The sequence below is a fragment of the Gilliamella sp. wkB7 genome (assembly GCF_001693435.1).
Classification (GTDB): domain Bacteria; phylum Pseudomonadota; class Gammaproteobacteria; order Enterobacterales; family Orbaceae; genus Gilliamella; species Gilliamella apicola_N.
Genome location: NZ_CM004509.1, coordinates 2,306,856 through 2,537,541, shown reverse-complemented (window position 1 = coordinate 2,537,541; position 230,686 = coordinate 2,306,856). Strand labels below are relative to the sequence as shown.

Here is a 230,686-nt window from a genome sequence, read left to right as displayed (position 1 = left end):
GACGTTGAAACAGTTCTTCTATTTTAGCAACCGTTGCTTCAAGCACTTCAGTGATACTTTTTGGACCTTCGCCCTGTTTTGTTCGACTTTCAGCAATTTGAAAGATTTTGCTTTCTGCTAAATCTAATATTTCGTTACTGTCTCGACCTTCTGTGGCATAACAGTTATCAGCGATTTCATTTGAAGCACTAATTAATTCACGCAAAATCGCCTGCTGTCGAATAATCTCACTATAAGCAACCACATTAATCGCACTTGGCGTGTTTTTAGAAAGCTCAGCTAAGTATGCAAATCCACCCACATCTGTTAATAGATCTTTGCTCTCTAAGCTTTCTGATAAAGTGATTAAATCAATCGGTGTACCTTTGCTAATCAGTGAATGCATTTCTGAAAAAATCAGCTGATGATGGCGCGAATAAAAATCACGATCCATAATCATTTCAGCAACGGTATCCCAACGTTGATTATCAAGCATCAAACTACCAAGTACAGCTTGTTCTGCCTCAATTGAATGCGGAGGCATCTTGATATTATGTAGATTTGATTTTTTCGACTCTTGATTTCTAGAATCTCTGTTTAAGCTTGTTTCATCTGTATTCATTACGTTCATCTTTTTTTAAACTAATTTATCGTTAAGCTTATTCACTTACGCTAAAAATAATGGCCCTAATGCAAGATTAGGTATTTGATACTCATCTGGATAATCCACTTGAACTAAATATAATCCTTCAGGTTTAGCGGTTGCTGCCGCTTGAGTCCTGTCTTTTATTTGTAGAAGTTCATTAATCCATATTGGCGGTTTATTGCCTACGCCAACTTCAAGTAAACTACCTACTATATTGCGAACCATATGGTGAACAAATGCATTAGCTTTAATATCAACGATGATATATTCGCCCTGCCTTGTTACTTCAATATGATGAATATTACGCCAAGGCGTTCGTGATTGACATTGTGCCGCTCTAAATGATGAAAAATCATTTTCACCTAATAGATACTGTGCGGCTTGATGCATCAATGCCTCATTCAGAGGCAAATAATAGTGTGAAACACCTTTGGCCAAAATTGCTGGACGATAACGGTTATTATAAATGACATAACGGTAACGTCGAGCTGTTGCACTAAACCGAGCATGAAAGCTATCATCGACCACTTGCGACCAACGCACGGCAATATTTATCGGTAAATGTGCATTGACCCCCATTGTCCAAGCAGTTTCAGATCGTATAGCTTGGGTTTCAAAATGCACAACTTGTCCTGTTGCGTGCACGCCCGCATCGGTTCGACCTGCACAAAATAGGTTTATTGGCTCATTGGTGACAGTCGATAATGCTGATTCTAATCTTGCTTGGATAGAATCAACTGATTGCTGACGTTGCCAACCAAAATAGCCACTACCATCATATTCAATACCTAAAGCGATTTTAGAGGTAGTCATTAATTAGGATCTCAAGCGTCTCTATCAACATTAATGCACCTAAATAGCGAACATTGTCAGCTACTGACCAAAATTGAATTTGTTCATAATGCCCATAACTATGCCGTAAATTAGACAATTTTATTGTCAATTGAGATTCTGATTCGGCGCTAACTTCCGTAACTGGTGTTGGTAAGTTACCTTCTTGTACCTCAACACCATATTCACCAAATCGCGCCATATCTAATTCAATAGGTAAACTACTCGATACATTTATTGCTTGTGAAAGCCCATAAAATACTGGCACCACAACAGATTCAATCGAAACAGGTAAATCGTAATTATTAAGAACTTTGCGAATTTGGTTAATCTGTGATTTTTCACCTAAAGTCGCATCATCACGTTCATGTGATATTGGTAATAAATTAAAAGCCAATTGTTTATCAAACAGTTCATTATCAACTGGCATACCATTAAGTAGACGTGCACTTTGTCCTGCTAGTTCATCAACACCTGGCTTACCGTAGAGCGATGCAGGAATGAAACTGGTTGCATGTAAATTGGTTAATAGTTCAGTATCTGTTAGCGATGCCACACAACGCAATAACTGACATACCGTCGCACTTGCCACTGCAACAATATTATCATTACGATATTCAGTTAACACATTGTTGTTAACTTTGGGCACAATTAATGGAATATGATCTTGAGTAGCAAAATAACCACTGGCATCAATAACAACACAACCAGAATCGGTCGCTATTTGCGCATATTTTTCACTCGTTTTTGCACCAGCAACAAAAAAGGCAAAATGGCACTGACTCCAATCCATTTGTGCACTATCAATAACCGTTAAGTTTTTACCCGCAAAGCGCACAATTTCGCCAGCACTATTATCACTTCCAACTAAATAAAGATTTTCAATCTGAAAATTATGTTTTTGCGCACTATCAGTTTGTGCTTCGTCTGTTTGAACACAATGTTCTTGTAACAATTCAACTAGCGCAGAACCTACTTGTCCTGTCGCACCAACAATCGCAATATTCCATGCAGACATATTTAATAACCCAAATAAAAAAGTTTAGTAGTAATTATATCACTATATCGTAATTATAGCGGAAAAAGATATTTCGCCATGCGATTGGCATTTGTTCTTTTTACCATTATTCATATAAAAGGAGTTGATTAGACTAGGTTTTTAAAAAAACTTAACGTCAGTTTTTAATATTTTTTTTATAACTCTAAAAAATTTTTTGGAACATTGATCGACAAAAATAATCTTTCTCAGTTACTAATTAAATAAACATCGTAAAATTAAAACGATTATAAAACAAATTTAGAAACATCTATCATGGCAAAAAAAACATTATCAACCATTGCTAAACAAGCCAATTTATCCATTGCTTCCGTGTCGAGAGTTTTAAAAAAACCACATTTAACCTCACCTATGACACAATCTAAAGTTTATCAAGCCATTGAGGAGCTCAACATTGATATTCATAATAATTTTAAACCACATAATGATCATAATGGCAGTAATAAAATACTAGTGTTGGACAATCAATTTATCACAAGAACATTAATTAACTACGGTTTGGAGGAAACGTTAACTCAAGCTGGTTTTGCAATTTTTTACTTTCGGTTTCCCTATCAAACAAAAAAAGACATCCATTATTTAATCAAATATATTAGTCAAAATTCCTTTGCTGGCATTTTAGTTATTAATGATGCGCCTTATTTGCAAGAACTTGAGCATTTTAAAAAAGCTTTACCGCCTATTGTGTTAGTTAATCACTTTTCCTTAAACTTTATATGTGTTCATTTTGATCATTTAATGATTGGACATCAAATAACCCAATATTTGTTGAATAATTTTCACAACAAAATTGCAGTGCTATTTAATGATAACAATAAAATCAGTTCAACACTTTTTTTACAAGGTTACAAACAAGCTTTACTAAGAGCAAGTATTACCATTAACAAAGACTATCTTATCGAAGATTGTTTTACCTATGAACATGGCAGAGCGGCGATTAAACAATTAATAAATAGTAACAATCCCCCTACCGCTATTATCTGTTGTGATAATGTTAATCTAAATTATTTAGATGAAAGATTTCAAAACTATCAATCTTTTTCAACAAATTATAGTGTTATCTTAGGCGCATTACATCAAGCAAAAGAGAGTGAAACTCAGCTAGCTCAGCCTATTACAATAACTTATCTTAGCCACTCAACAGATAGGCAATACAATGAATTAGATAAGCTAAGTCGTGTTAATAAACCCATGTATAAAATGGGTCAAGAAGCCGCAACCTTGCTTTGCCAATACATAAGAAATGAATTAGCTACAACTAAACGCTACCATATTATTGAAACAGAGACATTTTTTTATTAAAAATAGTAAATTATACTGTGTTAATTTAACTCAATTTAGCCAATTCATTCACTTAAACATAATTAAATATTATGAAGTTGATATTAATCGTTTTGGCGATAATTTATTAAACAGTTGTATTCCTGCTCCAATAAATTGTTCATCTTGATAGATTCTTACCAATGTTTCAACTGTTTTACTAGTATCAAGTTCAATCGTTCGACCCAATAAAATATCATCACCTTGAGCATGTGTCAGTATTACTTTAGGACAATCTTGTAATGGACTATCGACGGGCATTAAGAGTTGATCTTTATCGTTCATCTCTTCTAATGTTTCTAACGTGACCATATTTTCAATAGGATAGTTGGATACTTGCAAACGTCTTAAATAAATAACGTGTGCGCCACAACCAAGTCGTTCACCCAAATCATCAACAATCGTGCGGATATAAGTTCCTTTAGAACAATGTATCTCTAACGTCAATTCGTTTTTTTCAACATCAAATTGAATAAATTCATTTTTATAAACAGTGATAGGTCTAGCTTCGCGATCAATTACAATACCTTGACGAGCATACTCATAAAGTGGCTTACCTTGATATTTTAACGCTGAAAACATCGTTGGCACTTGTAAAATATCACCACGAAAATGTGTTAAAGCTTCATTGATTTGCGATTCAGTTACCTCAACTGATTTGGTGCTAACTATTTGACCATCAGCATCAGAAGTATCAGTTCGTTCACCAAGTTTAGCAATGACACGATAACACTTATCAGAATCTAACAAATATTGAGAAAATTTGGTCGCTTCACCAAAGCAAATTGGTAACATACCCGTTGCTAATGGATCAAGCGCTCCGGTATGCCCTGCTTTTTTCGCATTAAACAATCGCTTTACTTTTTGCAGCGCATCGTTTGACGTCAAGCCTTGTGGTTTATCTAGCAATAAAACGCCGTGAAGATCACGGCGAGTTTTTTTTATATTCATCATCTTTTTATACTGAAACGTATAGTTAACCTGAAACTTTTTTACAAAAAATTAGAAGTTATTTGTAAAATTAATCTTTATGACGCTCGTTATCTTGCTTAATAACATTCGTTACTAAATTAGACATATGCATACCTTTTACCAGAGATTCATCGTAAAAGAATTTAATCTCAGGAATAATACGTAAGCTCATAGCTTTACCAATTAAAGTACGAATGTAGCCTTTCGCATCGTTAAGCACTTTTAAACCTTGCTCGATAACTTGTGGATCTTCATCATTTAAAAAAGTCACAAAAACTTTAGCGTATGAAAGATCACGTGAAATATCTACACCAGAAACCGTTACCATACCTAAACGAGGATCTTTGATTTCTCGTTGCAAGATGATTGCAATTTCTTTTTGTAATTCATGTCCGACTCGAGATGAACGATTAAATGCTTTTGCCATATCTATTTTCCTTTAAATATAAATAAGCAAGGCTTAAACCTTGCTTATAAAAGACAGCGTAATGACTAAATCGTACGTTTGATTTCGATAGTTTCAAACACTTCAATAGTATCGCCAACGCGAACATCATTATAGTTACGTACACCAATACCACATTCCATACCATTACGAACTTCATTGACGTCATCTTTAAAGCGACGTAATGATTCAAGTTCGCCTTCATAGATAACCACGTTATCACGTAATACACGGATTGGATTATGACGTTTCACCACACCTTCCGTTACCATACAGCCAGCAATCGCACCAAATTTTGGTGATTTAAAGACATCACGTACTTCGGCAAGACCAATGATCTCTTGTTTGTACTCAGGTGCAAGCATACCGCTCATTGCTTGTTTAACTTCATCAATAAGATCATAAATTACTGAATAGTAGCGTAGATCTAAGTTTTCTGTTTCAACTACTTTACGCGCAGATGCATCAGCACGTACGTTAAAGCCTAAAATAATTGCATTAGATGCTGCCGCAAGAGAAGCGTCAGTTTCAGTAATACCACCTACACCTGAACCAATAATTTTAACTTTAACTTCATCGGTTGATAGTTTAAGTAATGAATCGGAAATTGCTTCAACGGAACCTTGAACATCTGCTTTTAACACGATATTGAGTTCAGATACATCACCTTCGGTCATGTTGGTGAACATGTTTTCAAGTTTCGCTTTTTGTTGACGAGCTAATTTCACATCGCGGAACTTACCTTGTCGATAAAGCGCAACTTCACGAGCTTTCTTCTCATCACGTACAACGGTTGCTTCATCACCCGCCGATGGCACACCAGATAGACCAAGAATCTCAACTGGGATAGATGGACCCGCTTCAGTCACTTCTTTACCTAATTCATTGCGCATTGCACGAATTCGACCATACTCAAATCCACAAAGTACAATATCGCCTTTACGTAGAGTACCTGATTGAACTAGTACGGTAGCAACAGAACCTCGACCTTTATCAAGGAATGATTCAATAACAACACCACTTGCCATTCCAGTTTCGTAAGCAGTTAATTCAAGTACTTCAGCTTGTAATAAGATCGCTTCAAGTAGTTGATCGATACCCGTACCTGCTTTAGCTGAAACATGAACAAACTGAGTATCACCGCCCCAATCTTCTGACATAACGCCATATTGAGCCAATTCGCCTTTTACACGCTCAGGATCGGCTTCTGGTTTATCAATTTTATTTACAGCAACAACAATTGGCACGTTTGCAGCTTTAGCATGCTGAATAGCTTCAATTGTTTGTGGCATTACACCGTCATCAGCAGCAACAACAAGTACCACGATATCGGTCGCTTTTGCACCACGAGCACGCATTGAAGTAAATGCCGCATGACCTGGAGTATCTAAGAAAGTGATCTCACCATTTGCAGTTTTAACATGATAAGCACCAATATGCTGAGTGATACCACCCGCTTCACCTGATGCTACTTTCGCTTTACGAATATAATCAAGTAACGATGTTTTACCATGGTCAACGTGTCCCATAATGGTCACAACAGGTGCACGTGCAACTTTTTCTGCGCCAGTATCACGATCGCTCATAAGTGATTCTTCAAGCTCGTTTTCACGACGAAGTACCACTTTATGTCCCATTTCTTCAGCAACAAGCTGTGCTGTTTCTTGATCGATTACTTGGTTGATGGTTGCCATTGCGCCCATCTTCATCATGGTTTTAATGACTTCTGAGCCTTTTACAGCCATTTTATTGGCTAATTCAGCAACGGTAATTGTTTCACCAATCACAACATCTCGGTTAACCGCTTGTACTGGTTTATTAAAGCTTTGTTGCAATGCGCTTTTACCTTTCTTTTTATGACCACTTCGTGTAACAGCTCGCGCTTCTTCACGTTCAGCTTTACCTTCAGAAAGTTTGCTACCTTTTTTCTGCTTAGTTTGTTTACCGTTGCGACCACGCCCACGAGCGCTTTCTACTTCACGATCGGTATCGTCCTCAGCCGCTCTTGCATATTTAGAAGTGGTAACATGATAATCATCATCATCTGAATTATCAGTCTCATCCGTATCACTGTATTGTTCTGCTAATTTACGTGCTTCTTCAGCCATACGTTTAGCGTCTTCTTCAAGTTTACGACGATTTTCTTCTTCTGCTTTTCGTTTAATTTCGTTAGCTTCGGCTTCTAAACGAGCCTTCTCTTCTTGTGCTTTTTTCACTTTAGGATCCACAGGGTGCGCTTGTTCTGTTTTTGCTACTTGCTTAGCTTTTTCTTCTTCAGCCTGAGCTTGTGCTTGAGCCTGAGCCTGAATTTCAGCTTGTTTTTTAGCTTCTTCTTCACGTTTCTTAGCTTCTTCTGCAGCTGCTAATCTCTCTTTTTCTTCCGCTTCTTGGCGGGCTTTCAATTCAGCTTCTTGCTTAATTTTTTCGGCTTCAAGACGAGCTTTCTCTTGTTCTGCTACAAGTTCAACTGGATCGCGCTTGACAAAAGTTCGTTTTTTACGAACTTCTACTTTAATTTCTTTGCTTTTACCGCCAGCACTTGACACATTTAAAGTTGAATGTGTTTTACGTTGCAACGTTAATTTGGTCGGACCTTGCTGAGGATTTAAATGCGCAAGCAAAGCTTCTTTTTCCTTTTGTGTAACAGTATCAGATGCTGTTTTTTTAATACCTGCATCGGCAAACTGTTGCAAAAGTGTTTGCACTGGAGTATTTATTTCCTGAGCCAGTGTTTCGATTGATACTTTGGTCATGTATAACTTTCCCTCAATTATTCATTTGCAAACCAACAAATATTACGTGCAGCCATAATAAAATCGCCAGCTTGTTTGCTTGTTAAACCTTCAATGTCGGCTAGATCGTCGGTACCTTGTTCAGCTAAATCTTCCAAAGTAGTTACGTCATGTTGTGCTAATTGATAGGCCAATTCTTGTGTCATACCTGCCAAATCTAATAAATCTTGAGCAGGTCTTTTGTCACCACTCGTCGCTAATGCCATTGTGGTTAATGCATCCTTTGCTCGACTTCTTAATGCTTCAACAAGTTCTTCATTAAGTTCTTCAATTTCAAGTAATTCATCAACAGGTACATAAGCAAGTTCTTCCAATGAAGTAAATCCTTCTTCAACTAATAGTTGTGCAAGATCTTCTTCAATATCTAAATGCTTCATGAAATTACTAATTGAAGCAAAAGATTCTGCATGATGTTTTTCTTGTAAATCTTCGGTACTCATAACATTTAATGTCCAGCCCGTAAGCTGTGATGCTAAACGAATATTTTGCCCATTTCGACCAATTGCCTGTGGCAACGTATCGGCATTAACGGCGACATCCATAGTATGTTTATCTTCATCAACAACGATTGACACCACATCTGCAGGCGCCATAGCGTTAATTACGTATTGTGCTGGGTTATCATCCCATAAAACAATATCGATTCGCTCACCACCAAATTCATTTGATACCGCTTGAACACGTGCACCACGCATACCAACACAAGCACCGACTGGATCAATACGACGGTCATTGCTGCTAACTGCAATTTTGGCACGCGATCCTGGATCACGAGCAACACCTTTAATATCAATCATCTCTTCACCAATTTCTGGTACTTCGATACGGAATAATTCTTCCATCATCTCAGGGTTAGAACGACTGATACAAAGTTGTGCTGGTTTGTTATCTTGTTCAACAAGGTATAAAATACCACGAACACGGTCACCAATACGAAAGTTTTCACGTGGTAACATGTCATGACGTAACATCATTGCATCGGCATTATTACCTAAATCAAGAATTACACTATCACGGTTAGTTTTCTTGACAATACCCGTTACGATTTCACCAATGCGATTTCTGAACATGTCAATTACCATGGCTCGCTCAGCTTCACGTACTTTTTGTACAATAACTTGTTTCGCTGTTTGGGTAGTAATACGGTCAAATGCTACTGATTCAATCTGTTCTTGAACATAATCACCGAGTTGTACTGATGGATCTTCATATTGTGCTGCTTCTAATGTTATTTCTTTCGTTGGTTGAGAGACATCACTCACAACATGCCAACGACGGAATGTGTCATAATCGCCTGTTTTATGGTCGATTTTTACAATAACGTCAATATCCACATTCTGTTTCTTTTTAGTGGCTGTTGCTAATGCTGTTTCTAGCGCTTCAAAAATTTTGTCACGCGTTAGTGCTTTTTCATTTGATACTGCTTCAACAACAGCTAAAATTTCTTTATTCATCCTTTACACCCGTACTCTATTTAAGGTTAAAATTAGGTACTATGTTTGCTTTCTGTATATTACTAAAAGCAAACACTTCATCATTATCTTCCACCGTTAATGTAATCATGTCATTATCAATGGATTTTATCCTACCTTTCCACTTGCGACGATTTGCAACAGGAATACGTAAACTAATAGTGACTTCTTCACCAATAAAGCGTTGATAATGTTCAAGCGTAAACAGAGGTCTATCCATACCTGGCGATGAAACTTCAAGGTTATAGGCGTCTTTGATAGGGTCTTCAACATCAAGTACTGCGCTAATTTGTCGGCTAACATCAGCACAATCATCAACAGTTATACCATTTTCATTATCAATATAGACTCGAAGTACAGGATAACGACCACGAATGTATTCAACGCCAACTAACTCAAAACCAAGTGCATTTACTGGTTCTTGAATGATATCAGTTAATTGCTGTTCTATATTAGCCAAACAAACCTCCACTGCAGAAAATAAAAAAGGGCATAAAGCCCAACATTCTTTTTAAACTTACGCTTAAAATCACAACACGAAAAAAAACCTCGACATGCGAGGCTACATTTAAAAAACCAATTATAATGAAGCCACTTGAGTTGAACTTTCATGCAATAAAAAGGGTTGATTGATTTATGAATGAAAATTTAAGTGGTTGCGGGGGCTGGATTTGAACCAACGACCTTCGGGTTATGAGCCCGACGAGCTACCAAGCTGCTCCACCCCGCGATAGATGACTGAGAATTATACTTCTTTTTGGATAAAATGCAACTTAAAATCACGCTCGTTTTATCAATTATGCTTAAAGTTTTTAAAAATAACACACTTTAACTTTGCTTGTGTATTCAGGTAAATTAAGCATAATTGATTACCTAATATTGGTATAAAAATCCATATTTCAAGTTCATTATACCAATGTTAGTTCTTTAAATAAGATTACTTGCTTGTCGCCTGTTTCATCGTTTTAACAAAGCTCGCTAATTCACTCAGCATTTTATCTGTGTTATCCAGATTATGCTCAATAATTTTAACTGTAGCCGAACCCGCGATAGCCCCAGCAGCACCCGATTTAATGGCTTCACTGACTTGAAACGGTTCAGAAATACCAAATCCTTGAATCGCTGGCGGAGCACCATATTCATGCAATTTATCAAGTAAATGGGTTAAAGGTTTATTAGCACGATTTTCAGTACCTGTTACGCCTGCACGCGAGACCAAATAAGTATAACCTTTACCTTGTTTAGCAATATTCTTTATCACTTCATCATCTGCATTAGGCGGACAAATAAATATTGGGTCAATTCCATGTTTTTCAGCAGAATCGGTAAATTCTGGTGCATATTCCACAGGTAAATCAGCAATTAATACTGAATCGACGCCCGCTTTGGCACATTTAGCATAGAAGTTATCAATACCATTTTTGAACACCAAATTAGCATAAATAAGCAAACCTATTGGGATATCAGCATTTTGCTTTCTTATTTTACTTAAAATTTCAAACGATTTTTCAACGCTAATACCACCTTTAAAAGCACGAATATTAGCATTTTGAATGGTTGGACCATCGGCCATTGGATCTGAAAATGGGATACCTAATTCTAAGGCGTCAGCACCTGCATCAATCAAGGTTTGGATAATTTCTAGCGAAAGATCAGGTGTTGGATCGCCAACCGGTACAAAAGGAACAAATGCACCACGTTTTTCCGCTGCTAAAGTTGCAAACAGTTTTTGATAACGGCTCATTGTATTTCTCCTTTTGCTTTTAAAACATCATAAACAGTAAATATATCTTTATCACCACGACCAGATAAGTTAACAATTAATAGTTGTTCTTTGTCTGGGTTTTCTTTAATCATTTTCATCGCGTAGGCTAATGCATGTGATGATTCAAGTGCGGGGATAATTCCTTCATGACGGGATAATTCTTTAAACGCATCAAGTGCTTCATCGTCAGTAATCGAAACGTATTGCGCTCGACCAATGCTATCTAAATAAGCATGTTGTGGGCCCACTGCTGGAAAATCAAGTCCTGCTGAAATTGAATAAGACTCTTCAATTTGTCCTTCGTCAGTCTGCATCATTGGGGTTTTCATTCCAAAATAGATACCTAACTTGCCATGTTTTAATGAAGCGCCATGCTCGCCACTTTCAATACCATGCCCGCCGGGCTCAACACCAATTAATTTAACGGATTTATCATCAATAAAGTTAGCAAACATACCAATCGCATTAGATCCTCCACCAACACAAGCAATAACAGCATCAGGCAGACGGCCTTCACGCTCTAAAATTTGCTGTTTAGCTTCACGGCTGATCATTTGTTGAAATTCACGCACAATAGTTGGGAAAGGATGTGGACCCGCTGCTGTACCAAGCATATAGTGAGCGTGTTCATAGCTACCAGACCAATCGCGTAGCGCTTCATTACAGGCATCTTTCAACGTTGCTGAACCTGTTTCAACCGGAATCACTGTGGCGCCCATTAGTCGCATTCTAAAGACATTAGGTGCTTGACGTTGAACATCTTTTGCGCCCATATAGATTCGGCATTTTAAGCCTAATAGCGCACAAGCTAAAGCTGAAGCAACACCATGCTGCCCTGCTCCAGTTTCGGCAATAATTTCAGTTTTACCCATGCGTTTAGCCAGTAAAGCTTGACCTAATACTTGATTGGTCTTGTGTGCCCCACCATGCACTAAATCTTCTCGTTTTAAATAAAGTTTAGTTTTAGTGCCCGCAGTTAAATTTTTACATAATGTCAGCGCAGTTGGTCGACCGGCATAATTAATTAATAGATCATTGAATTCTTTTTGGAAATTTGGATCATGTATCGCTGATAAAAAAGCTTGCTCAAGTTGTTCTAGTACAGGCATTAATATTTGGGGGACATATTGCCCACCAAACTCACCAAAATAAGGATTTAATTTAGACATAACCATTCCTTTTTATAATTAAAAATTAAATTTGTTCAAATACTGCGTTGATTTTCTGTTTATCTTTGATGCCAGGCGACTGTTCAACTCCTGAATTGAGATCAACCCCAATCACACTGGTTGCAATAGCTAACTTAATATTTTCTGGATTGATGCCTCCAGCTAAAATCACATTACTTAACTCATGATTCTCAAGTAATGACCAATCAAAACTTTTACCTGTTCCACCCGCACCATTGTCAAAGACATAACGTGAAACTAATGGATTATGATGCTCTGGGACTGTGCCATCAATACTTAGTGCTTTCCAAATTTGGCAGGTTAAAGGTAGCTTTTCGCGTAAAGCTTGTATGTAGTCAGCATCTTCTTTACCATGCAGTTGCACGGCGTAAAGAGATAACTGCTCAGCAATTTGACATACTTCATCAATGTTTTGGTTTTTAAAAACGCCCACCCAATTAAGAGGTGCCGCCGACATCACACTGCGGGCTTTATTGGGTTGAATATAACGCGGTGAACTGCTAACAAAAATCAACCCGCCATATACTGCTCCTGCTTGGTAAACATTGACCGCATCTTCGGCACGAGTTAAACCACAGACTTTATTTTCACCCAACACGACTTTGCGAATGGCTAAATCTAAATTAGGCTCTGACATCAACGCGCTGCCAATTAAAAAGCCTTTGGCATACTGACGCAGATCCTTTACTTGATTATGAGTATAAATTCCTGACTCGCTAATAACAATGCGATCGTCAGGAATCGTTTTCGATAAATTCTTAACTCGATTTAAATCTACGGTAAGATCGCGCAAATTACGATTATTAATGCCAATAACTTTAGCTCCTAATTTAATTGCTCGTTCTACTTCGCTTTCAGTACTCGCTTCGGTTAAAACGCCCATATTAAGTCGATGAGCAACCTCACTTAACTGTTGATACTCATCATCTGTCACGACTGACAGCATTAATAAAATGGCATCAGCTTGATAATAACGAGCCAAATAAATTTGGTATTCATCAATAATAAAATCCTTACAAAGTACAGGTTGTGTCACCTCTTTACGTACAATCGGTAAAAATTCAAAATGACCTTGAAAATATTTTTCATCGGTCAAAACAGAAATAGCTGATGCATAATTTTTATAAATTTTAGCAATTTCGGCTGGGTCAAAATCATCACGAATTAATCCTTTAGACGGCGAAGCCTTTTTGCACTCCAAAATAAACGCCGTTTTAGCTTGATTTAAAGCTTGATAAAAATCACGATCACTGGGTTTCACATTCGATTTAAAAGTTGCAAGTGGTTTAGCTGCTTGCTGCTGAGATAACCAAATCTGCTTATCATGAATGATCTTTTTTAATACTGTTGCCATTTCAACATTTTTGGTTAATGCTGCAATTACCATATTATTCTCCATCTATTATCTTGCTGCTAACTTCTGCAATAACTCGTAAGATTTACCGCTATGCATCATATCGATCGCGCGTTTTGCATTCTGTTTAATATCAGCTTGTCCAAACAAACTCATCAACATCGCTACATTGACAGCTATTGCTGCTTCATGAGCAGGTTTACCATGACCTTGTAAAATCGCAATTAACATATCACGATTCATCTCTGGCGTACCGCCCTCAATATCTTTTACTGTATAAGTTGGTAAACCAAAATCTTCTGGCGTTAAAGTAAAATAACGAATTTCGCCGTTTTTAACTTCACCCACTTGGGTAGCACCATGAATCGCTACCTCATCCATCCCTGCCCCGTGTACCACATAAGCATGAGTATAGTTAAGCATTTTTAATGTTTCTGCAATAGGTTGGATCAAATCAGGATGATAAACCCCTAGTAAAATACGTTTAGGACGAGAAGGATTAATCAATGGTCCTAATACATTAAAAATAGTACGTGTTTTTAACTGTTGTCGTACTGGCGCTGCATGACGGAACCCTGAATGATACTGCTGGGCAAACAAGAAGCAAACACCTAATTCATCTAGGGCTTTACGTGATGCTTCGGCTGGCATATTTAATTTAATTCCCAAAGCAGATAACACATCAGAAGATCCCGATTTGCTCGACACGCCACGATTACCATGTTTTGCCACTTTATAACCCAATGCAGCGGCTACAAAGGCACTGGCGGTTGAAATATTAATACTGTTCGTACCATCCCCACCTGTACCGACTATATCGGTAAAATCATAATCAGGTATATCAAAACTATCTGCATTTTCAAGTAAAGCCTGCGCTGCTCCCGCAATTTCATCTGGTTTTTCGCCACGCACTTTCATACTGATGATAGCCGTTGCTAATACCGTTGGCTCAATTTTACCTTGAATGATGAGGTTGAAAAGTATTTTGCTTTCTTCCTGCGTAATTGTTTGGCCTAAATACAACTTATTTAATATTGGTTGAATATTGTATTCTTGTTTATCAACAATTGCTTTTTGCTGATTAGGTTCGGCTATTTTTTGTGGTGGATTAAGTGCCCAAGCTATGGTTTGCTCTAACAGTTTTACACCTTGAATGGTTAAAATCGATTCCGGATGAAACTGAAAACCACAAACTCGATCCTCATCATTGCGCACAGCCATTACAATATTGTTGCCAAGTGCATTAATCGTGAGCGTTTTGGGAATATTCTCACCTTTTAAAGAATGATAACGCGCAACGGGCAATGGATTAGGCAACCCTGCAAACATCGCTTGCTCATCATGCTCAATAAGCGATGCCTTACCATGTAAAATATCACCCGCCGGCACAATACTGCCGCCATAGGATTCAACAATAGCTTGATGCCCAAGGCAAATACCAATGATTGGTAATTTACCTTTTAACCGTTTTAACAGTTCAGGCATAGAGCCCGCTTCGCTTGGTGTGCCAGGACCTGGAGATAACATTAAAATAGGATTTTGCATTTGTGATAATTTTTCAATAATCACATCGGCAGGAATCGTATTACGATAGACAGTCACACAATGTTTGCTATTACGTAATTGATCAACCAAGTTATAAGTAAATGAATCAATATTATCAATAAATAAGATATTAGCCATTAGAATACACCTTCTACATTATGTGCTGTCATAATCGCCCTAACTACTGCGCGAGCTTTATTACGTGACTCGTCTGATTCGGACTGAGGATCCGAATCCAACACCACTCCCCCACCAGCTTGCACTGTGGCTATGCCATCTTCAACATAAGCACTGCGAATCACAATACAGGTATCAAGATCACCATTTGCGGTAAAATAACCTACCGCTCCGCCATAACTACCCCGTTTCACTTTTTCGGATTCGGCAATTAATTGCATTGCACGTACTTTTGGTGCGCCAGTTAATGTACCCATATTCATCGTGGCTTTATAAGCATGTAATGCATCTAAATCTTGACGTAGCTGACCCACAACCCGAGAAACCAAATGCATCACAAACGAATAGCGATCGACTTTCAACAACTCTTTAGTATAACGTGTACCCGGCTCACAAATACGAGCTAAATCATTGCGGGCTAAATCAACCAGCATTAGGTGCTCAGCCAACTCTTTTTTATCAGTTCGCATCTCAAGTTCTAAACGACTATCCAAATCATGGTCAATATCGCCATTTTTGGTCAGACCTCGTGGGCGTGTGCCAGCAATAGGGTAGATTTCAACTTGATTGGTTGCCTTAGTATATTTAAGTGCACTTTCAGGTGAAGCACCAAATAACACAAAATCTTTATCTTGCATATAAAACATATAAGGACTTGGATTATTGGTTTTTAGTACTTGATAAGCTGATAATGGTTTTGGACAAGGCAATGTAAAACGTCTCGATGGTACTGCTTGAAAAATCTCGCCTTGCTGAATGGCATCTTGCATTTTTTTTACGATGGTATTGAAATCATCATCGCTCTTATTGCAACTTACATCGATTTTGGCAAGCGATTGGCTATCAATTGGCTTCATCGGTTTGCTTAACGTTGTTTGTAGCTCATCCAATCTTTGCGTTAATCGTTCAATTTCTTTAGTGTCAGACGTAAATGCGGTTGCTTTTAAAATGGATAGATGATCTTTATGATTTATTTCTAATAGTGTTTCAGCTAAATAAAAACAGAAGTCTTGGCAACGCTGTTCAGAAGATAAAATTGGTAGATTTTCAAATCCCGCGACCAGATCATAACAAAATAATCCGCCAACAAAAACCGCATCTGGACTGGAATTTTCTGGTACATTAACGACTGTTAACAAGGTTCTTAATGCATCAAATACCGACAAAGATTTCAAACGTGAATCCTCATCTTGCAGATGATCAATATCAGGAAAAACTAATGTTAATATTTGCGCATTAGCGAACGTTTTAACCACTTTATCGTCAACGGCTTGTTGCAACAAAGGTAATAGTTTTTCACCATTGGTTGTTAACGCTTCAATAGTGACTTTGGTATTCAGCGCTGAAATGCGCAAAGCACTATCAACAATCATCACACTTTTAATGCCTTGCTTATTATCAATTTCAGCCGATTCAAGCAGCAACGTTGCAGGTCGGCTATCACACAATTGATAAAACACCTGAGTCGGATCTTGATAATAACCGATAGTTTTGGTTATTTGAGTTAATGTTGGCTTATTCATTGTTGACTCTCTATGTTTAAATTTTTATTCAGACGAATTCTTTTAATATCCTAAAACTAAAAAACCCGCATTAAGCGGGTTTTGCGAAAAAGACTATCCATCATCACATTACCCGCAAAATGAACCACACCACCAACCGAAGTAAGCGAATGAACGAGTAATAAGATGTAAAGATTGTATTTTCATGATGTTATCGGTATAAAATAAATTTTGTACTATTAAACTAGTTCAATGATGCAATGTCAAGTGAATATTTTATGTTCGATGAATAAAATTTAATTTTTATAAAATAAAAAAGCGCGTTGATTAATCCGCGCTTTTTATTATCAACGTAATGGCATTTCCGATTGAACTACTTTAATCGGCTTGCTTCTGGTTTTAGATTGAGAAGTTCTCACATGGTTTGTGATCCACAATTTATGGTGAGGTTGACATTGAGGACCTAAGTAGATCTTTTCAAGATAATCTTCTATTTTGCCATAATTAACAAATAGACTACTCGCATAAGCATAATTTGTCGGTGCTTGTATTAACTCATCTGCAATATTGGTAATATAAATCATCCGACACTCATCTTCATCCTCAAAAGCGGCATGCTTGACTAAACATGAGATAGGCATCAATGCTAAAGCAATCAATTGATCCAAATTAGTTATTTTTTCGATTATCTCTTTTTGCTCAGATTCTTTAGGATTTTTAAAAAAATCAATAATTTCTTTGATTTTTTCTAATTTTTCTCTAATTCTAGTTATTTTTTCTTTTTCTTTTTCTTTTTCTTTTTCTTTTTCTTTTAGCAAGTTTAAATAATCTTCCCATTTATCATCAATTTTTTCAGGAGAATCACTTTGATGTTCTAAATAAAAGGAGTACTTGTTACGTTTAGCAATACTAATGTAGCCATTTTTTGGATCAAAGTAGAGACAACGGAATAAAGGCAAAGAACCAACAGAAGATGTAATATTTTTTTCAGCAACATTTTCAGGATTTTTTGGGTTTGAATTTTCTTTTAAATCATTTTGTTGCGAACTTAAATTTTCATATTTGAATAAAGAATTAATACCCTCGGAGTTAATAGTTCGCTTAATATTTTTACTAAAAAATTCCTGATTAAAAACCACACTGACACTTGAACCGACAATATTGTTTTCATTACCATAAAGCCTGAATTGATTTAATGAATTATGATTAAATGAAAAACTAGCTAAAAACGTTTTGATTTCATTATTATTTTCAGTATTTATACCTAACCAATAAGTTAAAACTTGGTTTTCTGTCGGATCATTCATAAAATCAACCACATTCAAACGAAAGTCACTTAGTTTATTTTTTAAAAGATTAAATAACACTTCTGGTTTGGTGTAATGAGCCACTTGTCGCTCAAATACTTGTCCATCATTATTTTCAGATTCATTTAAATTAAACTTTACAAGTAATTCTTTTTGTATGTTAATTGTTAATTCTCTAATATCACAAATTTTGGCAACCAATTTATCTCTTTGTTTTTCTTTAAATATTGATGAATCTTTATTGCTAATCACAGATAACATCATTTGAGCAATAATATAACTTTTAAATGAATTATCAGAATAAGCCACATTTTGATAATATTCTTCTGGTGATTTTAAATTAGTTTTTGTTTTTTCAAAGAAATTATTATCACCTAATTTTCTTTGTGCTTTAAAATAACTATCTGGATCATCTTGCTTTTCAACATTTAAATAAAAACGTTCAGCTTCCTCAATATTTTGTTTATTTTGATAAATAACACCTAAATTAAATTGTGCCGCAGCATATGCCACTGGATTATCTTGCTTTTCAATTTTTAAATAATAGTGTTCAGCCTGCTCAATATCTTGTTTATTTTGGTAAATAAGACCTAAATTAAATTGTGCCACAGCATATGCCGCTGAATTATATTGATTCTTAATATTTGAATAATATACTTTTGCCTTATTAAATTTATTATATTCATATTGGTAAATAATACCTAAATGCAATTGTGCTACAGCATATAATTCTAGATTATCTCGCTCTTCAATTCTTGAATAATATTCTTCTGCCCACTCAAAATTATTATATTCAAATTGGTAAATAAACCCTAAATGTAATTGTGCTGCAAAATATACACCTGAATTATCATCCTTTTCAATATTTAAATAATATTGTTCTCCCCGCTTAATGTTATGTTTTACTTCTTGGTAGATAATACCTAAATTCAATTGCGCTTGAGCATATGCCTTTGGATTATCTTGCTTTTCAATATTTAAATAACAATGTTCAGCCTTCTCAATGTTATGTTTTTCTGTTTGGTAGATAATACCTAAATTCAATTGTGCTCGAGCATATACCTCTTTATTATCTTCCTTTTTAACCTCTAAATAACATTGTTCAGCCTTCTCAATGTTATGTTTTTCATTGTAGTAAATAACACCTAAATTCAATTGTGCTGCAGCATATATATCTGGATCGTCTTTATTTTCAATCTTTAAATAATGTTTTTCAGCTTTATTAACGTTATGTTTTTTATAGAAGTAGATGATACCTAAATAAAGTTGAGCTTTAGCGTATATATCTGAATTTTCTTTCTTTTTGATTTTTTTAAAATGTTCTATTGCTTGTTGCCAATCTTCTTTATATTCATAATAAATTTTACCCAAATCATACTGAGCCTCTGCATATTTTTCTGCGCCATCTTGCCGAGTAATTTTTTTGAGTTGCTCAATTAGTTGTTCAATGTCTAACTCTGTATTTTGTTGTTCCATTCCAATTCCTTTTTTTATTATTTTTATAATCAATTAATAGTATTTAAGGTATTACACTGTTAATAATATTAGGTATACTTTTTAGTCATTTGATTTTATCAACAGTTCAATAAAATACGAAAATATTTTGTTAATAGATTTTATTTTGAACAATTTTATTATAAATATGTTTACGTTTATAAGTAGAATCAATGCAAGAAGCTATTTTAATTTCATATAGTTATGTAAATTAATAATTTGTCAAAGTATCTTATAGCGATTAAAATGATTTACACTTTTAAATTATCCCTAAAAACCAGAGAATTTAACTTATGCCTATATTTTATCTTCTTATTGCAGTGATTGTTTTACTTGCTCTAGTAACTGTTTTTAAAGCCATTACCATTGTGCCACAAGGATACCAATATACTATTGAGCGTTTTGGTAAATATACTCATACTCTTGAACCAGGTTTAAATATTATTATTCCTTTTATGGATGGTGTGGGTCGTAAAATTAATATGATGGAACAAGTGCTTGATATTCCATCTCAAGAAGTCATTTCTAAAGATAATGCTAATGTGCAAATTGATGCAGTTTGCTTTATTCAAGTCCAAGATGCCGCAAGAGCCGCTTATCAAGTCAATCAACTTGAACGTGCAGTGATTAATCTTATGATGACCAACATTCGTACCGTACTCGGTAGTATGGAACTTGATGAGATGCTATCGCAACGTGACCACATTAACTCAAAATTACTGAGTATTGTTGATGATGCAACCAGTCCTTGGGGCATTAAAATCACCCGTATCGAAATCCGAGATGTGCGTCCACCGGCAGAGTTGATTGCAGCCATGAATGCACAGATGAAAGCTGAGCGTAATAAGCGTGCTGAAATTCTAGAAGCTGAGGGGATCCGCCAAGCCGCTATTTTACGTTCCGAGGGTGAAAAACAGTCTGAAATTTTAAAAGCCGAGGGTGAAAAACAAGCCGCATTTTTACAAGCTGAGGCTCGTGAACGTGCCGCAGAAGCGGAAGCAAAAGCGACACAAATGGTATCGGATGCGATTGCCGCTGGTAATATTAATGCAATTAACTACTTTGTTGCGCAAAAATATACTGAGGCATTACAACAGATCGGCGCTTCAGATAACAGTAAAGTGGTAATGATGCCGCTTGACGCTTCATCGCTGATGGGAAGCATTGGCGGTATTGCGGAATTAATTAAAAATTCTAAATAATCGGTATTAAATTAAGTTTAAGTAACACAAATTTCCTAGCTGATAACCAATTAGCTAGGAGATAATTGAAAAATATATTTCAATCAATAAATGAAAGGTAAAACCAATGTCTGATTTTTTAATGGTTATTTATGATTCTCCTCACTGGGTATTTATTGCTTTAGGCGGTCTGTTGCTGATTGCTGAACTATTAGGAACGGGCGGATATGCACTCTGGAGTGGAATTGCAGCCATTGTTGTTGGTTTAATCGCTTGGATTTTACCTTTATCTTGGCCTGTTTTGTGGATCCTTTTTTCGATTTTCACTCTCACTTCAGCTTATATTTGGTGGGTTGTATTAAAAAAACGAGATCACAATCAATCACGAAAAAATCAGATCAATCAACCTCAACAGGAGTTAATTGGCATTAAAACGGTTGTTACCGATGCGATTATTAATGGTTCAGGGCGAGTTAAAATTAAAGATGGGACTTGGTCAGCAAGATGTGATAAAGATCTCGACGTTGGTCAATCAGTTGAGGTTATTTCAATTAATGGTTTAACTTTGCATGTAAAACCTTTAAATCATGAGTGATATTGTATTGGTTGAATTAATCAGAAACAATTTAATTACAAGGCACGTCATTGACGCGTTTTTTTATGGTCATAATCGAAAATACTCAATAGCTAAAATGAGCAGTTAATCGGTCAACTCTCGTCATTAATTCACTCAATCCTAAATATTATTTCGGGTATTTCGCTTAACTTAAATAGTAGTTCGCCCAAATCATTTTCCAATTCAACAATCATTCGAGTGTTCACCAGTGGTGAAATAGAAAATTGCGCAGCGGTTTTTTTAAACTGAATACTTCTACCGTTTCTACAAAATATTTCAACGCATCTAAACGATTCAATCATGATCTCATTTTTTGGAATTGTATTTTCTTATTTTAGGCATTGTAAGAGATCATTTAGGAGATTACAATTTAATCGATAGCTTTATAAAAAAGCAACTATCTAATAAAACAACCTCACTTTTAGATAATGGATAAGGATTCAATTATGAATGCATTAATCTCTCGACGTCGTTTTTCAAAATTATCTACCACTGTCGGAGCCGGTATGGTGTCTGCTCGTACAGCCCCGATTACCCCAACCGCCCAAATGAAATATCACTACACAGGCGGTAATGTAAAAACAAAAGCCTACGCCGCTTTTGATGAATCGGGAGAACTGCGTCCATGGGAGTTTGAACGTCGTCCTGTAGGAGATAATGATATATTAATCGAAATCAAATACGCCAGCATTTGTCATTCAGATATTCATCAAGAAAAAGGCGACTGGGGCAAAATGACCTATCCGCAAGTACCGGGTCATGAGATTGTGGGCATTGTTGTTGCTGTTGGGAAAAATGTGACCAAATTTAAAATAGGTGATCGTGCAGGTGTGGGTTGCATGGTTGATTCTTGTTTAAAATGTGAAAGCTGTAAAAATGGTTTAGAACAACATTGTGACAATCAACAAACGATATTCACCTATGGCAATCCAGACAACCGTGAGCCAACCACAATCACTCAAGGCGGTTACTCCAGTCACATTGTAGTACGCGATCATTTTGCGGTACATATTCCTGAAAACATCAATCTACAAGAAGCCGCGCCATTATTGTGTGCTGGCATAACTACATATTCGCCATTAATGAAATACAAAATCAATAAAGGTGATAAAGTCGGCGTTGTCGGCATTGGAGGTTTAGGACACTTAGCGGTGAAAATTGCTATTGCCAAAGGAGCCAAAGTCTATGCCTTTACTACGACGGCTGAAAAAGAACAAGATATCCGTAAACTTGGTGTGGAAGAAGTGATTGTAGTCGATGATCTTAGTAAATTACAACCTTATAAAGGCAAATTAGATTATATGATTGCTACCGTGCCAGAACAGTTTGATGCAGCACAATACGCGGCAACTGTAAAACCATTCGGTTATTTTACCGTGGTTGGAATGGGGAAAAATTTTATGCTTGATATTAATAATATTGTATTGTCACAGTCACGGGTAAATTTTAATGCTTCAATGATTGGTGGTATTGCTGAAACTCAAGAGCTTTTGGAGTTCTGTTCTCAAACAGGAGTGCGCCCACAAATTCAAATGATCAGTGCAAATCAAATTAATCAAGCATGGAAAGATGTGGTAGCGAAAAAAGCACGCTTCCGCTATGTGATTGACGCTGCTACCATTTAAATTAAATTAGCAAATTAAAGGCAAAACGTATCATCAAACATCATTAGAACCAAAAGTCGTATTAAATTAACGGCTTTTGGTTTAAGGATATAAAGATACGGCTTTCCGATAGTATAAATCTTCACGAAAAAAGCAGGAAAAGTTCACATCATTGACAAGATTTTTGATATTGCTTTTATCCTGATGAGTTAATAATAATTAAATCAAAAATTGACGATATCTTTCTAAAAAATAGAGCATTAGCCATTACATGCAAGATAGAATTAGGCAACGAGCAAAAGCTTGTCAACATGGAAATCTTTCCAAGAAAATCAAATTAGAGCAAATTAAATAGCAATCTATTTTTGAATTCGTAAATTTATTTATAAAAAATGCTCATCAACCGATATTGATTGATGAGCATAAAATGAAAATTGATTATTTATCACTACCATTAGGATGCCTGATTAATAGAACATCCTAATGATGATTAACTAATGTGACATAGACGTTTTTACACCACCTTCTGGAATAGGTACATAAGCGGTTTCTTTATCGGTTCTATGTTTGTTATTACGAACTTTTAAAGCTGTCTTAATACCAAAGAAGATAATGCTATAAACAACGACCAAGAATAGAATGCTTAAGCCTGCATTAGTATAATTGTTGATTACAATATGGTGCATGTTATCAATTTGCTGTTGCGTTAATGAACCGCCCTCAGCGATACGACGTTTATACTCGCTTGCTAAATAGAAGAATCCTTCTAATTGGGGATCATTACTGAATAATTTCAATGCTAATGCCCATGTTGTACAAATTAATAACCATATTGCTGGAATAACTGTTACCCAGACATATTGCGCTCGTTTCATCTTAATTAATACAACAGTTGCAAGCACAAGCGCCACAGCTGCTAACATTTGGTTAGAGATACCAAATAATGGCCATAAGCTCTTAACTCCACCTAATGGATCCACAACGCCTTGATAGAGTAAATAACCCCATAGACCAACACAACCTAATGTGCCGATAAAGCCTGCTACTAGCGAATCTGTTTTTTTCAAGAATGGTACAAAGTTACCTAATAAGTCTTGTAACATGAAGCGACCAGATCGCGTACCAGCATCTAATGCAGTAAGGATAAACAGTGCTTCAAATAAGATCCCAAAATGATACCAAAAGCCCATATTGGCGCCCGGAAGAATTTGATGGAATACATGAGCAATCCCCACTGCTAACGTTGGTGCGCCTCCAGCACGATTTAGTACAGATGGTTCACCAATATCTTTTGCAGTTTGTAGGATTTCTTCAGGTGAAATGACAAATCCCCAAGAACTTACCGTTGCAGCAGCATGTGTTGTGACATCCTTTAATTGTGCCAAAATCACTGGTGCTTCATCAGTTCCAAGTTTATGCAAATCTGGCATGGTGATACCTAACGCCGCTGGCGGAGTATTCATCGCAAAATAGAGACCCGGTTCAATAATTGAGGCTGCAACTAAAGCCATCATTGCCACGAAAGATTCCATTAACATTGCACCATAACCAATAAAACGTGCGTCTTTTTCATTAGCCAATAATTTTGGTGTAGTACCTGATGAAATCAGTGCATGGAATCCTGAAACCGCACCACAAGCAATGGTAATAAACAAGAATGGAAACAACGAACCTTTCCAAACAGGACCTGTACCATCGACATATTGGGTAACGTCTGGCATTTTTAAGTCAGGATTTAAAATAACAATACCTATTGCGAGACCAACAATTACCCCGATTTTTAAGAAAGTCGCTAAATAATCGCGTGGTGCTAAAATTAACCACACTGGTAACATAGCAGAAACTAATGCATAACCCACAAGAACAAAGGTGATTGTGGTTGCCTTGAACGTTAACGCGGGTCCCCAATAAGGATCATGAGCAATAACACCACCAAACCATATTGATAAGATTAATAACACAATACCAATAACTGAGACTTCTAAAACTCGTCCTGGTCTTAGGAATCGCATATAAATACCCATAAATAAGGCAATTGGTACGGTTGAGCAGACGGTAAATACCCCCCAAGGACTTTCAGCTAATGCTTTAACAACGATTAATGCTAATACGGCTAGTATAATTAGCATAATTAAAAAACAACCAAATAAGGCAATGGTTCCCGGAAAAGGCCCCATCTCTTCTTTTATCATTTCACCCAATGATGAACCATTACGGCGTGAAGATAAGAATAGAACCATAAAGTCTTGCACCGCACCAGCAAAAACGACCCCAGCAAGTAACCAAAGTGTGCCCGGTAAATAACCTACTTGTGCAGCAAGAACAGGACCAACAAGAGGACCCGCACCAGCAATAGCAGCAAAATGGTGACCAAACAAGACATATTTATTCGTTGGCACAAAGTTTAAACCATCATTATTAATGACAGCCGGAGTTGCGCGAGTAGGATCGAGTTGCATCACTTTTGAGGCGATATACAAACTGTAATAACGATATGCAACAAGGTAAATTGATACCGAAGCGGCAACAATCCAAAGTGCGCTAACATGTTCACCACGCCTTAAGGCAACAACAGCAAGGCAACATGCTCCAACAAGGGCCAAGATTAGCCATGGAATATGCTTAAAGACTTTATTATTCATAATAATTCTCTTTATAAGTTTAAAATTAATTAGTTTGATACTTAAGTCCATCAAAACAGATGCTATTTAACGATTGTTACGAATGATTAATAAAAAATTTTTAACATTACTCAAAAATTAAATCCACATAATTTCAATGGATTAATATATCAACTAACGGTCCTTTTACGTTCGAGAATATAGTAATTTTTAACTTGTAAAAATAGTAATAATATTTAAGTTTCAGGTTAGATTAAGACTATGAGTGGTCAAAATTAGACGCTAAGCGGTAAAACGTTATTGGTAAAACATCTACCCGTGAAGTATGCTTATGTCCAATTGTTATAAACCTAACTTTTCTTTAAGGAATTTTAAATAACGGCGACTGACCGGAACAGATATATCATTGATAAAAATGACATCCACACCGCCAGCATCATTAAAACGGATTTCTTTCAGTTTTTTTAAATTAACTAGGTATTGTCGATGACAACGTATTAAAGGTGTTTTGTCTTCAAGTGTTTTTAAGGTTAATTCAGTAAAATATTCATTATTGGATTGATTAAAAACATAAATTCCGCTGATTTTCGATGAAACATAAAAGACATCCTCCAAATTTAACAAGTAAATTCGATTATGACCAACACATGGAATGTATTTTAAACCCTGATTCACTTCTTTTAGTTGGTTAGTATTTCCTAATAAACATTGGTGATGTAAACGATAGAGAGTTTTATTTAATCTTTCTTGTTCAACTGGTTTAAGTAAATAATCAAAAGCTTGTTCCTCAAATGCTTTGATAGCAAATTCACCATAAGCTGTTAAAAATACGATCCTAGGCTTTGTTTGTGGGTCAAGCATAGATAACATTTCAAAACCGTTTATTTTGGGCATTTGAATATCCAAAAAAACAACATCTGGTTGCAGCCGATGAATTTCACGAATTGCTTCCATAGCATTATTACATTCAGCAATAATAGATATTTCAGGATCAGTTTCTAATAAGCAACGTAAATTTTCGCGTGCGGGTAATTCATCATCGACAATAATAACTTTTAACATTGAACATTCGTATCCTTTTGCAAAGGCAAGGTTAACATTACTTTAGTATATTCATCTGGTTCACATTCTATATTGATACCATATTTTTCACCATAACGAATCTTAATTCGTTTATCGACAAGATTAAGTCCTAATCCTTTATTATCTTTTTTATTTTCACAGTAATTACCAGCATTATCAATCACTTCTAATATTATCGATTGGCTATTGGCATGAGCGCGAATAATTACTTTACCTATACCTATCAATTGTGAAGTACCATGTTTTATCGCATTTTCAACAATGGGTTGTAGTGAAAATGCCGGCAATTGTACAAATTCTAATTCGGTTGGAATATCAAATTCGATAGTCAACTGCTCCATAAAGCGCATTTTTTCAATTTGTAAGTAAGCATTAACATGCTCAAGTTCATCTTTTAAAGAGGCTATCTCTTCAGTTCTTTTTAAGTTTTTTCTAAAAAAAGTAGACAGATTTTGAACTAATTGCGAGGCCTGCGTTTTGTCACGACGTATGACAGCAAGCAAAGTATTTAACGCATTAAATAAAAAGTGAGGATTCACTTGTGCATGCAGTAATTTAATTTCTGTTTTAGAAAGCAGTTGTTTGTAGTGTTCATTCTGACCTGCTAAAATTTGTGCCGATAACAGACTGGCGATACCTTCACCAAGCGTTCGATTTATTGAACTAAATAAGGTATTTTTTGCTTCATACAATTTAATTGTGCCAACAACAGTATTATTTTCACCTCGAAGTGGTATAACCAAAGTTGAACCTAAACGGCAATTTTTACTTATTGAACATTGATAAGGTTGATGAGCCCCATCAAGATATTGTACTTCATTTTTTTCAATCGCCTCTAAAGTGCTATTGGATGTTATTAGCGTGCCAGGTTTATGATGATCATCACCAATACCAATAAAAGCTAATATTTTTTCTCGATCGGTGATCGACACTGCACCAATATCAAGTTGTTGATAAATAATTTCAGCAACTTTAGTACTATTACGTTGATTAAAACCATCTCGCAATAAACCTTCTGTACTAACAGCAATTTTTAATGCTCTAGCTGAGAAAGCCGAAGTGTACCTTTCAAATATTGCCCGTCTATCTAATAAAATCCGCATAAACATCGCGGCGCCAATACTATTGGCAACAATCATGGGTGCGGCAATACTTCTAATAGCGTGCGAAACGACATCAAAAGGTCGAGAAATGATTAGTATTAATATCATTTCAAGTGATTCTACTAATAATCCTAAAATACCCACTAAAAACGGATTATAGATAAGATCGACCCGCCCTTTTTTCATTAATACATAGTGGAGCAGACCGCTTAATAGACCCGTTAAGATTGTTGATAACATACAACTTTCAGCAGTAATACCACCCATCAAATAGCGATGGAATCCACCAGTAATACCTACAAGAAACCCAACTATAGGTCCACCAAGGAGTCCACCTAAAATAGCGCCTATAGCACGTGTATTGGCAATCGTATCTTCAATATGTAAGCCGAAATAGCTTCCCATAATACAAAATAAAGAAAAGATAAAATAACAAACTAATTTGTGAGGTAAATGCACAGTAACTTGCATAAGAGGAATAACAATGGGTGTTTTACTTAGTAAATAAGCGATCACTAAGTAAACACACATTTGTTGTAGTAGCTGTAATACAAGATCAAATTCAAACATAATATTGCTACCAAATCGAAATCATCAAAAATTTCGATAAAAGATTACTGATTTATTTGTCTAATAAAGTAAACGTCTGTTTATTCTGAGTTGTCGAGTCAGAGCCTATGAACACATTAAATTTACCAGGTTCGGCAACATATTGCATTTTATCATTCCAAAATTTTAACATGTTATATTTAATTACAAATTTTATTTGTCCTTTTTCATGCGGTTTTAAAGTAATATTTTCAAAACCGACAAGTTGCTTGACTGGACGGCTCACCGACGCCGTTCTGTCATATAGATACAATTGTACGGTTTGTGTTCCTAGTTTATCACCAATGTTTTCAATATTGGCGGTTACAACTCTTTCACTGTTCTTTGTTATTTCAGTGCTGGATAGAACAAAATCAATGTTGAAATCGGTGTAACTCAAACCAAAACCAAATGGAAATAATGGTTCGTTAGGGCTGTCAAAGTAGGAAGTTGTATATTTACCCATGTTTTTAGCCCCCCTTGGGCGCCCAGTATTTAAATGGCTGTAATAAACGGGGATCTGTCCAACATTATAAGGAAAAGACATAGGTAATTGACCTGAAGGATTATAATCACCAAACAATACATCCGCGATAGCATTACCGCCTTCTGTACCTAAATACCAAGTTTCAAGCATAGCATCAGCTTGGTATATTCGTTAAAGAAAATTTTACTCTATATCGAGTTGATTTTCATATTTAAGACGCTTTAGCAATAGTTATTTTAATTTTTATACTAAAACGTAGTGTTAACCTCAAACTTTTTAACAAGAATAAATTGAATGGTCAAAGGTTAACTTTGCCGACTAATGTCGACAAAAATGGATGTTAATTTGATTAATCCCTAAAATTAGTAAACTGGAACGGTTGTCCAAATTCTCCATTTCGAACTAAAGCCATAGTAGCTTGCAAATCATCTCGAGATTTACCTGTAACACGAACTTGCTCACCTTGTACTTGAGCCTGCACTTTTATTTTGCTATCTTTGATAACCTTTACAATTTTCTTAGCTAACTCTTTATCAATCCCTTGTTTAAGCTTGACAGTAATGCTGTACAGTTTTCCACTGTGTTCCATCTCCTCTGGGATTTCTAAAGCACCACCATCAATACCACGCTTGGCTAATTTATCACGTAAAATATCCAGCAACTGTTGTACTTGGAAGTCAGATTGACTCGTTGCTTTAATCGTTTCATTTTTTTCATTTAATTCAAACGATGCTTCAACGTTTTTGAAATCCCAACGGGTTGCCAACTCTCGCGTAGCATTTTCGACACCGTTTTTAACTTCAGGCATTTGGATTTCAGAGACAATATCAAAAGAAGGCATAAACTCTCCTCTTAGAGTGGTTATAAATATGATTAAATTTAAGAATGAATAAAATATTTGCCGCCTTTCTAATGAGGCGGCATGTAAAGACGATGACAGCTAAATTAATCGATGGTACGTAGTAGTTCGTTAATACCTACTTTACCTAAAGTTTTTGCATCAACTTTTTTAACAATTACTGCACAATATAGGCTATATTTGCCATCTTTAGTTGGTAAGTTACCGGATACCACCACTGAACCTGCTGGTACGCGACCGTAATGGACTTCGCCTGTTGCACGATCATAGATTTTAGTGCTTTGACCAATAAATACGCCCATTGAAATTACGCTACCTTCTTCAACTATTACACCTTCAACGATTTCACTACGAGCACCGATGAAACAGTTATCTTCAATAATTGTTGGGTTAGCTTGTAATGGTTCTAATACGCCACCGATACCTACACCACCAGATAAGTGAACATTTTTACCAATTTGCGCACAAGATCCAACTGTTACCCATGTATCAACCATTGTTCCTTCATCAACATATGCACCAATGTTGACATAAGATGGCATTAACACGGTATTGCGTGCCACATAAGCACCTTTACGCGCAATCGCAGATGGTACAACACGAAAACCTTCTTGTTGGAATCGCGCTTCATCATAATCAGCAAATTTTAATGGTACCTTGTCGTAATAATTGGTTGCACCGCCATCAATAAGTTGGTTTTCATTAATACGGAAAGAGAGCAACACCGCTTTTTTTAACCATTGATGAGTCACCCAATCACCATTAATCTTTTCTGCAACACGCATTTTACCGCTGTCTAATAAAGCGATACATTGATTAATTGCGTCACGTGTTACTGTATCAACATTTGAAGGAGTGATTTCCGCGCGGCGTTCAAAGGCTGCGTCGATAATAGTTTGTAATTGTTGCATCTCGAGTTTCCTTTACTTATAAGTCCGTTAGTAAATATAAAATGGATAAACAGTATAATATAATCTGTCTTGCTTTTTAAGTGGTTTGTCAACACGAATAAGCTCAGCAAGAAAAAAACAAACTTTATTTGGAATAAATTACACAAAATTTTCCTGACTAAAAAACATTTGCTGAGTAAATTGTAGAATTATCCATATCCATTTTAATCACAAAATTATTATGCATACTCAAGGATTTTCATTACTCGAACTTTTGATAATTATAGGTATTAGTTCTATTGTTGCAACGGTAGGCATTCATCATTGGAAAGCAATTGCACTTCGTAATGAATTAGTTTCAACAACACAACAATTAGCTTACTTTTTAAATGAAGTTCAAGTTAAAGCTTATACTGAAAATCAAAATTATAAACTTTTTGTTTTTTCATCCCCGTGGTGTTTAACCATTACCTCAGAAGAACGCCCTGCATCATGTAAACAAGGTGAATTACATTTTATCAAACCGAATAATTCTGTAGAAATTACTGGATTAACTGAGAAAAAACTTATTTACTTTTGGGGAAGACGCAATATGGCACAATCATTTTCCTTAGAACTCTCTAATGAGGTTGGTAAAAGTAAGGTTTTTGTTTCCTACCGTGGACGCATTCGATTTTGCCAGTTGAACAGTTATTTACCTAGTTTACCACCATGTTAAAAGAGTTAGGATTTTCATTACTTGAAATGTTAATCAGCATTACTTTAACAAGCTTGATTGTTATTAGTACAACCTCTTTTTATTATCAATTACAACAAAATACATTGCATTATTATCAAATAACGCATTTACAACAAGCTGTTGAGCAAGCATTAATTGGTTTATCAAAAGATATCAAACGAGCAGGATTTATCGCAGATGATCCGCATAAAATGAAAAATAATGCCCTAGAGATTGTGAACGCTCAAAATTGTATGATTATCCGATATGACAGTGAAGTCCGCCATGATTGGGTCTACGATCCTTGGAATTTGAACAATTCTGATATTTTTACCTATCGCTTTAAAAATAATAATGTTGAATACAGAACAGGTGCAGTGAATTGCAAAGAGACTAAGTGGGAAAAGTTATTCGACCCTGCTGAAATTAAAGTAACGAAATTCGATATTAAACAAAAAAATAACATCATTGAATTATCGATAGGAGCAGAACTAAAAAAACAGAAACACATTAAATATCAGGTGACTAAAATAATCAAAAATGAAAACCTATCTAATACTGAATCAAAATAATGAAAACGGATTTAGCGCGATTATAATGGTCGTTATTTTAATGGTCATTGGATTACTATTATTAACTGGTTTTAATCAACTATTGATTTCCTTGCATAAAACCATTGCTATGGAAACTCGCTATTATCAACGATTCAATCAAGCCAGTTCGGCATTAAATTGGGCGTTAACGCAAGATTGGCAAACACCAACCGATCAGTGGCAATGCTTAACAGACACAAAATACCAATTAAAAGCTTGTTTAAAAAAATCACAATTAAAAGTGGATAATTATCAACTTTTGCGAGGCGAGGCTGACGGTTTCTTTTTATATTCTCTTGCACATTTCAAGGGGACAAAACTGGTTGTAGAAAAAGGTCATTGGTTAGATTACTGTCCTGAAAAAAGGAGTAGTGATTGTGAATAATAAAAATAGTATGGGTTTTAGTTTAATTGAATTAATGATAGCAAGTTTACTATTTTCAATAATTATTCTTGGTTTTATAGGTTTCCAAAAAACACTTATTCATCAGCATCATTATCTTTCTAATCGGTTACAAGCAGAACAAATAGCGTTTGAACTCCTTGAAAGTTATCCGGATATTGCTAACCATATCATTCCAAATGGTTGGCAATATACGCTACAAAGCGATCCATACAATAGTAGATGCAAAATGGTTTTAGTTACTGTTACACCGAACAATCTTAAATCAGTAAAACAAAAACGGCTATTTTGTAATTAACTATCGATATTGAATACTGAAAACAATGAAATTACACATCATCAGATGAGCAATTTAACCAATCATGTAGAAGTTGCAAAACTTGTTGTGTTTTTTCAGCATGAACATTATGTCCTGCACCTTCTATCGTAACAATTTTAGCATTAGGAAATTGAGCATAAATAGTATCTTGATATTTGTCGGCTAAATAAACCGAATTCCCTCCACGAATAAATAAAATTGGTTTTAAACATGGCGAAGTGGATGGTATGGTTTGCCAGTCGCAAATATTAGCATATTGATCATTGATAGTTTGTAAATTAAATAACCAATGTTGGTTTTTGTAAGATTTTAATAAAAATAAACAAGTAGCTTCGCTAAGACCGGCTTCTTGCATAACTGCCATAATTTGCTTTCTATCGGTGATTTGGTTATTAAGGCAATACATTAAAGTTCTTAATATAATGGCATTGGGCGAACTGCTATATTTTACTGGTGCAATATCAATTACAACGATTTTTTGGATGAGCTGCGGTATAACTTGTGATAATTGCATCGCTACTTTGCCCCCCATAGAGTGACCAATTAAAATTATGTCTTTTAATTGAAGTTCATGACAAAGGTCAGCTACATCTTGCGCCATAGCGGGATAATTTATTTGATCAGACCAAGGAGATTGCCCATGATTGCGCAAATCAACTTGAATTGTTTGATAATCAGATACCAGATCTTTGGCTAACATATTTAAATTATCTAAACTACCAAACACACCATGCAGAAAAACAATTGGCTGCCCTATACCTTGCAATTTATAATTTAATTTCATATTCCAACTTAGTCTTTTATAGTTAAATATTAATATTATATAGTTATTGCTAAAGTCACCAACTATTAATTCAATAACAATAATCTCTATAACTATGATAAAATCTTGAAACAGTTTTTAAAAAAGTGTTAAATCGTATGTTTCAAAATAATCCGCTACTTGCACAACTAAAGCAAGAACTTCATCAACAAACACCTCGTATTGAAGGTACCGTCCGAGCCCATGAGAAAGGATTTGGTTTTTTAGATGTTGATAATAAAACCAGTTATTTCATTACTGCAAATAAAATGAAAACAGTATGCAATGGCGATAAAGTATCTGGAACAGTAATTGAAAGTGGTGATAAAAAGGTTTTTGAGCCAGAATCATTAATTGAAAGCCCCCTACAAAGATTTATAGGAAAAGTTGGTTTTCAAGAGCGAACAATGGTTATTTATCCTGAAAACATGCCTGCAAATTTAGCCATTCGCTGTAAAATTAACAAACAAATTCAAGAAAAACTTAAAGAAGATGATTGGGTCGTTGCCAAATTGATTTCTCATCCTCTTGAAGAAGGTAAAAATAATTTTGTAGCGGAAATTACGCATTTTATTGCTGAAAATAGTTCAATCTATCTACCTTGGTTAAAAACTCTGGCTCGATATAATTTAGAAGATAATTCACCACAGCCAGATACATTAACAATTGATGAAAATGAACTGACTAATCGTCAAGATTTAACCGATATAAACTTTTTTACCATAGATAGCGAATATACAGAAGATATGGATGATGCCATTGCCGTTTCAAAGGACGAGCAAGGTAATTACCAACTGAAAGTCGCTATTGCAGATCCAACTGCGTATATTTTACAAGACAGTCAACTTGATAAAATTGCTAAACAAAGAAATTTCACAACTTATTTACCCGATTTTAATATTCCAATGCTACCTAAAGAGTTAGCGAATGATCTTTGTTCTTTAAAGGAAAACCAAAAACGACCAGCGCTAGTATGCAATATTAATATCGATGCAAATGGTATAATAGATGAAAATAGTATCACTTTTATGCCCGCATTTATCGAATCAAAAGCGAAACTTTCTTATAATAATGTTTCAGACTTTTTAGAAAATATTGATGATTTGCTATCTAATAACGCAACCTTACCCGAACAACTCAATTTATTATCATCTTTGGCAAAAATTAGAACCATTTGGAGACAAAACAATGCGTTAGTATTCAAAGACAGCAATGATTATCGTTTTGTGCTTGATGAAAACCGTCATGTAAAATCCATCAATAAAGAATCTCGTCGAATTGCTAGTCAAATTGTTGAAGAGGTCATGATTATTGCTAATCAAGCCTTAACCTTGCTATTAAATAATAAAGTTGGATTTGGTATATTTAATATTCATTCAGGTTTTGACATTAAATTCATTGATCAAATTCTGAAAGTTTTAACCAATCATGGTATTGAAGGATTTGATAAAGAATCTTTATTATCTTTCGATGGGTATATCAAATTACGACGAATTATTGATGATGATGCGTTTTTAACAGCTCGGCTCCGTAAATGTCAAAGTCCTGCCGATTTTTCTATTCAACCACAACCTCATTTTGGCTTAGGATTAACTGCTTACGCAACTTGGACATCACCAATACGCAAATATGGAGATATGATTAATCATCGTTTAATCAAAAATTATTTACGTTCACAAACCTTGAATGAACCCGATAAAGAGCAGTTGAAAATCATGAATGAAAGGCGCAAATTATTACGTTATGCTGAACGTGATATCGCTGAAAATCTTTATGTTCAATATTTATCGGATAAAATTGGTGATAATTTTGTTGCTGAAATTGTCGATATCAACCGCGGCGGTGCTCGTCTACGTTTAACTGATATTGGTGCATTTGTATTTTTACCACTTTCAATAATTCACCCTAATCGAGAGGAAATAGTTTCAAGTCCTGAAGAGGGTGTCATTAAAATTAATAACAATATCTGCTATAAACTTTCAGATACCCTTACTGTGAAGATACATCAAGTTAAGAAAGAGAATCAATCAATAATAGTAAAATTAGTTACAGATGAATAATTGAATTATCTTATTTTTTCAACAACCCCTAGTTTTACATAGGGGTTCCCTAACTAATAATTAATGATATTTTAACGCTTAGATACTTTTTTTTCTTGATAATATCTGATATCTTTCTTCATCCATTAAAATATTTGTATCAACTAAAATAAACAAGATTCAGAGGGTGCTATGTTATCAATTCATGGACATGAAGTCTTACAAATGATGGCTGGTAATAACTATACAGAATCATCTCTACTTGAAGCCATTGAAAAACGGTTTGGCAAAAATGCTAAATTTCACACTTGCTCTGAAGCTAATATGAATGCTGAACAACTCATCTGCTTTTTAAAGTTAAAAGGTAAGTTCAAACCTGTTAATAATTCTGGATTTACGATCAACGAAATAAAAATCTGTCGTCATTAACTCTGTAAGATATTAGTGAATGTTCAGTATGCTTTTTTTACACTTTTAACTAATCAGTTAGTGTATTTAATAGAATATGAGTATATAATTTCGCGCAGATCTAGCCTGCCCAAAAATTACAACTCGAAAAATATATTCATGGAATTTATATATGAAATTAAGTAATATTTTTATATGCGCAATGGTTCCTATCTTTATTGCCAGTTGTGCGCATAAATCGGCTACACCAATAAAAGCTACACCAATAAAAATTGAAGAGCCACCACAGATTGAAACGGATCCATTATCTGTGCTAATGCAACATACAGAATCGAATAACCCTTATGTGGTTAATGCAAAAGATCAATTACAAAAACTACTCCAATCACAAAATTTTAATGAATACATTTCTAATGAAGGTATTTTAAAGTGTATTAACGACCCAAACCAATCAGCTTGTGTTTTAAATTTTTACCTTAATGAATATTATGAATTGAAATATGATATTCAAATTAGAAAAGTCATTGAAGATAAACAAATTGAACACAAAATTGAATTAAGTAAAATCAATGCTACCCAAGCAAATATTAAAAAATATTGCGACCTTTCAGCTGATTTTACAGCAGCCATCTATACCAACGACAATAATAAAATTTCTACTTTTCAAACTTTATTCAAAATGAATAAAGGAGACTTATCAATCTTGCATACTAAAATTCTTAAGGATAATTATTCTCACTTTTTGATTGACGAAAATCCAAGTATTCTTCAAGAAATGAAGACAGAATTTATGGAAAAGTGTGTGAATGATCCTAAAAATAACATTATCAATTATTTAAATATTTTCCGATAATCTTAATGCGAGTTTTTATGTATAATTTATTACCCATCAGTCAGTTCATTAAAACATTAACGTGCAAAATGTTTTGCATAGTTTCAGCTCTTTGTATTAGTTTTTCTTCATACGCTTTTTCGTTTAATGATGTTGTCATACAAGCAGAAAAGTTAGCAAAGAAAAGTTATATACAACCCTCTAAAAACATACCCAATGAATTAGCCGCTTTACAATTTGCTGATTATCAGAAAATTCAATTTAATCATGAAAAAGCTTATTGGAATGATAAAAAAACTCGTTTTAAATTAGAGTTCTATCATGAAGGGATGTATTTTGATACTCCTGTCAAAATCAATGAAATTGTCAATAATCAGGTTAATGAAATTAAATTTGATCCGAGTTATTTTGATTTAAGTAAAGTCGGATTAGATCATCTAAACACGAAAAAACTTGGATTTGCTGGATTTAAAGTTCATTATCCAATAAACAACCCAACTAAAACCGATGATGAAATTTTTACAGCTCTTGGTGGCAGCTATTTCCGAGCAGTTGGAAAAGATCAACGATATGGTTTATCTGCTCGAGGATTAGCGATTGATACTGGTGAGATGACTGGTGAAGAGTTCCCTCGTTTTAAAGAGTTTTGGATCGAAAGACCATCACCTAAACAAAAGCATTTAGTGATTTATGCTTTACTTGATTCACCTCGCGTAACGGGTGCTTATAAACTTATTTTGGTACCTAGTGTGGATACAACAATAACTGTACAAGCTAAAATATTTTTCCGCGATTCAGTGAAAAAACTTGGCATTGCACCTTTAACTAGCATGTATTTGTTTGGCCCAAATCAGCCATCGCCTTTATTAAATTATCGACCTGCAATGCATGACTCTAATGGATTATCCATTTTATCAAACAGTGGTGAATGGATATGGCGACCATTAAATAATCCAAAACGGTTATCTTTTTCTTCATATAGTCTCGAAGATCCTAAAGGTTTTGGATTGATTCAACGAGATAATGGATTTGAAGATTACCAAGATCTTGATGATCATTATGAATTGCGTCCTAGCGTTTGGACAGAAATCTTAGGCAATTGGCAAAAAGGTCGGGTTGAACTGGTTGAAATCCCTACAGCAGATGAAACAAACGATAATATCGTTTCATTCTGGGTGCCTGAAAAACATTATAAAGCTGGTGATAGTCTTGATGTTAAGTACCGATTACACTATTCATTAAATGAAAAGCAACGTTATCCCGATAATGTAACTAGAGCAATTAGCACTCGATTATCATTAGGTGATATAAAGCAAGCAAATTTAATTCGTAAACTTGATGGTTCGAACGCTTATGTTATTGACTTTGCTGGTCTTAATTTATCAGAACAAGATCCTGTTAAAGCAATATCAAGCATCAATAACGGATCTATTGTGAGCTGTGATGTACAATATAATTCTGTAACAAAAGGTTGGCGAGTTCTTATTCGGTTTAATGTTCAAGACAATAAAAAACCAACGGATATTCGTGTCCAATTAGCTTCAGAAAAAACGAATCAGATTTTATCTGAAACTTGGAGTGGTCAATATCCAGGGCAATAACGATAATAAGATAACATAATGAAAAAAGATTACTTTGCTACTCTTTCTGGCGCAGATGATTGGCGCCAGAAATCAAATAACAATGGAATTGAGCCAAATGATACTGAGTTTCTGAAATATCGCCTAAATCAAATTGGCGACACATCAAACTATATTGATGAAAGGAATCAGCAGCCCAGTTATCCAAAAGTTGAACGCGTTTCGATTCAACCACAAAAATGGAACAAACGCTATAAAGCCAATTTCAAAGCTAGAGTTAATCTCATCGCAGTTATTCGTCGCTTAATAATGTTTGCACTAATTGTAATACAAACATATTTCGGGACTACCTATCTATCGACACTGTTACCTTATCAAAGCTGGGAAAAAATTAATTTCATGGCTAATTGGGTGAATAATCCTAAATTAGCCATATACAGCATTATTCCTTATATTATACAAGGATTTATTATTTTCCTATTTGCTATTTTGTTTGCTTGGATTTCAATTGGTTTTTGGACAAGCGTTATGGGACTAATTTTAGCTGTAATAAGAAAAGACCGTTATACTATTGAGATCCCTAAAGATGCAGCAAAACACATTGATGATAATCATCGTACTGCGTTAGTTATGCCAATTTGTAATGAAGATGTAGCACGAGTTTTTGCTGGATTACAAGCGACCTATCAATCTTTGGTTGAAACCGGTCACGCGGATTGCTGTGATTTCTATATTTTAAGCGATACAAATGATCCCGATCTTTATGTTAATGAATTAAAAGCATGGGCAGATTTTAACGCTCAAAAAGATAATAATGGATGCAATATTTTTTACCGACATCGTAAACGCCGAGTAAAACGTAAAAGTGGTAATATTGATGATTTTTGTCGACGCTGGGGACATTTATATGAATATATGTTAATACTTGACGCCGACAGTATTATGACTGGTGATTGTATTTTAAATATGATTGCCATGATGGAAATGACACCTAAAGCGGGCATATTACAGTCACCGCCGAAATCAGTTAGAATGAAAACGCTTTATGGTCGAATTCAACAATTTGCCAATCAGATTTACAGTGATATTTTTTGTGCAGGGACCCATTTTTGGCAACTTAGCGAAGCACAGTATTGGGGACACAATGCCATGATTCGCTTAAAACCTTTTATTGAACACTGTATTTTATCCCCATTACAAAAACGTAAAGGGTCGATTCATATTTTGTCACACGATCTTGTTGAAGCTACATTGATGAGACGTGCAGGATATGGAGTTTGGATCGCCTATAATATGAATGGCAGTTACGAAGAACTACCAGGCAATATGATTGAAGATCTAAAACGAGATAACCGTTGGTGTATGGGGAACTTAATTAATTTAAGATTGATTTTTAAAAGTGGTATAACTTTAACACATAGAGTTATGTTTTTAACGAGTGGAATGGCTTATATTTCATCATTATTATGGTTAATATTTTTATTTTTCTCAACGCTGCTTTTATTAGTTTTTAATTTATCTGATCAACAATATTTTTTCCAACCTAACCAATTTTATCCGACATGGCCAAGATGGGATGAAAATTTGGCATTACAATTGTTATCTACGACGATGGTATTATTGTTTGCGCCTAAATTCTTTAGTTATGGCATTATCATCGCTAAAACAGGTGCCAAAGATGTGGGGGGAATTTTCAAGCTGACTTTATCAATATTCATCGAAATGTTCTGGTCGATGATATTAGCCCCTATTCGTATGATATTCCATAGTAAGTTCGTGCTAAAAGCATGGCTAGGCAGTAAAATTCAATGGAAATCACCGTCAAGAAACGATGATGCTTTAACATGGGGGGAATCTTTCTATTTTTGTTGGACTCTCTCTTTATTAGGCATTATTTGGCTTGGCGTAATTATTTGGTTAAATCCTCAGTTTACTTACTGGTATATTGCTATTCTAATTCCACTGACTATTTCGCCATTAGTGATTAGAATTTCAGGATTATCAAGCATTGGCATGAAAGCTAAAAAATTAGGTTTATTTTTAACGCCAGAAGAAACTCATCCAGCTAAAGCTGTGACCATGACGGGAGAATATCTAGTTAAAACGGAAGCTAATATCGTTGAACATGGTTTTATCATGGCATTAGTTGATCCTATTTACAATGCGTTAGCTTGTACATTATCCACTTCTCGCCATTTACCTAATATAAAAATTGAGCAAAGACGTTTTGAGTTAATTGAGCAATTTAAACAAGCTGATTTAGAAAAAATTAATAAAGAACAACAGCTAGCAATTTTAGAAGATCCAATTATTCTTTCTGAGCTACATCAGCATATTTGGCAGCTTCAAGAAAAGTACGACAATTTATTCACTTTATGGCAAAATGAACGTCAATAATAAAAAATAGGGCTTAAGCCCTATTTTTCTTCTTTTAGTAATTGATCAAAATCCATGGATATTTTTTATGACTTGGCAACCTTCCGCATCTATCAATAACCTACTCAAGCGCGCAAAAATTATTTCACAAGTACGACAATTTTTTACTGATCGCTGTATATTGGAAGTCGAAACGCCGACCTTGAGCCAATATGCCGTTACTGATGTGCATTTGAGCTCTTTCTCTACTACTTTTTTTAGACCAGGTGAATTCGACGCACAACTTGGGCGAAAAATGTCATTAATTACCAGTCCAGAATATCACATGAAGCGTTTATTAGCTGCCGGGAGTGGTCCAATCTATCAGATCTGTAAATGTTTTCGCAATCATGAGGAAATCAGCGATTTTCATAATCCTGAATTTACTATGCTTGAATGGTATCGAATTCAATTTGATATGATGCAAATGATTAATGAAGTTGATGATCTATTACAAACAATTTTAGATTGTGAGCCAGCAGAACGTGTTTCTTATCAAAAAGCGTTTCAACGTCACCTTAATATTGATCCATTAGAAGCAGATCAAGCAACGTTAGTTAACGCAGTTAATCAGCTCAATATCGGGATTAAAACAGAAGAGTTTGATAGAGATGGTTTATTGCAATGTTTATTTACTTTTGGCGTTGAACCCCATATTGGTCATGATAAACCGATTGCCGTATATAACTTCCCTGCTTCACAAGCAGCATTAGCCACAATTAGCAGTGAAGATCATCGCGTTGCTGGGCGCTTTGAATTCTATTATAAAGGTGTTGAACTTGCTAATGGTTTTAAGGAATTAACAAACCCTCAAGAACAAAGACTACGTTTTGAACAAAACAATCAAGATAGACTCAATCTGAATCTTCCTCAACAAGAAATCGATATTGATCTGTTAGCTGCAATGGAAAATGGTCTACCTGACTGTGCAGGCGTTGCGGTAGGTTTAGATCGCTTAATCATGTTAGCGCTTGATTCAAAGAAACTAGATGATGTAATTTCATTTACCTTTGAAAGGGCTTAGTGATGATAAGTAATTTTGGTCTTACTGAGTGGGTCGCGATTATTCTTGGAATAGTGTCATTGATTTTATTAATTTTATTAGTTAAATCACAGCTACTTATTAATAATTCAAACCAATTATTTAATTTACAACTTTCTCAGATAAGACAAGAGAATCAAACATTAACTAATGAATTAAATCAGCTTGAGAGTGAATTAAACCAATATCGACAACAAAATGTCGCGCAACTTGCTACTATTAGCGAACTAAAAACGCGTTTAGAAGAAACGCGTAATGCAGCCCATGAACGCCAGACAATACTTGAGCAAAGTGAACAACGACTTACAACTCAGTTTGAAAACTTAGCCAATCGTATATTTGAGCACAGTGGTAAAAAAATTGAACAACAAAATAAGCAAAGCCTTAATTTTTTATTATCACCATTAAAAGATCAATTGGAGAGCTTTAAAAAGCAAGTGCAAGATAGTTTTGGCGAAGAAGCAAAAGAACGCCATACACTTACTCATGAGATTCGCAATTTACAGCAACTGAATCAACAAATGACTAAAGAGGCAACCAATCTCACTAATGCTTTAAAAGGTAACAATAAAATTCAAGGAAATTGGGGAGAGTTTATACTTAGCCAAATACTTGATAATTCGGGTTTAAGATTAGGTTATGAATATGATACACAGGTCAATTTAACCAATGAAAATAACCAACGTTTACAACCTGACGTCATTGTACATCTACCTCAAGGAGGTGATGTGGTTATTGATTCAAAAGTGACACTAGTAGCATATGAACGTTATTTCAATAATGATGAAGAAATTGTAAAAACCAAAGCATTATCCGATCATTTAACTGCGGTACGTAACCATTTAAAGCAACTCAGTCAAAAAGATTATCATAAATTAATTGGCATTAATTCATTAGATTATATATTAATGTTTATCCCTGTAGAGCCAGCATTCTTATGTGCTATTGATAGTGATCCATCTTTGATTAATGATGCGCTCAAAAATAACATTATGATTGTCAGCCCAACCACTCTTTTAGTTGCCTTACGTACGATTCATAATTTATGGCGTTATGAGCACCAAAATCGTAATGCAGAGCTAATTGCAGATAAAGCAAGTAAATTGTATGATAAAGTCCGCGGTTTTGTTGAAGACATGGAAACCCTTGGTAGCACACTTGATAAAGCTCAACAAACTTATCAAAATTCTCTTAATAAGCTGTCCAAAGGTCGCGGTAATATTATTGGTCAAATTGAGCGATTTCGTGAATTAGGAGTAGAAGTTAAAAAACCAATTAATCCAGACATTGCATTATTATCTGTAGATGAACTTAACCGAAATAAAGATTAAATATCTTACTGCGATGGCTAATCAATTAAATTAACGTTGTTGAATTTACGTTTTTTAAAGTACATTGTTGAAATTACATTATTAAATTTTGTCAAAAAGTTTCAGGTAATGCATACGTTTGAGTATAAAACATCTTAATTCACCATTACTGAAAATACGTGTATACTCATTTTGTACAACAAGGAATACAATATGGCTAAAAAACAAGTAACTGAACCTAGTTTTGAAGAAACACTTAAACAACTTGAAACCATTGTTTCACAATTAGAAAATGGTGATTTACCATTAGACGAAGCATTGAATGAGTTTGAAAAAGGTGTCAAATTAGCTAAATCAGGTCAAAAGCAATTACAACAAGCGGAACAACGCATTCAGATATTATTATCTGAAAATAGTGATGCAGAACTATCTGAATTTTTAACCGATAATAATGAATAATTTAAAACCATTACAAGAGCGAATCAATACGTTCTTAACGACATATATTACTCAGTTCCCTTCTTCTAAATTGCAGCAAGCTATGAACTATAGCTTGTTAGCTGGCGGTAAGAGAATCCGCCCAATACTGGTCTATTTAACTGGGCAAATGTTTGATTGTCCGTTATCAAAACTTGATGAAGCAGCGGCTGCAATTGAAATGATTCATACTTATTCATTAATTCATGATGATTTACCTGCTATGGATAATGATAACCTACGACGCGGAAAACCGACATGTCATATCCAATATGGACACGCTGAAGCAATACTTGCTGGTGATGCATTGCAATCATTAGCGTTTAGTATATTATCTGAAAGCCAACATCTGGATAATCAAGTTAAAATTAACATGATTGCAGAACTTGCCAATGCTAGCGGGTTAGCAGGTATGTGCTTAGGACAGTCACTTGATTTGCAAGCAGAGCACCAATCTATCACCCTTGAACATTTACAAAAAATCCACAACTATAAGACTGGAACATTAATTAACGCGGCGGTCCGATTAGGTGCATTTGCCAGTGGCGATATAAGTAAGCCTTACTATCCCTTGCTCAATAGCTATGCCCAAGCAATTGGACTCGCTTTTCAAATTCAGGATGACATTTTAGATGTCATTGGTGAACAAGCTATTATGGGCAAACCTAAAGGCTCCGATATTATACATGAGAAATCTACCTATCCTGCTTTATTAGGCTTACAAACAGCTATAGATATGACAAAACAGTTATATAATCAAGCTATCGATAGTCTCAACCAAATACCTTATAATAGCCAATCACTGCAAGATCTCGCTGGTTTTATTATAAATCGAAATAGTTAACACGATAACTTAATGATAAAAATGAATTTGGATAATTATCCCTTATTAAAAAAAATTAACTTTCCAGAGGATCTACGATGTTATCCTCAATCTCAGCTGCCTGAAATTTGTCGCGAGTTAAGACAATTTTTATTAAATTGTGTAAGTCAATCTAGTGGACATTTAGCATCAGGACTGGGTGTGGTTGAGTTAACAGTAGCACTGCATTATGTTTATCATACCCCTTTTGATAAAATTATTTGGGATGTTGGTCATCAAGCTTATCCACATAAAATTTTAACTGGCCGACGAGATCAAATGCTCACAATCCGGCAAAAAGGTGGACTTCATCCATTCCCACATCGCAATGAAAGCGAATATGATGTTTTAACTACAGGCCACTCTTCGACTTCTATCAGTGCCGCTTTAGGTATTGCTATTAGTGAGCAAAAAAAACAATCTGGACAAAAGGTAGCGGCAATTATTGGTGATGGCGCACTTACCGCTGGTATGGCATTTGAAGCAATGAATCATGCTGGGCATATTAAACCCGACATGTTAGTGATTGTTAACGACAATGACATGTCAATTTCAGAAAATACAGGTGCACTTAATCAACATTTAGCCCAGATTCTTTCAAGTAAAACGTATACTTCTTTCCGTGAAAGTGGCAAACGAGTGCTTGCTAATATTCCACCTTTAAAAGAATTATTTAAAAAAACCGAAGAACATTTAAAAGGTTTAGTGACACCAGCAATCTTATTTGAAGAACTTGGTTTTAATTATATTGGTCCTGTTGATGGGCATGATGTTGAAAGTTTAGTAACCACTTTACAAAAAGTTCGGCAACTAAAAGGCCCTCAATTACTTCATGTTATTACGCAGAAAGGCAAAGGTTATGCACCAGCAGAACAAAATCCAACTTTATGGCATGGTGTACCAAAATTTAATCCCAAAGATGGAATATTGCCAGAGACAAATAAAGTTATACCAACCTATTCTCAAGTTTTTGGTGATTGGTTGTGTGAAATGGCGCAAAATGATAAACAACTAATGGCTATCACTCCTGCAATGAGTGAAGGATCTGGTATGACCAAGTTTGCCAATCTTTATCCAGATCAATTTTTTGATGTCGCCATCGCTGAACAACATGCAGTTACACTTGCTGCGGGTTTTGCTATTAGTGGTTTAAAACCAATCGTGGCAATTTATTCAACTTTTTTACAACGCGCTTATGACCAAGTTATTCATGACGTTGCCATTCAAAACTTACCTGTTTTATTTGCTATAGATAGAGCCGGTATTGTTGGTGCCGATGGTGAAACGCATCAGGGCTCATTTGATTTAAGTTTTATGCGTTGCATACCTAATTTTGTCATAATGACGCCTAGTGATGAAAATGAGTGTCGACAAATGCTCTATACAGGTTATTTACATAATGGTCCTGTAGCAGTGCGATATCCACGTGGTGAAGGTATTGGAGTGCAATTAGAACCATTAGCACCCATACCAATAGGTGAATCAAAATTATGCATTGAAGGAGAAAACATAGCTTTACTCAATTTTGGCACATTACTACCTGAAGTTTTACAGGCGGGTAAAAAAATTAATGCTACAGTCATAGATATGCGTTTTGTTAAACCATTAGATGAAAAAGTCCTTTTGCACATTAGCCAAACTCATAATATACTTGTCACTGTAGAAGAAAATAGTATTAAAGGCGGTGCTGGTAGTGGCGTCTGTGAATTTTTATTATCTAAAAAAATAAAATGTGATATTTTAAATATTGGATTACCAGATAAGTTTATTCCTCAAGGATCTCAAAATGAGATGAGAGATGAGATGGGATTAAACTGTGAACATATTATAGAAAAAATTAATGAATTTATAAATAAATAGGTTAAATATGGAAACTCAAGCTGTCACTATTCAAATTTTTGGACGTACATTAAAATTCAATTGTCCGGTTGATGAAGTTGACGCACTAACCAATGCCGCAAAAGATTTGGATGAGCGCTTATCTAATTTGCGTGAAAAATCTCCACAAATAGGTAGTGAGCAACTTATCATGACTGCAGCACTCAATATTTCTTACGAGTTAACTAAGGAAAAAGAAAAAAGTAACGAATTTAGCCATAGGCTAAAAATGCTACAACAATTGCTTGATTCTGCTTTGAATACCAACAATTAACGTTTTTATTTGTAAATTTGATAAAAACTTCCTTGTATCATTTGTTAAATTCTGTAATATTATATGCATCTCTGGGATGTTCGCGATGTGGGTTAGTCCCCTGAGCCGATACTCTTTATATTAGAATGATGTGACTTTTGATTGGTGTGTAAGCCTTACTTGTAAGGAAACCTAAAAATCGAAACATGTTGTTCACCTTGAACCTTGGGTTCAAGGGTTACGACCCTAAACGACATCTTGGAGTGCTTTTATCTCGTTTTATTTCTACAGTGATAACTGATGAATATTAGACAGAATATACGCCAAAAAAGACGCCAACTCTCCTTAACTGAACGCATTAATGCGCAAAATACTATTTATCAACAAATCACCCAACATCAAAGTATAAAATTAGCAAAAAATATAGCAATATTTCTATCATTCGATGGTGAAGTGGAAACAAAACCCATTATAGAATATCTATGGCAACAAAATAAATCTGTCTATTTGCCTGTTATACACCCATTTGCTTCTTCGCATTTACTCTTTTTAAAATACACTCCACAAACACCTTTAATTAAAAACAAATTTAATATACTGCAACCAGCTTTAAATGTACTAAATGTATTACCATGCCAAAAATTAGATATTATTTTTACTCCATTGGTTGCTTTTGATGAAAGAGGTTATCGTATCGGTATGGGTGGAGGATATTATGATCGTATGTTAGCTAATTACCAAAGCCAGCAAATTTTGCCTATCGGTCTGGCGTTTGCATGCCAAAAAGTACCTCATATTGATAATCAACCATGGGATGTCAAACTACCAGAAATCATCTACGCTTAATATTATCAATAATGGCAATAACCCAGTATGGTTAAGCATTATTGGCAAAATTTTTTTGATTTTTATTATTAATTAGCCATTGAAATGATAAAAAGTAAGTAAGCAAACAAAATAACTATGCCGACAAAACCAAGTAGGAAAAGGTAAGTCGGCATTTTTACCTAAAAAGAGTTGTTATTTAACAATTTGTTTGAGTTCATCTAATAAACTTGAATAATTGACCTTTGCATATTGGGTTACATCTACTTCAATCACTTGACCTAAAGCAAACTGATCATACTTTCTGGTTTGGCAGATTTGATAAAATTGTTCTTTCGTCACTAAATCGTCGGCTAAATTGCGATCTTCAAGTTTATCACCATAGTGATAATGTTGCATAATATGACTCAAGTGACGTTCTGGCGAGCGGTCGCGCAGGTAGCGACGTTGCCATAATATATCAAAGTCAGCAACTAAGCGAATTGTAATCACTTGATAATAATAGTGATCAGCAAATTCACTGAGTTGCTTTTTTTGCTTATCACTGAAAGGATATTCAGAAATAATGATCCTTTTACCTGCATCCATATACAGTTGCAACACACCATAATAAAAATGCCAGACTTTGTGTTCTAATGCCTCTTTTTCAGCTTTAGAATTAAAACCAATCGATTCGGCATACAAAACTTTAGCTTCATCGGGTGTTAATACAAAGCTGTCTTTAAATTGCTGTTGCAATTGTTTAACTAGATACGTTTTGCCTGTACATGGACAACCTGCCAGTAAAATTAAATATTTCTGCATATCAATGCACCTCAGTTAACACGACCATTCACATTAAGAAATAGACTCATTTTATGCTTCACAATTTCCTTTACCGCCTGATTAGCAGGAATAACATTGTGGCGTAATGATTTATTCACTTCAGTTTGTACGAACTTATCTTTGGCCACTTGTGTCCAGTTAACTAATAACTCGGTACCTACATTAAATTTGCGAATACCATTATTAATCAATTCAGGATAATCTTCTTCTTTAACACCTGTCCCACCATGAATAACCAACGGAATATTGACAAGGGAATGTATTTCTTTCAATAACGGAATGTTCACTTCTGTTTTTGATTTAAATTGTCCATGATTAGTGCCAATCGCAACGGCTAAAGCATCAATACCCGTTGCTTTAACAAATTCTAACGCATCTTTAGGGTTAGTATAGACTTTGTCATTATCATCAACCTTAATCCCCTCTTCTGTGCCACCTATGGTGCCCAGCTCCCCTTCAACTGATACTCCACGCGCATGGGCATATTCAACAACCGCGCGCGTTTTTAATATGTTTTCTTTAAAAGGTAGTGAAGAACCATCAAACATGACTGAGGTAAAACCGCTGTCGATTGCTTGTTTAATATCATCAAAATTTTTGGCATGATCTAAATGCAATACAGCATCAACTATCTCTTCATCTGCGATAGCTTTTACTGCATTTACCAAAACTTTATAGCCAATATAACGTGCCGTATCGACACTTGTTTGGATAATAATGGGGGCACCGACTTCTTTGGCTGCTCGAAGCATATCGGGTAACATTTCTAAATTATGTGTATTAAATGCACCTACGGTAAAATTAAGCTTTTGCGCTAATGAAGTGACAGCTTTTAGATTGGTATACATAATAATTTTCCTTTAATCTCGTAGAATCGTTACTTGTTTGGCGATATTACGCATGGAATCCATTTTATTCAGCCAAAAATCGATATCAGCCATTGACCCATGTGTTGCAGCCTCGGCGCGTTTTAGGTTATATAAACTCATTAAAATTTTATAACCCTCTCCAATTGATTTTTTATGTTGTAAACTGATTTCTAAATACTCAATCGCTAAATCAATACGTTCTAATTGGTAATACAGCATTCCTGTTTTTTCATATAAAACAGCCAAAAGTTTTGCATCGTCACTGTTCGCAATTTGTTGTTGCAATTGCTGAATCGATTGCTCAATTTGAACGATTTGTTCTGATGTTAAACTGGCTTTTATTTCGGTCTTGAATTCTTCGACTTTAGGTTTGTTTTTTCTGAAGAAGCTAAACATAGCAATTATCCTTGTTAAAAGTGTTTCAAGATTGGACCTAACACCCACGCATAAAGTAATGCGACTGTAACGGTATCCACATCCGTTGCTGTAGCATTAACAAAGCCCATTTGCGTAAAAATAGTAACGAGCAGTGCAGGCAATAAGGTAATAAAAAAGCCATGTGCTATCCCGCCAATTAAAGCACCACGACGCCCACCAATCGCATTACCAAATATGCCTGCGGTTCCCCCTGCAAAAAAGTTAGTTAACATGCCAGGTAAGATCATCGCTAAACCAAAGAACGGCAGTGTTAACATCGCAATAACTGTACCAATTGAAGTAGTAATAAAACCTAAAATCACTGCATTTGGGCTATATGGAAAGAACACCGGACAATCAAGCGCTGGAATTGCATTTGGTACCACTTTCATGGCAATTCCCCTAAACGCTGGCACGATTTCTCCCAGCAATAAGCGCACACCTGCTAACAATACATAAATCCCTACCACAAAAATAATTGATTGTGTAAAGGCATAAATCACATAATTTTGAGAGCCTGATAAAGTTGAGGCATATTGTTCACCAGCAAACAGTACAGTAATAACATAAAGTGGTACCATAACCACCATTACAGATAGATAAGTATCTTGTAAAAATTCGAATGACTTGGGCAATTTCATATCTTCAATTGAGCGTTTGTTCTCACCTTTTTCACCCACTACATAAGCAACACCCGCTTCAAATAGATAACCGATTGTACAAAAATGACCAAGAGCAATATCATTTGATCCTGTCACTTTATAGATAATTGGCTGCGCAATGGCTGGCATCATTACTGCAAAAATAGCACCAATCAAACCTCCCACTAAAATTAAAGCTATTCCAGAAAGGCCTGCTACACTACCAAATACGGTCGTCATGGTCGCCATCCACAAAATCGCCTGCCCAGTTAAAAAGATATATTTCCAACGAGTTAAACGAGCAATAAGAATATTGAAAATAAAGATCATCAAAAAGGTCAGTGCAATATCGCGACCTAAACCTAGTTGATTCATGGCTTGTCCGTTTATGGCTTCAATGGATGGAATGATACCTTGCATATCAAAGCCGGCGGTAAAGATTTGACCAAAATAAGTCAAACTACCAACAATAATGCTTGAACCTGCATTTAACACCTGAAAGCCTAATAAGGTTTTAAGTGTTCCTGAAATAATTTGTCCGACTGATTTTTTTTGTAAAATAAGCCCAAGCATGGCGATTAAACTAATTGTTATTGAAGCCTGAGTTAAAATATTGTCGATAATAAAGTTAATCACATTCATAATATTCTCCTGTTATCGCTACTAAATCAGTCCTTTTTGCTGTAAAACGGGGCAAAGCTTTTCCTCAATTTCAACTTTGGAAACAATATTTCTAAGAAACACGATGGTGGTTTTATCGTTGATATTGAATTTGGCAAACTGTGGGCGAAAGTTTTCAGCCGTGATAATGATATCGGCATTCATCGCTGCAGCGGATGAAATATCAGTATGATCTAAATTAGCTTCAATACCTTTAGCTTTTAGCACGTCTTCGGTAGCCATTTGTGCAGCAAAACTACTGCCTAATCCTGCGCCACAAACAAATAAAATAGTTAAATTACTCATTTTCAATCCTCCTACGACTGAGTTGTTTAAACCGATTTTGTTTCATTAAATAAAATTGTTTTAAATTCCTGTACCGATTGGCACGTGGTGAGTTGCGTAAGTTTTTGTTCATCATTAATCAACTCAATTAAGCTACGCATAATATTGAGATGAGAAAAAGAATCGATAGCTGCCAAACAAAATATAATTTTTACTGGTCCCATATCTGAGTTACCAAAATCCACAGGGTCACGCATCGTTACCACACTCACCCCTAATTGATTCACGCCATCTTCGGGTCGAGCATGCGCTAATGCTAAATCCTTTCCTATCACAATATACGGACCATATTGTTCAACCGAGCTAATCATGGCTTGGATATAGGATGGTAAAATGAAACGTTTTTTTAGTAGTGGTTCAGCAGCATTAGTGATAGCTTGGCGCCAATCACGGCAATCTTGCTGTAATATGATGTCATCATCAGTCAAAATATCTTTCAACATAGGCTGAATTTTCCTTTTATTAATTTTAAGATTATTAATCGCTAAACACTTTTCAAGCCGGTTATAGATTGGTGCAGACACAACACCACCACTTTCTTGGATTAAATTGACAAGAGAGTAAAAAAGATCAGTGGCATCATCTAAATGGTTGACAATGCGTTGGTTAGATCGGTGTTTAGCTAGAAAATCGGTGATAATGGGATGATTTTTTTCTTTCAAAATTGGTTCTAACACCAATACGGGATGAGCCGAATGCTGTAACGGAAATGTAGAAAAAATTAAGTCATAATCAAGCTGATCTAATAAATCAAGATTATTTCGACCTAGAATGGCCAAAATATCAATATTAAAAAACTCTTTGAGTGTTTCAGCTAATAAATTAGAAGTCGCAATCCCATGATCACAAACAACCACTGCTTTAAAAAAATAGCTACGATCTTGGTTAATTGCACTAGCGAAAGTAGAAAAATGAATTGTTAAAAAGGCGATTTCATCATCAGAAACTTTATGACTTAAATTTGCTTCAGGGCTTTGTATAAAGCGTTTAATTACGGTGTAAATTTCATCGTAATTTTGTTTAATATTATCAAGTAATGGATTAATAATGTGGATATTATTACTTACTCTGGCAATCAATCCTGCTAAGTGTTTACAAAGGTTTTCATAAAGTTGTTCTTGTTTGGTTGAAAATGGAATGTGTGTTTTTTCTTCAACATAATTCACCAATTTAATTGCCAATAACTGTGCATTTAACCACTCGACATAGTTATTAATATCCTTAGTGTTGAATGCTTCAAGCATATAAATAATATATTGTTGTTCTTGTCGGTTGGTTTGCAACTTTTCATGTTGGCAAACTAAATGAATAAATTTGGTGATTTGCCCCGATTCATGGTGTTTAAAATCGGCTCTAACCATAGTTAAATGATGTTGATGTTGATTGCGAATTACCCAAATGGCAGTAAAGATCACTATTTGTTGAACATAGATTTCATCATGAATTTGACTGATGGTTTTATGGGCAAGTTTTAATAGGTTTATAATCAGATTTTGAGGTACATACTTAAAAAGTAATTGTTGTATTAAATTCAGTTCATGTAATGGTTTATTCAATTCTAGATTACCATAGAATTGGTTAATTGCTTCATACATCATTAAACGGATAGAGCGCTCTAATCCTATGAGCTGCATTCCTTGTTTGGGCAAGCTGATTAATTCAATATCGTATTTTTTTAATCGTGTTTTAAGTTTACGAATATCTTCATCTAATACACTTTTCGAAACAAAATAGATATTTTCTTTATGACATAAAATAGTTGAGCAACTAGAAAAAGCAATGGATAACAACAAATCAAATTGGCGTTCATCCTTACTTAAAATGGGTGAAATAGATACCCCTAATAACGCATTATGGACTTGCTGTTTTTGTTCTTGTGTGGCATCAATGATAAAGCCTTTATTACGTACCGTTGAAATTTCGGGTAAACATCTTTTTTGCAAAAAAGCATTAATTTCATTAATTTCATTGCGTAGCGTTCGTGCACTAATTTGGAAATCTTCCGATAGCATTTCGACAGTTAAAGGATAGTCGATGGAAATAAATTTCTTAAATAATTCAATGGTTCTTGTTCGCATAAACTTATTCACCTATTTACTTCTTAAATGCAGTATAAGTGAGATAAATTTGCTTACCTAGTTGGTATTTTTGCAAATATAAATTGCAAAATTTATAGATTGGAAATAATCAAAGAAAGGAAATTAAAGAAAGATAAAAAAATGAATCCTGCTTTAAGGATTCATTTAATTATTTTTTAGAAAATAACATTAACCATGTTTTTTTCGTTTTTCAATTGCGGTTATCAATGGACGGTGACATTTATAGATCATATCTGACGGAATCATGATCAGTTCAGCAATAGGTACTGTCCAATCAGGAATTTCAGTGTTGTCAGGATTTTTTTCATCTATGGGTACATCCACTGCAAAACGTTCAGTATTAGCAAATAATTGCTGTTTCTTCGCAATATCTTTATCGTCTGCATCACTAAGCATACGACAATTATCCAACACGGTTTGGGCAAAAACTTCCGGCCAGTTTTCGGGTACATTTTTTAACGTAACGAGTTCAGAAAGGTACCGAAGCATGTCACGAAATAATAACAAATAGACCATTTGTAAATTGCGACCTGATAAATTAGCCAGTTGTTCATCGTTCAATTTATCATTTATAACACTCGGTCCCCACTTAAAAAATAGAGTATCCTTATATTGGTTGATAATCGGTTTGATGGCTTTGTATTGCGTTTTTACCACATTATCAATTTCACGTGAAATTTGCATAGTCGGATAACCAACATTATTACGACCATAAAGGTCTCGCCCTGAAAGCGCTGGCATTTCTTTTTTGGTTGGTAATAGTTTTTTAAGCAATCCTAGCATATTACCCCCCCTTACTATTTATTTTTTTGGCGCACAATTTCAAATAAACAAACACCTGTTGCAACCGATACATTAAGTGAAGAGACAATGCCTGACATTGGAATACTGACTAATTCGTCACAATGTTCTTTCGTTAAACGACGCATGCCCTCACCTTCTGCGCCCATCACCAAAGCCAGTGACGTTGGGGTCGATGATTTATAAAATTCAGTTTGATAAAGCGTTCTATCGGCTTCACCAGCAGTACCGACAATCCAAACTTGGTATTCATCTTGTAGCATTCGCATGGTACGGGCTAAATTAGTTACTCTCACAACAGGAACACTTTCTGCCGCACCGCACGCTACTTTTTGTGCGGTAGAATTAAGTGGTGCTGAGCGATCTTTTGGCACGATAATAAAACTTACGCCAGCTGCATCAGCTGTACGAATACATGCCCCTAAATTATGTGGATCAGTCACACCATCTAAAATTAAGATGACAGGATTGGGTTGCTGTTCCATCAGTAGTGGAATATCGTTTTCATGATAACCACGGCTTGGTTTAACCATAGCTAGAATACCTTGATGAACACCATTTTTGGTTTTTTCATCCAACCACTGACGATTAGCTACTTTAACAGGCAATCCCAGTTGTTCCAATTGATGAATAAGGGCAATTAGACGTTTATCTTCACGCCCTTTAATAATAAATACCTCAATAATTCTTTCTGGTGAACGCGCTAATAATGCTTCAATAGCGTGCATACCATAAACTGTTTCACTCATCTATTTGCTACTCTTTGTTTTAACTCGTTGTTTTTTAGTTGTCGATTTCGATTTACTGTTTTTCTTTGTATTATTTTTTGATTTAGTTTTAGTTTTTACAATCGCTTTCGCTTTTGTTTTGGTCTTAGTTTTGCTTTGGGTTTTATTTTCAGCTTTAGTGCTAGCATTAGTACTTCTTTTCTTGCTGGATGATTTTTTCGCTTTTCGTTTAATTGGTAAATCAGCACTTAAATCGATTTTATCCTGTTTGGATCTATCTTTGGCTGTTTTACCTTGACGTTTCGGCTTATTATTACTTCCCACTAACGAAAAATCAATTTTACGTTCTTCTGGATTCACATTATCGACTTTAACTTGTACTTTATCGCCCAAACGATATACGAAACGAGTATTTTCGCCGATAAGACGGTTGCGTGAGCCATCAAAATTATAATAATCATTTTCAAGTGAAGAGACATGAACTAAACCGTCAATAAACAAATCATCTAAACGAACAAAGAATCCAAAATTAACGACACTTGAAATAGTTCCATTAAAGACTTCACCAACATGATCTTGCATGTAATCACATTTAAGCCAATCCACAACATCGCGAACAGCTTCATCAGCTCGACGTTCTGTCATTGAGCAGTGTTCACCAAAGTAAAGCATTTCACTGGTACTATAACGATAACCACCCGTTTTGCTTGTTTTGTGATTTTGGTCAGCTAAAATCCATTTAATGGCTCGATGTAAGAGTAAATCTGGATAACGACGAATAGGCGAAGTAAAGTGTGCGTACTCTTCAAGTGCTAAGCCAAAATGTCCACGATTTTCTGGATCATAAATGGCTTGTTTCATTGACCGTAAAATAACAGTTTGTAGCATATCATGATCTGGTCGCTCTTCAACCGCAACCATTAACTCAGCAATATCTTTTGGTTTAGGATTCGAACCACCTCCAAGAGATAACCCAAGTTCACTTAAGATACTGCGCAGATTATTCATACGCTCTTCATCAGGTTTATCATGTACACGGAATAAAGATGGTACATCAGCTTTAATCACGAATTTTGCAGCAGCTACATTCGCTAAGATCATACATTCTTCAATGATTTTATGAGCAACATTACGCTGAGTCAATTCGATACTTTCAATACGTTTATCGGCATTAAAAATAAATTTTGGTTCTTCGGACTCAAAACCTATCGCACCACGCGCAATACGAGCTTTATCAAGTACATTATAAAGACCTTGCAAGTTTTCAAGATGTGGGATTAAATCACGATAATGCTCACGCAATTCTTTATCACCATCTAAAATCTTAGCAACTTTGGTATAAGTCAATCTTGCATGGGAATTCATCACGGCTTCGTAGAATTCATAACCTGTTAGACGACCTTTATTTGATACAGTCATTTCACACACTAAACATAAGCGATCAACTTGCGGGTTTAACGAACAAAGCCCGTTAGATAACACTTCTGGTAACATAGGGATCACGCGAGATGGGAAATAGACTGATGTACCGCGTAAGCAAGCTTCTTTATCTAATGCTTTACCTGGACGGACGTAATAACTTACATCTGCAATTGCGACCCATAAGCGATAACCTCCTCCACGATTTTTTTGGCAATAGACAGCATCATCAAAATCACGAGCATCTTCGCCATCAATTGTAACCAAAGGTAATTCACGCAAATCCTTGCGTCCTTTTTTGGCATTTTCTGGAACTTGTTCGGTAAATTTGCTGGTCTCTTTTATAACCGCTTTCGGTAATTCATAAGGGATCTCGTGATTACGAAGCGCAATATCAATGGCCAGATTAGTTCCCATAATTTCGCCAAGCACTTCTTTAATTATCCCTACCGCTTTTTGACGACGCTCTGGTCGTTGCTGTAATTCAACTACCACAACAGAGCCCATACGTACCGTACGATCAGGTTTGCCCACAATCAAAATATCAAAATTTAAACGACTGTCATCTGGCACTACAAAGCCAACACCTTGTTCGATAAAATATCGTCCGACAATAAAATTACTACGAGGCTCTAAAATTCGCACGACCCGTGCTTCGACTTTACCACGATATTGGGTTCCCAATGGTTGAGCTAAAATCACATCGCCTTGTAACACTTTTTTCATTTGTTCAGGTGATAAAAAATAATCCTCTGGATTACCTTCTACTCGCAAAAAACCAAAGCCATCACGGTGTGCAATTACACTTCCTTTAACCATATCAAATTTTTCAGGTAAGGCATAACATTTGCGGCGGGTAAACACGACTTGTCCATCACGTTCCATCGCACGCAAACGACGATGCAAAGCTACTTTTTGCTCTTCATTTTTAATCGCAACAGCTTGGGCAATTTTCTCTAAATTGGCTGGTTTTGCTTCTTTTTTAAGGTAATCTAAAATAAGTTCACGACTGGCAATTGGGGAATCATACTTTTCTGATTCTCTATCAAAGAAAGGATCTTTTATCATAAGTAACATCCTGTGATCTAATATTAATGCTAGCATAACACAGAGTGATATAACTTAAAATGAACATTCAATTTATCAAGAACAATCAGAGGATTCTTAATTCATTTTTAATTTTTATTAATAAATTATTAATATTGATAAACACAAAAGACAGATATCAAGCTTTATTAAATTATACATCAACAGCAATTTACTATTCAGACGATAATTTAGATCATAAAAAATTAGACGGTAAAAATGATTGGGTTAAAAAATTATCGAATGTATCTTCATAAAATAATACATTAGTTAGTTTCAATTAAATGTTATTTTCACTAAGCTATTTTTATGTTAGCTGTAATAATAACGATCCACATATTATATATAAATAGTCATTTTATTTACTAAAATAATATAAGCTATTTCAGTCTAGTGATAACTCTATTAACTCTTATAAAATCATTATTACCTATTTGCTTACTCTTTATTTTATTGCATACAATTAATACCCAATTAATTGATATGTTTTCTTTTAGAATTTGAATTACATTAATTTCTGAATTTAAAAAATTTATTAACGAAATAGTTTTTGTTTTTTTTAACCTTTCCAACACATACAGTTATATTAATTAAACAATTTTTTATATTCAATTTTCATCTGTATTATTGTGTTATCTTATTGATTTACAACATGCTATGCATCAATATAATATTGATATAAAATTTAGTTATAACTTAGATAATAATTTCGAAAATAAGGAAATACTGAAAAACATGAAAAAAACGATTGTTTTTATTTTAGAAAAAATTCTTTGGGCTTGTATAATATTACCAGGTTTGTTCGTTGCAGGCCTTGTAGACTATTCAGTAGAAAGTTGGCATGGCATATTATTTACTTCTAAGAACGTAAAATTGGCATCTTCTTCCTTTATGTTATCAATTATTACTGTATTTATAATATTTTTTTGGGATAAACAATGTGAAAATTGGTTAAAATACTTATTTATCGCTATCTTTGTATGTATTATAGCGTCGTATTTACCTATTTTTTCACCTTCCGTCGCCTATTTTATTCGAGCCTATGGTATTTATAATATCCTTGTTATAGGAACGGTCTTAGTCTTTTTTGTGTTTTTTAGTCATTGAGAAGTTTCCCATTGCTTTAAAAGTTTAGACTTTTGATTAACGTTTTTGTTAATGAAAAGGCGTCCTAGGACGCCTTGAGTTATTAAATTTAGCTAATATTACTGTTTATGACTATGTTTTTCACGCTCAATGGCTCGATAACCAATATCATGCCGATAAAAACAACCATGCCAACGAATATTATTAACTTGCTGATAAGCACGTTGTTGAGCCTCTAGGACTGTGTTTCCTAAAGCGGTGACACAAAGAACGCGCCCACCTTTGGTAAACACTTGCCCTTTTTCAAAGCTGGTACCTGCATGAAATACTTTGCAATCTGAAGATGATTCGGTTGGTAATCCAATGATTTCATCTTGCGTATTATAGTCGCCAGGATAACCTCCTGCAGCCATCACAACACCTAATGCTGGTCTAGGATCCCATTTTGATTTTACGGTATCTAAGTTACCATCGACTGCCGCTAAACATAATTTGACTAAATCTGACTGTAAACGCATCATGATCGGTTGTGTTTCGGGATCACCAAAGCGACAGTTAAATTCAATAACTTTGGGATTACCCTCTTTATCAATCATTAAACCTGCATATAAAAAGCCAACATATACATTGCCCTCTTGCGCCATCCCATTGACAGTTGGGTAGATCACTTGATCCATGATTTTAGCAAAAACTTCATCGGTCACAACTGGTGCTGGCGAATACGCTCCCATACCACCTGTATTAAGACCAGTATCACCATCGCCAACGCGTTTATGATCTTGACTGGTTGCCATTGGTTCAACATTTTTACCATCCACCATAACAATAAAGCTGGCTTCTTCACCCTCTAAAAACTCTTCAATAACCACACGGTGTCCAGCATCACCAAAAGCATTGCCTGCCAATATATCGTTTACAGCAGCTTCGGCTTCTTCAAGTGTCATGGCAACAATAACACCTTTACCCGCAGCTAAACCATCAGCTTTGATCACAATTGGTGCGCCTTTCTCGCGAATATAGGCTAGTGCTGGCTCAAGTTCAGTAAAATTCTGATATTCGGCGGTTGGGATGTTATGCCGCGCTAAAAAATCTTTGGTAAAGGCTTTCGAACCTTCAAGTTGTGATGCCGATTTTGTTGGACCAAAGATTTTTAATCCAGCCTTTTGAAAGCTATCAACAACACCAATGACTAATGGAGCTTCAGGACCAACAATGGTAAGATCAATTTGCTCTTGCTGAGCAAAATTCAATAATCCGCTAACATCCGTAGCTTTAATGTTAATATTTTCCAGACCTGATTCAAGTGCAGTCCCTGCATTTCCTGGAGCGACAAAGACTTTTGATACTAATGGTGACTGTGCTATTTTCCAAGCTAACGCATGTTCGCGTCCACCATTCCCAATCACTAATACTTTCATAAAAGATCCTTTATATGCTTCTTCCTTAAGAAGATAACCATGGTAATTTTAATAAATATACAACAAACTAGAAAAACGCATTAATGCCTAAAATGGCGCATGTTGGTAAAAATCATCGCAATATTATGCTCATTTGCAGCTTGGATGACTTCTTCATCACGGATCGAGCCGCCTGGTTGGATTACACAAGTTACCCCAGCTGCTGCAGCCGCATCAACACCATCACGAAATGGGAAAAATGCATCAGAAGCAACAACAGAACCGGCAACCTCTAGATTTTCGTCTTGTGCTTTAATACCAGCAATTTTAGCTGAGTACACACGACTCATTTGACCAGCCCCAATACCGATGGTCATTTTATTTTTTGCATAAACAATCGCGTTCGATTTTACAAATTTAGCCACTTTCCAACAAAATAGAGAATCTGAAAGCTCTTGCTCAGTTGGTTGGCGCTTGGTAACAACAGTTAACTGCTCGGGTGTAATCATACCCAAATCACGCTCTTGCACTAATAGACCGCCATTAACTCGCTTAAAGTCTAAACTCGCTAGCGATGACGTTGACCACTCACCACATTCAAGCACTCGGACATTCTTTTTAACTTGTGTGATAGCCAATGCATCAGCACTAATTGACGGTGCAATAATCACTTCAACAAATTGTTTATCAATGATTGTTTGGGCTGTTTTAGCATCTAACTGCCGGTTAAAAGCAATAATTCCACCAAAAGCGGAAGTAGGATCGGTTTTAAAGGCATTAAGATAAGCATTTAAAATATTATCACTTACAGCAACACCACATGGGTTAGCATGTTTAACTATTACGCAAGCGGGTTCATCAAATGATTTCACACACTCTAGCGCAGCATCTGTATCAGCAATATTATTATAGGATAATTCTTTACCTTGTAGCTGTTTAGCGGTGGCAATCGAAGCTTGCTCAAGATTTTCTTCAATATAAAAAGCCGCCTGTTGATGAGCATTCTCACCATATCGCATATCTTGTTTTTTAATGAATTGAAGATTTAAGGTTCGCGGGAACTCTCCTGCTGGTTTTTCAGTTTCACCATAATATGGTGGAACAAGTTTGCCAAAATAGTTAGCAATCATACCGTCATATTTAGCAGTATGTTCAAATGCTTTTATAGCTAAGCTAAATCGATATTTGAAAGAAAGGCAATTTTGCTGTTTATCTAGCATATCAATGATTGTGCTATAGTCTTGACAATCAACTACGATGGCGACATCTTTATTATTTTTTGCAGCGGATCGCACCATGGTTGGCCCACCAATATCAATGTTTTCTATCGCATCATCTAAAGTACAATTGGCATTAGCAACCGTCTTAGCAAAGGGATATAAATTAACAACCACCATATCTATAGGATCGATCTGATGTTGCTGCATGACTTCGTCATCGATACCTCGGCGCCCTAAAATACCACCGTGTATTTTAGGATGTAAGGTTTTGACTCGTCCATCCATCATTTCAGGAAACCCCGTATAATTGGACACTTCAGTAACTGGAATATGATTATCGATTAATAATTTGGCAGTACCACCAGTAGAAAGGAGTTCAATATTTCTTTCTGATAAGGCTTTGGCGAATTCAATAATTCCCGTTTTATCAGAAACACTAAGTAAAGCACGACGAATAGGACGAAACTGCTGCATGAAAAACTCCGAAATTTATATTCTAAATCCAAGTCTGTAAGTGGCTATTATATATAAAATGAGGAACGATGTTTAGTATTGACTTCTTAAAAAAAATCAAAACATTTGAATTATTTTATTTTGAAAGCGAATAATTAAATATACAACCTTTGTTAATTCCTGATAATTAGAGGTATCTTGATTTGAGATTTTTTACAACTATTGGGGGTTGATATCAATTTTTTTTTCATCCAAACACTATTTATGAATACTCAACTAAAATTGATCTGCTTCCTTGATATTTTGATAGCTACAAAAAAGTGACTTTCGATTATCTTGATATAGTTAAGTTTAGTAATTTTGATAACTATTAGAATTTAATTGCTTTTATGTAGCTAAATTCAGTCTTATAAAAAATCTATAAGAACATTTACTTTAATAAAATGCGAAAAAAGACAACGTTCCGTTCTCTGGTTACCGCATAAATAATTTTTGGTTTATTAAAATTCAATGTCTTATAGAAATGTAGCTACTAAGCTAAAACTTTTTAGCAATTCAGCTATTTTATTTATCATATAGATAAAGCGAATTAACACGTTGGATTTTTCGTTCATTTTGCTCTTGAGTACTATGACGATATTTTTGAGGGCTTAGTCCAATTCTTTTTTTGAAAATTCTCGAAAAATAAAGCTGATCATCAAATCCAATTGTTCGACTAATATCGGCAATATTCAGATTAGTGGTTTGCAATAATAGTTTAGCACGATTTACGCGTTGCTCTTGTCGCCATTCACCAATCGACATACCAATCTGATCTTTAAAAATATGAGCAATTCGAGATGTCGACAAACAAACTTTTTGGGCAACAATGTCAAGCTTAAAGTTGTTTTCATCCAGTGTATCAATTAAATAGTTGCAAACTTGTAGTACTCGTATATCAATTTTAGGATGGTTAGTGCTTGATGTTTCTTGTGCACGACGTATTAAAAATTGCTCTAACATGCTCATTGCTAAATTTTCAGAATAAATTGTACTTGATTGCCCTACCTCGACGATTTTAATGAATAATTTTTCGAACTCATCTTTGACTTGTGTATTAGGACGATAAAAGCCAGTCTTTTTTATTCGATTCTCCCAAGTTAATAAAAACTTCCAGGTTGATTTTGGTCTGAAATAGATCCAAAAATGAAACCAATTGTTTTCATCTTCTTTTCGCCCATATAAATGAGGTTCTTTTGGTGGAAAAAGTACAAAATCTCCTGGATAACAGTTAAATGATTCATCGTTACGATAAATCGTTCCTTGCCCTGCATAAGTAAGATTAATAATGTAGCCATTTAGTCCATTTGGGCGGTCAATAAAGAAATCAAATTTTCCTTCTTTTTCAATCGGTGTTAGTCCAGAAACCAGATGGACATTAAATGAATAACCCGGTAATAAAGGGTCATTTTGTTGTTGATTTGTCATATGTCATCTCCTACTTTTCGAGATTTTTTTATTTTCACATAAAAAATTTTTTTGAGTAGTGACAATTGTGAGATCTTCATCACAAAACAAATTAGGTGTGCAAAATCGTCTATATTTATAGCAATAACACACCTACTTGTTCTATCCGAAATTAATTATTCTCCTAAAAACTCCATTTGATTTTTCTAAGAGGTGTTAGCGGATGAATAAAAAAATAACCATTGGATTAGATTTTGGTAGCGATTCTGTCAGAGCATTAGCTGTCGATTGCCAGAATGGAAAAGAATTAGCTACAGAAGTCGTTTATTACCCACGTTGGGCTAAAGGTCAGTTTTGTGATCCTAAAAAAAATCAATTTAGACATCATCCTCTTGATTATATTGAGTCAATGACTCAATCAATACAATCGGTTGTAAAACAACTTAAATCAGATGCACAAAATGTGGTTGCAATTGGTGTAGATTCAACTGGCTCTACGCCTGCCCCAATTGATGAAAATGGGGATGTTTTAGCTTTAAAACCAGAGTTTATAGATAATCCTAACGCGATGTTTATTTTATGGAAAGATCATACTTCAGTAAATGAAGCGGAAGAGATTAATAACCTTTGCAAAAATGAACTTTATGCAAAATATTTAGAATATTGCGGTGGAGTATATTCTTCGGAATGGTTCTGGGCAAAAATTTTGCATATTTTTCGTCAAGATAATGGCGTAAAAAATGCTTCCGCATCTTGGATTGAACTTTGTGATTGGGTACCTGCTTTATTATCAGGAACAACCGCACCCAATGAGATAAAGCGTGGTAGATGTGCTGCTGGTCATAAGTGTTTTTGGAGCGAAGAATGGAATGGCCTTCCTCCCTATGAATTTTTTGAAAAAATAGATCCACTTTTAGTTTCTGCTTTACCTTATCCTTTATTTGAGAAAACTTATACTGCTGACAATAAAGTTGGAAACATTACCCAAGAATGGGCTGAAAAATTAGGGTTACCACCAACAGTCGTTATTGCGGGTGGTGCATTCGATTGTCATATGGGTGCCGTTGGTGCGGGTGCAAAACCTTATACGTTAGTAAAAGTAATTGGTACTTCTACCTGCGATATTTTATTAGCTGAGCAAACTGTTATTGCTAATCGTTCAATTAAGGGTATTTGTGGCCAAGTTGATGGTAGTGTAATGCCCAATTTTATTGGTCTTGAAGCTGGTCAATCCGCTTTTGGTGATATATATGCATGGTTTCAAAAATTGTTATGTTGGCCATTAGAAAAATTAATTTCAACTTCACCAGAATTGCAATCGACTGTACAAGCTTTAAAAGATAATTTTTTAAGCGATATTGCACAAGCTTGGGACGAAAATCCAAATTTAGATACTATCCCAATCACCCTTGATTGGTTCAATGGTCGAAGAACCCCTTACGCTAATCAACGAATTAAAGGTGTTATTACCAATTTAACTATTTCAACTGATGCCGCCACCTTATTTGGTAGTTTGATTTTATCAACTGCTTTCGGTGCAAGAGCCATAATGGAATGTTTTATTAATCAACATGTGCCAGTTAATGACATTGTAGCATTAGGTGGAATAGCTAAAAAGTCACCCATCATTATGCAAACTTGTGCTGATGTAATGAATAGACCACTAACTGTGGTGAGTTCAGAACAATGTTGCGCATTAGGAGCTGCAATATTTGCCGCCGTATCAGCCAATGTTTATACAGATATCCCAAGCGCTCAAAATAGGATGTCTAGTCAGCTCGAAACCACATTCACCCCTAATGAGAACAGGGTAGAAAAATATCAGGAATTATATGAAAAGTATTTAGTTTGGTCTGCATCGAGTGAACCTAACTATAACGCCTAGTTTTACCAACAATGTGAATAAATTCTAAAGGAGTCCATTATGTTTGTTTATGAAGAATCTGAAATTTGGTTTGTTGCTGGTAGTCAACACCTTTATGGACCAGAAGCACTTGAACAAATAAAAAAGAATATCCAACAGGTAACGGATTATTTTAATAAAGAAGCAAATTTACCAGTAAAGATTATTCTTAAACCACTTGCGACAAAACCTGACGATATATACAACCTTTGTCAGGAAGTAAACTATTCTTCAAAGTGTGTTGGATTAATAACGTGGTTGCATACGTTTTCACCAGCTAAAATGTGGATTAATGGATTAAATCATTTACAAAAACCTCTTTTACAACTTCATACTCAATTTAATGAAGTCGTTCCTTGGGATTCAATGGATATGGATTTTATGAATCTCAATCAAACTGCACACGGTGGGCGCGAATTTGGTTTTATTGGATCTCGTATGCGCCAACCTCATTCTCTGGTAACAGGTTATTGGAAAGATAAAGATGTGCATGATCAAATTGCACGATGGATGAGAGTTTGCGTTGCAATTAATGCAGAAAAAACCATGAAAATTGTTAGATTTGGCGACAATATGCGTGAAGTTGCAGTAACTGAAGGTAATAAAGTTTCTGCACAAATTAGATTTGGTTATTCGGTTAATACCCATGCAGTTGGCGATTTAGTGTCAGTCATTAACTCAATTAATGATAGCCAAATCAATCAATTAATTGATGAATACGAAACACTTTATCAACTCACTCCGGTTGCACAAATTAATGGTGAAAAAAGACAAAATCTAATTGATGCAGCAAGAATTGAATTAGGTATTGAGCAATTCTTAAAACAAGGCAACTATTCTGGATTTACTACAACGTTTGAAGACTTATATGGTATGAAGCAATTACCTGGACTTGCCGTTCAGCGATTAATGGCTAAAGGTTATGGCTTTGCTGGTGAAGGGGATTGGAAAACCGCAGCCTTACTTAGCACTATGAAATTAATGGCAAAAGGTCTTACGGGTGGTACTGCATTTATGGAAGATTATACCTATGATTTTACTAAAGGTAATGAATTAGTTGTCGGTTCTCATATGTTAGAAGTTTGCCCATCAATTATAGATGATGGTGTAAAACCTTTGTTAGATATCCAACATTTAGGTATTGGCAATAAATCTGATCCTGCTCGACTTATTTTTCCATCAAAGCCAGGTTTAGCCATAAATGCAAGTTTGATCGATATTGGTAATCGTTTCAGATTAATCGCAAATGAAATCGAAACAATCAAACAGCCTTATACACTACCAAGATTACCTGTAGCTTGTGCAGTTTGGAAACCAAAACCATCACTTAATGTATCTGCTGAAGCATGGATTTTAGCGGGTGCTGCACATCATTCAGTTTATACCCAAGCACTTTCAATGGACTACTTTAGACTTTATGCACAACTGCACAATATTGAATTATTAGTTATTGATGGTGACACGCGAATTAATGATTTTAGAAATGAATTACGTTGGAATGAGATTGCCTATTGTAATCCCTATGCTTGATAACTTCATTTTAATTTAATAATTGGAAATATTTTTTCCAATTATTTCCAAAATTACAGAATAAAAGGGTAAAAAAGATGAGTATAAATACGCTTCAAGCGACAAGTGAAATGGCAAAAGATTCTGCCAAAAAGATGACTTTCTTAATTGGCTTTTCTGCTGCAATGGCGGGATTATTGTTTGGTTTGGATATTGGTGTTATTGCAGGAGCTTTACCATTCATCACAATTCAATTTGAATTAACAACTCAACTACAAGAATGGGTAGTAAGTTCTATGATGTTGGGTGCCGCTTTAGGAGCATTGTCTAATGGGTGGTTATCTTTTTATTTAGGAAGAAAGTATAGTTTATTAGCGGGAGCCTTGTTTTTTATTGTAAGTTGCTTTGGATCTGCTTTAGCACCAAATGTAGAAGTACTGCTGATTTGGCGAGTTATTTTAGGTTTTGCCGTTGGCATCGCATCATACACAGCACCACTGTATCTTTCTGAAATGGCCCCAGAAAATATTCGGGGGAAAATGATTGCCGCTTATCAGCTTCTGGTAACAGTTGGTATTTTGGTAGCTTTTTTATCTGATACTTATTTTAGTTACACCGGTAATTGGCGAATGATGCTGGGTATTATTTCTGTACCAGCAATTATTTTATTTATTGTTGTTATTTTTCTGCCTAATAGTCCTAGATGGTTGGCATCAAAAGGACGATTAAATGAAACTGAGCAGGTTTTAAAATCGATCCGTAGCGATCCTCAAAAAATTAAGCAAGAATTTAATGATATTAAAGACAGTTTAAAAGAAAAACAGGAAGGATGGACACTGTTTAAGGTAAATAAAAATGTTCGCCGAACAGTTTATCTTGGTATGGCTTTACAAGCGATGCAACAGTTTACCGGAATGAATATCATTATGTATTACGCACCTAAAATTTTTAGCCTTGCAGGCTTTGAAAGTACACAACAACAAATGATTGCAACAATAATTGTCGGGTTGACCTTTGTATTAGCAACATTTATTGCAATTTTTACGGTTGATAAACTGGGCCGAAAACCAATTCTAAAAGTTGGATTTGGTATTATGGCTTTAGGTACTTTGATATTGGGTATTTGTTTGCAACTCATTGAAAATGGTAATGCATCATCACTCACGTCCTATGCTGCAGTGGGTATGGCGATTATGTGTATTGGTGGTTATGCAATGAGTGCAGCACCTGTTGTGTGGATTTTGTGTTCTGAAATACAACCCCTTAAAAGTCGTGATTTTGGTGTAACTTGTTCTACAGCTACAAACTGGATCTCAAATATGATTATTGGCGCAACGTTCCTTACATTATTAAATAATATCGGTGTTGCACAAACATTTTGGTTATATACCGGCATGAATGTTTTATTCATTTTCATTGTTATTTTCTTTGTGCCTGAGACAAAAAATATTTCCCTCGAGCGTATCGAAAAAAATCTGATGTTAGGTAAGAAATTGTGCCATATCGGTGATGATTATTAACAATAATTAATCCATTAAGGACAATGCTGATTGGTATTGTCCTATATGAACAGTCGTTTTTTCTATTCATATTATTAAACAGGATGCTTGGTATGTTTACTCAATTAAAAGAACGCGTTTTAGCCGCAAATTTATTATTGCCTTATTATCAACTTGTAACGTTTACATGGGGAAATGTATCAGAAATTGATAGAAATAATGGTGTCATTGCCATTAAGCCATCTGGCGTTCCTTATGATAAACTGACAACACAAGACATTGTCATAATTGATCTTGATGGAAAGAAAATTGAAGGTAAGTTGAATCCTTCAAGCGATACCCAAACGCATATTGAACTTTATAAAACGTTTGAACAAATTGGCGGAGTTATTCACACTCATTCCCGAAATGCAACAATTTGGTCACAAGCTGGTTTAGATATTCCTGCTTTAGGAACTACTCATGCAGATTATTTTTATGGTGATATTCCTTGTACTCGCTTATTAACATCAACTGAAATAACTAATAATTATGAACTCAATACGGGGAAAGTCATAATTGAGGAGTTTAATAAACGCAATATTGATGTTATGGCAATACCTAGTGTGCTTGTGTCTGGGCATGGTCCTTTTGGATGGGGAAAAAATGCTGATGACGCCGTACATAATGCGGTTGTTTTAGAAGAAATTGCTGCTATGGCATTAGCGACTCGCAATCTGAATGTCGGTATAAAAATCCAACAAGAATTATTGGATAAACACTATTATCGTAAGCATGGTAAAAATGCCTATTATGGGCAAGTTTAAATATTTAATAAAAAATCATTTAAATAGTAGTCGATTCTTTAACTAATAAAGATATTATAAATATAGATTGATTAACTTTCGGATAATAGGATTAAGTATAGCAATTAAAATTTTAAGGAATTAATAATCAAAAAAACACAACTTCTAAGACTATTTGATAGATAAAAAAATCAGGCAAAATATATGCCTGATTTTTGTTTGACTAAGTTTGGTTTAATCATCACTATAACCTAAGCTACGCAACGCGCGCTCATCATCGGCCCAACCCGCTTTAACTTTAACCCAAAGCTCTAAATGTACTTTGTTGTCAAAAAATGATTGCATATCTTTGCGGGCTTCTATACCGATTTTTTTGATTTTTTCACCTTTGTTGCCAATGACCATTTTCTTTTGACCATCTCTTTCAACTAATATTAAGCCGTTGATACGATACATTCCATTACGTTCATCAACTTTGAATTGCTCAATTTCGACAGTGACTGAGTATGGCAACTCATCACCTAAAAAACGCATTAACTTTTCACGAATAATTTCGGAAGCCATAAATCGTTGAGATCGATCGGTGATATAATCTTCAGGAAAATGATGTTCGCCTTCTGGCAAATGTTTTTTGACAATTTTCCTTATAATATCAACGCCATCACCTTTTTCAGCGCTAATTGGCACTACATCAAGAAAATTAACTTTTTGGCTGATTTCTTGAATATGCGGTAATAGTTGAGTTTTGTCGATAACGTTGTCAATTTTATTAATTACCAACAATACTGGGCATTTGCAATCTTTAAGCTTGTTGGCAACCATTTCATCGTCATCATTCCAATGTGTACCTTCAACGACAAAGATTACTAATTCGACATCACCAATTGAGCTACTTGCAGCACGATTCATTAAACGATTAATCGCTCTTTTTTCTTCGATGTGTAAGCCCGGAGTATCAATATAAATAACCTGATCATTATCTTGAGTATCAATACCAACAATACGGTGACGTGTTGTTTGCGCTTTACGCGATGTTATAGAAACTTTTTGGCCTAGTAGTTGATTTAATAATGTTGATTTACCTACATTTGGTCGACCTACTATGGCGACAAATCCACAATGTTGTGTTGTTTTTGTCATTTTATACCTAATTGATTAAGTGCTTCTTGAGCAGCTGCTTGCTCGGCTTTGCGACGGCTTAGACCTCGCCCTAAATATTCACGGCTATCATTCTCAAGTTTGCATTGAATTAAGAATTCTTGCTCATGATTATCACCTGTTACTTCAAGAATTAAATAACATGGGCGCTCACAATGAATGCCTTGCAGATATTCTTGTAAGCGTGTTTTGGCATCTTTTTGTTTAATACCAGGTTGAATTTTATTCAATCTGGTTTGATACCACGTCAAAATTAAACGTCGTACCGTTTCGATATTGCTATCTAAATAAATAGCACCAATAATAGCTTCGACGGCATCAGAAATAATCGAGTCACGACGAAACCCGCCACTTTTTAACTCGCCTTGACCAAGAATAAGATAATCACCTAATTTAAATTCTTTACCCATTTCAGCCAGTGTTTGCCCACAAACAAGTGTTGCACGCATTTGACTCAAATCACCCTCATCTTGTTTGACAAAACGTTCATACAGTTCATTAGCAATCACAAAGCTTAAAATTGAATCACCTAAAAACTCTAAACGTTCATTATGCAATTTGTTAGCACTTCGATGAGTAAGTGCCAATTCTAATAAAGATAAATTATTAAATTGGTAACCAATTGATTGTTGTATTTGATTAAACTTTTTCATTATCATTGCAATTAATGTATACCACCAATACGGCTAAATCGGATGCCTGTTGGCCATTCATCTGGTTGTTTCTCAAAACTGATCCAAATTGCTGTTGCACGTCCAACAAAATTCTGTTCAGGTACAAAGCCAAAATAACGACTGTCACCACTATTATCTCGATTATCACCCATCATAAAATAGTGATCTTTAGGTACTATCCATGTAGCAATTGGTTGTCCATTTTGGCGATAAAAATAATTAGGATCCTCATGTGAACCTTGAGTGGTTAAAATTTCATGAGGTCTATCGCCTAACGTCTCTTGTTGTATATTCATATTAAGTAAGAAAACAGATTGAGAATTAACAATACCTTTATCTGCACATTGCTCTAATGTATAAAAATTCGGACTTGTTTTAAACTCTTGATGTACTTCTTTCCAATTGCTTGGTTGTGGTTGCGTATAATGTAAGTCCAATGGTTCAGATTTTTGCCCACCCACACAATTTGTGTCATTAGTTTGACAAGCAGGATAAATCAGTACTTTCTTCTCTTTAACAAGATATACTATTTTATCGCCTGGCATTCCAACGACACGTTTAATTAGATCCATTTGAGGATTATTTGGATGTTTAAATACAGCGACATCACCTCGTTTAGGGTGACCTGTAGAAATTAATACTGTATTAGTAATAGGATCTCTTAATCCATAAGAATACTTTTGAACTGCAATAAAGTCACCAATAAGTAAAGTTTGCATCATAGAACCTGATGGTATTTGAAACGGTTCAAATAAAAATGAACGAATCACAAATACAACAAATAAAACAGGGAAGAACGATGATATACTTTCAACCCAACCTTTGGGTTTACCTACTTCTGCAAGTATTTTTCCATCAATTTCGCCATTATGTTGCTTGCGAATCTCTTCAACTTTTCGTTGTCTTGCAGGTTTCCACCTAAATTTTTCTAAAAACCAGAAGATTGCAGTAATCAATGTCGCTACTGTTAATATGATGGCAAATGTTCCAGCCATTTTTTACCTCTTTAACTGATTAATCTTTTCCCACGTGTAAAATGGCTAAAAACGCTTCTTGTGGTAACTCAACATTACCAACTTGTTTCATGCGTTTTTTACCTTCTTTTTGCTTCTGTAAAAGTTTCTTTTTACGGCTAACATCACCGCCATAGCATTTGGCTAATACGTTTTTACGTAATTGTTTAACCGTTGAACGAGCAATAATATGATTACCAATAGCGGCTTGAATAGCGATATCAAATTGTTGACGAGGAATGAGATCTTTCATTTTTTCCACTAATTCTCGTCCACGATAAGGTGCATTATCTCTGTGGGTAATTAAGGCTAATGCATCAACACGTTCACCATTAATTAATACATCTAATCGAACCATATCAGCAATTTGGAATCGTTTAAAACTATAATCCAATGAAGCATAACCGCGAGAAGTAGATTTTAATTTATCAAAAAAGTCTAAAACTACTTCTGTCATTGGAATTTCGTAAGTCAATGCAACTTGATTACCGTGATAAACCATATTAGTTTGCACACCACGTTTTTCAACACATAACGTGATTACATTACCTAAATAGTTTTGTGGAACCAATATATTACATTCGGCGATTGGTTCTCGTAGTTCTTGAATATTATTTACCGCTGGAAGTTTAGACGGACTATCAACGTAAATAATTTCATTTGAAGTTGTTAAAACTTCATAAACTACTGTTGGTGCTGTGGTAATAAGATCAAGATTATATTCGCGCTCCAGACGCTCTTGTATGATCTCCATATGTAATAAACCAAGGAAACCACAACGAAAACCAAATCCTAAAGCACCAGAATTTTCTGGTTCATAAAATAGTGATGCGTCATTCAAACTTAATTTGCCCAATGCATCACGGAAAGCTTCATAATCATCAGAGCTTGTTGGAAATAAACCAGCATAAACTTGCGGTTTAACCTTTTTAAAACCAGGTAATGGTTTATCTGCTGGACTTTTAGCTAAAGTTAAAGTATCACCAACGGGTGCTCCTAAAATATCTTTAATGGCACAAACTACCCAGCCAACTTCACCACAATTTAAAGTATCTTTATCAACTTGCTTAGGCGTAAAAATACCAAGACGGTCAACATTATAAGTCATACCTGTACTCATAACTTTAATTTTATCGCCTTTGTGTAATTCGCCATTTTTGATACGAATTAAAGATACGACCCCTAAATAGTTATCAAACCATGAGTCAATAATAAGTGCTTGTAGTGGTGCATTTGAATCCCCCTCTGGTGGTGGAATATCTTTTACTAATTGCTCCAATACATCCGCCACGCCTACCCCTGTTTTGGCAGAACAACGAACCGCATTACTTGCATCAATACCGACAATATCTTCAATTTCTTCAGCTACACGCTCAGGTTCTGCCGCAGGTAAATCAATTTTATTAAGCACGGGAACAACTTCTAAATTCATATCTAAAGCCGTATAGCAATTTGCAAGGGTTTGAGCTTCAACACCTTGTCCTGCATCAACAACTAATAGTGCGCCTTCACATGCTGCAAGTGAGCGAGAAACTTCATAAGAAAAGTCTACATGTCCAGGGGTATCGATAAAATTAAGCTGATATGTTTGACCATCATTTGCATGGTAATCTAACGTAACACTTTGCGCTTTAATTGTAATACCACGTTCACGTTCAAGATCCATTGAATCAAGAACTTGCGCTTCCATTTCACGATCAGAAAGTCCTCCACAAATTTGGATAATACGATCTGAAAGCGTTGATTTACCATGGTCAATATGAGCAATAATTGAAAAATTGCGGATATTTTTATTCATATCAATAAATTATATTTTATGTTTTAGTTATATACTGTTAATTACCCAGAATGTTATTACCAAAAATAACAGGTTAGATAATCACGAAAAATAGAAAAGGCACATTTTACACATTAATAACTGCGAAGCATAGTGTTATCGAAAGTTTTGCGATTATTTCTCAACAATATTTTGGGCAATACGCTCAATAGTAACTTTAGGTAGATTACCAATAATAATAATATTTTTATTATTAATGTTTGTCGAAAAAATAGTCCGATCACCTTGCGTAATAAGCTGATTTAGCTGGCTTGATTGTTCCGAAGATACATTAACGGTAAATGAAAAAACACCATCAGAAAACAATTTAGTGGCAATATCAGAATTATAAAAATTAACATTATAGGCCGCAATTTCTTTAAATCCTCTAGGTAACCATGCTAAGCGCCAAACTTCTAATATGTCATTTTGTTTTTCAATTGATAATAAGATAGGATAATTGCGACTGTCTATATATTCTTTAATCTCTTTTGGATCGAATTTTTCGTCTAAATTAACCACTTTTTGTTGACTTATGATTTCACCATTTTGATCAAGCAAGTCAATTCGAAGAGGCAAAAAATTTTCATCATCAATCCAAATAATATAACTATAACGATCTTTGTCTTTAGCAATCATTTTTACTAATTGAGCACTACGATTAGCTGTTCTGGTTTTACCTAATAAAATAAAATCATAAACATCAACCAATTGGTTGAAATCATTATAAATCACATCGGGAAAAGCTTCAGTAATACGTGGACTGGTAATAGAAAAAGAGGCACTATCTGGTTGAAAATAACTCGTTACACCATTATTCAAAATAATTTCTTTCGCAGGACCTTCAAGATAAAGCAATTGAGCTTTGATATCATTTTGCTTTTCTGATCCTAAATGAGAATATTCATAAGTGGTAACGTATTGATCTTTATCTTGAGAAAGCAAATGAATTTGGTAAGTACTCGTTTTAACAGCTTTGTGCATACTATTCATCAATAGTAAAGCTTTATCGTTGTTTTCCGAATAGGCAGATAAAGTAAATAGCATCAAGAACAGAGTAACGATAAATTTTATACTCTGTTTGAGTTTAGATGTATTTAAATAAAATAAACAATTCATAAAAAATTAATGAGCATTTAGTCTTTTTTGTAACTCATAATCCTGTACAAGCAATCTAATTTTATCATATTGTCTTTTTTCGAGTAATTGTTGGTCGTTATGTTGTTGGATACCACCAACAGGCGCAACATTGACTCCAACCGGTAAAGTATTCAATGTTGGAGCGCCATTTATATTATTTGATTGTCCTTGCTGATATTGAACACCAGCAATAATTGCTAACGTAACACAAGCCGCCAATCCAACTTGACTGACTTTTGCCACTGCATCTTTTACACGATCCCAAAATAGATTTTCAGCTTTTGGTATAGTGACTTCATGTGGGATTGGCTGATCTGCCATTTCAAAATATAAGTTTTCATCAGCAATAGCCTGAGCAACTTGATTTGAAATATCTAAAGTTAACGTACTACTGTGCAGCTCACCACGCATAGCGGATCTTACAACATGGTAGCGATGCCAACATGACTGTAAATCTTCATCTTTTGATACAGCATCAATGAAATAATCATCTTTAAGCTCACCATCCATAAGGGATGAAAGTTGCTGTTTCTGTTCTGTTTGCATAGTAGATACCTTAATTTTATAGCTACTTTAAATTAAATGATTTAATCAGTTATTAATGGTTTAATCTTTTCATCAATAATATCACGAGCTCTAAAAATACGTGATCTTACTGTACCAACAGGTGTACTCATAATTTCGGCAATTTCTTCATAACTTAAACCATCAATTTCGCGCAATGTAATGGCAGTTTTTAAATCATCGGGTAATGCTTCAATTGCTTCAAATACCACTTTTCCAACTTCTTTTGAAAGCGCTAAACTCTCTGGATTATCAATATCTCTTAAAGATTCTGCACTGTCATAACTTTCGGCTTCACTTGCATCAATGTCTGATGAGGGAGGCCGACGTCCCTGAGAAATTAGATAATTTTTTGCTGTATTAACAGCGATTCTGTACAACCATGTATAAAATATACTTTCACCTTTAAATAGGCTTAAAGATCGATAAGCCTTAATAAAAGTCTCTTGCACAACATCTGGAACTTCAGAAGCTGAAACGTAGCGAGAAACCAAATGAGCGAGTTTATTTTGATAACGAACAACAAGCAAATTGAACGCATTTTTATCCCCATTTAATATGCGATCAACTAATACTTGGTCTGTTATTTGCTCCCCCATTAAAGGCCAACCCTCACTATGTTAATAACTGCTTGTGGCCCAAAAAATGTGCTTACTAACAGTTAGATTGTTAAATTCGTAAAAAGTTCCCATTTATTTTAATAGAAATATAAGTTTTTTTCATATCAAAATACCTTTAAAACATTTTTTACAACAAATAATATTGATTTATTGAGCTTTTTATAAAATAACTTAACTTTACAGATCAGTTTTAATTCAATAAATAGATCTCTCGTTCACCAGCATTATTATAAGTTATTTGATAAAATTGCGGTAGATTGAAATTGACAGAACTACTCGTAGTAAAAGTAAATCTATCATCAGATAAAACATAAAAATCATTAATGGCTTTGACCATATTTTCTCTATTGCCGTTACAATTTCGATATATTTCTATTTGATTATGTTCATTTAAAATATAGAGATCAAACCCAATGTCAGTATCTTCGAAAAAGAACTGAATTACGCCTTGGTAGGCTACACTGTCTATTTCTTTAGGCAGTTCATTTGTTTCATCTAATATATTTAATGGTCTTCCTTGAGCCTTATTATTAGATACTGCACCGTAAAAATCAATGGTATTTTCAAATTGATGAAGTGAGACACCAAGTCGTTCAAAAAATAGATACCAAGATGCGCCATCAATTCTTAAAGGTTTAACTTGCGTTAAATTATTTATCGTAGAACTTAATCGCAGTTCTATGCAATCATCCATCAACTTTTTTATTTGTTGTTTAATTTGGCTATTTAAACATTGACTGTAACAAAATATTTCCATTGAATTTGGTAAATCGGCATCTTTATGCATTCGGTTAAGTAACGCTTTAATAGCTTCTAGAACACATAATTTACCATTAAAATGTAAAACACGAATTTCATTCCAAGAATTACGGTATAGTAAGTCTATCGATCCAACTAAGCTTAATTCATTTTCACCATAATTTAATACATTCGAATTAAATTCATCTTCTAAGTTTAAATTAGATGTAGGATCGTTTTCGAGATTTAAAATGATGGCTAAGTGACGTATCTCACAGGGTCCATAAAGTTGTTCTTCCGTTGCTGTTGGAACATTAATAGGAAAATATGCTTTTAGATCTTTAATAAATTTGGTTATTTTAGTCTTATCCCGATCTTCACCATTATGATAATAAAACTCTGTTGAGTCATAAATCATATTATTAAAATAACACCAACTAACTAATTTAACCAAATATTTACTATATTCTATATATTGGTGACCAATAATGTCATTTAAAACTGGTTTTTGTTTATACACATACCAACCGGAGCGATTTATTCTATCTTCTTTAACATAAATAAAAGTAAGTGTATCTTCTTGTAAATTATTAGAAATATTGAGTTTTAATGTGGTAATTTTACCAGGCAATACTTCAAAAGAAGCATAAAGTTTACGTGTTAATATCGCTAAGTCTTGTGGACTAATTAGTGAATCTAAATTATTACGACGACCAAAATTCAGTAAATTGCGATAACCTGTCATCATAGTCTGTAATAATATTTCGTGTATTTCACGAACTTGTTCTATCTTCCAAGTATTACTGGCATCTAATTTAGCAATGAACTCTTTACTCCATCCCCATTGTTTCACTAAATCATCTAGAACTTTTCGACGCCACGATGGCAAACTAGTGGAAACAGATAATTGTTCATTAACTTTTAGATAAAAACACGTTCTAATCAGTTCTAATCGTGCAAAATCTTCAATTTCAACTAAGTAATGAGTTAACCTTTGCAAAAGCATATAGTACGAATCTAAATAGCAACCTTGATAAATTTCTGCCTTTTGAATATAACTTCGCATCTCATAAGCGATTGGTTTATTTTCAGGGTAAATCCATGAATAAGCTTCGAGTAATAACGTTTTCAATACGGCTTTAAATGGCGAATCAATACTTTTATAAAGTTGCCATAAGCTAGCACCAAAGTATTCTTCTGCAGATAATCCAGTTAATGAACCAAAATCAATCCATTCATCACGTATGATAATATTTTGTTCGATTAATGCTTGAACACACTTTTCATAAGTCGGATATTTGGTGTTATTGATAGTTAAATCGCTAGGCACTGCAAACCACAATAATAATTTACCTGCTAATAAGTTAGCCGAACGATAAAACTCTTCTAACAATAATATATGTTGTGCCGAACCACAATTTTCACCGATTAAACATTCATGATGTTTATTGATAAAGCGATCTACATCTACAACAAATAAGGTTAATTTAATCCCTAATTCTTTTGCCCATTGCTCAATTAAACGACATTTTTTTTGTAAAGATGACTTTCGATCTGCTGATAAATTATTTTCAATACAAATCCAAATATCCAAATCTGATGCAACTGATTGTCCAATTGAGCATGTACTTCCCATTGAATACAGGGCGGAAATGTCAGATTTGACAGTTGTTAATGGAGCAATGAAATTAAAATCATTTTGTAATTGAGTAGAAACGGTTTCAGAAATTTCATAACAAGCAATACCCGTAGGCATATCTTCATTTAGATAGCCTGGAAGTTTAGGATCATGAAAGTGAAAAAGAGCCGGCAGAAACGAAAAAACACGTTGAAATTCTTCTGACATAGCATTCAGAGCACGTTCATGTTTCAATAAAGCAAGATCTTTAAGTTGTTTTTTTATGTTGTTAATATAATATTGCATGGCATTATTCAAGTAAAACACGTGTACTACTAACAAACAATTTCAATCTAACATTTTCTTATTATAACGTAAATAGAACGTTAAATTAAAAACAAAATAAATATTATGATTACATTAGAAAAAATAACGGATATTTTGAAAACAACTAAACATCCAAAACAAATCAATAATAAAGCCGCAGTGTTAATTCCAATTGTAAAAGTAGATAATCAATTACACTTGTTATTCCAAATTAGATCCCATAAACTCAAATGGCAACCTGGTGATATCTGTTTTCCTGGTGGTAAAGTTGAAATTGAAGATATAAATCCAGAACAAACCGCGAAAAGAGAAACATGTGAAGAACTAGGACTTTCAATTAATGAAATTACTATTTTAGGTCAGTTACCAAAATTTATTGCCACATTAGGGATGATAATTTATCCATTTGTAGGTAAAATTGATTCTATCGATGATTTAAAGCTAAACTTTGACGAAGTTGAAAGTATTTTTACTGTTCCGCTTGAATGGTTTAAAAACAATCAGCCTGTACATGCTACAATGCAAGTTGGGCATAAACCAGATAATGATTTTCCTTATAACTTATTACCCAATCGTTCAAAAGATTGGCAAAAAAGATCTGAACATTTAGTTTACTTTTATCAATATAATAATTATATTATCTGGGGTCTAACCGCTCAAATAATAAAACAATTTATTAATATTATTCAATAAAGTAATATAATATTAAAAAATTAGCTAACTAATTTAAAAAGTATTTTTACTTAAATCAACGTTCTTCAGTAAGCGTTTATTTTTAACGCAATGTTTCTATAAGTTTCATTTATTACTATATATTTCTTTAATGAATATCATTAAATCCAAATAGTTTAAAACAAACAGTTCTTTTATTTCTTAGATAAAAATTTATGGCCAAACGTAATTAATAATAGGTAGATATAGACATAAAAATCTTAAATTTGGTGGTGTATAAATATCTGTAAATTATGTTTTATATTTGCAAATAAAAAAAAGCTTTAAAAATTAACTTTAGTTTTAATAATTTAAAAATGAAGGAAATGATCATGAAACGTTTAAACAAATTATCTATTACTCTTGCTCTTTTATTATCATTACCTGTTGCTAGTGTTTATGCAGCAGATGCTTTAACCTCTCAAGAAGCAAAAAACTTAATCCCACTTAAAGAAATTTCTGTAACGGGTAGATATTTACAAGCTGAAAATGCAGCAGATGATATTTCTCGAGCAGCTGATGAAGCTGGTGCTAAGTATTATCATATCAAAGCAATTGAGAATGCAATGACTAATAATTCAGCCGATAGCGCTGTTGTTTACGCCGATATTTATCAATCTAACCAACCTGTCGCAGTGGAAAAAAAAGAAGTGACACAAAATGGTGTTGTTCTTTATCCACGAGCTAAAGCGCTTTATTATCTTCCATTTGAAGTTATCAAATTTAAAGGTAATTACAATAATACTGCCGAAATAACGAATGATGCGAGTAAATTAGCCGCAGAAAAGAATGCATATGCTTTTTATGTTTTCTCTATTGCTCCTTCTGATATCAAAAATCAGGCACAAGAAGTCGATGTTGCATTATATAAAAAAGATGCAGTAGTAAGAGATTTCATTGTTTCTAAAGCAATAGAAGGTGAGGATGCTTACGAAATCACGAGTGATGCGTTTAAAACAATGACACCTTATGAAACGATTAGTTTTCATGGTTCATTCAACAATACAGCCGAAATCAGTGCTGAGGCTCAAAAATATGCAATTGCTAATGATGCACACTTTTATTATGTGAAAGAAATAACAACAAATCCAGCCAGTACAACACAAACCGTTTATGTAAATTTATATAGATAATAAGTTAATTTTTTATATAACTTTCTACGTGAAATATCCGTTTAACCACGTGGAAAGTTATATTATTCACTCCTCATTAAAAGTATATCAATAGAATTAAAATTTATATCTTTTGCTAGATATTTTATAGTCGATTGGTTACATACTATTTTATTTATCATGTGCATTTTAGATGCTAAAAATTTCTATCTCATACATCTTTTCTTTTCATTTAACCTATCTCAAAATATTAACTATATACAATTCAAAACTTCTGCTTGATATGTAAAGTTTAATGACTCAGTAAAGTTATTTGAATGAGTGGCTATCTGATTTGGGGTAATCAATAATTATACCATGTGGAGGGTCATTAACTAGTTTTCCATACCATTAAGTTTATACATAAAGTTATTCAACAAAAGATGAAATATTAAAATGAATAAATCGCTATTTGAATATGTCTAATTAAACTTTAACAGTTATATTTTATGTTTATATTAAAAAGCGTCTTTATGAATTTCTATTTTAAATCAATGATAAATTGTTAATATTAAGTTAATGATATATAATTTTTTGCGTTAACTAATAAATTTATTACAAATATTTTAAAGGATTAAAAAATGTCTAGTCAAGTTGTTCCTTATGTCGATAGAGCAGTACAAGTATTAAATAAAATCGGCATTATACTTAAACCTCAAACCGATGCCCCAATTTTAAAATTACTGGATAATGTTACCGAGATTGATAAAAACCGAGTTATGTCGATAGCACGCACTTTGCAACAACAAGGCGCATTTAATGAAGTAGTCCGAGATCAAATTGATGGTGTTGAAGTATCACAGCGCTATACCAAAATAGTTAATCATTTTGATAGTATTCGTACTGATATGGAAAAAATGATAGGTTGGCTTGATGATGGTCGATTAGACTTTTTGGAAAGAGTCAAAATTGGTTGGATGAAACTTAAACGCGGATCAATTCCAGATCGTTTCAATCTTATCAAATCTACTTACTTAGAAGTATCAAAAGAAACAGGTAATCAGGTCGAACGTGAACGTATTATTTTAAATGCTTATCAGGATTTTAGATTTGGATTAAAACAAGCACAAATTACCGCCGAAGAATTAGTCAATATGGCTACAGCCCGACTCGAAGATTGTAAAAATAAATTATCACTAGCTATTGCCGATGTAGATAATTTCAATTCTGATGATCATGTAGCTCGAGCACGTTTAGAACTAATTAGAGATGAAGCATTACGTAATGTTCAACAAGAAGATAGCCGTTATCAAATTATTTTGGATTTAGCGAATAATTTAACCGTATCTTATAATTCAGCCGAAGCAGTATTTGCACGTTTACAACAAACAACTTCTGTGAAAGAACGAGTATATCAACAAAGTGTTAACTTTTTTTCAACGAATGAAATTGTGTTTACTGCTTTAAGTGCTTCAATAACTTCTTTAACTGGTTTAAGTGAAAGTACTAAAACCTTAGAAGCCTTGAAAGATGGTATGAATAAAGGCATAGAAAGTATAGCATCTGTTGGTAATAAACAATTAGATGAAGCTTTACGAGCTGGATATGGTTCTACTATTAAAGCCGATTCGTTACGTTCTTTAGTTGAAGCGATCGTTAATTATCAAGAATCAAGCCAACAGCTAATTAGCGAATTACGAAATGAATCAATTGAAAATGCAAAAGAAATAGATCGTATTGTCGAAGATGGAAAACAACGCTTTAACAATATTATTCTAAAGGTTAATAGTTAATGTCGGAAATTAAGCTTAGTGAACAATTAGGAGCGATGGCAATAATTGATGAGCTTTATCAAAAACAGCAATTATTACTTGAGCACCTTGATCGCAATGTTTTGCGGGATAAATTGAAAGAAAACATAAAAAATTACTATCAAACCAAAGGACAATTTATTGATGATAGTCTTATAGAAAAAGGAATTAATCTTTGGTTTGATAAGCGTTTGCGGTTTAATGTACCTAAACGTAATTGGTTTATGCATTTTCTTGCTTTATGTTATATTAAAAGAAACATTTTATTTACTATTATATATATTATTTTATTCGTTTTAACGTTAATTAACTTTGCAGAAGTAACGATTACAAAAAAAATAAAAAGTAATATTGATAGTACTTATAACCATATCTTATCCGCAAAAAGTAGTTTAAATGATTTAAATAGAAAATTTCTTGAAATTGATAAGCATTCTGTCAATTTTGCCCAAGTCCCAATAAAAAAATTAAAAAACTCAATTATTGATCTGCTTAACCAAGATAATATTTCTTCTATAGTAAAACCTGGGGCAGATCTATCTTCAATAGCGCAAAAAGATAAAGATATACTTAAATATTTAAAAGAAACTGACTACTCAATCAAAACTAAATTATCCGAAGTCACTTCGCAAATAACACAATTGCAAGAATTAATTGAAACGGACAAGAAATTAACTAAACTAATCCAAAATCAAGAATTTACTGATGCTAGTAAAAAATACCCTATTTTACAAAATATTGTCGATTCTATTATTGATAGCCTTAATCAAGGTCAAACAAATATCGATACTAATCGGATTGAAACACTTTATTCTTCAATTGAACGTGCAGAATTTCTTGAAAAGAAAATTGAGTCTGATACGAAACAGTTACTAGAATTAAACGTACCTAAATCAGATATGGATCCTATTATTGCGCTTCAAACTTCATTACTTGCTGATTTAAAAGATTTAAATTTTGAAAATGTTGAAAATTATCAAACAATGATGGCTTACTACATTAAACTAGCACAAACTAATTTAACGTTGACCATCGTTGACCATCCAGATCATAAATCTGGGGTTGAACGCACACATGAGAATACTAATGGTAAATCTTGGTATTTAATTGTCCAAGCATTAACATCAACCGGTAAGCCAACATCAATATGGGTAAAAAGCATCGAAACCGGTGAAACCAAATTAGTGGAGATGTTTGGTCAACAAGTTACCTTAAAATCATTTAATGCCGTTAAAGAGGATAAAATAAATGATGGGCATATTGATAATAATAAACTTTGTGCTAAACCAAAAGGACGTTTAACGTTTAACTGTCCAAATTCAGTTAAATCAGGCAGGATTTTAGAGTGGTAAACCATGCAGACAAGAACAATTGAAAGCACCATTAATCAAAAAGCTCGTACAACTAAGGCTTCTTTGGACTCAGCCAATCAAGAATTACATGATACACATGAAAAATTACTTGATTTAAAGACTCAACAAGCAAATATTTATAATAAAATTGCGACTATCTATTTATTAGAATCACCTGAAAATAACGATATTAAAATACAAAAAATTATTGACCAGTTACAAAATGTTTTAAAGCAATTAAAAAGCAAATCTTACAGTTTAGACAAAAAAATTGATAAGCAGCAGATAAAATTAACAGAAATTTTGATAAGATTAGATGAACTTACAACCGAAAAAACGCTACAACTTGAGAAAGATCCCGATTATCTATCGCTATTTGATCGCTTTACTATCGAAAAAGAACGCTTTGATAAAGAAACTGAAAACTTTGAAGCTTCTCAAAGCGAGTTTTCAGAAAAACTTGTTCAATATAACGAAAATAGGTATTTTAATTATTTAATTAAGCGAAACTATGGTGAAAATAATTACAAAGCTTTTTGGATCTTAAAAAACCTAGATGCATGGTTAGCAAGATTTGTTAATTTTTCTCAAAATTACAAAAATTACAAATTAATCAATTCATTACTAAATGAATCAAAATCACGTTACGAAAATCAAACAAGATCTTATGAATTAGCATTAAAACAAAAAGAACAGAAAGAACATAGTGTTGAAACTGTTTTGAAAATACCAGCGATAAGAGTTGAATTAGCAGAAATTGAGCAGGATTTAGCGAATCTAGAGCGAGAAAAGCAAGAAAATTATAATGTTTTAAATGAAACACAAACAGGAAAAAGCCTCGAGTTTAAAAGACTCTCTTTGCAACTTGCTGAGTTTTTAAAACATAAGTCTTTTGATAGACTTCAGCAGCTAACCTTACAAACAAAAACTAAAGGAGATGATATATTACTTAAAAAGCTCTATGAAATAGAGAAACAGATAAAGCAATCTGAGAATCATATTGTTCATCTTCGTAATACAACTTCAGATTTAATGAAAACCTATGAGCGTTTTAATGAAACACTTCATCTTTTTAAGGAATACAATATTTCCAGTTTTTTATATGAATATAGGATATCTTCGTATAATCTGAATGAACTATTAAATAAATTATTAAACAATGATGTTTTTCCAATTACCATTGTTGAGACACTACTTAGCTATAGAGTACGAATAAAAATCGAAAGAAGAACTTCGGTACATCAAAGCAGTATCGGATCATTATTGAGCTATTCATCAAAATCATCTTCTTGGGGGTCTTCATACCGTAGTAGTTCTTCATCCAGTAGTAGTTCATCATCAAGTCGCGGTAGTTACTCATCAAGTTCATCGTCAGGTGGTGGAGGATATAAAACGACAGACAGTTTTTAAATCTAGGTATAGGCTTTTTTATAATATATTCATTATTCACGTTCTATCGTGGATAATGATTAATTTTAAAAATCCCTGTTTTGCCGGCAATTTATATACTATCTACATATAAATTACTTATTAGAAACACATAAATCAATATGAAAATAATGCTGATTACTTAATACTTATCTATATTCGATTTGTGTCATATTATTTGATTACTTATACTATATTTTGGTTTTATACGCTTCTAACATTTTTCCACTAGGTTACTAATTTATTCTGACTTGATAATTAATATAGTACTTCTGTTAAATAATTATAGAAAAATTGCTATATAAAAGTTCTATAATAACAACAAATAGATTTTATCTAATCAATCATAAATTCTATAGGAATTTGAGCTAATTTTTTACTTGTGTCGGAACAAAGACTTTTAATTATTCTTTTCTAACGCTTAGATTTTACACTAATTGAACCTAAATTTATTTTGAGATTACCATTTTTCGATCTTTAATTTTTTCATTATCAAGTATCTGATGAGTCTCTACAGCCTATTGATATTTTATTTCACCATAAATGAAAGGCATTAGTTTATGGTTAAAAAATTCGACATTATCAAAAAAATTATGTTTTACCGACTAGTGGAATTAAACTAACAATGTTCAAGGTGTTTTTAATTTGAAAGTAGATAAACATAGACTTTATACAACTATTTTTAGTTTAGTTATCTTAACCCAACAGTGTAACGATTAAGTTAATACAAGCTTTTTGACTAAATGGAATTAGGTAATCATAATTTATATTATTAACCATACATTAGTAATAAAGTTCATAAATATAAATTGCATTTAAAAGGAGAAGAACAACGATAATCAATATCAAATTAATGTATCTGTTAGAGCAACTAAATAGTTGTAAAAAAAGTATGAATTAATGCTATTTATGGACTCAAATAATATTGTGAAAGAGTTGACCAAATATAAGAAAGGAATGCACATTTATGGCTGGGGTACAAGGATTCGAACCTTGGAATGGCGGAATCAGAATCCGCTGCCTTACCGCTTGGCTATACCCCATTATAAAAAAATATATGGTACGGGTAGTGAGATTTGAACTCGCACACCTTTCGGAACTAGAATCTGAATCTAGCGCGTCTACCAATTCCGCCATACCCGTATTGAACTATTGATAAAATAGTATATATCAGATTTAAAAATTTTAATATATTATACAGGATAAAATGGCTGGGGTACCAGGATTCGAACCTGGGCATGGCGGGATCAAAACCCGCTGCCTTACCGCTTGGCTATACCCCAATAAAAGATAATTATTAAGATTAAATGGTACGGATGAAGAGACTTGAACTCACAACCTTGCGGCGCCAGAACTTAAATCTGGGCATCTACCAATTTCGCCACACCCGTATAAATAATCAATAAAGAGGTATAAACCTAAAAAATTAAACGGACTAAAGCATCTTAAAAAATTACGCAGAATGGAATGGCTGGGGTACCAGGATTCGAACCTGGGCATGGCGGGATCAAAACCCGCTGCCTTACCGCTTGGCTATACCCCAATAAAGGATTAATATTAAGATTAAATGGTGCGGGTGGAGAGACTTGAACTCACACACCTTGCGGCGCCAGAACCTAAATCTGGTGCGTCTACCAATTTCGCCACACCCGCACTGAATACTTCCGGTAAAAGTACTACCTAATCTTAATGGTGGCTACGACGGGATTCGAACCTGTGACCCCATCATTATGAGTGATGTGCTCTAACCAGCTGAGCTACGTAGCCATCTCATTCGCAACGTCATAACCAACACTGCGAGGCGCATTATGCTTAAGTTCCGGCAAATCGTCAACACTTTTTTTTAGATATTTTGAAAAAAAGTTACGATCGATTAAGATGCAATCAAATCCGGTTTAATAACAATTCAATTCGCCTTTTTTGTAGTTCAATTTGAATTTCTTTTCCAGTAAACCCATCGGAAATAATTTTTTGCACATTAACACTATTAGCTAGTTTATAAGCATTTTCTAAATATTGTGCTTGTGGAAAGGATGCAGTTTTAGCTAAAGCCTCGCTTGCCATAATCAATTGAGAAAGATGTTGTGGATTACGCCATACATCAATTCTATTTAGTAAACAGATAATTTGTTCAGCTGTGAGTGTTTGCACAGACTGGACATCTTTATAGTATTGCTTAACCATTATGGCAAGCTTAGTATAATTATTGGGTGATTTGACTTTACTACATAAATCTTCAACTGCATGCCTAGTTGATAATTGCGAACAAAGAACACTAAAACGGATGGTTAAATCGTTAGTTAATGAAACAGAGTGTTTTAAAGCATCAATAACCGTATCGGATAAGACTAATGATGGAAACAATATAGCAAGTGCTCCACATTGTTCCAAAACTTGAAAATAGATTTGAGGATCTAAAGTAGATAAGGCTTTTTCAGTCTCTTTCCAGACACGCTCTGGGGTTAGATAACTAATTTCTCCGGCTAAAACCATATCTTTCATAAGATTCATTGTTTCTGTTGCAACAACAAAACCTAATTGATGATAACGTGCCGCAAAACGCGCGACTCGCAAAACTCGCAAAGGATCTTCACGGAAAGCAGGCGAGATATGACGTAACAGCTTACGTTTGATATCTTCAACGCCATAGTAAGGATCAATAATATTATTTTCTTCATCCATAGCAATAGCATTGATGGTAAGATCTCGTCGGATAAGATCTTGTTCTAAAGTAATGTCTTTACTGAAATCACAAATAAATCCAGTATAGCCATTACCTGCTTTGCGTTCTGTCCTCGCTAATGCATATTCTTCTTTTGTAACTGGATGTAAAAATACAGGGAAATCTTTACCGACCTGTTGATAGCCTAAAGATAATAATTCCTCAGGCGTTGCTCCAACAACAACCCAATCACGGTCCGCGCTCAGTAATCCTAACAATCTATCCCGAACACACCCTCCAACTAGATAGATTTGAGACATTAACGCATCCAACGATCTTTTTTACGACGAGGCATTATCATTGGTAAAATTAGACCTAATACTAGACCTCCACCAGCAACAAGACCGCCATAAGTAAACCATGTAAGAATAAGATCGAGTCGTTTATCATCAACTTGATTTAACATCGAATCTATTTGAGTTCTCTGCTGTTTGACTTGTTTATCAAGATCGGCATTTTTATTTTGAAGAGTTTCAATTAATTCTTCCGCAGATTGCAATTTTTGCTCATATTCATTTACGATTTTTCGTTGATGTTCATCAACATTATTCACTTTATCTTGATATTCGGCTAATTTTGCTTCTAACTCGGGAAGGCGTTCTCGATAACTTGGCTCATCATTAAGTTTATTGGTCTCAATCCACCCTATCTTACCATTACTAATTTGGATTCTTGTGTATTTACCATCGTCACTTTTTTCAAGAGAAGTCACTTTTTGACCAGTTTTAACCGCGCCAGAGAAACCATAATTAGTACTAGGACCACGACGTAAGTAGATATCTATATCATCTGTCACATATTTATCTGCAGCATTAGCATTAAACACAAAACCAAGAAAAGAAATTATAATAATATTATGTTTTTTCATCATATTTAACTCAATCCATCCATTTTTTAACCATAATAACATAAAAAAATAACTTTTCGCACATTCATTTCACAATATATGTCTCTACAAAATAACTAGCAACACAAAAAAATGAAATCGATTACATTTTTTGTGAGATCTTAATCACAAATTAAAAAATTAATCATTTTATTTTTATAGAAATGTAATTATTTTACATAGATAAAGAACCACAATCTTGGAGTCATTATGAACTATCGTCTTAATAATAACAATGTAGATGTCCTATTACGTACAACACCTTATGCTGAACTTAGCTATTTTGGTAAACGCTTACAAAACATTCAACTCGAAAAACTGGAAATGTTAACCCCAGCTGTTCCTAACGCGCGTATTGATGTTGACGTACCGTTTACTTTATGCCCTGAAGAAGGTTTAGGTAATTTTAGTACACCAGGACTTGAAGGTCATCGCAATGGTAAAGATTGGTCTCCTGTTTTTATCACCAAGGAAGTTATTCAAACAGAAAATGAAATCACTATTATTAGTGAAGATAATATTGCTAACCTACGTTTCACCAGCCATTTTATTTTAGATAACAGCGGTGTATTACAATGCCAAAATAGTTTAATTAATCTAGGCAATGAACCTTATCAGGTCAATCGCTTATCAATCACTCTTCCTATTCCAGAAAGAGCACAAGAATTAATGGCCTTTAGTGGACGTTGGATTAAGGAGTTCTTTCCGCATCGTACTAAAATCGAACATTGTGGTTATTTGCAAGAAAACCGTCGTGGACGTACTTCACATGAGTATTTTCCGGGTATGATAGTTGGTACCGATAGCTTTAAAGAACAATCCGGTGAAGTATGGGGTGTTCATTTAGGTTGGAGTGGAAATCATCGAATTCAGGTAGCAGTAAAAAGTAATGGTAAACGTTTTATTCAGGCCGAAGCCTTATATATGGCAGGAGAAATTACATTAAGTAAAGACGAGTCAATTTCAACTCCTTGGTTGTATGCAACTTATAGTGATCAAGGCTTGAATGAGATGAGTCAGCACTTCCATGATTTTTTGCGTGGCAACATTATCAAATTTAACCAAAATAAACCGCGCCCAGTCCATCTTAATACTTGGGAAGGTATCTTTTTTGATCATAATCCGGACTATATTATACAAATGGCAACTAAGGCTGCACATATGGGGGTTGAACGATTTATTATTGATGATGGTTGGTTTGGTAAACGTGACGATGATTATCAAGGGTTGGGAGATTGGTATTTGGATAAACGAAAATATCCAAACGGCTTAGAACCTGTGATTAAACATATTAAAGATTTGGGCATGGAATTTGGTATTTGGGTCGAGCCAGAGATGATTAATAAAAACTCCGATCTTTATCGCGCTCACCCTGATTGGTTACTAGAACTGCATGGTTATAATCAACCTGAAGGTCGTCATCAATATTTACTCGATTTGCAAAATCCAGCGGTTTTTGAGTATTTGCTTGAAAGATTAACATGGTTGCTTGGAAGCTATGACATTGACTATATCAAATGGGATATGAATCGTGAAATTGTGCAAGCAGGCCACAATGGTAATCCAGCCATTGTTGGACAAACTGAAGCGTTATATCGTTTAATTGATATTTTACAAGAAAAATTCCCTCATGTTGAAATTGAATCTTGCTCTTCTGGTGGAGGACGTATTGATTATGAAATATTAAAACGTACTCAACGTTTCTGGACGTCAGACTCTAACGATGCATTAGATCGACAGATCATTCAGCGTGGTATGAGTTACTTCTTCCCTCCTGAGGTCATGGGGGCTCACATTGGTGGTGCCTTATGTCATACTACATTCCGCGAATTACATATGAATTTACGTGGTTTGACTGCACTGTTTGGTCATATGGGTGTTGAACTTGATCCTGTTAAAGAATCTGAAAAAGAACAAAAAGCGTTTGCTCATTATATTAATTTACACAAACAATTGCGTCCATTATTACATAGTGGTAATAGTGTACGCTTGGACGTCGATGATCCTCGCGCGATGCAAAGTTATGGGGTTGTTAGCAAAGATCAAAAAGAAGCAGCGTTTATTATCGCCCAATTAGCATTACCAACTTATGCATTGAGTGGTAATTTACGTTTGACAGGATTGTTAACAGATAAGCAATATCAAATAGAAATTCTTGATATGCCAGACAATATTGATCCTAAAATCAGTGGTCATGCGATGAAAATATTACCAGTATGGATGAAAACTCAAACAACTCTTTCAGGCGATTGGTTAATGAATATAGGATTACCATTACCTGTGCTTGATCCTGCAACTGCTATGCTTATCAGGATCACATCCAAATAAATCAAAAAAATACAAAAAATATCAAATTATTGAATAATAAGGGGAATGAAAGTATTCATTCTCCTTTATAACATATTGAATTTGAAACGATTCAGCCAATAATACAATGATTGGCAAATAAAAATTTTTCCATTATTATAAGGTTTTATCTCATATATTCAGGGTTCAACCGACTGAATTAGCTAAAAGATATAAACAAAATATTTCAAGTATAGGTTACCTTCCCTCTTTGCGAACCATTTTTGCTTTAATCGTTGGTAAACTACAATATTTTAAATGGATAAACTTTAAGTAATATGGATATAAATTGTTAGTAATAATATCAAATTAAAAAGGAGTTTTATGGCGACAATAAAAGATGTTGCACAATTAGCCAATGTTTCAGTTGCAACAGTATCTCGTGTTATCAATAATGCAAACAATGTTAGTAATAATAAGCGTGAGATTGTAAAAACTGCTATGGAAAAATTAAACTATTATCCAGATGCAAACGCTCGTGCGTTATCTCAGCAAAATTCAAAAACCATTGGTATTGTTGTCGCAGACGTTTCAGATCCTTTTTTTGGTGCAATGGTCAGTGCAGTTGAAAAAGTAGCTTACCGAACCGGACACTTTTTATTGATCGGCAATGGTTATCACAATGAAAATAAAGAATATAATGCTATAACCCAACTAATTGAACATCGTTGCTCTTCGTTGGTAGTCCATGCAAAAATGCTTTCCGACAGTACTTTAATAAGATTGATGGAGCAAGTTCCAGGGATGGTATTAATTAATCGTATAATCAAAGGTTTTGAAAAACGCTGCATTGCACTTGATGACCGTTATGGTTCTTACTTAGCTGTTAAACATTTAATTCAACATGGTCATACCAACATTGGTTATTTGTGTTCAAACCATGATATATCAGATTCAACCGACCGCTTACAAGGCTATAAAGATGCACTATTAGAACATAATATTGATATAAACGATAATTTGATTGCTATTTCTTCGCCAAATGAAACAGGTGGTGAACAAGCTATGATGTCTCTTTTAGAGCGCAATCAACAAATTACTGCTATTGCTTGCTACAATGACTCTATGGCAGCGGGTGCTATTTCTGTATTATATGATAATGATATAAAAATTCCGTCAGATATTTCTATCATTGGTTTTGATGATTTATTACTTGCTCGGTATTTACATCCTAAACTGACAACCATTCGCTACCCATTGCAAACTATGGCTGAACAAGCTGCGGAGCTCGCATTGCGATTAGCAAAAAGTGAAGTTCTACCAGCCAATTTAATTAATGTTTTTACTCCAACTTTAACTAAGCGATATTCTGTTACTAAAATTAAATGATTGTTATTAGTTTAAAAACTGCATTAAAAAAATGTCGAAAACCCTAAAAATTATGTGTTTTCGACATTTAGTTATTTTTTCAGGTAAGATTATTTAAAACCAAACTTCAGTTTGCACGCCAAAGCTAATTTGATTATCTTTACCATTAAAATCAAATTTACTGATCTCATTTTGTAAAGATTCTAAATAAGAAACATAGAAACGTATATCAGGTCTTGATGTTAAAATACTTTCACCAACTTTAAATGAGTGGAAGATCGTTGTTTTAAAACCTTCTTCATTATAGCTTTTGCCTTTAACTTTATTTTTTTGTCTAAAATAACCTAATTCGATGCCGCTTTGATTATAGTTATCCCATATATAAGCAGGTCTTACTGCTGATTTGAAACTCGAAAAATCAGTATGGGCCAAATTGAGGTCATAGGAATAAACATCTGTTCCCGTTGTAAGCGCGAGTGCATGGGCGACAATCACTTTATCGGCTAAATAAGCCTCACCTTCAGATACCAATCGATAAGCTTTTCCCCCTGTATGAGTACCGATATAATCATTATCAGAATTTGCTGCAAATTCAGGGTTATTAGTATTAATATTCGCTAATTGTGACGCAACAGAATTGGTCGCAGTTTGTAAAGTCCATTGATTAAATCCACCAAAGAAATTATTTTGTCTTAAAACAAAACTTCCTAACCAAGCATTTTTTACACTAACACTGTCCTGAATTTTGGATTTATTGGGGGCAGAATAACGACCATTAATTGCAAGAGTGGCATCTTGCCATAAAGGAATATCTCGATAGCGAAACTCGATTTCATTTAAGTCGACTTCTTCCCGTTTAGTTACGGTTTGTATCTCAGTATTACCATTATTTGTAACTTCAATTTTTTTAACTTGTTTGACATTAACATCCGCTCGTACCAAAGCTAAATCAAGTTTACCCACGCCAATTCCAAGATCTTCAATACCAATACCACCGCCTGCAGGTGTTTTTTGAGTTTTCCAATCTAACATTTGGATTTCATTATAAGGAAGTGAATGTTTACCTACCCATAAATTTGCATCAGGAAATCCTGGCACAAATCCTTTGGTAGATAAGTAAATATCAGAAAACTGCATAATATTGTCATCTTGAGTATTGAATAAACCAGCTGCTTTATTGGTCGCTACATTACCATCAATCATAACAATGGCATCCACTCTATGACCATCTTCATCATACACTTTTTGTTTAAAGACAAGATCGTACCAACCACCATATTCATTACCAAACCGACCTAATGCCCCTTCAGCATAATTTTTAGGCTTGCCATTTTGGGAGGTTGACCAGCCACCACGAAAATAACCATTAAATGAAAAACCGATTTCGTCTTTGATGTAATCTTTAAACTCTGACAGAGTAAAAGAGTTTTTAAGTGATTTGGTTTGCGATGTTGGGGCTGCATTATCACTTTGCTTAGTATCGTTAACTATGACAATTTGATTGTCTACTGCCGGTTGTTGTTGAATAACAGACTTGGAATTAATATTGGTTTGAGTGTGATTTTGGGTTTGTTTAGATGCTGGTGTTTGGGTTGAAGTTTTAGCTAAAGCAACACTCTGATTTTTCAGCGCCTTTTGTTGATTATTTATTACAATCTGTTGTTGTTGAATATTCTTATTTAATTCTGCTAGCTGTTTATTAGACTCGATCACTTGCTTTTTTAAATCTATAGATTCTTCAGAAAGTGCCAATAATTTTTGTTCTAACATCGATATTCTGGCCTCTAACTCTTCTTGAGTAGCAGCAAAAGAGTTTTGTATAGAACACAAGCCAAGTAAAGTAATTAAAACAATTCGTTTAGGTTTGACGTTTAATACTGCCTTAGTTAAATATTTCATTTTTTTCTACTCATTATTATATAGATATTAAAGAAGTCTCAAAAATTTGAGACAAAAAAAAACCTAAAAAATAGCGATAACTATTTTTTAGGTTTTGCCCATAATCTTACGGTAGCAATCCAATGCTTAATAAATAAGCTTATTTAATATAACTAATAAAATTAATCATTAACAATATAAATATACATAATGTGACATATGTCACATTAATATTGAAATTATTATTAATTATCCTATTTTTTGAAAGATATAAAAATACAAATGTAACCGATTACATAAAATGTTAACTGGATCACTTAAATAAAATAAAAACTATTTATAATTAATAAAAAAAAGCCAGCTTACTAAGTGAAATTGCAAATAAATAATGAGTTAAACAACAGGAGAAAATAATGAATCTTTGTTTCAGTGAAATTCTCAATCGAGCAGATTGGAATAATTTATCTATTTTAAGCATTAATCGACTTAATACACATCCCAAATTTAATAGCTGGCGAGATAAACAACAAGCAAAAAATAATAGTGATTCAGACGCAATCTTATCGCTCAATGGTGATTGGTTTTTTAGTTATTTTAATAACCCAAAACAAGTACCAGAATCGTGGTTGGATAAAGAACTCGATAATACCACTGTTCCTGTTCCATCAAATTGGCAATTTCATGGTTACGATGCACCAGTTTATACAAATATTCGTTATCCTTTTCCTTATAACCCCCCTTTTGTTCCTGAAGATAACCCAACGGGTTGTTATTCGAGGTACTTTAATATTGATGAAAAATGGTTAAATGAAGGTGATATAAGAATTATATTTGATGGTGTCAGTGCCGCATTTCATCTTTGGTGTAATGGTAAATGGGTTGGCTATTCACAAGATAGCCGCATTGCAGCTGAATTTGACTTAACTCCTTTTTTAAAGAAAGGTGATAACCGTATTGCTGTACTAGTTTTAAAATGGTGTGATGGCAGTTATCTTGAAGATCAGGATATGTGGAGATTAAGTGGTATTTTCCGTGGCGTTTCACTACTTCATAAACCAAAATCACATTTACAAGATATTCAAGTTAAAACAATACTTGATGATTGCTATCAAAATGCTACCTTATCTTTGCAAATTGATGTAAAGCATCAAGACGATATAGAGATGCTCAATGTAGACATTGAATTATGGCAAAAAGATAAATTAGTCCTTGAACACTCACAATCAATGGGTACTCCTGCAATTGATGAAAAAGGGGGTTACAATGACCGAGTAATTTGCCATATTCCAGTGACCAAACCACAATTATGGAGTGCCGAAATACCTAATCTTTATCGGCTTGTTATTAGTTTGAATCATAATAATACGGGTTTAATTGAATCTGAAGCTTATAACATTGGTTTCCGAACTGTCGAAATCAAACATGGGCAACTTTGTTTGAATGGTAAACCACTAATCATTAAGGGAACAAATCGTCACGAATTTTATCCTGATATGGGATACGCAGTTACCGAACAAGCTATGCTTCATGATATAAAATTAATCAAACAACACAATTTTAATGCGGTGCGTTGTAGCCATTATCCGAATGATCCACGTTGGTATGAACTTTGTGATGAATATGGTCTTTATTTAGTAGATGAGGCAAATATTGAGTCACACGGCATGTTCCCAATGTCACGTCTGTCTGACGATCCTCTTTGGTTGGCTGCCTATAGTGAACGAGTAACTCGTATGGTTCAACGTGATCGCAATCATCCATCAATTATTATTTGGTCACTTGGTAATGAATCAGGACATGGAGCAAATCACGATGCGCTTTATAGTTGGATCAAAAGTAATGATCCAACCCGCCTAGTTCAATATGAGGGAGGAGGCGCCAATACAGCTGCCACCGACATTATTTGTCCTATGTACGCGCGAGTTGATCAAGATCAACCCCACCCTAATGTTCCTAAATGGTCAATAAAAAAATGGGTTTCAATGCCTGATGAAAAACGCCCACTTATTTTATGTGAATATGCTCACGCTATGGGTAACAGTTTAGGTACTTTTTATAAATATTGGCAGGCATTTAGGCAATATCCTAGATTACAAGGTGGTTTCATTTGGGAATGGGCAGATCATGGTATCCGTTGCCATAATCTATCAGGTGAAAGTTATTGGGCTTATGGCGGTGATTTTGGTGAAGCTTATCACGATAGACAATTTTGTTTAGATGGTTTAGTTTTTCCTGATCGTAAACCTCATCCAAGTTTAATTGAAGCCAAAAAAGTGCAACAGCCATTTCAATTCAGACTTGTCAGTCAAAAACCTTTGATTATTGAAGTAACTAGTGAGTATCTATTCCGTACTACAGACAATGAAATACTATATTGGGAACTGCTACTTGATGGTAAAAATCAACAAAGTGGTAAACTTAAACTTAATATTAATCCTAACGATACAATTGAACTAAAAATTACTGACGACATTGGTAAGAATTTTGATGGAGAAGACTTACACCTATCGCTCAAAGTCGTTCAAAACAGAGCCACTGCATGGTCTCCAGCAAAACATACTGTGGCTTGGGAACAATTCAAATTAGTTAACCAGTTTATTCCGCAATGGACCTTAAGTAAAAATAAAAAGCTACTAAAATTAACTGAAAATAAAAATGAGTTTATTATCAATTGGAGAAATCAAAGTTGGCAAATTAATAAAAAAACAGGACAGCTGAGCCAATGGGTTAAAAATAAGAAACCATTATTAGCCAGCGCACTGGCTGATCAGTTTATACGAGCTCCGATTGATAATGATATTGGCATTAGTGGTGATTTTAATAGTAATAATAACCCTTTTGCATGGGTTGAACAGTGGAAAGCCGCTGGCTATTTTGATTTGAGCCATCAGTGTTTTGGAATCAAAGCGTCACAAACAGATGACTATATAATTATTGAAGCGCTTCATGGTTATAGTGTGAAAAAACGCAAAGTCATTCAAAGTAAATGGTTACATCAATTTGATCAGGATGGAAACTTGACGATAACAGTAGAAGTCGATATTGCGAATGATATGCCTGCGCCGGCTCGTATTGGTTTGACGTATCAATTGAAAGAGATACCAAAACAGGTAAACTGGCTGGGATTAGGACCACATGAAAACTATCCTGATCGAAAAACCTCTGCAATCTTTGGTGATTGGTCATTACCATTTGCCGAACTTTATACGCCTTATATTTATCCTTGTGAAAATGGCTTACGTTGTGATGTCAAACAATTAATTCTTAATGATATGATAATTACAGGTCATCAATTTAAATTTAATATTAATCAATATGGTACTAAACAGTTGATGGAAAAAACACATCGTCATTTATTAGTGCCTCAAACATGCGCCTACGTCAGTATAGATGCTTATCATATGGGCATTGGTGGTGATGATTCTTGGACACCAAATGTACATCCAGAATTTTTACTAATGGATAAACATTATCGCTATCAATTGATTTTTAAATGTTAACAAACAGAAATTATTTGACTAAAATAAGGCACGATTTAATCGTGCCTGAATGTTAGTTAATTAAAGAGTTAATGCCTAATGGCCTTCAAATAATTGATCGAGTTTTTCTATAAATTCTTGCTGAGGTCGATGATAAAAAATCCCCTGATCAGGCATACCCCGTAAAAAGAGATAATATACCCCACCAAAATGGGTCTGATATCGATAATTGGATATCCTGCTTCTCAAAAATCGATGTAATGCCAAACTATAAAGTTGATATTGTAGATCATAACGATGTTCTATCATCACTTTTTTCAGTGCATTTTGCCCATAATGATCAATATTATCACCTAACCAATTTGACTTATAATCGACCACATAATATTTACCTTCAAATTCAAAGACTAAATCAATAAATCCTTTTAACATACCTTGCACAGAATCAAAGGATAATTCAGAACGTGATTGAGATAAATCATCATATTTCTTGCAAAGAGAATCTAATTGCTGGCAAGTTACAGATTGACGTATAGGTAAATAAAATTGTAACTCGTTAATACATTTACCCATCAATATGTTTGATAATATTAATCCTGACTGACCCAATTCAGTCGCCAATACTTGTCTCATCCAATTGGCAACAATACTATTCCAATTAGAATCAAGATTGAGTTTTTTCACCATCTCAGTACATAATTCATCAATGTTATCGGATGAAATATGTTCCATAATACTGTGCATTAAAGTACCAACATATGCCCCTTTAGGGAAATGGTGAATGTCATATTGCAATTCTACAAGTTCTTCACTAGTGGATTTAAATTGTGGCTCATCCCAATCATTAATGATATCAAGATTATAGTTCAATAAGGCATTTTGATGTTGCTGTAATTCAGTATAACTGGTTACTCGCCAACAGTTTGAGAGCTTACGTGTAAAAACATTAGCAGATAGTGTTGGAACCGATAACATAGGAGGAACATAGTGTTCACCATTAATTGGCAATTCGACATCAATTAAGTTTGCCATATTACCAATAGCCCTTAAGTCATTTTTCAAAAGATGATTAATAGCTGACTGACTTTTTTTCAAAGAAGCAAGACCGATACTACAATGATATACCGAGCGCGTCATAGCAACATACAATAAACGTAAATCCTCAGCAAGACGTTCATCTTCTATTTGTTGCTTAATTTCATCCGTCAATAACCATGCATAAGTTAACTTATAGTCATTCTCTTTATCATGATAAAATTGACTGTCAGATGATCGATACAATGAAATAAAAGGCAACCAAACAATAGGAAACTCTAACCCTTTTGATTTATGGATTGTAATAATTTTAACTAAGTTTTCATCACTCTCAAGACGTTGCTCGTGATTTTCTAAATTAAGATCTGGACTGACTATTTGTTTGGTCAACCAACGAACTAAAGCATGAGGACTGTCTAACTCATCCGCAGCTTCTTGAAGCAATTCTCCTAGATGCATTATATTCGTTAAAGTTCGTTCACCATCTTGACGTGCTAAGATATTTTCAGCTAAATGACGTCGTTTCATCATTCGGCGTAACATGACTAAAACGCCATAATGTAGCCAAATAGCTTGGTATTGCTTAAATTCTTCAACCAAACTTTCCCACTTATCTTGGTCATCAGTAATTTGCTCAAGTTCAGTCATTGTTTGACCAAACAGTGATGTCATTAAGGCTAAGCGCAGTGTTGATTCGTTTTCGGGCATTAACACTGCTTGCAATAGGTTAAGTACATCTTTTGCGTCCGTTGATGAAAAAACACTACTATGATTTGATAAGTAAACACTTTTAACGCCCAACGATGCTAATTTTTGTCTGATGATTTCAGCTTCACGTCCTGTACGCACTAAAACAGCAATATCTGCCGTCATTACGGGACGTTGTTTTTCCTGATTATCTACTAGTATTGAAGAACTCGACAATAAAGTCACAATCTGCTTTGCACAACAACTTGCCATATATTCTTGATAATCAGCATTTGTTGAAATTTCCTGCGGTAATAGATAAGCCGTTAATGCGGAGACTTCTTCATTATTTAATAACAATGCTTTTTTTTGATTTCTTTCTGCCACCTGCATTGGTAAAAAAGGAATCTCATCAAACACAAATGGGTTATCATGATTAGCAAATAGCTGATTAACCGCATTCACCATTGTTGCAGAAGAACGATGATTTACATCCATCGTATAATGATTTTCACCCGTCGATCGTTTAGCTTCCAAATAAGTGAAGATATCAGCACCACGAAAACTATATATAGCTTGCTTTGGATCACCAATAAATAACAATCCACGATCGGACTGCTGGTTATCATAAATACGATTAAATATTTGATATTGTAATGGATCGGTATCTTGGAATTCATCAATTAAGGCAACACAATATTGTGACGCAATACTTTTCGCCAGTCGTTTGCCATTTTTTACAAACAGAGCTCGATTAAGTTGCCAAATAAGATCATCAAAACTTATAGCACCATTTTTTAGTTTTTCCTTATAGATCCCTTTTTGAATGATACCAACAATATCCATTAAGATTTGACTACGTAAATTGAGGGGTTGTTGATAAAGTGACTCGATTTTTCCGAAAATAGAGTGACAAGGAGCACTTTTTCCATCTTTGGTTTTTTCGTTTAATACTGATTGACGAAATTTTTCAAGTTCATTAGGTAATTCAAACGTTTGTGTTGCTTTGTTTGCCCATGTCGATACTTTATTTAACCAATTGGGTAAATTTCGGCTACTATAAGATTGTTTACTCACACCAGATTGAGTAATAATTTCGCTCAAATCAGCAACAGCAATCAACCAATCTTGTTTAATCTCTTCTATTTTTTTATGATTTTTTTCATAAAAAGCTTCAATCGTTGCTCTGATATCTGGATTTGATTTATCATCATCCTCGACACCTAATCCCAAATAAGGGTTAATATCTCTCAATAATGTGGTAGGATCTTTCCAAGTATCAATAATAAGATAAGCAAGCGATTTATCTAATGGCGTGAAATAATGACGCCAAAAGTCTTGTACTACACGTAATTGCAATTGATATTCATCGGCTACTAACTTTTGTTCGAATAATACACCTGATTCAAATGCATGGCTGGTTAATATTCGTTGGCAAAAACTATGAATAGTATAGATCGCCGCTTCATCCATTGCCTGTTGGGCATCAGTAAGCTTTTGCACTGCTGAATGGCGATCATCAATTAAATCAATTAATTTTTGATAAATAGGATCTTGATGATGCCCTTGGATTAAACCAAGTCTTAATTCTTGTATATTTTGACGAATACGTGAGCGTAATTCTTGCGTCGCGGCTTTAGTAAAAGTTACAACAAGAATTTGGCTAACATCAAGAGGCTTTGGATAACTATTTTGCCCAATACCAAGTAACAGCCTTAAATAGATAAAGGCGAGTGAATAAGTTTTACCCGTTCCTGCCGATGCTTCAATTAAACTTCGACCGGTTAAAGGTAAATCAAAAAGGTTAAGTTTTTTTACTACGCTTGATGAAACCATTCAAGCTTTCCAGAAGCATCTAATGATAGCTCCACACAAGCAATTGCAGCAGTTGGAAACATAGGTGGCGAAACATGCGGACAAAGTTCATTAACAAGATATCCCACTAATGGTAGATGTGAGACAACGATTACATTATTAACACCATTGGTTACTAGCATCGTTAATGTATCAGCTATATAAGATGCGCTACCGCCTGGAACTAAGAATTTATCGGTTGTCACTTTTGCAACACTGACCTGTGATGATAATTCTGTTAACGTCTGTTGTGCTCGTAAATAGGGGCTGACTAAACCTAAATCAAAATGGAAATTTTGCTCTTTAAGCCAAATTCCAGCTTGTTTTGCTTGTTCAATACCATAATCAGTCAAGGTTCGACTTGCATCGGATGAAGCAGAAAACCCTGCTTCACCATGTCTCATAATACAAACTTTCATCAATCTTTTATTAGCGTAATTTTAATTGGAAGATCATGCATTCTGCACCACAGCAAAAAGTAAATGTTGCAGATAATTTAAAACCATCATTAACTTTTTCAATATTACTGCTAATTTCACAAGGTTCTGTTTCAACAGTTTTGGCAGCTTGTGTCAATGATGCTAATTTAGCTTGGGCTTCTGATTCTGTTGCAAAGACATGCTCATACTCAGCGCTGCAATCTTCATTGTCAATAATAGTACCAACATCTACACAACAACACGCTGGGGTTTCATTCGCTTTACATTTGTTTAAAGAATCTGTCATGCTATACCTCTATTTACCGATTAATTTTACATATAGTATACTCTTAATCATAACTAAGGGCAAAATGTAAAAAGCTTTATCATAACTCAAACTTTTGGGGTATATTAGAACCCTATTTTTATTTTTCTCAATCAATTAAATAATACAATGCAGCAAAATAATCACGTCCGAAAAATGGCGATTTTAGTTGCCGCAACGTTCTTCATGGAAAATCTGGACGCGACGGTAATCACCACTGCAATACCTGCAATGGCAAAATCATTTTTAACTAATCCACAAGATTTATCTATTGGTATTAGCGCTTATATGTTAGCGCTTACAATTGGTTTACCTGCAAGTGGCTGGATAGCAAATCGTTTTACAGCGTATCGGACTTTCTCCATTTCGATTATATTATTCATGTTAGCGTCAATATTGTGTGCTTTATCGACCAGTCTGACCATGTTTACCATCGCAAGGTTAATTCAAGGATTAGGTGGATCTTTAATGGTACCAGTAGGCAGAACTGTTGTATTAAGTCGAACCGAAAAACAGCATCTGGTTAGCACAATTTCGATTCTAGTTTGGCCCGGCTTAATTGCGCCATTGATGGGACCAATTATTGGTGGATTCTTTGCTCAATATCTCACTTGGCATTGGATATTTATTCTTAATATTCCCTTAGGTTTTATCGCTCTGTTTTTCGCTCATCGACTGTTACCGAAAGAGCAACCTGAAAAGCGTATATTTGATAGTGTGGGCTTTATCGCTTGTGGTTTAGGCTTATTACTGTTTGTTTATGGGCTAGAAATGGTTTCTCATTCAAATCATAGCCTCTGGCTGGGTCTTGCCATTTCTTTTGTCGGTAGTTTAGTATTAATCTTTGCCTATTATCATCTTACGCATACGCAGTGCCCATTAATCAGCCTGTACGCGTTTTCAAAACGCACATTTAGAATGACCTTTTTTGGCGGTTCATTAATACGAATTGGTTTAAACAGTGCACCATTTATCTTACCTCTTATGTTTCAAGTCGGCTTTGGATGGTCGCCATTAACCGCTGGTTCGTTACTACTTTCACTATTTGCAGGCAATATTATCCTTAAAACCGTTAATACTCCATTAATACACAAGTTTGGATTCCGTAAAATTCTTATTGTTAATGGTTTGTTACTGTCATTTAGTTTTGTATTATGTGCTCTTTTCACACCAGAAACACCAATCATATGGATTATATTGGTTCTATTCTTTTCGGGTGGTGCACGTTCTATCCAATTTACCACAATCACAACACTTAGTTTTTCAGAAATTGATAAAAACGAAATACAAAGCGCCAACATCTTATCAACCATTTTTCAACAATTAAATAACGTACTGGGTATTGTTTTAAGTGCGTTATTTCTATTTATTGCTTCCAGCTATAATGGGCATAGCCAAACGGGTTTAATGGTTGAAGACTTTCAATTAGCGCTGTTTATGGTGGCAGGAATGACTTTACTGGCGATGATTGACTTCATCACTTTGCCTAAAAATGCAGGCAACAATCTAAAAGAAAAACAATAAAAAAAACCTCTACCATAAAGATAGAGGTTTGCAACAATCAAAACTAAAAAGTATTAACACTAAAATGTATTAAAACTTAGGCGCTGCTGGACGACCACGTTTTTTAGGTGAACTTTTGTTATCACCTGCATCAGATTTAGTACTTTTACGACCACGCTTAGTTTCCGAAGTATTACCACTAACTAAGCTCATTTTCATCGGTTGGTTAAGTACTCTTACCTTTTCAAAATGTTTTAAGATATCTTTTGGCATACCTTTTGGTAACTCAACTGTTGAGTAAGTTTCATAGAGTTTAATATTACCAATGTAGCGACTACTGATATCTGCTTCATTTGCAATTGCACCAACAATATGACGTACTTCAACACCGTTTTCTTTACCCACTTCAATACGGTACATATCCATTTCACCAACATCACGACGTTCTCGACGTTTTGGCGTTTCACGATTATCACCACGTAAACGGCGCTCACCTCCACGATTATCACGATCACGCATTTCACGTGACGGCTTAAATACCGGGTCTGGTGGTAAAATTAATGGACGTTCACCTTGAGCTAATTTTAATAATGCTGTAGCAATCGTTTCAAGATCAGCTCCACTATCAGCTTGTATTTGCGCTAACAAGGTTTGATATTGTGATAAATCACTACTTTCAAGTTGTTTTTGAACTTGTTCAGTAAACTTCGCTAAACGACGTGCTTCAAGCAGATCTTTTGACGGTAAGCCCACTTCTGGAATGGTTTTCTTAATTGTTTGCTCAATATTTTTAAGTAAACGACGTTCGCGGCTGTCAACAAATAAAATTGCACGACCGGCACGACCTGCTCGCCCTGTTCGCCCGATACGGTGAACATAAGATTCTGAATCTAAGGTGATATCATAGTTGATAACTAAGCTGATACGCTCTACATCTAAACCACGAGCTGCAACGTCGGTTGCAATTAAAATATCTAAACGACCATTACGTAATCGATCTAATGTTTGTTCACGTAATTGTTGTGTCATATCACCGTTTAAAGCAGCACAGCTGTAACCATGTTTTTCGAGCACTTCTGCAACATCTAAAGTCGCTGATTTTGTACGAACAAAAATAATTGCCGCATCAAAATCTTCAGCTTCTAAAAAGCGAACAATCGCTTCATTTTTTCGCATACCACGAACAAGCCAATAGCTCTGTTCGATATCTGGTGCAGTTTGGTTAGTGCCTTTGATTTGTACTTCTTTAGGATTATGCATGAATCTTTTAGTAATACGACGAATTGGCGCAGGCATTGTCGCTGAAAATAGTGCTGTTTGGTGATCTTCAGGAATTGTCGCCATGATGCTTTCAACATCATCAATAAAGCCCATTCTTAGCATTTCATCAGCTTCATCTAGCACTAATCCTTTAAGATTAGAAAGATCTAACGTTTTACGATTTAAATGATCAAGTAAACGTCCTGGTGTACCGACCACAATTTGAGGTCCTTGCTTTAATGCTCTCAATTGAACGTCATAACGTTGACCACCATATAATGCTAATACTTTTATTCCTTTCATATATTTTGAATATTCTGCGCAAGCATCAGCAACTTGAATCGCAAGTTCACGCGTTGGTGCTAAAACTAAAAGTTGTGGTGCTTTTAGGTTTGCATCAATATTCATTAAAAAAGGAATTGAAAATGCAGCGGTTTTACCACTACCTGTTTGTGCCATACCCAATACATCGTTGCCTGCTAATAATAGAGGAATACATTCAGATTGGATTGGTGATGGTTTACTAAAACCAAGATCATTTAATGCGTTAAGGATATCCTCAGATAAACCAAGGTCAATAAAAGAAATTTCTTTTGTCATGTAAACTCGCTTAAAAATTTTGAATATACAAACTTACTTTTGGTTAACCAAATTAAGCATTTTGATCAACGAATGACAGTAATTGTTAAATTATTACTGTTTCAAACAAAGAAAGTTTATATAAATTTATGCCAGCTCACTAAATTGAAAATTTACAACTCACCCCAATAACTAACTGCCGATATTGACTCAACTACGATCCAATGTATGCAAAATAAATAAATTTAAAGTTAAATGATATTTATTTAAAAGATGATAAAACTAACTGTATTATCAAATGTTGAGAATATATTTTTTGGCAAATCAGAACTACGCTATAACAATATTTTCACTTTTAAACTGGCATGACCCATGTTACTTTTCATTTTCTTCAAGTAACTTCATTTCATAGAGCGCCTGTTGATGTTCAACAAAGTTATAAATATTATTAGCTAAAGCATATTTAAATAACATTTTAGCACGCTCGTTATTACCTTTACTTTGATAATATTTACCTAAATAAAAGTAGGCTTCGCAAAGACGTTCGGCTAACTGCCGGTTACTTTCAACGCCTTGTTGAAGATTTTGCATTAACTTAGATTCATTAATCTTCCCTAAATAAAATGCAATAATATCGCTACTATAAATCGTTTTATCATTTATTAGATCATAACGTTTTTGTAGCTTATTTTGTGCAGCTTCATTATCTATCTCTCTGTCAATCAAATAAAGCCATAAAATTCTGATCGGTTCATTCACATCAAATTGATAGAATTGATATGCATCGCGTTCTGCTGATTGATAATGGCCAGTACGGTATAAAGTAATGGCACGATTTAAATAAGCATAAACATATGTTGGATCAAGTTCAATTGTCGTATTAAAGGACATTAAAGCATTGTCAAAATCCCCTTCACGTAAAGCATAAGTTCCCATAAAATTATAAATGTCTGGACTTTCAGGATTGAATTCCATCAAATAACTAAAATCACTTTGTGCAAATGCTTTAAAACCCAGTGAATCGTAGACAATGCCACGTTGAAATATAAGCTGTATCCGCGTTACTGTATCAATGTCTTTTTGAGATAACTGTTGACTTATCTGTGCAATTTTTAATTCATCATCATATGAAACTTGCTCAGGAACAGCAAGTAAAGGCTGAGAGTTAGAACAACCTGTCATAAGAATAATCGCTAATGAAAAGCTTATAATCCTCATCAGGTTGAACTGTCTCATCTTAACTCCTAGTGAATAATTTTTTATTCGGAAGTTTGAGCTGTTTCTGTCGTTGATTCAACAGCATCTTTCATGCTCAAACGAATTCGACCTTGTCGATCAATTTCTAAAACTTTAACATTCACTTCTTGTCCGACTTTTAGATAATCAGAAACTTTTTCAACGCGATGGTCGGCAATTTGTGACACATGGACAAGACCTTCTTTACCACCAATAATTGAAACGAAAGCACCAAAATCAACAATTCGTGTTACTTTACCTGTATAAATTTTGCCAAGTTCAACTTCAGCAACTAAATTGTTAATGCGCTCCATTGCATCTTTCGCTTTATTACTGTCTGAAGCAGCAATTTTAACAGTACCATCATCAGCGATTTCAATAGTAGTTCCGGTCTCTTCGGTCAAGGCTCTAATGGTTGCGCCACCTTTACCAATGATATCGCGAATTTTATCCGGATTGACATTCATAGTATAAATACGCGGTGCAAATTCTGAAATCTCTTGACGAGGTTTATTAATCGCTTGTTCCATCACGCCTAAAATGTGTAAACGAGCGCCTTTTGCTTGATTAAGTGCAATTTGCATAATTTCTTTAGTGATACCTTCAATCTTGATATCCATTTGTAATGCACTCACACCTTCACGAGTACCTGCTACTTTAAAGTCCATATCACCAAGATGATCTTCATCACCTAAAATATCAGATAAAACGACAAATTTATCACCTTCTTTCACTAGCCCCATTGCGATTCCAGCTACAGATGATTTAATTGGTACACCCGCATCCATAAGAGCTAATGACGCACCACATACAGAAGCCATTGAAGATGAACCATTTGATTCCGTAATTTCAGAAACGACACGAACAGTGTAAGGGAACTCTTCAATGCTTGGCATTACTGCTGCAACACCACGTTTAGCTAAACGACCATGACCAATTTCACGACGTTTTGGCGAACCAACCATACCCGTTTCACCAACTGAATATGGAGGGAAGTTATAATGCAATAAGAAGCGTTCAGTGTATTCACCGGTTAACTCATCAATAATTTGAGCATCACGTTCAGTACCTAAAGTGGCTGTTACTAATGCTTGAGTTTCACCGCGAGTAAATAGTGCACTACCATGAGTTCTTGGTAATACATTTGTACGAATATCAAGCGCACGAATCATATCTTTTTCACGACCATCGATACGTGGTTCACCAGCAATAACGCGTTGACGAACGATTTGACTTTCTAAATCAACAATAATATTGATGACTTTGTTTTCATCAAGTTCTTCGTTTTGTGCTTTAAGTGCTGCAAGCACATCTTCTTTAATTGAATCGATTTGAGCATAGCGCGCTTGTTTTTCAGTAATTCGATAAGCTTCACCTAAGCGATCTTTTGCTAATTCAGAAACGGCATTATAAAGCGCTTCATCTTTAACTGGTGCAACCCAATCCCATTTTTCGCAATTAGCTTTGGCGACAAACTCATTAATATTATCAATGACAACTTGTTGTTGGTCATGACCAAATACGACTGCTGCTAACATTTGATCTTCAGTTAATAAATCAGCTTCAGATTCAACCATTAATACCGCACTTTTAGTACCTGCAACCACTAAGTCTAAACGGCTTGTTGCTAGCTCTTTTACTGATGGATTTAAAACAAATTCATCATTAATAAAGCCCACACGCGCAGCACCAATTGGTCCATGGAAAGGCACACCAGATAAGCATAGTGCAGCAGATGCACCAATCATCGCAACTAAATCAGGGCTAACATCTGGGTTAACTGATACGACTGTTGCAATGATTTGAATCTCATTAACAAAACCTTCTGGAAATAAAGGACGAAGTGGACGGTCGATTAAACGAGCAATTAAAGTTTCACCTTCACTTGGGCGACCTTCACGTTTAAAAAATCCACCTGGAATACGTCCAGCAGCATAAGTACGTTCTTGGTAGTTAACTGTTAAAGGGAAAAAGTCTTGACCTTCTTTAACTTTTTTATCAGCAACAACAGTTACAAATACAGCCGTGTCATCCATATTAACCATTACGGCAGCAGTTGCTTGACGAGCCATAATGCCTGTTTCTAAAGTAACGGTATGACGACCATATTGAAATTTTTGATATGTCGGATTAAACAAAATAATGTCCTCTTGTAGTAATTTTGTTGAAGCTTAATATTTTGATAGAAAGCAGCACAACTTAAGTTATGATACTGACTTCAACAATGTGGGGATGATCAACAAAAGATTATTTCACTGTCACGACTAATGACAAATCTATAAATTATAGAGCTCTCATTAGTCGCGCGAAACATGAGATATAATCTTTTACTTTTGAGCTCAGCATTATATCAGAGCCCTAATTTTTCACAACGAAAAAGAGGCCTAAGCCTCTTTCCAAGTAGATTATAAATTAGCGACGTAAACCTAATTTTTGAATCAATTGGCTATAACGATCGAAATCTTTACGACGTAAATAATCTAATAATTTACGACGGCTAGATACCATGCGTAACAAACCACGACGGCTATGGTGATCTTTCTTATGTTCAGAAAAATGACCTTGTAAGTCATTAATACGTGCAGTTAAAAGTGCAACTTGAACTTCAGTTGAACCAGTGTCGTTAGTACCACGACCAAAGTCGGCAACGATTTTCGCTTTAGCTTCTACAGTTAGAGACATAATAAACCTCTTAAATTAACATAAAATATGGAATGACCGATCTCTAATTCAGACACTCCTCGATATTCATATATTAGATATATGAATCGTGCGCAATTATACTAGAATTTACTGAAATAGCAATTTGATTTGTTCCTTTTGCATTGGTATTACTTGAGAGTAAAGCCATATTCTTCTTGAATGAGTTTTTTAAGTGCTTCAATATAATTTTGTGCCGACATACTCAATTGTACTTTTTGAGATGTGATCCATCCTACTAAGATTTTTTCTTTGACTTTGAGCGGTATAGATAAAATATCAGAGCCATTTAAATCCTTGCTTAATACTCCAGTACTTATAGTATAACCATTCAGGCCATGTAGTAGATTGAATAAAGTTGCTCTATCGCTAACATGGATACTTTTTTTATGGTATTCCGTACTCAAAATCTCTTCCGAAAAATAAAACGAATTATACTCACCTTGTTCAAACGATAAGTAAGGATACTCTTCTAAATCATTTAACGTTAGCGATTTCATATCAGATAAAGGATGATTGGTACTGATAAATACGTGAGGATCTGCTTCAAATAACGGGTTAAAGGTTAACCGATGTTCTTTCAATAAACGCAAGATAACCTTTTGGTTAAAATCGTTAATGTATAAAATACCAACTTCACTACGTAAATTAGCCACATCAGTAATAATATCGTAAGTTCGGGTTTCCCTTAAGGTAAATTCATATTCATCTGTGTGATTTTTTTTAATCAAATTAACAAATGCATTTACCGCAAAAGCATAGTGCTGAGTTGAAATGCTACACAGCTGTTTAGAAGGCTCTTTTTTAGCATAGTGCTGTTCTAATAGTTCAGCTTGATCTAAAACTTGTTTAGCATACCCTAAAAACTCTACACCATCAGTTGAAAGTGAGACCCCTTTTGATGTTCGAACAAAAATCTCAATGCCAAATTCAGCCTCTAACTCTTTTACGGCAGTTGATAAACTCGGTTGAGTAATATATAAATTTTTAGCCGCTTCATTAATTGAACCTGAGCGAGCAATTTCTAAAATATAACGTAATTGTTGTAATTTCATAACATCAAATAGATTATCGTCAAAAGTAAAATAGGTTAAATTAAACAAGCTTTATAATTATTTGCTTATCTAAAATATCCTATACATCATAACTTACATAATAAAAATTGTATGCAATGAATTTTATGCCATTGGATTTAAACTTTAGATAATCTTTATCAAAAGATGATTCGATAGAATGTATGAAACATACTATTAATAAATTTTTACTGAAACATAGGCATGACCTCAAACTTTTTTACAATAGTTCTAAATAGATATATATTGTGAAAAATAAATATTTTCGGCTTATATCCTATTTAACTCCGATGACATTATAAAATTATAAGATCGCTTAAAAAACACAAAAAAGTTGGTGCAAATTTGCATGCTCTATTTTAAAGATAAAACAATAGGTTAAAATTGGACTGTCCCTATGCACATAGGAATAAACTCTTGGTTTTGTTTAAGTATTCGATTCCTATTTTATAAGCTGGAAACTCGTCAATTTGTTTTAAATAACAACTTGTAATATAGACTTCGGTAAATTTCATTTATTATTTGCAGGAAAGTTTGAAAAACATTATTGAGAAATTTGAGTAAAAGACAGGATTTAAGAATAATATTGGTTAATTTTAGATTTTTTATTTTATCGTGGAGTTTATTGTTCTAATAATTTATTTAAAATCAATCGACATTTCAATATTAAAACAAGTTAAAAAGGTTGGTTTTATAAAACATAATCGCTTTTGCGATTATTGTAGTAAGTTTGTTACTACTTAAATCGCAAACTAACCTTATATAAATTTTGCAATATCTCTTTTTTGCTGTTATACAGGATTCAACAAATTGAACGACATGTTTTAAAAGAAATTTTCATAAATCAGTTTAATGCTCATAATAGTAGAAACCGTAATAAGCATTGGTCTTATTAATTTACGCCCTTTAGCAATAACCATTTTAGCGCCTAACCTTGCGCCAATAAACTGCCCAACCAGCATGACAAGACCAATCGACCATACCACTTGCCCGCCCATAATAAAAAACAGTAATCCAGCTAAATTTGAGATAAAGTTAAGTACTTTAGTGTGGGCGGTAGCTTTGGTTAGATTAAATCCTGCCAATGTAATATATGCTAAAGCATAAAATGACCCGGCACCTGGTCCAAAAAAGCCATCATAAAAGCCAATACCTAAAGCAGGAATAAGAGCAAATTGGAGAACAGAAAAACGACTTTTACGATCACTTTCACCAATCGTTGGGGATAATAAAAAATATAACCCTACACTAATCGTTAATATTGGCAGCAATAATTTCAAAAAATCGGTTTGAATATGCATTACCGATATTGTACCGATGGCTGAACCGACAAAAGCCGCTACAATTGCCCATTTTTGTTGATTTAAATCAACCATCCTTTGCCGTATAAAATAGAGGCTCGCAGAAAATGAACCACCACAACTTTGCAATTTGTTGGTGGCCAATGCACTTGCTGGTGGTAAACCAACCGCCAATAATGCCGGTACGGTTAATAATCCTCCACCACCAGCAATTGAATCGATAAATCCAGCTAAAGCAGCAATAGCAAATAATAATAAAAGTAGTTCATAACTCATAATTCATTTACATCATTACATTGAGCGCGATAGCGAAGATAGTGATCCATTAAAACAATAGCGACCATTGCTTCAGCAATTGGCACGGCTCTTATACCTACGCATGGATCATGCCTACCATGTGTTGATACTTCAACACTTTCACCATGAATATTAATTGATTGACCAGCAATTTCAATACTCGGCGTTGGTTTTAATGCAATACTGGCTAAAATAGTTTGCCCTGAGCTAATTCCACCCAAAATACCACCAGCATGATTAGATAAAAAACCTTGTGGTGTTATTTCATCACGATTTTCACTGCCACGTTTATTGATAACATCAAAACCATCACCAATTTCCACACCTTTTACAGCATTAATACTCATGAGTGCATGAGCTAGTTCGGCATCTAATCTATCAAAAACAGGCTCACCTAAACCAACTGGTACATTTTCAGCAACAATACAAACTTTAGCACCGATTGAATCGCCTTCTTTTTTTAATGATCTTAATAATTGATCTAACTCATCAAGTTTACTTTCATCTGCACAAAAAAATGGATTTTTTTCAACTTGTTGCCAATCTTTCAATTGACATTTTATCTCACCCATTTGAGCTAGATAGCCACGAATGGTAATCCCTAATTTTTCATGCAAATATTTTTTTGCTATTGCACCTGCCGCAACTCGCATAGCAGTTTCACGCGCGGAAGAACGCCCTCCTCCTCGGTAATCACGAATCCCATATTTATGTTGATAAGTGTAATCAGCATGACTCGGTCTAAAAATATCCTTAATTTGGCTGTAGTCTTGTGAACGTTGATCGGTATTTTCGATCAATAGGCCGATACTGGTTCCCGTTGTTACTCCATCAAAAACGCCTGATAAGATTTTTACTTGGTCAGCTTCACGCCTTTGAGTGGTATAACGCGATGAACCAGGACGGCGACGATCAAGATCATATTGCATATCTGATTCAGTCAAAGCAAGACCCGGCGGAACGCCATCAACAACACAACCTAGAGCAATGCCATGTGACTCTCCAAATGTTGTAACTTTGAATAATTTTCCAATTGAGTTTCCAGCCATAATAATTTTTCCGTATATTAAAAACAGCTTATTTAAAACAGTAATGATATTGAATTAATTCTTCACGCGTGATAGAAAAAACACCTAATCCGCCACGTTCAAACTCCAACCAATTAAAAGGAACTTGGGGATATTGCTCTTGTAAGCTAACCCAGCTATTTCCTACTTCACAAACTAATATTCCTTGTGGTGATAGATAATTAATTGCATCACTTAAAATTCGTTTAACGATGTCTAAACCATCAAATCCAGCTTCAAGTGCTAATTTAGGTTCATAGGAAAATTCATCAGGCAAATCGTCCATATCTTCATTATCAACATAAGGAGGATTAGTAACAATAAGATCATATTGTTTTGCTGGAATATCATTGAATAAATCAGATAGCATTGGTGTAACTCGAAAATTCATTTCGTGCAAGTCAATATTTTGTTGTGCTACATCCAACGCTTCTAATGAAATATCAGTGATGTCAACTTGTGCATCAGGAAAAGCATAAGCACAAGCAATACCAATACAGCCGCTACCTGTACAAAGATCTAAAATCTGTTTGGGTGAGTGTGTTAATAAAGATTGGAAACGATTATCAATTAATTCACCAATCGGAGAACGTGGAATCAATACACGTTCATCAATGTAAAAACTGTGTCCACAAAACCAAGCTTGATTAGTTAAATATGGTGTTGGCACTCGATCACTAATCCGTTTTTGGATAATATCGTAAAGCTCTTGTTTTTCGTCATTAGTAAGATTTGCAGAATAAAATTCGGTAGGAATAAACAATGATAAACCCAAAGTGGCTAAGATAAGTTGTTTAGCTTCATCGATAGGATTATCTGTTCCGTGACCTAAGAAAACATCTGATAGACTAAGTTGTGATGATGTCCAGCGTATAAAATCCTGAACCGTGCGTAAATTTTCCATAATGGCTCCAATGATTAAGGAGAGGGAAGGTATTACTCGTCACTTCCGATCACATTATAATGAGGAAATGCACTAAATTAATATTGAAAGTGACTAATAACAATCACATTGAACCAAAAGGCTTTTCACTTCCAATAACTAAAAATTAATATGGCGGTGAGGAAGGGATTCGAACCCTTGATACGTTGCCGTATACACACTTTCCAGGCGTGCTCCTTCAACCACTCGGACACCTCACCATCTATTTACAACCTGCTTTAGAAGAGCAGGTTGCATACTATAATAATCCCAAGCGAATTAATCAAGCTTTTTTAATTCATGCAAACAATGGCGCCAAACACAATCAAAACCGATACAATTGCAGTTGTCGTCATTAAAGCGTATTTCAAATCTGTACACATGTTTATTATCTCCAATCGTTTTAATATTTATTAACCTAGTTTTTAATAGGTGATCTAAGTGAAATAATCTCTTGAGTTGATTTTTTATCGTCAATATTTGGGTATTTAGATATCAAATCCAACAATATTTCAACTGATTCGTTTAGATAAGCATCAGGTTGCTTATAATCTTTAGGTAAATCTTCTAATTTAGTAATAGGAGGTTTGCCTTCTCGAGCTAAACGTTCATTCATTCTTTTTAAATCGCGATCCTCATAACTTTTTTGTTCTGTTTCACGATTCTTTTTATTGAGAGACACAATATATCGACGATCTTTTTTATCATTAAGCTCTTTAATATCTTGATCAATATAGATAAACTCTGGATTATTTGAAATTCGTGCTAAATGTTCGGACTTCAAATAAGGCAATATTGTTTTTATATTAGTTAGAGTTAAATATTCAGATGATGGAATTTTATCCCATGGCATAGCGTTATCTAAGAAACGTTCACCAGTTTCATCATCATATTTAGTTTTACTCATTTCAATATCAGGCTCGACACCTTTAAGTTGTGTACTACCGCCATTGATACGATAAAATTTTTGCACGGTATACTGAACACCACCAAGCTCTGGCCAATTAGGATGAAGTCTAGCATCAGTTTGATAAGCAATATTTCGAGAGGTTTGCACCGTCCCTTTACCATAAGTTGTTTCACCAACTATTACAGCTCTGCCATAATCTTGTAATGCCGCGGCAAATATCTCAGAAGCAGAAGCACTATAACGGTTAACCATTACAACAATCGGGCCTGTATATTCAATGCCTTTATTTTTATCATCATAAACAATAACTTTTTGAAGATTATCGCGAACTTGAACTACTGGTCCATAATCAATAAAAAGCCCAGTCAAAGAGATAACTTCAGCTAAAGAACCTCCACCATTATTGCGTAAATCGATAACCAAACCTTGTAACTTAGCTTTATTGGCTTCCAATAAAAGCGATTCAACTTTGTCGGTTAAACCCATATAAAAACTTGGTATATCAATAACACCAACTTTTCCTCTTTGATTATCTACAATATTTAATTTTGCTTCACGATCTTCAAAATGAATCTTATCTCGAGTAAGTTCAATAACTTTTGGTTTGCTGTTATTACCCGCGGGCAATATTTCGAGTTTAACGACTGTTCCTTTAGGACCACGAATTTTGTCAACGATATCATCTAAACGCCAACCAATTACGTCTTCTATTGGAGAATTACTTTGCCCAACACCAATGATTTTATCACCTACGGCAATCAATTTACTCTTCTCAGCTGGACCGCCAGTAACAAAAGACATGATTACTGTATAATCATCTTGTTGGCTAAGCGTTGCACCGATACCTTCAAAAGATAAACTCATTTCAGAATCAAAATCACGTTTTTTGCGTGGTGCTAAATAACTGGTATGGGGATCAATTTCTCGCGCAAATGCATTCATGAATACTTGAAAAGCATCTTCATTATTTGATTGTTCAATGGTTTTTAAAACTCGATTATAACGTTTAGTTAACGTTTCTCGAATTTGATTTTCATCTTTGCCAGATAAAGATAAGCTAAGTTCGTCATATTTAACGCGTTTATCCCAATAAGAGTCGAGCTCTTTTTCAGTGGTTGGCCAAGATATATCTTCACGATTAAAATCAATTTCATCGTCGGTAGAAAAATCCATTGGGGATTGTAAAATTTTAAGTGCATACTTATAACGCTCATAACGTTTATGCATTGCAAGATTATAGATATCGTAAGCAGTTTTTAAATTACCATCGAATAATTCTTGACCTAATAACTCTTGCCGATTGCGGAAAGTATCGACATCACTTTGAATAAATATCGCTTTACTACCATCTAGCATTTTAAAATAGCGATCAAAAATTTTAGCTGAAAATACACCGTCTAGTGCAAAGTTACGATAATGCGCTTGAGTAAAAAAATTCGTTACTCGCTTAGCAACAACTTGATGTACATCATCTTGTTTAAGTACTGGTAATGGTTCGGTGGCAGATTGTTTAGCCTGGACACTCAGACTTACAATACATAATGCAAGACTTAATTTAATGGTACCTTTGAGTAATTTATTCATTCAAATTCTCTATTTAGTAATAATATGCTCAGGTTTAACAGTTAATTCCATTCCAGAGCCAACATTTACTTTGATATGCTCTTTTTCAATATTAATAATTTGTACTTTTAACGGTTTATTGCCTAATATTACTTTAACATAGTCACCCACTTTTAAAGCCTTAGCTTTTTTCACAGGCGGGCGTGGATTTTTACGTTTTTCTTTTTGTGTCCGTTCTTTTAAACGCTCTTTTGCTTTCTGCTTACTTTCTTTTAGCTGTTGTTGGGCATATTCCATTTGTTCTTTGCTTATAATCTCATCTGGATTTCCATCTAAATCAATACGATGAGCTCCTTCTTTAATGCTGTATAAATAACGCCAACTCATGGTATAACCGCGTAAAGCAACGCGAAGTTTTGTTTTGCTTAGTGCTTCACTATCCAAGCGTGAAAGGATATCCTGAAAAATTCCAATTTTTAGAGGTTTCGCTTCACCTTCGAGAGTAAAACAATTTGGAAATTGTTGAGCTAAATATGCAATAATATCTTTACTATTTGTTAATTGAAACTGACTTTCCATTGTTTATTCCATAGCAACTAAATTGATTTTTTACTAGCGTTAAAGTATATCGCAGCTTGCGCAATAACACTAACTATCTTTTTTATGTTTATTGATAAAACTTATAAAATCTTTAATACCATTTCGCATCAACCATGATATAACAATTGATTTTTCTTCAACAGATAACTGTTCAAATGCTGTCATCCATATTTGTAATGGGTCAATTGGCGGAACAACATAAGTAGCACTTTCTTCTTCAAGAAACAATACTCTTTTGACACTAAGAGGTAAGCTATTGATATGATATTCTAAAGCCTTTCCTCGAACACCCGTTCTTTTACGTGCAGTCCAATTTTCAGATCTTGCTTTACGATTAACACCTTGTATCGTTGATGGCATCCCGGCAATACTTAATAGCTCTTTTGATGAGAACCATTCTTTCATTTTTATTATCCCATTTTAACACAATAAGAAAAAAATACAGAAATTAAAGAAACTTTGATACAATAAATAAGAAACAAGAAATCATAAATAACTATAGTTAGATTATAAACTTACTTGTTTTAGTAACATCAAAGCATAACATAGATATATAAGGTTATAAACAAAGAGGAAATAAAAAATGAAAATAAATTCTAGTGATTGGCATCCTGCAGACATTATTGCCGCACTAAAAAAGAAGGGTACAACTCTTGCAAATCTATCTCGACAATCAGGTCTAAGTTCATCAACGCTTAGTAATGCTTTAGCTCGACCTTGGACGAAAGGAGAGTTTATTATTGCCCAAGCACTAGATGTGGAGCCTTATGAAATTTGGCCAAGCCGTTATATTGATTCAATCACCAACGAACCGATAAAACGCGTATTACGACTTACATCCACCACAAAGAAGAAGAAAAAGCGAAAATCAACAAGTAAACGAAAAAAAATTAATAAAGAATGATGAAACTATAGAAACATATAGAAATAAAATATTTTCTATATTCATTATAGATTAAATTTTAGTTGATCTTGAACGTTACTAAACATATGCTATCATTCATATTCATGGAGAAATAATATTAATTATCAGGCTACAATATAATGAAAAATGTTAATAAGTTCTTTATCGCTTTATTCTCAATAATAATATTATCGAGTTGTTCACAAAATAATTTTATTGAACAAGGTACACCACTAAGTAAAGACAAAGTTAGTAGTATAGTTGAAGGTTCAACAACTGAATCACAAATAATATCATTATTTGGTGAGCCAGTAAGTAAGAAAGTGATTAATTCTGATGAAGTACAATGGACATACAAATATATTAGAAAGAGTTCAACCAGCCATTTAATTATTGGTGAGACCCAATCTAATACTATCAGTGGTACACTGGAAGTTATCATTTCGAAAGGTGTTGTAACTTGGTATAATTATGATGAAAATCATGAACAAAAAAGGTGGTAGTTAAACTTACTTTATTTAATAACGATAGCACATTGTTATAATGTGCTATTAGAGTAAGCAAGTTTAATGATTAAGGCTTCACTTAATATGATCCTATCTTTTCTGGCAATATCAGTTTAAAAAAGTATATACTTTACCCACCTGCCTATTTAAAAACAGACATTACTGGACAAAATCATACATTAAGATATACTCATTGGCGAAATTAACCAGACAATCGCTGCTTTGTTGTAGTCCTTTGTAAAAAGGAGACAAACAGAGGGGAGGAAAGTCCGGGCTCCATAGGGCAGAGTGCCAGGTAACGCCTGGGGAATGTTGGCGTGAGCATACATTCACGACTAGTGCAACAGAAAGTATACCGCCGATGGCTTATTTATAAGTACAGGTAAGGGTGAAAGGGTGTGGTAAGAGCGCACCGCGCAACTGGTAACAGTTGTGGCACGGTAAACTCCACTCGGAGCAAGGTCAAATAGGGATTCATTGGCGCGGCCCGCGTTGAATCCGGGTAGACTGCTTGAGCTAATACGTGAGTATTAGCCTAGAGGAATGATTGTCCACGACAGAACCCGGCTTATCGGTTAATTTCACCCTCTTCTCTATAAATTTATCTTCAATATTAAATTTTAAGATTGCTTCTTCTTTGCTAACCAACGTTTAAATGCAAGCCATAGTGAGAAAATTAATCCTAGTACTAATAAAAAAACAGGAATCAACATAAGAAGAGACATAATTTGTTTTTCATATTTATTAAAAACTGGTGATAAACCAAATAAATAACCTAATGTCACAATTAAGAAAATCCATAATGTCGCACTGATCCAGTTATAAATATGAAATTTTCGACTATGCAAGCCTGATAATCCCGCCATCATCGGTAATAACGTTCGTACAAAAGCAATAAATCGTCCAATAAATAGAGCTTGTAATCCATATTTATGGAATAATACCTCTGATTTTTTATGATATTTTTCAGGCACATGTTCCATCCACCCCCTTACTAGCTTAGTGTTACCCAACCAAAGACCTTGTGCATAACCCAACCAAGTACCTAAAGCTGCCCCAGCAATTAAAATAACATTTATTAAACCAAAATGAAAAACATCAAGACTAATCAAAACACCAGTTAAGAATAATAAACTATCACCAGGTAAAAATGCTGCTGGCAATACGCCATTTTCTAATAGAATGACGACAAATAACATACCATAAAGCGTCCAAAGCACATTCGGATTTGATAGTGTTGCAATATCCATGTTAATAAAAGCATGATAAAGAGTGATGAATGTTTCCATCTATTTAATTTCCCATATATTTATAATTATTAGTTATTAATCGTTCCGCCAACGGTTAAATTATCCACTTTTAAAGTGGGTTGCCCAACCCCTACAGGAACACTCTGTCCAGCTTTGCCACAAATACCAACACCTGAATCTAATGTGAGATCATTCCCTACCATCGATATTTGTTGCATGGTTTCAATGCCAGAACCAATTAACGTTGCGCCCTTAACTGGCGTAGTTATTTTTCCTTTTTCAATTAAATAGGCTTCTGATGTTGAAAATACAAACTTACCAGAAGTGATATCAACCTGACCACCCGAAAAATTAGGTGCATAAAGGCCATAGTCAACGCTATTGATAATATCGTCGAAAGTAGATTCTCCAGCTAACATATAAGTGTTAGTCATTCTTGGCATAGGTAAGCATGCATATCCTTCACGACGACCATTGCCGGTTGAATGTGTATTCATCAATTTAGCATTAGTCTTATCAAACATATAACCTTTTAAAATACCATTTTCGATAAGAATGGTTTTTTGACTTACGGTACCTTCGTCATCAATTGATAATGACCCCCTGCGATTTTCAATTGTTCCATCATCTACAATTGTACAGAGTTCTGACGTGACTTTTTCACCAATTTTTCCTGAGAATACCGAGCTATTTTTGCGATTAAAATCGCCTTCTAAACCATGCCCTACCGCTTCATGAAGTAGTACTCCTGGCCAACCCGCACCTAAAATTACTGGCATTGTACCTGCTGGGGCAGCTTTAGCAGACAATGAAACTAATGCTAATCTTACCGCTTCTCGAGTATAACTATCAGCAAAGCTTTCAGACGTTTTAGGATTAATATTTAAAAAATACTCATAACCAAAACGACCACCACCGCCACTACCACCACGTTCACGTTTCCCGTCTTTTTCGACAATGACCGATACAGATAAACGTACTAATGGACGGATATCGGCGCATAGTGTACCATCAGTACCTGCAATCAAAATATCTTCATAACTACCAGTTAAACTGGCTGATACTTCAATTACATTTTTGTCAATTGACCTTGCTAACTGATCAATATGTCGTAACAATGCAATCTTTTGCTCTTGAGAAAAAGAGTTAATTGGATTGATTGATGCATACATTGGTACCGTTTTAGCCGTTTTAAAAGGTGTGACAACAATTGGAGTTTGTTGTTTAGTGATTGAATTGGCTGCCAATACACTCTGTTCTAAACGATTTAAAGAGAGCTGATCAGTATAAGCAAAACCAGTTTTTTCGCCAACAACTGCACGAACGCCAACACCTTGATCACGATGGAACGAAGCATTTTTAATAATGCTATCTTCCAGTACCCAGCTTTCGTAATAACCAGATAAAAAGTATAAATCACCAAAATCAATTTGCCTTGAACTTAACATATCAAGCAAATGTGAAATATCACGTTGGCTTAAGTTATTAGGGTTGAGTAGCCGTTCACTCACTTGAGTTACTATCATAAATTCCTTAAATTTTAATTTATAATGCTATATTTTTGATATATAACCATTATTATGTTATTTTTATACTGAAACGTATAGTTAACCTGAAACTTTTTAACATGTTATTGCTTTACATTAATACCACATCATATTGTTCTTGAATATAAAGTGGTTCAATTTTCACTTCAACTCTTTTACCAACAAAGACTTCAACTTCAGCAAGTGCATGTGATTCATCAATCGTTAAAGCATTCGCAACAGCAGATGACGCATAGACTAAAAAATATTCAGAACGATGAGCTTTATATACTCTTACAATTTCACGTAAAATTTCATTACAAACAGTTTCAACTGATTTGACTATTCCTCTACCCTTACAAGCAGGACATTCTTCACACAAAATATGCCCAATACTTTCACGAGTTCGTTTACGCGTCATTTCTACTAGTCCTAATGTAGAAAATGAATTAATAGTCGTTCTAGCTCGGTCTTTCGATAAAGAATCCTGCAATGATTGTAATACACGTTCTCGATGCAAATTTTCTTGCATATCGATAAAATCGATAATAATAATACCACCTAAATTGCGTAATCTTAATTGACGCGCAATAGCAATGGTTGCCTCTATATTAGTGTTAAAGATTGTCTCTTCTAAATTTCGATGACCAACAAATGCACCAGTGTTAATATCAATTGTTGTCATGGCTTCAGTTTGGTCTATAATTAAATAACCACCCGATTTCAGTTTAACCTTGCGATCTAATGCTCGTTGAATCTCATTTTCAGTATCATATAGATCGAATATTGGGATATTACCACGATAATGAAAGAGTTTATTAGTGACTTCTGGCATAAACTCTTGAGTAAAATCGACGAGAAGATCATAAGTCAATTTAGAATCAACTAAAATACGCTCAATTGGATCTCCAACAAAGTCTCTTAATACGCGCTGCGATAAAGCTAACTCACCATAAACTAAATTTTTACTGGTAGGACGAGCCATTCGTTCCTGAATCTTAGCCCATAACCGTTTTAAAAAGTTTGCATCTTGCTCTAGCTCATGAGCACTTGCACCCTCGGCAGCAGTTCTAACAATAAAACCACCATCTGGGGTTACATATTGTTCAACAATATGTTTTAGCCTTTGACGCTCTTCTTCACTTTCTATGCGTTGAGAAGTAGCAACATGTGCAGAATTTTGACCTGGCATCAATACCAAATAACGTGATGGTAAAGTAATATCGGTTGTGAGTCGAGCGCCTTTAGTACCTAAGGGATCTTTAACGACTTGTACCATTAAATCTTGTCCTTGACGGACAAGTTCAGAAATATCTTTTACTTGGAATTGCTCTTGTTCTGAATCTGACACACATTCAGTATGTGGCATAATATCAGATGCATGCAAAAATGCAGCCTTTTCAAGACCAATATCGACAAATGCGGCCTGCATCCCAGGCAAAATACGAATAATTTTTCCTTTATAAATATTACCGACAATGCCTCGACGTGATTCACGATCAACATGAATTTCTTGCAATACACCATCTTCAATATAAGCAACTCGCGTTTCAGACGGAGTTACGTTCATTAATAATTCAACAGACATACAGAAATATTCCCCTAATTAATTGCAAAGTTTTGTTTTATGCTTTGCAATAGCAGATATATCCATATCCATAAAAAGCCATCAACACAACTTGATAATAGTATATAAGGTGACATAGTAATTGTATGATAAATACTTACCTGAAATATAAAGATTAATGCATTATAACATACCGAAATACCAAATAAGATAAAAGCCTGTTGCCATAAAGCTAAATTACTCAATAATTGGTATTTGAATACAAGTAAATAGGCAATTAAAGAATAGATAAAAGCATGTACACCTAATATTGTTCCCGAACATAAATCTATTATTAAACCAAAAACAAATGCAGTACCTATGCCAATCTGATAAGGAAGAGTAATTAACCAATAAGCGATAATTAATAAAAACAAATGTGGTTTAAACATATCATATGAAGGTGACCAAGGTATAATTTGAAAAAATAAGCCTATTAACAAAGTGAACCAAATAATTAATATGCTATTACGAGCCCTCATGTTTTACTCCTTGATCTCCCCATAGTAATAATAGATAGCGTAAACGTTTTAGATCAGCTGTCGGCGTTGCTGAAATAACCGGAGTTGAATCGCTAATATCAAGTTTGACAGAACTTACTACTGCAACAGGATAGCCCTCAGGAAAACGACCATCTAGTCCAGAAGTTACTAATATGTCACCGACTTTGATATCAACATTATTTGGTAAAAAATCGAGTGTTAAATCATTACTGCATCCATTACCGACTGCCACCATAGAAATATCATTTCTTAATATTTGTACAGGTATTGCATGTTGATAATCACAAACTAAAATTGCCCGACTGGTTTTTTGAGCTGTTTCATAAATTTGCCCAACGATACCTTTATCATCAACGACAGGTTGACCAATATAAACACCGTCATTTTTACCTTTATTAATAACTACCTGATAAACATAAGGATCTGTATCAGCTAATATAACTTGAGCTGCCATTTTATGTTCATCATGTCTTAAAGGCGACCCTAGTAATTCTCTTAATCGATCGTTTTCATGTCTAAGATGCTCAAGCAATAACAGGTCTGTCTTTTTTTCAAGCAGTATATTATTTAAATTTGCATTTTCTTTTTCTAACGCTTCACGTGTCTTTGACATCTCATAAAGTGTGTCATAGGTCGCTTTAGGTGCATTTGAAATGTAATACAATGGCGAAATCATTGTATCTAAATAGTAACGAACTTCTTTAAACGGACGATAATTTAAATCTAATATTATCAATATAATAGATAACAATAAAGATATAAATAACTGCACACTAAGAGGAGAACGTTTAGAAAAGAGTAATTTCATTATCCAGTACTTACCTGTTATATGCTTAAAATCTAATTAATTCAAGATATGACTCCGCCGACTATGTCGGCGGAAAAAGTGAGATGTTTATTAATTATCGATTTCATAAAAATTATATTAATCAATAATTAGACAATAATTACTCTTCACTAAAGAGATCCCCGCCCTCCATATCAACCATATCGAGAGCTTTGCCACCACCTCGTGCTACACATGTAAGAGGATCTTCAGCGACAACCACATGAATACCCGTTTCAGCTGATAGTAATTTATCAATATTACGTAATAAAGCACCACCGCCAGTTAATACCATACCATGTTCTGAAATATCGGACGCCAGTTCAGGAGGACACTGTTCTAATGCAACTTTAACGGCACTGACGATACCACTTAGTGGTTCTTGAAGCGCTTCTAAAATTTCATTGGAATTTAAAGTAAAGCTACGAGGTACACCTTCAGCAAGGTTTCGACCACGAACTTCAATCTCAAGAACTTCATCCCCAGGATATGCGCTTCCAATAACATGTTTAATTCGTTCAGCGGTTGCTTCACCAATTAACGCACCATAATTACGACGAACATAATTGATAATTGCCTCATCAAAACGGTCACCACCAATTCTTGCCGATGCAGAATAGACAACACCGTTTAAAGAAATAACAGCAACTTCAGTGGTACCACCACCGATATCAACCACCATTGAACCTGTTGGCGATGAAACCGGTAAATCAGCACCAATAGCTGCTGCCATTGGCTCTTCAATTAAATAAACCTCACGCGCACCTGCCCCTAATGCGGACTCACGGATAGCTCGACGCTCAACTTGCGTTGCACCAACTGGCACACAAACTAAAACGCGAGGACTTGGTCTTAAAAAGCTATGACTATGCACTTGACGAATAAAATACTGTAACATCTTTTCAGTCACGGAAAAGTCAGCAATTACACCATCTTTCATTGGTCTAATCGCAGCAATATTGCCTGGAGTACGTCCTAACATCTGTTTCGCAGCCTGCCCAACAGCAGCGACACTTTTAGGTGTGCCTGTGCGATCTTGACGGATGGCGACAACTGAAGGTTCGTTTAGTACAATACCTTGACCTTTTACATAAATAAGGGTGTTAGCTGTACCTAAATCAATCGATAGATCATTTGAAAACAAGCCACGAACTTTTTTGAACATAATAAAAACTCTTCCTAGAAATAATCTTGTTAAAGTGTTAGTGAGTACTTGAAGCAAACCATAGGATAAAATACTTAATTTTAATTTTATATTGTATAAAATAGTATTCTAGTTATTTTTTTAAAACCTGTTTGCTTCAATAACAATTAGGTTTATCTATTGTATCGCAATTCTAAAATAATACCTAGAAAATAGTATAATAACAGTTTGTAAAGGAAAGATATATAATGACAAAATCTATTTTACAGTGTATGCTTCCGCGTTAATGTTGAGTTACTGCCTTATTATCACTTTAAAAGATTACTTTTGAGATATTAAGGATGCATTAAATTAATTGTTACTTATATCAAATAAACACGGTGTAATTCATGGATATACGCAAAATTAAAAAATTAATTGAATTAGTTGAAGAGTCAGGTATTTCAGAACTTGAAATTTCTGAGGGTGAAGAATCGGTTCGAATTAGTCGATCAATACCTACAACAAACTATTCAGCGCCAATACAAAACATTCAAATCCCTCAAGCAGCTCCGGTTGTTGTAGCCCCTAGCTCAGCAAGCGAGAGTGTAGCTGAAGTGGATCCTATTGCTCCAGTTCCAGCAGGTACAACTATAAAATCACCAATGGTTGGAACGTTTTATCGCACGCCAAGCCCAGAATCGAAAGCTTTCGTAGAAGTAGGTCAAACTGTCAATGTCGGTGATGTACTTTGTATCGTTGAAGCGATGAAAATGATGAACCAAATTGAATCTGAAAAAGCGGGTACAATTAAAGCTATTTTAGTTGAAAATGGTCAACCTGTTGAATTTGATCAGCCACTATTCATCATTGAGTAATATTAACTTATTTATAAGATTAAGAGATCGAATATGCTTGATAAAATTCTTATTGCTAATCGTGGAGAAATTGCTCTACGTATCCTACGAGCATGTAAAGAACTTGGAATTAAAACTGTCGCTGTTCATTCTTCGGCAGATAAAGATTTAAAACATGTATTACTTGCAGACGAAACTGTCTGTATTGGTCCAGCAGCTTCCGTTAAAAGCTACCTCAATATCCCCGCTTTAATTTCTGCCGCCGAAGTTACCGGTGCAGCAGCAATTCATCCTGGATATGGTTTTTTATCAGAAAACGCTGACTTCGCCGAGCAAGTGGAACGTTCTGGATTTGTTTTTATTGGACCAAAACCTGAGACTATACGGTTAATGGGTGATAAAGTGTCAGCAATTCATGCCATGAAAAAAGCTGGCGTACCTTGTGTACCGGGTTCTGATGGTCCTTTAAGTAATGATATTGAAAATAATAAGCAGATCGCTAAACAAATAGGCTATCCGGTTATTATCAAAGCGTCCGGTGGTGGCGGTGGTCGTGGTATGCGTATTGTTCGGGAAGAAAAAGATCTTGAACAAGCAATTAAAATGACCAAATTAGAAGCAAAAACCGCTTTCAATAATGATATGGTTTATATGGAAAAATTCCTTGAAAATCCTCGTCATATTGAGATCCAAGTACTTTCTGATGGTCAAGGTCATGCTATTTATTTAGGTGAACGTGATTGTTCAATGCAAAGACGTCACCAAAAAGTTGTTGAAGAAGCACCAGCGGTTGGCATTACCTCTAAAATGCGCAAATTCATTGGTGAACGCTGTGTTAATGCGTGCATTGAAATTGGTTATCGTGGTGCAGGAACGTTTGAATTCTTATTTGAAAATGGTGAATTTTATTTCATTGAAATGAATACACGTATTCAGGTTGAACATCCAGTTACCGAAATGATAACGGGTGTGGATTTGATTAGAGAACAGATCTTAATTGCCGCAGGCAAACCTCTTTCAATCAAACAAAGTGATATTGAAATCAAAGGTCATGCTATTGAATGCCGTATAAATGCCGAAGATCCTAAAACATTTATGCCTTCACCTGGGAAAATTACTCGCTTTCATGCACCAGGGGGGTTTGGTATTCGTTGGGAATCACATATCTATGCGGGTTACACAGTACCACCTTACTATGATTCAATGATTGGTAAGCTAATTGCTTATGGTGAAACTCGTGATGTTGCTATTGCACGAATGAAAAACGCATTAGCTGAACTTGTGATTGATGGTATCAAAACGAATATTGATCTTCACATTGAAATTATGAATGATAAAGGTTTCCAAAAAGGTGGAACAAACATTCATTATTTAGAGAAAAAATTAGGCATTTATGAGTAACAAAAATAATCCCTATCATTTAGGGATTATTGCTTTTAATAAAGATGGATAGATACAAATGAAAAACTGGAAAAGAAGTGCTGAAGAAATTCTAACTATGGGGCCTGTTGTTCCTGTTATCGTTATTGAACGACTAGAAGATGCGGTGCCATTAGCAAAAGCTTTAATTGCTGGAGGTGTAAAAGTTCTTGAAGTTACCCTACGAACAGAATGTGCGCTTGAAGCAATTAAAAAAATCATTAAAGAAGTTCCAGAAGCTGTAGTTGGTGCGGGTACAGTAACAAGTGTTGAGCAACTTAAACAAGTAACCGAAGCTGGAGTTGAATTTATTATTACTCCTGGCATAACTGACGCTATTTTAAAAGCTGCAGTTGAAGGACCTGTTCCAGTCATTCCCGGTATTGCAACTATTTCTGAATTATTAACAGCCCAAGAATATGGCTTAACTGCATTAAAGTTCTTCCCAGCAGAAATCAATGGTGGCGTAGCTGCATTAAAAGCTTTTGCTGGTCCTTGTGGATATATGAAGTTTTGCCCTACTGGTGGTGTAAACCCAAAAAATTATCGAGACTATTTAGCGCTTAATAATGTACTTTGTGTTGGTGGAACTTGGTTTATTCCAACTGATGCTATTGCTAATGGTGATTTTGCTAAAATTACTCAAATGGCAAAAGAAGCAGTTGCTGGTGCCAAGTAATTATTTTCCGCCGATTTTATTCGGCGGTTGTTTTTCTAGTTAATTTAACTTCTTAGCCCTCGCCCACTTTCAATGAGTCGCCATGCAATTATATAGAGCACGGTAACAAACAAAATTAACATTGAAAATGTGATCCATAGTGATACGTCGGTCACACCTAAAAAACCATAGCGAAAACCATTAATCATATAAACGATTGGATTTAGTTTTGATACCCATTGCCAAAAAGTGGGTAGCATAGTTATTGAGTAAAATACACCGCCAAGATAAGTTAATGGCGTTAATACAAATGTTGGAATAATACTAATATCGTCAAAAGTCTTAGCAAATACGGCATTTAGTAAACCTGCTAATGAAAACAAAATTGAAGTTAATAATAAAGTGCAAATAACAAAGAGCCAAGAATGTACTTCAAGACGAACAAAAAATAACGATACTATCGTCACTAAAATTCCAGTTAAAATTCCACGTATCACACCACCACCAACATATCCCCAAATCAAAATATGCGTTGGTACTGGTGCAACCAATAATTCCTCAATATTACGTTGAAATTTAGCACTAAAAAATGAAGAACAGACATTGGTATAAGAATTTGTAATTACAGACATCATGATTAAACCAGGAACAATAAATGACATATAACTAAAGCCACCCATATTCCCCACACGAGAGCCAATTAAATTACCAAATATAATAAAATAAAGTGACATAGTGATAACTGGTGGTATCAATGTTTGCAGCCAAATTCTTAAAAATCTCGTCACCTCTTTACGCCAAATACTTTTTAAGGCAATCCAATATAAATTACACATTATCAGCTCCTTTTGGATTATTATTGCGCAATAAATCAACAAATAACTCTTCTAATCGATTAGTCTTATTACGCACACTAATCACTTTGACGTTTTGATGATTAAGTTGCTCAAACAACTGATTTAAGCCTCGTTGTTTATCAACTTTAACTTCTAACATACCCGTATCAACATTTACATAGCTATAATCTGTTAAAACAATGGGTTCATCTGTTGGTACATAATCAATAATAATAGTTTCAGATTGGCTATTAGCTAATAATTCACGCATAGAAGAGTTCGCTATTAATTGGCCATGTTGAATTATACCAATATTGCGACATAGCATTTCTGCCTCTTCTAAATAATGGGTAGTTAATATAATGGTAATGCCTTGACGATTGATTTCACGTAAAAAATCCCACATTGAGCGCCGCAACTCAATATCAACCCCCGCGGTTGGTTCATCAAGAATTAATAATTTAGGCTCATGAACTAGTGCTCTTGCAATCATTAAACGTCTTTTCATACCACCAGATAACATGTTTGCTCGGCTATGGCGTTTATCCCATAAATCTAAAATTCTTAGATATTTTTCTGCACGTTCTAATGCTAATTTACGCGGCAATCCATAGTAGCCTCCTTGATTAGTGACAATCTGAATCACTTCTTCAAATTGGTTAAAATTAAATTCTTGTGGTACTAAGCCTAATTGCCTTTTGGCATTGACAATATCAGTATCTAAATCATAACCAAAAATTCGCACTTTACCTGAAGTTTTGGTTACTAGTGAGCTAATTATGCCAATAGTTGTTGATTTTCCGGCACCATTTGGACCAAGCAATGCATAAAAATCACCTGCTTGAACCGTTAAATCAATACCTTTTAATGCTTCTACACCATTTTTATAAATTTTTTTAAGCGCGACCAATTCAAGCGCAGGAATAGATGACATGGTAAAATCCTAATTGAATAAGTTATGATTGAAATTATATAAACTCAATTATTAATGAGCAGCAATATTGACAACATAATCAGCGGTTGTAAAGGTCTTTTTAGTTTTCTTTATATTGAATATAAATGAGTTATAATTTTCAACTTTTAGCGTACATTAATTTTAGCGAACCATTGGCCATATATATGTGGTCTTAATTTCTAATTAATATAGATAAATAATCACCTAAGGAATAAGTACTATGTTCAAAATTGGTTTAGTTTCTGTGTCTGATAGAGCGGCAAAAGGGATCTATGACGATGAAGGTATTCCATCATTAATATCTTGGTTACAATCAGCATTGAAAACTCCATTTATTACCGAAACCCGAATAATTCCAGATGAACAACCTATTATTGAACAAACATTATGTGAATTCGTTGATAAACTACATTGTGATTTGATTTTAACCACTGGCGGTACAGGACCTGCCATTAGAGATGTCACCCCAGATGCAACTTTAGCAATAGCCGATCGAGTTATGCCAGGATTTGGTGAACAGATGCGTCAAATTAGTTTGCATTTTGTACCTACTGCCATTCTTTCCAGACAAGTTGGCGTTATTCGCAAAAAATGTTTAATTTTGAACTTACCGGGTAGACCAAAATCGATAAAAGAGACGCTTGAAGGTGTAAAAGATAGTGATGGCAAAATAATTGTTAATGGAATTTTTGCCAGTGTTCCTTATTGCTTAGAATTATTAGAAGGACCTTACATTGAAACGCATGAGCACATAGTAAAATCTTTTCGCCCTAAAAGCAGTAACAAATCGAATATTTGATTTTATGCAAATCTTATGCATAATTATGTTTAAAGAATTTAAAGTCTAAAACTTGGTAGTTTGATACTCAATTTATTTCAAAAAAATGTTTATAAAACTCACTAATTAACTTAGATTTTTTACCGATATATTAAGCAACAGAAAATTATTGCTGCTTTCACCCAAAACAGCAATCAATTAATCCTAAAGGAAAAATATGAAACAAGAAGATCTTACTAAAGCTTTTAAAGAAATGCTTCTACAAGAAAAGTTTAGTTCTCAAATAAGCATTGTGCAAGCTTTACAAGAGCAAGGATTTGATAACATTAATCAATCCAAAGTTTCACGGATGTTAACCAAATTTGGGGCGGTTAGAACGCGCAACGCAAAATCAGAAATGGTCTATTGCTTGCCGGCTGAAATGAGTGTACCAACGGCCAGTAGTCCATTAAAAAATTTGGTTGTTGATATTGATTATAATAGCTCAATGGTAGTCATTCGTACCAGTCCAGGAGCAGCTCAACTTATCGCTCGCTTACTTGATTCAATTGGTAAATCAGAAGGCATTTTAGGTTCAATTGCAGGCGATGATACAATTTTTAGTACACCGACCAAATCTTGTACGGTCAAAAGTTTATATCAAACTATTATTCAACTATTTGAACAAGAATTATAACTATTGATATAGCAATTTAATATTTAATAAATAATTTTTCCTATTTAACCTATTGACACATTTAGTAAAATCGTTAATTCTATATAGCACTTAAATTGTAACTTACGTTACGAGAACGAAGAGGCGCATTGCTCAGGTAGATTATTTTAGATACTGGAATCGGTGATAAATGATTGAGGGGATGCAATGCCGAGGTTTGATTGAGTATCCAGAAAGCAATCAAATCGACTGCAAGGGCTGAATCCCTTGGGTTGTCACCTTAACAGGTGGAGCGCTTCGCGGTTTGTACTTTTTAAATTATAACTGTAAATTGAACATACCCTCGCTCTAACTCTGTTAAAAATAAAATTTTTAATATGAGGAATCCATGGAAACATCATTTGTAATTGCTAAATTTGGTGGTACTAGTGTTGCTGATTATTCAGCAATGGTAAACAGTGCTAATATTGTTATCAATAACCCTAGTGTAAAAGTTGTTGTATTATCCGCTTCTGCAGGTATTACGAACTTATTAGTTGCATTAGCTGAAGGCCGTGATGCGGAGGTTCGAGCTCAGCATTTAGCCAAAATTCAATCAATTCAATACAATATTTTAGAGCAACTCCCTGAAAACCCTACGTTAAGAGCCGAAATTGATCGAATCATTGCAAATATAGCCTCTTTATCGGAAGCTGCAAGTTTAGCAACGTCACCAGCATTAACTGATGAGTTAGTCAGTCATGGTGAAATTATGTCTTCAAAACTATTTGTTGAGGTATTAAGAGAAAAACAAAAAAGTGCCATATGGTTTGATGTACGTAAAGTTATGCGTACTGATGATAAATTTGGTAAAGCTCAACCTAAAATTGAAGAAATCAAACAGCTTTGTTGTGCACATTTAAAATCTTTAAATACTAATGCGCTAATTGTTACTCAAGGTTTTATTGGCAGTGAAAGTACAGGTAAGACGACAACATTAGGGCGCGGCGGAAGTGATTATACAGCAGCGTTACTTGGTGAAGCATTAAATGCAACGCAAATAGACATTTGGACTGATGTTGCAGGAATTTATACCAATGACCCACGTATTACGCCAGCGGCAAAAAGAATTGATGAAATATCTTTCGCGGAAGCTGCAGAAATGGCAACGTTTGGAGCAAAAGTTTTACATCCAGCAACGTTGGTTCCAGCAGTACGAAGTAATATTCCTGTTTTTGTAGGTTCAAGCAAAGCACCACAAGATGGTGGCACAATTGTTTATAATACTAATAGTATCACATCAAAATTACCTGTATTTAGGGCGCTAGCATTACGACGCAAACAGACATTACTAACCTTAACCAGTTTAAATATGCTGCATGCTCAAGGTTTTCTTGCTAGGGTATTTACTATATTAGCTAAACATAATATATCCGTTGATTTAGTTACCACATCTGAAGTCAGCATCGCTTTAACGATCGACACTACAGGCACTTGCACTAATGGTAACAGTTTATTAACAAAAGAATTATTTGACGAACTTTCAACTCTTTGTCATGTAGATGTTGAGGAAGATTTAGCTCTTATTGCCATCATTGGTAATAACCTAACGACGACAAAAGGTATAGCAAAAGAAGTATTCGGCGTGTTAGATGATTTTGTTATAAGACTTTGTTGTTATGGTGCAAGTACCCACAATCTGTGCCTTTTAGCAAAAAGTAATGATGCAGAAGCAATTATCAAAATTTTACATAAATCTATTTTTGAATAACAACTCATTCAAAGGGAGAATTAATCTCCCTTCGACTTAAATCAAAGTGATTATTTAAAAGAAGCATGTTAAAACTTTGAAAACGCAATAAAAGACCTTAACTTTTGTTACAAATAATTATAGAATATTTATCAATTACTATATGAATACACTTTTATGCACTCAATTCATATAGTCATTCTTTAGTCTTAGGATTAAATCTTCTATCTCCATTTTATGACTGTTATTTATTAATATTTTTAAATTTTGATTTATTAATTTTAATCAATATTGTTAAAGCTATTACATTAAATATCAACATTTCTTAGATTTTTAAACTGTGTTTGTAAACTAAATTTAACCTTAATCAAACAAAGGAAATTATCATGGGTATTTTAAGTTGGGCTATTCTAGGATTAATTGCCGGTTGGATTGCAAAGTTTTTTATGCCACTTGGACGCGTAGGAGTATTTAAAACGATTTTATTAGGAATTGCAGGTGCTATCGTTGGTGGGTATATAAGTACATTCTTTGGCTGGGGAACTGTGACAGGATTTAATTTCCCTAGTTTGTTTATCTCAGTCTTAGGTGCAATATTACTTATTTATATCTACCGTCTAATGAAATAATACTTTGTTTTACACAAAATTGGCGGGGGGATTACCCGCCAATTATTTATTAAAAAGTAAATTGAGATTATTATCGACTAGATACTTTCAACCATTTATTTTTGTAAACTTTAAGTTATATTTTACATTTCTTAAAATCTTTAATGAAGCGCCATATACCCCAACAAAGAGTTATAATGAAAAATGAAAGTAAAGATGAAATGAAAAATAAGAACAAACCATCTGTTATAGTAATAGGCCACTTAAATATTAAGTGAGATACAAACACAACAATATTTAAAATAATAAAAGAAGTCCAATATAGTCTTCTTTTAAAAGTATCTTTTGACCCACCTAATTCCAAAAATCCTCTACCAATTTCTTCAATGATAGATTCTACAATGTTAACAATAAATTCGCCGGGCATATGATAAAATTATAATTACAGTATATAGAAGCATTATAATAAATAATTTCGCGATAACCATATTTTTGTTATATTATTTAACAAACTTCATTAAACTAAACCTAAAGATTGTAATGTTAAAAATATTCAATACATTAACTCGAGAAAAAGAAACCTTTAAATCAATTCATCCCAATAAAATTGGACTCTATGTTTGTGGTGTCACTATTTATGACCTTTGTCATATTGGTCATGGTCGCACCTTTGTCGCATTTGATGTTGTAACACGTTATTTGCGCTTTTTAGGTTATCAATTAACTTATGTGCGCAATATCACCGATGTGGATGACAAAATTATAAAACGCGCTCTAGAAAACGGTGAAACTTGTGAACAACTAACCGAACGTATGTTACAAGAGATGTATGCCGATTTTGATGCACTCAATATTAAGCGCCCTGATGTCGAACCTCGTGCTACACAGCAAATGCCACAGATTATTCAATTAATAGAAGAATTAATTGCAAAAGATCATGCTTATATTGCCGATAATGGTGATGTAATGTTTTCAGTTGATAGCGATCCAAATTACGGTATTTTGTCGCGTCAAAATTTGGAGCAACTTCAGGCTGGAGCGCGCGTTGATGTGGTTGATGTTAAACGTAATCCAATGGATTTTGTACTTTGGAAGATGTCAAAACCTAACGAGCCTAACTGGGATTCCCCATGGGGTAAAGGACGTCCAGGTTGGCATATTGAATGTTCTGCGATGAACAGTTTTCAATTAGGTAATCACTTTGATATTCATGGTGGGGGTTCAGATTTGATGTTTCCTCATCATGAAAATGAAATTGCTCAATCTACATGTGCCCATGATGGACAATATGTTAATTATTGGATGCATTCAGGGATGGTGATGATAGACCAAGAAAAGATGTCAAAATCACTTAATAATTTTTTCACTATTCGCGATGTATTAAAACACTATGATGCTGAAACTGTCCGTTACTTTTTACTATCGGGCCATTATCGTAGTCAGCTTAATTACAGTGAGGAAAATTTAAAACAAGCAAGAATGGCTTTAGAGCGCCTTTATACAGCACTTCGTGATACTGATGCAAATTATCCATATACGACAAAAGAGAGCGATTATTACCGTCAATTCTGTAATGCGATGAATGATGACTTCAATACTCCTGAAGCTTATTCAACCTTATTTGACTTAGCACGAGAAATCAATAAAGCTAAAGCTGATAACGATATGTCATTTGCCAACGAATTAGCAGCTGAATTACGTTATTTAGCAGCCGTACTTGGTCTACTTGAACAAGATCCAATAAAATTCTTACAAGGTAATCAGCCAGATGACGCCGATGCAGAATTAATTGAAGCATTAATAAAACAACGTAATGAAGCTCGTGCTAACAAAAATTGGGCTCAAGCAGATGAAGCGCGTGATAAACTTAACGCAATGAATATTGTGTTGGAGGATGGCGCAAATGGTACAACTTGGCGGAAAAAAAGTTAATCCATTAAGTTAACCTTACCATAATCGGTTATTATTTAAAAATACCCACTCTTTTGTGGGTATTTATTTTCATGCTTAAAAATTATAACTTTTTATCAATCGACGTTAGAATACCACGTAAAATATTCAGTTCTTGTTGTTCAATACGTGCCCGAGTAAATAATCTTCGCAAACGCCCCATAATTTGACCTGGATGATTGGCATTGATAAATTCTGTTTGCAATAAAGTTTGCTCTAAATGCTGATAAAAACGCTCAACATCGATATCTTTAGGGTATTCGGATGTATATGTATTTAAATTTGTTTGCTCTGATTGATTATCTTGCAAGTTTAACATTGACATGCGAATTTCATAACATAATACCTGTACCGACATAGCTAGATTCAAAGAACTGTACTGAGGATTAGCTGGAATACCAACATGAAAATGGCATTTTTGCAATTCATCATTGGTTAACCCCACTCGTTCACGCCCAAAAACCAACGCAACTTGGGCATTAACAGCCTCACCAATGATTTTATCACCGCACTCTTTTGGTGTTAAATTAGGCCATTGTAAAGTGCGAGGACGAGCACTAGTACCTATCACAAGTGAACAATCAGCGATTGCCTCTTCTAAAGATGAAAAAATTATTGCATTTTTAATAATATCACTAGCACCTGCCGCTAATGAAATTGATTGTGAATCAGGCTTTATCACTGGATTGACTAAGCAAAGATTGGATAAACCCATGGTTTTCATTGCTCTGGCGGCAGACCCCATATTACCTGTGTGGGACGTTTCAACCAAAACAATCTTAACATTATCTAAATAGCTCACATCTTCCTCATTAAAAGATCTTATAAAATAAATAAAAATAGTAGTTGCCTACAGTATATAGTAAAGCAAAGCAAAATGCAGGTTCATAGTCATATAGTCATAAAATACATGATTAATAAAATCTTTTTTTTAGATTTAAATCACAAAAACTCATGTTAATAGCAAAGTTCTTATTGACGAAATAAAAATAATTTGCCAATGTATTAATGGAAGCTTAAAAAATCAACTTAGTTGTTTGAAATTATAAAGGAGGTCGGTTATGGCTTTAAGTATTACCAGTAAACAAATGGATATTACCCCTGCAATTCGTAGTTATTTAGAAGATAAATTTTCGAAGTTGGATAAATGGAGAGCGCTGTTAATCAATCCTCATTTTATATTATCTAAAGAACCCGATGGATTTATCATTGATGCAACAATTGCCACAAAAGGAACGCCACTAGTCGCATCTGCAAAACATATTGACATGTATGCCGCTATTAATGATCTTATTGGTAAGCTTGAAAAACAACTGAATAAAATTCAACATAAAGGGGAAGCTCGTCGAGCAACAGAAAGTATTAAAGGAGCAACTTTTGAAGAAGAAATCTAATAAATAAAACGCTCTATTTTTTTAAAAGGTACTACTTTAAGTAGTACCTTTATTTGTGGCTTGTTATAATATCATTAACCTTTTAAAAAAATCTAATAAAAATGAAAGTAGATCACTTATTACCTTTACGAGATAAAATTAACGAACTTGATCAAACTCTTTTAGAACTTATTGCTAAACGTCGTGAGCTTTCGAGACAAGTAATTAATACTAAAATTAAGGCAAATATACCAGTACGCGACATGGAACGCGAACGTTCATTAATTAAATCACTAATTGAACACGGTAAAAAATATCATCTTGATGATATTTTTATCAAACATTTATATCAAATAATTATCGAAGATTCTGTACTTTTACAACAAAAAATTCTACAAGAAAAAATAAATCATGGTGCTATTACGACCGCAAAAATTGCTTTTCTAGGACCCATAGGATCTTATTCTCATTCGGCAGCTCGACGCTATGCTAGCGCCCATTTAGAGCAAATTATTGAGTCAAGTTGTGCGACTTTTAAAGATATCTTCGAACAAATAGAGAAAGGCGTTGTTGATTATGGTGTTGTACCAATTGAAAACTCAAGTTCCGGATCCATTAACGAAATTTATGATTTACTACAAAAAACGAATTTGCATATTATTGGCGAGTTATCACTACCGATTGATCACTGTATTTTAGCGCTTCCAAATACTCAATTAGATCAAATTGACACCGTATATAGTCATCCACAACCATTCCAACAATGTTCTCACTTTTTGGAGGGATATCCGCATTGGAAGATTGTCTTTTGTGACAGTACTTCATCAGCAATGGACATGGTTGCTAAGTCAAATAAGCCTAATTTTGCTGCTATGGGTAATAAAGATGGCGGTGAACTTTATGGATTACAAGTTCTTGAACATAGTTTTGCTAATCAAAAAGAGAATATCACCCGATTTATAGTGTTATCTCGTAAGCCAGTTCATGTATCTGATCAAATCCCTGCTAAAACCACAATATTGATGAAAACAGGCCAGCAAGCAGGTGCACTTGTTGATGCTCTTTCTGTGTTACGTAATCATAATATTGTCATGACTAAACTTGAATCTCGTCCAATTCATGGTACACCATGGGAAGAGATGTTTTACATTGATCTACAAGGTAATCTTTATTCTGAAGAAATGCAAAACGCATTAAAGCAGTTAGCAAAAATTACCTTATACACAAAAGTATTGGGTTGTTATCCAAATGACACAATTACTGCTGTAATGTAATGCCTGTAACAATGCCCCCCTTTGCAAAGGCTGTATTAAAATGGTATGAACAGTACGGCAGAAAAACGCTACCATGGCAGATTGAGAAAACACCTTATCATGTGTGGTTATCAGAAGTAATGTTGCAACAGACACAAGTTGCAACTGTTATCCCCTACTTTAATAATTTCATTAAGCTATTTCCAAAAATAACGGATTTAGCAAAAGCACCTATTGATGATGTATTACATCTTTGGACAGGGCTTGGTTATTATGCTCGTGCTCGTAATTTACACAAAGCAGCACAAGTTATTAATAATAAGTTTAATGGTTTATTTCCAACCAAATTTGATGATGTAGTGGCTTTACCAGGAATTGGTCGTTCGACAGCTGGAGCAATTTTATCGCTTTCACAAAATCAACATTACCCAATTTTAGATGGTAATGTAAAGCGTGTTTTAACTCGATATTTTGCTGTTGATGGATGGCCTGGAAATAAAACAATCGAAAATAAACTTTGGCAATTAAGTGAACAAGTTACGCCTGAACAAAATATTGCTAAATTTAATCAAGCAATGATGGATATTGGGGCAATGGTTTGTACTCGTACAAAGCCTAAGTGCACACAGTGCCCATTGCATAAAGATTGTATTGCTTATAAAACAGCAAGTTGGCAAAAATATCCAACACCAAAACCTAAAACAGCCAAGCCAGAAAAAACCGCTTATTTTTTAATGCTAGAATATAATCGCGCTATTTGGTTAGAAAAAAGACCACCAAAAGGTATTTGGGGAGGGTTATATTGCCTACCAGAATTTTCAAGCGAGCAAGAACTAAAAGAGTGGTTAGAAAAAAAAGGAATAGTATCAACTGAACCTAAACCATTAAACTCGTTCAGACATACATTTAGCCATTTTCATTTAAATATTGTTCCAATTTATTGTGTAATTACCAATTTCACAAAATGTTGAGATGAATCTTCTGGCTATTGGTATAAACTAGAATCAGATAATACAAAAATAGGACTCGCTACACCCGTTTATAACTTATTAAAACAATCTGCTTAAAATTGCTGTCAAGCAGAAGCAATCTTATTTTTAATATATAATTCATCATTATTTTTTTTGTAACATTTATTTTATGCAAAGCAAACAATCTCAAGGTTTATCCAGCTGGTTAGTTTTTTTAATGGCATTTGCTATTGGTGTAACTATTGCCAGCAATTATTATGCTCAACCACTACTACATTCAATTACTCATGATTTGAATATTGCAGTTGAGCATGCTGGTTCAATCATAATGGCAGCACAGTTTAGTTATGCTGTTGGTTTACTTTTTATCACACCTCTTGGTGATAAATTTGAGCGAAAACACTTAATTATTATTTTAATGGTATTATCCACTTGTGGGCTCATCGTCAGTACTTTATCAAAAAATTTATGGATGCTAATAATAGGTACATCCATGACGGGGCTATTTTCAACCGTTGCACAAGTTTTAATTCCTTTTGCAGCTACCCTATCCAAACCGGAACACCGCGGTAAAATCGTTGGCATTTTAATGAGTGGAATGTTACTTGGCATTTTACTGGGTAGAACCTTTGCTGGCGCTATTTCAACTATTGCCGATTGGCATTACGTATATTGGATTGCCACAAGTATCATGGGTATTGTTACCCTATTACTTTGGATTTCACTGCCTACTTACCGTAATACAATTAATATCAATTACTTTCAACTGTTATGGTCAATTGGCTCATTATACAAACAAGAACCTATCCTTAGAATTCGTTCATTGTTAGCAGTTATATCATTTGCATTGTTTTCTTTATTATGGACACCACTTGCTTTTTTATTAAGTAATGATCCTTATCACTACTCAGATTTCATTATTGGTCTATTCGGAATTGCTGGAGCGGCGGGTGCATTGGGTTCGCCTATAGTAGGTAAATTATCAGACAAAGGTAAAGGTTGGCTTGCTACCACAATAGGCTTAGGTTTATTGCTGTTATCGTGGTTACCACTTTCATTGGCGCAATACTCAATCATTGCATTAATTCTAGGTGTGGTTATATTAGATTTTTCAGTACAAGTTACACATGTTTCAAATATGAGTGCAATTTACCAAATAAGGCCTGAAGCTCGTAGCAGAGTGAATACAGGTTACATGGTATGTTATTTTATTGGTGGGATGCTTGGCTCTGTTGGTTCAACCTATTTATTTAGTCATTATGGCTGGATAGCCATTGTGGTATCAGGAACAATATTGGGATTGATAGGTATCATTTGTTGGCTATTTTATACTAAAACGTATAGTTAACCTGAAACTTTTTTACATATGATTTGATAATTAAATTATCGTTTAGTTTCTAACTTTAAATACAAGTAGCTTATTATTCCTTTAAAAAAATATTAGGCGTTTGGGAGGGAAAGTAGAAATGATAACAAAAACTTCTTTTCAAATAAGTAAACAAATGACCACGCTATCACATTTTTTTAATTTAAATGCTCTTACATTTTAATCATTGAAATTGATAAACAATTTTAAACTCAATTGAATTAAGACATTGATATTTACTTTTACTGATGAATAAACTAACTTAATACTTTTATTAAGTTACCTAAGGAGTCATTTATGGCTAAAATCTCTTTTCTCAATACTCCCTTTAGTATCAAAAAGTTATCACTAAAAAATCGCATCGTAATGCCCCCTATGTGCCAATATCAAGCTACCGATGGCATGCCTAATGATTGGCATTTTGTTCACTATGTATCTCGAGCAATTGGTGGTGTAGGCTTAATTATTGTTGAAATGACAAATGTAGCGCCTAATGGTCGTATTTCACCAAATTGTCTTGGATTATGGAATGATGAGCAGCGTGATCAATTTAAACGAATAGTTGATGCTGTACATGCTCAAAATGGTAAAATTGCTATTCAAATTGCTCATGCAGGTCGAAAAGCTTTAGGAGCTTCAGATGTTGTCTCTTGTTCACCTATTCTTTATGATGGTTCCAACGAAGCTAATCCAAAATGGCAGTATCAAATGCCAAGAGAATTATCAAAAGATGAAATTATTGATATCATTCAAAAATTTAAAGAGTCAACAAAACGAGCCGTTGAAGCAGGTTTTGACGCCATCGAAATTCATGGCGCTCACGGATATTTAATTCATCAATTCAGCTCACCAAAAACTAATCACAGAACCGATGAATATGGTCAAGATAAATTATTATTCGGTGAACAAGTTATACAAGCTGCTAAATCGGTAATGCCTAGTGATATGCCACTTATTATCCGTTTTTCTGCGCAAGAGTATAGTAAAGATGGCTATGATATAGAATATGGACGCAAAATAGCAAAACGCTTTGCCGATGCAGGCGCTGACATTTTGGATGTAAGTGGTGGTGGCGATGGGCAATTAGATCCAGCTCATACACCGCAGTTTCATGCTGGATATCAAGTATATTTGGCCCGTGCGATCAAACAAGCAATCAATTTACCAGTTATAGCTGTTGGTATGTTAGAAGATCCATACCTAGCAGATTATGTATTAAGTACTGGGGATGCTGACTTAGTGGCAATTGGGCGAGGATTATTAAAAGACCCATATTGGGCGATACATGTACCCTCTTCACCATTTGTACCAACTTCTTATCAAGTTGCTTTCAAATAACTCAACTATTATTAAATCCTGTAAAAATTTTGCAGGATTTAAATATTTAGATTCGATTAAATATGCATTGCGTATTTAATAAGTTGTTTTTTCAAGGGTGAACAATTGTCTATAGCATTCATGCCCGCAGTTCTTAACATTTTTTTCAAAACGTTATCACCATTAAACATGTCTTGAATAGTTCGCATCGCAGTTAACATTACTAACGTATCTTTACGGCGAGTAAATTGGAAAGATTTTAAATTATCAGCAAGTCCTATATCTTTGTGTTTATCATGTAATTGCTTAATTGTCGAAACTAATAAAGCTGAATCTTGAAAACCTAAATTCACTCCTTGCCCTGCCAAAGGATGAATAGTATGTGCGGCATCACCAATAAGCACTGTTCGATGTTTAACGAATTGTTTGGCAAGACGCGCTTTTAGTGGAAAAACCATCCGTTGATTAATTAATTGGCATTTACCTACTTTATCGCCCGTTAATTTAAACAGTTCTTGGCAGAACTCTGATTCTGTAAGCAATTTTAAAATTGTTGCTTGGTTAGGTTTAGTTGACCATACCAAGCAACTTTTATTTGCTTGCCAAAGAGGTAAAAAAGCAACAATACCATTTGGATAAAAAATTTGTTTAGCACAAGATTGGTGAGGATACTGAGTTTCAACGGTTGTAATTACTGCGTGATGAAGATAGTTACGTTCAAAAACTGAAATTTTTTCATGTTTACGCAACCAAGAGTGTGCACCATCAGCGCCGATAATAAGTTTAGCTTGTAAAATAGTATTATCTGCCAAGGTTAAAAATGCATAATCGTCATTATAGCAATTATCAATGGCAGCAAGATTAAAAATCGTTATATTGTGATTTTCTTTAGCAAAGTGATACAAACAGTGAGAGATCAGATTATTTTCGATGATATAGCCTAGATTTGGATAACCATAATCTTTTGCGTGAGCTGAAAGATGCGCTATACCGTTTTTTTCCCATACACCTATTTCGGTAAAGTCTTGCACACGATGACTATTTAATAAATCATCCCAAATGCCTATTTGAGAAAAATACCTTTGGCTAGCACCATTAATTGCTGAAGCCCTTATACCGATTTCATTTTGTAGAAAAGATTCATTATGATGAACCTTAGCATCTATGATCGCTATCTTCAAATCATATTGACTAAGTGCACAAGCTGTTGCTAGCCCAACTAAACCACCGCCAACGATTACAATATCAAAGTGAGTATCCATACTAATCAATAGTTACTTATTATCTTTCTTTAATTCAATTTCATCGTCATTCATCGCTTTTTTGAAGCTTTTTAATGCGAAACCAAGATCTGAACCTAAATTACGTAATTTTTTAGTACCAAATAATAGAACGACCACAGCAAGAAACACTAAAAGGTGTGGGATACTAAATGACATAATAAAATCCTCTTAATTAACTACTCTTATCTATTTAAACTTTATACTTAGACGTAAGTTTTAATGGGATTTCATTATACTCTTTTTGTGAAAGGATTTCATAACTAGATTATGGATAAAAAAAAGACCTGTATAAAACTATACAGGCCAACATGAAATATAAGGAATATAAGGAAAGAAAACAATGAAAAATCCTTACCCTGCTTATTATCCATTTTTTTTCGCTTTAGTCAACGTTTTTATTTGTTTTTTTGTTTTATAAAAACGAATTGCTAAAAAAACGAACAAAATATTAAAAATCATGTTATTAAAATAGATTATCTATGAAATTTATCCTTTTCTCTAATTAGATAAATATCAAAAAACAGGTAAAAAAACGTTATTACTCATAAAAGTAATATAAATTAAGCGTAAAACAACAGTTTTAAAGCAGAAAAAACAATTCAAAAGTTTTTTTCTAAATGTCGGTTCAAAAATCTAAAATCGTAAAAAAAAGCATAATCACGATATAACACGAACTAAAAACATTAAATCCGAGAAAAACGCATTAAAACGCATATTATTCCCAATACCGTGTATATAAAAGTTAAAAAATATGCACTATAATTACTATACGGATGAAAAAAGAAAACGAGACAGAAATGAATATGATCAAAAATAAAAATGTCAAAACCTTCAAAGACAGACTATTTAATTCAATGCAAGGTTTATCTGTTTCTGCTTTTGCGAAGAAATGTGATATGTCAGAAACTGTTATCAGGGATTATTTATCAGGAAAAACCTACCCTTCACTTACTCGTCTAGAGGTAATTGCTGAAAAATGTAATGTTTCATTTAACTGGCTTGCAACGGGTTACAGACTTGAAGTATTTGACCCAAAAGACGATGACGATGATGTATATAATGAAAATATTTACCGTATTCCTGTTTATAAAAAACAATTACCAACCAAAGAAGAAGCACAATATCAACGCTATATTAGAGAAACACCACCTGTAATGAATTATCCAATTGTGGAAGGTTGGGCATCTCATCGTGGTTTAGATATAAAAAAATTAATTATCTATTGGGCAAAAGGTGATTTAATGTCCCCTGAAATTGAAAATAATAATGGACTTATTATAAACACGGATATAACGGAGATGGTTGATGGAGCAATATATTTAATCGAATATGAAAATTTTACCTTGTTAAGAAAAATACGCCTAACTTTGAGTAGTTGGATTTTAATATGTAATAATGAGCAATATCCAACAATAGAAGTACCTAAAGCACATTTTGATAAGTACAATATAATTGGTCGTGTTGTACAAATAATTAAAGACGTTTTTTAAACCAATAAATAGAAATCTACTGTTTTTCAATATATAATTGCTAAAGTGAGGAAATATTAACCAGATATTTTCCTCACTATTTTTTTATGTTCATAAATCCTTTAATGACAGGTAGATAGCTAAGCAATGTTTATTTAAAATTTCACTTAAATTTGGGTATCAGGATGAATTATATCCATTAGCCCTAATCTCATATTCCATATATCATTGATATATTTACCAATAAAATATCATTTTACTAATTAGGTCTATTATGTATCGATTTTTTGAAAAATTGGTGTCACCTTATCCTAAAGATGATCCTCAACCAGCGGCTAAAAACTTTTTTAGTTTTATATGGCAATCAACCAAAGGCACTCGCGTGTTTATGCTGTTATTAATCATGCTAAGTGGATTAAGTGGTGCTTTTGAAGCTTTTTTATTTGCTGCATTAGGTAAAGTGGTTGACTGGCTTGCAGAAGTTGAACCATCTAAATTTTGGCAGCAAGAAAAAACCACATTAATTTTATTAGCTTTAATAATTTTAGCCAGTACGCTAATCATTAGCTTACAAACGATTATTAAACATCAATGTCTTGCTGGAAATTTCCCAATGAGAATGCGTTGGAATTTGCACAGATTAGTTCTTAATCAAAGTATGCGCTTTTTCCAAGATGAATTTGCAGGAAGAATATCAGCAAAAGTTATGCAAACAGCGCTTGCTGTTAGAGATACTTGTTTTTTAGTCGCAGATATTTTTATCTATGTACTTATTTCCTTTATTACCATGGCGGCTATCATTGGACAATTAGATCTTTGGTTATTAATGCCTTTTCTTGGTTGGACTGTGCTTTATGGGATTGCAATGTACTATTTTATTCCACGCCTAGGTAAAGTTGCCAGTATGCAAGCTGATGCACGTTCTACCATGACAGGACGAGTCACCGATGCCTATACCAATATCATGACAGTTAAACTGTTCTCACATGCAGGTAATGAAGCTAAATACGCTCAAGAATCAATGGATGAGTTTTTAGTTACCGTTAATCGGCAAATGCGTTTAGTCAGCAGTTTTGAAATTGTAAACCATCTTTTATCCATTACATTAATACTCTGCACGACAGGTGTTGCTTTATGGTTATGGACAGATCAGTTAGTTGGTGTTGGAGCAATCGCTACAACAACCGCCGTCGCATTACGATTAAACGGTTTCTCTCATTGGATCATGTGGGAAATGGCTGCTCTATTTGAAAATATTGGTGTAGTGAAAGATGGTATCAATACATTTTCTTCAACTAAAACAGTCAATGATCAACCTAATGCAACTGAACTTGTTGTAAAACAAGGTAAAATTGACTTTCAACACATTAACTTCAATTATGATGCCAAAAGACAAAACTCTATCATTCAAGATTTGGATTTAACAATTAATCCAGGTGAGAAAATAGGATTAGTAGGTCGCTCTGGAGCAGGCAAATCCACGCTTATTAATTTATTATTACGCTTTTATGATTTACAAAGTGGTAAAATTATTATCGATGGACAAGAAATTACAACCGTTACCCAAGAAAGCTTACGCGCCCAAATTGGTATGGTAACTCAAGATACGTCCCTATTACACCGCTCAGTACGAGAAAACCTACTCTATGGTAACAATCAAGCCACTGAAGAAGAGATGATTATAGCAGCAAAAAAAGCTCATGCTGATAGCTTTATTCATACACTTATTGATGCAAACGGTAGAACAGGCTATGACGCATTTGTAGGAGAGCGAGGCATAAAATTATCAGGTGGACAACGACAGCGCATTGCAATTGCCAGAGTTATATTAAAAAATGCCCCAATTCTATTATTAGATGAAGCGACCAGTGCGTTGGATTCTGAAATTGAGCAAGCTATTCAAGAGAGTTTATATACTTTAATGGAAGGTAAAACCGTTATTGCCATTGCTCACCGATTATCAACCATTGCGGCAATGGATAGATTAGTTGTTCTGGATCAAGGAAGGATTATTGAACAAGGAACACACCAAGAATTGCTTGATAAAAATGGACTGTACGCTCAACTTTGGAAACATCAGAGTGGTGGATTCTTAGGTGAAAACATTTAATTATTGATTTATCAGAACAAAGAGTAGTAGGACACATATAAAGCTAGTACATATATGTGTCCTTAATTCATTTATTAATCAATAAAATTCTTATAAAATTCTGATTCAAAACGCATTATTGCACCATTTTTCGGTTCACCTTGTGTATCTGCGTGATATCCTGATAATAACTGCACAAACGCCAAATATTGACCATCGGATTTTTGAATAAATCCAGCTAAATTATAACTACCTTGAATATAACCGGTTTTGGCTCGAATGGTTTCCTTAAAGGGTAATTGATTAAAACTTTTACGATTTTGCAACGTTCCATCAACGCCAGCAATTGGCAACATGTCAATAATACCTAATTGCGCATTATTCGCCGAAATATATTGTAATATTTCCATTAATTTGTCTGCACTAACTAAGTTTAATCGGGATAACCCTGAACCATCCACAATGACTAAATTTTCAAGATTAATACCCGCCTTTTTAAGTAAAATTTGTTTAACTGCATCGCTACTATTACGCCAAGTTCCAGCAATGTTGTAATAATGTGCTCCGAGTGTTCTAAAAATAGCATCAGCATATAAATTATTTGATTTTTTTAACATAACAGTCAGTAATTCAGAAAGCGGGGCTGACTCACTGGAACTTAATAAAGTCAGTTGTGAACTGTTTTTTTGGTTTTTCTCTAAAATTTTACCTGTATAAACTATTTTTTGTAATTTGAGTTCTTTTTTTAATATTGCAGAAAAATAAGCTGTTCCATCAAGTACCGCAAATTTTAATGGTATCTTATTATTACCAGAAGCAACACATCCAGATAGGTGATAACGATTTTTATCAAAATAGCTTACATCTAACTCACAATATTTATCATTTAAATCTTTACTATTGGCGGCAATTGTTTTGATATCAGCAGATACCACTACTGGAATATAAGATGCGACTGAAACAGATGCTTTAGAGCCTACCTTTCCTGGTGTGATTGTTGCATAAAAACAGTTATCGTTTATGATTGCTGCAGATGGAGGTGCATTATAACAAGCAGTTAAGTTATTCCATGACCAACCAGCGGCTTTATCATGACTGGCAAAAACTGAAGTATCTAAAATGATATTTCCTGCAATTTTTTCAATACCTTTTTGCCGCAGTTCAGTAAGCATTATTTTTAATCTATCACTTGAAAAGGTGGGATCGCCACTTAATTGAATGATAAGGTCACCATTCAACTGTTTATTGCTTATTGAACCATTCGTTTTCATAAGCGTTTTAAAGCGAAAATCACTACCTAATTCGAGTTGTGCAGCTAAAGCGGTAATAACTTTTTGAGTACTAGCCGGTTGTTTAAATTGATCACTCTTATATTTTGCTAATGTTTTCGGATTACTACCAACAGATTGAACCAGAATGGATAAATCGCTTCCTTTAGGTAACGTTGATAAATAAGGTTCTACCGATTGTGCATGTAAAAATCCTGATAAAAAAGGAAGAATACATAAAATAATTATCCTGATATTTGTCATGAAAATTGGCTCAAAATGTTAATTAATTATAATTGTTAATGGGGGGACTCAAATATAACTTTTTTTGATTTAGCTAGCAATATATACTGTACCACTTTTATAATTACATGATACCGTTTATATTAAACAGTATTTACCATTCAAATTATCTGTATATCAAAATTATAACTAGGTCACATAAATATGATTCAACATTCATTAGGATTTCCAATAGAAACAGTATTAGTATTTGTTGGGTTATCCCTAGCTGCAATTATTATCGACTTATATGCTCACCACAATGATAAACCGATTAGTTTAAAAAATGCAATTGGATGGTCAATTTTTTGGATCGCAGTCGCCTTAGGATTTGCACTATTTTTATATATTCATCATGGTAGTACAGCTGCAAGTTTATTTATAACGGGTTATGTTCTTGAAAAAGCGTTATCTGTCGATAATTTGTTTGTTATTATGGCAATTTTTTCATGGTTTACCGTACCCAATAATTACCGTCATCGCTTACTTTACTGGGGAGTTATTGGTGCCATTATATTCCGAGCTATTTTTGTAATAATTGGTACAAGTTTATTATCCTTAGGGCCGTGGATGGAGTTAGTTTTCTCCGTTATGGTTGCTTTTACGGGAATAATGATGTTAAAAAATCAAAACAGTGATGATGAAATTAAAGATTATTCCAATCATATTGCCTTTCGCATAGCGAAACATATTTTTCCCTCATACCCTAAGATTGTAGGACACTCTTTTTTATTGACTCAAAAACAAGTAGACAGCGAACTTGAAAAACCAGAAAACAGCGATTTAATTGGCAAAATTTCTAAAAGTGCACTTTATGCAACACCGTTATTTTTATGTATTGTTGTTATTGAACTTAGTGATGTTATGTTCGCTTTTGACTCAGTCCCTGCGGTAATTGCGGTTAGCCAAGAACCATTAATTGTTTATAGTGCCATGATTTTTGCTATTTTAGGGCTTAGAACGATGTATTTTGTTTTAGAGGCTATGCGACAATATTTGGTGCATCTTGGTAAAGCTGTTATCTGTTTACTATTTTTCATTGCTGGTAAATTAGCTTTAAATGCCAGCCATCATCTGTTTGGTTATGGACTTGATATTAGCCCAAACATGAGTCTTTACATCGTTTTAGGAATTTTAGTTTTAGGTATTATTGCAAGCTTTATCTGGCCAGCAAAAAATGATGAATAATTATAAGAGAATTGGCAGGAGACCCTGCCAATATTTAATTTACATATTATCTTTTCAATGAACGGAAATAATAACTTATTCCTAATATTACAAACCAAATAGGTGTTGCGATTAAAGCTTGGCAAGTATCAGCTTCGAAAGTAAGCAACACAATCACAAATGCAAAAAAGGCCAAACAAACAAAACACATCAAAATACCGCCAGGCATTTTAAAGTCAGATTGCTCATGCAAATCAGCTTTCTTACGACGATAAGCAATATAAGAAATTAAAATCATCGACCAAATAAACATAAATAAAATAGCCGAAATCGTCGTAACTATGGTAAAGGCCTCCATGACATTAGGCACAAGGTAAATCAACACCACACCACCAAATAAGCAGAGACAAGAAAATAACAAACCATTAGCTGGAACAGAGCGACTTGACAGTTTTCCGAAAGGCTCTGGTGCATCTTGCTTTTTTGCAAGTCCAAATAACATACGACTCGTTGAGTAAATACCACTATTAGCAGAAGAGGCAGCTGATGTCAGCACTACAAAATTAATAATGCTTGCCGCAGCAGGTAAACCTATTAAGGTAAATAATTCCACAAACGGACTTTTATTTGGTGAAATTAATGTCCAAGGTGTAACACTCATAATTATGATTAATGCAAACACATAAAAAAAGATAATCCGAGCAGGTACAGAATTAATTGCTCGTGGTAAATTTTTATTTGGGTCGACAGTTTCTGCTGCGGTAGTACCAACTAGCTCAATTCCCACAAAAGCAAAAATCGCAATTTGAAAGCCAGCAAAAAAGCCCATACTACCATTAGGGAAGAGACCCCCATATTGCCATAAATTTGAAAACGCTGCTGTTGTATCAGTTTGTGTAGAATGATATGAGATTAAAATTAATATACTCCCAATAACAATTAATCCAAGAATCGCAACGATTTTAATCATTGAAAACCAAAATTCCGTCTCACCAAACATTTTTACGGTTAATAAATTTAGAGTTGCTAATAAAATAACCGTCAAAAACATTGGTATCCATGCCTGTAAGTCAGGAAACCAATGTTGTGCATATCCCGCAATGGCAACAACGTCTGCAATTCCGGTAATCACCCAACAAAACCAATAAGTCCATCCTGTAAAAAAACCAGCCCAAGGGCCTAAAAGGTCATTCGCAAAATCACTAAATGATTTATACTTTAAGTTTGAAAGTAGAATTTCACCCATTGCACGCATAACAAAAAACAGGATAAAACCAATTACCATATAGACAAAAACGATTGAAGGTCCAGCCAGACTTATCGTTTTACCTGACCCCATAAATAAGCCAGTACCGATTGCACCACTAATGGCAATTAACTGAATATGTCGGTTAGAAAGGTTTCGCTTTAGATCATGGTTAGAGGATTTAATGCTCATTGCTATTATTACCTTTTATTTTCACAATTTTCCGATTCACAAGAATATAGGACTATAAAGTCTATAGAATCAAAGCGCAAGTTGAATTGTTATGAAAACTTTTTATGGGTACATAATAATTATCTATAGTTTCTTATAATAGAATTGTGTAGCATAACCCACTATACTTTATAACTTATTACAATAAATGATTAACATGAAACAAAAGAAACGCTGCATTTACTTATCTGTCTTATACATTTTGATTATTCTATCAGTATCAACTGGTTGCCAAAGTCATTTAAATAAAGATACTAAACAAGATCATCAATACATGGATGGTAAGTTGCTATTAACTTCTAATGTATCATATTCCCATTTAAGCGCTCCTGTTAACATATCCGATTATGTTCTTCAAGTTGCTATGATTGAATCTTCATCCCCTGAGTTGTATCGTGAAAATGAACATATTTATACCGCTATTAATAACTGGATTAATAACTTACTAGACTTTGATGAATTTCATAAAGTTGGATTAAACAGCTATGGGATGATTGGGCAAGATGGCTACGGTAATGTACATTTTACGGGTTATTATACACCTGTCATTAAAGCAAGACATACTCCAACGGCGGAATTCAAATACCCTATTTATAAGATGCCAACCCTCATTGAAGGAGAATTTCCAAGTCGTGAACAAATTTATAATGGTGCATTAGCTGGCAAAGGACTGGAAATAGCTTACAGTAACTCGCTAATGGACAACTTTATTATGGAAGTTCAGGGAAGTGCTTATATTGATTTTGAAGATGGCGATCCCTTAGTGTTTTTTAGTTATGCTGGAAAAAATGGTTATAGCTACTCAAGTATCGGTCAATTGTTAGTAAAACAAGGTGAGATCAAAAAAGAAGAATTATCAATGCAAGCAATAAAAGATTGGTCTAAAAATAAAAATGAAGAAAAACTTAAACAATTGCTCATTCAAAATCGTTCTTTTGTCTTTTTTGAACCAAAATATAATGCAGAAGTAAAAGGTGCAGCATCGGTTCCCTTAATCGCTAATGCATCGGTCGCTTCTGACAAGTCTTTAATTCCCATTGGTTCAGTAATCTTAGCCGATGTACCACTTCTTGATGATGATGGTCAACATCGAGGGAGAAGAGAGACTCGATTAATGGTTGCACTAGATGTAGGAGGAGCCATTAAAGGTCAACACTTTGATCTTTATCTAGGCATTGGTGAAAAGCCTGGAGAACTGGCTGGTTTTTATAATCACTATGGACGAGTATGGGTGCTAAAACCTTAATTTGCGGACATCGACGACATTAAAAGAACCTGCTAGAATAAACGAATATAAGTTGCATTAAGGATAACTCATGAGATTATGCGATCGAGATATCGAAACGTATTTACAAAATGGTAAATTAAAAATAACCCCTCAACCAGCACCAAACTGCATCAATGGTGCAACTATTGATGTTAGATTAGGTAATAAATTTCGTACTTTTAGAGAACATACTACACCTTATATTGATTTAAGCGGTCCTAAAGAAGAAGTATCCGCGGTATTAGAAAAAGTGATGAGTGAAGAAATAGTATTACCTGAAGGTGATGCGTTTTATCTTCATCCTGGTGAATTAGCATTAGCCGTTACTTTAGAATCTGTCACAATCCCTAATGATTTGGTTGGCTGGTTAGATGGGCGATCATCCCTTGCTAGACTTGGGCTTATGGTACATGTAACAGCTCATCGTATCGATCCAGGCTGGCAAGGACAAATTGTACTCGAGTTTTTTAATTCTGGAAAAATACCGTTAGCACTTAGACCAGGAATGACAATAGGCGCACTTAGTTTTGAAACACTCACCGGTCCAGCAGCTAGACCGTATAATAGTAGACAAGATGCAAAATATAAAGATCAACATGGCGCAGTCGCTAGCCGTATTGATAAAGACTAAATCACCCCGTAGTTTTTATTCTGAAGGAATATTAACATGATCAAAAAAATATTGATTACTCTTTTAATTTTAATTCTTCTTACTGCTATTGGCATCGTATCTCTTATTGTTTTTGTTGATCCTAACAATTATAGAGGTTTTATTTCTGATACAGTTAAAGATAAAACAGGTTATGAACTAACTATTGACGGTAATTTACGATGGCACATCTGGCCACAAGTAAGTATATTAACCGATTCAGTTAAACTGTCTGACATTGATGCCAAAAAACCAATTTTAACAGCGGATAATATGCGTCTTGATGTAGAGCTATTTCCTTTATTTTCAAAAAAATTAGAGATTAAAAATGTATTTATAAAATCGGCTATTATCAATATTACCGATGAAAGTAAAGGACAAGTTTATAAACATAAAGCTGAACAGCAACCAACTACTGATGATACTCAAACTACACAAACTAAGCAGCAAAAAGAATCATCAAAATGGGCATTTACCTTAAATAAACTTGAAGTTTCTGATAGCACTGTTGTTTTACAAAATAAAGATGATTTTATTAACTTTAGAAACATTAACCTTGCTATCATCCAAAAATCTGATAAAAAAATCGCTATTGATGTTAAAGGCAATATCGATCGTAATCAACAAAATTTTTCTTATGTGGCTGATGCAGATGTTGATTTAGCACTATTCCCAGAAAAAGCCATAATTGATCTGAAGAAATTTGATTACACCTATAAGGGCGTAGCTATTCCTACCAAAGAACTAAAAGGCAATTTGAAAGGTGTTATTAATTATCTACACAATTCAAAACAATTAACAAGCAAGGATTTATCTTTCTCAGTTAATGAAAATTATTTTTCTGGTGCCGTTAATGCTAATTTTGATAAAAAGCCTTATATCGATTTAACGGTAACAAGTAATGAGCTAAATCTTACACCTTTTTTAGAGAAAGACAAAAAAACAAATGAAAACATTACAATACAACAAACTCCGCCTGTTGTATCTAATGTTACAAAAGTAAATAACGAACTAAACTTTCTTAATAGTTTTAACGCTAAAGCAAAACTAGAAATTAAAAAATTAAATGTTAATAAGATGATATTAAATAATATCAATGTAGCTTTAGCCAATAATGATGGAGTTACAACATTTCAAAATATTGGTTTTGACTTCGCTAAAGGTCACATAGCAGCAACGGGTATGGCAAATGGTAAACAAAAATATACTCAAATAAAATTAATTCCAAAAATTACTAATATTGATTTAAATACTTTCTTTAACCAGATAGAAACACCTAATGATTTAGAGGGATTATTTAATGCAAGCGGAGATATAGAAGTAAATACATTATCTGGAAATAAATTATTAGAGAATTTAAAAGGTAATTTATCAATTAATGTAACTAATGCGAAATTAAATAAAATCAATATAAATAGTATCATTCAGAATGCTGCAACTAAATATACTAAAGATGTTTCAGCAACTGAAAATATGAAAAATTATACAGAATTTTCCAAAATCAGTACTGATGCTTATTTAGATAGAGGAAATCTGGAATTAACAACATTAAATGCCCTTTCACCAACCCTTGAAATAGTTGATGGTTCTGGCAAAGTTGGGATGATTCAAAAAGATCTTGATATTAACATGAACATTAAAATTCTTGGTGGTTGGAACGGAAAAAGCAACACTATTGCCAAACTACAAAAGCTAGTAATTCCATTGCGTATTTACGGGCAATTTTCTAAACTTCATTATCAACTTGATATAGGCCAAGTCATTAAAGATCTCTTTAATGATAAGTTGCAAGAAAGTTTAGATAAATTTCGCAACAAATTAGAAAATCGCAGCTCAAAAGATGGCTCAAAATCAGATTCCAAACAAAAAGCTGTCGATATGTTAGAAAATTTATTGGGCAAATAACAAGCTAAATTAACTAACAAGCATAATAAAAAAAGGTGAGTTAAAAAACTCACCTTTTTTTATTGTTAGTAAAATCTTACTCTATTTATTATAGAATAAATTTACTTAGATCCTCATCTGCCACAAGTTTATCTAAATGGTCACTTACATATTTAGCATCAATAGTCACTGTTTTGCCATTAAGTTCACTTGCATCAAATGATACTTCTTCCATTAGACGTTCAAGCACAGTATGCAACCTACGAGCACCGATATTTTCATTTTGCTCATTTACTTGCCAAGCTGACTCAGCAATTTTACGAATACCGTCAGGTGTAAAGTCGATATTCACCCCTTCAGTTGCCATTAATGCTTTATATTGCACAGTTAATGATGCATTAGGTTCAGTTAAAATTCTTTCGAAATCTTCGCTAGTTAACGCTTGTAATTCAACTCGAATTGGTAAACGCCCTTGAAGTTCAGGAATTAAATCTGATGGATTTGCAGTTTGGAATGCACCTGAAGCAATAAATAAAATATGATCGGTTTTTACCGAGCCATGTTTAGTTGAAACAGTACAACCTTCAACAAGTGGTAATAAATCACGCTGAACACCTTCACGAGAAACATCTGGTCCAGAGGAATTACCCCTTTTACACACTTTATCGATCTCATCAATAAACACAATACCATTTTGTTCAACAGCTTCAATTGCCTCATGTTTAAGATCATCAGGATTAACCAATTTTGCTGCTTCTTCTTCAGTCAGTTGCTTGAAAGCATCTTTTATCTTCATTTTGCGAGCTTTAGTTTTTTGCCCACCTAAATTTTGGAACATTGACTGCAGTTGATTAGTCATCTCTTCCATTCCTGGAGGAGCCATAATTTCAACCCCAATATTAACGCCAGCAACTTCGATTTCTATTTCTTTATCGTCAAGTGAACCTTCTCGTAATTTTTTTCTAAATGCTTGTCGAGCAGTCGAATCATTATTATTTTCAACTTGCCCCCAACCATCTTTAGCAGGTGGTACAAGCACATCTAAAATACGTTCTTCAGCTAGTTCTTGAGCTCTATTTCGGTTTCTTTCAATTGCTTCTTGTCGAATCATCTTAACAGCAGAGTCAGTTAGATCTCGTATGATTGAGTCAACTTCTTTACCTACATAACCAACTTCAGTAAATTTTGTTGCTTCGACTTTAATAAATGGAGCTCTAGCAAGTTTAGCTAATCTTCTTGCAATTTCTGTTTTACCAACACCCGTTGGACCTATCATAAGAATATTTTTTGGCGTAACTTCATGACGTAATGCTTCATCAAGTTGCATTCGACGCCAGCGATTACGCAAAGCAATAGCAACTGAACGTTTTGCTTTATCTTGCCCAATAATATGTTGGTTTAATTCGCTTACAATTTCGCGAGGAGTCATTTCAGACATAATAGTAGTTCTCTTAAATCAGTTTAATTAGTAATTGAGTTCTTCAATAGTTTGGAAGTTGTTGGTGTAAACACAAATGTCACCCGCTATTGATAGAGATTTTTGTACAATATCATGTGCAGATAATGATGTATTATCTAACAAAGCCCTAGCTGCTGCTTGAGCATAAGGTCCACCTGAACCAATGGCAATAAGATCATCTTCTGGTTGTATAACATCACCAGTACCTGTAATAATCAGTGAGGCACTTTCATCGGCAACAGCAAGTAATGCTTCTAATTTACGTAACATTCTATCTGTACGCCAATCTTTGGCTAGTTCAACAGCGGCTTTAGTTAAATGACCTTGGTGCATTTCTAGTTTACGTTCAAATAACTCAAAAAGTGTAAAAGCATCGGCAGTACCACCGGCAAAACCCGCAATTACTTTATTATTATATAAACGACGAACTTTACGTGCATTACCTTTCATAATAATACGTTCACCAAGTGTAACTTGACCATCACCACCAATAACCACTTGCCCTTCACGGCGAACGCTGACTATTGTTGTCATATTCTGCTCCTTCTCTTACTTAAAATAACTAAATTTGGAATGAATAGAAGATATATGAGGACGAATAATTGATTTTCAACATCTCCATTAAAAGATGTTGAAAATTTATTTCTATAAAGCAGCTTTTAGATCAAATCATTTTTAATAAAATAATTTCAATACTATTTTGGTTGGAATTCAACTGTCATATTTTTTACTTCATCATATAAACCACTCGCTGGTTTTGGAATGGTTGCAAGTTTAGTAGCAGCAACCGCTTCACGACATAAAGCTTCATCGCCTCCACTAGAAGTTACATTAAGTAATAACCCATCTGGTGCTATTTGAATTTGTAAAACACAACTTTTACCACTATAAACATTAGCTGGATTTATAAATTTATTGCTTATAGCATTTGTCACTAACGCTTTATATTTAGCTAGTTCATCATCGGATGAACCTTTACGACTTGCAGCGGCTCCACTTTGATCACTTGGAGAATTTGGAGCGCCAGAAGTCAGACCACCTAATAGATCATTGATAGCTTTATCTTTCTTAGCCTGTTCTGCCTTTTGTTTAGCTTTTATCTCTGCGGCTTTCTTTTCTGCTGCTGCCTTTTCCGCCGCTGCTTTCTCTGCTGCCGCTTTTTCCGCGGCAGCTTTCTCTGCCGCTGCCTTTTCCGCCGCTGCTTTCTCTGCTGCCGCTTTTTCCGCCGCTGCTTTCTCTGCTGCCGCTTTTTCCGCGGCAGCTTTCTCTGCCGCTGCCTTTTCCGCCGCTGCTGCTTTTTCCGCTGCTGCCTTTTCCGCCGCTGCTTTCTCTGCTGCCGCTTTCTCTGCTGCAATCCTTTCTTCTTCTTGCTTTTTCAATTGCTCAGCAAGTTTTATACGTTCTTTAGTTAAATCCTTTAAGTGTTGTTGTTCAGCTAATTGTTTTTCTTGCAATTCTTTAGCTTGATCGACTAACTGTTGCTCTCTTTTTTTATCAGCTTGCTGTTGGCTTTCTTTCGTTTTTAATTGCCGTTGATATTGATCTGTCATAACAGAAGGATCGATCATAATAGCATCAATACTATTTCCAGTCTCTTTACCATAGTTGATACCATCTATATTTTTTATAGCTTGATAACCAAGCATAATAATTAACATTAAATGTAATATAATCGATATTATGATTGGTATACTTAATTTAGAATTTCGCATATAAGACATTGCTAATATTTTTAATATATTATTATGGTTAGTTAAATTGGTTGAGTCATCAATCCAACTGATTTAACGCCTGCAGATTGCAATAAATTTAATGCTTTTATAATTTCTTCATAAGGAACATTTTTAGCACCACCAACTAAAAAAACAGCTTTTTCATTTATTGAAATTTGATGTTTTACCTCAGCAACAATTTGCTCTTGAGGTAAGTCGGATTGCCGATCTTGATCAATAATGAGAGCATATACGCCAATACCAGATACTTCAATGATTATTGGTTTATTGTCAGCAGGAGAAACTGTTTTTGATTCTGATGCTTCAGGTAAGTCTACCTCCACACTTTGGCTTATAATTGGTGCTGTTGCCATAAAAATAAGCACCAATACTAATAATACATCAAGCAAAGGAACTATATTGATTTCAGATTTAGTTGAATATCGTGAACGTCTACTCATAATTATTTCCTAACAGCCACAGCTTGACGTTGTAAAATAGCTGAAAATTCGTCAATAAAATTAAGGTAACTCTGTTCAATTCGACTTACACGTAATGATAAGCGATTATAAGCAAGAACAGCAGGTATAGCAGCGAATAAACCAATCGCCGTTGCAATTAAAGCTTCAGCAATCCCCGGAGCAACCATTTGTAATGTTGCTTGTTTTACCGCACCTAAAGAAATAAACGCATGCATAATCCCCCAAACAGTACCAAATAAGCCGATATAAGGACTAATTGAACCTACAGTGCCTAAAAAAGGAATATGTAATTCTAAATTATCGAGTTCACGGTTCATTGCCAACCGCATAGAGCGAGAAGCACCATCTAATGCAGCTTCTGGCATATTCGGGTTAATTTGGTAAAGACGTGAAAACTCCTTAAAACCTGAATAGAAAATATGTTCTGTACCACTAATGTCTTCTTTATGATATTTTGCTTTATCAAACAACATATTTAGTTCTTCCGATGCCCAGAAACTATTTTCGAATTGATCAATTTGTTTTTTAGCCTTTCCTAAAATTTTAGTACGTTGGAATATAATAGCCCAAGACATTACAGAAAATGCTAGTAACAATAACATAACGCCTTGCACCAAAAGGCCTGCCTGTAAAAAAAGATCAATAATATTCAAATTTTCCACTTAAATAAACTCCAAAACTAATAACTTTGGAAGCGCACATGGCTTCATTTTAGTCATATTGACACAAGCAATAACTACATCAGCATTGCTGATAATTTGCTTATTCTGATTTAATATAGTCTGTTTAAAAATAATAGACGCCTTACGAATTTGCTCAACCTGAGTGCTGATAGTTAGCATGTCATCTAAACGTGCTGGAAAGTCATAGCTAATATCCATCTTTTTAACAACAAAAGCAATACCTGCTTGTAGTAATGTTTGTTGACTAATGTCAAGCTGTCTTAGCATTTCTGTTCTAGCACGTTCATAAAAAGCAAGATACCGAGCATGGTAAACAACTCCGCCAGCATCTGTGTCTTCATAATAGACTCTTGCATTCCAATTGAATTGTTTCATATTCTATGATCTAATTTAAACTAAAAAATTAGCAACATTATATCTGAATATAAAATTCGCTGCACTATGATATAAAAATAGTTAAATGAAAACAATTATCATTTGTCAATTATTTATCACATTGGCAGACTAATAATCAAAAAGGTGACAAATTGTCACCTTTATATTTATTTTTTATAGATTTCACTATTTGTTAGTTTCTTTTTCGTTGCTAGAATTTTCAACCCAAAGTCCAGTAACAACAGCAAGCATACAAGTTGCAATAACTCCAATGAACCATAACACGTAATACATAATTATTCCTTAATAAAGTGAATGTTTATTATTTTCAATATGATTTTTGTCTAATCGTCCAAACATTTTTATATAACTCCAAATAGTATAGAAAAGTATGATTGGTAAGAATATTACCACCACACCAAACATTATATTCAGTGTTAATTGACTAGAACTTGCATCCCATATTGTTAAACTAGCATTTGGCATAATGCTTGATGGAATAACGAATGGGAATGTTGCAATACCATATGTAAATAATACACAAGCAATGGTTAAAGAAGATGATAAAAACACTAATCCATTTTTATTCAAACCAGAAAAGAAAATAGTTAATAATGGTAATAATACACCTAATGCAGGAACGAGCCATAAAATAGGGTAATTCATATAATTTTTCAACCATGAAACATCTGTTGATACAGTCTTATTTAACGGATGAGAAACACCATTGTAATCTATTGCACTAGTAATTTCATAACCATGAATACCAAAAGTAACCCACACACCAGCCAATACGAATGCAATTAACATAATTAAACTAGCAATTTGGGTTGCTTTTCTAGCTCTTAGATAAAGTTCACCAGAAGTCTTTAATTGCAACCAAGCCCCACCATGGGCAACCATTAACATTAAACTAACAATACCTGCTAATAACGCAAATGGATTAAGTAGACCAAAAAAAGAACCATCATAAAAAGCACGGTAAGAATTATCGAATCTAAATGGTACACCTTCTAATAAGTTTCCAAAAGCTACCCCTAACACAAGTGCAGGAACAAAGCTTCCTAAAAAGATAGCGATATCCCACATATTACGCCATTTAGTGTTCTCTAGTTTACTACGATAATCAAAACCAATTGGTCTGAAGAATAATGCACATAACACTAAAATCATCGCAATATAAAAACCCGAAAAGGATACAGCATAAGCCATAGGCCAAGCAGCAAATATACCTGCACCACCGGTAATTAACCAAACTTGGTTACCATCCCAGTGTGGGGCAATTGCATTTATCATTATACGACGTTCAGAATCAGTTTTACCGATAAAAGGTAATAAAATACCAACGCCCATATCAAAGCCATCAGTGATAACAAAAGCGATTAAAACAACACTAATCAACACCCACCAGATGACGCGTACAATTTCGTAATCAATCATTGAATATACTCCCTATGCCTATTCTGATATCGCTTGTGTTTTTTCATAATAATAGTTGCCAGTACCTAATGAACTTGGCCCTAGTCGTGCAAACTTGAACATCAAGAACATTTCAGCAACTAAAAATAGCGTATATAGACCACAAACTAAGGTCATAGTAAATAATACTTCCCCTGGCGTTAACGATGAATTTGCGACTCCAGTTGGTAAAATATCTTGAATTGCCCAAGGTTGACGACCATATTCCGCAACAAACCAGCCACATTCACAAGCAAGCCATGGCGCAGGCAATAATAGAAGAAGTAAACGATGTAACCAACGTTTTTGACCAATTTTATTTTTGTAAGTTGTCCACAAAGCGAGTCCAGCACCTAAGATCATCAACATACCAAACCCCACCATTCCTCTAAATGCCCAGAACAAAGGCCATACCGTTGGAATTGAATCTTCTGTAGCCGCTTTAATATGTTCTTCCGTAGCCTCAGGAATCGTTAAATTATCACGATCAGTAAAACGTTTAACCAAATAACCATAACCTAAATCGGCTTTATTATCCTCAAAGGCTTTAAGAACAGATGGATCTTGATCGCCCTTTTGAATTTTTTCTAAATTACTATAGGCTAAAATACCATTACGAATTCTGGTTTCATTATCAGAAATAATATCTTTCAAACCGATTACTTGCTTATCAAGTGAACGTGTTGCTATTATTCCCATTACATACGGAATCTCAATTGCAAATGAATTTTCCTTATTTTTTTGCGATGGGAATGCAATCATATTAAATGGCGCTGGTGCAGGATGAGTTTCCCATTCACCTTCAATTGCAGCAAGTTTAGTAGGTTGTACAGTCGACAATTCGTGACCTGCTTCATCCCCCATGACAGCGACAACAATTGACATGACAAAACCAAACATGGCCGCTACGGCAAAAGAACGATTTGCGAAAGGTAAATCTCGTTTCTTTAAAAGATAATAAGAGCTAATACTTAAAACAAACATCGCACCTGTTAAGTATCCTGCAGCAACAGTATGTACAAACTTGTATTGAGCAACAGAATTGGTAACTAGTTCGAAAAAGCTGGCCATTTCCATACGTGAGTTGATCGGATTAAAGTCAGATCCTATAGGGAATTGCATCCACCCATTTGCGACTAAAATCCAAAGCGCTGAAAAGTTTGAACCAAACGCCACACACCAAGTAACCATTAGGTGTTTACCACGACTTAGTCTATCCCATCCAAAAAAGAATAAACCAACCATCGTTGATTCCAAGAAAAATGCCATTAATCCTTCAATTGCAAGCGGTGCCCCAAAAATATCCCCCACATAGTGCGAGTAATAAGACCAGTTGGTACCGAATTGAAATTCCATAGTTAAACCGGTAGCAACACCAACAGCAAAATTAATACCGAATAGTTTACCCCAGAATTTGGTCATATCCTTCCAGACTTGCTTGCCACTAACAACATATACCGTTTCCATAATTGCAAGCATAAATGCCAAACCCAGTGTTAATGGTACAAAAATGAAATGATACATTGCTGTGAGTGCAAATTGAAGGCGTGACAGTTCTACTATATCTAACATAAAGCGCTCCCTCTTATCCTTAAATGCTTAAATGCTTAAATGCCCACAAAATTTGTAAAGTTATTTTAGCTATTGTACAACATTATTTAAAGAATAAAAATTGACAGGGATCAAAAATTATATATCAAACTGTTTTTTTACAGCACTTCCGATATCAGCAAGGTTAGTAACAATAGTTATACCTGCTGATAATAGCGCTTTGGTTTTTTCTTTCGCTGTACCTTTGTTTCCAGAAATAATCGCACCAGCATGTCCCATACGTTTACCGGCTGGAGCTGATGTTCCTGCAATATAGGCTATAACTGGTTTAGTTACATGTTTTTTGATATATTCAGCGGCCTCCTCCTCTGCACTACCACCAATTTCACCTATCATAACAATAGCCTCAGTCTTAGGATCTTGCTCGAGTAATTTTAAAATTGAAACAAAATCACTTCCAGGAATTGGGTCGCCGCCAATACCGACACAAACAGATTGACCAACACCTATATCCGTTGTCTGTTTTACTGCTTCATAAGTTAACGTTCCAGAACGAGAAACAATTCCAACTTTACCCGCTAAATGAATATGCCCAGGCATAATACCAATTTTACATTCATTCGGTACAATGATTCCTGGGCAATTTGGTCCAATCATTACTACGTCGTTTTGTATCAATTTTTCTTTGACAATTAACATATCTAAGGTTGGGATGCCTTCAGTTATACAAACAATTAATTTTATTCCAGCATCAATTGCTTCTAAGATGGAATCTTTTCCAAATGCAGCCGGCACATAAATAACGGTGGCAGTAGCGCCAGTAGCCGCGACAGCCTCTTTAACGGTATTAAAAACTGGCAAACCTAAATGTGTTGTTCCACCTTTACCCGGTGTGACACCTCCAACCATTTTAGTACCATATGCAATCGCTTGTTGAGAATGGAAAGTACCTTGGCTACCAGTAAATCCTTGACAGATGACTTTGGTTTCTTTATTGACTAAAATTGACATAATAAATCTTCTCCACTCTTACTATTTTGCAACACCAACGATTTTCTGTGCAGCATCTGTTAAACTTTTTGCAGTAATAATATTTAGATTACTATCAGCTAAAATACCTCGAGCAATTTCGGCATTATTACCTTGAAGTCTTACGACTACTGGAACCTTAAGACCTATTTCTTCAATTGCACTAATAATACCTTCAGCGATTAAGTCACAACGAACAATACCACCAAAAATATTGACTAAAATCGCTCTGACATTTTTTTCTGATAAAATCAATTTAAACGCTTCTGCTACACGTTCTTGAGTTGTACTACCTCCAACATCTAAAAAGTTAGCAGGTTCACCACCATATAATTTGATAATATCCATTGTAGCCATCGCTAATCCAGCGCCGTTAACCATACATCCTATATTTCCATCTAAAGAAACATAACTAATACCTTGTTTGGCTGCAATGGATTCAAGTTCATCTTCTTGCGTTGTATCTTTTAAATAATTTAATTTTGGATGACGAAAAAGAGCATTATCATCAAGAACGATTTTAGCATCTAAACAAACAAGTTCTTGTTCACTAGTAATAACTAAAGGGTTAACTTCAGCTAATGCAACATCGTTATCTAAAAATAGATTAGCAAAATTAACGAATAATTTAGAAAATTGGTTAACAAGCTTACCAGTTAATCCCAATTTAAAAGCAAGTTCACGACCTTGAAAAGCAGATGGTCCAGTTAACGGATCGAGCGGCATTTTATGAATTAGGTGTGGCGATTTTTCAGCAACACTTTCAATATCAACGCCACCCTCAGTCGATGCCATAATAACAACACGCTTAGAACTTCGATCAATAACTGCACCTAAATAAAGTTCTTTATAAATATTTGAAGCTTTTTCGATTAAAATCTGATTTACTGGCTGACCTTTGGATGTTGTTTGATAAGTGACTAAATGTTTACCTAACCACTTTTCAGCAAAACCTTTTATCTCATTGAAGTTTTTAGTACAAATTACGCCCCCAGCTTTACCTCTTCCTCCGGCATGAACCTGGCATTTAGCGACCCAAGAACTTATATCCGATTGGGATTGTAATTTTGATAAAATATCTTTTACCTCATCAACTGAATTACAAACATAGCCTTCAGGTACGGGTAAATTGTATTCTTTAAAAATATGTTTTGATTGATATTCGTGCAGGTTCATAACTAAATTCCATGATTTAAATTAATATAAACACTAATAATAATTCTAATCCAAGATGAATAAATTGTGTAGTAAATAATATCTTATGTTGATAGTAATTGAGAATGATTGCTGATATTAATTGACAATGATATACTCAAAAAATATTTTTGATGAAGTAATAACAGTAAAGGTATAAATATGGCAAACGTTGGTATTTTTTTTGGCAGTGATACAGGTAATACAGAAAATGTAGCAAAGCAAATCCAACAAATTTTAGGCAGTGACAAAGCAGATATTTTTGATATTGCAAAAACAACTAAAGAAACATTAGAACAATATAATTACCTTTTTTTAGGTATTCCAACTTGGTACTATGGCGAATCACAAGCTGATTGGGATGATTTTTTTCCTAACTTAGAGCAAATTGATTTCAACGGTAAAATGGTTGCTATTTTTGGTTGTGGAGATCAAGAAGATTATGCAGAATATTTTTGTGATGCGATGGGTACATTACGCGATGTTATCGAGCCTAATGGCGCGAAAATAGTTGGGCATTGGTCAACTGAAGGATATAGTTTTGAAGCATCGAAAAGTTTAGTAGACGATACTCACTTTGTAGGATTAGCTATTGATGAAGATCGTCAACCAGAATTAACTGAAGAACGAATCAATAATTGGGTCAATCAAGTCAAAACCGAAATGAACATTTAATCAATTAAAATGATTTCTTTTATTTACCGTGCATAGTTTCTATAATATGTAATTGTTAATAACTTAATTGGGATGTAATATGAAAAATCATGATAATGATAATAATGCAGCGCTTAAAAGTGCTGGTTTAAAGGTTACGTTACCACGATTAAAGATTTTAGAATTATTGAGAGATCCTTCATGTCAACATATAACAGTCGAGGATCTTTATAAAAAATTGCTTGATATGGGCGAAGAAATCGGACTCGCCACCGTCTACCGTGTTTTAAACCAATTTGATGATGCTGGGATAGTAACTCGTCATAATTTTGAGGGGGGTAGAGCGGTATTTGAGCTTGCAACGCAAAAACACCATGATCATTTAATTTGTTTAGATTGTGGTGAAGTATTTGAATTTAGAGATGAAATTATCAATGCAAGACAAAAAGAAATTGCCGAGCAATATGGAGTTAAATTAACTTTTCATAGCTTATATCTTTATGGACATTGTCAATCAGGTAATTGTAAAGCCCACCCTGAACTTCATACAAAAAAATAAGCCTATTTCTGATAGGCTTTTTCACTTACAATTATAATTAAGACAAGTTATCTTTTCTATCAGGTTAATATTTACATGAAACAGCTTTTAAATTTTATACCCCTTGTAATCTTTTTTATATTCTTGACAATGTATGATGTCTTTGTTGGTGTACAAGCCTTGATGATAGCAGCAACGGTCTGTTTCCTAATTGTTCTTATCATTTACCGAAAAATCGACAAAGTAGAATTGATATCTTATTTAATGGTGATGGTTTTTGGTGGATTTACTCTTTATACCCGGGAACCTAATGTTATAAAATGGAAAGTGACAATTATTAACTTTTTGTTTGCCTCAGGTTTACTCATTAGTCAGTATGGTTTCAAAAAAAACCTGCTTCAAAAACTTCTAGGCAAAGAAATTCAGCTAGATTCAGTCATTTGGAATAGATTAAATATATTATGGATAGCTTTCTTCATGACATGTGGAGTGATTAGTTTAGGTGCAACCTATTATACAACAGATGACTTTTTCTGGATTTTTAAAGTATTTATTTTACCTGGTGCATCGTTATTATTATCCTTAATATCAGGAATCTATATATATAAAAATATGGATAAAGATATAGACAGTAAATAGCATAGATGGAGTATTTTAATATGAAACAATCCGATACATCCCCTAAAGGTCAACTAGTACTAAGAACACTGGCAATGCCTGCTGATACAAATCCTCATGGTCACATTTTTGGCGGTTGGATAATGTCGCAAATGGATCTCGCTGGCGGTATTTTATCAAAAGAAATCGCTAGAAATCGAGTTGTAACGGTAAACGCGAGTAGCATTACTTTTCATAAGCCTGCAATGGTAGGGGATGTAGTTTGTTGTTACGCTCATTGTATCAAAACAGGGAAAACATCTATTACTATTGGTATTGAAGTTTGGGTTAAAAAAGTAATTGATACAACAGATTCACTAAAACGTTTTTGTATCACTGATGCAGTATTTACTTATGTTTCAGTGGATAAACACAATAATCCCAAACCATTACCTGAAGTATTTCAGAATTATGATTGTACTAAAGATGGGATTAGTAAGCTCAATCTAAGTAATAGCTAACTTATATGCAATATACTTCATTCCACGCCTTAGTCAGTTCATTGATCTTTTTGGTTTATTGGTTGATGATCGTTGCTACGACGTTACGAATTGTGTTTAAAAGAAGACCAACTACCTATGTAATTGCATGGATGCTAGTGATTTATATTTTACCGATAGTTGGAATCATTCTTTATTTCTCGTTAGGTGAAGCTCATTTAGGGCAACAGCGTGTTAAACGCGCACAGAAAATGCGTCCAATCATTGCTAACTTTATAAATAGAATTAGCATTTTCCCAGATATTTTCACAACCCAAGTCAGTCAAGTTAGTAAACCTATTTTTCAACTTTGCAAACATCAAACAGGACTTGATGGTATAAACGGTAATCATATTGAACTACTGAGTGATACTGACACTATTTTTGATCAGCTAATTGAAGATATTAATCAAGCAACCTCCAACATCGAGATGGTATTTTATATTTGGAATGAAGGTGGCAGAGCCGATGATGTTGAAAAAGCATTGATTGAAGCAACTAAGCGTGGTGTGACTTGTCATTTAATGGTAGATTCTGCTGGTAGTCGCCATTTTCTTAGAACAAATGCAAGTAAGAGAATGCGTGAAGCGGGAATCATCATTATTGAAGCCCTAAAAGTTAATTTACTTCGATTTATGTTTAGGCGATTAGATTTAAGACAACATCGTAAAGTTGCAATCATAGATAACTATATATCATATACGGGTAGCATGAATATTGTCGATCCTCGCTTTTTTAAACAGAATAAGCATGTGGGCGAATGGGTCGATATTATGGTAAGAATGCGTGGTCCTGTTACTACGTTAATGGGTGCAATTTATGCGAGTGATTGGGAATTAGAAACAGGAACCGATCTTGCTTTACCCCAAATTACTGACTTTGCCGAACCCCCAGAAGAAAAAAAACATATTATGCAACTTATTGCTTCAGGTCCTGGTTATACAGAAAACATGATCCATCAGGTATTATTGACAGCAATTTATGCAGCTCAAAAACAAATTATTTTTACTACCCCCTATTTAGTTCCAAGTGACGACATCTTACATGCGGTATGTACTGCAGCTCAGCGTGGAGTAGAAGTTATTATTATCGTTCCGAAAAAGAACGATTCCTTAATGGTTAAATGGGCTAGTCGAGCATTTTTTTCAGAATTGCTTGAGGGAGGGGTCAAACTTTTTCAATACAATGATAATTTATTACATACTAAAAGTGTTTTAATTGATAATCAGCTTAGTTTAGTCGGTACAGTCAATTTAGATATGCGAAGCTTATGGTTAAATTTTGAAATTACAACTGTCATTGATGATGCTGAATTTGCCCAATCACTTTTTTCTCTTCTACAAGGGTATTTAGCACAGTCTGAAAAAGTTAATATTGAAATATGGAAACAGCGACCTATTTGGCAACGTATTGTTGAACGATTATTTTACTTTTTTGCCCCACTACTATAGTAATCAGATAAGATTATCACTTACTCTTAATAACCATTTTGGGATAAATCAGGAACAAAACGGTTATCATTAATTCGAAATACTTCTGTTTCAAGCATACCATCGTTGGTTAATGTTATTTCACGCCAACCGGGTGCATCATTATCAGCTAATCCAAAATTATAACTATTAGGTTTAAATTGTACACAAGTTGAGGGCGTAGAAAATGCTTTACATGTATACCATTGATGATCTTGGCTTTGATGAATATGCCCCCACCCTAATCCTTTTATCTGAGGATAAGCTTGTATAATTTTTTCCAACTCAACACTATTTTTCAAGATATGTTGATCGAGCCAGTGACATTCTGAATTAATAGGATGATGATGTAAAAAGACCAATGCATTTCTGTCAGAATATCTATCTAAATTTTTTTGTAAAAAAAGTAATTCTGAATTCGCTAATAAGCCGTAAGCTTGGCCTTCAACCTGACTATTTAAAAGAATAATCACCCATTTATCACTTAACAAAACAACTTTATTATCTAAAAGTCGATAATTAGCAAAAACGGATTGCATATATTCAAAGTTATCATGATTTCCAGGCAACCAAACACAAGGTGTATTTAATGTGCTTATTTGCTCTGCAAAAAATTTATAAGCTTCTTTTGTACCATCTTGAACAAAATCACCTGTAGCTACAATTAAATCATATGTTCTGCTGCATTTTTTAATTTCATCGATTACAGCCGAAAAACTTGTGTTTGAATTCACACCAAGCAAAGTACAGCCTCCATCAGCAAAAAGATGCGTATCAGTAATTTGTAATATTTTACCGTAATTTTTATTTTTTGTTGGAAGCTGTAAAAGTGACTCCAAAATTCACCTCAGTTATTCATCAATATAATAAGTTTAATAATGTTAATAGCAAAACAAAACATTGCAGTAGACTATATAATTTTATTATAAATCCTAGCGTTATATTAAAGTGTAAAATAGATCACATTTTAATGAAAGAAATAATTAAATATAATTAGTAATTACTTCCATTCATTTTTTAGATTTAAATAATTGAGTTGCAACCATTGCAAAGCAATAATTGATGCAGCATTATTAATTACTCCATCTTCAACCCATTTATATGCTTGATCTCGACTGACAACATGAACTTTGATGTCTTCATTTTCTTCCGCAAGTCCATGAATCCCTGTTGCGGTTGAAGCATCAACTTCACCAACCAAAATATGTAATTTTTCAGTTAATCCTCCCGGAGAAGCTAAATAACTAATAATAGGCTTGCATCGACCAATGGTAACACCCGCTTCTTCAATTGCTTCACGCCTAGCCACTTCTTCAAATGATTCATTTTGATGATCCATCATTCCCGCTATCAATTCTAACATCCATGGGGTTTCTTGAGTTTCTATTGCAGCGATACGGATTTGTTCAATTAAAACGACTTCATCACGTTTAACATCATATGCTAGTAAAACCACGGCATGACCACGCTCTAACACCTCTCGGGTAACGACATCGCTAATTGAACCATCAAATTTACGATATTGAAAACGATATTCAAGTAAAGAAAAAAAACCTTTATAAAGCACTTGTTTAGTTAGATTAAAAACATCATTTTTGTTAAAATTTATTGGATTATTTTTAATTTTCATATTGGGTCTCGTTTTGGGCTGAATTTTAATAAAAAGTGCGAATGACAAATAAACTATGCTTACTATATGCTAATTATCTGTTAAAATCGCATAAATGAAAATACAATTATATTTTATATGTTTTTAAAGAGATGATTGATGAAAAAAACGCTAACCTTTCTAATCGGCTTAACATTAAGCCAAGCAGTTTTTGCTGAAAATTTGATTCAAGTTTATGAACAAGCTAAAGAGACAAACCCAGATCTACGTAGTTCTTTAGCAGAAAAAGAAAAAGCTTACTCAGCAATTTCAGGTTCACGAGCAAGTTTATTACCACAAGTTGGTCTAAATGCATCTTATGGTGTAACTCATGGCCGCCGCGACATCAGTGGACAAAAAAATAAAAGTGGTAATTTATATCAAGTAACGTTATCACAAAGTATTTTTAATTTCTCAAGTTGGAAAGCTTTAGATATTACAAAAAAACAGGCTAGTATTGCTGATATCGCTTACCAATACCAAGGTCAAACATTAATTCTAAACACTTCGGTTGCTTATTTTAATGTTTTAAAAGCACTTGATGCCTTAAGCTTTATTGATGCTCAGAAGAAAGCAATTGGTCGCCAATTAGAACAAACTCGTCAACAACATCAAGTTGGTTTAGTAGCCATTACCGATGTACAAAATGCTCAAGCTAATTATGATTTAACGGTTGCCCAACAGGTTAATGCATTAAATGAATTGAATAATTCAATTGAAAACCTACGTCAAGTGAGTGGTCGTTTTTATTCTAGTTTAGCAACTATTGATACCAAAACATTTAAAACAGAAGAGCCAACTCAAATTAGTCTATTGTTAAAACAATCCGAGGCATCTAATCTTAATTTATTAACAATGAAATTAAATCAAGATATTGCCCGTGAACAAATTAAACTTGCACAATCGGGATATATGCCTACTGCAAGTTTAGATGCGTCCACAAACTTAAATAAAAATGAGAGATATGGAAATTACTCCTCAGATGCTATAGGATCTCATCATAGTAAAAGCTATTCTGGTAATAATTATGTTGGTGTAAGTGTCAACATGCCAATTTTTTCAGGTGGTGCGACTATGTCACAAGTTGAACAAGCACAGCATAATTTTGTCAGTTATAGCGAGAAATTAGAAAGCACTAATCGTAGTGTGATTAATCAGGTTCGCTCATCTTACAACAATATTGCATCTTCAATCAGTTCAATCAAAGCTTATCAACAAGCTGTTGTGTCTGCCGAAAGTTCATTAGAAGCAACTTCATCTGGATATCAAGTTGGTACACGTACCATTGTTGATGTGTTAAATGCAACAACACAGCTTTATAGTTCTAAACGAAATCTATCGGATGCAAAATATAATTATCTAACAAGTTTACTACAGTTAAAATATGCCGTTGGGACTTTAACAGCAGATGACTTGGTATATTTAAATAATATGTTAGGTAAAGAACTAAGCACTTTAGCTACCATAAAATAATCAGTAATTCTGATTATTTTAGAATCTCTCATATAAAAAGGCGGTTTTATCGCCTTTTTTGTTATTGTTGACTTTATTGAGTATCTAAATAAAGCAAATCTGAATTTTTAAACTAATTTAAAACTTCAAAAAACTTTCTATTTATCACATTGAATTAGTGATAAATTCAATAAACATCTTAAGTTTAGGAAGTTGCTGTTTATCAGCTTTATAAAGCAGATGAACTTCTCTAGCTGGCGGTAAAAAATCTTGTAATATTGGAAATAATTTATTCTGACGAATAAGCTCACTTAGCATTGATTGGGGTAACATCGTTATACCCAAACCTTCGACAGCGGCATTTGCTAAAGCTAAAGTATCATTACTTTTTAATGTTCCTGATATGGGGATATTAATTACCTTTCCATTAATACTAAAAGGCCAAAGATAATCTTTTTTAGTTGGATTGACATATTGATAAATTAAACATTGATGTTTTTTTATATCATTAGGCGTTACCGGTATACCATTTTTAGCAAGATAAGTTGGTGAAGCGGCAAAAATAAGTTTGTAAGAATTGAGATTACGAGCAATATAACTTGAATTAGATAATTCGCCAATTCGAAAAACAATATCAAAATCATCTTTAACTAAATCGACATAGCGATCACTTAATTGAAGATCAACATTTACTTTTGGATAGCATCTCATAAAACGACTAAGCACAGAAATTAAATTAAAATGTCCATAACTCACTGGCGCACTAATTCGAAGCCGACCTTTAGGCTCCTCAATAAATTGTTGCGCTAATGTTTTTGAACTTTTCACTTCATCAAGGATGAATAAACACTTTTCATAATATTGTTTACCAAACTCAGTTAACTTTTGCGACCGTGTTGTACGATTCAGTAATTTTAAACCTAAATAATCTTCTAAAAATACCACATATTTGGCGATCATTTGTGGTGATGTATTAAGTGAAATGGCTGAAGCTGCAAATGAACCTGTTTTTACGGTCAATACAAACGCTTCCATACTTCTTAAAAGATCCACATTACCAACCTCTAGTTGTTAATAAAACAATTTTGATATCATTTATTCTCTTTTATTTTAAGAGAATAATATAACAAATTCATTTATGACTTAGGAATTAATATGTTAAAAAAAATTGGAATAATCGGAGCTGGATTTGTTGGTCAAGCTTGGGCTAAATTATTTATTTAAGTTTAATATCAAGTCATGTTTTATAATTCACAAAATAAAAAAATATTTTAAATAATAATATTAATAAGTTAATCATTAAGCAAAATTTAAGTAACAATTAAAAAAATGGATATTAAAAAAATGGTGAAAACAGATTTAAGATATACAGTCATTACCGGAGCAAGTTCAGGAATAGGTTATGCAACTGCCATCGCATTTGCAAAACGAAATAAACCACTAATTGTTATTGCTAGACGACAAGAACAGTTAACTTTACTCAAACAAAAAATTGCCGATATTAATCCTGAATTAGATGTCATTATAAAAAAATGTGACTTATCTGTATCTAGCAATGTGCATTCACTTTTTACCGATTTAGAGCCATATTTTATTGAAACATGGATCAATAATGCTGGTTTTGGTCATTATGGCAGTGTTGGCGAGCAAGATTTAAACAAAATAGAGTCAATGTTGCATTTAAATATTGAAGCATTAACTATCCTATCAACTTTCTATGTGCGTAAATATCATAATCAACCAGATACGCAACTTATCAATATTTCATCAAGAGGAGGATATACTATCGTTCCAAATGCAGTCACTTATTGCGCAACTAAGTTTTACGTCAATGCCTTTACCGAAGGATTAGCACAAGAATTAATACAAGCTAATGCACCATTAAGAGCAAAAGTTCTAGCTCCCGCAGCAACGCAAACCGAATTTGGAAAAAAAGCCAATAATACTGATGAATATGATTATGATAAACGTTTTGCAAAATATCATTCCGCCGATGAAATGGCGCAATTTTTGTTAGCTCTGTATGATAGCGATAAAATCATTGGCGAGATCAACACGAAAGATTTTTCATTTTCGTTAAAAGACAGCATATTTCCTTATTCTGGAAATCCTTCGCAAAATCAAAAAAGTTAAGAGAAATATTAATTTATTTTATCCATTAATAAAAAGATCGGATGTAAAGATTTATAAATCTAAAGATAAACAATATTTTTATCTAACATTACTAACCGACGACACTTAGGGTATAACGACATTGTTATACCCTAGCCTCTCATTTATAACATCATACTAAATTTAAAATAATGGCAATTGGATTTATTGCTAAGTTTTTCAGTTATTAGCTATGGCCAATAATAACAGCTTAAATTCAATAAATTTTATACTGAAACGTATACTTAATCTGAAACTTTTTAACATAAAAGAGCAATGATATGTTCATAAATTAAGATTTACGACAACCTAATTGCTGATATGTGAACATACAATTGAATTAGACTTATCAATAACTCTATTTTAGCTATTCTATGTTCCACTTTTTTAACTGCGCCTTCTAATCAATAACTGTCATCAATTAATTCTTGAATAAGAATGATATTTTTAATATTTGCTAAATCAAGTAAGTTTCTAAAAATTTATTGCTCTTTGTTGAACATACAACGCCAAGTAATATTGGATTACGTTAACAGGTATGAAATAACGTATTGTAATTTAAACACAAACTTTAATTATGGAAGATTATTAAACCCAATGAAACAGTAACGGTATTTGAAAAAGATGCCGAATGAGATTTTATTTGAGAGGGTCGACAAAAACAAAATGGTTACATAAACGTTAGTTAAATAAACATTTATAATCGAAAAAGAGACTTAAATAAATATAACTTTAATGAATAAATTTTTATACTAAAACGTATGTGTAACCTCAAACATCTTAACAAGCATATGAACTTGTTAAGATGTTATTTTAAAAATGCAGATATGAATTATGAAATTCGCATTCCTGGTTTTGCTCCGCTATCTGGTGATAAAAGGTAAACACCCTCACCATCGTTTTTACCACTCGCACAAAGTACCATACCTTCTGAAACGCCAAAACGCATTTTACGAGGGGCTAAGTTAGCAATCATAATCGTTAAACGACCAATTAAAACTTGAGGATCAGGATAAAATTGTTTTATGCCCGAAAACACATTACGCGTTTCATCACCAATATCGAGGGTCAATTGCAATAATTTATCAGAACCTTCAACAAAAGTAGCATTCTTGATTAATGCAACGCGCATATCAACTTTAGCAAAATCATCAAAATTAATGGTATCAGCAATTGGCTCAGCTACTTTTTCTTTAGCGGGTGCTGTCGATGTAGTTAATTCTTTAGTTTCTTCTATCATTGCAGTAATTTTATCCATATCAATTCGGTTAAATAAGGCTTTAAAGCGATTAATTGTATGTCCAGTTAAGGCGTTATCAATACCTCGCCATTCTAATTGGCTATTTAAAAACTCTTCGGTACGCTGTGCTAATGATGGCACAACAGGTTTTAAGTAAGTCATTAGAATACGGAATAGGAAAATACCCATTGAACAAATATCTTGTAAAGCTTGATCTTGCCCTTCTTGTTTAGCCACAACCCACGGTGCTTTTTCGTCAATATAGCGATTTGCTTCATCTGCTAATGCCATAATTTCGCGAATAGCCTTACTTGATTCACGTTGTTCATAGTAATCGGCAATTACTTTGGCCTTTTCAACAAATTGCGCATAAAGCTCTGGCTCCGCAACTTTATCAGATAATTTGCCATCAAAACGTTTGCTAATAAATCCAGCCGAACGCGATGCGATGTTCACAACTTTATTTACTAAATCACTATTAACACGTTGTACAAAATCTTCTAAATTTAAATCAATATCATCAATATGTGGTGATAATTTTGCCGCATAATAGTAGCGCAAACAATCTGGATCTAAATGTCTTAAGTAAGTGCTTGCTTGAATAAAAGTACCGCGTGATTTAGACATCTTCGCACCATCAACCGTAACATAGCCATGTACAAAAATATTGGACGGTTTACGATGTTCACTACCATCAAGCATCGCTGGCCAAAATAGGCTGTGGAAATAGACAATATCTTTACCAATAAAGTGATAAAGTTCAGTACTTGAATCTTTACTCCAGAATTCATCAAAGATTGCTTTGTTATTTTTATTACAATAATTAAGGAAAGAGCCCATATAACCGATTGGCGCATCTAGCCAAACATAAAAATATTTGCCCGGTGCATCAGGAATTTCAAAACCAAAATAAGGAGCGTCACGGCTGATATCCCATGGTTGTAAACCTGCTTCAAACCACTCTTGCATTTTATTTGCTACTTGTTCTTGCAATGTACCAGAATGGATCCAAGCTTGTAACATATTTGAAAAAGCAGGCAGATCAAAAAAGAAATGTTCCGATTCTTTCAAAATTGGCGTTGCGCCCGAAACAACTGATTTTGGATCAATCAAATCAGTAGGATTATAAGTAGCACTACATACTTCACAGTTGTCACCATATTGGTCTGGTGCTTTACAACGAGGACATGTCCCTTTAACAAAACGATCGGGTAAAAACATCTGTTTTTCTGGATCGAATAATTGAGAAATAACTTTAGTTTTAATATAACCGTTAGCTTTTAAACACTTATAGATTTGTTCTGATATTTGACGATTTTCAGGGCTATGAGTTGAATGGTAATTATCATAACTAATGTTAAAACCAGCAAAATCGCGTTGATGTTCAATTTTAACTTCTTCAATCATCTGCTCTGGTGTAATACCCAATTGCTGAGCTTTAAGCATAATTGGCGTACCGTGCGCATCATCGGCACAAATAAAATAGATTTCGTTACCGCGCATACGTTGAAAACGTACCCAGACATCCGCTTGAATATGTTCAAGCATATGACCTAAATGAATTGAACCGTTTGCATATGGAAGTGCACAAGTCACCAATATTTTGCGTTGCGTTGTCATGTTAATTAATTACCTTCTATTACATAATGACAGAAATAGTACATCAAACGTGTGATTATCGCTAGATTTATGCCATAATTTGATAAAATTTCTTTATATACTCAACAGTATTGTAAAGTGTCAAAGCCCAAAATGTTAGATTTAAGAAGTCTGCAACACTATATTTTACACTTTATAAATAAAGGCAATACTTGAAATAGTCTAAAGCCAAAACAATATGAGTATAAAGTAAATGTAAAAAATAAGGCTAATATCATGGAAGCGAAAAAAATTCTGGAAAATTTTACTCATCCCACCTTACAAAAAAATTTGATTGAACTTGGTGCTGTTAAAACTTGTGAAATAGTCGATCAAATTCTAATCATAAAGTTAATTATGCCATTTGCATGGCAAGTTGCTTTTGAAGAACTTAAATCAGCGCTCACGCCACAGTTACTCAAACTTACCAATATTAAAGAAGTAAAATGGCATATTGAATACAATATCGCTACACTTAAGCGTGCCAACAACCAACATGCAATAAACAATATAAAAAATATTATTGCCATTAGTTCTGGTAAAGGTGGTGTTGGAAAATCGTCAACTGCCGTTAATATAGCACTTGCACTACAAAAACAAGGCGCCAGTGTAGGTATTTTAGATGCAGATATTTATGGTCCATCCATTCCCACCATGTTAGGTACAGAAAAACAACAACCCTTAACACCAGATAATAAACACATGACACCCATAATGGCATATGGACTCGCCAGTAATTCAATTGGCTATTTAGTGGATTCTGATGGTGCAATGGTGTGGCGTGGTCCAATGGCTAGTAAAGCTTTATTGCAAATCTTACAAGACACATTTTGGCCTGAACTTGATTATTTGGTTATTGATATGCCACCAGGAACGGGCGATATCCAGTTAACGCTTGCGCAAAGTATTCCCGTTACAGCCGCGGTCATTGTCACAACTCCACAAGATATAGCACTCATTGATGCTAAAAAAGGGATTACCATGTTTACTAAAGTTAATATTCCTACTTTGGGTATTATTGAAAATATGAGTTACCATATTTGTGAAAACTGTGGTCATCACGAAGCAATTTTTGGCGAAGGCGGTGCAAAGCGTCTATCTGAACAATATCAAACATCTTTACTCGGACAGATCCCCTTACATAAAATTTTGCGCCAAGATCTGGATACAGGCAAACCAACGGTTATTAATCATCCAGAAAGTGAATTTACCCAAATTTATTGTCAAATTGCAGGCCGCATTGCCAGCGAGCTTTATTGGCAAGGTCAACCGATCTTACCCGATATATCCTTTAAAGCACTTTAATGCGCAAAAATATATTGGCTTTTGATGACCAAAAGCCAATATCAAGATAGATTTCAAAAAATAGTAATCGAATAAAGTCTTTCAGATTTGATATTTATTTTTTCAATTGACTAAATTCCGCTTTAGCTTTAACTAACTGTTTATTAAACTCTTCATTGGTATGTAACTGTGCGACCACGGCGGCTGCCATCACTTTGGCTGCATCAACATCACTTTGCCAATGGTAACCACAAATTACTCGACTTTCCCCAATTTCATAACCACGTTTTAAAATCTCGTTTTGGCGTTGTGGGTTTATTTCGGCAAGCACTAACGAAATAGCAAATCCTAAAGTAGTATGCCCTGATGGATAAGAACCATTGGTTGATAATGTTTTCTCATCTTCAGGTCGACAAGTTGGTTCTTTGAAAAATGAAAATGGTCGAACTCGATTATAGTGTACTTTTGCAGATCGTGTTGCAAGATCACCTGCATCTTCTTTCATTGTGGTAATAAGCTTGTAAATCTCTGGTGTTTTAGTGATCGAGATCTCATAACCAAAAGAAGGTGAAAATTGTTTAGTAACATTATCTTTTGTCGCATCCGCATCTAAATATGCCTGATGCCCCCGTTCCGTATTACGAAGAGATTTCCCCCAATCATATTGAGCTTTATCTCTAAGAAAATCAATACTATTGTAGGATGGTGGTGCAGGTAGAAGTAATAAACTATCTGGAGCTTGATCTTCTCTAAGGTAATAATCTTGCGGATCAGTTGTTACATCCTTTGCTTCAATGGCAAACACATTCGTACATAACAAAGAACAAATGATAATACTTTTTACAAAAACTTTTTGCATACCTATCTCCTTAATAAAAAATAATATTAGAAATTTAGTCAGTTATTTTAATAATATAAATTTACTTATTCATTTTTTTAAAGTGATAAAAAGCATTTACATTAGATTATTAAATCGCTGCTTAATAATACTGACTTATTTATAAATTGATTAATCATAAATTGGATTTTATATTAATAAATCATGATGTTTTATTATGTGATAAGAGTCACATTTCAATATTAAACAGCGTATAAGACTGAATCTAAAAAATTTTTAAAAAGTATTATTTTGAGTTAAAGAGTTGGAAAACCAACCTTTCTATCAACTGATTCCTAATTTGCTTTACACAAAAATTTTGTCACGAAACATAAAAAACACAGCGCCAAGCAGACATAGACCAGCCCAAATAAAATCAGTTTTAAAAGGCTCTTTTAAGATAAAGATTGAAAATGGAATAAAGACAGATAAACTAATTACTTCTTGAATAATTTTTAACTGACCCGCGGTTGCGACTTGAAAACCAATCCGATTGGCTGGAACTTGCAATAAATATTCAAAAAGTGCAATTCCCCAACTAATAAACACTGCAATAATCCAAGTTTGATTATGCAAAAAGCGTAAATGCCCATACCATGCAAACGTCATAAAAAAATTACTTAAAATGAGTAAACAGACAGTAATAATAAGTTGATTCATAATAATCATTAGTATATTAAAATAAGGGAATATCATTATATACCTTTGCGCAAATAATACGCAAAAGGATGAGGTTATTTTAGTTTTATTGCATTGCTATCAATAAATTTAATAAAGAGATCAATTGTGGATTTTAAGCAAAGTAAATTATTGCTGCTTATTGATTCTAGCTTTATAGTAAATGAAAATTAAAAACTTCATTCACTTCAACTCGACACAAAGGAAACAATTATGCAAAAAAGAGTAAATCAAGTTACTATGAAAGGTCATCCTATCACGTTACTCGGACCTGAAATCAAAGTGAGTGATAAGGCACCCGATTTTGTTGTCGAAAATAGCGAAATGCAACCGGTAAAATTTTCGGATTTTAAAGGTAAAGTCAGAATTATTAACTCAGTACCCTCCATTGATACTTCGGTATGTAGTGCTCAAGTGCATCGTTTTAATGTCGAAGCAACAAAATTAAAAGATACCATTATATTTTCAGTCAGTGTCGATTTACCTTTTGCATTAAATCGTTATTGTTCAGCAGATGGAATTGATGAGGTTAAAGTCACATCAGATCACAAAACTCTCGATTTTGGATTAAAATATGGCGTTGTAATTGAAGAAATGCGTTTATTGGCACGCGCGGTATTTGTCGTTGATAAAAACGATAAAATTGCTTATGTCGAATATGTTAAAGAGATCTCAAATGAACCTGATTACGATAAAATATTAAAGGTAGTCAATACTTTGTTATAAAAAACAAGTGCAATAATGATATTCATGCCACCTTACTGCAATAGGTGGCTTTTGTTAAGATTTATCATTCCGATATATGTAACAATGGTCAATATTCAGTTATAATTACCAATAATCAATTTATCCCATCTTTAAGTAAAATCATGAATAATGCTAAAAAGCGCTCTCGGATCTGGTCGTCGATTCTTTGTTTAGCTTTTGCTGGATTTATTTTCAATACTACCGAATTTGTACCGGTTGGTTTACTGCCTAATATTGCGGAAAGCTTTTCAATGGATGTCGCTCATGCAGGGTTATTATTAACGATATATGCTTGGGCAGTATCATTACTATCATTACCTCTGACAGTATTAACATCTAAAATGGAGCGTCGTAAGCTCCTTATTTTTCTGTTTTGTCTATTTATCGGTAGCCATCTATTAGCTGGCTTTGCTTGGAATTTTTATAGCTTAATGACAGCTCGCATTGGTATAGCTTGTGCACATGCAGTATTTTGGGCTATTACCACTCCGTTAGCGGTTCGATTAGCGCCGAATGGCAAAAAGGCCAAAGCGATGAGCTTTATTGTAGTAGGCACATCTATGGCAACAGTACTCGGTATTCCTATTGGTACCAAAATAGGGGAATTAGTTGGTTGGCGTACTACGTTTTTGTGTATTGGTGGTATAGCCTTTGGTATTTTAGTTTTATTGATTTACTTACTTCCTAAAGTACCTAGTATTAACACCATCTCTATCAAAGATCTACCAAAAGTGCTAAAACGTCCAGCCTTACTTAATATTTACTTATTAACGGCTATTATTATCACCGGACATTTTACTGCCTATACTTACATTACGCCATTTATGATGAGAGTGGGAGGATTCAGTCAAGAAATTGTCGTCCATCTATTATTAGTTATTGGATTTTCGGGCATGATTGGCAGTGTCATTTTCACTCGATACTCAAGTAAATACCCAACAGCGATATTAGTTGTACCTGTAATATTATTGATGGCGTGCTTATTATCACTCTACTTCAGCTCATTTAATCTCTACACCGCGATGATGCAAGGCATGATATGGGGATTAGCAATTACAATTATTGGTATGGTCATGCAAAGTAAAGTGATCGACGTAGCACCCGATGCAACTGACATTGCCACATCTGTTTATTCAGGAATTTATAATATTGGTATCGGCGGAGGAGCCTTTGTCGGCAGCCAAGTATTAGTAAAACTATCAACTGATTATATTGGGTTAGTCGGTGCTATTTTTGTGATCCTTGCGTTACTTCTTTTCTTCTTTTTATCCAAAAAAACTTGGTAAAAAGCAAATAAGCGCTGTTACAACCAGCGCTTATTAATTTTGTTTATTGATTGGCAGTAAAATTCATTACTGTTGACTAAGTGCTTCTAACTGTTCCCAGCGTTCAAAAACTGCTTCTAATTCTGCTTCTTTATCACTTAATGATTGTAAAACGGGACCGGTTATATCATGGGGTTGATTAAAAAAGTCACTTTGACCAATTTGCGCTTGTAAATCAGCAATCGCAATTTCAAGCTGTTCTATTTTGCTTGGTAACTGGGCTAATTCACGTTGTTCGTTATAGCTAAGTTTTACTTTCTTTTTAACCGCAGATTCTTTATTTTGATTATTAGTAGTATTTGATTCTTTTTTAGGTTGTTGACTGCTATTTACCGTCGAAACTTTAACGGGTTGAGCCTGCTGCTGTTGTTGCAACGCATCAGCATAACCTCCAGCATAAATACCAATATGCCCTTTCTCTTCGAAGAACCAACATTGCGTAACAACATTATCAACAAATTGCCGATCATGGCTTACCAATAAAACAGTTCCTTGATAATCATTGACCAGTTCTTCTAACAATTCCAACGTTTCAATATCTAAATCGTTTGTTGGTTCGTCCAATACCAGTAAATTGCTAGGTTTTAAGAACAGTTTTGCCAATAACAATCGATTACGTTCACCCCCAGATAATGCCCTTACTGGCGTTCTGGCTCGTTTAGGTGGAAACAAGAAATCCTGCAAATAACCCAATACATGACGCGAACGACCGTTTACCATCACCTCTTGCTTGCCTTCGGCCAAGTTATCCATTACTGTTTTTTCGGGATCCAGCTCTAAACGATACTGATCAAAATAGGCGACTTCAAGCTTAGTGCCGCAATGTACGCTGCCCGAAGTTGGTGTTAAATTACCAAGCATCAGTTTTAACAAAGTCGTTTTACCAATACCATTAGGACCAATCAGGGCAATCTTATCACCGCGTAAAACTTGCACTGAAAAGTCATTGACTAATAATTTATCATCAACTTGATAAGTCACGTTTTCCAATTCAAAAACGATTTTTCCAGAACGTAACGCTTCCTCAATTTGCATTTTAGCGCTGCCCATCACTTTACGACGCTCAGAATACTCTTGTCGCATCGCTTTCAATGCGCGTACACGCCCTTCATTACGAGTACGACGCGCTTTAATACCTTGACGGATCCACACCTCTTCTTGCGCTAATTTTTTATCGAATTCGGCATTTTGCAGCTCTTCAACACGCAACGCTTCTTCTTTACCAAGTAAGTAATTATCATAATTACCACTCCAAGAGGCGATTTTGCCACGATCTAAATCAATAATTCGTGTCGCCATTTGACGAATGAATGAACGGTCATGTGAAATAAATACAATGCTACCATTGAAGCTTTTTAAAAATTCTTCTAACCATTTAATGGTTTCAATATCTAAATGGTTAGTTGGTTCATCAAGTAATAAAACGGTTGGTTGACAAACCAAAGCTTTGGCTAAAGCAGCCTTACGCAGCCAACCTCCAGAAAGTGATGATAATTGAGCTTCACTATCTAGGGATAATGATGAAATCACATTACGAATCCGATTTTCAAGTTGCCAACCATTTTGGTGATCGAGCTGTTCTTGCATTTTAGCTAGTTTCGCTAAATTACTTTCACTGGGTTCTTGCTCAACTTGATGCGATAATTCGTGATAATCTTTTAACAACTGAGCTTGTTCTTGTAATCCTTCCGCCACAAAATCGAATACATTACCTTGAACATCACGGGGCGGATCTTGTTGTAAGCGTGACACAACAACATTATTTTCATAAACAATTTGTCCTTCATCCAATGGTACTTCTTTATTAAGCACTTTAAGTAAAGTGGATTTACCTGCACCATTACGACCTACAAGACAAACGCGTTCGTTCACTTCGATCGCCATATCAATATGATCTAATAAAGGCGCATCACTGAATGAAAGATAAGCATTGGTAAGATTAATTAATGACATATTTATGATTTTTATTTGGATATTAAATAATAAAGCGTTATTCTATCACAAAGTTGTGAAAGGCAGCTAAAAATCAACTTTCAAAGAAAGAAAACCCTTACAAAATGAGAATTACCCTTTTCTTCTATAACAAAAACAAATAGAGCTATATTTATTAATAATTATAGTTAAAAAAATTTATTACCAATTGAATATACTAATAATATTTTGGTACGGAGGTTATTTATGAGTCATATGTGGACATTCCAGCGAGTTGGTGGATTAGATCAAGTTGTATTTAAGAACGCTAACGACATTATCAATCTACCCGATTTAGATCCTAAATTGTGGGTAGCATTAAGCTGCCCAACAACAGGTTTAGATTTTGATGAACGAACTTTAGCTTTACTCGATACTGACCAAGATGGACGCATTCGTATACCGGATATTTTAGATGCAATTAGTTGGACCAAAGACAAAATATTATCGTTTCAGACGATTTTAAACTCCTCTGACACATTACCCTTATCTGAAATCAACACCTCAACAGAACAAGGTAAAAAACTGTCAGTTACAGCACACAGCATTCTTGCTAATTTAAACAAGCATGATATAAATTATTTAACCCAAGAAGATGTACAAGAGTCGATAAAAGTTAATGCAGGTAAACTTTACAATGGTGATTTAATTTTCCCACCTTCTGCTGAATTATCACCTGAAATGCAAACATTCATTCAAACCGCCATTAAAACAACCGGTGCCCAAAAAGATATGAGTGGGCAAGATGGTATTGACTTAGAGATTGCGCAAACTTTTGTTGATAATTTAAAAACTTGGCAGAAATGGCAAACCGATATCAGTAATACCCAAACACCCTTTGGTGAAGACCGAGCAGAAATTTGGAAATTAGTCCAACTTTTAAAACCAAAAATTGATGATTATTTTTTACGTGTTGAATTGGCCGAGTATGCCCCACAAGCACAAACCGCACTTAATGTTGATGAAAAATATATTGTCCCGACTGAAAATGGTTTACTGTCAGACGAAGCTTTGGCTGAATTACCTTTATCAAAAATTGATTCCACCAATTATCTTGATTTAGTCAATGGGCTCAATCCACTTTGGAAAGATAAGATCAGTCGTTTTAAAACATTAGTTGCCTCATCATTATCAAATCCTGACCAACTTACCCAGCAAGAGTGGCAAAATATTCAACAAAGTTTACAAGCCTACACTACGCTAATTAGTTCAAAACCCGAACTAACTCAGTTAAAGGTTGCAACCGAACCAACAGCAAGTATAGAAGATATTCACAACGATGTTATCACCAGTTTGATAAATTCGGATTTATTTACAGAATTTAAGCAGATGGTCGAACAAGATAACCAAACCCCTATTTCAGCATCGGATGTACTCGTACTTGAAAAGTTAGTTCTGTTTCATAAACATCTTTATCGTTTACTGGTTAATTTTGCCTCGTTTGCTGATTTCTTCTCACTTGAAAAAAGAGCCGCTTTCCAGCTTGGTAAACTGTATATTGATGGTCGGTGTGCTACCCTTTGTGTCGCCGTCGATAATATTGCCAAACATGCCAATATGGCAAATTATTCTGAGCTCTGTTTACTCTACTGCGAATGCACTCGTCAGGGTGAAAAGAAACTGATTGCTGCAGCTATGACCGCTGGACAAGGTGATTTATTGATTGAAGGTCGTAATGGTGTATTTATTGATAATAATGGCAATGATTGGGATGCCAATGTGGTTAAAATAATCACCAAGCCAATTAGTATTCAACAAGCCATTTGGGCGCCTTATCAACGTATTGGTCGTTTAATTACCGAACAAATTAATAAGTGGGCAACAGACAAAGATGCTGATATCGATAAGTCTAGCGAACAAGCGTTACAAAATCCTGCTAATAAATTTGATATCGGTAAAAGTATGGGGATTTTTGCTGCAATTGGCTTAGCCATTGGTGCTATTGGTACCGCTTTGGCGTCTATCTTTCAGGCTATCTTTTCGCTCGCTTGGTGGCAATTTCCATTAGTCATTATTGGACTATTTTTGATTGTATCCGGTCCTTCGGTGATTTTAGCATGGTTAAAACTACGTCGTCGCACTCTCGGACCATTACTTGAAGCATCGGGATGGGCCATTAATGGACAAGTAAAAATCAACTTAATGTTAGGGGGATTGCTCACAAGCAAAGCCGAACTGCCTGACAATGCTAAACGCAATTTAAGCGATCCATTGAAGCAACATCATTATAAATTCATCATTATTCTATGGTTAGCCATATTATTAGGTGTGGGTATTAGTGGTGGCTGGCTTTGGCACGAAGGTTATTTAGATAAAATTTTTGAACCACAACATCATACTGAACAAAATGTGCAACAGCAGTCAGAGAAGCAAAACAATAGTAACACAAGTGAAAATCATTAAAAAACAAAATGGCTATTGGAGATTTAATCCGATAGCCAATACAAACTAATTGCCGATCGATTTATCGGCAATGCTTAACTAAATAATAGTTAATCAGTGTTGATAAACCGGTAAACGGCGACAAATATCTAACACTTTAGCTTTTACTGCTTGAATGGTTTGCTCGTCATCAATGTTATCTAACACATCACAAATCCAATTTGCCAACTCACGTGATTCTGCTTCTTTAAAACCTCGACGTGTAATGGCTGGTGAACCGATACGCACACCTGAAGTTACAAATGGACTTTGTGGATCTTTTGGTACACTATTTTTATTTACCGTAATGTTTGCGCTACCTAACGCGGCGTCTGCTTCTTTACCGGTAATTTTTTTATCGACTAGATCAATTAAAAATAGATGATTTTGCGTTTCGCCTGAAACCACTTTATAACCACGTTTTAAAATTACATCAACCATAGCTTGCGCATTTTTAATCACTTGATGTTGATACTCTTTATAGGCTGGTTCCATCGCTTCTTTTAAGGCTACAGCTTTGGCGGCAATCACATGCATTAAAGGCCCGCCTTGTGCACCAGGGAAAACCGCCGAATTTAATTTTTTATAAAGTTCTTCACTACCACCTTTGGCTAGAATTAACCCGCCACGTGGTCCGCCTAATGTTTTATGAGTTGTCGTGGTAACGACATGAGCAAAAGGTACTGGATTAGGATATACGCCTGCTGCAACTAGACCTGCCACATGCGCCATATCCACAAACAAGAACGCTCCGACACTATCAGCAATCTCGCGCATACGTTTCCAATCGACCACGCCTGAATAAGCAGAGAACCCACCAATAATCATTTTAGGTTTTGAATCTAAGGCTATTTTTTCTAATTGTTCGTAATCAATATGTCCAGTTTCGTCAACACCATAAGCGACGACATTATATAATTTACCAGAAAAACTTACAGGTGAACCATGTGTTAGATGCCCGCCTTCTGACAAATTCATGCCTAGTACTGTATCACCTGGTTTTAATAATGCCATATAAACAGCAAAATTAGCCTGTGAACCCGAATGGGGTTGCACATTGGCATAATCAGCACCAAACAAAGTTTTTGCTCGCTCAATAGCTAATGTCTCAACGATATCAACATACTCACAACCACCATAATAACGTTTGCCTGGATAACCTTCAGCATATTTATTAGTTAATTGCGATCCTTGCGCTTGCATTACTCGAGGACTTGTATAATTTTCTGATGCGATTAATTCAAGATGATCTTCTTGACGTTGCTCTTCACCTTTGATTGCATCCCACAATTCTCTATCATAAGTGGCAATGGTCATATCTTTACTGAACATATTGACTCCTAGTTATTAATTGCATTAACCATTAGGTATAATTGCACTAAATTGGTTTAAAAAAACATCATTTGCAATTATCCTCACTTAATCAGCATATTATTTCAATCTTTTTTTTTAATTATAAAAAAAATTTATATTAAAACGGTAATTAAATAAGACAGTTTTTATTATTACCCTAATTTTTGAAAACTACTAAGAGTTACAATTTTATTGTCTCACAAGAATTATAAATTATCTTTTGAGACAAAATAAATTTCACTAAAATCATACGGACAATCAATTTCATTTTTAGGTAATTTAAATGAATTAGTTTTAGTGATAACTTGATAGCTTTTGCCATCATCATCATAAAAAACGAATTTATAGATATTTGTATAGATAAACTTCTTTTTAATCGTTTTATCGGTATTTATCTTTTTTTCTGATGCCAATAAATTTATTTTAGTTTTTGAAGAATCTAAATCCTCCCTAGCAATGATGCCCTCATTCTGCATCCATTTCGCGGCGTCATTCATCGGTGAAATAGAACAAACGGGTGCTTTAGCAAAGGAGTGTGCTGACCACAACATTACTCCTACAATAAGAAAAAATTTTTTCATTTTATAACCTTATTTTCTAATTTTATTTTTACCTAGTTCATTGACAAGTAAAATTGAACATTAATGGATTAAATCTTTTTTTAATTTAATTGATTAGCGTAACCATTCGATCTGGCGTTTTGAAATAAAATAACTATCTACGTCATCAAAACATTTTGTTTTAGAGGCATTACTTTTTGTGATCACGTTATAAGCTTTATTTTGATTATCATAAAAAATAAAATGATAAACTTGTGTATAAAGGTTTTTACTTTTTTGTTCAGTCGCTAAAAGTGTGATTCTCATTTTTGATTCACTTAAATTTTGACTATCGACAATATTATTACTTTTTAACCACTCCTTGGCTTTATCTAAAGACCAAGCTTTGCAATCAGGTTCTTGAGCAAGGGACATCAATGGAAGTGATACCAATAGCATTAGAATAGAAAGTTTCTTCATATTATTTCCTTAAATTTTTTTGTTACTTTATAACAAGCGTTAAAAATATTGAATTTGCTTATATAATGTCATATTCGCCATTAATGTACTTTACTTTGTGATACTAGGTATTTATTGACTCCACTTATTGAGCATTCTTTGTCCGAAGCATCATTTTGAGTAATAACTTCGTAACTATTCCCTTTTTTATCGTAGAAAACAAAATGATAAATTTGATTATATAAACCTTTTTCTATCTCTTGTGATGCTAATTGCGTAATTTGAGTTTTCGATTCATCTAAATCTAAAATATCCACAATATTCGAGTTTTTTAGCCAGACTTCGGTCATATTCATAGGCCAAGTATAGCAATCGGGTCCTTTAGCAAAAGCGAGTAACGGACTAAACATAAACAATACAAAGATAGTTAATTTTTTCATATCATCACCTTTAATTATTCCTTTTTACTTGATGAAGTTAAGATTAAAACTGAAAAAGTTAATTGCCAATTATTTAATTAATATAAATCAATTTTGCCTGTAGATTATATAGAAATAAATGATTAAATAATCATAAAAGTAACATGAGAAATCAATTTTAATTATTTTGATTATCACAAAATTACAATAGCACTTTTTTATTTATTAATATTATGTATATACTGTTGCCAAAATCGATTATTGAGTAACACGTTTTATGCCCTTATCTACGCTCGTTATTTTGCCTTTTTTGGTATTAACTATCATTTCAGCTTCATTATTTGAACAAAAAAAATGGCAATTAGTGACCATCACATTCATGACCGTTCTTATCGTGATGGAACTCACCTCTGTCTACTTTAGTGGTGGTTTTATTGACTATCAGTTTTATGTGAATTTAAATGTAAATGATATCATTGAAGGGTTATTCATTTTTAAACTGCAAGCAGTATTAGTTATTGCGGTCTTTTTAGGATTGGTATTTTTATTGTCAAAATTAGCCAATCTATGCAAACGTAAATGTCGGTTATTTATCCGCTTATTATTTGCCAGTCTTGCAATCATCTCAATAAGTTACCATAACGGCCCTTTAAGTCGTTTATATGAAATATATCAAGTAACAAGTGCACCTCACGAACCGTTCAAACAAGCGTTAGAATCATTAAATATGGTTGATTATCCAACCAAAGAGCAGATTGTGAGTCAAAAGGGCAAAAATATTATCGTATTGTCTCTTGAATCCTTTGAACAAGGCTTTTTAGATTTTGAGGAAATTACCCCTAATTTACAACAATTACGCCAAGATTATACTTTCTTTGCTAATATGCCAATGAGTGCGGGCAGTAGTTGGACTACTGCGTCAATGTATACTTATATGACAGGCATGCCATTTCTAATTGGAGGATATACAACTTCCCCATTAATGAAAGCAGATCAAACACAATTAGTAAGCTTGGGTGATGTACTAAGACATGCTGGCTACCAAACACGTTATGTAATGGCGGGTCCTAATTTTGCTGGAATTGGTCATACGGCAGGTTTATTTGGTATGCAAATCGTCTCGGAAGAAAATTATGTTGGTCAATACCCTAATGCCCCATTTGGATTGTATGACAAGGATATTTTAGATATAGCTCAAAAACAAATTATCGAGATGAATAACTCAGGTAAACCATTTGCGTTATTTATTTCAACAGTTTCAACTCATGCGCCGAATGGTTTTAATGATGAGCGTATGCAATCAGTTATATCACCTAAAAATGATAATATGTCATTTGTTGCAGCTTCACTCGATTATAATGTTGGACAATTTATCCGACACTTAAAAGATAATGGATTATTAGATAATACTGTATTTTATATTTTCCCCGACCATTTAATGATGGGTGCAGGCACAGCAACAATTAATCGCCTATCAGAAAAAGAGCGTAAACTTTACTTACTGACCAATGCTAAGAGTGAAAATTTACATAAAACGCCCGATCAAGTCATCTACCAAATTGATTTACCGCGTTTAATTTTAAATGGTGCACAAGTTGAAAGTAATGCTAAATTTTTAACAGATTACCTAAATGAGCCAAATTTCAATAAAAAACAGTTTATTGAACAAAATAAATCAAAAATTGCAACAATAAATAACTCTGCGCAACTATTTAAATAGGTACAAAATGACGGCTGATACATTAATTTTAGTCACTACTATCAGTTTTTTAGGAATGATTTCACCTGGGCCAGATTTCTTTCTGATTTTAAAAAACAGTTTAAGTTATAGCCGAAAAATCGCGTTAATGTCTTGTGTAGGCGTAATTATGGCGATACTAATTCATATGAGTTATTGTGTTGCAGGTATTGCCATACTCATTGCAACAACACCAATACTTTATAATGGGTTACGTTATGCAGGTTCAGCCTACTTGTTATGGCTCGGAATAAAAGCATTACTAGCAAAAAACACCGGTACAACTTATCTTACACAGCAATCAAGCAATAAATGTATTTCTGCTAAAACAGCCTTTATGCAAGGTCTGTTTTGCAACCTACTTAATCCTAAAGCAACATTATATTTCTTAGCAATTTTCACTCAGGTATTGAATGCCGATTCATCAATAATGGATAAATTACTCGTAGCATTTATTATTTGGATAGAAGCTGTTTTTTGGTGGCCTTTTGTTGTGTATATATTTCAAACACAAGCTGTGCAACGAAGATATTTTAAAATACAAATTATCATCGATAAATTATTAGGCATCATTTTAATAACATTGGGGATAAAAGTTGCTTTAGGATTTTAAGGTAAATTCATCAATAATTTTTTACTGAAACGTTATCTTCTCCTGAAACTTTTTTACATAAAAACTTTCTTTTTTTGAATCTTGTATAGTTAATTGATACACTGTTAGCAATATGATTGACTGTAATCAGCTATTCTTTTTTACCGATTATAGCATCATGATTTACATATAGTTAATTACATTAGGTTAGTGAATATGAATAAATTATTACAATATGGTCGAGAACTTCTTGAATTAGAACTTCAAGAAGCCCAAAAATTACCCGATAGACTAGGTAAAGATTTTGTTGAAGCTTGTCAGCTTATTTTATCAAATAAAGGTAAAGTCGTTGTATCAGGTATTGGAAAATCTGGGCATATTGGAAAAAAAATTGCAGCATCATTAGCCAGTACTGGTAGCCCCGCTTTTTTTATGCACCCATCTGAAGCCTTACATGGGGATTTAGGTATGGTCACTAAAAATGATGTAGCCATTCTTATCTCATATTCTGGACGAGCAAAGGAATTTAATTTTATTCTACCGATACTTTCATCAATGAACGTTCCTGTAATAGCAATTACAGGTAGATTGGATTCGCCGCTAGCTAAATCAGCACAAGCTGTGCTTGATATATCTATTGAACAAGAAGCGTGCCCAATGGGACTTGCCCCGACTTCAAGCTCAACCAATACACTACTAATGGGTGATGCACTTGCTATCGCCGTGATGCGCGCTCGTGGATTTAAAGAAGAAGATTTTGCTCGCTCTCATCCTGCGGGTAGTTTGGGGGCTAAATTACTCAACCATGTTAAAGATGTCATGCGACAAGGTGATTTAATTCCAAAAGTACCACATACTGCTACCGTATTTGACGCCATGTTGGAATTAAGCCGTACTGGAGTTGGTTTAGTTGCAATCTGTCAGGATAATAATAAAATAATTGGTGTTTTTACCGACGGAGACTTACGCCGATTATTGCTCAAAAATGGTACATTGAAAGACAGCATTAGCACTGTTATGACTAGCCCTGGCTTTCAAATACCTGAGAGTTGGAAAGCGGTCGAAGCTCTAAAATTATTTAATGATCATAATATTACCGCAGCACCTGTTGTTAATAGTGCTGGTGAATTAGTAGGCGCATTAAATATTCATGATTTGCACCAAGCAGGAATAAGCTAAAAACTATTATAAATACTTATTGCAAAAAGGTACTATCTATTGAGATAATTACCGACCTAAATTTTTGTCGTTAGACGGAGATCCAAGAAAAGTTACACCGTTAACAATGTAAATGATTAAATAAATCATTGAACGTTAATGTTGTGTTGTATATTTTAACCAAAATTAATAGATGATGAAACTACAATGGCAGAAAAGCGAAATATCTTTCTAATTGGCCCAATGGGGGCAGGAAAAAGCACAATTGGCCGACAGATTGCACAACAGCTAGGCATGGAATTTTTTGATTCAGACCAAGAGATTGAAAAACGTACAGGCGCTGATATTGCATGGATTTTTGATTTAGAGGGTGAAGACGGATTCCGAGCCAGAGAAGAAAAAGTCATTAATGAATTGACTGAAAAACAAGGTGTAGTACTTGCTACTGGTGGTGGTTCAGTGCTATCGAAAGAGACTCGTAATCGACTATCGGCTCGTGGCATTGTTGTTTATCTTGAAACAACCATTGAAAAACAAATGGCTAGAACCCAAAAAGATAAACGTCGCCCTCTTTTACAAGGTAGCAATACTCCAAGAGAACTTTATGAAGAACTTGCTGGAGAGCGTGAACCTCTTTATGAAGAAATTGCGGATATTACAATCAAAACTGATGAACAAAGTGCTAAAGGTGTTGCAAATTATATTATTGAGAAAATAGAGCAAATTTAAGTCGCTTATTTTAGAAATAATGGTGCTTTGTGAGGCTATAAATCTTTTGATAGGTTAAGGAGTAAATATGCGTGTAGATAAAGACGATCGTTATATATCAGAACAACCTAACAAGGATTCAACGCTCCCATTAAAATTGCCAGATTTTCTTCAAAATTATCCAAAGAAAAAACTTATTATTTGCGGTTTAATAATCCTAATTATTTTTTTATTACTTAGCTTGATTATTTTCCGACCTTCACGAACAAGCGAACCAACGCCATTAACGCCTCCTGTGGTTAACGGTGTTGCTTCAACAGATGAAACGGATACAACTAATGCTATTCATAATGGACAGAGCAATGTTACAGTTAATGGTAAGACACCTGATAATGCTTTAGCGAATTCAGAAAGTTCAACTCCATCTAAACCTGACATGCCAAAACCATCTGAAAAAAACATTAATAGTATAAGTTCAACTGATAATCCAAATGTGGCGTCAGATGCTAATCGTAATGGCGAAAAAAAACCAACTAAAAAGATAGCTAATCTAAACGATGACAACAATAGCTTAGCTAAAAACGTTAGGATAAGAGATGATCATTATGTGATTCAAATTACTGCATCTAGGTCAGCTGAGGGCTTAAAAAAATTTGTTACACAAAATAAAATAACAGATTACCAGATTTATGAGACTCAATACAGCAATGGTAAATGGTTTATTTTAGTTAAAGGTAATTATTCATCACTTGATGAGGCTCATAAAGCGATCAAATCACTACCCGCTGCTCTCCAAAAAGATAAACCATGGGTTAAATCGGGAGCAGTAGTTAATAAAGAAAAAATAGTAAAATAATAAAGGATATCGTCCATTTATCCTACTAGCAACGAAAAAATAGGAGCAACCGTTGAAGAAGCAACGAGCCTTTTTAAAATGGGCCGGAGGAAAGTATGCGCTTGTAGACACAATTAAGCAATATCTACCAGAAGGGGAGCAATTAATTGAACCTTTTGTTGGCGCAGGTTCTGTTTTTTTAAATACCGATTACAAAAGTTATATTTTAGCTGATATCAATCATGATTTAATTGCACTATTCAAACTACTAAAAACAAACCCTGATCAATTTATTAATGATCTTAGACCATTATTTAATGAGCAAAATAATCAATTTGAGGCATTTTACCAACTCCGAGATGTTTTTAATGGTAGCAACGATCAGTATTTAAGATCGTTACTCTTTGTCTATTTTAATCGACATGGTTATAACGGTTTATGTCGTTATAATACTAACGGAAAATTTAATGTACCTTTTGGTCGATATAAAACAGTCTATTTTCCTGAAAAAGAACTCTACTTTTTTGCTGAAAAAGCTCAAAAAGCTGAGTTTATTTGTGCGCCCTATCACGAAGTGATGCAAAAGGCAGAACAAAATTCGGTGATATATTGTGATCCACCTTATATTCCACCTAATAAATCAGGGGGATTTACGTCTTATTATTCCAATATTTTTGGCTTTGAAGAGCACGAAAATTTGTCAAAATTAGCGGAAACAGTGGCATACAAAAAAAATATACCCGTACTGGTGTCTAACCATTATACTGATTACACCATGACGCTATATAATAAAGCGAGTCATCTTTATCGAGCAGAAATGCGTCGTTCAATCAGTTGTGCTGGTGGAAGTAGAAAAAAGATTGATGAAATTTTAGCTTTATATAAAAAGTCATGAGTAGACTCATATGTAAAGTTGATTATTTAGAGGTAGGTTATGAAAGAATTTATTATAGCACCATCCATACTATCCGCTGATTTTGCTCGTCTTGGTGAAGATACTCAAAAAGTACTTGATGCTGGTGCTGATGTTATCCATTTTGATGTAATGGATAATCATTTTGTACCCAATCTAACTATGGGTTCAATGTTTTGCAAAGCGTTACGTGACTATGGGATCACTGCACCCATTGATGTGCATTTAATGGTTTCACCGGTTGAAGAATTAATTACCTCTTTCGCTAAAGCGGGTGCTACTAATATTTCTATTCATCCCGAGGCGACCATCCATTTGGATCGCTCAATACAATTAATCAAAGATCATGGTTGCAGTGCTGGTATTGTGCTTAATCCAGCTACCCCTTTAGATTACTTAGATTATATTATTGATAAAATTGACATTATTTTATTAATGAGCGTTAACCCTGGTTTTGGTGGACAGTCTTTCATTCCATCCACTTTAAAAAAATTACAACAAACCAGAAAACGCATTATTGAGTCAGGACGAGATATTCGTTTAGAAGTCGATGGTGGCGTAAAAGTTGACAACATTGCCGAAATTGCCAAAGCGGGTGCCGATATGTTTGTCGCGGGCTCAGCTATTTTTGGTGAACCAGATTACAAAGCAGTAATTGACGCTATGCGCCAACAGTTAGCAGGAGTAACACATGCATAAATTACAAGATATTCAAGCAATCGCCTTTGATTTAGATGGTACACTCGTTGATAGTGTGCCAGGACTTGCACTTGCTGCACAAAACATGCTTGCAGATTTAAAACTACCCACAATAACAAACGAACAAGTAAAAAACTTTGTTGGAAATGGCATTGATGTGATGTTAGAACGCATTTTTAAAGCGATCAATGTTGTTCCATCAACTGAACAGCTTTCCCAAGCTAAGGCCCTATTTAATCAACATTATGACAAAGTGATGGACGCTGAAACTAAGCTGTTTCCGCATGTCAAAGAAACCTTAAAAACGCTGCATGAGAATCAATATCCACTAGCACTAGTCACCAATAAGCCCGCTCAATTTTTGCCTGCCCTATTATCATCGCTTGGCATAAATGAGTACTTTTCCCTAGTGCTTGGTGGTGGTGATGTTATTAAATTAAAACCCCATCCAGCTCCGTTATACCAAGTCATGGCAACCTTTGGTTTATTTAGCGATCAATTATTGTTTGTAGGCGATTCTAAAAACGATATTACTGCCGCGCAAAATGCCAAATGCCCGACGGTTGCACTAACTTATGGGTATAACTATGGCATCTCGATTGCAACGAGCAATCCCGATTTTTTATTTGATGATTTTAAAGATATATTAACCTTATTACCTCAGCCTAAAGCTGAAGCTAAGAAATAATAAGCAAAGATAAAGAATAACTAGATTAGGAATAAATTATGAGTAAACCGATTGTATTTAGTGGCGCTCAGCCATCAGGCGAACTAACACTTGGCAACTATTTAGGGGCTTTAAAAAACTGGGTAGCGTTGCAAAACGAATATGATTGCGTTTATTGTATCGTCAATCAGCACGCAATTACTGTACGTCAAGACCCACAAAAATTGCGCAAAGCAACCCTTGATACATTAGCTTTATATTTAGCATGTGGCATCGATCCAAAGCAAAGCACTATTTTTGTACAATCCCATGTACCCGCTCATGCTGAACTAGGTTGGGCATTAAACTGTTACACCTATTTTGGTGAACTCAGTCGAATGACACAGTTTAAGGACAAATCAGCTCGCCATGCCGAAAATATCAATGCGGGTCTATTTGATTATCCAGTTTTGATGGCTGCCGATATTTTATTATACCAAGCCAATTTAGTACCTGTTGGTGACGATCAAAAGCAACACCTTGAATTATCGCGTGATATTGCTATGCGTTTTAATGCGCTTTATGGCGATATCTTTACTGTGCCAGAGCCTTTTATTGCTAAAGTTGGTGCACGGGTCATGTCATTACAAGATCCAACCAAAAAAATGTCTAAATCAGATGAAAACCGCAATAATGTGATTGGATTACTTGAAAATCCTAAAGACGTTGAGAAGAAAATCAAACGAGCAATGACCGATTCTGATGAACCACCAGTCGTACGTTACGATTTAAAAAATAAAGCTGGTGTATCTAACTTACTTGATATCTTAACAGGTATTACAGGTAAACCTATTGCTGAACTTGAAAAAGAGTTTGAAGGCAAAATGTACGGACACCTTAAAACTGAAGTGTCAACTCAAGTGATTGATATGTTAACAGCGTTGCAAACTAAATATCACCAATATCGTGATGATGAAAGTTACTTACATTCAATCATGCAAGAAGGTGCAGAAAAAGCACGTTCAAAAGCCGAACCAACCTTGAAAAAGGTTTATGACGCAATTGGTTTTGTATAAACAATTTTAATAAACTGTTTTTAAAAAAATAAACCATTAACTGCTAAACCACAAACTGATAGTTATAACTTAAAATCGCTAACTATCACAAAAAAATAGTATAGATTGGCTTTAATCAACGAAGTTAGTGAATAACGATTAAAGCCATCTAAATATATGGGTTAGTTATGAAGATTATTATTCTTGGTGCTGGACAAACAGGCAGTGCTTTAGCTGAATACCTTGTTACCGAAAAACAAAACGATGTAACGGTGGTCGATGAAGATCATGATAAATTGCAATCTTTACAAGAGCGTTTTGATTTACAGGTCATTTGTGGCAAATCATCTTATCCACAAGTATTAGAAAGTGCGGGTGCTGAATCGGCTGATATGCTGGTTGCCGTCACTAATTCGGACGAAGTGAATATGATGGCCTGTCAAATAGGTCACGTTATGTTCAATATTCCGCAAAAAGTCGCACGTATTCGTGCACCAGAATATAACGACGAAAAATATCCATTTTTCAATAAAGATTGCATTAATATCGACCATATTATTGCTCCAGAAAATCTGATCACCAATCACGTAAGCCAGTTAGTACAATATCCAGGCTCGTTACAGTTTGCCTCTTTTTACGATAACCGTGTATGTTTGGTTGCAGTGACGGCTTACTATGGTGGAGCCTTAGTCGGAAGCGAATTGTCTGAACTGAAAGAACATTTACCCCATGTTGAAGCCAGAGTGGTTGCAATATATCGAAAAAATCGCTTTATTCGCCCATTAGGCTCCACACTCATTGAAGCGGGTGATATGGTTTATTTCATCACCCCACCTAGCAATATCAAAGCAGTAACAAGTGAATTACAGCGGCTAGAAAAACCTTATAAACGCATCATAATTAGTGGTGGTGGCGGCATCGCGATTGCTTTAGCTAAACGTTTAGAGAATGACTATCAAGTTAAATTAATTGAACGTAATGCTGAACGTGCCGAATTAATTGCCGAACAGCTGGTTAATACCACGGTTTTACATGGTGAATCGTCAGATCAAGAATTGCTATCACAAGAACAAGTTGAACTAACGGATCTGTTTATTGCTGTAACGAGTGACGATGAATCTAACATTATGTCATCCATGTTAGCTAAAAGAATGGGCGCTAAAAAAGTGATTGTTTTAATCCAAAAGCAAGCCTACCTTGAACTGATTAATGATAGCGTTATAGATATTGCTATTTCACCACAACATGCCACTATTTCAGAGCTATTAAGCCATGTAAGACAATCGGCGGTTGTTAAAGTGGTCTCTTTAAGACAGGGCGAATCTGAAATTGTCGAGGTGATTGCACATGGAGATAAAGAGAGTTCCAAACTAGTGGGTAAAAATATCAACGGTTTAAAATTACCTTCTGGTGCTACCATTGGTGCGGTAGTGCGTGGTGAAGATGTGATTATCGTTAATACAGACTTAACCATCGAAAGTAACGATCATCTCATCATCTTCTTACCTGACCGACGTGACATAACTGATATAGAAAAATTATTACAATAACTTGTGTTAAATTATTAGTCAGTCCATAATAAAAGCTCTTTTGACTCGGGGTGTTTTTTGTTACCCACAAAAAACTGAGATTTTACCCGTTGAACCTGATCTGGATTATACCAGCGTAGGGAAGTCTAAGCCTTGAAAGTCCTCAATTGGCACACTCTTCCCTAAGCTAACTTTATAAATTGTTGTAAGGAAAGAATATGTCTGCCACTCAAACCCTGCAAATAACCCAAGCAAGACCTTTTATCGATCATGTAAAACAACAACATCCATTAGTACACTGTATTACCAATGATGTGGTTCAAAATTTTACAGCGAATGTATTATTAGCAATTGGCGCATCACCAGCCATGGTCATTGCTCAGCAAGAAGTTGCCTCATTTGTGCAAATTGCCAATAGTTTATTAATCAATGTTGGAACCCTTGATAGCAATAGTGCAGAAAGCATGTTATTAGCGGCTGCCAGTGCTCAAAAAAATCATATACCATGGGTACTCGATCCGGTCGCAGTCGGACCAGCACTTGCTTATCGTACCGATATAGTTCATCAATTAATTGGTTATAAACCTACCGTTATTCGTGGTAATGCTTCAGAAATATTAGCCTTAAATGGCGATAACTCATCTGCCAAAGGTCCTGACGGTCAAGATTCTACTGAATCAGCCTTAAATGCAGCTAAACAACTTGCCCAAAAACACCAAACCATCATTAGTATTACTGGGGATATTGATTATATCACTAATGGTGAACAGACTTACTGCATCAAAGGCGGGGATATAGCATTAACTAAAATTACTGGTACTGGTTGCTCGCTATCAGCCATGGTTGCAGCTTTTATTGCTGGCTCATCTAATACCTTACTTGCTACAGCCTCAGCCTGTTTTATGATGAAAAAAGCTGGAGAGCTTGCCAACAAACAACAAGGGTTAGGCACTTATGCGGTATCGCTGATCGATCAGCTTTCACTATTTAACCCATCACAAGTATAAGGAAATCAGATGAATAAACTTCTCGACTTAAGTCTCTATTTAGTCCTAGATCCAATCTTATGTGGTGGTATTACTGGCATGGTAGAGACAACAAAAATCGCTATTGCTAATGGGGTAACCGCCGTTCAATTAAGATCAGAACATGAATTTTCTGGTAAAAATTGGTATTACGCAGCATTAGCATTAAAAGAAGTGTTAAGCGATACCCGTGTTCCTTTATTTATTAACGATCATGTTGATATAGCCCTAGCAATTGATGCCGATGGTGTCCATATTGGGCAAAGCGATTTACCTGTTGATGTCACACGTAAATTAATTGGCAATGACAAATGGCTAGGATTTTCGGTCGCTAATCGACAACAACTCAATGAAGTCCCATGGCAACTTGTCGATTATATTGGGATTGGTCCAATTTATCCTACCACCACTAAACAAGATGCCGCACCAGCAATGGGCATGCCACAATTAACTCAATTAGTTAAGCTAAAACAGCGCCCTGCTGTGGCAATAGGTGGTATTAATGCCAATAATGCTACCCCAATATTGCAAAGTGGTATTGAAGGCATCGCTGTCGTTTCGGCAATTTGTGGTCAAAAAGATATACAACAAGCCACACTATCGCTACTTGAAAAAATCCAACAAGCTAAAAATAATAAGGGGTAATATTATGACAACCGTTGCTTTAACCATTGCCGGTTCTGATCCAAGTGGTGGTGCAGGTATCCAAGCAGATTTAAAAACCTTTTCATCTCTCGGAGCCTATGGAATGTCAGTAATCACCGCCCTTACCGCACAAAGTACTCAAGGCGTTGATAGCGTATTGGCAATTGATCCTACATTTGTGGCTAAACAATTTAATACTCTATATCACGATATAAAAATTGATAGCGTGAAAATGGGAATGCTAATGGACAAAGAGATCGTAACGACTGTTTATCATCTGCTGAACAATAACCCTATTGCTAACATTGTGCTTGATACGGTGATGATCGCTAAAGGGGGACATACGCTGTTAAAATCTGACGCAGTTAGTGCTATTCGTGAACTATTAATACCTTTATCAACGGTAATAACACCCAATCTTCCCGAAGCAGCAGCGTTACTCGATTGTGAAGAAGCAAAAAACGAAGATCAAATGCAACAGCAAGGTCATGAGTTATTGAAATTAGGTTGTAAAGCAGTTTTAATGAAAGGTGGGCATTTACCCAGTCCAGAGAGCCCGGATTATTTAATAACCCCAATGCAAACGATTAGAATGGTCTCACCACGAATTGAAACTAAAAATACTCATGGCACAGGTTGCACATTATCGGCAGCTATTGCGGCTCTTTTGCCTAAATATGGTTTAGAAGATGCCATACATCAAGCGAAAGACTATTTGCAAGGTGCAATTACTCATGCAGATGATTTAAATATTGGTCAAGGAATTGGTCCAACGCACCATTTTTATCAGTGGTGGTAGATTAAATTTTTTAATAAATACTGAAACTGGTGTGTAGAAAAAAGAGTTAATATGATTTTTAAACATAACGGCACACCAACAGGACATAAATATCTAAAATTATCTCAATCCCAATTTCAATTAATCAATGGAATTGCTTTTTTATTACTCAAAGACCAATAACCATCAAAAACATAGGAGTTAAAATCACGATTACATCTAACATGAATCACAAATACGCTATCTTTAAGAAGTAATCTTTAAAGATACGGGGGTATGATTCAAAAGGTTTTGCTCTCTCTTTCCATGCAATCATGATTCTTGTATTGAAAGATTTGTACATCAAATAAACTAATGCAGATTCTTTGCTTCGCTCACACTACAGTAGAGCGATCCTTGTTTTGTATCTTTATCTTCTGAATAGAGCGCCCAGCAACTCTTCATTGAAAGATCAATCTTTTTGGTGATTGCAACTCCGCTCGTATATTGACAAACAACATAATAAGGAGCGGTATCTTTGACATGATTCACTTCCCATACTAATTTTTGTTGTTGACCATCAATTGTGCCTTTTGCAGGTACCTGTGAAGCTTTGTTAGCGGGTTTATCATAAAAAAGTCCCAAATTAAAAAAAGATGAAGTGTAAGTTCCATCTTCCGAAATTTCCCATCCATCTGGCATTTCTTCAACTTTTACTTTGATGGTCATCTCTTTTGGACAATCAATCTGATATGCATTTACAGTAAAAACACTCGCCAAACAAACGATGGTTATTATAGCGCTGTATAATCTTTTTCCTTTCATATTCTATTTTCCTTTAAAAACTGTCTTTGCTATTAATAAATAGGAAAAACAATTAATATTAAAATAATTACGACAATTACATAAAAATATTGGATCGTTATAATTGCCCTTTTAATAAATTCGATTATTAATTATCCTAGTTTGATAATAAAGTTTCGACCTAATTATTTGTTTCGTTTGTTTCATTATTGGTACAATTAATTGAAACAATATTATTTTCTACTTTGCCGTATTTATCCTCAGAATAAAAACCTTTGCAAATATTTACCGAACGATCAATTTTTTTTATCAATTGGATAAAACTTCCATCATAACTACAATTGACATAAAATGGCACATCTTCGAGAGGCGGACTTACCAGCCATGTAAGCTCAAACTGTTTACCCCAATTTTTACGGCCGATTAAAGTTTCTTCAGGCTTTTGTTCTATCATTTTAACGGGTTTATTGTAAAAAACAGATAGGCTAGCAGGCTCATATAGAGTACTATCTTCACTCTCAATAACTTCCCAGCCATCAGGAAGGTTTTCGACAGATGTTTTGACTTTGAGTGCTTTTGGACATTCAATTTGATAAGCATTCACAGCAAAAACGGCAGCCAACCAAGCCATTGAAACGATAGTGAAGCGTAAGATTTTTTTATTCATCTTATAAATCCTTTTAAAATCAATTATTGCTTAAATGATTATGCCAACACCGTAACAAAGATCAAGATGAATTAATCTTTTAAATAAAATAAGAAATCTTTTATAAAACAAATTTGTTAAAAAGTTTCAGGTAACGCATACGTTTCAGTAAAAACAGTGATATTTGTAAAAATTATTCAGGAGTCTATACTGTTTTATTATCAATTTGGAGGACAATTTTTTTACTATTACGAGATATTTTTTTAGCTATATTTATCAAATTATTCAAAATTATAAATGATATTTTCCGCTCTATCTTTCACTGAACTTTTCTTCGGAAATCTGCCTGCATTGATATCCATATAAAACGGTTGAAAGCAAATCTCAATTTAATGCCATATTGGATTAGTTTAAATAGCATTATTTAGTCAAAAAACAGATCGATATGTATAACATTATTCATAAATATTAACCTGTTTTATTAAAAAATCCGCAATTTAAGTTTACTAAGGTATCAATCTTTTCGATAAGAATATCGAAATTATCCATTAGCATAAAATAGATATTATTTTAATAATATTTGAGATCCTTAAAAGTAAGAAAACTTATCTGGTACTAAAACCAAAGTCATATTTATTAATAGCTGTAGTTAATAATTTGCAAATATCCTAATAATAAAAGAGGAACTCAAATGCCAAGTATTACAATTTATACATCAGAAGATCAAAAGATTGAAACGAATGCTTTTTCTGAATTTTCAGTTTGTTTAAAAAATATAACAAAAAAAGTGTTACAAGCTGAAGATAATAATATACATATAGCCTATTTAACATCTGATATTGGCTATGGAAAACCAATCTACTTTGAAGCTAAGTTGAGAAAAGAAGTTTTTCGTAGTGAAGAGGTGATGAAAACCTATTTACATCAAGTTGATTTATTAATTGAAGAAAAGATGGGAGTTAAAGCCAGAATTCGTTGTTTTATGTATGACGTTGATTACATATTTGCCAAAAATTAAAGGTAACAAATTATGAATCACGCATTTTCAAAGAAAGAACTAGGAAATATTTTAGTTACAGCAATAAGTGATGGTTATTTGGATGCTAACTTTAATTTACTGGCTAATATTGATGTTAAAGAGTGTGAAATTATCCAGCGAAATGCACATCAAAAAAAACTAAATGCTGTGCATATCAATACGTTTTTAGTACAACAACAAGGAATAAATATTTTAATTGATGCTGGCGCAGGTGGGATTAAAGGTTGGGGAGGAGAGTTAGTTAATAATCTAACTAGATTAAGTCTTAAACCTAAAGATATAGATGCTATCCTACTTACTCATGCTCATCCAGATCATATTGGTGGTTTGCTTACTTCTAATGGAGAAGTTGTTTTTCCAAATGCAAAATTATTGATTAGTCAGGAAGAATATCATTATTTGGTAGATGAAAAATCTTTTCTCTCGGCTTCTGACCGTATAAAAAATAACATTATTTTTGCTCGCAATGTTTTCAAACAGTATCAAGACAGTTTGTGTTTCATTAATAAAAATGAGGTATTTCCTAATATATTTGCTATTCCGATGCAAGGCCATACACCAGGACATACAGGTTATAAAATTATTGGTAGCAAGCAAAGTTTATTAATTTGGGGTGATATTGTCCATTTTCCATATATCCAATTATTAAAACCAAACGTCTCGATCGCTTTTGACTATGATCCAAACTTAGCTATAGAAACACGAACTCAAGTTCTAAATATGGTTTGTCGCGACAATATTCTTGTTGGTGGAATGCATTTTGGACCTAACGGTTTTGGTTATATCAAAAAATTTCAGACAGGATACAAAATAGTTACAGATGATTAATTAAACACTGTTATTTATTAAAATCATTATTTCTTTGAATGGTGATTTAAGAATATTTATATTAGCGGTAATATAAATTAGAGTTATAAAAAAAATAACAGAGTAATTGCAAGTAATACTTTTATAATATTTATTAAATAAAATAAAAAAGATATTGTTGCATTAATAACCCATATAGCTTAATCGAGGATCTTGAAAAACAGAAATAATCATATTAATCAATTTATTGATATCAAAATAAGAGTAATTAGTATGATGAACCAATTCAATTTTGAAATCATTGAATGGAGTATCTAGTTTATGTACTTTAATCTTGCGTTTGATCTCATTACTAATTGAACAACGTAATACCAATGCAACACCTTTACCTAAAGCGATATTTGAAAAAAGCACAGGATAAGAACCACATTCAATTACACGTTCTGGTTTAATATTACCAGCATTAAATAACATTTCGAAGTTTCGTTTTGATGTTGCACACTGTTTGCTACTAACTAAAAAAGTTTTGCCATTTAGATGAGAAATATTGGTAATTGTTGGGTAACTTTTGTCTGTTACTATGACGAGTTCAGTCGAAAGTAAAATTTTACTTGTATGTTTTTCATTTGAAAAACCAGCACCAATAATCACAGCATCAAATTCATTTTTATCATAGGCACTAAGTAAACTAATAGTGTTGCCTATTGTAACATTAATATTCAATCCAAATTCTTGACCTAAATTAATCAAGGAAGTAATGATATAAGGTGGTAAACATTCAATTATTCCCACATTTATGCTTAAATAATTTTCTTTAGTATTGGCTATATTTTTTTTACAATCTTCCGCTAATCTTAAAATTTTCAGTGCATATTCATACAATATCAATCCTTGCTTAGTTGGAATGCATCCACCTGTTTTTCTATCCAATAAAAGGGTATCAAGATTATCTTCTAGACTTCGTATTCTGTGAGAAATACTGGATTGTACACGGTTCAAACGTTCAGCAGCTAGAGTGATATTTCCTGTCTCAACAACTGTTACGAATGCTTGAAGTTCACTTATTTTCATTCATCACCTTTTGTTATTAATCAATTTAATATAGAGAATGATTTATATATTTTGAGTTGGGGACTATTTTCAAATAATTGTATTTAAATAACAGAGTTCGTACTAAGTACCATATTTTAGTCTAGCTAATATCTATTTCATTATCCATTTAGGCTAAACACCATTATCGAATTAATCATCTAAAAATAGGTATATTTAAGGTATCAATCTTTTCGATGAATACTTCGATTTTATTCGTTGGTCTTATTGCATTGTAATAAATATAATTTTTAGCAATAAGTTCATTTAATTACTTTATAGCAAAATGGTTACACGATCAAATGACGAAACATGATTATGGATTATTTAAAAATTGTGCAACCTTTTAGTGTTGTGTGAAAAATAAACCAGTGATGCTACGGCAATCTAAAATAAATAACTTTTAAAAAGACATATTAGAATGATAAAAAATCTTGATAAACAGGATTTCGATACCTCAAAACGTTACTTTGCTACAGCAGCAATTTTGATCGGTGTCGGGATGTCGGCATTAGATAGTTCAATAGTGAATATTGCATTACCTTCTATTGTTAATGCATTAAATATAGAAGTTTCATCAAGCATTTGGATTGTCAATAGTTATCAGATTGCTAGTGCTACAACTATGTTAATTTGTGCATCATTATCTTCAAGAGTTGGAGAAAAACTTTTTTTCAAATTAGGAATACTATTGTTCACACTCTCATCACTAGGTTGCAGCCTTTCTTCAAACTTTTCAATTTTGGTTGCTATGCGAATGGTACAGGGAATTAGTTATGCAATAATGATAAGTGTTGGGTTGGGTTTGTACCGAACCATTCTTCCGACAAATATGCTCGGAACAATATTAGGATTGAATGCAATGGTATTTGCAGTAGGTACAGCCATTGGGCCGGCAATAGGAGGATTGATTATTTCTTACTTATCTTGGCCTTGGTTATTTTATATCAACATTCCCCTTGGTATCATTGCAATTACTTTATCTTTTATCTTTCTAGGAAAAGATAGTGAAAAAGAAAAAGGGTTTGATTGGTTAGGTGCAATAAGTTCTGCAACTGCATTGGGGTTAATTGTCGTTGCGGTTGATCAAATAGGGCATTGGAATAATAAAACGCTTATATCTTGTATTTTTATTGCTATGATTTTATTTATCATATTTATTAAAATTCAAAATCATTCTAAATATCCCTTATTGCCGTTAGATATATTTCGTTCCAAGATATACAGTTTGGCAGTAATTTCTTCAATTTTGATTTTTATCTCTCAAGGAATAGCATTGGTCAGTTTACCATTTGTATTACAGCATACTTATGGTTATTCAGTACTTGAATCAGCATTTATATTTACTCCATGGCCTGTAGCTGTAGCATTTTGTGCACCACTAGCGGGCATACTTTCTAATCATTTTAATCCAACTAAAATATCTTCAATTGGTGCAGTCCTTTTTTGTTTAGGATTAAGCTCATTAGCTTTTTTACCTGAAACTGTATCTACGATTAATATTTTATGGCGAGTCGCTATTTGTGGAGTAGGCTATGGTTTATTTATCCCTCCAAATAATAAAGAAATGTTTACTAATGTTAAAAAAAATCGAACTGTTATTGCTTCTGGAATGTTGTCGACAGCCAGAACAACTGGTCAGTCAATTGGTGCCGCCATTGTGGTAGTGATAATTATCGCATTAGATGGTGTTGGAGGAATAGACTTTGTAAGATTTGTTTTTTATGTTTTTAGTTTTGCAAGCCTTATAGCTGCATTCTCGTCTATAGTAAGTATATCACGTATCCACCGTTAACTAAGTTACGCACCCACTTATGACGGTATAGACTCCTGAATAATTTTTACAAAAACTAAACATAATCTATTAAAATTTCTAGAGAATTTGCTTTAGCGTTTTTTCAATTATTCTGTGATATAAAAAAGGCGATTTTTTACTTAATCGCCTAAATTTATTAATATTATAAGTAAATATTATTAATTTCTAATACGAAATACCCACAAATTCAAATCCAGCGTCATTAATTGCTGCAATTGCTGCTTCTTGCGAGATTGTACCACCTTCTATATCAACTTCATGCTTAGCAAGATCTACCGTTACTTTCGCTTTGGGATCGATAGCATTGATTGCTTTCGTGATAGTATTGACACAATGTTGGCAACTCATATTATCGACTATTAATTTCATCATTAACCCCTTTTAGTTATTTAATAATTCAACTACTCATTTAGCAAAATTAAGGTATCCCCTAAATAAAAATAAGTTTGCTAGCTAAGTAAGGCGTAATAACTATATTACGCCAATAAACTGATAAAAAAAATAGTTTGGAATATTTTTAAAACCACTCAATTAAATACAATGCTCCAATAAACAACTGATCATCATAATTGAAATAAATAACGGTACTAATATTAGCTCGTGAGATTCAATAAACCTATCTGACTTATTTTTTTAAATATATCGTTATAAGTGTAGGAATAGATGGTAATGCCAGATATTGCTGTATTTATTGTGAGTAATCTCCCTTTATTTTAACTGCTAAGCTAGCCATATCACTAAAAAAGACAAATTGATGTTGGAACTTACGAAGTAGGTAGCTGATATAAAAAATCCCAGTTTTTAGGCTGAGATCTTAATTATTTGCCAAATATCTTAATTCCGAAACGACGGCATTCTAAATACTAATTAATACTTATTTATACTGCTTCAAAATAAAACAGTAATTGTATTTGACTTACTTATCAGATCAAAATGAAAGAAAATAACTTAAAAAATTATCGGTAAATATAACTTCAATAATGCTACAAGCTCTAAATAACTATTTAAAAAGCCAGATAAAAAAGGGCATCTAATGAAGTTACCTAAATTAAAAACTATTTATTGTCTATTTTATCAACAAAAATATGAATGCTACATCTAGTTCAGATAAAAAAATCAAGCAGCACAGAAATAAAATTGGTAACGATATAATTGACTTTAAAATAACTCTCCCTATAATTAAATGTATCATACATTTGATACATATGTGTGTTTTATTATCTATTTTAAAATTAGGAGTGGTTATGAAACCAAACAAAAAAGCCAATCAAATGACGGTTAAAGAACTTGCCGCTTATATTGACCAATCTGTATTAAAACCAGAATTTACACAACAGGAAATTATTAAATATATTCAAGAGGGAATTGACTATAACTGTAAAACAGTATGCATTAATCCTGCTTCATTAGATATTGCTAGAAAACTTTGTGCTGGTACTAATACAGGAATTTGTGTTGTTTGTGACTTTCCTTTTGGTGCTTCAACGACAGAATCTAAGGTTAAACAAGCCGAGATTATATGTTGTCAGGGTGATATTGAAGATCTTGATATCGTGGCAAATTATGGTTGGATAAAAAGTGGTATGTGGGATGAAGTTGAACAAGATATTAAAGCAGTTGCAAATGTTTGCCACAAATATGGGACTCAATTAAAAGTGATTTTTGAGACGGATGCTCTAACGTTAGAGCAAGTAGCAAAAGCAACAGATGTGGCTTGTAAAGCGGGAGCTGATTTTGTTAAAACGTCTACTGGGTTCTTTACCGGAGGAGAAAGCAAAGGTGCAATACCAGAAGTCATTAAAGTGATGATGGATGCGGCAAGAGGTCGTTGTAAAGTTAAAGGATCTGGTTGTATTCGTACCCAAGCCCACTTTTTTGAACTAATTGATATGGGAATTGACCGTATGGGTATCGGTTATCGTTCTACTCCTGAAGTTCTTGGAATTACTAAATCCACTTCTTAAAATACCAACATAAAGGATAATTATTAATCTTTAATTTTGAAGCGCTAATAGATTAGGAAATGAACCAAATATTCATTTCCTTTTATACTAAAAATTAGGCATTGAGTAAGCGGGAAAATTCCATTTGCTTGATATTATTTGTGTTATTTTTGTATAAATCAAGCTTAAATACACATTTATCGGCGCGAGTGACTGATTTGGTGTATTCAAAAATGTAGCCATTGTCTAAATGGGAAATTCGCTCAATTTTATAACCGGGCATCTTCTTTTTACAATCTAAATATTCGGCCAGTTCTTTCTCTATCAATATCGCTTCGATGGTCTCTTCTGCATGAAATAAGTTCAAACTGTATTCATTGGTTAGCACACGGTAAAGAGAAGCTTTATGAAAATCATTATGTTCAATACCTTCACAAAGATAATATGGAATATAGGTTGTCTCAAATAAAAGAGGATTATCATTTGCACAGCGTATACGCATCAATTTAAAAACTTGACGGTTTTCTGCCGGTAATGCTAGTTTTTGTGCAATAAAGTCATCTGCAGTAATCACGACAGACTCTAATACTTTTGATGAAGGTTTTGCGCCTACCTCTTGCATATTATTGGTAAAATTATACAGATAATTTATTTTTCGACGGATTTTTTCTTCAGCAATAAATGAACCCTTACCTCGATAACGAACAATCAAACCTTCATTAATTAGCTGATCCATTGCTAAGCGTACGGTTGTTCGACTAACATTGAGAATTTCACACAGCTCATTTTCGGCAATTAACTGATCATTAACTTTAAATACACCTGCTTTAATTTGATGTTTGATAAAGGAATATAATTGTAAATAGCGCGGTGAAGAACTAATAGGATCAAAATGAAAATCACGTTTAAAACTTTCCACATCGATCATCTACACTCTCCCTAAATTGGAAAAATAACTAATTGAAATATTATAAAGGTTTCATACAAAGTAGGAAGAAAAAAGTAACTTAGTTGATTTTGTAGTTACACTATTGCACTAAATAATCATATAAAATTACCTAATGATTGGTGAAGATAGCTAGACTTATTATCCTTTTGGATTCTTAATAGTACATCGTAAACTGTTTAATGGAATATCAATTCATCCTTACATTTGAAAATAATAATATCCTGCTTCAATATTTTTTGAAATTTCAAAATCACCTATACATGATAGTAGCATATTACTTTTATTAATATTATTAAGAATAATAAACCAATCTCTCCCCTACAACTGTAATTGCAAATTTATGATTTGGTGGACAGTCAAATCTTTCTTTTTATAATAATAGTTGTTTTAAAAATTCACTATTATCTTTACCGCTCTAATAAATAAGAAAATTTGACCTTTTATCAAATAAAGATCACTACTCCTTTTGTTAGGTTAACGTAAAAAATAGTTAAAACAAATCGATAAAAGATTATTAATAGTTGCAACAAATACCTTTTAAATTTAGTTAGTCGATATTTTTTGTAAAAATAATTCAGAACGGTATGCCATTTAATTAATATTTTTGCATTTGATATGATTATATATGTTTGATAATTTACCGTATATTTTAATAATATTACCAATATACCTTGTATTACTTTTAATAAAAGATAAAATCAAACTTATTATTTAACCGTTCAAATATTAAGTGCATGAGTAAAAAATCAAATATTAAGTGTACCAGTAAAGATTTAGAGAAGATTAGTAGATTTTTAAGCTATATATTAAGGCATAAACCAGAAGCAATAGGTATCACATTAGATAGTAATGGTTGGGTTGAAATAGATGTTTTAATTCGGCAAGCGAAGAAACATGGTATGCAAATTTCTCAAGATTTAATTACCGAAGTCGTTAGAACCAATGATAAAAAACGCTTTACTCTGTCCGAAGATAATTTAAAAATTCGTGCAGCACAAGGGCATTCAACTAAGCAAGTTAATATAACGTATAATGAGAAAACCCCGCCTGAATATTTGTATCATGGTACAGCAACCCATTTTCTTGATTCAATTTTTCAACAAGGTTTGATTGCAGGCGAACGTCATTATGTTCATATTTCAATTGATGAAAAAACAGCTATAGCCGTTGGTAAACGTCATGGAAAACCAATTGTCTTAAGAATTAACGCATTAGCAATGTTTCAACAAGGTTTTAAGTTTTATTTAGCCGATAATGGGGTTTGGTTAACGAATAATGTGCCAAGCCAATTTTTAGAAGTTATTTAAAATAAATCAGTATAACTAAAAAAATAATCTCTATTCATTTGCATAAAAATAATTTAATTAAGGTAGAGCACACTTTTAGATTAATTAAAAGTATCTCTATTAATCAAATCTATTTCTATTTTTTAGAATCGATAATAGTGCAGTTAGTTTAACGTATTCTTTCCTCATTCTTCGTAAATTCATATCTTAATACAAGTTTGACATAACAATTTTCAAATATTACATGATAGAAATCATCGACATCAGCAAAAATTGAGGGTATTGTATATTTATTCATCTAAGCAGGTGTTGTGATTAATTTGTCTGCTGTTTTTCATTTTGATCTTGGCTCAGATGTGTAGTTGTCTTTTTTTTATTTTTTTCATAAACGATATTCAGGTTAATTAGGAGCCGAAAAATGCAACATATTATGGAAACAATTAGGAAAACAGAACAAGAATTTATTGAGATTCGACATCAAATTCATCAACACCCTGAAGTAGGTTTTGAAGAGAATAAAACCAGCGATTTGGTTGCAAATAAATTGGCTGAATGGGGATACGAGGTTCATCGAGGGTTAGCCAAAACAGGCGTCGTTGGTGTTTTGAAAAATGGTACCAGTAATAAAAAAATTGGTATCCGAGCAGATATGGATGCTTTACCTATAGTTGAAGCCTCCGGAAAACCTTGGAGTAGTCTTATCCATGGCAAATTTCATGGCTGTGGTCATGATGGACATACCACTATTTTACTGTGTGCAGCTAAATATCTTGCCCAAACCCGCAATTTTGATGGCACGTTACATGTCATTTTTCAACCTGCAGAAGAGTTATTATATGGTGGAAAGGTGATGGTGGATGATGGCTTATTTAAAAAATTTCCTTGTGATGTTATTTTCGGTATTCATAATATGCCCGGATTCAAAGAAGGCCATTTTTATTTTAGAGCCGGTGCACTTATGGCTTCATCCGATACCATTCATATCAATATTAAAGGCAAAGGTGCTCACGGCGCCATGCCTGAACGAGGAATTGATGCGACCCTTGTCGCATGTTATATCGGCACTGCACTGCAAAGTATTGTTTCTCGAAATGTTTCTCCGTTTGAACAAGCTGTTATCACCATTGGTTGTATTCAATCTGGTGAGGCGCCGAATGTTGTTAATAGCGATGCACTTATGAAACTAACCGTTAGAGCATTAGATAATGATACCCGAACGTTATTACTTAAACGTATTACTGAAATTGCCACTTCTCAGGCGGAAAGTTTTGGTGCCTGCGTTAAAATCGAGCATGTCAATGGTAGTCCTGTTTTACATAATGGTGCGGATGCAACAAAATTTGCATTTGACGTTGCCCAAAAATTATTCGGAGAAGATCGTGTTCATGATAATTGTCATCCTTTTATGGGCAGTGAAGATTTTGCATTTATGTTAGAGAGTAATCCAAACGGTTGTTACATGATTATTGGCAATGGTGATGAACCTGGTTTTTGTAGTGTACATAATCCTGGTTATGATTTTAATGATAAATGTATTGTTCCTGCTGCGTCATATTGGGTTGCATTAACTGAAACATATTTAAGTAAATAAGGATAGCGTACATCTATGGCTAATTTAAATATGTCAAATTCAACAAATTCTGAAGCTGTGCCATTTAAAAATGATAACCGGTTAATATTAGGTATTGTATTAGGGGTCATTACTTTTTGGCTTTTTGCTCAATCAATTGTCAATGTTGGGCCAGCAGTTCAGCATTCTGTCGGTATTACACCTGCGTCTTTTAATTTGGCGGTGAGTTTGACCGCCCTCTTTTCTGGTTGTTTTATTGTGGTTGCTGGTGGACTAGCTGATCGTTTTGGGCGGGTTCGTTTTACTTATTTAGGTTTTATTTTAAGTATTATTGGTTGCCTTTGTTTGATCTTCGCACAAGGTGAAGTGTTATTCATCATTGGGCGCATTATTCAAGGTTTGTCTGCTGCCTGTATTATGCCCTCGACTTTGGCATTAGTGAAAACTTATTTTCAAGGTAAAGAGCGCCAGCGCGCATTAAGTTTTTGGTCGATTGGCTCTTGGGGCGGTTCAGGTACTTGTGTGCTTGCTGGCGGTGCCATAGCAACTTATTTGGGTTGGCAGTGGATTTTTATTATTTCTATCATCTGTGCTGTGCTCGGTATGCTGTTATTGAAAGGTACACCAGAAACCAAAATTGAAGATCCTTCAAGTTTGCCAAAATTTGACTATGTAGGACTATTTGTTTTTGTTATTACTTTGGTTTCATTAAATCTTGTGATAACTAAAGGATCAACATTTGGTTGGACAAGTGTCGTGACATTATCCTTGGCTACGGTATGTTTTGTTTTTCTTATTTTATTTTTTTATATTGAAACACGTAAAGCGAGTGGCGCTTTTATCGATTTTTCATTATTTAAAAATGTTCCTTACCGTGGTGCTACCTTATCTAACTTTCTGCTCAATTCTGTTGCCGGTACATTAATTGTTGCCAGTACTTATACCCAACAAGGACGAGGCTTTACACCTTTCGAAAATGGATTATTGACCATTGGTTATTTAGTGTCAGTGCTATGTATGATTCGAGTTGGAGAAAAAATCTTACAAAAAGTAGGCGCAAAAAAACCAATGTTACTCGGACCGTTAATTACTGGTTCAGGAATTGCGTTGATGACGCTGACTTTCTTACCCGATACGCTTTATATTATTTCGGTGTTGGGGGGCTATATTTTATTTGGTCTTGGCTTAGGTTTTTATGCAACGCCATCAATCGATACCGCAATATCAAGCGCTCCTGAAGATAAGGTCGGTATTGCATCAGGAATTTATAAAATGGCAAGCTCATTAGGCGGTGCATTTGGTGTAGCCATTTCAGCATCCACCTATTCAGCAATTATTGCCAGTGGTCAAAGCATAGCAATAGCTGCAGCACTAGGACTCTGGATTAGTGTTGGTTTTTGTCTGTTATGCTTTACTTCAATTTTAATTTTAGTTCCAAGCAATGCCAGTAAGAATAAATAAATCTGGTTAACTTTTTATAATATTAAAACTTATCATTGGGGTGGAACTTTTAACTTCTATCCCTATTTTTTTAAAGATAGATGGATTAAACCCATAAAGCTTAAAAAGCAATATGGGGTTAATTATGAGAAATATTCATTAAAATATGAATTTTTTGACACATTTAATTTATTTGCCAATACAGAATGAACTGAATATTCTTCCTAATAAATCATCAGAAGTAAACTGCCCAGTGATTTCACTTAAGGCTTCTTGAGCTAATCTTAACTCTTCGGCTAAGAGTTCACCTGCATGGAATGTTATAAGTTGGTATTGACCATTATTTAAATGCTCAGAGGCTTTTTCAAGTGCTTGCAGATGACGACGTCGAGCCAAAAAGCCACCTTCTGTACTGCTCGAAAATCCCATAGCTTGTTTTAGATGCTCACGCAATAATGTCACACCCTCACCCGTTCGAGCAGATAATTGAATGAGCGCATATCCCTCTTCTTCGCTATAACCTAGTGCCTCGCCCGTTAAGTCCGCTTTGTTGCGAATCACTGTAACAGGTATATTTTTTGGTAATCGTTCAATAAATTCTGGCCAAAGTTTTTCAGGATTGGTCTCATTTGTTGTTGTGCTATCGACCATAAATAAAACGCGATCAGCTTGTTCGATTTCTTGCCATGCACGCTCAATACCTATCCGCTCTACTTCGTCACTTGCTTCACGTAGTCCAGCGGTATCAATGATGTGCAAAGGCATACCATCAATGTGAATATGTTCACGCAGTACATCACGAGTAGTACCTGCAATATTGGTAACAATAGCAGCATCACGCCCAGCTAATGCATTAAGTAAACTGGATTTCCCGGCATTTGGTCGACCAGCAATAACCACTTTCATCCCTTCGCGCAATAGAGTGCCTTGTTTAGCTTCTTGGCAAACTTCGTTTAATCGTTCAATAACTTGATTCAGTTCTGCTTCTATTTTACCGTCAGAAAGAAAGTCAATCTCCTCTTCCGGAAAATCGATAGCCGCTTCCGTAAAAATACGCAAATGAATCAAGGATTCAACCAGCGCATTAACCTTTTTAGAAAATACACCTTGCAAAGATGAAATAGCAGATTTGGCAGCCTGTTCTGAACTGGCATCAATTAAGTCAGCAATCGCTTCGGCTTGGGCTAAATCAAGTTTGTCATTTAAAAATGCCCTTTCCGAAAACTCTCCCGGTTTGGCAATACGCACGTTAGCTATTTCAAGTACGCGTTTTAAAAGTAAATCTAAAATAACTGGGCCGCCGTGTCCTTGTAATTCAAGCACATCTTCACCAGTGAATGAGTGCGGATTAGGAAAAAATAGCGCAATACCTTCATCAAGTGTTGAGCCATCGTTAGCTAAAAATGGGAGATATTCGGCATACCTTGGTTTAGGTAATTTACCTAATACTGCCTGCGCTACCTCTTGCGCTTTAGGGCCTGATATACGCAAAATACCTACACCGCCTCGACCAGGTGGTGTTGCTTGTGCAACAATTGTATCTGATTTCATATTTGTTTATAGCTAATTTAAAGTTTATTAGTAATAATATCATGGACGCGTGGCAAAAGCAGTAATGACTATCACTTTTGCCGTTATTCGCCAATTTTAGAGTATTTTATCTATCATTTCGTGGTTAATTTGCCGGTTTTGTATTGTCACTAGGGTGGTCAAAGAGCCAAGAATTTGCTAATGCTAGCGGCTCGCGAATTAATGCAACATACTTATCACCATTATTAAACGCTAATGGTGCTGATAAACCCGATACATCATGCACACCAGAACGTTTGGCAAGCATTATTGAGCGTAAAATATGAAAATCATTGGTAACTACCACCGTGTTGCCTAGAGGTAACACCTGATTGGCAAAAATAAATTGCTCAGCAGTGCGCCTTGATTTATCTTCTTGATAAACTCGGTTTGCCTCTATCCCTTTATCAATAAGATATTTTGCCATTACACTGGCTTCTGTTGCTGATTCGTCTTCACCTTGTCCACCACATACAACAACTTTAGTTTCAGGATTTTGGTCAAGATATTGAATAGCGACATCTAATCTGTCAGCTAAAGTTGGTGATGCTATAGCGGGAGTACCAATGACTTGGGAGCCTAATATAACCATGGTTTGGGCATGTTGACTCGGTTTTTTCTCAGCATAAATATAGATAACAATGTTACAGACAATGAAATAGATTAATATTAATAAAAAACCATATTTTATTAATTTCATTAACATTACCTTACCCCTTGTTTCACTTTTTAAAACAATTTTCAAAATGATCGTCAACTAGTCCCATTGATTGCATGAAAGCATAGCATATGGTAGAGCCAACAAAGGAAAATCCTCGTTTTTTTAATGCTTTTGACATTCGATCAGAGATGTCAGTATTAACAGGTACTTCACTCTTATCTTTAAAGTGGTTGATTATCGGTTTATTATCAACAAAAGACCAGATAAATTGTGAAAAATCTTCACCATTTTTTTGCATATTTAAATAGGCATGAGCGTTTTTGACAATACTGTTGAGTTTTAATCGGTTGCGAATCAATCCTTTGTTTTCAAGCAAATGTTCAATATCCTCAGGCATAAGTTGGATGATTTTATAAGGGTCGAAATTAAAAAAACAACGACGATACTCATCGCGCTTTCTTAAAATAGTAATCCATGATAATCCTGCCTGTTGTCCTTCAAGACAGATTTTTTCAAATAATTTTAAACTATCATATTGGGCTATTCCCCATTCATTATCATGATAATCAATATAAATTTGGTCATTTAAAACCCAATCACAGCGTGTTTTATTAGTATTATTCATTCTTGTTTTCATCCAAATTATTCAGTATTTTAAAAAAGTTATTAATTTAAATTATAAATCAAATCCTCAGTTTTATAGCAAACATTAAATTTTTTTATGAGGGAAAAAAAGTCATTTTTTTGTGGCAGAATAATTTCTACATTTAAAAAAATCAAAAAGGATAGATTTTTTCTGGCTATCTCAAATATATAGAAGGTTTTTCATGAGTCAATCTGAAATCAATGCCCAATGGCAACCCAGTGCTCGGCCATTAAATAGTAAGGATTTTAAAACATTAATATTGTCATCTTTAGGTGGAACACTTGAGTTTTATGACTTTGTTATCTATGCGTTATATATTGATACCATTGTCAAACCGCTGTTTTTGCCCCATACCTTATCGCCATTAACGTTAGATTTATTTGCTTGGGGTATTTTTGCTGCTGGTTATTTGGTTCGTCCAATTGGCGGCATCATCATGGCACACTTTGGCGACAAAGTGGGCAGGAAGCAGATGTTTACTCTTAGCGTAGCAATGATGGCTTTACCTACCTTTATTATTGGTGTGTTACCAACTTACGAAACCATTGGTATTTTTGCGCCTTTACTGCTGTTAGTTATGCGTATGTTACAAGGGGCTGCAATCGGGGGCGAGATGCCAGGTGCTTGGGTATTTATCGCTGAGCATACCCCAAAACAACGTTATGGTTTGGGTGTTGGTACGCTAACATCTGGTATTACGGGCGGTATTTTACTTGGATTTTTCGTCACAATTATTATTGATCTCTATTTTACTAACCAAAATATTTTAGATTTCGCTTGGCGTATTCCATTTATTATTGGTGGTATTTTTGGCGTCATTTCCGTCTATTTACGAAAATTTTTATCTGAAACACCAATTTTTAAGGAATTAGCTGCCCGTAAAGCTTTAGAAAAAAGTATTCCCGTTGTGACTGTTATAAAAAAACATAAAAAAGCTTGTTTAATTGTCGCTTTATTAACTTGGTCATTATCAACCGCAATTATGGTTGGTATTTTAATCACTCCTGGACGTATCGTAGGTGGTATGTATCATTTTGCTAATCTTGATTGGCGTATTGGTGGGTGTATTGCTGCTTTAACATTATCAATTGGCTGTGTTATTTCTGGTTGGTTAGATGATAAATTAGGAACAGCAAAAACCGTTATCGTGACTTGGGGAGGATTAGCAATAGCCAGTATCTATTTTTATAGTTCATTAAGCGCAGATATGTCATTAACAAAACTTTATTCGATTTGGGCAGTATTTGGCTTATTTATTGGATCCATCGCCATGACTCCAATTATAGGTACGAGAACGTTTCCCCCCGCTATTCGTTATTCTGGGTTATCATTATCATATAATTTAGCTTATGCGCTATTTAGTGCAATCACACCGACTTTAACGATCTATTTATTAAGTCCTGATCATATTTTAGGTGAATATAGTTATCTTGGTGCAGGTATTTATATCTCAGCTGTAGCTTTACTTGCGGTTTTAGTTGGGTTTTCTCAGCTAGCCCAAAAGGGTTGGCAAAATAACACAGCTAATTAATCCGCCAATTAATCAAGATACCAAATAGAAACAGGGCAATTGCCCTGTTTTTTAGTTCAAGATATGATGAATCTTTAATGTATTAACACAAATACATTAGCGCATTGTAACAAACTCTTCTGCCGCTGTTGGGTGAATAGCAACAGTGTTATCAAAGTCTTTTTTAGTTGCACCCATTTTTAGTGCTACAGCAAACCCTTGTAACATTTCGTCCATACCATACCCTATACCATGTATTCCAACAATTTTTTCGTCAGGCCCCACACAAACCAGCTTCATTCGACAAGGTTGGCGGTGACTTGTGACAGCCGTATACATAGTCGTAAAGCTTGAGGTGTAAACTTTAACGTTTTCATCACCGTATTCTAAAATCGCTTGCGGTTCGGTTAAGCCTACAGTACCAATTGCTGGATGCGTAAATACCACTGTTGGAATATTAGTATAATCTAAATGTTCATCAGGTTTGTTATTAAACAATCTTTCCGATAAACGACGCCCAGCCGCAACAGCAACAGGTGTTAAAGCCATTGCGCCAGTATCATCACCAACAGAATAAATGCCAGGTACGTTAGTATTTTGGAATTTATCGACAATAACAAATCCGTTATCATTAACGTCAATACCTGCAGCAGATAAGTTCATATCCTGTGTAGCGGGTTCACGACCTATTGCCCAAATTAGACAATCAACCGTATAACTTTCGCCATTTTCAAGGGTTAAGGTTAAACTATCATCGCTATTTTTAGCAACTGATTGTGGAATAGCAAATGTGTGTAGATGCTGTCCTTCTTCCGTTATCACTTCCATTAAAGTTTTAATAATCAACGGATCAAACGATCTTAATGGTGTTGCTTGACGAATAAATTGGTGAGTTTCTGCCCCTAATGCATGCACAACCCCTGCAATTTCACAAGCAATATACCCTGCCCCAACCACAGCAACGCGTTTAGGTAAAGATTTTAATGCAAAAAAACCATCAGAGGTAATACCATATTCTGCACCTGGGATAGTTGGAATTGTCGGTTTACCGCCTACTGCAATTAAAATGTGGTCGGCACTGTAATGTTCACCATTAACTTCGATTGTATGTGCATCAACAAATTTAGCATAACCATATATGATATCAACATTGTTATTAGTTAAAACACGATCATAGGATTGGTGAATACGATCGATATAGGCATTTCGGCTATCAAGTAATTTATCCCAATTAAATTGATTAATTGTCGTATCAAAACCGTAGTCCGGACCGTAGTGATTAATTGCTTCGGCGATTTGTGCACCATACCACATCACTTTTTTAGGTACACAACCTACGTTAACACATGTTCCACCTAACAATTTTGCTTCTATAATTGCACATTTTTTACCATATGACGCTGCTCGGTTCACTGATGCGATACCGCCACTTCCACCGCCAATCGCTATATAATCATAATGTTTGGTCATTAAATATCCTCTGTAATCGTTCTCCCAAATTAAGTAATAGCTTTGCACAAAGTTAATAATAAAAAAAGCGTTAATTATAAAATTTAATAATAGATTTTAACGATTGATCTTAGGTATATTGAATAAAAAACCATTTTATTAGGGCGTTAGGTATAAAAGCTCTTAATTGTCAGCCTATCAGGGGGAGTAATATTAAAATGAAAAGCAAGTATAAAACATTTGATTGGTGTAACCCACGCTAGACTAATCGGTTACTTGATTCAGTAACCGATTTTGTCGAAGAAAGTTAGCGATTTTTAATGGCATTAATAATGTTGGTGGTTGAGCAACCATCTTCAAAATTGAGGACTTTGACTGTGCCACCCGCAGCAGTGACTTCTTTGCCTCCCGCAATATCTTCAGGTTTATAATCACCGCCTTTGACTAATACATCTGGCAGGATGTTGGCAATAAGTCGTTGTGGTGTTTCCTCTTCAAATGGAACAACCCAATCAACTGAATTGAGTGCACCCAGAACAATCATGCGTTGCATAAGTGGATTAATGGGTCTTGATTCACCTTTTAATTGTTTTACCGATGCATCACTGTTAACAGCAACGATGAGACGATCGCCCAGTTTTCTTGCATTAGCAAGGTAAGATACATGTCCTGCATGCAGGATATCAAAACAACCATTGGTCATCACAATTTTTTCACCACGCATGCGAGCTTTTTTTACTTCTTCTTTAAGCTCATCTTCAGTCATTACCCCAAAACCATCATCGGCACGGGCACGGATAGCGTTGCTAAGTTCAACCTGCGAAACGGTTGATGTACCCAGTTTGCCAACCACAACACCTGCTGCAGCATTGGCGAGAAAACAGCTCTCTTCTAATGATTGACCGGCAGCCAAAGCCGCGGCTAATGTGGCAATGACGGTATCACCTGCTCCCGTTACATCAAACACTTCTTTCGCTTGTGTTGGTAGATGATAAATTGGTTTATTTAATTGCAACAAGGTCATGCCTTTTTCACTACGAGTCACTAATAGTGCTTTTAGATCATATTGCTTAATCAGTTGATGACCTTTTTCAACAATATCTTCTTCTGTTTGGCATCGACCGACTACGGCTTCAAATTCCGACATATTTGGAGTAAGTAACGTCGCGCCTCGGTAACGTTCAAAATCCGTACCTTTAGGATCGACCAATACCGGAACATTTGCTTGATTAGCTTGTTTTATCATGGCTTGTACTGCCGATAGCGCACCTTTGGCATAATCCGATAAGACCAAAACTTTATGTGTTTCTAATGCGGTTTGAATGCGTTCAAGCATGGGAGTAGAATCAACATTACCAAACCCTTCTTCAAAATCAATACGAATTAATTGCTGATTGCGCGATAAAACGCGTAATTTGGTAATAGTCGGATGTGTCGATACTGATACAAAATCACATTGTACTTTATGTTTACTTAATTGTTCATCAAGAATTTTGGCAGGTTCGTCAATACCCGTTAAGCCAATTAAACGTGCATTACCACACAATGAGGTGATATTCATTGCAACATTGGCCGCTCCGCCGGGTCTTTCTTCTAAGGCATCAATTTTGACAACCGGTACGGGCGCTTCGGGCGATATGCGATTAGTGCCTCCATACCAATAGCGATCGAGCATGATATCACCCACAACGAGTACATTAGCACGGTTAAAATCAGGTAATGATGTTTTCATTATGATTAGTTATCCTTACTGGTTATTTAAATCATAGTCATCTATTATTACTTTTCATTTTCATCATCGGATGCAAAAGCATCTTCTTCACTTTCTTCATGTTTACGTGGTTGATAAAAACGTGCAAAGAAAGTTCCGATTTCAAAAAGCAGACAGATAGGTACAGCTAATAAAATTTGAGAAAAGACATCAGGAGGTGTGACAAACATAGCGACAGCAAACACCCCTACAATGATGTACGGGCGTTTTTTCCGTAGGCTTTGAGGTGTAGTTATGCCTGTCCAACAGAGTAATATAATAGCAACAGGAACCTCAAAAGCAAAACCAAATACAATAAAAAGTGTCATCACAAAATCAAGATATTTAGTGATATCAGTATTAATCGCCACATCAATAGGTGCCGTGTGGATAAAAAAGTAAAACGCCAGTGGAAACACTACAAAATAGGCAAAAGCGATGCCAAGATAAAAAAGAACAGTGCTTGATACAATTAATGGCATAACCAAGCGTTTTTCATGCTGATACAACGCTGGAGCAACAAATCCCCAGACTTGGTAAAGTACATAAGGAATTGAGATAAATATTGCCACAACAGCCGTTAATTTAATCGGGGTAAAAAATGGCGCGGCAATATCTGTTGCAATCATACTGCTACCTTGTGGTAACTGACTGATAAGTGGATTTGCCACAATATGATAAATATCATTAGAAAAATAGAGTAAACCACCAAATACGACCAATATACAAATAATACAACGTAGTAGGCGTGTTCTAAGTTCGACAAGATGTCCAATTAAAGGTTGTGTAGCGTCGTCAATCATGATTTATCTTTATCTGAGTGAATTTGAGGATCCAATTGAGTGGCTGAATCGATCTCTTTTTGTAACGATTCTGTTACGCGTTTTAAGTCATCAATTGATTCTTGAATTTCTGGAGTTAGTGCTTTTAAACCACTTTGTTCAGCCTTTTTTAAACTGTCTTGCAACTCTTGCAATTTTAGTTCTTTATTTAATTCCAGTTGCACTGTTGCTGACATACGGCGCAGTACTTTTATCCAACCAGCAACAGTTTTAATAGCAACAGGTAATCGTTCTGGCCCTAATACCACCAGTCCAATAATTAATACTAATAATAGTTGACCAAAACTAATGTCAAACACGTGTTACTCTTTTTTAGAATTATTGTCATCAGTCGAATTAAGATTTTCAACTTTCGCTGAATTACTGCTCGCTGGTTTATCATCGTCATCATTCATGGCTTTTTTAAAGCCTTTAATTGATGCACCAAGGTCAGAGCCCAATGAGCGTAACTTTTTAGTTCCAAATAATAACACAACAACAGCAATTAATATGAGTAGTTGGGGCAAGCTTGGCATCATGATATCTATCTCCAATAAAGTTGAGATTTAAATTATACACTTAAATAATAAGATTCCAACAGTAACGATTAATGAATAATAAGCAATGCAATACCCACAACACCAACTAGAGTAAGTATTGTCATTAAATATTGCTGACATCTTTTACTTTGTTGTAACTCTTGTTTAATTTGTTTTAATTGGGTATTCATCTGTTTGGTTATTCGCTCATAATCATTCAATTTTGCTGGTAACTGAGGCAAAATGGTACGCCACTGCGGTAGTGAAGACCATGCTTGTTGCAATAGCTTTTGCGCACTATATTTATCTTCATACCATTTTTCTAAAAATGGTTTGGCAGTTTGCCATAAATCAAGTTCAGGATAAAGCTGGCGACCCAATCCTTCAATATAAAATAGCGTTTTTTCAAGCAGTATTAATTGTGGTTGGATATCCATCTCAAATTGCCGAGCTACCTCAAATAATTGCAATAAAATGTGTGAAAATGATATTTCGGCCAGTGGTTTAGCAAAAGCAGGCTCACAGACATTTCGCATTGCCCTTTCAAGAGCTACAATATCAGTTGTTTCAGGTACCCAGCCAGAAGCAATATAGGTTTCCGCTATTTTTCGATAATCGCGATTAAAAAAAGCTAAGAAGTTTTCAGCAAGATAACGTTGATCATCATTACTTAATATGCCAACAATTGCACAATCAATCCCGATGTAACGTGGATCGTTAGGATCGGAGATATCAACAAAAATATTACCTGGGTGCATATCCGCATGGAAAAAGTTATCACGAAAGACTTGAGTAAAGAAAGCTTGAACACCGCGCTGGGCAAGTAATTTCATATCGACATTATGTTGTTTAAGTTGCTCAATATTGGCAATAGGAACCCCTTTCACTCGTTCTTCAACAAGGATGTTCTTACGGCATAACTCTTGATATACATAAGGAATATATAAAATATTACTATTGATAAAATTTTCTCGTAATCTAGCAGTATTATAAGCCTCTTGCAGTAAATCAAGCTCTTTTAATAGTGTTGATTCATAATCTCGGACAATTTCAACAGCACGCAGTTTCTCACCAAATTTTATACGTTTAGTAAATTGTTTTGCGACCCAATGCATCAAACCAATATCGGCTTGAATTGCTGGCATAATATTAGGACGTAATACCTTGATTACGATTTCGGCTTGACTATGTTTTAATGTAGCCGTATGCACTTGAGCTATCGATGCTGACGCTAATGGTTTTTCATCGAAATTAGCAAAATAATAGTCGATGGGTTGTTCGAGTGCTTGTTCAATAAGTTGTTTAGCAATTTTACCATCAAAAGGATCGACCTGATCTTGCAATTTTGCTAATGCATTCGCAATATCTTTGGGTAACACATCACGCCGAGTTGAGATCATCTGCCCAAATTTTATCCAAACCGGTCCTAACTCCTGTAAAGCTTGACGTAAACGTTCACCAATTGGTTGTTGCTTGGCTTTCGGTTTCACCCAAAATAGACAAAGCAATAAAAAACGTAGCCATTTTGATAAACGATGTGCTGGCAAAAGCTCATTCAAACGATAAGCATGAAATACTGTTAATATTTTATAAATTCGAAAAAATGTCATTATTTGTCATCGCTTCAAAATTTAAAGCCGGTATGTAATGCTACAATCCCACCAGTCATATTGTGATATTTAACATCGACAAAACCTGCATCTTCCATCATTTTTTTTAATGTATTTTGATTTGGATGCATGCGGATTGATTCTGCTAAATAGCGATAGCTATCAGAATCATTAGCCACAATTTTGCCCATTAATGGTAACATGGTAAAGGAATAAAGATCATAAGCTTTATTTAGAATTTTGTATTGTGGTTTAGAGAATTCCAGAATGAGTAAACGCCCACCAGGCTTTAATACTCGCCACATAGATCGTAATGCTTTATCTTTATCAGTAACATTGCGAAGACCAAACGAAATGGTAATACAATCAAAATAGTTATCCGCAAAAGGTAGTTCTTCAGCATTAGCCTGTACATATTCGATATTTTTAAATAGGCCTTTGTCGCGCAATTTATCACGTCCAACTTTTAACATGGATTCATTGATATCTGCCAAGACAACTAAGCCATTATCACCAACAAGTTGAGAAAATTTTGCGGTTAAATCACCTGTTCCACCAGCAAGGTCTAACACTTTTTGGCCTTTGCGCACACTACTATATTCAATAGTGATTTTTTTCCAAATACGATGAATACCAAATGACATTAAATCATTCATTACATCATATTTATCCGCAACAGAATGAAATACATCAGCGACACGTTTAACTTTTTCTTCTTTTAAAACTTGCCGATAACCAAAATCAATTTTTTCTTGATTTGTATTATCTTGATTGTCAGGTGATTGAGACATAAAAATTTACCTATCACAAATATTTAGCTTATTTTAGCATAAGCATGAATAAATGTGATGAACTAAATCAATAATGCTTCAACCATCTTACTTACAGTTTCAAAATGTTGTGTAGGAGTATGATTAGGATCGAGATCTTCTTGATGAATCACTAAATCAAAATGATAACTGTCTTTCAGCCCTTTCAATACTTGATCTTCTTTTTCAAAAATCTGTGTGTAATATTGAGCTAACGTATCAAAGTCAATCGTTGTGAAAAGCAGTTTATTGCTATTTTCCACTGCTCTTGAGAGTCGTTCCACATGTAAAATCGCAATGCGAATATAATCAGTTTCACTAAGATAACGTTGATTATATGGAGTTGAAATCTCTCGATCTATATAGTTAATGTAACCGTTACTGACATGTTGTGTATTATAAATATTGGCCAGTTGTAGCGATAAATCATTGAATTTACCTTGGCCAATAATTGCAACTTTTTTGACAAAAAAGGGTTTAGCCGCATCAGCAATAAATGACCAATTTTTATAAGGATTCTCGCGAACTTGTGTCGCGCTGATGTTCATAAAATTACGATCAGCATCAACAATAATTACTGGGCAATCGAAATAGAATTCATAATTTTTGACATCTTGTGGATCACTGGTGAACACAACATTTGGTTTAATTTTATGCTTAGATAAAAGCTGTTTAACACGGTCACTCCAATCTTTCCAGCCATTAGGATAGGATTTAATGCCCGCTTCATCTAAAATATGTATATGAATATTATGACGATCTTTAAATGTTTCTTTCAACCATGAGAAACGATCGCTAACTTGGGGTTGTCTTGGTAGATGGCTTTTATCAAAAAGCTCTTTATCTCGTATTGCTTCACAGCCCAAAAAAATATGCAGTTCATCAACTTGTGTCATCGCTTTTTCAATTAAATAGATATGACCACAATGTAAGGGATAAAACTTACCAAAAATTAAACCAACTTTGTACTCAGATGCCATAACAAATACCAATACATTTATATGCTTTACTTGCAACAATGTACAGAAAAAAAAAGCAATTTCTAATCAAATGATGCTATTGAATGTATTTCACCAAAAAACTTTTCAAAGTTTTCAGTGTAACAACATGATAATATTTAATAAAATTATAATTCAATATTTTTATAAATTTGATAATAAAATTCCAGTAGCAACTGAAATATTTAGTGCTGGCATATTATCATTACCTTTCAAATGTACAACGACATCAGCACAGTTAACAAGTTTCATATTAATTTGCTGAAAAATAACTAAAGCAACCTTTTTATTAAATTGAACTTTATGTAATTCGCTCGAAGCAACCGATTTGGTTTGACAAGGTAGTAAAGCAACAATTTGATAACCTTGTTGCTTTAACATATCAAGCGAAGCAACAAAATCATCACTTTTAATGGATTCAACTGCTTCTATACCGCCCTCAGCAACTCGCATTGCAGCACCACTATCAAGCAGATTTGTTTGACGTAACATGACAGCATTTACACGATAAAAAGCTGCGCTCCTTATTAATCCACCTAAATTATGCGGATTATTAACATCATCAATCGCTAAAATACAATCCTTATCGGCATCACTTTTTTGTTCTAAATAATTTAATAAGTTTAATGGAATACGTTTTTTAACAATCAAACAAACTCCACCATGATGCTGTGTTTGGGTTATTTTATTAAGCTGTTCATCAGAAACAATATCATAACCTAAACGCTCTTGAACTAACCAATTGATTAACTCTTTAAACTGATAAGTCATCTCTTGGATAATAAACAATTTTACAATAGCACTGCGTCGATGTTTGAATACCGCTTTACAGCTATTTTCGCTGTAAACTAAAGTTTCTTCTTTACGTTGTCGATATCCGTCATAACCAAATGTCGGTGTTTGATCATTGGCACGTACTTTCTTCTGCCATGGTGAATCGTGTTCAATTTCTGATGGAGATCGATTTAATTCAATAACAATACTTTTTTTTGCAAACCTTGGTCTATCACTGCGTGCTTGAAAAGTTTCAATACGGTCATTACGATCACGCTTCGGTTTAGACTGAAATGCATCATTTTTACGCTTATCTTTCCATCCAGTTGATTTTTCTTTATTAGCACGAGAGTGTTTTTTAGGCTCGCTATGTTTAGCGTAAAAAATAGTTGGTTTACTTTTTTCAGTATTGTCGGTCATATCAATCTCACAATTAATCGGTTATCGCGTTCGGATGGTTGGAGCTATCTTATCTAATACACCATTAACAAATTTATGGCTATCAGCTGCACCGAATGTTTTAGTCAAGTCTATCGCTTCGTTTATCACAACTTTATAAGGTACATCTTGACGTTTCATTAATTCATAAAGTGCAATGCGTAATATGGCAAGTTCTACTTGACCTAGCTCTTCGACTTTACGTTCAGTGAGATAAGGAGCCATTTTTTCGTCTAATTCCGCAGTGTTTTTAGCAACACCATGTAATAGTTCTCGAAAATACTTAGTATCAACACCTTTCATGTCTTGTTCTGCAATAAAACTGGTCTCAACATCAGCAAGATCGTTTCTAGAAACTTGCCAAGAGTAAATGGCCTGTACCGCACACTCTCTTGCTCGACGACGAGGATTAACTAATGCCACTAAATTACTCCTTAATTGCTTTGATAATATTTAGCATTTCTAATGCAGTTAACGCTGCTTCGGCACCTTTATTGCCAGCTTTTGTACCTGCACGTTCAATAGCTTGTTCAATAGATTCGGTTGTTAAAATACCAAATCCCACCGGAATGGTATGATCCAAACTTGCATTTAATAATCCAGAACTCGATTCACCTGCAACAAAGTCAAAATGAGCTGTGCTACCTCGAATAACCGTACCTAACGCCACAATTGCATCGTATTTTTTTGATTGCGCTGCAACTTTAGCGGTTAAGGGAATTTCGTAAGCACCTGGCACCCAAATTATGGTAATGTTTTTTTCGTCAACTTGACCAATACGAGTCAACGCATCGACAGCACCATTGACCAAACTTTCGTTAATAAATTGATTAAATCGAGCCACAATAATGGCAACTTTAGCATTGGGTGCTGCAACTTGACCTGTAACAGTTTGCATGTTAATTCCTTATTTATTGATTTTAAATGCAATTTCACTATGTTTATTTGTGAAAATTTTCCTGTAAAATTGTATCACAAATTAACGGCTTATCCTATTGGCAAATAACGCTTCGAACAAGCTTTATCTAACAATTTATTGGTAAAAGAAATACAAATATTTTGTCTATTAATGCACAATAATTTCTTATTACACGTTAATATAAAAAATTTATGCAATTAATCAGCTAATTTTCTCAATTCCTCTTCTTTTTTATTTAAACGTATGCCTTACCTGAAACTTTTTTACAAAATTTGTAATTTAATTTTTATTATCGCTTGCAAGCAGTTAGGAAAAAACTACAATGGTGATAAAGCTTTTTTAATTACGAGGTAGGACTGATGTATATTGACAATATTCGAAACGAATTAACCCAAGCAATTGATGTACTAACAAAATTTGTTTCGGATGAAAAAAATCTTAAAGCTATTCAACAAGCAGCGGTATTAATTGCCAATTCATTTAAGCAAGGCGGTAAAGTATTGTCGTGTGGTAATGGCGGTTCTCATTGTGATGCCATGCACTTTGCTGAAGAGTTAACGGGTCGTTTTCGTGATAATCGTCCTTCCTATCCAGCAATTGCAATATCGGATGTAAGCCATATTTCATGTGTAGGTAATGATTATGGATTTGATTACATTTTTTCACGCTATGTTGAAGGTGTGGGTAACAAAGGCGATGTGTTACTCGGTATTTCAACATCAGGCAATTCAACCAATGTCATTAAAGCCATTGAAGCGGCTAAACAAAAAGGCATGAAGATCATTACACTAACGGGCAAAGATGGCGGTAAGATGAATGGGCTTGCCGATGTGGATATCCGTGTTCCACATTTTGGCTACGCTGATCGCGTACAAGAAATCCATATTAAAGTTATCCATATCCTTATTTTGCTTATTGAAAAAGAGATGGCCAAATAAAATGTGTGAACTATTGGGTATGAGCGCTAACGTGCCAACGGATATCTGTTTTAGTTTTACCAGTTTAATTAAACGAGGTGGGGATAAAGGTCCCCATAAAGATGGCTGGGGAATCACGTTCTATGAAGGAAAAGGTTGCCGAACATTCAAAGACCCTGAACCTTGTAGTTACTCAGCAATCGCCAAAATGGTTCAAGAGTATCCAATTAAGTCTAAGGCGGTAGTTGCACATATTCGACAAGCAAATCGTGGCGGAGTCGCACTTGAAAATACCCATCCATTCACGCGTCAGTTGTGGGGAAAAAATTGGACTTTTGCCCACAATGGTCAATTAACTGATTACCAAAATCTGGATACAGGCCTTTTTCAACCCGTAGGTGAAACAGACAGCGAGTATGCTTTTTGTTACTTAATTAACCAACTGCATCAAACGTATCCACAGCAACCTACTGATGACTTAGCCTTATTTCACTTTATAAAGCTTTGTGCTGATAATCTCAGTAAGCTAGGAATATTTAATATGTTACTTTCTGATGGGCAATTTGTCTTTGCTTACTGTACCACCAATCTACATTGGATAACCCGTAGAGCTCCCTTTGGCAAAGCAAAACTTCTTGATGAAGATGTAGAAATTGATTTTCAAAAACATACAACACCTGATGATGTAGTAACCATTATTTCGACTTTACCTTTAACATCAAATGAGACTTGGAATAAACTTAACACAAATGAAGCAATCTTGTTTAAAAACGGTGAAATCAACCAATCTTTTTCATCTTAATGCGAACCATTGGCGGTTCGTCTTTAAATAAGTACTGTAAATACACTAATGTTAATAGACCAATAAAGGTTAATATAATCCAAGGTAGGTGTGGAAAACCAATCTCTATTGCAATATCATAAAGCCATCCCGCACCGGTATAACCAATAAATCCGCCTAGAGCCAGCCCCAACCGACTAAACCCCATGTAACTGCCTTTAGCTT

At 34.5% G+C, this 230,686-nt stretch carries 200 protein-coding genes, 9 tRNA genes, 2 other RNA genes, 3 pseudogenes and 2 riboswitches (2 of these 216 only partly in view); of the genes and pseudogenes, 91 read left to right on the top strand and 123 right to left on the bottom strand.

Annotation, left to right across the window (positions count from 1 at the left end):
• The 3 genes in view from dnaB to A9G17_RS11220 are tightly spaced (at most 45 nt apart) and all read right to left on the bottom strand, a layout consistent with a single transcriptional unit that may run on beyond the window.
• Window positions 1-601, bottom strand: the beginning of a protein-coding gene (dnaB, locus tag A9G17_RS11230; protein ID WP_065738779.1) for a replicative DNA helicase. 824 nt of this gene lie to the left of the window's left edge; the window shows 601 of its 1,425 coding nt (coding positions 1-601); the start codon lies at window positions 599-601; its stop codon lies off the left edge, out of view.
• A gap of 45 nt (window positions 602-646) precedes the next feature.
• Complete coding sequence (gene truA / locus A9G17_RS11225) at window positions 647-1,438, bottom strand: tRNA pseudouridine(38-40) synthase TruA (RefSeq protein ID WP_065738778.1); 792 nt, start codon at window positions 1,436-1,438, stop codon at window positions 647-649.
• Window positions 1,425-2,474, bottom strand: a complete 1,050-nt coding sequence (locus A9G17_RS11220; RefSeq protein ID WP_065738777.1) for an aspartate-semialdehyde dehydrogenase — start codon at window positions 2,472-2,474, stop codon at window positions 1,425-1,427. The genes truA and A9G17_RS11220 overlap by 14 nt, the downstream gene beginning before the upstream one ends.
• Window positions 2,475-2,768: 294 nt before the next feature.
• Between A9G17_RS11220 and A9G17_RS11215 the strand changes: the two genes are divergently transcribed.
• Window positions 2,769-3,815, top strand: coding sequence for a LacI family DNA-binding transcriptional regulator (locus A9G17_RS11215; protein ID WP_065738776.1), 1,047 nt, complete (start codon window positions 2,769-2,771; stop codon window positions 3,813-3,815).
• A 69-nt stretch (window positions 3,816-3,884) separates the two neighbouring features.
• Here the strand turns inward: A9G17_RS11215 and truB are convergent, their stop codons facing one another.
• The 12 genes from truB to A9G17_RS11155 form a co-directional block, all read right to left on the bottom strand.
• Entirely contained in the window at window positions 3,885-4,784 is a 900-nt protein-coding gene (gene truB, locus A9G17_RS11210; protein ID WP_141677615.1) for a tRNA pseudouridine(55) synthase TruB, read from the bottom strand.
• A gap of 70 nt (window positions 4,785-4,854) precedes the next feature.
• A complete protein-coding gene (rbfA, locus tag A9G17_RS11205; RefSeq protein WP_039127604.1) occupies window positions 4,855-5,232 on the bottom strand; it encodes a 30S ribosome-binding factor RbfA in 378 nt (125 codons plus the stop codon).
• 65 nt (window positions 5,233-5,297) lie between these two features.
• Entirely contained in the window at window positions 5,298-8,003 is a 2,706-nt protein-coding gene (infB, locus tag A9G17_RS11200; protein WP_065738774.1) for a translation initiation factor IF-2, read from the bottom strand.
• A gap of 17 nt (window positions 8,004-8,020) precedes the next feature.
• Window positions 8,021-9,496: a transcription termination factor NusA gene (gene nusA / locus A9G17_RS11195; RefSeq protein ID WP_039127608.1), complete on the bottom strand. Its 1,476-nt coding sequence runs from the start codon at window positions 9,494-9,496 to the stop codon at window positions 8,021-8,023.
• A gap of 16 nt (window positions 9,497-9,512) precedes the next feature.
• Window positions 9,513-9,974 carry a ribosome maturation factor RimP gene (gene rimP, locus A9G17_RS11190; protein ID WP_025316054.1) on the bottom strand — a complete coding sequence of 154 codons (462 nt, stop codon included), beginning with the start codon at window positions 9,972-9,974 and terminating at the stop codon, window positions 9,513-9,515.
• Between the two features lie 193 nt (window positions 9,975-10,167).
• Window positions 10,168-10,244: transfer RNA gene (locus A9G17_RS11185), tRNA-Met, on the bottom strand.
• 207 nt (window positions 10,245-10,451) lie between these two features.
• The gene (gene trpA / locus A9G17_RS11180; protein WP_039127615.1) at window positions 10,452-11,258 is read right to left on the bottom strand and encodes a tryptophan synthase subunit alpha; all 807 of its coding nucleotides are present in this window, start codon (window positions 11,256-11,258) and stop codon (window positions 10,452-10,454) included.
• A complete protein-coding gene (gene trpB, locus A9G17_RS11175) occupies window positions 11,255-12,448 on the bottom strand; it encodes a tryptophan synthase subunit beta (protein ID WP_065738773.1) in 1,194 nt (397 codons plus the stop codon). The genes trpA and trpB overlap by 4 nt, the downstream gene beginning before the upstream one ends.
• Window positions 12,449-12,473: 25 nt before the next feature.
• On the bottom strand, window positions 12,474-13,856 hold the full coding sequence (gene trpCF, locus A9G17_RS11170) for a bifunctional indole-3-glycerol-phosphate synthase TrpC/phosphoribosylanthranilate isomerase TrpF (protein WP_065738772.1): 1,383 nt from the start codon (window positions 13,854-13,856) through the stop codon (window positions 12,474-12,476).
• A gap of 15 nt (window positions 13,857-13,871) precedes the next feature.
• Window positions 13,872-15,506 (bottom strand): bifunctional anthranilate synthase glutamate amidotransferase component TrpG/anthranilate phosphoribosyltransferase TrpD, encoded by a 1,635-nt coding sequence (gene trpD, locus A9G17_RS11165; RefSeq protein WP_065738771.1) that lies wholly within the window; start codon window positions 15,504-15,506, stop codon window positions 13,872-13,874.
• Window positions 15,506-17,068: an anthranilate synthase component 1 gene (locus A9G17_RS11160; RefSeq protein WP_065738770.1), complete on the bottom strand. Its 1,563-nt coding sequence runs from the start codon at window positions 17,066-17,068 to the stop codon at window positions 15,506-15,508. The genes trpD and A9G17_RS11160 overlap by 1 nt, the downstream gene beginning before the upstream one ends.
• Window positions 17,069-17,394: 326 nt before the next feature.
• On the bottom strand, window positions 17,395-19,863 hold the full coding sequence (locus A9G17_RS11155) for a tetratricopeptide repeat protein (RefSeq protein WP_141677590.1): 2,469 nt from the start codon (window positions 19,861-19,863) through the stop codon (window positions 17,395-17,397).
• 278 nt (window positions 19,864-20,141) lie between these two features.
• Between A9G17_RS11155 and A9G17_RS11150 the strand changes: the two genes are divergently transcribed.
• The 3 genes from A9G17_RS11150 (at window position 20,142) to A9G17_RS11135 (ending at window position 23,270) form a co-directional block, all read left to right on the top strand.
• Window positions 20,142-21,050: an SPFH domain-containing protein gene (locus tag A9G17_RS11150; protein WP_065738768.1), complete on the top strand. Its 909-nt coding sequence runs from the start codon at window positions 20,142-20,144 to the stop codon at window positions 21,048-21,050.
• A 106-nt stretch (window positions 21,051-21,156) separates the two neighbouring features.
• Entirely contained in the window at window positions 21,157-21,624 is a 468-nt protein-coding gene (locus tag A9G17_RS11145) for an NfeD family protein (RefSeq protein WP_065738767.1), read from the top strand.
• A gap of 467 nt (window positions 21,625-22,091) precedes the next feature.
• Entirely contained in the window at window positions 22,092-23,270 is a 1,179-nt protein-coding gene (locus tag A9G17_RS11135) for an NAD(P)-dependent alcohol dehydrogenase (RefSeq protein ID WP_218059727.1), read from the top strand.
• 473 nt (window positions 23,271-23,743) lie between these two features.
• Here the strand turns inward: A9G17_RS11135 and A9G17_RS11130 are convergent, their stop codons facing one another.
• From A9G17_RS11130 to dapD, 6 genes and pseudogenes are all read right to left on the bottom strand, one after another.
• Complete coding sequence (locus A9G17_RS11130; protein ID WP_373271487.1) at window positions 23,744-25,891, bottom strand: carbon starvation CstA family protein; 2,148 nt, start codon at window positions 25,889-25,891, stop codon at window positions 23,744-23,746.
• 321 nt (window positions 25,892-26,212) lie between these two features.
• On the bottom strand, window positions 26,213-26,932 hold the full coding sequence (gene btsR / locus A9G17_RS11125) for a two-component system response regulator BtsR (RefSeq protein ID WP_065738764.1): 720 nt from the start codon (window positions 26,930-26,932) through the stop codon (window positions 26,213-26,215).
• Complete coding sequence (locus tag A9G17_RS11120; protein ID WP_065738763.1) at window positions 26,926-28,626, bottom strand: sensor histidine kinase; 1,701 nt, start codon at window positions 28,624-28,626, stop codon at window positions 26,926-26,928. Before A9G17_RS11120 ends, btsR begins: the two co-directional genes overlap by 7 nt.
• Before the next feature lie 52 nt (window positions 28,627-28,678).
• Window positions 28,679-29,293: pseudogene (locus A9G17_RS11115) on the bottom strand (glycoside hydrolase family 3 C-terminal domain-containing protein); the annotation flags it as partial.
• Between the two features lie 187 nt (window positions 29,294-29,480).
• The gene (locus A9G17_RS11110) at window positions 29,481-29,972 is read right to left on the bottom strand and encodes a YajQ family cyclic di-GMP-binding protein (RefSeq protein WP_065738761.1); all 492 of its coding nucleotides are present in this window, start codon (window positions 29,970-29,972) and stop codon (window positions 29,481-29,483) included.
• Between the two features lie 104 nt (window positions 29,973-30,076).
• A complete protein-coding gene (gene dapD, locus A9G17_RS11105; RefSeq protein WP_065738760.1) occupies window positions 30,077-30,901 on the bottom strand; it encodes a 2,3,4,5-tetrahydropyridine-2,6-dicarboxylate N-succinyltransferase in 825 nt (274 codons plus the stop codon).
• Window positions 30,902-31,121: 220 nt separating this feature from the next.
• On the opposite strand from dapD, the gene A9G17_RS11100 reads away from it, so the two are divergent.
• The 4 genes from A9G17_RS11100 to A9G17_RS11085 are packed head-to-tail and all read left to right on the top strand — an operon-like array spanning window position 31,122 to window position 32,892.
• A complete protein-coding gene (locus A9G17_RS11100; RefSeq protein ID WP_065738759.1) occupies window positions 31,122-31,598 on the top strand; it encodes a prepilin-type N-terminal cleavage/methylation domain-containing protein in 477 nt (158 codons plus the stop codon).
• Window positions 31,592-32,170, top strand: a complete 579-nt coding sequence (locus A9G17_RS11095) for a prepilin peptidase-dependent protein (protein WP_065738758.1) — start codon at window positions 31,592-31,594, stop codon at window positions 32,168-32,170. Before A9G17_RS11100 ends, A9G17_RS11095 begins: the two co-directional genes overlap by 7 nt.
• The gene (locus A9G17_RS11090) at window positions 32,139-32,576 is read left to right on the top strand and encodes a DUF2509 family protein (RefSeq protein ID WP_065738757.1); all 438 of its coding nucleotides are present in this window, start codon (window positions 32,139-32,141) and stop codon (window positions 32,574-32,576) included. Before A9G17_RS11095 ends, A9G17_RS11090 begins: the two co-directional genes overlap by 32 nt.
• Entirely contained in the window at window positions 32,569-32,892 is a 324-nt protein-coding gene (locus A9G17_RS11085; RefSeq protein ID WP_065738756.1) for a type IV pilus modification PilV family protein, read from the top strand. Before A9G17_RS11090 ends, A9G17_RS11085 begins: the two co-directional genes overlap by 8 nt.
• A gap of 31 nt (window positions 32,893-32,923) precedes the next feature.
• Here the strand turns inward: A9G17_RS11085 and A9G17_RS11080 are convergent, their stop codons facing one another.
• The gene (locus A9G17_RS11080; protein ID WP_065738755.1) at window positions 32,924-33,697 is read right to left on the bottom strand and encodes an alpha/beta fold hydrolase; all 774 of its coding nucleotides are present in this window, start codon (window positions 33,695-33,697) and stop codon (window positions 32,924-32,926) included.
• A gap of 137 nt (window positions 33,698-33,834) precedes the next feature.
• Here A9G17_RS11080 and A9G17_RS11075 point away from each other — a divergent pair, with 137 nt between their 5' ends.
• The 13 genes from A9G17_RS11075 to A9G17_RS11015 all read left to right on the top strand — a co-directional run bounded on the left by A9G17_RS11075 (window position 33,835) and on the right by A9G17_RS11015 (window position 47,657).
• Complete coding sequence (locus A9G17_RS11075; RefSeq protein ID WP_065738754.1) at window positions 33,835-35,775, top strand: exoribonuclease II; 1,941 nt, start codon at window positions 33,835-33,837, stop codon at window positions 35,773-35,775.
• A 171-nt stretch (window positions 35,776-35,946) separates the two neighbouring features.
• On the top strand, window positions 35,947-36,183 hold the full coding sequence (locus tag A9G17_RS11070) for a YecH family metal-binding protein (protein WP_065738753.1): 237 nt from the start codon (window positions 35,947-35,949) through the stop codon (window positions 36,181-36,183).
• Between the two features lie 151 nt (window positions 36,184-36,334).
• Window positions 36,335-37,015 (top strand): hypothetical protein, encoded by a 681-nt coding sequence (locus A9G17_RS11065; protein ID WP_065738752.1) that lies wholly within the window; start codon window positions 36,335-36,337, stop codon window positions 37,013-37,015.
• 68 nt (window positions 37,016-37,083) lie between these two features.
• Window positions 37,084-38,595, top strand: coding sequence for a glucan biosynthesis protein G (locus tag A9G17_RS11060; RefSeq protein WP_065739154.1), 1,512 nt, complete (start codon window positions 37,084-37,086; stop codon window positions 38,593-38,595).
• Between the two features lie 18 nt (window positions 38,596-38,613).
• Entirely contained in the window at window positions 38,614-40,971 is a 2,358-nt protein-coding gene (mdoH, locus tag A9G17_RS11055; protein WP_065738751.1) for a glucans biosynthesis glucosyltransferase MdoH, read from the top strand.
• 67 nt (window positions 40,972-41,038) lie between these two features.
• The gene (epmA, locus tag A9G17_RS11050; protein ID WP_065738750.1) at window positions 41,039-42,013 is read left to right on the top strand and encodes an elongation factor P--(R)-beta-lysine ligase; all 975 of its coding nucleotides are present in this window, start codon (window positions 41,039-41,041) and stop codon (window positions 42,011-42,013) included.
• Between the two features lie 2 nt (window positions 42,014-42,015).
• The gene (rmuC, locus tag A9G17_RS11045; RefSeq protein WP_065738749.1) at window positions 42,016-43,362 is read left to right on the top strand and encodes a DNA recombination protein RmuC; all 1,347 of its coding nucleotides are present in this window, start codon (window positions 42,016-42,018) and stop codon (window positions 43,360-43,362) included.
• A gap of 192 nt (window positions 43,363-43,554) precedes the next feature.
• The gene (gene xseB, locus A9G17_RS11040) at window positions 43,555-43,800 is read left to right on the top strand and encodes an exodeoxyribonuclease VII small subunit (RefSeq protein ID WP_065738748.1); all 246 of its coding nucleotides are present in this window, start codon (window positions 43,555-43,557) and stop codon (window positions 43,798-43,800) included.
• Window positions 43,793-44,662, top strand: a complete 870-nt coding sequence (gene ispA / locus A9G17_RS11035) for a (2E,6E)-farnesyl diphosphate synthase (protein WP_065738747.1) — start codon at window positions 43,793-43,795, stop codon at window positions 44,660-44,662. The genes xseB and ispA overlap by 8 nt, the downstream gene beginning before the upstream one ends.
• A 15-nt stretch (window positions 44,663-44,677) precedes the next feature.
• Entirely contained in the window at window positions 44,678-46,540 is a 1,863-nt protein-coding gene (gene dxs / locus A9G17_RS11030) for a 1-deoxy-D-xylulose-5-phosphate synthase (protein ID WP_065739153.1), read from the top strand.
• A 7-nt stretch (window positions 46,541-46,547) separates the two neighbouring features.
• A complete protein-coding gene (gene zapA / locus A9G17_RS11025; RefSeq protein ID WP_065738746.1) occupies window positions 46,548-46,832 on the top strand; it encodes a cell division protein ZapA in 285 nt (94 codons plus the stop codon).
• Between the two features lie 65 nt (window positions 46,833-46,897).
• Window positions 46,898-47,079, top strand: a non-coding RNA gene (gene ssrS / locus A9G17_RS11020) — 6S RNA.
• Window positions 47,080-47,111: 32 nt separating this feature from the next.
• Window positions 47,112-47,657 carry a 5-formyltetrahydrofolate cyclo-ligase gene (locus A9G17_RS11015; protein ID WP_065738745.1) on the top strand — a complete coding sequence of 182 codons (546 nt, stop codon included), beginning with the start codon at window positions 47,112-47,114 and terminating at the stop codon, window positions 47,655-47,657.
• A 174-nt stretch (window positions 47,658-47,831) separates the two neighbouring features.
• On the opposite strand, the gene A9G17_RS11010 is transcribed toward A9G17_RS11015, so the two are convergent.
• From A9G17_RS11010 to rnr, 9 genes are all read right to left on the bottom strand, one after another.
• A complete protein-coding gene (locus A9G17_RS11010; protein WP_065738744.1) occupies window positions 47,832-48,440 on the bottom strand; it encodes an AAA family ATPase in 609 nt (202 codons plus the stop codon).
• Between the two features lie 11 nt (window positions 48,441-48,451).
• Complete coding sequence (locus tag A9G17_RS11005; protein ID WP_065738743.1) at window positions 48,452-49,309, bottom strand: class II fructose-bisphosphate aldolase; 858 nt, start codon at window positions 49,307-49,309, stop codon at window positions 48,452-48,454.
• Between the two features lie 12 nt (window positions 49,310-49,321).
• On the bottom strand, window positions 49,322-49,726 hold the full coding sequence (locus A9G17_RS11000) for a hypothetical protein (protein ID WP_065738742.1): 405 nt from the start codon (window positions 49,724-49,726) through the stop codon (window positions 49,322-49,324).
• A gap of 14 nt (window positions 49,727-49,740) precedes the next feature.
• On the bottom strand, window positions 49,741-51,030 hold the full coding sequence (locus A9G17_RS10995; protein ID WP_065738741.1) for a PTS sugar transporter subunit IIC: 1,290 nt from the start codon (window positions 51,028-51,030) through the stop codon (window positions 49,741-49,743).
• 21 nt (window positions 51,031-51,051) lie between these two features.
• Window positions 51,052-51,354 carry a PTS sugar transporter subunit IIB gene (locus A9G17_RS10990; protein WP_065738740.1) on the bottom strand — a complete coding sequence of 101 codons (303 nt, stop codon included), beginning with the start codon at window positions 51,352-51,354 and terminating at the stop codon, window positions 51,052-51,054.
• Between the two features lie 26 nt (window positions 51,355-51,380).
• Entirely contained in the window at window positions 51,381-53,471 is a 2,091-nt protein-coding gene (locus A9G17_RS10985) for a BglG family transcription antiterminator (RefSeq protein WP_065738739.1), read from the bottom strand.
• A 189-nt stretch (window positions 53,472-53,660) separates the two neighbouring features.
• Entirely contained in the window at window positions 53,661-54,275 is a 615-nt protein-coding gene (locus A9G17_RS10980) for a hypothetical protein (RefSeq protein ID WP_065738738.1), read from the bottom strand.
• Window positions 54,276-54,289: 14 nt separating this feature from the next.
• Complete coding sequence (gene rlmB, locus A9G17_RS10975; protein WP_065738737.1) at window positions 54,290-55,042, bottom strand: 23S rRNA (guanosine(2251)-2'-O)-methyltransferase RlmB; 753 nt, start codon at window positions 55,040-55,042, stop codon at window positions 54,290-54,292.
• Window positions 55,043-57,508 (bottom strand): ribonuclease R, encoded by a 2,466-nt coding sequence (rnr, locus tag A9G17_RS10970; protein ID WP_065738736.1) that lies wholly within the window; start codon window positions 57,506-57,508, stop codon window positions 55,043-55,045.
• Between the two features lie 753 nt (window positions 57,509-58,261).
• Between rnr and A9G17_RS10965 the strand changes: the two genes are divergently transcribed.
• On the top strand, window positions 58,262-58,633 hold the full coding sequence (locus A9G17_RS10965; RefSeq protein ID WP_065738735.1) for a hypothetical protein: 372 nt from the start codon (window positions 58,262-58,264) through the stop codon (window positions 58,631-58,633).
• A 98-nt stretch (window positions 58,634-58,731) separates the two neighbouring features.
• Here the strand turns inward: A9G17_RS10965 and purD are convergent, their stop codons facing one another.
• The 3 genes from purD to araC all read right to left on the bottom strand — a co-directional run bounded on the left by purD (window position 58,732) and on the right by araC (window position 63,149).
• Window positions 58,732-60,030: a phosphoribosylamine--glycine ligase gene (purD, locus tag A9G17_RS10960; RefSeq protein WP_065738734.1), complete on the bottom strand. Its 1,299-nt coding sequence runs from the start codon at window positions 60,028-60,030 to the stop codon at window positions 58,732-58,734.
• A gap of 80 nt (window positions 60,031-60,110) precedes the next feature.
• Window positions 60,111-61,703 (bottom strand): bifunctional phosphoribosylaminoimidazolecarboxamide formyltransferase/IMP cyclohydrolase, encoded by a 1,593-nt coding sequence (gene purH / locus A9G17_RS10955; RefSeq protein ID WP_065738733.1) that lies wholly within the window; start codon window positions 61,701-61,703, stop codon window positions 60,111-60,113.
• Window positions 61,704-62,246: 543 nt separating this feature from the next.
• Window positions 62,247-63,149, bottom strand: coding sequence for an arabinose operon transcriptional regulator AraC (gene araC, locus A9G17_RS10950; protein ID WP_065738732.1), 903 nt, complete (start codon window positions 63,147-63,149; stop codon window positions 62,247-62,249).
• A gap of 202 nt (window positions 63,150-63,351) precedes the next feature.
• On the opposite strand from araC, the gene A9G17_RS10945 reads away from it, so the two are divergent.
• From A9G17_RS10945 to A9G17_RS10930, 4 genes are all read left to right on the top strand, one after another.
• A complete protein-coding gene (locus tag A9G17_RS10945; RefSeq protein WP_065738731.1) occupies window positions 63,352-65,013 on the top strand; it encodes a ribulokinase in 1,662 nt (553 codons plus the stop codon).
• A gap of 39 nt (window positions 65,014-65,052) precedes the next feature.
• Window positions 65,053-66,561 carry an L-arabinose isomerase gene (gene araA / locus A9G17_RS10940; protein ID WP_065738730.1) on the top strand — a complete coding sequence of 503 codons (1,509 nt, stop codon included), beginning with the start codon at window positions 65,053-65,055 and terminating at the stop codon, window positions 66,559-66,561.
• A gap of 110 nt (window positions 66,562-66,671) precedes the next feature.
• Window positions 66,672-68,060: a sugar porter family MFS transporter gene (locus A9G17_RS10935; protein ID WP_256114245.1), complete on the top strand. Its 1,389-nt coding sequence runs from the start codon at window positions 66,672-66,674 to the stop codon at window positions 68,058-68,060.
• Between the two features lie 92 nt (window positions 68,061-68,152).
• On the top strand, window positions 68,153-68,845 hold the full coding sequence (locus tag A9G17_RS10930; RefSeq protein WP_065738728.1) for an L-ribulose-5-phosphate 4-epimerase: 693 nt from the start codon (window positions 68,153-68,155) through the stop codon (window positions 68,843-68,845).
• A 213-nt stretch (window positions 68,846-69,058) separates the two neighbouring features.
• Here the strand turns inward: A9G17_RS10930 and era are convergent, their stop codons facing one another.
• From era to A9G17_RS10890, 8 genes are all read right to left on the bottom strand, one after another.
• Window positions 69,059-69,964 carry a GTPase Era gene (era, locus tag A9G17_RS10925; RefSeq protein ID WP_065738727.1) on the bottom strand — a complete coding sequence of 302 codons (906 nt, stop codon included), beginning with the start codon at window positions 69,962-69,964 and terminating at the stop codon, window positions 69,059-69,061.
• Window positions 69,961-70,638: a ribonuclease III gene (gene rnc / locus A9G17_RS10920; protein WP_370528779.1), complete on the bottom strand. Its 678-nt coding sequence runs from the start codon at window positions 70,636-70,638 to the stop codon at window positions 69,961-69,963. Before rnc ends, era begins: the two co-directional genes overlap by 4 nt.
• A gap of 8 nt (window positions 70,639-70,646) precedes the next feature.
• Window positions 70,647-71,651: a signal peptidase I gene (gene lepB, locus A9G17_RS10915; protein ID WP_065738725.1), complete on the bottom strand. Its 1,005-nt coding sequence runs from the start codon at window positions 71,649-71,651 to the stop codon at window positions 70,647-70,649.
• A 19-nt stretch (window positions 71,652-71,670) separates the two neighbouring features.
• Window positions 71,671-73,467 (bottom strand): translation elongation factor 4, encoded by a 1,797-nt coding sequence (gene lepA, locus A9G17_RS10910; RefSeq protein ID WP_065738724.1) that lies wholly within the window; start codon window positions 73,465-73,467, stop codon window positions 71,671-71,673.
• Between the two features lie 153 nt (window positions 73,468-73,620).
• Window positions 73,621-74,469, bottom strand: coding sequence for a MucB/RseB C-terminal domain-containing protein (locus tag A9G17_RS10905; RefSeq protein ID WP_172398386.1), 849 nt, complete (start codon window positions 74,467-74,469; stop codon window positions 73,621-73,623).
• Between the two features lie 141 nt (window positions 74,470-74,610).
• The gene (locus A9G17_RS10900; protein ID WP_065738722.1) at window positions 74,611-75,171 is read right to left on the bottom strand and encodes an RseA family anti-sigma factor; all 561 of its coding nucleotides are present in this window, start codon (window positions 75,169-75,171) and stop codon (window positions 74,611-74,613) included.
• Window positions 75,172-75,212: 41 nt separating this feature from the next.
• Window positions 75,213-75,788: an RNA polymerase sigma factor RpoE gene (rpoE, locus tag A9G17_RS10895; RefSeq protein WP_065738721.1), complete on the bottom strand. Its 576-nt coding sequence runs from the start codon at window positions 75,786-75,788 to the stop codon at window positions 75,213-75,215.
• A 211-nt stretch (window positions 75,789-75,999) separates the two neighbouring features.
• Window positions 76,000-78,492 carry a class I adenylate cyclase gene (locus A9G17_RS10890; RefSeq protein WP_141677588.1) on the bottom strand — a complete coding sequence of 831 codons (2,493 nt, stop codon included), beginning with the start codon at window positions 78,490-78,492 and terminating at the stop codon, window positions 76,000-76,002.
• An 84-nt stretch (window positions 78,493-78,576) separates the two neighbouring features.
• On the opposite strand from A9G17_RS10890, the gene A9G17_RS10885 reads away from it, so the two are divergent.
• The 5 genes from A9G17_RS10885 (at window position 78,577) to A9G17_RS10865 (ending at window position 84,867) form a co-directional block, all read left to right on the top strand.
• Window positions 78,577-79,185, top strand: a complete 609-nt coding sequence (locus A9G17_RS10885) for an NUDIX hydrolase (protein WP_081301746.1) — start codon at window positions 78,577-78,579, stop codon at window positions 79,183-79,185.
• Between the two features lie 350 nt (window positions 79,186-79,535).
• On the top strand, window positions 79,536-80,336 hold the full coding sequence (locus tag A9G17_RS10880) for a YdgH/BhsA/McbA-like domain containing protein (protein ID WP_065738719.1): 801 nt from the start codon (window positions 79,536-79,538) through the stop codon (window positions 80,334-80,336).
• A 599-nt stretch (window positions 80,337-80,935) separates the two neighbouring features.
• Complete coding sequence (locus tag A9G17_RS10875) at window positions 80,936-82,087, top strand: merozoite surface protein 3b (RefSeq protein ID WP_065738718.1); 1,152 nt, start codon at window positions 80,936-80,938, stop codon at window positions 82,085-82,087.
• Window positions 82,087-83,457 carry a DUF6384 family protein gene (locus A9G17_RS10870; protein WP_065738717.1) on the top strand — a complete coding sequence of 457 codons (1,371 nt, stop codon included), beginning with the start codon at window positions 82,087-82,089 and terminating at the stop codon, window positions 83,455-83,457. Before A9G17_RS10875 ends, A9G17_RS10870 begins: the two co-directional genes overlap by 1 nt.
• Before the next feature lie 3 nt (window positions 83,458-83,460).
• A complete protein-coding gene (locus A9G17_RS10865; protein WP_065738716.1) occupies window positions 83,461-84,867 on the top strand; it encodes a hypothetical protein in 1,407 nt (468 codons plus the stop codon).
• Window positions 84,868-85,853: 986 nt separating this feature from the next.
• Here the strand turns inward: A9G17_RS10865 and A9G17_RS10860 are convergent.
• The 9 genes from A9G17_RS10860 to A9G17_RS10820 form a co-directional block, all read right to left on the bottom strand.
• Window positions 85,854-85,928: transfer RNA gene (locus tag A9G17_RS10860), tRNA-Gln, on the bottom strand.
• Between the two features lie 15 nt (window positions 85,929-85,943).
• Window positions 85,944-86,028, bottom strand: a tRNA-Leu gene (locus tag A9G17_RS10855).
• A 65-nt stretch (window positions 86,029-86,093) separates the two neighbouring features.
• Window positions 86,094-86,168 (bottom strand) — tRNA-Gln (locus tag A9G17_RS10850).
• A 25-nt stretch (window positions 86,169-86,193) separates the two neighbouring features.
• Window positions 86,194-86,276: transfer RNA gene (locus A9G17_RS10845), tRNA-Leu, on the bottom strand.
• 77 nt (window positions 86,277-86,353) lie between these two features.
• Window positions 86,354-86,428, bottom strand: a tRNA-Gln gene (locus tag A9G17_RS10840).
• A gap of 25 nt (window positions 86,429-86,453) precedes the next feature.
• Window positions 86,454-86,538 (bottom strand) — tRNA-Leu (locus A9G17_RS10835).
• Window positions 86,539-86,575: 37 nt separating this feature from the next.
• Window positions 86,576-86,652 (bottom strand) — tRNA-Met (locus A9G17_RS10830).
• A 117-nt stretch (window positions 86,653-86,769) separates the two neighbouring features.
• Window positions 86,770-87,867: a tRNA nucleotidyltransferase/poly(A) polymerase-related protein gene (locus tag A9G17_RS10825; RefSeq protein ID WP_065738715.1), complete on the bottom strand. Its 1,098-nt coding sequence runs from the start codon at window positions 87,865-87,867 to the stop codon at window positions 86,770-86,772.
• Window positions 87,867-88,517 (bottom strand): TIGR04211 family SH3 domain-containing protein, encoded by a 651-nt coding sequence (locus tag A9G17_RS10820; RefSeq protein ID WP_065738714.1) that lies wholly within the window; start codon window positions 88,515-88,517, stop codon window positions 87,867-87,869. The genes A9G17_RS10825 and A9G17_RS10820 overlap by 1 nt, the downstream gene beginning before the upstream one ends.
• Before the next feature lie 186 nt (window positions 88,518-88,703).
• On the opposite strand from A9G17_RS10820, the gene A9G17_RS10815 reads away from it, so the two are divergent.
• A complete protein-coding gene (locus tag A9G17_RS10815) occupies window positions 88,704-90,821 on the top strand; it encodes an alpha-galactosidase (protein WP_065738713.1) in 2,118 nt (705 codons plus the stop codon).
• A gap of 342 nt (window positions 90,822-91,163) precedes the next feature.
• Entirely contained in the window at window positions 91,164-92,168 is a 1,005-nt protein-coding gene (locus A9G17_RS10810; protein WP_065738712.1) for a substrate-binding domain-containing protein, read from the top strand.
• A gap of 93 nt (window positions 92,169-92,261) precedes the next feature.
• On the opposite strand, the gene A9G17_RS10805 is transcribed toward A9G17_RS10810, so the two are convergent.
• The gene (locus tag A9G17_RS10805) at window positions 92,262-94,046 is read right to left on the bottom strand and encodes a carbohydrate porin (protein WP_065738711.1); all 1,785 of its coding nucleotides are present in this window, start codon (window positions 94,044-94,046) and stop codon (window positions 92,262-92,264) included.
• A 392-nt stretch (window positions 94,047-94,438) separates the two neighbouring features.
• Between A9G17_RS10805 and A9G17_RS10800 the strand changes: the two genes are divergently transcribed.
• Entirely contained in the window at window positions 94,439-97,525 is a 3,087-nt protein-coding gene (locus tag A9G17_RS10800) for a beta-galactosidase (protein ID WP_065738710.1), read from the top strand.
• Between the two features lie 75 nt (window positions 97,526-97,600).
• Here the strand turns inward: A9G17_RS10800 and recB are convergent, their stop codons facing one another.
• The 3 genes from recB to A9G17_RS10785 are packed head-to-tail and all read right to left on the bottom strand — an operon-like array spanning window position 97,601 to window position 101,806.
• Window positions 97,601-101,062, bottom strand: coding sequence for an exodeoxyribonuclease V subunit beta (recB, locus tag A9G17_RS10795; protein ID WP_065738709.1), 3,462 nt, complete (start codon window positions 101,060-101,062; stop codon window positions 97,601-97,603).
• The gene (gene sixA, locus A9G17_RS10790; protein WP_198227058.1) at window positions 101,044-101,484 is read right to left on the bottom strand and encodes a phosphohistidine phosphatase SixA; all 441 of its coding nucleotides are present in this window, start codon (window positions 101,482-101,484) and stop codon (window positions 101,044-101,046) included. The genes recB and sixA overlap by 19 nt, the downstream gene beginning before the upstream one ends.
• Before the next feature lie 25 nt (window positions 101,485-101,509).
• Complete coding sequence (locus A9G17_RS10785; protein ID WP_065738707.1) at window positions 101,510-101,806, bottom strand: YfcZ/YiiS family protein; 297 nt, start codon at window positions 101,804-101,806, stop codon at window positions 101,510-101,512.
• A gap of 147 nt (window positions 101,807-101,953) precedes the next feature.
• Here A9G17_RS10785 and A9G17_RS10780 point away from each other — a divergent pair, with 147 nt between their 5' ends.
• Entirely contained in the window at window positions 101,954-103,348 is a 1,395-nt protein-coding gene (locus tag A9G17_RS10780) for an MFS transporter (RefSeq protein WP_065738706.1), read from the top strand.
• Window positions 103,349-103,417: 69 nt separating this feature from the next.
• Here A9G17_RS10780 and A9G17_RS10775 read toward each other — a convergent pair whose 3' ends face one another.
• From A9G17_RS10775 to A9G17_RS10720, 13 genes are all read right to left on the bottom strand, one after another.
• A complete protein-coding gene (locus A9G17_RS10775) occupies window positions 103,418-105,187 on the bottom strand; it encodes a DEAD/DEAH family ATP-dependent RNA helicase (RefSeq protein WP_081301744.1) in 1,770 nt (589 codons plus the stop codon).
• Window positions 105,188-105,541: 354 nt separating this feature from the next.
• Entirely contained in the window at window positions 105,542-106,402 is an 861-nt protein-coding gene (gene nlpI / locus A9G17_RS10770) for a lipoprotein NlpI (protein ID WP_065738705.1), read from the bottom strand.
• A 23-nt stretch (window positions 106,403-106,425) separates the two neighbouring features.
• Window positions 106,426-108,540, bottom strand: a complete 2,115-nt coding sequence (pnp, locus tag A9G17_RS10765; protein ID WP_065738704.1) for a polyribonucleotide nucleotidyltransferase — start codon at window positions 108,538-108,540, stop codon at window positions 106,426-106,428.
• Window positions 108,541-108,814: 274 nt separating this feature from the next.
• The gene (gene rpsO / locus A9G17_RS10760; RefSeq protein WP_025316125.1) at window positions 108,815-109,084 is read right to left on the bottom strand and encodes a 30S ribosomal protein S15; all 270 of its coding nucleotides are present in this window, start codon (window positions 109,082-109,084) and stop codon (window positions 108,815-108,817) included.
• A 149-nt stretch (window positions 109,085-109,233) separates the two neighbouring features.
• On the bottom strand, window positions 109,234-110,157 hold the full coding sequence (locus tag A9G17_RS10755; protein ID WP_065739151.1) for a LysR family transcriptional regulator: 924 nt from the start codon (window positions 110,155-110,157) through the stop codon (window positions 109,234-109,236).
• 842 nt (window positions 110,158-110,999) lie between these two features.
• Entirely contained in the window at window positions 111,000-111,752 is a 753-nt protein-coding gene (locus A9G17_RS10750) for a TSUP family transporter (protein WP_065738703.1), read from the bottom strand.
• Entirely contained in the window at window positions 111,749-112,822 is a 1,074-nt protein-coding gene (aroC, locus tag A9G17_RS10745; RefSeq protein ID WP_065738702.1) for a chorismate synthase, read from the bottom strand. Before aroC ends, A9G17_RS10750 begins: the two co-directional genes overlap by 4 nt.
• Window positions 112,823-112,850: 28 nt before the next feature.
• A complete protein-coding gene (gene prmB / locus A9G17_RS10740) occupies window positions 112,851-113,744 on the bottom strand; it encodes a 50S ribosomal protein L3 N(5)-glutamine methyltransferase (protein WP_065738701.1) in 894 nt (297 codons plus the stop codon).
• A gap of 151 nt (window positions 113,745-113,895) precedes the next feature.
• Window positions 113,896-113,983, bottom strand: a tRNA-Ser gene (locus tag A9G17_RS10735).
• Between the two features lie 72 nt (window positions 113,984-114,055).
• Window positions 114,056-114,118 carry a hypothetical protein gene (locus tag A9G17_RS13505; RefSeq protein ID WP_442903434.1) on the bottom strand — a complete coding sequence of 21 codons (63 nt, stop codon included), beginning with the start codon at window positions 114,116-114,118 and terminating at the stop codon, window positions 114,056-114,058.
• Between the two features lie 62 nt (window positions 114,119-114,180).
• A complete protein-coding gene (gene prc, locus A9G17_RS10730) occupies window positions 114,181-116,256 on the bottom strand; it encodes a carboxy terminal-processing peptidase (protein WP_065738700.1) in 2,076 nt (691 codons plus the stop codon).
• A 9-nt stretch (window positions 116,257-116,265) separates the two neighbouring features.
• Window positions 116,266-116,814, bottom strand: a complete 549-nt coding sequence (gene proQ, locus A9G17_RS10725) for an RNA chaperone ProQ (RefSeq protein WP_065738699.1) — start codon at window positions 116,812-116,814, stop codon at window positions 116,266-116,268.
• A gap of 69 nt (window positions 116,815-116,883) precedes the next feature.
• The gene (locus A9G17_RS10720; protein ID WP_065738698.1) at window positions 116,884-117,240 is read right to left on the bottom strand and encodes a DNA-binding protein; all 357 of its coding nucleotides are present in this window, start codon (window positions 117,238-117,240) and stop codon (window positions 116,884-116,886) included.
• Window positions 117,241-117,418: 178 nt separating this feature from the next.
• On the opposite strand from A9G17_RS10720, the gene A9G17_RS10715 reads away from it, so the two are divergent.
• The 3 genes from A9G17_RS10715 to rnpB all read left to right on the top strand — a co-directional run bounded on the left by A9G17_RS10715 (window position 117,419) and on the right by rnpB (window position 118,832).
• On the top strand, window positions 117,419-117,739 hold the full coding sequence (locus tag A9G17_RS10715) for a helix-turn-helix domain-containing protein (protein ID WP_065738697.1): 321 nt from the start codon (window positions 117,419-117,421) through the stop codon (window positions 117,737-117,739).
• 140 nt (window positions 117,740-117,879) lie between these two features.
• Window positions 117,880-118,242 (top strand): outer membrane protein assembly factor BamE domain-containing protein, encoded by a 363-nt coding sequence (gene bamE / locus A9G17_RS10710; protein ID WP_065738696.1) that lies wholly within the window; start codon window positions 117,880-117,882, stop codon window positions 118,240-118,242.
• A gap of 201 nt (window positions 118,243-118,443) precedes the next feature.
• Window positions 118,444-118,832: RNase P RNA component class A (gene rnpB / locus A9G17_RS13500), an RNA gene on the top strand.
• Between the two features lie 33 nt (window positions 118,833-118,865).
• Here rnpB and A9G17_RS10700 read toward each other — a convergent pair.
• From A9G17_RS10700 to A9G17_RS10675, 6 genes are all read right to left on the bottom strand, one after another.
• Window positions 118,866-119,534 (bottom strand): DedA family protein, encoded by a 669-nt coding sequence (locus A9G17_RS10700; RefSeq protein WP_065738695.1) that lies wholly within the window; start codon window positions 119,532-119,534, stop codon window positions 118,866-118,868.
• Window positions 119,535-119,563: 29 nt separating this feature from the next.
• Window positions 119,564-121,021 (bottom strand): metalloprotease TldD, encoded by a 1,458-nt coding sequence (gene tldD / locus A9G17_RS10695; RefSeq protein WP_065738694.1) that lies wholly within the window; start codon window positions 121,019-121,021, stop codon window positions 119,564-119,566.
• 112 nt (window positions 121,022-121,133) lie between these two features.
• Window positions 121,134-122,609, bottom strand: coding sequence for a ribonuclease G (gene rng, locus A9G17_RS10690; protein ID WP_065738693.1), 1,476 nt, complete (start codon window positions 122,607-122,609; stop codon window positions 121,134-121,136).
• 14 nt (window positions 122,610-122,623) lie between these two features.
• Window positions 122,624-123,109, bottom strand: a complete 486-nt coding sequence (mreD, locus tag A9G17_RS10685) for a rod shape-determining protein MreD (protein WP_065738692.1) — start codon at window positions 123,107-123,109, stop codon at window positions 122,624-122,626.
• Window positions 123,096-123,938: a rod shape-determining protein MreC gene (gene mreC / locus A9G17_RS10680; protein ID WP_065738691.1), complete on the bottom strand. Its 843-nt coding sequence runs from the start codon at window positions 123,936-123,938 to the stop codon at window positions 123,096-123,098. The genes mreD and mreC overlap by 14 nt, the downstream gene beginning before the upstream one ends.
• 139 nt (window positions 123,939-124,077) lie before the next feature.
• Complete coding sequence (locus tag A9G17_RS10675) at window positions 124,078-125,121, bottom strand: rod shape-determining protein (protein WP_025316140.1); 1,044 nt, start codon at window positions 125,119-125,121, stop codon at window positions 124,078-124,080.
• A 368-nt stretch (window positions 125,122-125,489) separates the two neighbouring features.
• Here A9G17_RS10675 and accB point away from each other — a divergent pair, with 368 nt between their 5' ends.
• From accB to A9G17_RS10660, 3 genes are read left to right on the top strand one after another with little or no spacing between them, the layout of a single operon-like run.
• On the top strand, window positions 125,490-125,957 hold the full coding sequence (gene accB, locus A9G17_RS10670) for an acetyl-CoA carboxylase biotin carboxyl carrier protein (RefSeq protein WP_065738690.1): 468 nt from the start codon (window positions 125,490-125,492) through the stop codon (window positions 125,955-125,957).
• Window positions 125,958-125,990: 33 nt separating this feature from the next.
• Complete coding sequence (gene accC / locus A9G17_RS10665; protein WP_065738689.1) at window positions 125,991-127,337, top strand: acetyl-CoA carboxylase biotin carboxylase subunit; 1,347 nt, start codon at window positions 125,991-125,993, stop codon at window positions 127,335-127,337.
• A gap of 58 nt (window positions 127,338-127,395) precedes the next feature.
• The gene (locus tag A9G17_RS10660; protein ID WP_039127290.1) at window positions 127,396-128,034 is read left to right on the top strand and encodes a bifunctional 4-hydroxy-2-oxoglutarate aldolase/2-dehydro-3-deoxy-phosphogluconate aldolase; all 639 of its coding nucleotides are present in this window, start codon (window positions 127,396-127,398) and stop codon (window positions 128,032-128,034) included.
• Between the two features lie 44 nt (window positions 128,035-128,078).
• Here the strand turns inward: A9G17_RS10660 and A9G17_RS10655 are convergent, their stop codons facing one another.
• Window positions 128,079-128,849, bottom strand: a complete 771-nt coding sequence (locus A9G17_RS10655) for an ABC transporter permease (RefSeq protein ID WP_065738688.1) — start codon at window positions 128,847-128,849, stop codon at window positions 128,079-128,081.
• Window positions 128,842-129,783 (bottom strand): ABC transporter ATP-binding protein, encoded by a 942-nt coding sequence (locus tag A9G17_RS10650; RefSeq protein WP_065738687.1) that lies wholly within the window; start codon window positions 129,781-129,783, stop codon window positions 128,842-128,844. Before A9G17_RS10650 ends, A9G17_RS10655 begins: the two co-directional genes overlap by 8 nt.
• Before the next feature lie 241 nt (window positions 129,784-130,024).
• On the opposite strand from A9G17_RS10650, the gene mog reads away from it, so the two are divergent.
• The 5 genes from mog (at window position 130,025) to cysS (ending at window position 135,506) form a co-directional block, all read left to right on the top strand.
• On the top strand, window positions 130,025-130,603 hold the full coding sequence (gene mog / locus A9G17_RS10645; protein ID WP_065738686.1) for a molybdopterin adenylyltransferase: 579 nt from the start codon (window positions 130,025-130,027) through the stop codon (window positions 130,601-130,603).
• Window positions 130,604-130,799: 196 nt separating this feature from the next.
• A complete protein-coding gene (gene argR / locus A9G17_RS10640; protein WP_039127302.1) occupies window positions 130,800-131,258 on the top strand; it encodes a transcriptional regulator ArgR in 459 nt (152 codons plus the stop codon).
• A gap of 110 nt (window positions 131,259-131,368) precedes the next feature.
• A riboswitch (Lysine riboswitch) is annotated at window positions 131,369-131,543 on the top strand.
• 82 nt (window positions 131,544-131,625) lie between these two features.
• Window positions 131,626-132,987, top strand: a complete 1,362-nt coding sequence (lysC, locus tag A9G17_RS10635; RefSeq protein WP_065738685.1) for a lysine-sensitive aspartokinase 3 — start codon at window positions 131,626-131,628, stop codon at window positions 132,985-132,987.
• A gap of 365 nt (window positions 132,988-133,352) precedes the next feature.
• Complete coding sequence (locus A9G17_RS10630; RefSeq protein ID WP_025316149.1) at window positions 133,353-133,595, top strand: GlsB/YeaQ/YmgE family stress response membrane protein; 243 nt, start codon at window positions 133,353-133,355, stop codon at window positions 133,593-133,595.
• A gap of 519 nt (window positions 133,596-134,114) precedes the next feature.
• Window positions 134,115-135,506: a cysteine--tRNA ligase gene (gene cysS, locus A9G17_RS10620; RefSeq protein WP_065738683.1), complete on the top strand. Its 1,392-nt coding sequence runs from the start codon at window positions 134,115-134,117 to the stop codon at window positions 135,504-135,506.
• Between the two features lie 82 nt (window positions 135,507-135,588).
• Here the strand turns inward: cysS and trmJ are convergent, their stop codons facing one another.
• Window positions 135,589-136,269 (bottom strand): tRNA (cytosine(32)/uridine(32)-2'-O)-methyltransferase TrmJ, encoded by a 681-nt coding sequence (trmJ, locus tag A9G17_RS10615; RefSeq protein ID WP_065739150.1) that lies wholly within the window; start codon window positions 136,267-136,269, stop codon window positions 135,589-135,591.
• Between the two features lie 316 nt (window positions 136,270-136,585).
• On the opposite strand from trmJ, the gene raiA reads away from it, so the two are divergent.
• From raiA to A9G17_RS10590, 5 genes and pseudogenes are all read left to right on the top strand, one after another.
• Complete coding sequence (raiA, locus tag A9G17_RS10610; RefSeq protein ID WP_065738682.1) at window positions 136,586-136,918, top strand: ribosome-associated translation inhibitor RaiA; 333 nt, start codon at window positions 136,586-136,588, stop codon at window positions 136,916-136,918.
• A gap of 101 nt (window positions 136,919-137,019) precedes the next feature.
• Entirely contained in the window at window positions 137,020-138,171 is a 1,152-nt protein-coding gene (gene pheA / locus A9G17_RS10605) for a bifunctional chorismate mutase/prephenate dehydratase (protein ID WP_065738681.1), read from the top strand.
• Window positions 138,171-139,217: pseudogene (gene mutY / locus A9G17_RS10600) on the top strand (A/G-specific adenine glycosylase). The gene pheA and the pseudogene mutY overlap by 1 nt, the downstream one beginning before the upstream one ends.
• A 73-nt stretch (window positions 139,218-139,290) precedes the next feature.
• Window positions 139,291-140,469 carry an MFS transporter gene (locus tag A9G17_RS10595; RefSeq protein ID WP_065738680.1) on the top strand — a complete coding sequence of 393 codons (1,179 nt, stop codon included), beginning with the start codon at window positions 139,291-139,293 and terminating at the stop codon, window positions 140,467-140,469.
• A gap of 315 nt (window positions 140,470-140,784) precedes the next feature.
• Window positions 140,785-141,825 (top strand): NADH:flavin oxidoreductase/NADH oxidase, encoded by a 1,041-nt coding sequence (locus tag A9G17_RS10590; RefSeq protein WP_065738679.1) that lies wholly within the window; start codon window positions 140,785-140,787, stop codon window positions 141,823-141,825.
• A 56-nt stretch (window positions 141,826-141,881) separates the two neighbouring features.
• On the opposite strand, the gene A9G17_RS10585 is transcribed toward A9G17_RS10590, so the two are convergent.
• Entirely contained in the window at window positions 141,882-143,066 is a 1,185-nt protein-coding gene (locus A9G17_RS10585) for an FAD-dependent monooxygenase (protein WP_065738678.1), read from the bottom strand.
• 12 nt (window positions 143,067-143,078) lie between these two features.
• On the bottom strand, window positions 143,079-143,243 hold the full coding sequence (gene tatA, locus A9G17_RS10580; protein ID WP_051516275.1) for a twin-arginine translocase TatA/TatE family subunit: 165 nt from the start codon (window positions 143,241-143,243) through the stop codon (window positions 143,079-143,081).
• 641 nt (window positions 143,244-143,884) lie between these two features.
• Between tatA (A9G17_RS10580) and A9G17_RS10575 the strand changes: the two genes are divergently transcribed.
• Entirely contained in the window at window positions 143,885-144,577 is a 693-nt protein-coding gene (locus A9G17_RS10575; RefSeq protein WP_065738677.1) for a LexA family transcriptional regulator, read from the top strand.
• 253 nt (window positions 144,578-144,830) lie between these two features.
• Complete coding sequence (locus A9G17_RS10570) at window positions 144,831-146,666, top strand: ABC transporter ATP-binding protein (RefSeq protein ID WP_065738676.1); 1,836 nt, start codon at window positions 144,831-144,833, stop codon at window positions 146,664-146,666.
• Between the two features lie 74 nt (window positions 146,667-146,740).
• Here the strand turns inward: A9G17_RS10570 and dacB are convergent, their stop codons facing one another.
• Window positions 146,741-148,177, bottom strand: coding sequence for a serine-type D-Ala-D-Ala carboxypeptidase (dacB, locus tag A9G17_RS10565; RefSeq protein WP_065738675.1), 1,437 nt, complete (start codon window positions 148,175-148,177; stop codon window positions 146,741-146,743).
• A gap of 183 nt (window positions 148,178-148,360) precedes the next feature.
• On the opposite strand from dacB, the gene A9G17_RS10560 reads away from it, so the two are divergent.
• Window positions 148,361-149,383, top strand: a complete 1,023-nt coding sequence (locus tag A9G17_RS10560) for a TerC/Alx family metal homeostasis membrane protein (protein ID WP_039127336.1) — start codon at window positions 148,361-148,363, stop codon at window positions 149,381-149,383.
• Window positions 149,384-149,429: 46 nt separating this feature from the next.
• On the opposite strand, the gene cycA is transcribed toward A9G17_RS10560, so the two are convergent.
• Window positions 149,430-150,800, bottom strand: coding sequence for a D-serine/D-alanine/glycine transporter (cycA, locus tag A9G17_RS10555; RefSeq protein WP_065738674.1), 1,371 nt, complete (start codon window positions 150,798-150,800; stop codon window positions 149,430-149,432).
• A 196-nt stretch (window positions 150,801-150,996) separates the two neighbouring features.
• Here cycA and mltA point away from each other — a divergent pair, with 196 nt between their 5' ends.
• The 3 genes from mltA (at window position 150,997) to asmA (ending at window position 154,660) form a co-directional block, all read left to right on the top strand.
• Window positions 150,997-152,085, top strand: a complete 1,089-nt coding sequence (mltA, locus tag A9G17_RS10550) for a murein transglycosylase A (protein WP_065738673.1) — start codon at window positions 150,997-150,999, stop codon at window positions 152,083-152,085.
• 70 nt (window positions 152,086-152,155) lie between these two features.
• Window positions 152,156-152,737: a dCTP deaminase gene (dcd, locus tag A9G17_RS10545; protein WP_065738672.1), complete on the top strand. Its 582-nt coding sequence runs from the start codon at window positions 152,156-152,158 to the stop codon at window positions 152,735-152,737.
• A 36-nt stretch (window positions 152,738-152,773) separates the two neighbouring features.
• Entirely contained in the window at window positions 152,774-154,660 is a 1,887-nt protein-coding gene (asmA, locus tag A9G17_RS10540; RefSeq protein ID WP_065738671.1) for an outer membrane assembly protein AsmA, read from the top strand.
• An 88-nt stretch (window positions 154,661-154,748) separates the two neighbouring features.
• Here the strand turns inward: asmA and hslU are convergent, their stop codons facing one another.
• The 11 genes from hslU to sucC form a co-directional block, all read right to left on the bottom strand.
• A complete protein-coding gene (gene hslU, locus A9G17_RS10535) occupies window positions 154,749-156,077 on the bottom strand; it encodes an HslU--HslV peptidase ATPase subunit (RefSeq protein WP_065738670.1) in 1,329 nt (442 codons plus the stop codon).
• Between the two features lie 27 nt (window positions 156,078-156,104).
• Complete coding sequence (gene hslV, locus A9G17_RS10530; protein ID WP_025316169.1) at window positions 156,105-156,632, bottom strand: ATP-dependent protease subunit HslV; 528 nt, start codon at window positions 156,630-156,632, stop codon at window positions 156,105-156,107.
• Window positions 156,633-156,793: 161 nt separating this feature from the next.
• The gene (gene tolA / locus A9G17_RS10525; protein WP_218059725.1) at window positions 156,794-157,810 is read right to left on the bottom strand and encodes a cell envelope integrity protein TolA; all 1,017 of its coding nucleotides are present in this window, start codon (window positions 157,808-157,810) and stop codon (window positions 156,794-156,796) included.
• 41 nt (window positions 157,811-157,851) lie between these two features.
• Window positions 157,852-158,271 carry a colicin uptake protein TolR gene (gene tolR, locus A9G17_RS10520; RefSeq protein WP_065738668.1) on the bottom strand — a complete coding sequence of 140 codons (420 nt, stop codon included), beginning with the start codon at window positions 158,269-158,271 and terminating at the stop codon, window positions 157,852-157,854.
• 2 nt (window positions 158,272-158,273) lie between these two features.
• Window positions 158,274-158,954 carry a protein TolQ gene (gene tolQ / locus A9G17_RS10515; protein WP_065738667.1) on the bottom strand — a complete coding sequence of 227 codons (681 nt, stop codon included), beginning with the start codon at window positions 158,952-158,954 and terminating at the stop codon, window positions 158,274-158,276.
• Window positions 158,955-159,350 (bottom strand): tol-pal system-associated acyl-CoA thioesterase, encoded by a 396-nt coding sequence (gene ybgC / locus A9G17_RS10510; protein ID WP_065738666.1) that lies wholly within the window; start codon window positions 159,348-159,350, stop codon window positions 158,955-158,957.
• A gap of 186 nt (window positions 159,351-159,536) precedes the next feature.
• Window positions 159,537-159,644, bottom strand: a complete 108-nt coding sequence (locus A9G17_RS12975; RefSeq protein WP_110287270.1) for a cytochrome bd oxidase small subunit, CydX/CbdX family — start codon at window positions 159,642-159,644, stop codon at window positions 159,537-159,539.
• Window positions 159,645-159,653: 9 nt separating this feature from the next.
• Window positions 159,654-160,790: a cytochrome d ubiquinol oxidase subunit II gene (cydB, locus tag A9G17_RS10505; RefSeq protein ID WP_065738665.1), complete on the bottom strand. Its 1,137-nt coding sequence runs from the start codon at window positions 160,788-160,790 to the stop codon at window positions 159,654-159,656.
• 18 nt (window positions 160,791-160,808) lie between these two features.
• A complete protein-coding gene (locus tag A9G17_RS10500) occupies window positions 160,809-162,380 on the bottom strand; it encodes a cytochrome ubiquinol oxidase subunit I (protein ID WP_065738664.1) in 1,572 nt (523 codons plus the stop codon).
• A 117-nt stretch (window positions 162,381-162,497) separates the two neighbouring features.
• Window positions 162,498-163,370 carry a succinate--CoA ligase subunit alpha gene (sucD, locus tag A9G17_RS10495; RefSeq protein WP_065738663.1) on the bottom strand — a complete coding sequence of 291 codons (873 nt, stop codon included), beginning with the start codon at window positions 163,368-163,370 and terminating at the stop codon, window positions 162,498-162,500.
• A gap of 21 nt (window positions 163,371-163,391) precedes the next feature.
• A complete protein-coding gene (gene sucC, locus A9G17_RS10490; RefSeq protein ID WP_065738662.1) occupies window positions 163,392-164,564 on the bottom strand; it encodes an ADP-forming succinate--CoA ligase subunit beta in 1,173 nt (390 codons plus the stop codon).
• Between the two features lie 180 nt (window positions 164,565-164,744).
• Here sucC and fldA point away from each other — a divergent pair, with 180 nt between their 5' ends.
• The 5 genes from fldA (at window position 164,745) to cls (ending at window position 168,361) form a co-directional block, all read left to right on the top strand.
• The gene (gene fldA / locus A9G17_RS10485) at window positions 164,745-165,257 is read left to right on the top strand and encodes a flavodoxin FldA (protein ID WP_065738661.1); all 513 of its coding nucleotides are present in this window, start codon (window positions 164,745-164,747) and stop codon (window positions 165,255-165,257) included.
• Between the two features lie 79 nt (window positions 165,258-165,336).
• A complete protein-coding gene (gene fur / locus A9G17_RS10480; RefSeq protein WP_025316178.1) occupies window positions 165,337-165,795 on the top strand; it encodes a ferric iron uptake transcriptional regulator in 459 nt (152 codons plus the stop codon).
• 75 nt (window positions 165,796-165,870) lie between these two features.
• A complete protein-coding gene (locus tag A9G17_RS10475; RefSeq protein WP_065738660.1) occupies window positions 165,871-166,413 on the top strand; it encodes an inner membrane-spanning protein YciB in 543 nt (180 codons plus the stop codon).
• Window positions 166,414-166,433: 20 nt separating this feature from the next.
• Complete coding sequence (gene yciA, locus A9G17_RS10470; protein ID WP_065738659.1) at window positions 166,434-166,892, top strand: acyl-CoA thioester hydrolase YciA; 459 nt, start codon at window positions 166,434-166,436, stop codon at window positions 166,890-166,892.
• Window positions 166,893-166,897: 5 nt separating this feature from the next.
• Window positions 166,898-168,361: a cardiolipin synthase gene (cls, locus tag A9G17_RS10465; protein WP_065738658.1), complete on the top strand. Its 1,464-nt coding sequence runs from the start codon at window positions 166,898-166,900 to the stop codon at window positions 168,359-168,361.
• Between the two features lie 26 nt (window positions 168,362-168,387).
• On the opposite strand, the gene cpdA is transcribed toward cls, so the two are convergent.
• Both cpdA and nudF read right to left on the bottom strand, forming a co-directional pair.
• Window positions 168,388-169,218, bottom strand: coding sequence for a 3',5'-cyclic-AMP phosphodiesterase (gene cpdA / locus A9G17_RS10460; RefSeq protein WP_065738657.1), 831 nt, complete (start codon window positions 169,216-169,218; stop codon window positions 168,388-168,390).
• Between the two features lie 161 nt (window positions 169,219-169,379).
• On the bottom strand, window positions 169,380-170,009 hold the full coding sequence (nudF, locus tag A9G17_RS10455; RefSeq protein WP_065738656.1) for an ADP-ribose diphosphatase: 630 nt from the start codon (window positions 170,007-170,009) through the stop codon (window positions 169,380-169,382).
• A 138-nt stretch (window positions 170,010-170,147) separates the two neighbouring features.
• On the opposite strand from nudF, the gene tolC reads away from it, so the two are divergent.
• Window positions 170,148-171,500 (top strand): outer membrane channel protein TolC, encoded by a 1,353-nt coding sequence (tolC, locus tag A9G17_RS10450; protein WP_065738655.1) that lies wholly within the window; start codon window positions 170,148-170,150, stop codon window positions 171,498-171,500.
• Window positions 171,501-171,644: 144 nt separating this feature from the next.
• Here tolC and A9G17_RS10445 read toward each other — a convergent pair whose 3' ends face one another.
• Window positions 171,645-172,532: a LysR family transcriptional regulator gene (locus A9G17_RS10445; RefSeq protein WP_065738654.1), complete on the bottom strand. Its 888-nt coding sequence runs from the start codon at window positions 172,530-172,532 to the stop codon at window positions 171,645-171,647.
• 291 nt (window positions 172,533-172,823) lie between these two features.
• Between A9G17_RS10445 and A9G17_RS10440 the strand changes: the two genes are divergently transcribed.
• Window positions 172,824-173,612, top strand: coding sequence for an SDR family NAD(P)-dependent oxidoreductase (locus A9G17_RS10440; protein WP_065738653.1), 789 nt, complete (start codon window positions 172,824-172,826; stop codon window positions 173,610-173,612).
• 850 nt (window positions 173,613-174,462) lie between these two features.
• Here the strand turns inward: A9G17_RS10440 and metG are convergent.
• Window positions 174,463-176,490: a methionine--tRNA ligase gene (gene metG / locus A9G17_RS10435; protein ID WP_065738652.1), complete on the bottom strand. Its 2,028-nt coding sequence runs from the start codon at window positions 176,488-176,490 to the stop codon at window positions 174,463-174,465.
• A 255-nt stretch (window positions 176,491-176,745) separates the two neighbouring features.
• On the opposite strand from metG, the gene apbC reads away from it, so the two are divergent.
• Window positions 176,746-177,813 (top strand): iron-sulfur cluster carrier protein ApbC, encoded by a 1,068-nt coding sequence (gene apbC / locus A9G17_RS10430; RefSeq protein WP_065738651.1) that lies wholly within the window; start codon window positions 176,746-176,748, stop codon window positions 177,811-177,813.
• Between the two features lie 94 nt (window positions 177,814-177,907).
• Here apbC and A9G17_RS10425 read toward each other — a convergent pair whose 3' ends face one another.
• Together A9G17_RS10425 and A9G17_RS10420 are read right to left on the bottom strand one after the other, a co-directional pair.
• A complete protein-coding gene (locus A9G17_RS10425) occupies window positions 177,908-178,651 on the bottom strand; it encodes an acid phosphatase (RefSeq protein WP_065738650.1) in 744 nt (247 codons plus the stop codon).
• A gap of 324 nt (window positions 178,652-178,975) precedes the next feature.
• Window positions 178,976-179,329, bottom strand: coding sequence for a DMT family protein (locus A9G17_RS10420; RefSeq protein WP_065739149.1), 354 nt, complete (start codon window positions 179,327-179,329; stop codon window positions 178,976-178,978).
• Window positions 179,330-179,560: 231 nt separating this feature from the next.
• Between A9G17_RS10420 and tpx the strand changes: the two genes are divergently transcribed.
• Both tpx and A9G17_RS10410 read left to right on the top strand, forming a co-directional pair.
• Window positions 179,561-180,073: a thiol peroxidase gene (gene tpx, locus A9G17_RS10415; RefSeq protein WP_065738649.1), complete on the top strand. Its 513-nt coding sequence runs from the start codon at window positions 179,561-179,563 to the stop codon at window positions 180,071-180,073.
• A 143-nt stretch (window positions 180,074-180,216) separates the two neighbouring features.
• On the top strand, window positions 180,217-181,380 hold the full coding sequence (locus A9G17_RS10410) for a sugar transporter (RefSeq protein ID WP_065738648.1): 1,164 nt from the start codon (window positions 180,217-180,219) through the stop codon (window positions 181,378-181,380).
• Between the two features lie 66 nt (window positions 181,381-181,446).
• Here the strand turns inward: A9G17_RS10410 and A9G17_RS10405 are convergent, their stop codons facing one another.
• Window positions 181,447-183,372: an ABC transporter ATP-binding protein gene (locus A9G17_RS10405; protein ID WP_065738647.1), complete on the bottom strand. Its 1,926-nt coding sequence runs from the start codon at window positions 183,370-183,372 to the stop codon at window positions 181,447-181,449.
• Window positions 183,373-183,597: 225 nt separating this feature from the next.
• On the opposite strand from A9G17_RS10405, the gene A9G17_RS10400 reads away from it, so the two are divergent.
• Window positions 183,598-185,793 (top strand): MerC domain-containing protein, encoded by a 2,196-nt coding sequence (locus A9G17_RS10400; protein ID WP_065738646.1) that lies wholly within the window; start codon window positions 183,598-183,600, stop codon window positions 185,791-185,793.
• A 93-nt stretch (window positions 185,794-185,886) separates the two neighbouring features.
• Here A9G17_RS10400 and glyA read toward each other — a convergent pair whose 3' ends face one another.
• The 4 genes from glyA to A9G17_RS10380 all read right to left on the bottom strand — a co-directional run bounded on the left by glyA (window position 185,887) and on the right by A9G17_RS10380 (window position 188,602).
• Window positions 185,887-187,143, bottom strand: a complete 1,257-nt coding sequence (gene glyA, locus A9G17_RS10395; protein WP_065738645.1) for a serine hydroxymethyltransferase — start codon at window positions 187,141-187,143, stop codon at window positions 185,887-185,889.
• Between the two features lie 227 nt (window positions 187,144-187,370).
• Window positions 187,371-187,745 carry a hypothetical protein gene (locus A9G17_RS10390; protein WP_065738644.1) on the bottom strand — a complete coding sequence of 125 codons (375 nt, stop codon included), beginning with the start codon at window positions 187,743-187,745 and terminating at the stop codon, window positions 187,371-187,373.
• 93 nt (window positions 187,746-187,838) lie between these two features.
• Window positions 187,839-188,183 (bottom strand): hypothetical protein, encoded by a 345-nt coding sequence (locus A9G17_RS10385; RefSeq protein ID WP_065738643.1) that lies wholly within the window; start codon window positions 188,181-188,183, stop codon window positions 187,839-187,841.
• An 80-nt stretch (window positions 188,184-188,263) separates the two neighbouring features.
• Entirely contained in the window at window positions 188,264-188,602 is a 339-nt protein-coding gene (locus tag A9G17_RS10380; protein ID WP_065738642.1) for a hypothetical protein, read from the bottom strand.
• A gap of 256 nt (window positions 188,603-188,858) precedes the next feature.
• Between A9G17_RS10380 and A9G17_RS10375 the strand changes: the two genes are divergently transcribed.
• From A9G17_RS10375 to thiD, 13 genes are all read left to right on the top strand, one after another.
• Complete coding sequence (locus A9G17_RS10375) at window positions 188,859-190,301, top strand: LTA synthase family protein (protein WP_065738641.1); 1,443 nt, start codon at window positions 188,859-188,861, stop codon at window positions 190,299-190,301.
• A 7-nt stretch (window positions 190,302-190,308) separates the two neighbouring features.
• Window positions 190,309-190,932 (top strand): LysE family transporter, encoded by a 624-nt coding sequence (locus A9G17_RS10370; RefSeq protein ID WP_065738640.1) that lies wholly within the window; start codon window positions 190,309-190,311, stop codon window positions 190,930-190,932.
• A 195-nt stretch (window positions 190,933-191,127) separates the two neighbouring features.
• Window positions 191,128-192,090: an arabinose-5-phosphate isomerase GutQ gene (gene gutQ / locus A9G17_RS10365; protein WP_065738639.1), complete on the top strand. Its 963-nt coding sequence runs from the start codon at window positions 191,128-191,130 to the stop codon at window positions 192,088-192,090.
• A gap of 186 nt (window positions 192,091-192,276) precedes the next feature.
• Complete coding sequence (gene aroK / locus A9G17_RS10360) at window positions 192,277-192,798, top strand: shikimate kinase AroK (protein WP_065738638.1); 522 nt, start codon at window positions 192,277-192,279, stop codon at window positions 192,796-192,798.
• A 67-nt stretch (window positions 192,799-192,865) separates the two neighbouring features.
• Entirely contained in the window at window positions 192,866-193,633 is a 768-nt protein-coding gene (locus A9G17_RS10355; RefSeq protein ID WP_065738637.1) for an SPOR domain-containing protein, read from the top strand.
• A 52-nt stretch (window positions 193,634-193,685) separates the two neighbouring features.
• Window positions 193,686-194,507 carry a Dam family site-specific DNA-(adenine-N6)-methyltransferase gene (locus A9G17_RS10350; RefSeq protein WP_065738636.1) on the top strand — a complete coding sequence of 274 codons (822 nt, stop codon included), beginning with the start codon at window positions 193,686-193,688 and terminating at the stop codon, window positions 194,505-194,507.
• Between the two features lie 39 nt (window positions 194,508-194,546).
• On the top strand, window positions 194,547-195,224 hold the full coding sequence (rpe, locus tag A9G17_RS10345; RefSeq protein ID WP_039127539.1) for a ribulose-phosphate 3-epimerase: 678 nt from the start codon (window positions 194,547-194,549) through the stop codon (window positions 195,222-195,224).
• The gene (locus tag A9G17_RS10340; protein WP_065738635.1) at window positions 195,217-195,912 is read left to right on the top strand and encodes a phosphoglycolate phosphatase; all 696 of its coding nucleotides are present in this window, start codon (window positions 195,217-195,219) and stop codon (window positions 195,910-195,912) included. Before rpe ends, A9G17_RS10340 begins: the two co-directional genes overlap by 8 nt.
• Before the next feature lie 38 nt (window positions 195,913-195,950).
• Entirely contained in the window at window positions 195,951-196,946 is a 996-nt protein-coding gene (gene trpS / locus A9G17_RS10335; protein WP_065738634.1) for a tryptophan--tRNA ligase, read from the top strand.
• Between the two features lie 167 nt (window positions 196,947-197,113).
• Window positions 197,114-198,475 (top strand): Trk system potassium transporter TrkA, encoded by a 1,362-nt coding sequence (gene trkA, locus A9G17_RS10330; protein WP_065738633.1) that lies wholly within the window; start codon window positions 197,114-197,116, stop codon window positions 198,473-198,475.
• A gap of 36 nt (window positions 198,476-198,511) precedes the next feature.
• Window positions 198,512-198,614: riboswitch (TPP riboswitch) on the top strand.
• 58 nt (window positions 198,615-198,672) lie between these two features.
• Window positions 198,673-199,461, top strand: coding sequence for a hydroxyethylthiazole kinase (gene thiM, locus A9G17_RS10325; RefSeq protein ID WP_065738632.1), 789 nt, complete (start codon window positions 198,673-198,675; stop codon window positions 199,459-199,461).
• Between the two features lie 9 nt (window positions 199,462-199,470).
• Window positions 199,471-200,124, top strand: a complete 654-nt coding sequence (gene thiE, locus A9G17_RS10320; protein ID WP_065738631.1) for a thiamine phosphate synthase — start codon at window positions 199,471-199,473, stop codon at window positions 200,122-200,124.
• Between the two features lie 4 nt (window positions 200,125-200,128).
• Window positions 200,129-200,923 carry a bifunctional hydroxymethylpyrimidine kinase/phosphomethylpyrimidine kinase gene (gene thiD, locus A9G17_RS10315; RefSeq protein ID WP_065738630.1) on the top strand — a complete coding sequence of 265 codons (795 nt, stop codon included), beginning with the start codon at window positions 200,129-200,131 and terminating at the stop codon, window positions 200,921-200,923.
• Between the two features lie 330 nt (window positions 200,924-201,253).
• Here the strand turns inward: thiD and A9G17_RS10310 are convergent, their stop codons facing one another.
• The gene (locus tag A9G17_RS10310) at window positions 201,254-201,706 is read right to left on the bottom strand and encodes an STY0301 family protein (RefSeq protein ID WP_065738629.1); all 453 of its coding nucleotides are present in this window, start codon (window positions 201,704-201,706) and stop codon (window positions 201,254-201,256) included.
• Between the two features lie 160 nt (window positions 201,707-201,866).
• Window positions 201,867-202,352 (bottom strand): STY0301 family protein, encoded by a 486-nt coding sequence (locus A9G17_RS10305; protein WP_065738628.1) that lies wholly within the window; start codon window positions 202,350-202,352, stop codon window positions 201,867-201,869.
• Window positions 202,353-203,022: 670 nt separating this feature from the next.
• Between A9G17_RS10305 and A9G17_RS10300 the strand changes: the two genes are divergently transcribed.
• Both A9G17_RS10300 and A9G17_RS10295 read left to right on the top strand, forming a co-directional pair.
• Window positions 203,023-203,349, top strand: coding sequence for a hypothetical protein (locus A9G17_RS10300; RefSeq protein WP_065738627.1), 327 nt, complete (start codon window positions 203,023-203,025; stop codon window positions 203,347-203,349).
• Window positions 203,350-203,361: 12 nt separating this feature from the next.
• A complete protein-coding gene (locus A9G17_RS10295; protein WP_065738626.1) occupies window positions 203,362-204,198 on the top strand; it encodes an MBL fold metallo-hydrolase in 837 nt (278 codons plus the stop codon).
• Between the two features lie 162 nt (window positions 204,199-204,360).
• Here A9G17_RS10295 and A9G17_RS10290 read toward each other — a convergent pair whose 3' ends face one another.
• Window positions 204,361-205,248 carry a LysR family transcriptional regulator gene (locus A9G17_RS10290; RefSeq protein ID WP_065738625.1) on the bottom strand — a complete coding sequence of 296 codons (888 nt, stop codon included), beginning with the start codon at window positions 205,246-205,248 and terminating at the stop codon, window positions 204,361-204,363.
• Window positions 205,249-205,687: 439 nt separating this feature from the next.
• On the opposite strand from A9G17_RS10290, the gene A9G17_RS10285 reads away from it, so the two are divergent.
• The gene (locus tag A9G17_RS10285; protein WP_141677586.1) at window positions 205,688-207,061 is read left to right on the top strand and encodes an MFS transporter; all 1,374 of its coding nucleotides are present in this window, start codon (window positions 205,688-205,690) and stop codon (window positions 207,059-207,061) included.
• Window positions 207,062-207,247: 186 nt separating this feature from the next.
• On the opposite strand, the gene A9G17_RS10280 is transcribed toward A9G17_RS10285, so the two are convergent.
• Window positions 207,248-207,451, bottom strand: coding sequence for a heavy-metal-associated domain-containing protein (locus A9G17_RS10280; RefSeq protein WP_218059724.1), 204 nt, complete (start codon window positions 207,449-207,451; stop codon window positions 207,248-207,250).
• A gap of 875 nt (window positions 207,452-208,326) precedes the next feature.
• On the opposite strand from A9G17_RS10280, the gene deoC reads away from it, so the two are divergent.
• Window positions 208,327-209,046, top strand: coding sequence for a deoxyribose-phosphate aldolase (gene deoC, locus A9G17_RS10275; RefSeq protein ID WP_065738622.1), 720 nt, complete (start codon window positions 208,327-208,329; stop codon window positions 209,044-209,046).
• Window positions 209,047-209,140: 94 nt separating this feature from the next.
• On the opposite strand, the gene A9G17_RS10270 is transcribed toward deoC, so the two are convergent.
• Window positions 209,141-209,953, bottom strand: coding sequence for a GntR family transcriptional regulator (locus A9G17_RS10270; protein WP_065738621.1), 813 nt, complete (start codon window positions 209,951-209,953; stop codon window positions 209,141-209,143).
• 755 nt (window positions 209,954-210,708) lie between these two features.
• Here A9G17_RS10270 and A9G17_RS10265 point away from each other — a divergent pair.
• The 3 genes from A9G17_RS10265 to A9G17_RS10255 all read left to right on the top strand — a co-directional run bounded on the left by A9G17_RS10265 (window position 210,709) and on the right by A9G17_RS10255 (window position 214,291).
• Window positions 210,709-211,281, top strand: a complete 573-nt coding sequence (locus tag A9G17_RS10265; RefSeq protein ID WP_065738620.1) for an RNA 2'-phosphotransferase — start codon at window positions 210,709-210,711, stop codon at window positions 211,279-211,281.
• Between the two features lie 397 nt (window positions 211,282-211,678).
• Window positions 211,679-212,851: a M20 aminoacylase family protein gene (locus tag A9G17_RS10260; RefSeq protein WP_065738619.1), complete on the top strand. Its 1,173-nt coding sequence runs from the start codon at window positions 211,679-211,681 to the stop codon at window positions 212,849-212,851.
• Between the two features lie 15 nt (window positions 212,852-212,866).
• Window positions 212,867-214,291 (top strand): MFS transporter, encoded by a 1,425-nt coding sequence (locus tag A9G17_RS10255; protein ID WP_081301740.1) that lies wholly within the window; start codon window positions 212,867-212,869, stop codon window positions 214,289-214,291.
• 168 nt (window positions 214,292-214,459) lie between these two features.
• Here A9G17_RS10255 and mnmE read toward each other — a convergent pair whose 3' ends face one another.
• The 3 genes from mnmE to A9G17_RS10240 all read right to left on the bottom strand — a co-directional run bounded on the left by mnmE (window position 214,460) and on the right by A9G17_RS10240 (window position 217,125).
• Window positions 214,460-215,821 (bottom strand): tRNA uridine-5-carboxymethylaminomethyl(34) synthesis GTPase MnmE, encoded by a 1,362-nt coding sequence (gene mnmE / locus A9G17_RS10250; RefSeq protein ID WP_065738618.1) that lies wholly within the window; start codon window positions 215,819-215,821, stop codon window positions 214,460-214,462.
• A 124-nt stretch (window positions 215,822-215,945) separates the two neighbouring features.
• A complete protein-coding gene (locus A9G17_RS10245) occupies window positions 215,946-216,539 on the bottom strand; it encodes a YdcF family protein (RefSeq protein ID WP_065738617.1) in 594 nt (197 codons plus the stop codon).
• 22 nt (window positions 216,540-216,561) lie between these two features.
• A complete protein-coding gene (locus tag A9G17_RS10240) occupies window positions 216,562-217,125 on the bottom strand; it encodes a DNA-3-methyladenine glycosylase I (protein ID WP_065738616.1) in 564 nt (187 codons plus the stop codon).
• Window positions 217,126-217,327: 202 nt separating this feature from the next.
• On the opposite strand from A9G17_RS10240, the gene A9G17_RS10235 reads away from it, so the two are divergent.
• Complete coding sequence (locus A9G17_RS10235; RefSeq protein ID WP_065738615.1) at window positions 217,328-218,677, top strand: MFS transporter; 1,350 nt, start codon at window positions 217,328-217,330, stop codon at window positions 218,675-218,677.
• A gap of 96 nt (window positions 218,678-218,773) precedes the next feature.
• Here A9G17_RS10235 and gorA read toward each other — a convergent pair whose 3' ends face one another.
• From gorA to ribH, 11 genes and pseudogenes are all read right to left on the bottom strand, one after another.
• Window positions 218,774-220,126 carry a glutathione-disulfide reductase gene (gene gorA / locus A9G17_RS10230; protein WP_065738614.1) on the bottom strand — a complete coding sequence of 451 codons (1,353 nt, stop codon included), beginning with the start codon at window positions 220,124-220,126 and terminating at the stop codon, window positions 218,774-218,776.
• A 286-nt stretch (window positions 220,127-220,412) separates the two neighbouring features.
• Complete coding sequence (gene hldE, locus A9G17_RS10225; protein ID WP_065738613.1) at window positions 220,413-221,837, bottom strand: bifunctional D-glycero-beta-D-manno-heptose-7-phosphate kinase/D-glycero-beta-D-manno-heptose 1-phosphate adenylyltransferase HldE; 1,425 nt, start codon at window positions 221,835-221,837, stop codon at window positions 220,413-220,415.
• A 47-nt stretch (window positions 221,838-221,884) separates the two neighbouring features.
• Entirely contained in the window at window positions 221,885-222,658 is a 774-nt protein-coding gene (gene tatC / locus A9G17_RS10220; protein WP_065738612.1) for a twin-arginine translocase subunit TatC, read from the bottom strand.
• A 14-nt stretch (window positions 222,659-222,672) separates the two neighbouring features.
• Window positions 222,673-222,996, bottom strand: a pseudogene (gene tatB / locus A9G17_RS10215) (Sec-independent protein translocase protein TatB); the annotation flags it as partial.
• Between the two features lie 3 nt (window positions 222,997-222,999).
• Entirely contained in the window at window positions 223,000-223,215 is a 216-nt protein-coding gene (tatA, locus tag A9G17_RS10210) for a twin-arginine translocase TatA/TatE family subunit (RefSeq protein WP_065738611.1), read from the bottom strand.
• 68 nt (window positions 223,216-223,283) lie between these two features.
• The gene (gene ubiB, locus A9G17_RS10205) at window positions 223,284-224,825 is read right to left on the bottom strand and encodes a ubiquinone biosynthesis regulatory protein kinase UbiB (protein ID WP_141677585.1); all 1,542 of its coding nucleotides are present in this window, start codon (window positions 224,823-224,825) and stop codon (window positions 223,284-223,286) included.
• 14 nt (window positions 224,826-224,839) lie between these two features.
• A complete protein-coding gene (gene ubiE, locus A9G17_RS10200) occupies window positions 224,840-225,616 on the bottom strand; it encodes a bifunctional demethylmenaquinone methyltransferase/2-methoxy-6-polyprenyl-1,4-benzoquinol methylase UbiE (protein WP_065738610.1) in 777 nt (258 codons plus the stop codon).
• Window positions 225,617-225,678: 62 nt separating this feature from the next.
• Window positions 225,679-226,614 (bottom strand): multifunctional transcriptional regulator/nicotinamide-nucleotide adenylyltransferase/ribosylnicotinamide kinase NadR, encoded by a 936-nt coding sequence (nadR, locus tag A9G17_RS10195; protein WP_065738609.1) that lies wholly within the window; start codon window positions 226,612-226,614, stop codon window positions 225,679-225,681.
• Window positions 226,615-226,776: 162 nt separating this feature from the next.
• Window positions 226,777-227,826 carry a TrmH family RNA methyltransferase gene (locus A9G17_RS10190; protein ID WP_065738608.1) on the bottom strand — a complete coding sequence of 350 codons (1,050 nt, stop codon included), beginning with the start codon at window positions 227,824-227,826 and terminating at the stop codon, window positions 226,777-226,779.
• A gap of 21 nt (window positions 227,827-227,847) precedes the next feature.
• Entirely contained in the window at window positions 227,848-228,267 is a 420-nt protein-coding gene (gene nusB, locus A9G17_RS10185; protein WP_025316228.1) for a transcription antitermination factor NusB, read from the bottom strand.
• Between the two features lie 4 nt (window positions 228,268-228,271).
• The gene (gene ribH, locus A9G17_RS10180; RefSeq protein WP_065738607.1) at window positions 228,272-228,742 is read right to left on the bottom strand and encodes a 6,7-dimethyl-8-ribityllumazine synthase; all 471 of its coding nucleotides are present in this window, start codon (window positions 228,740-228,742) and stop codon (window positions 228,272-228,274) included.
• A 380-nt stretch (window positions 228,743-229,122) separates the two neighbouring features.
• Here ribH and lpcA point away from each other — a divergent pair, with 380 nt between their 5' ends.
• Together lpcA and A9G17_RS10170 are read left to right on the top strand one after the other, a co-directional pair.
• A complete protein-coding gene (gene lpcA / locus A9G17_RS10175; RefSeq protein ID WP_065738606.1) occupies window positions 229,123-229,701 on the top strand; it encodes a D-sedoheptulose 7-phosphate isomerase in 579 nt (192 codons plus the stop codon).
• Between the two features lies 1 nt (window position 229,702).
• Complete coding sequence (locus A9G17_RS10170) at window positions 229,703-230,482, top strand: class II glutamine amidotransferase (RefSeq protein ID WP_065738605.1); 780 nt, start codon at window positions 229,703-229,705, stop codon at window positions 230,480-230,482.
• Here the strand turns inward: A9G17_RS10170 and mdtH are convergent.
• Window positions 230,460-230,686 carry the 3' end of a multidrug efflux MFS transporter MdtH gene (gene mdtH, locus A9G17_RS10165; protein ID WP_065738604.1) on the bottom strand. The gene runs 985 nt beyond the window's last position, so only the last 227 of its 1,212 coding nucleotides appear in the window; its start codon lies off the right edge, out of view; it ends in the stop codon at window positions 230,460-230,462. The genes A9G17_RS10170 and mdtH overlap by 23 nt on opposite strands.

Excerpts from the sequence above, each read along its gene's own strand:
- truA (WP_065738778.1), bottom strand. The coding sequence starts at position 1,438 with ATGACTACCTCTAAAATCGCTTTAGGTATTGAATATGATGGTAGTGGC.
- A9G17_RS11220 (WP_065738777.1), bottom strand. The coding sequence starts at position 2,474 with ATGTCTGCATGGAATATTGCGATTGTTGGTGCGACAGGACAAGTAGGT.
- A9G17_RS11215 (WP_065738776.1), top strand. The coding sequence starts at position 2,769 with ATGGCAAAAAAAACATTATCAACCATTGCTAAACAAGCCAATTTATCC.
- truB (WP_141677615.1), bottom strand. The coding sequence starts at position 4,784 with ATGAATATAAAAAAAACTCGCCGTGATCTTCACGGCGTTTTATTGCTA.
- rbfA (WP_039127604.1), bottom strand. The coding sequence starts at position 5,232 with ATGGCAAAAGCATTTAATCGTTCATCTCGAGTCGGACATGAATTACAA.
- infB (WP_065738774.1), bottom strand. The coding sequence starts at position 8,003 with ATGACCAAAGTATCAATCGAAACACTGGCTCAGGAAATAAATACTCCA.
- nusA (WP_039127608.1), bottom strand. The coding sequence starts at position 9,496 with ATGAATAAAGAAATTTTAGCTGTTGTTGAAGCAGTATCAAATGAAAAA.
- trpA (WP_039127615.1), bottom strand. The coding sequence starts at position 11,258 with ATGAGCCGTTATCAAAAACTGTTTGCAACTTTAGCAGCGGAAAAACGT.
- trpB (WP_065738773.1), bottom strand. The coding sequence starts at position 12,448 with ATGTCTAAATTAAATCCTTATTTTGGTGAGTTTGGTGGGCAATATGTC.
- trpCF (WP_065738772.1), bottom strand. The coding sequence starts at position 13,856 with ATGGTAATTGCAGCATTAACCAAAAATGTTGAAATGGCAACAGTATTA.
- trpD (WP_065738771.1), bottom strand. The coding sequence starts at position 15,506 with ATGGCTAATATCTTATTTATTGATAATATTGATTCATTTACTTATAAC.
- A9G17_RS11160 (WP_065738770.1), bottom strand. The coding sequence starts at position 17,068 with ATGAATAAGCCAACATTAACTCAAATAACCAAAACTATCGGTTATTAT.
- A9G17_RS11150 (WP_065738768.1), top strand. The coding sequence starts at position 20,142 with ATGCCTATATTTTATCTTCTTATTGCAGTGATTGTTTTACTTGCTCTA.
- A9G17_RS11145 (WP_065738767.1), top strand. The coding sequence starts at position 21,157 with ATGTCTGATTTTTTAATGGTTATTTATGATTCTCCTCACTGGGTATTT.
- A9G17_RS11135 (WP_218059727.1), top strand. The coding sequence starts at position 22,092 with ATGAATGCATTAATCTCTCGACGTCGTTTTTCAAAATTATCTACCACT.
- A9G17_RS11130 (WP_373271487.1), bottom strand. The coding sequence starts at position 25,891 with ATGAATAATAAAGTCTTTAAGCATATTCCATGGCTAATCTTGGCCCTT.
- btsR (WP_065738764.1), bottom strand. The coding sequence starts at position 26,932 with ATGTTAAAAGTTATTATTGTCGATGATGAATTACCCGCACGCGAAAAT.
- A9G17_RS11120 (WP_065738763.1), bottom strand. The coding sequence starts at position 28,626 with ATGTTTGAATTTGATCTTGTATTACAGCTACTACAACAAATGTGTGTT.
- A9G17_RS11110 (WP_065738761.1), bottom strand. The coding sequence starts at position 29,972 with ATGCCTTCTTTTGATATTGTCTCTGAAATCCAAATGCCTGAAGTTAAA.
- dapD (WP_065738760.1), bottom strand. The coding sequence starts at position 30,901 with ATGCAACAATTACAAACTATTATCGACGCAGCCTTTGAACGCCGCGCG.
- A9G17_RS11100 (WP_065738759.1), top strand. The coding sequence starts at position 31,122 with ATGCATACTCAAGGATTTTCATTACTCGAACTTTTGATAATTATAGGT.
- A9G17_RS11095 (WP_065738758.1), top strand. The coding sequence starts at position 31,592 with ATGTTAAAAGAGTTAGGATTTTCATTACTTGAAATGTTAATCAGCATT.
- A9G17_RS11090 (WP_065738757.1), top strand. The coding sequence starts at position 32,139 with ATGAAAACCTATCTAATACTGAATCAAAATAATGAAAACGGATTTAGC.
- A9G17_RS11080 (WP_065738755.1), bottom strand. The coding sequence starts at position 33,697 with ATGAAATTAAATTATAAATTGCAAGGTATAGGGCAGCCAATTGTTTTT.
- A9G17_RS11075 (WP_065738754.1), top strand. The coding sequence starts at position 33,835 with ATGTTTCAAAATAATCCGCTACTTGCACAACTAAAGCAAGAACTTCAT.
- A9G17_RS11070 (WP_065738753.1), top strand. The coding sequence starts at position 35,947 with ATGTTATCAATTCATGGACATGAAGTCTTACAAATGATGGCTGGTAAT.
- A9G17_RS11065 (WP_065738752.1), top strand. The coding sequence starts at position 36,335 with ATGAAATTAAGTAATATTTTTATATGCGCAATGGTTCCTATCTTTATT.
- A9G17_RS11060 (WP_065739154.1), top strand. The coding sequence starts at position 37,084 with ATGTTTTGCATAGTTTCAGCTCTTTGTATTAGTTTTTCTTCATACGCT.
- mdoH (WP_065738751.1), top strand. The coding sequence starts at position 38,614 with ATGAAAAAAGATTACTTTGCTACTCTTTCTGGCGCAGATGATTGGCGC.
- epmA (WP_065738750.1), top strand. The coding sequence starts at position 41,039 with ATGACTTGGCAACCTTCCGCATCTATCAATAACCTACTCAAGCGCGCA.
- rmuC (WP_065738749.1), top strand. The coding sequence starts at position 42,016 with ATGATAAGTAATTTTGGTCTTACTGAGTGGGTCGCGATTATTCTTGGA.
- xseB (WP_065738748.1), top strand. The coding sequence starts at position 43,555 with ATGGCTAAAAAACAAGTAACTGAACCTAGTTTTGAAGAAACACTTAAA.
- ispA (WP_065738747.1), top strand. The coding sequence starts at position 43,793 with ATGAATAATTTAAAACCATTACAAGAGCGAATCAATACGTTCTTAACG.
- zapA (WP_065738746.1), top strand. The coding sequence starts at position 46,548 with ATGGAAACTCAAGCTGTCACTATTCAAATTTTTGGACGTACATTAAAA.
- A9G17_RS11015 (WP_065738745.1), top strand. The coding sequence starts at position 47,112 with ATGAATATTAGACAGAATATACGCCAAAAAAGACGCCAACTCTCCTTA.
- A9G17_RS11010 (WP_065738744.1), bottom strand. The coding sequence starts at position 48,440 with ATGCAGAAATATTTAATTTTACTGGCAGGTTGTCCATGTACAGGCAAA.
- A9G17_RS11005 (WP_065738743.1), bottom strand. The coding sequence starts at position 49,309 with ATGTATACCAATCTAAAAGCTGTCACTTCATTAGCGCAAAAGCTTAAT.
- A9G17_RS11000 (WP_065738742.1), bottom strand. The coding sequence starts at position 49,726 with ATGTTTAGCTTCTTCAGAAAAAACAAACCTAAAGTCGAAGAATTCAAG.
- A9G17_RS10995 (WP_065738741.1), bottom strand. The coding sequence starts at position 51,030 with ATGAATGTGATTAACTTTATTATCGACAATATTTTAACTCAGGCTTCA.
- A9G17_RS10990 (WP_065738740.1), bottom strand. The coding sequence starts at position 51,354 with ATGAGTAATTTAACTATTTTATTTGTTTGTGGCGCAGGATTAGGCAGT.
- A9G17_RS10985 (WP_065738739.1), bottom strand. The coding sequence starts at position 53,471 with ATGCGAACAAGAACCATTGAATTATTTAAGAAATTTATTTCCATCGAC.
- A9G17_RS10980 (WP_065738738.1), bottom strand. The coding sequence starts at position 54,275 with ATGCTAGGATTGCTTAAAAAACTATTACCAACCAAAAAAGAAATGCCA.
- rlmB (WP_065738737.1), bottom strand. The coding sequence starts at position 55,042 with ATGAGTGAAACAGTTTATGGTATGCACGCTATTGAAGCATTATTAGCG.
- rnr (WP_065738736.1), bottom strand. The coding sequence starts at position 57,508 with ATGATAAAAGATCCTTTCTTTGATAGAGAATCAGAAAAGTATGATTCC.
- A9G17_RS10965 (WP_065738735.1), top strand. The coding sequence starts at position 58,262 with ATGAAAAAAACGATTGTTTTTATTTTAGAAAAAATTCTTTGGGCTTGT.
- purD (WP_065738734.1), bottom strand. The coding sequence starts at position 60,030 with ATGAAAGTATTAGTGATTGGGAATGGTGGACGCGAACATGCGTTAGCT.
- purH (WP_065738733.1), bottom strand. The coding sequence starts at position 61,703 with ATGCAGCAGTTTCGTCCTATTCGTCGTGCTTTACTTAGTGTTTCTGAT.
- araC (WP_065738732.1), bottom strand. The coding sequence starts at position 63,149 with ATGACAAATCAACAACAAAATGACCCTTTATTACCGGGTTATTCATTT.
- A9G17_RS10945 (WP_065738731.1), top strand. The coding sequence starts at position 63,352 with ATGAATAAAAAAATAACCATTGGATTAGATTTTGGTAGCGATTCTGTC.
- araA (WP_065738730.1), top strand. The coding sequence starts at position 65,053 with ATGTTTGTTTATGAAGAATCTGAAATTTGGTTTGTTGCTGGTAGTCAA.
- A9G17_RS10935 (WP_256114245.1), top strand. The coding sequence starts at position 66,672 with ATGGCAAAAGATTCTGCCAAAAAGATGACTTTCTTAATTGGCTTTTCT.
- A9G17_RS10930 (WP_065738728.1), top strand. The coding sequence starts at position 68,153 with ATGTTTACTCAATTAAAAGAACGCGTTTTAGCCGCAAATTTATTATTG.
- era (WP_065738727.1), bottom strand. The coding sequence starts at position 69,964 with ATGACAAAAACAACACAACATTGTGGATTTGTCGCCATAGTAGGTCGA.
- lepB (WP_065738725.1), bottom strand. The coding sequence starts at position 71,651 with ATGGCTGGAACATTTGCCATCATATTAACAGTAGCGACATTGATTACT.
- lepA (WP_065738724.1), bottom strand. The coding sequence starts at position 73,467 with ATGAATAAAAATATCCGCAATTTTTCAATTATTGCTCATATTGACCAT.
- A9G17_RS10905 (WP_172398386.1), bottom strand. The coding sequence starts at position 74,469 with ATGCACAAAGCTGTTAAAACGAGTACTTACCAAATTCATTTGCTTTCT.
- A9G17_RS10900 (WP_065738722.1), bottom strand. The coding sequence starts at position 75,171 with ATGCAAACAGAACAGAAACAGCAACTTTCATCCCTTATGGATGGTGAG.
- rpoE (WP_065738721.1), bottom strand. The coding sequence starts at position 75,788 with ATGGGGGAGCAAATAACAGACCAAGTATTAGTTGATCGCATATTAAAT.
- A9G17_RS10885 (WP_081301746.1), top strand. The coding sequence starts at position 78,577 with ATGATTACATTAGAAAAAATAACGGATATTTTGAAAACAACTAAACAT.
- A9G17_RS10880 (WP_065738719.1), top strand. The coding sequence starts at position 79,536 with ATGAAACGTTTAAACAAATTATCTATTACTCTTGCTCTTTTATTATCA.
- A9G17_RS10875 (WP_065738718.1), top strand. The coding sequence starts at position 80,936 with ATGTCTAGTCAAGTTGTTCCTTATGTCGATAGAGCAGTACAAGTATTA.
- A9G17_RS10870 (WP_065738717.1), top strand. The coding sequence starts at position 82,087 with ATGTCGGAAATTAAGCTTAGTGAACAATTAGGAGCGATGGCAATAATT.
- A9G17_RS10865 (WP_065738716.1), top strand. The coding sequence starts at position 83,461 with ATGCAGACAAGAACAATTGAAAGCACCATTAATCAAAAAGCTCGTACA.
- A9G17_RS10825 (WP_065738715.1), bottom strand. The coding sequence starts at position 87,867 with ATGTCTCAAATCTATCTAGTTGGAGGGTGTGTTCGGGATAGATTGTTA.
- A9G17_RS10820 (WP_065738714.1), bottom strand. The coding sequence starts at position 88,517 with ATGTTATTATGGTTAAAAAATGGATGGATTGAGTTAAATATGATGAAA.
- A9G17_RS10815 (WP_065738713.1), top strand. The coding sequence starts at position 88,704 with ATGAACTATCGTCTTAATAATAACAATGTAGATGTCCTATTACGTACA.
- A9G17_RS10810 (WP_065738712.1), top strand. The coding sequence starts at position 91,164 with ATGGCGACAATAAAAGATGTTGCACAATTAGCCAATGTTTCAGTTGCA.
- A9G17_RS10805 (WP_065738711.1), bottom strand. The coding sequence starts at position 94,046 with ATGAAATATTTAACTAAGGCAGTATTAAACGTCAAACCTAAACGAATT.
- A9G17_RS10800 (WP_065738710.1), top strand. The coding sequence starts at position 94,439 with ATGAATCTTTGTTTCAGTGAAATTCTCAATCGAGCAGATTGGAATAAT.
- recB (WP_065738709.1), bottom strand. The coding sequence starts at position 101,062 with ATGGTTTCATCAAGCGTAGTAAAAAAACTTAACCTTTTTGATTTACCT.
- sixA (WP_198227058.1), bottom strand. The coding sequence starts at position 101,484 with ATGAGACATGGTGAAGCAGGGTTTTCTGCTTCATCCGATGCAAGTCGA.
- A9G17_RS10785 (WP_065738707.1), bottom strand. The coding sequence starts at position 101,806 with ATGACAGATTCTTTAAACAAATGTAAAGCGAATGAAACCCCAGCGTGT.
- A9G17_RS10780 (WP_065738706.1), top strand. The coding sequence starts at position 101,954 with ATGCAGCAAAATAATCACGTCCGAAAAATGGCGATTTTAGTTGCCGCA.
- A9G17_RS10775 (WP_081301744.1), bottom strand. The coding sequence starts at position 105,187 with ATGACAAAAGAAATTTCTTTTATTGACCTTGGTTTATCTGAGGATATC.
- nlpI (WP_065738705.1), bottom strand. The coding sequence starts at position 106,402 with ATGAGACAGTTCAACCTGATGAGGATTATAAGCTTTTCATTAGCGATT.
- rpsO (WP_025316125.1), bottom strand. The coding sequence starts at position 109,084 with ATGTCTCTAACTGTAGAAGCTAAAGCGAAAATCGTTGCCGACTTTGGT.
- A9G17_RS10755 (WP_065739151.1), bottom strand. The coding sequence starts at position 110,157 with ATGAAATTACAACAATTACGTTATATTTTAGAAATTGCTCGCTCAGGT.
- A9G17_RS10750 (WP_065738703.1), bottom strand. The coding sequence starts at position 111,752 with ATGAGTTATGAACTACTTTTATTATTATTTGCTATTGCTGCTTTAGCT.
- aroC (WP_065738702.1), bottom strand. The coding sequence starts at position 112,822 with ATGGCTGGAAACTCAATTGGAAAATTATTCAAAGTTACAACATTTGGA.
- prmB (WP_065738701.1), bottom strand. The coding sequence starts at position 113,744 with ATGGAAAATTTACGCACGGTTCAGGATTTTATACGCTGGACATCATCA.
- prc (WP_065738700.1), bottom strand. The coding sequence starts at position 116,256 with ATGAATAAATTACTCAAAGGTACCATTAAATTAAGTCTTGCATTATGT.
- proQ (WP_065738699.1), bottom strand. The coding sequence starts at position 116,814 with ATGGAAAGTCAGTTTCAATTAACAAATAGTAAAGATATTATTGCATAT.
- A9G17_RS10720 (WP_065738698.1), bottom strand. The coding sequence starts at position 117,240 with ATGAAAGAATGGTTCTCATCAAAAGAGCTATTAAGTATTGCCGGGATG.
- A9G17_RS10715 (WP_065738697.1), top strand. The coding sequence starts at position 117,419 with ATGAAAATAAATTCTAGTGATTGGCATCCTGCAGACATTATTGCCGCA.
- bamE (WP_065738696.1), top strand. The coding sequence starts at position 117,880 with ATGAAAAATGTTAATAAGTTCTTTATCGCTTTATTCTCAATAATAATA.
- A9G17_RS10700 (WP_065738695.1), bottom strand. The coding sequence starts at position 119,534 with ATGGAAACATTCATCACTCTTTATCATGCTTTTATTAACATGGATATT.
- tldD (WP_065738694.1), bottom strand. The coding sequence starts at position 121,021 with ATGATAGTAACTCAAGTGAGTGAACGGCTACTCAACCCTAATAACTTA.
- rng (WP_065738693.1), bottom strand. The coding sequence starts at position 122,609 with ATGTCTGTTGAATTATTAATGAACGTAACTCCGTCTGAAACGCGAGTT.
- mreD (WP_065738692.1), bottom strand. The coding sequence starts at position 123,109 with ATGAGGGCTCGTAATAGCATATTAATTATTTGGTTCACTTTGTTAATA.
- mreC (WP_065738691.1), bottom strand. The coding sequence starts at position 123,938 with ATGAAATTACTCTTTTCTAAACGTTCTCCTCTTAGTGTGCAGTTATTT.
- A9G17_RS10675 (WP_025316140.1), bottom strand. The coding sequence starts at position 125,121 with ATGTTCAAAAAAGTTCGTGGCTTGTTTTCAAATGATCTATCGATTGAT.
- accB (WP_065738690.1), top strand. The coding sequence starts at position 125,490 with ATGGATATACGCAAAATTAAAAAATTAATTGAATTAGTTGAAGAGTCA.
- accC (WP_065738689.1), top strand. The coding sequence starts at position 125,991 with ATGCTTGATAAAATTCTTATTGCTAATCGTGGAGAAATTGCTCTACGT.
- A9G17_RS10660 (WP_039127290.1), top strand. The coding sequence starts at position 127,396 with ATGAAAAACTGGAAAAGAAGTGCTGAAGAAATTCTAACTATGGGGCCT.
- A9G17_RS10655 (WP_065738688.1), bottom strand. The coding sequence starts at position 128,849 with ATGTGTAATTTATATTGGATTGCCTTAAAAAGTATTTGGCGTAAAGAG.
- A9G17_RS10650 (WP_065738687.1), bottom strand. The coding sequence starts at position 129,783 with ATGTCATCTATTCCTGCGCTTGAATTGGTCGCGCTTAAAAAAATTTAT.
- mog (WP_065738686.1), top strand. The coding sequence starts at position 130,025 with ATGTTCAAAATTGGTTTAGTTTCTGTGTCTGATAGAGCGGCAAAAGGG.
- argR (WP_039127302.1), top strand. The coding sequence starts at position 130,800 with ATGAAACAAGAAGATCTTACTAAAGCTTTTAAAGAAATGCTTCTACAA.
- lysC (WP_065738685.1), top strand. The coding sequence starts at position 131,626 with ATGGAAACATCATTTGTAATTGCTAAATTTGGTGGTACTAGTGTTGCT.
- A9G17_RS10630 (WP_025316149.1), top strand. The coding sequence starts at position 133,353 with ATGGGTATTTTAAGTTGGGCTATTCTAGGATTAATTGCCGGTTGGATT.
- cysS (WP_065738683.1), top strand. The coding sequence starts at position 134,115 with ATGTTAAAAATATTCAATACATTAACTCGAGAAAAAGAAACCTTTAAA.
- trmJ (WP_065739150.1), bottom strand. The coding sequence starts at position 136,269 with ATGGGGTCTGCCGCCAGAGCAATGAAAACCATGGGTTTATCCAATCTT.
- raiA (WP_065738682.1), top strand. The coding sequence starts at position 136,586 with ATGGCTTTAAGTATTACCAGTAAACAAATGGATATTACCCCTGCAATT.
- pheA (WP_065738681.1), top strand. The coding sequence starts at position 137,020 with ATGAAAGTAGATCACTTATTACCTTTACGAGATAAAATTAACGAACTT.
- A9G17_RS10595 (WP_065738680.1), top strand. The coding sequence starts at position 139,291 with ATGCAAAGCAAACAATCTCAAGGTTTATCCAGCTGGTTAGTTTTTTTA.
- A9G17_RS10590 (WP_065738679.1), top strand. The coding sequence starts at position 140,785 with ATGGCTAAAATCTCTTTTCTCAATACTCCCTTTAGTATCAAAAAGTTA.
- A9G17_RS10585 (WP_065738678.1), bottom strand. The coding sequence starts at position 143,066 with ATGGATACTCACTTTGATATTGTAATCGTTGGCGGTGGTTTAGTTGGG.
- tatA (WP_051516275.1), bottom strand. The coding sequence starts at position 143,243 with ATGTCATTTAGTATCCCACACCTTTTAGTGTTTCTTGCTGTGGTCGTT.
- A9G17_RS10575 (WP_065738677.1), top strand. The coding sequence starts at position 143,885 with ATGAATATGATCAAAAATAAAAATGTCAAAACCTTCAAAGACAGACTA.
- A9G17_RS10570 (WP_065738676.1), top strand. The coding sequence starts at position 144,831 with ATGTATCGATTTTTTGAAAAATTGGTGTCACCTTATCCTAAAGATGAT.
- dacB (WP_065738675.1), bottom strand. The coding sequence starts at position 148,177 with ATGACAAATATCAGGATAATTATTTTATGTATTCTTCCTTTTTTATCA.
- A9G17_RS10560 (WP_039127336.1), top strand. The coding sequence starts at position 148,361 with ATGATTCAACATTCATTAGGATTTCCAATAGAAACAGTATTAGTATTT.
- cycA (WP_065738674.1), bottom strand. The coding sequence starts at position 150,800 with ATGAGCATTAAATCCTCTAACCATGATCTAAAGCGAAACCTTTCTAAC.
- mltA (WP_065738673.1), top strand. The coding sequence starts at position 150,997 with ATGAAACAAAAGAAACGCTGCATTTACTTATCTGTCTTATACATTTTG.
- dcd (WP_065738672.1), top strand. The coding sequence starts at position 152,156 with ATGAGATTATGCGATCGAGATATCGAAACGTATTTACAAAATGGTAAA.
- asmA (WP_065738671.1), top strand. The coding sequence starts at position 152,774 with ATGATCAAAAAAATATTGATTACTCTTTTAATTTTAATTCTTCTTACT.
- hslU (WP_065738670.1), bottom strand. The coding sequence starts at position 156,077 with ATGTCTGAAATGACTCCTCGCGAAATTGTAAGCGAATTAAACCAACAT.
- hslV (WP_025316169.1), bottom strand. The coding sequence starts at position 156,632 with ATGACAACAATAGTCAGCGTTCGCCGTGAAGGGCAAGTGGTTATTGGT.
- tolA (WP_218059725.1), bottom strand. The coding sequence starts at position 157,810 with ATGCGAAATTCTAAATTAAGTATACCAATCATAATATCGATTATATTA.
- tolR (WP_065738668.1), bottom strand. The coding sequence starts at position 158,271 with ATGAGTAGACGTTCACGATATTCAACTAAATCTGAAATCAATATAGTT.
- ybgC (WP_065738666.1), bottom strand. The coding sequence starts at position 159,350 with ATGAAACAATTCAATTGGAATGCAAGAGTCTATTATGAAGACACAGAT.
- A9G17_RS12975 (WP_110287270.1), bottom strand. The coding sequence starts at position 159,644 with ATGTATTACGTGTTATGGTTCATTGGAGTTATTGCAACTTGTATGCTT.
- cydB (WP_065738665.1), bottom strand. The coding sequence starts at position 160,790 with ATGATTGATTACGAAATTGTACGCGTCATCTGGTGGGTGTTGATTAGT.
- A9G17_RS10500 (WP_065738664.1), bottom strand. The coding sequence starts at position 162,380 with ATGTTAGATATAGTAGAACTGTCACGCCTTCAATTTGCACTCACAGCA.
- sucD (WP_065738663.1), bottom strand. The coding sequence starts at position 163,370 with ATGTCAATTTTAGTCAATAAAGAAACCAAAGTCATCTGTCAAGGATTT.
- sucC (WP_065738662.1), bottom strand. The coding sequence starts at position 164,564 with ATGAACCTGCACGAATATCAATCAAAACATATTTTTAAAGAATACAAT.
- fldA (WP_065738661.1), top strand. The coding sequence starts at position 164,745 with ATGGCAAACGTTGGTATTTTTTTTGGCAGTGATACAGGTAATACAGAA.
- fur (WP_025316178.1), top strand. The coding sequence starts at position 165,337 with ATGAAAAATCATGATAATGATAATAATGCAGCGCTTAAAAGTGCTGGT.
- A9G17_RS10475 (WP_065738660.1), top strand. The coding sequence starts at position 165,871 with ATGAAACAGCTTTTAAATTTTATACCCCTTGTAATCTTTTTTATATTC.
- yciA (WP_065738659.1), top strand. The coding sequence starts at position 166,434 with ATGAAACAATCCGATACATCCCCTAAAGGTCAACTAGTACTAAGAACA.
- cls (WP_065738658.1), top strand. The coding sequence starts at position 166,898 with ATGCAATATACTTCATTCCACGCCTTAGTCAGTTCATTGATCTTTTTG.
- nudF (WP_065738656.1), bottom strand. The coding sequence starts at position 170,009 with ATGAAAATTAAAAATAATCCAATAAATTTTAACAAAAATGATGTTTTT.
- tolC (WP_065738655.1), top strand. The coding sequence starts at position 170,148 with ATGAAAAAAACGCTAACCTTTCTAATCGGCTTAACATTAAGCCAAGCA.
- A9G17_RS10440 (WP_065738653.1), top strand. The coding sequence starts at position 172,824 with ATGGTGAAAACAGATTTAAGATATACAGTCATTACCGGAGCAAGTTCA.
- metG (WP_065738652.1), bottom strand. The coding sequence starts at position 176,490 with ATGACAACGCAACGCAAAATATTGGTGACTTGTGCACTTCCATATGCA.
- apbC (WP_065738651.1), top strand. The coding sequence starts at position 176,746 with ATGGAAGCGAAAAAAATTCTGGAAAATTTTACTCATCCCACCTTACAA.
- A9G17_RS10425 (WP_065738650.1), bottom strand. The coding sequence starts at position 178,651 with ATGCAAAAAGTTTTTGTAAAAAGTATTATCATTTGTTCTTTGTTATGT.
- A9G17_RS10420 (WP_065739149.1), bottom strand. The coding sequence starts at position 179,329 with ATGAATCAACTTATTATTACTGTCTGTTTACTCATTTTAAGTAATTTT.
- tpx (WP_065738649.1), top strand. The coding sequence starts at position 179,561 with ATGCAAAAAAGAGTAAATCAAGTTACTATGAAAGGTCATCCTATCACG.
- A9G17_RS10410 (WP_065738648.1), top strand. The coding sequence starts at position 180,217 with ATGAATAATGCTAAAAAGCGCTCTCGGATCTGGTCGTCGATTCTTTGT.
- A9G17_RS10405 (WP_065738647.1), bottom strand. The coding sequence starts at position 183,372 with ATGTCATTAATTAATCTTACCAATGCTTATCTTTCATTCAGTGATGCG.
- A9G17_RS10400 (WP_065738646.1), top strand. The coding sequence starts at position 183,598 with ATGAGTCATATGTGGACATTCCAGCGAGTTGGTGGATTAGATCAAGTT.
- glyA (WP_065738645.1), bottom strand. The coding sequence starts at position 187,143 with ATGTTCAGTAAAGATATGACCATTGCCACTTATGATAGAGAATTGTGG.
- A9G17_RS10390 (WP_065738644.1), bottom strand. The coding sequence starts at position 187,745 with ATGAAAAAATTTTTTCTTATTGTAGGAGTAATGTTGTGGTCAGCACAC.
- A9G17_RS10385 (WP_065738643.1), bottom strand. The coding sequence starts at position 188,183 with ATGAAGAAACTTTCTATTCTAATGCTATTGGTATCACTTCCATTGATG.
- A9G17_RS10380 (WP_065738642.1), bottom strand. The coding sequence starts at position 188,602 with ATGAAAAAATTAACTATCTTTGTATTGTTTATGTTTAGTCCGTTACTC.
- A9G17_RS10375 (WP_065738641.1), top strand. The coding sequence starts at position 188,859 with ATGCCCTTATCTACGCTCGTTATTTTGCCTTTTTTGGTATTAACTATC.
- A9G17_RS10370 (WP_065738640.1), top strand. The coding sequence starts at position 190,309 with ATGACGGCTGATACATTAATTTTAGTCACTACTATCAGTTTTTTAGGA.
- gutQ (WP_065738639.1), top strand. The coding sequence starts at position 191,128 with ATGAATAAATTATTACAATATGGTCGAGAACTTCTTGAATTAGAACTT.
- aroK (WP_065738638.1), top strand. The coding sequence starts at position 192,277 with ATGGCAGAAAAGCGAAATATCTTTCTAATTGGCCCAATGGGGGCAGGA.
- A9G17_RS10355 (WP_065738637.1), top strand. The coding sequence starts at position 192,866 with ATGCGTGTAGATAAAGACGATCGTTATATATCAGAACAACCTAACAAG.
- rpe (WP_039127539.1), top strand. The coding sequence starts at position 194,547 with ATGAAAGAATTTATTATAGCACCATCCATACTATCCGCTGATTTTGCT.
- A9G17_RS10340 (WP_065738635.1), top strand. The coding sequence starts at position 195,217 with ATGCATAAATTACAAGATATTCAAGCAATCGCCTTTGATTTAGATGGT.
- trpS (WP_065738634.1), top strand. The coding sequence starts at position 195,951 with ATGAGTAAACCGATTGTATTTAGTGGCGCTCAGCCATCAGGCGAACTA.
- trkA (WP_065738633.1), top strand. The coding sequence starts at position 197,114 with ATGAAGATTATTATTCTTGGTGCTGGACAAACAGGCAGTGCTTTAGCT.
- thiM (WP_065738632.1), top strand. The coding sequence starts at position 198,673 with ATGTCTGCCACTCAAACCCTGCAAATAACCCAAGCAAGACCTTTTATC.
- thiE (WP_065738631.1), top strand. The coding sequence starts at position 199,471 with ATGAATAAACTTCTCGACTTAAGTCTCTATTTAGTCCTAGATCCAATC.
- thiD (WP_065738630.1), top strand. The coding sequence starts at position 200,129 with ATGACAACCGTTGCTTTAACCATTGCCGGTTCTGATCCAAGTGGTGGT.
- A9G17_RS10310 (WP_065738629.1), bottom strand. The coding sequence starts at position 201,706 with ATGAAAGGAAAAAGATTATACAGCGCTATAATAACCATCGTTTGTTTG.
- A9G17_RS10305 (WP_065738628.1), bottom strand. The coding sequence starts at position 202,352 with ATGAATAAAAAAATCTTACGCTTCACTATCGTTTCAATGGCTTGGTTG.
- A9G17_RS10300 (WP_065738627.1), top strand. The coding sequence starts at position 203,023 with ATGCCAAGTATTACAATTTATACATCAGAAGATCAAAAGATTGAAACG.
- A9G17_RS10295 (WP_065738626.1), top strand. The coding sequence starts at position 203,362 with ATGAATCACGCATTTTCAAAGAAAGAACTAGGAAATATTTTAGTTACA.
- A9G17_RS10290 (WP_065738625.1), bottom strand. The coding sequence starts at position 205,248 with ATGAAAATAAGTGAACTTCAAGCATTCGTAACAGTTGTTGAGACAGGA.
- A9G17_RS10285 (WP_141677586.1), top strand. The coding sequence starts at position 205,688 with ATGATAAAAAATCTTGATAAACAGGATTTCGATACCTCAAAACGTTAC.
- A9G17_RS10280 (WP_218059724.1), bottom strand. The coding sequence starts at position 207,451 with ATGAAATTAATAGTCGATAATATGAGTTGCCAACATTGTGTCAATACT.
- deoC (WP_065738622.1), top strand. The coding sequence starts at position 208,327 with ATGAAACCAAACAAAAAAGCCAATCAAATGACGGTTAAAGAACTTGCC.
- A9G17_RS10270 (WP_065738621.1), bottom strand. The coding sequence starts at position 209,953 with ATGATCGATGTGGAAAGTTTTAAACGTGATTTTCATTTTGATCCTATT.
- A9G17_RS10265 (WP_065738620.1), top strand. The coding sequence starts at position 210,709 with ATGAGTAAAAAATCAAATATTAAGTGTACCAGTAAAGATTTAGAGAAG.
- A9G17_RS10260 (WP_065738619.1), top strand. The coding sequence starts at position 211,679 with ATGCAACATATTATGGAAACAATTAGGAAAACAGAACAAGAATTTATT.
- A9G17_RS10255 (WP_081301740.1), top strand. The coding sequence starts at position 212,867 with ATGGCTAATTTAAATATGTCAAATTCAACAAATTCTGAAGCTGTGCCA.
- mnmE (WP_065738618.1), bottom strand. The coding sequence starts at position 215,821 with ATGAAATCAGATACAATTGTTGCACAAGCAACACCACCTGGTCGAGGC.
- A9G17_RS10245 (WP_065738617.1), bottom strand. The coding sequence starts at position 216,539 with ATGAAATTAATAAAATATGGTTTTTTATTAATATTAATCTATTTCATT.
- A9G17_RS10240 (WP_065738616.1), bottom strand. The coding sequence starts at position 217,125 with ATGAATAATACTAATAAAACACGCTGTGATTGGGTTTTAAATGACCAA.
- A9G17_RS10235 (WP_065738615.1), top strand. The coding sequence starts at position 217,328 with ATGAGTCAATCTGAAATCAATGCCCAATGGCAACCCAGTGCTCGGCCA.
- gorA (WP_065738614.1), bottom strand. The coding sequence starts at position 220,126 with ATGACCAAACATTATGATTATATAGCGATTGGCGGTGGAAGTGGCGGT.
- hldE (WP_065738613.1), bottom strand. The coding sequence starts at position 221,837 with ATGAAAACATCATTACCTGATTTTAACCGTGCTAATGTACTCGTTGTG.
- tatC (WP_065738612.1), bottom strand. The coding sequence starts at position 222,658 with ATGATTGACGACGCTACACAACCTTTAATTGGACATCTTGTCGAACTT.
- tatA (WP_065738611.1), bottom strand. The coding sequence starts at position 223,215 with ATGATGCCAAGCTTGCCCCAACTACTCATATTAATTGCTGTTGTTGTG.
- ubiB (WP_141677585.1), bottom strand. The coding sequence starts at position 224,825 with ATGACATTTTTTCGAATTTATAAAATATTAACAGTATTTCATGCTTAT.
- ubiE (WP_065738610.1), bottom strand. The coding sequence starts at position 225,616 with ATGTCTCAATCACCTGACAATCAAGATAATACAAATCAAGAAAAAATT.
- nadR (WP_065738609.1), bottom strand. The coding sequence starts at position 226,614 with ATGGCATCTGAGTACAAAGTTGGTTTAATTTTTGGTAAGTTTTATCCC.
- A9G17_RS10190 (WP_065738608.1), bottom strand. The coding sequence starts at position 227,826 with ATGACCGACAATACTGAAAAAAGTAAACCAACTATTTTTTACGCTAAA.
- ribH (WP_065738607.1), bottom strand. The coding sequence starts at position 228,742 with ATGCAAACTGTTACAGGTCAAGTTGCAGCACCCAATGCTAAAGTTGCC.
- lpcA (WP_065738606.1), top strand. The coding sequence starts at position 229,123 with ATGTATATTGACAATATTCGAAACGAATTAACCCAAGCAATTGATGTA.
- A9G17_RS10170 (WP_065738605.1), top strand. The coding sequence starts at position 229,703 with ATGTGTGAACTATTGGGTATGAGCGCTAACGTGCCAACGGATATCTGT.